Genomic DNA, 228,105 nt, shown 5'->3' on the forward strand with positions numbered 1-228,105 from the left:
CCTCCAGCAGCACTATCACCGTACCGCCATCCGCTGCCCACTGGCGGGATTCGTCGAGGGTCAACGGAACGTAATGGTCATTGCAGCACTTGCCGCAACCCACGCAGGAAAATCGTGTATTGATCAACTCGCCACCTCACCCGGCTCTTTTTTGAACCGACGCGCGAGCGCCGGTCCCCGTGATTGCACGGGGTTTTGCCTGTGGAGGGGCGGGATCATGTTTTGTTACAGGTGGGCCGAAATAAACTCAGTCGGCGCTGTTCAGTTGCTTCCAGTCCAGGCCGAATCGCGCCAGGCATTTGCGCAGGCGGTCGGCGTCGTTCGGATTGGCCTTGGCCTGGCGAGAGGCATTGAACAGCTGGCGCCCGGCATTCGACAGACTGCTGGCGCGGCGGCAGACCTCGATCACGGCATTGAGCTGCAGGCGATCGAACAGGTCGACTTCACCGGCGCTCTCGCCGAGCAGGCGATCCAGGGCATCCTGGGGTTCGGCCAGGCCCCAGGCGCGGCGCAGGCGTTCGATTTCTTCCGTGACCTGGGTTTCATCGATACGACCGCTGTCGGCCAGTGTCGCCATCCGGGTAATCGAGGCCGACAGCTCGCGGAAGTTGCCCAGCCAGCTGGCTTCGCCGGAGCAGGCGAATGTCAGGTAGCGACGTCGGGCTTCAACGTTGAAGCGGGCAAAATGACCCTGTTCCCGGGCGTGGCGTTCCAGTTCGAAATCCAGGTTCGGCTCGATGTCTTCACGCCGCTCGGCAAGGCCCGGCAGGTCGAAGGTCCAGAGGTTGATGCGGGCGTACAGGTCTTCGCGAAACAGGCCCTCGGCAACCCGGCTGCGCAGGTCGCGGTGGGTGCCGGCAATGATCAGGAAGTCGCTGTCGACTTCCTTGTCGGAACCGAGGGGAAAGAAGCGTTTCTCCTCGACGGCCTTGAGCAGCATCGCCTGTTCGTCCAGGCCCAGTTCGCCGATTTCGTCGAGAAACAACAGGCCGCCGTCGGCTGCACGCAAGAGGCCTTCACGACTGTTCTGTGCGCCGGTGAACGCGCCCTTGATATGGCCGAACAGCGCCGACATGGCGCCGTCGCCGCGCAAGGTGGCGCAGTTGACCTCGACAAATCGTCCTCGGACCTGGTGTCGGTTGCGCTTGAGCTCATAAATGCGTCGGGCAAGAAAGGACTTGCCGGCGCCGGTTGGGCCGATCAGCAGCATTGGCGCGCGGGAGCGCACGGCCACCCGCTCGATTTGCTCGATGGTGCGGTTGAAGGCGGCGTTGCGGGTGGCGATCCCGGATTTGAGGAAAGCCAGGCCTTCGAGGCGCTTGTGGCTGAAACGCGTGGCGATCCGATCATAGCGCGACAGGTCGAGGTCGATCAGCGTGTGGGTGCCGATGGCTTGCCCTTCGATGTCCAGGCGCCGTGCCGGGGCGGTCTGAACCAGTCGCGCGGGCAGGTAGCGGGCTTCGGTGAGCAGGAACCAGCAGATCTGCGCGACATGGGTGCCGGTAGTGATATGCACGAGGTAGTCCTCATGCTCGGTATCGAAGCGGTAGCCGGTGGTGAAATCATGCAACGCGGCGTACACCTCCTCGAAATCCCAGGGGTTGCGCAACGTCATGGGATGCAGGCGCACTTCGGTTTCTGGTGATACCTGGCGGATATCGGCGCTGACCCGTTCGGCCAGGCTCACGTCCCGGGCATCGCTACCGTGGATCAGTTCCAGGCGGTGCACCAGCAAGTCCGGCTGCTGACACAAGCCGACGCTCGGCCGCCAGTGGCTCCAGCGGTTGGCGCCCTTGCCGACCCGGTCGAGGTTGGAGCCGATAAAGCCGATGGTGACGCAGCACTTGCTGGGCATCTTATACTCAAGGATAAAAGACGATATTTGATGATAGAAAAAATTAGCATTGTCGTCACGGATAAGATGCCATTAAAAGGCGTATAAAATAAAAAACATATATAAAACAATTAGTTATTAGTGTTTTTTCGAGATTGATGAAAATTGGCATCCTGCCTGCAATAAGCCTGTCAGCGGGCAAGACGGCAAGGCGCAAGCAGCCAGGTACTTGTCGCCGCTCAATCAGGACAGGGCCGTGATCTCGGCCATCAGGAAATGAAGAATATGCAAGACCAGACCTACACCTTGCTCGAAGTCGCCAACGGCAAACCGATCAAACTCTGGACCCAGGGCGTGCCGGTCGAGCCCGAGGCTCGTGAGCAACTGATGAACACGGCGAAGATGCCGTTCATCTTCAAGCACATGGCGGTGATGCCGGACGTACACCTGGGCAAGGGCTCGACCATTGGCAGCGTGATTCCCACGGTGGGCGCCATCATCCCGGCGGCGGTCGGCGTGGATATCGGCTGCGGCATGATCGCCGCGTGCACCTCGCTGACCGCCAGCGACCTGCCTGACAACCTGCAGGGGCTGCGCACCGCTATCGAACGGGCAGTGCCCCATGGCCGCAGCAGTACTCGCGCTGGTCGGGACAAAGGCGCCTGGGACAATGTCCCGACTCCGGCCGATCTGGCGTGGTCGGCGCTGGAGTCACGATTCAAGGCGATCACCGACAAGTACCCGAAGCTGGAAAGGACCAACCACCGCAACCACCTGGGGACCCTGGGTTCGGGCAACCACTTCATCGAGGTTTGCCTGGATGAAGCAAACCGCGTCTGGTTCATGTTGCACAGCGGTTCGCGGGGTGTCGGCAACGCCATCGGCAACCTGTTCATCGAGCTGGCCCGGGCCGATATGCGCGAGCACATCGCCAACCTGCCGGATCGGGATCTGGCGTACTTCGAAGAGGGTAGCCAGCACTTCGACGATTACGTCCAGGCGGTCGGCTGGGCCCAGGATTTTGCCCGCCAGAACCGTGCGGTGATGATGCAGGCAGTGATCGCAGCGACACGCCAGGTGATCCGCAAGCCGTTCGACGTGGCGCTGGAGGCGGTGAACTGTCATCACAACTATGTGCAGAAGGAACGGCATTTCGGCGAGGAAGTCCTGGTGACCCGCAAGGGCGCGGTATCGGCGAAGAAGGGCGAACTGGGGATCATTCCCGGTTCCATGGGCGCCAAGAGTTTCATCGTCCGAGGGTTGGGCAACGAGGAGTCGTTCTGCTCCTGCAGCCATGGCGCTGGCCGGACCATGAGCCGTACCAGGGCCAAGCAATTGTTCACCGTCGAGGACCAGATTCGCGCGACAGCCCATGTGGAGTGCCGCAAGGACGCCGCGGTGATCGACGAAATCCCGATGGCCTACAAGGATATCGATCAAGTCATGCACGCCCAGCGCGAGCTGGTGCAAGTGCTGCACACCTTGCGGCAAGTGGTGTGTGTAAAGGGGTAGGACGATGACTGAGCATGCGTTCGGGCTGAGTGTCGCGCAGCCGCAAAGAAGTGCCGCGTTGCGCGAGCGAATGAATGAGGCTGGTTGTGTATTCGAGTTTGTGGTGTCGGAGGTAGCGCCGGGAGTGTCACCGGATGAATCGTTGCATCGACACGCATTGAGGTTGCTGCATGAGCAAATCATGACGATGGCCATGGCGTGGCATCAGCAACTGATTCGGCAGCCGCAGCATAGGGATCGTGCGATACCGATCGTGACCTGGGATCTCGATCAAGCAAAGGCGGTGCAACTGGAGAAGCGATGGGTACGAAGTCTGGTGCGGGGAGGGCCCGTGGAGGAGGAGGGGCGCGGTCTGTACCAGGCCTTTTGTGATCCTCCATACGGCACAAGATTTTCCGGCGGCGAGGAGCATGCTCAAGCACTCTTTCAAGAGTGGATGGACCTGCTTGGATTCTGCGAACAGGACGATATCGTGGTGTTGAACTGGGTCGATGGCTGTCTTGCGGATCTACAGGCAAGCGTCGACAGCCCTGCCGACCGCGTGCCCTGGAGTGACTACTTTGACGCGGGTCTGGAATGGTGGGGGATCTGGTGCCTGACCGTCTGGAGTCCTGAGCGTCGTACAGTGAGTGCATTGGTGGCCAGCGCCACGGATTGAAAGGAAAGAAAATGGAATGCTCGGATCGTCACCCGCTGGACAGCGTCATGCGCGCCCGGGTGTTGGAAGAACTCGCGCGGATAGAGCGCGAGCGCAATGTGAAGGTGCTGTATGCCTGTGAGTCGGGTAGTCGTGCCTGGGGCTTTGCGTCGGCGAATAGCGATTACGATGTGCGTTTTGTCTATGTGGAAAAGCCGGACTGGTTTGTCCAGGTCAGCGACGCGCGGGATGTGATCGAGCGCCCCCTGGACGACGAACTGGATATCAGCGGATGGGAACTGCGCAAGACCCTCGGATTATTGCGCAAGTCCAACCCGACCTTGCTCGAATGGCTCGACTCGCCGCTGGTGTACCGCTGCGAAGCATCCGCGACCGCTTCGCTACGGGAGTTGGCAGAGGCGTTCTACAGTCCTCCGGCGGCACGTAATCATTACCTGTCGATGGCCAGGAAGAACTTTCGCGGCTACCTGCAGGGCGACACGGTGCGTTTCAAGAAGTACTTCTACGTGCTGCGCCCGCTACTGGCCGTGCGCTGGATCGACATGGGGCTGGGACGGCCGCCGATGACATTCGAAACCCTGCTTCAGACGGTCGACGACCCCCTGTTGCTGGCGGAGGTCGACGACCTGTTGCGGCTCAAGCGCATTGCTGATGAAGCGGCTTATGGTCCGCGGCGCCCGGCGCTGCATGGCTTCATCGAGGCGCAACTGGAACGTCCGGTGCCGGTATTGCCGCGTACGAGCGAAGACGATAGACGTCTGGACCAGTACCTGAGGGCGATGGTCCACACTTATGCATGAAGGAAGGGTATGGAAAGGGAAGTGATCGAACTGGACGGCGCGATGGGCGGCGGCCAGGTGTTGCGCAGTGGGCTCAGCCTGTCGATGGTGACGGGGCGGGCGCTGCGGATCACCAATATTCGCGGGCGGCGCAGTCGGCCCGGCTTGCTGCGCCAGCACCTGACGGCGGTGCTGGCCTCGGCCGAGGTCTGCGGGGCGCAGATGGAAGGCGCGCAACTCGGTTCGCAAAACCTGTATTTCGAACCAGGACCGATTCGTGGCGGCGACTTCCGCTTCGCCATCGGTACCGCCGGGAGCTGCACGCTGGTACTGCAGACGCTGTTGCCAGCGTTGCTCCAGGCGCCGGAGCCGAGCCGTGTGCTGATCAGCGGCGGCACCCATAACCCGTTGGCGCCGCCGTTCGAGTTTTTCGAGCGTGCTTGGTTGCCGCTATTGCGGCGAATGGGGGCGAAGGTCGAGCTGCAGCTCCTGCGTCATGGTTTTGTACCGGCCGGTGGCGGAGAGCTGGAAGCTTTTATCCAGCCCTCGATATTGCAGGTGATGGAACTGAACGAGCGCGGCGCCGTGCTTGGAAGCGAAGCTCGGGTATTGATCGGGGGGATTGATGAATCGGTCGCCGAGCGCGAACTGTCGAGGATTGGCCGGCGCCTGGATATTCCTCGCGAGTCATGCCTTACGGAGCGGGTCGATTCGGCTGCAAGTCCCGGCAACGTGCTTTTGCTGGAGTACCGTTGTGAGCAGGTAACCGAGGTGTTCAGCGCATTCGGACAAGTCAACCTGCGTGCCGAGGCCGTCGCCGATGTGGCGGCCAACGCTACCAGGCACTGGTTGAGCAGCGGTGCCGCAGTAGGCGAGCACCTGGCCGATCAATTGCTGTTGCCCATGGCATTGGCGGGCGGCGGGAGTTTTACCACGCCGGGTATGACCGAGCATCTGCACAGCAATATCCGCGTGATCGAAGCCTTCATGCCTCTCAGGATTGCCTGCGCGACGACGGCGGATGGCGTGGTGCAGGTTGAATGTAGAGCCTGATTCAGGGTTCTTGCCGGCGGCGTCGGAACTGACCCGGCGGCAGGCCCTGGGTGGCCTTGAAGCGGCGTGAGAAGTAAGCCTCGTCGGCGAATCCACACAGTTGGGCTATCTGGCTCACCGGTCGGTCGCTGTTGAGCAGGTGGGTGCGTGCCAGGTGCATGCGGCGTTCCAGGACCAGTTCCGAAAAGGTGTTGCCGGTTTCCTTGCGCAGCAGGTGAGTCAGGTAGTTGGGTGACAGAAAGGCTGCTTCGGCGGTGTCCTTGAGGTTCAGCGCCGGGTCGGCGATATGCTCGCGCAGATAGCGGGAGACCCGCGCCAGGGCATCGCGCCGGCCGCGTCGGGCGGCCTTGTTCGCCGACAGGGCGAGCAGTTCCTCGGCGTACAGGCTGCAGACCTTGCCGGTCAATTGCAGCAGGCAGCCCTTGAGGGCCTGGCGGGTGCCGAGGTCGCGCCCCTTGTCCAGTTCGCGCATTTTTTCCAGCAGGTCGAGGACTTCGGCGAAGTCATGATCGGCGAGGATGAAGTCCAGGTGTTCCTGATGCTGGAACGGCGACAGCTCCGGCAGGTCGTGGATTGAAAGGTCTTCCAGGTCCAGCGGATCGCAGTCCAGGTGAGGCAGGAAAAACGCCTGGGAAAAATTGATCAGGACAAAGTTGCCGTCTTCCGGGTGCGGGATCAGGTGCAGGCGATGGGGCAGGATGAAAGCCAGCGCCTGGTGCGGATAAGGCCGGATGGCACCACCGATGTGCTGCACGGTATCGCCGCCAAGGTTGATCTGGATCTGGAAGTAGTCATGCCGGTGCGGGGTGACGATGGCCGGGCGGGCCTGCTTGTCGCGGATATAGAAGTCCGGGCGGTCGCTGCGTTGCTGCATGCCATAGGTGCGCACACGGGAAGGGCTCGGCATCGACACGGTCCTTGATGGCTGAAACGGGATATCGCCATTCTAGGGTAATGACGACATCCCGGTCACCGATCAACGCTGGCCGATGGTCAACTCGAAGCTGGCGATACCCTCGATCCCCGCGCTGACCCGGTCGCCCGCCACCAGTGCGCCGATGCCCGCCGGCGTGCCGGTGAAGATCAGGTCGCCGGCCTGCAGCTCGACCGAATGCGACACATGGCTGATCACGTCGCGGACCGACCAGATCTGGTCCCCCAGGTCGCCGCGCTGGCGCTCGACATCATTGACCTTCAGCCAGATGGCACCGCTGTCCGGATGGCCCAGTGTCGAGGCCCGGCGCAAGGCGGTGCAGGGGGCCGACCGGTCGAAGCCCTTGCCCCAGTCCCAGGGCCGGCCGAGTTTCTTGGCCTCGGTCTGGATGTCCCGGCGGGTCAGGTCGAGGCCGACGCCGTAGCCCCAGACATGGGCGAGTGCGTTGGCCGGGTCGATCGCCGTGCCGCCCTCGCCGATAGCCACCACCAGTTCGATTTCGTGGTGCAGTTCCCGGGTCAGGGGCGGGTAGGTGATCACGCCCGTGGCAGGCACCACCGCATCGGCGGGCTTCATAAAAAAGAACGGCGGTTCGCGGTCGGGATCATGGCCCATTTCCCGGGTATGTTCGGAGTAGTTGCGGCCGACACAGAACACCCGGCGGATCGGAAAACGTGCCGACTCGCCTTCGACGGCCAGGGATGGGATGGCGTGGGGGGCGAATACATAATCGCTCATGGTCTTTCTCCTCGTGGAAATCGGGCCGTCTTCATTGGCGAAGGCTTGCTGGCCATGGCTCAAGTCTGGAGGAGCAGGGGCGGCGGAACTTGGACAAATCCAGCAGGCTCCTGGATTTTCCAAGGCAGTGGTGCGCGGTCGAGGACCGGGACGGACTGGCAGAAACACAGAACCCGGCAATCGCCGGGTTCTGTGTGATTCATCCAGTGCGCTGCTCGCTGGCAGCGAGCTGTCAGGCGCTCTTCGCCAGGGCCAGGTGGGAAGCCCATTCGGCGTTCAGTGCTTGCAGGACACGGCCCATGAAGTCCTTGTCCGCTGCGGCTTTCTTGCCGACGTAGCCCTGGCCGCGACGGTACATCCTGAGGCAGGCGAACAGCTCGGGCCGGGCCTGGGTGAAGGCGCGCTCATCGGTGTAGGGCGAGCGGGCGTCGAGCCGGACATCCCCGGCCTGGTTGATCCAGAGGATATGGTCGTCGTGGCTGTCCTTGCGCGATGCGAACAGTCGAGCCAGTTCATCGATAGTCGGTTGATTGTTCAGATTCATGTTAAAGCCCCTTTGACCACTCGTTAATCTGTCTGGTTTACGTGTGCATCGTTGCCAAGACGGCGAATTGCTGCGGTGCCCTGCGCGGACAGTGGTGTCCGTGAAGCATGGCGCCAGCCCTGGTGTGATCGTGTAGCGCGGGTGAAACCCTGCTACACGGGGTTTCAACGGCAACGTTCCAACGAGAAGAAACAGCAGCGCAATCCTTGAACGGCGCCGACGACAGTAACGAAGTCAGCCACAAGCATTTTGAGGACGTTAGGCCGGTGTTTCTCGCCCGTTGAGGCGATCACGACAGGTCAGCTTCATCAATCTGCCTTGTGGGCAGTACAGATCCGGAACAGCTCGACGGCTTGTCGAGCCTGTTGTAACAACAGCTTTTGCAGCGCTCCCGATCGGGGAGGCAGGTCCATCATGCAAGTGTGCAAAGCGGGCGTCAATCATTTTGTAGTGAATATTTTCAAGCACTACATATTGCAAATCGGCAATTTCCTACAACATTGGAAAAGGGCCAAATGGACGAAATATGACCGGCTGGTCCTGGTTTTACCGGGTTTTAGGGGATAACCCTTGTGTTTGCTGGTCGGCGCACTGTTACAGCCTGCGCAACAGAGATTTTTCGATCTGCCCATGTAAAACGGTGGGGTACTGCCCTAAGCTCGGCGGCTTCTGAAACCGTCTGCCTCAGGAAACACGATGTCCCAGCTATTTCCGACCACGCGTCTGCGTCGACTGCGCCGAAACGAAAGCCTGCGCGGCCTGTTCCAGGAAACCGAGTTCAGCCTCAACGATCTGGTCCTGCCGATTTTCGTCGAGGAGGGCATCGACGATTTCGTGCCCATCACCAGCATGCCCGGGGTGATGCGCATTCCGGAGAAGAAGCTGGCGAGCGAGATCGAGCGCTACGCCCGGGCCGGGATCAAGTCGGTGATGACGTTCGGCGTGTCCCATCATCTGGACGCAACCGGCAGCGATACCTGGAACGAGCAGGGCCTGGTGGCGCGCATGGCGCGGATCTGCAAGGACACGGCTCCGGAAATGGTGGTGATGTCCGATACCTGTTTCTGCGAGTACACCTCACACGGCCATTGCGGCGTGATGCACGGCGATGCGGTCGACAACGATGCGACCCTGGAAAACCTCGGGCGCCAGGCGGTGGTGGCGGCGCAGGCGGGGGCGGATTTCATCTCGCCGTCCGCGGCCATGGACGGCCAGGTCCGGGCGATTCGTAGCGCCCTGGATGCCGCCGGCTTTATCGACACCTCGATCATGGCGTACTCGACCAAGTTCGCCTCGGCGCTCTACGGGCCGTTTCGCGAAGCCGGCGGCACAGCGCTCAAGGGCGATCGCAAGGCCTACCAGATGAACCCGATGAACCGTCGCGAAGCGGTGCGTGAGTCACTGCTGGACGAACAGGAAGGCGCCGATGCGCTGATGGTCAAGCCGGCCGGGGCCTACCTCGACATCATCCGCGATGTCCGCGAAGCCTCGCGCCTGCCGCTGGCGGCGTATCAGGTCAGTGGCGAGTACGCGATGATCAAGTTCGGCGCCCTGGCCGGGGCCATCGACGAACATCGCGTGGTTCGCGAAAGCCTCGGAGCGATCAAGCGCGCGGGCGCAGATATCATCCTGACTTACTTCGCGATGGACATCGCCCGCGACGGAATCTGAATCGCGTTGACGTTGCATCGCCGTTGCCCGGTTTGTGTGTTCACGGCAGGCGAACAATCGACAGGCCTGGTGGCGTTAGGCTGTGCCCCTCATTACTCAGAGGGTCAAGTCATGTATGTCATCACCGGAGCAACCAGCCGTACAGGTAGCCAGATCGCCCGCCGTCTGCTGGCGGCGGGCCAGCCCGTGCGGGTGATCGGTCGCAGTGCCGAGCGCCTGCAAGGGTTTGTCGACCTCGGTGCCGAAGCCAGCGTGGCCGAGCCCACGGATGCGTTGGCACTGGCCCGGGCCTTTCAGGGCGCGAAGGCGGCCTGGATCATGCTGCAGCCTAACTACGTTATCGACAGCCCGGACTTCCGGGCTTTCCAGGACAGCGTCACCCGTGCACTCTCGGCGGCGCTGCTGCAGTCCCCGGTGACCCATGCGGTGGTCCTGAGCAGTTGGGGCGCCGACCTGCCCTCAGGCAATGGTCCGGTGGCCGGGCTGCACGTCCTGGAGCGGCGCCTGGCAGCACATTCAGGCCTGAATGTGCTGAACCTGCGAGCGGGCTATTTCATGGAGAACACCTTGTCCTTCGCCGATTCGATCCTGGCCGAAAAGGTGGTGCTCAGTCCGTTCGATCCCGAGGTGCGGATGCCGCTGGTGGCCATTGACGATATCGTCGAGGCGGCCGTCGAGCAGTTGCTGCGGCTGGACTTCAGCGGACAGCGGGCCCTGGAACTGCAAGGCCATGAGGATCTTTGCCTGGGCGAAGCCACCCGGCGGATCGGTCAGGTGATAGGGCGTCCCGACCTGGAGTTCCGCCAGATCAGCGAGCAGGCTTTCGTTGACGGGCTGTTGGCTGCCGGCGCCTCGGACAGCATTATCGGTTTGATGTGTGAAGTGGTCGTAGCCATCAACGGCGGCCTGATTCGCGCACGCCAGCCGCGTAGCAGCAAAACCACGGGCACCGTGCGTTACGAGGATTTTGTCCGCCGCTCTTTGCTGCCACGCCTGGACGGTCTTCAGGTTTGAATGAACAAAGGGGTGCGTTCGACCTGTTCCTCCAGCCAGGCGATAAACACCCGGGTCGCCTGGGGCAGGTTCCGGCCCTGGGCAAAAAGCACGGAGACCGGTACCGGTGGGGTTCTGAACGCCGCGAGCACCTCGCGTAAGCGTCCGCTTTGCAGGTAGGGGCGGGCGAGGAATTCGCTCAGTTGGACCAGGCCGAGGCCTTCCAGTGCGCAATGCAGGTAGGCTTCGGTGTCGTTCACGCACAGCTGCCCGGCGAAGTCCACCGAGCGGGTCTGCTGCTCCTGTTGAAACTGCCAGGCTCTCGGTCGTCCGGTCAGTGCCGCCTGGTAGTTGATGATCCGGTGCTGCGACAGGTCCTCGGGCGCCTGTGGTATGCCATGGCCGTCGAGGTAGGTCGTGGCCGCGCAGGTGATCCATTGCAGGGCGCCGAGGGGCTTGGCGATCAGGCTCGAGTCGGGCAGTTGCCCGCTGCGTATCACGCAGTCGACGCCTTCACCGACCATGTCGATGGGTTTGTCGCTCAAACTGAGGATCAGCTCGATTTCCGGGAAACGCTGCTGAAAGCCCTTGAGTCGTGGCCATACCAGGGCCCTGGCCAGGGCAGCGGTCATATCGATACGCACGCGTCCGCGGGGGGCGGCACCGGTGTCGCGCAACTGTTCCTCGAATGCATCCAGCTCGGCGAGCCATTGCATGCAGTGCCGGTAGTACTGTTCGCCCCGGTCGGTCAGGCTCAAGCTGCGTGTCGTGCGTTGCAGCAGGGCAAACCCCAGGTGCGCCTCCAGTTGCTTGACCAGGCTGGTCACGGAGGAGCGTGGCAACGACAGGGCCTGTGCCGCGCGGGAAAAGCCCTGGCTATCGACCACTCGCACAAAGGTGCGCATGGCATGAAAACGATCCATTCAATCGGCCTGTGGTCAGTGAGGTGGCAAGCGTTGCATCCAGGCGGGTAATCGGCGCAAGGTGTTCTGGCGGCTGGAACAGCCGGTCACTTCGCGGTGTCGATAGTAGACAATTATTCGCACAGGCATTCGCACAGCAATGCGTCATCCATTTCCCGGGAATCCATGCCAATCATACGACTCTCCCTGATCGCCGTCCTGCTGTTGCTCGCCGGTTGTGGTTCCCGGTCTGCGCAGGAGCCCGTGCCAAGCAGCCCAGCGCAAGTGCGGGCGGATGTCCTCCGGCTGTTGCCGGCGAAGATCGCGGACCGTGCCGGCTGGGCCGCCGATATCCAGGTCGCCTTCACCAGCCGGGGCCTGGCGCCGACCACCGAGAACCTCTGTTCGGTGCTGGCGGTGACCGAGCAGGAGTCGAATTTCCAGGTCGATCCGCCGGTACCGGGCATGGGCAGGATCGCCCGGCAGGAGACCGACCGCCGGGCGGCCAAGATCCATGTGCCCGGCCTGCTGGTCAGCGCCGCCTTGCAGTTGAGTTCGTCCACGGGCAAGAGCTACAGCGAGCGGTTGAACAGTGCCCGGACGGAAAAGGACCTCAGCCTGATCTTCGATGACTTTATCGGCCGGGTGCTGCTGGGACGGACCTTGTTCGGTGGTTTCAATCCGGTGCACACGGCCGGTCCCATGCAGGTCAGTATCGCCTTTGCCGAAAAGCAGGCACGGGGTTATCCCTATACCGTCGAAGATTCTATCCGTCATGAAGTGTTCAGTCGGCGCGGTGGCATTTACTTCGGCATCGTGCATTTGCTCGATTACCCGGTCAGTTACCCCGAATCGATCTACCGCTTCGCCGATTTCAATGCCGGCCGGTATGCCAGCCGCAATGCCGCGTTCCAGAGTGCGCTCAGTCGTGCCTCGGGGATCAGGCTGGCGCTCGACGGCGACCTGATCAACCACGGCGCACTACTGCCCGGCGCCACGGAGCTGGCGGTACGCTCGCTCGGCAAACAGTTGGGCCTGCGCAATCCGAGCATTCGCAGCCAGCTGGAGCAGGGCGACAGCCTGGCGTTCGAAGGCACCGAGGTCTATGCGAAGGTCTTCGCCCTGGCGGAGAAAAATGCCGGCAAGCCACTGCCGCGGGCGGTCCTGCCGGGCATCACCCTGGAAAGCCCGAAGATCACCCGCAGCCTGACCACCGCCTGGTTCGCCAGGCGCGTCGACGAGCGCCGCCAGCGCTGCATGGCGCGGGCTTCGCAAGGCTGAAAATTCAGTATCTCGCCCAAAGAAAAAGCCCGGCTGACAAGGCCGGGCTTTTGGCTGGGTACCGCAGCGAAGCAACTCATGCACGATTCTGGATCAGACGATCGGAACCACCTTCGGCAACGCGGCGTTCGAGCAGACGATCGGAACCACCTTCGGCGACACGACGTTCGAGCAGACGATCGGAGCCACCTTCGGCGACACGGCGTTCGAGCAGACGATCGGAGCCACCTTCGGCGACACGGCGTTCGAGCAGGCGATCGGAACCACCTTCGGCAACGCGACGTTCGAGCAGACGGTCAGAGCCACCTTCGGCAACGCGGCGTTCAAGCAGACGGTCGGAACCACCTTCGGCGACACGGCGTTCGAGCAGACGGTCGGAACCACCTTCGGCAACGCGACGTTCGAGCAGACGGTCGGAACCGCCTTCAGCGACGGCCTGCTGAGCGTGGGCGGCCAGGGGTTGAGCCGAAGTTGCGGCGAAAGCGTTGACTGCCAGTACCGAGAAGGCGAGACCGAGAAAGAGTTGTCGTTTCATGGTGGTGTGCTCCGGGTGTTATGCGTTGGGTATGGAGCAAAGGTTACGCCGCTGGATTTTTAAGAGAACTTCATTGGGTCGATGGTGACCATCGACGGCAATGATGGGGGCACCGGCATGGCAGGCATGCCGGGCGGGAAGGGAATGGGCCGGGCGCGAGGGCCTACAGGGGGGAAGTCTCCCCGTGGGCGATCAGCATCATGGTCGCCGACAGGGTATGGCCATCGGTGATCCGGCCGGCGGCGATCATCGCCTTGAGTTCCGCCAGGGTGGCGAACAGCACTTTGTCGACCTCGCCATCGGTGCTTTCCACGGCTTCGCCGTCAATGTCCACCCGGCACACGGCGACCGCGCTGGCGATCAGCGAGGTGTTGCTGTGCAGCAGGCCCAGGTCCGTGACTTTCAGTGCGGGCCGGCCGGTCTCCTCCAGCAACTCGCGGGCAGCGGCATCGCTGGCGGTCTCGCCGTGGTCGATGGCACCCCGGGGGAACTCGATGGATTGCGCGCCGATGGCCCGGCGTTGCAGGACCGCCAGCATCAGGCGTCCGTCCGGCAGGACGGGTATCGCGACCACGCCGTTGACGGCCTGGGGTTCCTTGACGATGAAATAACCACGCTGCCTGACCACATCGAAGTAAGGGGTGTGCAGCAGGCATTCGGATTCGGTATCGGGCTTCATGCGGGGCGTTACTCCAGAAAACAGCGGTCGAACAGATAGAGCGCGTCGGGTTTCAGGTTTTCCAGGGTGGCTTGCGGACGACCGCCGTCTCCCTGTTTCTTGCGCCCGGTTTCGCGCAGATGACCGGCTTCGCTCATCTTCAGCAGGCGTTGCCGGGTACTGGTCTTGAGCACCGGCCGCGCAAGCACCCGGGAAAAGATCGCGGTAGCCTCCGGGGCACTGAACTCGGGACCGAGAAACATCAGCGGCAGGCTGCTGTACAGCGACTTGGACAGCAGTCGTTCCTGTGTCGCCGCCACCAGCGCATTGTGATCGAAGGGCAGGCGCACCGAGCCGTTGGCGACGCTGTCGAGGGCGAACCAGGCCTGATGTTCGTTGAGGCCCGGCGGTTGCGCGACGATGGCCAGGTAGAAGGTCGAGGATGACCAGCAGCGTGGATCGCGAAAGGCATCGCCGACGGTACCGACCTGTTCGATCCAGGCCAGCGGCAGGTTGACCTTGTCGCTGGCCCGCAGGCGTTCCACCGCGTCATCCAGGGTCAGGTCGGGCACCGCGCCGTTGACCACCAGGCCGGGCAGGGCCCAGTGACCCTGGAAGGGCTCGGCCTCGCGTTTGTGCAGGAGGATCTGCAGGCTCTGGGAATCGCGACAGTAGAAGAGCACACACAGGTCGACGGTGTGCAGGTAATCGCTTTTCTTCGGCGCGCTGGGTGTACGGTCCGGCATATCAAGTCCTGTGTGCGGCATAGAGCCCGTAGTCTACCGGATCCATCCCCGGTGCCATCCAGTGGGCGGGCACTGTTTCACCCAGGGCCAGGCGTTCACGCAGCAAGGTGCTGCGCACTCCGGCCTGTTCCTCCACGCAGAGCACCGAAAAACGGTCGAGCAATTGCGCGCCCAGATGGAAGTCCGGCAGTTGCGCGGCGACGTCGTGGCCGACCACCAGGACGATCCGGCGCGTCGGCAGCCCGGTCATTTGCGCCAGGGCGCAGAGCAGTTCGTAGCTGTAGACCGGCGCCTCGGTGTGTCGAGCCAGTTGTTCCTCGATCCGGCACACCGCAATCGCCGACGAGCAGTGCGGACGGACCTGGTCGACGATCCCCCGCAGCCAGCCCAGGCGCCGTTCGTAGTCGGCCATGCGCTTGCCGTGGGGATGCCTGAAGGAGGGCACCACCCATACCGAACGGGCATGGCGGGATGCTTCGATCATCACCTGGGCATGACCGGCGTGGGGAGGATTGAAGGCGCCGCCGTAGATTGCGAGTTCGTACATGATGGGTCTCCTTTGTTTTTAAAGTACTCGTCATATACTCTCGTTGCAAGGGGCGTGCTTTCGAATTGATTGCTTACTGGTAGAGATCGAAAAGAATTTTCGCTACGTCGCTTGATTTGAAAGTACATGACATGTACCTTTGTTTCATCGAAAAGGGAGAACCCGCCATGAACGCTCAAGTGATCAAGACCGCCGCCTTCGATGTCGATGCCCAGAAGGGCTTCACGCCGCTCTGCCCGGATGAACTGCCGGTGGTTGGCGGCCACCTGATCGGTGCGGAGCTGAACTTCATGGCCTCGCTGGCCGACGTCCGTGTCGGCAGCAAGGACGCCCACAGTCCCCAGGCGCCCTGGGTGGTCGACTCCCACGCACAGATGCTCAAGCCCACCGGCCTTGCGCACGCCGACCTGACCTGGGTCAGCCACTGCGTTCCCGGCACCCCGGGTTTCACGCTGCTCGATGAGCTGCCCGAGCCTCAGGACTACGACTATTTCGTCTGGAAGGGTGTGGAGCCTGCGCTGCACCCCTATGGCGCGTGCTTTCATGACCTGCAGCACAAGCTGTCCACGGGGGTGATCGAATACCTCGATGCCCGGCAGGTCCGCCAGGTGATCGTCGGCGGGCTGGCGCTGGACTTCTGCGTCAAGACCACCGCGCTGCAACTGGCGGGGGCGGGGTTCAAGGTCATCGTCTACCTGCCGGCCTGTCGTGCCCTCAGTGCCGACGGTGCACAGCAGGCGGTCCACGACCTGCAGCAGGCGCGTATCGAGGTCGTCAACAGTCGCGAACAACTGGCCCGTGCGGCCGGCCACAAGGAGTAAGTCATGGAAAGTGCATTCAACCGCGAAGGCGGCATCATCCAGGGACTGCTGGACACCGACTACTACACCTTCACCATGATGCAGGGAGTGCTACACCAGCACCCCAACGTCGAGGTGGAGTATCAGTTCATCGTGCGTTCCCGGGAAAAACTCGGCCACCTGATTCCCGAGCTGCGCAACGAACTGGAGAAACTCGCCGGCCTGCAGATGCGCGAAGGCGAGCTGCGTTTCCTGTTCAACCGGCGCTTTCGCGAGTACCTGACGGCAGACTTCGAGCAGTTCCTCGGCCTGTTCCGCTTCAACCTGCGCTATATCCACGTCAGTGAAGTCGATGGTCAGTTGAGCATCCGTGTCCGTGGCCCGATGTTGCACTGCATCATGTTCGAACAGCCGGTGCTGGCCCTGGTCAGCGAATTGCGCAATCGCGACAGATACCCGGACGTGGCGTTGGAAGATGTCAGCCGCAAGCTCTACCAGAAGTTCGAGTGGCTGGAGAAAAACCTCAGCCGCGAGGAACTGGCCGACCTGCGGGTCTCGGACTTCTCGACCCGTCGCCGGCTGTCCTTCCGTGCCCAGCGTGAGGTGGTGGATATCATGCGGCGCGATTTCCCCGGTGTGTTCGTCGGCACCAGCAATGCGCACCTGGCCTATGAATTCGACCTTCCGCTGATTGGCACCATGGCCCACCAATGGCTGATGGTGCACCAGCAACTGGGGCGCCTGCGGGAAAGCCAGAATGCGGCGCTGGAGAACTGGGTACGCGAATACCGCGGGCGTCTCGGCATCGCCTTGACCGACTGCATCAGCACCGATTTCTTCCTCAAGGATTTCGACCTGTATTTCGCCAAGCTCTATGACGGCCTGCGCCAGGACTCGGGCGATCCGATTGTCTGGGCCGACAAGGTATTAGCGCGTTATGCGCAGTTGGGGATCGATCCGATGACCAAGGACCTGATGTTTTCCGATGGCCTGAACTTCGAGAAATGCCTGCCGATCCTGCGCCATATCCGCGGCAAGGCCCGCTTCGGTTTTGGCATGGGCACCAGCCTGGCCTGCGATGTCGATGGGGTCGAACCCTTGAGCATCGTGATGAAACTGGTGCGGGTCCACGGCGAACCGGTGGTGAAGTTTTCCGATGACCCGGTGAAGAACGTCTGTGAAGACCCGTCGTTCCTGCGTTACGCGGCGCAGGTATTCAACGTGACTGAAATCAACCAGCAACTGGAGGTGTGAGATGGGGACCACGAATCAGGATCGTATTGCCATGGCGCTGGGGGTGAACCGGCAGTTGGCGCCAGGCGACGAAGCCGTCGAACTGAGCCGTCGTATCGATTTTATCAAGGCCACGTTGAAGCAGTCCGGTTGCCAGGCACTGGTGCTGGGGATCAGCGGTGGCGTCGACTCGCTGACGGCTGGGCGGCTGTGCCAGCTGGCGGTCGAGCAGTTGCGCGAGGAGGGCGGCAAGGCGCGTTTTATCGCGATGCGCCTGCCGTACCGGACCCAGGCGGATGAGGGCGATGCCCAGGCGTCCCTGGCGTTTATCCGGCCCGACCAGACCAGTACCGCGAATATCTCGGCCTGTGTGGAAGGCCTGATGGGCAGCCTTGACGTCGAGGGCCTGCAAGCAACGCCGGCGCAGGTGGATTTCGTCAAGGGCAACGTCAAGGCCAGGGCACGGATGATGACCCAGTATGCGCTCGCCAACTTCGTCAACGGGCTGGTGGTGGGCACCGATCACGCCGCCGAGGCTCTGATGGGCTTCTTCACCAAGTTCGGCGACGGTGCCTGCGACCTGGCACCCTTGTCCGGCCTGACCAAGGGCCAGGTACGGCGCCTGGCTTCGGCCCTGGGGGCACCGGAGCAACTGGTGTACAAGGCGCCGACCGCCGATCTGGAGGAACTGGTGCCCGGCAAGCCGGACGAAGTCGCCTATGGCTGTACCTATGCCGAGATCGACGCCTACCTGTTGGGACAACCGGTGTCGGCGCAGGCCAGCGCGATCATCGAGGCGGCCTACGCCCGCACGGCGCACAAGCGGGCCCTGCCGTATTCACCGGTTGCCTGATCGGTTCAAGGCCGCGATACCGGAGAGGGGCAATTGCCGGCGATCCATTCGCCGGCAAAGGCTTTGGCCACGAACCGGGTCGAGTCGGGCAGCGAGCCGTTGACGGTCGCCGAATGGTCGAGCTGCGGATACAGGTGCCATTCGATGCGGTCACCGGCGGCGCAGGCGTCCCTGACCAGCGCCTTCTGATCCGGTACGAAGACATCGCGGTCCTGGCCACCGGTGCCGATAAAGACCGGGATGTCCGACTTCAGCGTCGGATAGGCCGCTGCCCGGGTCACCGCCGCGAAAGCCGCCCTTGGCGAACGCTTGAAGCTGTTGTCGAAGGTGAGCTGGTTCGCCATGACTTGCTGCTCGATCTCGTGCAGGCATCCGCGCTGGCTCAGTTCGTAGGTCGGGATCGCCTGTTCGCTCAGGTAGTCGCTCGGCACAAACGACGGGTCGAGCAGTCTCGCCGTGTCGAGTCGCAACAGGTTATAGGCGAAGGTCGGTACCACCGAGCCGTGGGCGTTGCTCCGCTCACGGTCGGCGGCACGCTGGTGCACGGCGGCGTAGGGTGTGCCGGTTGCCACGACACCGACGATATCGAGGTCCGGGGCATAGGTACTGGCGTAGACCGCCGTGGCGAATGCCGCGCGACCGCCCTGGGACTGGCCGAACACAACGACCCGGGTCGACAGTTGGAAGTCGCCGTGGGCCACGGCACGGATACTGTCGAGGGTGTTGTAGGCCAGCGGGCGGGTCAGTCCGTAGGGATGCGGGCCGGGAGTTCCGAGGCCCTGGTAGTCGGTGGCGACGATCGCATAACCCTGCGCCAGCCAGTGATCGAGATAGCGTCTGTCGCGCTCGCTGCGCCGGGTCAGCGAGGGTGCGCAGACGTCAGCGCTGCCGACGGTGCCATGGGCCCAGGCCATCAGTGGCCAGCCACCCTTGGGTGGCGTGCCCCTGGGGATGAACAGCGCACCGGAGACAACGTTCGGCAGCGGCTTGCCGACGCCGTCGGTCGAGGTATAGAGAATGCGGATATTCTGGCCGGCTGCGGCCAGGCCCTGTTGCGGCGTCAGTGTCTCCGTGCGCAGTAACTGGCCGGGCTTGCCGGGCAGCTTGTCGGTCCACTGGTAAAACGCCGGAATGCCGGCGTCCACCGCGACCGGCAGCGGTTCGGCCTGCACGGCGCGCAGGCCCATGCCGGCCATCACGCACAGCATGCCGAGCCATGGGTATCGGGTCCTGCTCATGGGCGTTGTCCTTGCGGCGCGTGGCGTTCAGCGTGGCGATTCGAGGGTCTTGTTCAAGGCCACGTACTGCAACAGCATGATGGTCTTGGCGTCGACGATCTCGCCGCCGCGGACGGCTTGCAGCGCGTCGTCCAGGGACAGCTCCAGGACCTCCAGGTCCTCGCCCTCGGACTCCAGGCCGCCACCGTGGCCGACCTTGCTGTCGCCATCGTACTCGCCGAGGAAGAAATGCAGTTTCTCGGTGACCGAGCCGGGACTCATGAAGGCCTCGAAGATCTTCTGCACGTTCTGCACGCGGTAGCCGGTTTCCTCCTCGGCTTCGGCGCGGATGCGGTCTTCGGGCGAGGCGTTTTCCAGCAGGCCGGCGGCGGCTTCCACCAGCATGCCGTCGTGGCCGTTGACGAATACCGGGAAACGGAATTGCCGGGTCAGCACCACGGTCTGTTTTTCCCGGTTGAACAGCAGGATGGTCGCGCCATTGCCGCGGTCGTAGGTTTCGCGGCTCTGGCGCTGCCAGGTGCCGTCGCTGCGCAGGAAGTCGAAGGTGGTTTTCTTCAGCAGGTACCAGTCATCCGAGAGGACGGTGCTGTCGACGATGCGAACCCGGTCTTTCGTTGCAGTCATGATCCACGCCTTGTGGTGGGCAAAGCGCAGATCATACAAGGCGGATGGGGTTCTGTGGTGGCCTCTTCGCGGGCAAGCCCCAAGGGGCTTTTCATCCTGGTCAGTGTGGGAGGGGCATTCCGACGGAGGGGCCCTCGAGATCACCAGGGATGTTTCAGGCCACCGCCAGCTGCCGCTTGCGTCGTTGCGCAACCATCAGGAAGCTCAGCAGTGCCAGCAGCGGCAGGGCACTGCCCACCGCCATGATCGCCAGCCAGCCGCCTTGCTCGTACAGCGTGCTGGCCAGGGCCGAACCGATGGCGCCGCCGATAAAGATACTGGTCATGTACAGGGCGTTGAGCCGACCGCGACTGGCGGCGTCGAGGGCATAGACGGAGCGTTGGCCGAGTACCATGTTCATCTGTACCGCGAAGTCCAGCAGCACGCCGGTCAGCGCCAGGCCGATCACGCTGTAGGCCGGGTGGATCAACGCCGGGACAAAGCTCAGGGTCGCCAGCAGCATCGCCAGCCAGGAAGCCCGGTGGGTGTGTCCGGCATCCGCCAGGCGTCCGGCGATCGGTGCGGCGATCGCGCCCATCGCGCCCACCAGGGCAAACAGTGCGATTTCCGATTGCGACAGGCCATGGACCCGCGACAGCTCCAGCGGCACGGCGGTCCAGAACAGGCTGAACGTGGCAAACATCAGCCCCTGGTACAACGCCCGCTGGCGCAGCACCGGCTGCCGGCGGAACAGGTGCCCCAACGACGCCAGCAACTGGCCGTAGGTCGCGCTGTGGCTGGGCTGGCGCTTGGGCATGGTGACCAGGATCACCAGCATGATGAGCAGCATGAGCACGGCGGCGGCGATAAACACCGTGCGCCAGCCGAAGTGGTCGGCGATCACGCTGGACAGCGGTCGGGCCAGCAGGATACCCAGCAACAGGCCGCCCATGATAGCGCCGACCACCCGTCCGCGGGATTCCTCGGGGGCCAGGTGCGCGGCCAGGGGCACGAGGATCTGCACCGACACCGAACTGAAACCGATCAGCAGCGACACCACCAGGAACACGCCGGGCTGTCGGGACAGTCCGGCCGCCACCAGGCTGATCACCGAGATCAGCACGGTGCAGAGCATCAATTTGCGGTTCTCCAGCAGGTCACCCAGGGGCACCAGGAAAAACAGGCCCAGGGCATAGCCGATCTGGGTCAGGGAGACGATCAGGCTGGCGCTGTGGGCGGAGATGCCGAGGTCCGGGGCGATCAGGTCGATGATCGGCTGGGCGTAGTAGATGTTGGCGACGATGGCACCGCAGCAGAAGGCGAACAGCATCACCAGGGCACGGGTCATCACGGGCGCGGCGTGGGAGTGGGTCGGCATGGTTTCAAGGCTCTGGAACAGGTGAGGTGGGCGAGTCTAGAGATTGCCCGGCGGCGGTGTAAGGCCGTCACAGGCATAGTTGATATCAGCTCCGTTGATTATCCCGCATCCCTTTGGCGTTGGCCCGGCCGCCATCGCCGGCAAGCCGGCTCCCACAAGGATCAGGGCTCCACCGCAAGCGTATTGTCGAACCCGGCCCCTGTGGGAGACGGCCGGCTGGCTGGCGATAGCGATCTCAGCTTCACCGCGCGACTCCGGGAGTTGTTCGAAGATGTAACAACTTGCCCGCAGCGCAGCCTCCAATCTTTTAAATCTCTTTTCCAATCAACAGCTTGCCCTCTTAACCCGCACGCCTGTGGATTTTTCCGGGAGATTGCAGTCTTACTGAACACTTGTTTAGTATCACCCCAGCGCTTCACCTCACGCTCAAAAACAATAAGACGAGGGCCCTGCATGACCTCCCATCCGACACTGCTCGACACGGTCGAGGCCGGCATTGCCCGGATTACCCTCAACCGTCCCGAGCAACGCAACGCGCTGGACATTCCCACCCTCAAGGCACTGATCGACCTGCTGGATCGCTTCGAAGCCGACCCGGCGGTCCGGGTGCTGCTGCTGACCGGCAGCGGTCGCAGCTTCTGTGCGGGAGCGGACCTGGCCGAATGGGCCGATGCCGAACGCCGCGGCATCCTCGAGACCTACGGCTGGACCGAAACCGCCCATGTCCTGATGAATCGCCTGCACGGCTTCGCCAAACCGACCATTGCCGCCATCAACGGCACGGCGGTGGGTGCCGGGATGGACCTGACGCTGTGCTGCGATTTCCGCCTGGCCGCGCAATCGGCGCGCTTCAAGGCCGGCTACACCAGCATGGCCTATTCGCCGGACGCCGGTGCCAGCTGGCACCTGCCGCGCCTGATCGGTACGGAACAGGCCAAGCGCCTGTTGTTCCTCGATGAACTCTGGGGCGCCGAGCGTGCCCTGGCCACCGGCCTGGTGAGCGAGGTCTGTGCCGACGAGCAATTGGCCGCCAGCGCCACCGAACTGGCCAGCCGCCTGGCCGCGGGCCCGACCTTCGCCTTTGCCCAGACCAAGGTGCTGATCCGCGATGGCGCCCAGCGCAGCCTGGCCGAGCAGCTCCAGGCCGAACAGGCCGCCGGTCTGCTCTGCGGCCGCAGCCGCGATGGCATCGAAGCCCTGCAAGCCGCCGTGGAAAAACGCGTCCCCCATTTTATCGGCCAGTAACCGAACAGCAGGTACCCCATGAATTTCCAACTGACCCAAGAGCAGGACATGCTGGTGGACGCGGTGCGCAGCTTCGTCGAGAAAGAGCTGCTGCCCCATGAAGAGGCCGTCGATCGTGCCGACTCGGTGCCGCCGGAGCTGGCCGCGCAGATTCGCGCCAAGGCCATTGCCGCCGGTTTCTACGCCTTCAACATGCCGGAAGAAGTCGGCGGCGGCGGCCTGGACTACCTGTCCCAGGCCTTGATCGAACGCGAGCTGTCCAAGGTGTCCTGGGCCCTGCACGTGTTTGTCGCACGGCCGTCGAAGATCCTGATGGCCTGTACCGGAGCGCAGATCGAGGACTACCTGCTGCCGTGCGTACGCGGTGAAAAGGTCGATTGTTTCGCCCTCACCGAACCCGGCGCCGGTTCCGATGCCAATGCGATCAAGACCCGTGCGGTACGCGATGGCGATGACTTCGTGATCAACGGCAGCAAGCACTTCATCAGCCACGCCGGCCATGCCGATTTCGCCATTGTCTTCGCGGTGACCGATACCTACGAGCACAACGGTCGCAAGCGCAATGCCGTGACCTCGTTCCTGGTGGATCGCGACACCCCCGGCATGACCATCCGCCGTGGTCCGAAATGCGTGAGCAACCGGGGGTATCACACCAGTGAGATCTTCTTCGACGATTGCCGGGTCCCGGCTGCCAAGGTGCTCGGTGAAATCGGCAAGGGCTGGGAAGTCGCCAATGCCTGGCTGACCGCCGGGCGGGTGATGGTGGCCGCCAACTGTGTCGGCCAGGCCCAGCGCGCACTGGATGCGGCGCTGCAATGGGCCGCCGACCGCAAGCAGTTCGGCCAGCCCATCGGCACCTACCAGGGCATCTCCTTCAAGCTGGCGGACATGGCCACGGAAATCCGCGCCGCCGAACTGATGACCCTGCACACCGCCTGGAAAATGGACCAGGGCACCATGACCGACGGCGAGGCCGGCATGGCCAAGCTGTTTGCCAGCGAAGTGCTGGGACGCGCCGCCGACGAAGCGGTGCAGATTTTCGGTGGCATGGGCCTGATGGACGAAGGACCGGTGGAGCGGATCTGGCGCAATGCGCGGATCGAGCGGATCTGGGAAGGCACTTCGGAAATCCAGCGCCATATCATTTCCCGCGAGCTGCTGCGGCCGCTGCTGCGCTGATCGGACCAGGAGTGCGGATTATGTCGATCAGAGACAACCTCAAGCGCCTGCTTGCGCCGCGTCACCTGGCGTTTGTCGGCGGGCGCAGCATGGCGCGGGCGCTCAAGCGCTGCGCCGACGGCGGTTTCCAGGGCCAGATGTGGCTGGTCAACCCGCAACATGCCAGCCTCGACGGGATTCCCTGCGTGGCTTCGGTGGCGGACCTGCCGTGCGCACCCGATGCGGTGTTCATCGCCACCAACCGCGAGCTGACGCTGACCTGCGTCGCCGAACTGGCGGCCAGGGGCACCGGCGGGGCGATCTGCTATGCCTCCGGTTTCGCCGAAACCGGCGTCGAGGGCCAGGCCCTGCAGGCGCAACTGCTGCAGGCGGCCGGTGAGATGGCGCTGCTCGGACCCAACTGCTACGGCCTGCTCGACTACCTGCACAATGTCGCCCTGTGGCCGGTGGCCCATGGCGGCAAGACGGTGGAGAAGGGCGTGGCGGTGCTGACCCAGAGCGGCAACTTCGCCTACAACCTGTCCATGAGCGACCGATCCCTGCCGCTGGCCTATATGGCCTCGGTGGGCAATCAGGCACAACTGGGTGTCGCGGAACTGATGGACGTGCTGCTCGACGAGCCACGGGTCACGGCCATCGGCCTGCACCTGGAAGGCCTGAAGAATGTCCCCGGCTTTGCCCGCGCCGCCCACAAGGCCCTGGAAAAAGGTATTCCGGTGATCGCCCTGAAAACCGGCGTGTCGCAGATCGGTGCCGAGCTGGCATTGAGTCACACCAGTTCCCTGGCCGGCTCCGATGCGCTGTATGACAGCCTGTTCGAACGCCTCGGGGTGATTCGTGTCAGTGGTCCGGTGAGTTTCATGGAAACCTTGAAGGCGGCGGCCTGCGGCAACCTGCCGGCGGGACCGAGCCTGACCGGGCTGGCCTGTTCGGGGGGCGACGCCGGCCTGATCGCCGACTATGCCGAACGCAATGGCCTGAGCCTGCCCAGGCTCGACGACGGCCAGCGTGCCGAACTGGCGCAGGTACTGCCCAGCTACGCCAACCTGGTCAATCCACTGGATTTCACCACGGCGATCTGGGGCAATCGCGAAGCCCTCGAACAGATGCTCGAAACCGCCTTGCGCACGCCGGCCGATGCGGCGCTGCTGGTGCTCGACTATCCGGCGGAGTTTACCGGTGAGCGCAAGGAGTGCGACCTGCTGCTGGAGCTGTATTGCCAGTTGCTCGCGCGGCACGGCAAGACCGGATTTGTCGCCTCGGCGTTTCCCGAACTGCTGCCGGCAGTGGCCCGCGAACGCCTGCATGCCCACGGTGTGGCGGCCTTGCAAGGGGTCGAGGACGGCCTTGCGGCCTGGGGCCGGATCGCTCATTACCGCGCCCGCCGCGATGCCCTGCTGGCCGGTGGCGAGTCGGCCCTGGCGCCGATCTGCCCGCAGGAACAGGACGGCGAAGGCCGCCTGCTGGATGAGTGGCAGTCCAAGCAGGCCTTGCGGCCGTTCGGTCTGCCCTTGCCCGAAGGTCGCCTGTGCCGCCCGCAGGACGCCTTGGTCGAGGCTCGCGGCCTGGGCTATCCGCTGGTGCTCAAGGTGGTCAGTGCCGACCTGCCGCACAAGACCGAAGCCGGCGGCGTCGCCCTCAACCTGAAGGACGAGGCGGCGTTGCAGGTCGCCCTCGACACCCTGCGCGGCAACCTGGCCCGGCATGCACCGGGGCTGGTTTTCGATCAGGTGCTGCTGGAACGCATGGCCTCGCCACCACTGGCCGAACTGATCGTGGGCATCAAGCGCGAGACCGGTTTCGGCCTGGCGCTGGTGATCGGTGCCGGGGGCATTCTGGTGGAACTGCTCAAGGACAGTCGCAGCCTGTTGTTGCCGACCACTGACCAGGCGATCCGCGAGGCGTTGCTGGGCTTGCGTTGCGCGCCGTTGCTCAACGGTTTTCGCGGGGGGCCGGCGGTGGATATGCCGGCCCTGGTCAAGGCGATTCGCGCGGTGGCGGATTACGCCTGCGAGAACGCCGAACGGTTGCTGGAGCTGGATGTGAACCCACTGCTGGTCAATGCCGAGGGAGCGGTGGCGGTGGATGCGTTGATCCGTCTGGCTTGAGACTTTGGGCGATCTTGCGCGCCTCTTCGCGGGCGAGCCCTGCTCCTGCAGTACGGCGTCGAACACAGATTTTGTAGGTTACGCCAAACCCTGTAGGAGCTGGCTTGCCAGCGATGAGGCCGGTGAGTCTTGCGCTGATCTGGCAGACGTCATCGCCAGCGAGCCGGCTCCCACAAGGACCGTAGCCATCCTCTAATACCGCGTCAGCAAACGAACCCTTTTCCCGCAACGTAACAGGGGCAACTCGATGAGCGATAATAACAACAAGATTCATCAACTCTCCCAGGGCTTCCAACTGGAACGCCGCGACTTCCTCAAGCTCGGTGCCATGGCCGGGCTGGCCGGGGCGGCGGCGTCCATGGGCTTTCCATTGAGCGCCTGGGCCGCCGAGGCCACGCCCAGGGCGGGTGGTGTCCTGCGCCTGGGGCTGGCCGGAGGCAGTACTTCCGACTCCTACGATCCGGGCTCCTGGAGCGACACCTTCACCTTCGTCGGCTTCTCCGCGGTCTACAACACCCTGGTGGAAATCGCCGTCGACGGCTCGGCCATTCCCGAACTGGCGCAGAGCTGGGAGTCTTCGCCGGATGCGCGGATCTGGACCTTCAAGCTGCGCTCCGGGGTGACCTTCCACAATGGCAAGACCCTCGGCGTGGAGGATGTGGTGGCCTCCATCGAGCATCACCTGGGCGAGAAGTCCACCTCGGCGGCCAAGACCGTGCTCGGCGAAGTGGTTTCGGTCAAGGCGGCCGGCAACGACAGCGTCGCCTTCGAACTGCGTTCGGGCAACGCCGATTTCCCCTATGTGGTCGCCGACTATCACCTGGTGATCATGCCCGCCAAGGATGGCCTGGCCGACTGGCGGGCCGGAGTCGGCACCAGCGGCTATCGGATCAAATCCTTCGAGCCGGGCGTGCGCATGGCCCTGGAGCGCAACCGCGACTACTGGAAGGCCGGTCGTGCGCACTTCGACAGTGCCGAACTGATCGGCATTTCCGATGGCGCCGCGCGGGTCAACGCGCTGATCACCGGCCAGGTCGATGTGATCAATAAGGTCGACCTGAAGACCGTCGGCCTGCTCAAGCGCAATCCGAACATGGTCATCGAGGAAACCAAGGGCGCCCAGCAATACACCTTCCCGATGCTCTGCGACAGCGACCCGTTCAAGAACAACGATATCCGCCTGGCGATGAAGCACGGCATCGACCGCGAGGCGCTGCTGGCCTCGGTGCTCAAGGGCTACGGCGCGGTGGGCAACGACCATCCGATCCAGCCCGGCAGCCGCTTCCTCAATACCCAGTTGGCGCAACGCAAATACGATCCCGAGCAGGCGAAGTTCTACCTGCGCAAGGCTGGCCTGGACTCCCTCAAGGTGCGCCTGCAGGCCAGCGACGCGGCGTATTCCGGTGCGGTGGATGCCTCGGTGCTGTTCAAGGAACAGGCGAGGGCGGCCGGCATCGATATCGACGTGGTCCGCGAACCGGCGGACGGCTTCTTCTCCAATGTCTGGAACAAGCAGCCGTTCACCACGTCGTTCTGGTACAGCAGCCTGACCGCCGACCGCATGTTCAGCATCGGTTATGCCAAGGGCGCGGCGTGGAACGAGTCGCACTGGGACAACGGGCGCTTCAACGAACTGCTCAACCAGGCCCGCGGCGAACTCAACGAGCCCCTGCGGCGCGAGATGTATAACGAGATGCAGGCGATCTGTCGCGACGATTGCGGCGCGATCATTCCGCTGTTCGCCAGCTCCGTGGCCGCGCGCTCCAACCGCGTGGCCCATGGCGAGCTGACCGCGCCCTATGGCGAACTCGATGGCCTGCGGCTGATCGAGCGCTGGTGGCAGGCCTGAGTGGGGAGAGCAGGGCATGAAGAGCATTCTCAAGTTGCTGTCCCAGCGCCTGGCGCTGGGGCTGTTCTCGCTGTTCGCGGTGTCGGTGATCATTTTCCTGGCGGTGGGCCTGCTGCCGGGAGACATCGCCCAGGCCATGCTCGGGCAGTCGGCGACTCCGGAAACCCTGGCGGCCTTTCGTACCCAGCTGGGGCTTGACCAGCCACCGCTGTGGCGTTTCCTGCACTGGGCCGGGCATATCCTCCAGGGCGACCTGGGGGCATCGCTGGCCAACCAGCGGCCCATCGCCGAACTGGTCGGCACGCGCCTGGGCAACACCCTCTGCCTGGCCGGGCTGGCGGCGCTGTTCTCGGTGCCCCTGGCCTTGCTGCTGGGGATGCTCGCGGCGCTGTATCGCAACTCCTGGTTCGACCGGCTGCTCAATACGGTGGCCCTGAGTGCCGTGTCGTTCCCCGAGTTCTTTGTCGCCTACCTGCTGATCCTGCTGTTCTCGGTGAAGCTGGGCTGGTTGCCGAGCCTGTCGAGCCTGCCGCCGGACGCCTCCTTCGGCCTGCTGCTGGAGCGCTCGGTGCTGCCGGTGGTGACCCTGAGCCTGGTGGTGGTCGCGCAGATGATGCGCATGACCCGCGCCGCGCTGATCAACCTGCTGGCCAGTCCCTATATCGAAATGGCCCGGCTCAAGGGCATCAGCCAGGGCCGGATCATCTTCCGCCATGCCTTGCCCAATGCTCTGGCGCCGATCGTCAACGTGATCGCCCTGAACCTGGCGTACCTGGTGGTGGGCGTGGTGGTGGTCGAAGTGGTGTTTGTCTATCCCGGCCTGGGGCAGTTGCTGGTGGACTCGGTGGCCAAGCGCGATATCCCGGTGGTGCAGGCCTGTAGCCTGATCTTCGCCGCGACCTACATCGTGCTCAATACCCTGGCCGATGTGCTGTCCATCGCCAGCAACCCACGCCTGATGCATCCGAAGGGGTAATCCATGAAAGCCGTGTTCAAAGAGCTGGTTCGCGCGCCCTGGAGTGCGAAATTCGGATTCTGCGTGATTGTCCTGTATGTCCTGGTGGCGTTGCTTGCCCCGCACCTGGCGCCCCATGGCGAGACCGAGGTGGTGGGCGAGGGCTTCGCGGCCTGGGGCGCGCAGTTCCCGCTGGGTACCGACAATCTCGGCCGGGACATGCTCAGCCGCCTGCTGTATGGCGCGCGCAACACCGTCGGTATCGCGTTTGTCACCACCGTGCTGGCGTTCCTGCTGGGCGGCCTGGCCGGGCTGGTCGCGGCGCTCAAGGGCGGTTGGGTCGACATGGGCCTGTCGCGCTGCGTGGATATCCTGATGGCCATCCCTCAGCTGATCTTCGCCTTGCTGATCCTCAGTGTGGTCGGCACCACGGCGACGTCGCTGGTGCTGGTGATCGCCCTGCTCGATTCGACGCGGGTGTTTCGCCTGGCGCGGGCCGTGGCGATGAACGTGGTGGTGCAGGACTTTGTCGAAGCCGCGCGGTTGCGCGGCGAAGGCTGGTGGTGGCTGGTACGGCGGGAAATCCTGCCCAATGCCGCCGCGCCGCTGATTGCCGAATTCGGCCTGCGCTTCTGCTTTGTCTTCCTGTTCATCAGTGCGCTGTCGTTCCTCGGCCTGGGTATCCAGCCGCCGACCGCCGACTGGGGCAGCATGGTGCGTGACAACGCCGTGCTGATCACCTTCGGCGACCTCACGCCGCTGTTGCCCGCGCTGGCCGTGGCCCTGCTCACGGTGGGGGTCAATTTTGTCGTCGACTGGATGCTCTACCGATCCAGCGGGCTCAAGGAGTGCTGAACATGAGTGAACCCAAGCGACCGCTGTTGCAGATCCGCAACCTGCAGATCGAAGGTTACTACGACGAGGCCTGGCACCGCCTGGTGCAGGGTATCGACCTGAGCCTGGCGCGGGGCGAGGTGCTGGGCCTGATCGGTGAGTCCGGCGCGGGCAAGTCGACCCTGGGCCTGGCCGCCATGGGCTATACCCGCGACGGCTGCCGGATCACCGGTGGCAGCATCGAGTTCGACGGCCAGGACCTGCTCCATTGTTCGGCCGAAACCCTGCGCAAGTTGCGCGGCCAGCGTATCGCCTATGTGGCGCAGAGCGCGGCGGCCTCGTTCAACCCGGCACATCGGCTGATCGACCAGCATGTGGAAACAGCGGTGATCAATGCCGGCATGAGCCGCGCCGAGGCCGAGGCCCAGGCCATCGAGCTGTATCGGCTGCTGCGCCTGCCCGAGCCGGAAACCATCGGCCGGCGTTATCCGCACCAGGTTTCCGGTGGCCAGTTGCAGCGGGCGATGACCGCCATGGCCATGGCCTGCCAGCCGGACCTGATCGTCTTCGACGAACCGACCACGGCCCTGGACGTGACTACCCAGATCGAAGTGCTGGCGGCGATCCGCGATGCGGTCAAGCGCCTGGGCATGGCGGCGATCTACATCACCCACGACCTGGCGGTGGTGTCGCAGATGGCCGACCGGATCATGGTGCTGCGCCATGGCAAACGGGTGGAAGAAGCGCCGACGCGGCAGATGCTCAGTGCCCCGGAGCAGGCCTACACCCAGTCGCTGTGGGCGGTGCGCTGCTTCCGCACCGAGGCCAAGGCCCGGCCGGGGCAGGGCACACCCTTGCTCGAAGTGCGCAATGCCAGTGCCAGCTACAGTAGCCAGCCGGTGCTGCACGATGTCTCGCTGCAGTTGTACAAGGGCCAGACCCTGGCGGTGATCGGCGAGTCCGGCAGCGGCAAGAGCACCACCGCGCGACTGATCACCGGCTTGCTGCAACCCACCTGTGGGCAGGTGCTGCTCGACGGCGAGGTATTGCCGGCGGACTACCGGCGCCGCAGCAAGGCACAACTGCGCAGCATCCAGATGATCTACCAGATTCCCGATACGGCGCTCAACCCGCGCCAGCGCATCGTCGACATCATCGGCCGTCCGCTGGCGTTCTACCTCGGTCTCAAGGGCAAGGCCCTGCGTCAGCGGGTCGCCGAGTTGCTGGAAATGATCGAGCTGGACCCGGGCAAGTTCATGGAGCGCCTGCCGTCGGAGCTGTCCGGCGGGCAGAAGCAGCGCATCTGCATTGCCCGGGCCCTGGCCGCCGAGCCGCGGTTGATCATCTGCGACGAAGTGACTTCGGCCCTCGATCAACTGGTGGCCGAGGGCATTCTCAAATTGCTCGACCGGGTGCAGCGGCAACTGGGCGTGTCCTACCTGTTCATCACCCACGACGTGGCGACGGTACGGGCCATCGCCGATGAGGTGGTGGTGATGCAGCGCGGGAAGGTGGTCGATGCCGGCGCCCGGGACGTGATTTTCACGCCGCCACATCGCGACTACACCGGCCTGCTGTTTTCCTCGGAGCCGGAAATGGACCCGGATTGGCTGGACCGTATCCTGCGGCAGAGGGCCTCCATCGCCGCTCCGTTTGCAACACAACCCTTGTAGGAGCGGGCTTGCTGGCGATGGGGCCCGTGAGACTTGCAGCGGCTGATCGGCCGCCATCGTCAGCAAGCCGGCTCCTGCAAGGTGGTGGTGTTTTGAAGATAAGTGACTCTTTTTCGACCGTCAGGAATACCCATGAACGTATTGATCGTCCACGCTCACCCCGAACCGCAATCCTTCACCGCCGCCCTGCGCGACCAGGCAGTAACGACCCTGCAGGCCCAGGGCCATGACGTCCAGGTTTCCGACCTCTACGCCATGCACTGGAACCCGGTGGCCAGCGCCGAGGATTTCTCCGACCGGGACAACCCCGACTACCTGGTCTATGCCCTGGAACAGCGCCTGGGGGTCAAGACCCGGAGCCTGGCCGCCGACATCCAGGGGGAACTGGACAAGCTGTTGTGGGCCGACCTGCTGATCCTCAACTTCCCGATCTACTGGTTCTCGGTGCCGGCGATCCTCAAGGGCTGGATCGACCGCGTGCTGGTGTCCGGGGTCTGCTACGGCGGCAAGCGTTTCTACGACCAGGGCGGCCTGGCCGGCAAGCAGGCGCTGGTCACCGTGACCCTCGGCGGACGTGAGCACATGTTCGGCGAAGACGCGATCCACGGGCCCCTGGAAGACATGCTGCGGCCGCTGCTGCGCGGTACCCTGGCCTATGTCGGGCTCGATGTGCTGCCGCCCTACGTGGCCTGGCACGTGCCCTATATCAGTGCCGAGGCCCGCGAACAATTCCTCGTCGGTTACCATCGGCGCCTGGAAAACCTCGACCAGGACAGCCCCCTGGTCTTCCCGCGCCTGGCACAGTTCGACGAGGCGCTGTATCCCATCCGCTGACCGCACGCTGTACAGTCAGCCATTGACGTTGAAGAGGACAGGAGCACCATGGCCGAGGAAACGCGTTTTCTGCGTATGGACCCCGAGTTGCGCAAGGCCAACCTGGTGGCGGCAACCCTGCGCTGCCTGAAGAAGTACGGCTTTGTCGGCACCTCGATCCGCAAGATCTGCGCCGAGGCCGGGGTGTCGGTGGGGCTGATCAGCCACCACTACACCGGCAAGGATGAGCTGGTGGCCGACGCCTACCTGCATATCACCGGACAGGTCATGAGCCTGCTGCGCCAGTCGGTGGCCAGCGCCGGCAGTGGCGCCCGCCGGCACCTGTCGGCTTTTTTCGAAGCGTCGTTTTCCGAAGGCATGCTCGATCCCGAGCTGCTGGAAGCCTGGCTGGCCTTCTGGGGCGCGGTGAAAACCGCCGACGCGATCAACCGTGCCCACGATCACTCCTATGGCGAGTACCGCACCATCATGGGCAATGCCCTGACCCTGCTGGCGGAGGAGGAGGGCTGGAGCGGTTTCGACAGCGGTCTGGCAGCCATCGGCCTGAGTGCCCTGCTCGACGGGCTGTGGCTCGAATGCGGCCTCAACCCGACCACGTTCACCCCGGCCGAGGGGGTGCAGATCTGCGAGGCCTGGGTCGATGGCCTGCAAATGGGCGGCTATCGGCGTTTCCTGCGCTGATCGCGGCTTGTTGATCAACTGTTCAGCAAGCGCTACAGTACTTCGAAAATTCCTACCGCTTCGCATAATTCCAAGAATCGGCCGTTCGCGGCACGAAAAGGAGCCAGGTAATGAAGGTGATGCCGTGCGTGCTGATCGTCGAGAATGACCGGCTGGTCCGTGAACAATGGCAGGCGTGCCTGAGCCGGGACGGCTATGAGGTCCATTGTGTCGACGGTGTCGAGCAGGCCGAGGCCTGCCTGAGTCGCTTGCCGGTGGCGCTGGTGTTGCTCGACAGGCAATTGCCCGGGGTCGACAGCCTGGCCCTGACCCGCCAATGGCGGCAGCGTTCGGAGGTCGGCATCCTCCTGGTCGGCGAGCACGACGACGAGGCCGAGCGGATCGCCGGCCTGGAATGTGGCGCCGACGATTGGCTGATCAAGCCCCTCAATCCCCGCGAGCTGGTGTCCCGTGCGCGCAACCTGACGCGCCGGGTGTGTCGCCTGCAACCCGACCCGCCGGCAACGGCGCCGACCAATGAGCACCTCAAGCATTTCGCCGACTGGACCCTGGACACCGACCGTCGCCGCCTGAAGGCCTGCGACGGCAGTGAAACCCTGCTCAGCCACGGTGAGTTCCAGTTGCTCAACGTGTTTATCCGCAACGGCGGTCACACCTTGAGCCGCGACCAGTTGATGGAGCAGTTGCGCAACCGCGAATGGTTGCCCAGCGACCGCTCCATCGATGTCCTGGTAGGACGCCTGCGGCGCAAGCTGCATGACAGCCCGGCCGCGCCGGAGTTGATCATTACCGTGCATGGCGCCGGCTATCTGTTCACCGCCAGGACCTCAAGGGCGGCTTGAGTCAGGGGGGCGAGTCAGAGATCGGTGGCTTCGGCCACACGCTCCAGCCTGACCTTTCTGACCAGCGCCTCGCTCAGGTCGTCGATGCTGGCGAACAGTTGCGCTTCGCTGAATCCCCAGCGCTGATGAACGATGTAGAACTTGCCCGTGGCCTGGTCGGTGCGAATGATCGTCGTGGCGAGGGAGCGATCCCTGGAACGATTGATCAGGATGGGCCCTTGGGGAGCCTTTTCGACGGTGAACATGCCGGCACGACTGAGTTGCGGATGGGTGTCGAGTCGGGGTTGGCGCAGGTAGGTGACATCGCTGAGTTCAACCACCTGCCTCAACCTGGCTTGCTGGAGCCCCCATATCAGGTCCTCGATACTTCTGTACTTGACGCCACGGATGTCGCCGAATCTCGGGGCTTCGACATGAAAAACCTCACGGGAATCTCCTGAACTGTCGACAAGCCGGCTGCGGATCACCGGGTGCTCCGCCGGGACCAGCAGACGGGCGCTGTGGGGATCGACCGAGCGGCAGACGACACTGTAGCGATCACCTTTTTGTTCGATCAGGAAATCCTCCGGTCGGATCAGCAGCCCCCTGTGGGGAGCCGGTGTCCGTGGCAACGGCTGGGGCGCCACGTTCACTTCCAGCTTCGCATCGGCGCGTACCAACTGAATATCCTGGGCGTATCGGCCTTGAGTGAACTCTCCCAGGTCATCCAGGACGCGCAGCGGCAAGGGTTGCCCTCCGACATCGACGGCCCGCAGGTTCACCGTCCCCAGCAGGTCGGCCAGGCCCGGTTCGCCGAGCACAGTGCTGGCGTGGGAGTCCTGGACCAGGGCAATCCAGCGATGCGGGCCTTGCTGTAGCTGGTCCGTAATGATGACTTGGCGGGCATAGTATTTCAGGGTCCTGGCCCGATCTGGATTGTAGCTGCGCAGGCCCTGGCGGTAGCTTGCGGCGCAGTCGATCGCCTGGACGCGAATGCCGTTGGCCCGGGCGCTGTCAAGCACCTCATGCAAGGCGTAGGGGCCGCTCGGGTCGATGCTGTGTTCGAGATCTTGCAGTCTCAGTGTCTCTCTCAGGCGTGGGGACATGACGTCGCTGCGATGGAAGTTGTTGATGTGAACCTGATCGAAGTCCGTCAGGAGGTTTTCCAGGTACAGGGTCTTGACCTGATGCTCCGTGGCGAGCGAACGCATGTTGTCGATCAGGAACTTGCGGCCGGCCCTGGCCGAGTAGGGGGCACCGAGGACGATGCCGTTGCCGGTCTGATAGGCACGTTCGAGCAGGTGCGTCGCCAGCCCGGCTTCCAGCAGGTCGGTCGCCAGGGTCTTGGCCACGGGGGCCGGTTTTTCAGCGAAGAAACTTCGGGCGTCTTCAAGCAACCGTCTTGAGGCGAAGTGCACCTTCGGGGCGGCCTGGCGCTCCAGCGCGGAAGCCGTCGGAACGAACCAGCCGGGATCAAGCGTTCTGTTGTAGGTGCGAATCAGCCCTTCGAGGGTGTTCCGGTAGGTGGCCGGGACTTCATAACGGGCAGCGCCGACCGCCTCGGGGGCGCCGCCCAACAGGCGAGCCCTGGGCAAGGGTTGCCAATGACTGCCCTCACGGATGAGCTCGATATCTTCCGTCCAGGTGCGCTCCTTGAGCAGGTAGCGCTTGCCGCCTCGGGAACCGGTGCGGTACCACTTGCCCTCCAGCTTTACGTACTGGTCCATGCGTGCCGTGCGGTCGACGAAGAGCCCGTCGCGGTAGTAGTTCAGTTCCGGCACGCTGCTGAGTTCGTAGTCCCGGAGTTCCGAGGCCAGGGACCTGAGCGATGTCGCCGAGGAAGATTCGGCGCTCAGCAGCGGTTGCCGGGAACCGTCCAGGCCGCCCCGGCGGGTCTTGACCAGGCGGGAAACCCTGGCGAGGGGCCACGTCCGCGCCTTGAGCAACAGGGGTCTCATCGCTTGCAGCGGGAAGGGCGCCGCGGCGTCAAGAAGGGTCTGGACCAGCGCGTCCGTGGCTTCCTGGTGGTGCCCCAGGGCCAGGGCCTGGCCGACATTGGCGATGCCGTACAGGCCACGCAGCGCATAGATCCACAGGCTGAGCTGCAAGGGCGAGGCGCCGAGGATGACCTCGATCGCGAAGCGCCAGCTGACATTGATCCAGTACCAGAGCGTTTCATGGTCCACTCGTTGGTTGCTGGCCCCGAGGTATTCGACGCTGCTGATCAGGTGCCGGGCCCTGGCTTCGTACAGCGTGCTGAACAGGTCGCCTTCGATGGGGAAGTAGCGGACCAGCGGGAACTGGCGCGTGAACAGCCGGGCCGGATCCCACTGTTCGTTCCGGGCGGCCCGTGCGATGCAATAGGGTTTCCACTCCGGCTGCTTGAGCAGCGCTTCGATCGCCGACAGGCCTGCCAGCTCGCGCCAGGCCTTGCCGTCGGGAGATTGCGGTGTGTAGAACAGCAGGCGACCGGCGGGATCGTCGCTGCTGATCACCAGCACCTCGTCGATACTCATGCCGTTGCGAGCCCCGTCCGTGCCGCCGAGCATCAGGTAGTTGGCCTGGACCTTGTAGCCGTCCAGCAGCGGGCGGCGCTGGGCCGACGGATGCTTGAGCAGGTGTTCGATGCGCCGGTAGCCACGTTCCAGGGCACTGCCCCTGGCGTCGAGAAAGTCCCCGCTCAGGCGTGCGACATAGGCCTGCAGTTTCATCCGCGCGCGTTGCCCTTCGATCCAGGCGGTGCGCACCGACGCCTGGTCCCGGCCGAGCAGTTTCTGTTCGAGCAGCGTCTTGTAGCTGCCGGGGGCATCCACGGCCCGGACGATAGCCCGGACCTGGCTGTCCGTCAGGCTCGACGGGGTGCCGTTCGGGTTGATGAGGATCGCCTTGAAACTGACCGTTTCGCCCAGGCGCGTGCCCTTGATGTTCTCCAGTGCCAGGGCCGTCAGCGACAGGCTGCGCGGGTGCATCCGGGTGACCGGTGGCTGGCTTTGCCAGGCCGGGCTCAGGTGGTGGGTGGTATGGGAGACATGCACCACGATGTCGTCGGGGGCGGCCTGGATCTGCGGGTAGTGCTGTTGCAGATGGCTCTTGAGCAGGCCCGCCGCATGGGCTTTCAGAGCCGGCAGATCGCTGAGCGAAGAGGGCACCGGGTTGGGTTCCAGCGTGGGGCGCCACAAGGTCGCGAGCCGGGTCTGTTCGTCCTGGCTGATGCTGTTGATCCGCTGCAGCAGGTCGCTGAACATCAGGTCGCGATTACGCCGCCTGAGGACAGGGGTGATATCCAGTGGCCCGGCCAGGCTGACGGCACTGTCCAGCTGCCGGGCGAACTCGACGACATCGTTGTGCAGGCCCGGCGCGCCTCTGACAAAGCGCCAGGTGTCGCTGAAATCCTCTTTCTGCCTGGCGAGCAATCCGTCCACCAGGAGCTGGAAGGGATCACCCTGTTCGGCCCGGTAGCTGAACGGCGCGCTGCCGTCGGCAGTGCTCGGCGGACGCCAGGTTCGCTGTCGCTGCGGCAGCAGTTCGAGCAGCGATTCGCGTTCGACCTTGTCATCGAGGCGCCGGACCAGGTTCTTTTCCAGGGCCTGCAACGACGCGAACGGCTCCAGGCCACGGCCGATCTGATAGAACAGCGCCGGCAGCTTGTGGGTGTCCCCGACGGGGCTGCGGGTGATGACCAGGCAGCCTTGCAGAATCAGGTCGGCTGGTCGCAGGGCGATGCGGTAGACGTGGATCGGTCCCTGCGCGGGGAATTTTTTCAGGCGTTGCTCATGGGTGGGCTGCTCCAGAACCCGCTCCAGGTCCTCGCGATGGCCTTTGTCCAGGCTCTGGTCCAGTTCGCGCAACTGCGCTTCCAGGCGCATCTGGGTCCGCAGGTTTTCCCGCAGCAGCGACGCGACGCTGGCCCAGAAACTGTCCAGGGCTTCGGTGAAACGCGTGTCGAAACCCAGGCCCGCGTCATCCAGGGTTTTGCCCAGGCGCCCGAGGTCCAGGCCGGCCAGTTGCTGTTCGTCGTAGACGCCGGTCGCACTGGCGTAGAGGCCGCTGGTGGCCGGGTCGAATGTTTGCGGGTTGCCAGCCAGATGCTCGACAAACACTTGCGTCAGCGTCTGCGACTGTCTGACACCGCGATAGCGCACTTGCTCGCCGCGCTCACCGCTGTCCGACAGGGGCCAGTAGAGGCTTTCCTCATAGGTGTTGAGGAAGATCGCATCGGGATCCTTCGAGGCGGCCTGGGGGAAATCACGTGCCAGTTGCCGGCTCAGCAGCAGCCCGGCGAACCAGTGGAAATTGGGTTGCTGGCGCGCCAGCATCAGGGTGCGGTCATTGGTGGCGGCCAGGGCATCGAAGGTTTCCCGCTGGCGCTGGGCGAGCAGGTCGGGGCCGGCGAAGGCACCGGGCGCGTCCTGCTGGTAGTCGTTGCCATCGGAAAGGCGGTGTGAGGGTTCCAAGGGGGAAAGTCCCAGCAAGGCGCGCAGATCGGCGCGTGAAAGAGGAGGGTGCTGGCGCAGCAGGCGCTGGATGGCTGGCCGGTCGGTCAGGCCGAGGGGCTGGCGCAGGGTGTCCGGCAGGGTTGCCAGGACCGCGGGCAGGTCGGGCTGCGCTGCCTGCTCCGGGCCTTCGGCGGCATGCAGGCTGAAACGGCCATCACGGCGCAGGATGATGTGGGTCTGTTCTGCCTGTGGCTCGCCGATGCCGGCCAGCAACGGGCCGTCCGGCGCCTGCTCGCGCAGTTCCAGGCGCACGCCGCTCGCTGGCCAGTCCGGCCAGGTGGCGAGGCTGTGCAGCAGCAGCCGCTGGGTGTCGTCGTTGTGTTGCCGGCTTTCCAGGAACAAGCCTTCATAGGCCTGGTTCAGACGTTCCTCCTGCAGATACCAGTGGGCATCCCGTGCCTGGTCCTCGCTCAGTTCGCCCTCGGACAAGGCCAGCGAATGAAGGTCGTGCCCGCTCGAGTTGGCGAGCAGTTCGTGGGCTGCCGCCCGGGACAGCCAGGGGACCTGGTCGCGCAGCAGGTTTTCCAGCGGATCGTGGGATTGCTGGCGGAAGGCGTGGAGGTTGTCGAACAGCGCCTCGCGGCGAGAGGACAATTGTGCGGCGGCCTGGCGCCTGAGTACCGACAACTGGCTGTCGAGGGTGGTGTACTGCCCGCCCAGCAATGACTCCCGCTGTTCCGTGCTCAGTTGTGGCAGGACGTGGCTCCACAGGTTGCCATCGAGTACTTGCGCCCGGCTGACCCGTATCCTCGGCAGGTCGGGCGAACGGTCGGGGCCGTATTCGGCCGCCGCCGTCTCTGCGGGCGGGTCGTACACTTGCAGCACGCTCGTCGCCGGCCAGAGCAGTTCCAGTCCGAGCAGTTGCAACTGCCAGGTCAGGCTTGTCGGCCGAGACATGGCGGGCGAGTCCTGGCTCAGCGCGTCGATGAAGTCCTGTATCTCCTGTTCCAGCTCGAAGCGCTGGCGGGTGTCGAACAGCAGCGCCGGCACCTGGCGCGATTCGCTGTAGGCGGCGCGCAGGGCGGGACTGTCGATACCGCTGGCCAGGCGGATGCAGCGGGCGGTCTCGGCGGGCAGGTCGGCGAGAAAATGCGCGATGGCGTGTTCCAGTGACACCGATGCGGCGTCGCTCGCGGGCGAATCGCTCGAGGTGATCGGGGGGCTCATGCTGAAGGTCCTTGTCGTTGCGGGAGGACCGTCATTCAACGCGCAAGCCGCAGACCGGGGGCGGTAGTTAATGCTGTGAGCGAGGATGTTCAAAGATGTAACAGGTCGGCGGACAGAGAAACCTGAGGCAGGGTTATTGTTATAAAAAACAACAGGTTGTATCGGTTTGTCGGGTTTTGTCGAGGTGTCCGGGGAGGATTGTGTCGCGCTATTGAACGAGTGTTTAATAGTGCCGGCGATCTCCCATCACCCCACCCCAACAAGACGAGGGCTAGCATGAGTTCCCAATCGACCCTGCAGGCTTCTTCCACCACGCTCACCGGCGGCCAGGCCCTGGTGCGCCTGCTGGCCCATTACGGTGTCGACACGGTGTTCGGTATTCCCGGCGTGCACACCCTGGAGCTGTATCGCGGCCTGCCCGGCAGCGGCATCCGCCATGTGCTGACCCGCCACGAGCAGGGTGCCGGTTTCATGGCCGACGGTTATGCCCGGGTCAGCGGTAAGCCCGGTGTCTGTTTCATCATCACCGGCCCTGGCGTGACCAACGCCGCCACCGCCATCGGCCAGGCCTACGCCGATTCGATTCCGCTGCTGGTGATTTCCAGTGTCAACCACACCGCCAGCCTCGGCAAGGGCTGGGGGTGCCTGCACGAGACCCAGGACCAGCGGGCGATCACCGCGCCGATCACCGCGTTTTCCGCGGTGGCCCTGAGCACCGACGACCTGCCGGAACTGGTCGCCCGCGCCTTTGCCGTGTTCGACAGCGAGCGGCCACGGCCGGTGCATATCTCGGTGCCGCTGGATGTGCTGGCCGGTGCCGTCAGCCGGGACTGGAGCGCTGAAGTGGTACGTCGCCCGGGGCGCGGGCTGCCGGGGCGCGAGGTCCTGGAAGAGGCCGCGCGGCGACTGCAACAGGCCCGGCGGCCGATGATCATTGCCGGCGGCGGTGCGCTGGCCGCCGCAGACGAGTTGCAGGCCTTGAGCGAACGCCTGGGCGCGCCCGTGTTCACCAGCGTCGCCGGTAAAGGCCTGCTGGCCCCGGACGCGCCGTTGAACGCCGGTTCCAGCCTGTGCGTCGAGCCCGGCTGGGAATTGATCGCCCAGGCCGATGTGGTCTTCGCGGTCGGCACCGAAATGGCCGATACCGATTACTGGCGGGAACGCCTGCCGCTGACCGGCGAGGTGATCCGGGTCGATATCGACTCACGCAAGTTCAACGACTTCTATCCCTGTGCCGTGGCCTTGCACGGCGATGCCCGGCAGACCCTGGCGGCCTTGTTGACGCAATTGCCGGCCCAGGTTCGCGATGCCCGGGAAGCGGTTCAGGCGGTGGCGAAGCTGAGGACGGCTGTACGCGCCGGCCATGGGGCGTTGCAGGCGATCCACCAGCAGATCCTCGACCGCATCGCGGCGGCGATGCCGGCCAACACGTTTATCAGCAGCGACATGACCCAGCTGGCCTACACCGGCAACTACGCCTTTGCCAGCCGGGCACCGCGCAGCTGGCTGCATCCCACCGGCTACGGCACCCTCGGCTACGGCTTGCCGGCGGGGATCGGCGCCAAGTTCGGCGCGCCCCGGCGGCCAGGCCTGGTACTGGTGGGCGATGGCGGTTTTCTCTACACGGTGCAGGAACTGGCCACCGCCGTTGAGGAACTGGACAGCCCGCTGGTGGTGGTGCTGTGGAACAACGATGCCCTCGGCCAGATCCGCGACGACATGCTCAGCCTGGATATCGAGCCGGTGGGCGTGTTGCCGCGCAATCCGGATTTCGCCCTGCTGGCCCGGGCGTTCGGTTGCAGTGTCTGCGAGCCGCAGAGCCTGGACGAACTGGAGCGCGATCTGCGCACGGGCTTCGCCCATGCCGGCGTCACCCTGATCGAACTCAAGCATGCCTGTGCCCGCTGATGCCTTGATGATCGTTCCCACGCTCCGCGTGGGAATGCCTCGCTGGACGCTCCGCGTCCGCTCTTGTGAGGCAGAGCGTCACGGGTTGCCTGCCCACGCAGGGCGTGGGAACGATCGGCGAATCCCGATGATGGAGAACAATAACAATGAATACCTACACCCATCTTTATATCAACGGCGACTGGGTCGTGCCCCATGGCAGCGGCGCCGCCGAAGTGATCAACCCGGCCACCGAAGCCGTGACCGGGCAGGTCCCGCTGGGCGATGAGCGCGATGTCGAGCGTGCCGTCACCGCCGCGCGCCGGGCCTTTGCCAGTTGGTCGCGTACCCCGGCCAGCGTTCGCGCCGGCTATATCCTGGCACTCGGCAGGCAGCTCAAGGCCCGCGCCGGGGAAATGGCCGCGCTGATCACTGCCGAGCTGGGCATGCCGGTGCAGTGGTGCCAGGCGGTCCAGGTCGACGGCCCGCTGGAGGGCCTGCTCAGCTATGCGCAAATCGCCACGTTGATGGAAGAGCAGCGCGAAGTCGGCAACTCCGTGGTGATCCGCGAGGCCGTGGGTGTCTGTGCCTTTATCAATCCGTGGAACTACCCGTTGCATCAACTGATCGGCAAGCTCGCGCCGGCCCTGGCGGCGGGTTGCACGGTGGTGGTCAAGCCCAGCCAGGAAACCCCGTTGCATGCCTTCCTGCTGGCCGAGATGATCGACGCCATCGGCTTGCCGCCCGGCGTCTTCAACCTGGTCAGCGGCCCCGGCGCCAAGGTCGGCGAAGCCCTGGCCCGGCATCCGGACGTGGACATGGTGTCGTTCACCGGTTCTACCGCCGCCGGCGTGCGGGTGTCGATGGCCGCCGCGCCGACGGTCAAGCGGGTTTGCCTGGAACTGGGTGGCAAGTCACCGTTCCTGATCACCGCCGATGCCGATCTCGCTGCCGCCGTGCGCCATGGCGTGCAGGACGTGATGATCAACTCCGGGCAGACCTGTACCGCCTTGACCCGCATGCTGATTCCCCGCAGTCGCTACGCCGAGGCCCTGGGACTGGCGCGGGCCGAGAGCGAAAGCCTCAAGGTCGGCGACCCGCTGGACCCGCAGAGCTTTCTCGGCCCGATGTGCTCGGCGTCCCAGCGCCGTACCGTGCTCGACTACATCCGCGTCGGCCAGCAGGAGGGTGCCCGCCTGTTGAGCGGCGGCGCCGAAGTGCCGAAGGGACTGGAACGCGGTTTCTACGTGCGGCCGACGCTGTTCGCCGAGGTCGACAACGCCATGCGCATCGCCCAGGAAGAAATCTTCGGCCCGGTGCTGTGCCTGTTGCCCTACGACGACGAGGAACAGGCCCTGCGCCTGGCCAACGAGTCGCCCTTCGGCCTGTCCAGTGCGGTCTGGGCCGGCACCCCGGCGCGGGCGTTGGAACTGGCGCGCGGACTGCGTGCCGGACAGTGCTTCGTCAACGGCGCGGCCTTCAACTACCGGGCGCCGTTCGGTGGCTACAAGCAGTCTGGCAACGGCCGTGAATGGGGCGAGGAAGGGCTGGCGGAGTTCGTCGAAACCAAGGCGATCCAGTGCTGAAAACCGGCACGACTGTCGTGAAAACGACCTGTTTGCGCTGAACGCGAAGCTGACGGATTTTTCCTATTGAACGAGTGTTCAGCTTCGTCTATGTTGGCTCCACCACCCCCGGCTGGTTGCGGGCTTGCGTTTCTTCAAATTCGAACGAGGCACTGGCATGCGGTTTTCACCTTTTGTTGAGCGGATCTCTGGTGACGGTGTGGCCGCCTGGGACATTCATCACGCGGCGTTCGAAGCCCAGCGCCGCGGCGAGGATGTGATCATCCTCAGCGTCGGCGACCCGGATTTCCCCACCCCCGATTTCATTACCGAAGCGGCCATCGAGGCCCTGCGCGAAGGCGACACCCACTACACCGAGATCGCCGGGCGCCTGGCCTTGCGCGAAGCCATCGCCGCACGCTACAGCCCGTTGTTCGACCGTCAGTTGCAGGCGGCGAATGTCATCACCGTGGCCGGGGCGCAGAACGCGTTGTTCATCACCTCCCTGTGCCTGCTCAACGCCGGTGACGAAGTGATTGCCCTGGACCCGATGTACGTGACCTACGAGGCCACCCTCAAGGCTTCCGGCGCGACCCTGGTACGGGTGCCCTGCGCGGCGGACTCGGGATTCCGCCTCGATGCCGCCTTGCTGGCCAGGGCCATCACCCCGCGCACCCGGGCGATCTTCTTCTCCAACCCGAACAACCCCACCGGTGTCGTGCTCAGTCGCGAAGAACTGCAAGCCATCGCCGACCTGGCGATTGCCCACGATCTGTGGGTGGTGGTCGATGAGGTCTATGAAAGCCTGGCGTTCGAGCGTGAGCATGTCAGCCTGGCGGCGTTGCCGGGCATGGCCGAGCGCTGCGTGACCATCGGCAGCCTGTCGAAATCCCACGCCATGACCGGTTGGCGCATTGGCTGGATCGTGGCCAATGAAACCCTGGTGGCTCATGCCGAGACCCTGGTACTGAGCATGCTCTATGGCTTGCCCGGCTTTGTCATGGAGGCCGCGCTCAAGGCGGTCCAGGCCCATGACGAAGTGACCCGGGGCATGAGCGAGATCTATCGCCGGCGCCGCGACCTGGTGGTGCAGGGCCTGTCCGATTGTCCGGGCATCGCGGTGCTCAAGCCCGACGCCGGCATGTTCGTGCTGGTGGATGTACGCGAGACTGGCCTCACCTCCCTGGAGTTCGCCTGGCGGCTGTTCCGCGAGGCCGGCGTCTCGGTGCTCGATGCAGCGGCGTTCGGCGAGCCGGCGCAAGGTTTTGTGCGACTGTCCTTCACTCTTGGCGAGGAACGCCTGGAGCAGGCCTGCCAGCGGATCCGCGGGTTTGTCGGGGTCCTCAACGGCGAGCCGCCACGGCCGCTGATCAGTCGTGTGACGCCCCCTGGCGCGGTCGAACCTGCCGCTACCCGGACCATGATCGAGGTCGAGCGCCTGCACAAGCGCTTCGGCAATATCGAGGTGCTCAAGGGCGTGTCGCTGACCGCCCGCGAGGGCGAGGTGATCTCGCTGATCGGCGCCAGCGGTTCGGGCAAGAGCACCTTGCTGCGCTGCATCAACATGCTCGAAGTGCCGGACCAGGGCCGCATCCTGGTGGACGGCGAAAGCATTCACCTGAACTACGACCGCCCCGGCGCACCGCTGGTGGCCGATGCCAGGCAGTTGGTACGGATCCGTTCCAGCCTGGGCATGGTGTTCCAGAACTTCAATCTCTGGCCCCATCGCACGGTGCTGGAAAACCTGATCGAAGCGCCGACCCAGGTCCTGCGCGAGAGTCGTGCCGAAGCCATCGAACGGGCCGAAGCACTGCTTGAACGCGTGGGCCTCGCGGCCAAGCGCAACGAGTACCCGGCGTTTCTCTCCGGGGGACAGCAACAACGGGTAGCCATTGCCCGGGCCCTGGCCATGCGGCCCAAGGTCATGCTGTTCGATGAACCCACCTCGGCACTCGACCCGGAACTGGTCGGGGAAGTGCTGCGGGTGATCCGCTCCCTCGCCGAAGAAGGCCGGACCATGATCCTGGTGACCCACGAGATGGCCTTCGCACGCGATGTCTCTTCCAAGGTGGCCTTTCTGCATCAAGGGCTGATCGAGGAAACCGGTTCGCCGGATGAAGTGTTCGTACACCCACGCAGCGAACGTTGCCGACAATTCGTCAACGCTCATCAGACTCGCTAACGCATCATAAAAAGACGGGGCAACATCATGGGAAATCGACGTTTGGCAAACTGGTTGACGGGCGTGGCCTGTGTCCTGCTGGCCGGCATGGGCGCGGCACAGGCCGCACCCATCCGCTTCGCGGTTGCGGCCGAACCCTATCCGCCGTACACCGAGAAGCAGGCCAATGGTGAATGGAAGGGTTTCGAGGTCGACCTGATCCACAAGCTGTGCAGTGAAATGAAAGCCGAATGCGAGATCAAGGAGGTGGCCTGGGACGGAATCATCCCGTCGCTGCTGGCGAAGAAGATCGACGTGATCTTCTCCTCCATGTCGGTGACCGAGGAACGTGAGAAACAGATCGCTTTCAGCAAGGCCTATTACGATTCGGTGATCGCCATTGTCGGGCCCAAGGGCACCACGGTGAAGAAATATCCGGATGACCTCAAGGGCAAGATCATCGGCGTGCAGAACTCCACCGTGAGCGCCAGCTACCTGAAGGCCTATTACGAGAAGATCGCCGATGTGAAGTACTACGACACCCAGGACTCGGCCAACGCCGACCTGATTGCCGGGCGCATCGACCTGATGATGGCGGACGGCACGGCCATGACCGCGTTCGTCAAGACTCCGGATGCCAAGGACCTGGCCTATCTCGGCGCGGTGCCCTATGACCCGATCTTCGGCAAGGGCGTGGGTGCCGGCCTGCGCAAGGACGACACCGAGCTCAAGGCCCGCCTCGACAAGGCGATCCAGACCCTGCTGGCGAGCAAGGACTACGATGATCTCTCCCAGAGCTATTTCGGCACCAGTGTGAAACCGGCGTTCTAGCGTCCGATCGTTCCCACGTTCCAGCGTGGGAATGCCTCACAGGGCGCTCCGCGTCAGCTGTGTGACGCAGAGCGTCACGGGCTGCATGCCCACGCTGAGCGTGGGAACGATCAAACCGGCGTTCTAGCGTCCGATCGTTCCAACGCTCCAGCGTGGGAATGCCTCACAGGACGCTCCGCGTCCGCTGTGTGGCGCAGAGCATCACGGCTGCATGCCCACGCCGAGCGTGGGAACGATCAATCTGTAGGAGCTGGGAGCCAGCAATGTTCGAATTGATCAATTTCAGCGAACAGGGATGGGGCAGTGCGCTGTTGAAAGGGCTCTGGATGACCCTGCAGATTTCCGCCGGGGCCTTTGTGGTCGGGCTGTTCATCGGGCTGGTGGTGGCGTGCCTGAAGCTCGGCGCGCCCAAGCCGGTCGCGGCGCTGATGCGCGGCTACACCACGTTGTTCCGGGCGGTTCCGGAGTTGTTGCTGATCCTCCTGCTGTACTACGTCGGTTCCATGCTGCTCAACTCGCTGATGGCGCAGTTCGGCCAGGAGGCGGTGAATGTCAGCGGCCCGCTGGCGGCGATCCTGGTGCTGGGGCTGGTCCAGGGCGCCTATGCCTCGGAGATCTTCCGGGCAGCGATCCAGGCGATCCCCTACGGCCAGATCGAGGCGGCACGGGCATTCGGCCTGAGCGGTTTCGGCCTGTTCCGCCGGGTCACGCTGCCGATCATGGCGCCCTATGCCATGGCCGGTATGGCCAACCTGTGGATCAACCTGATCAAGGACAGTGCCCTGATCAGCGTGGTCGGGACCAACGAGTTGCTGTACACCGCCAAGCAGGGCGCGGGTTCGACGCGCCACTACCTGTTGTTCTACCTCACGGCTGCCGCGCTGTATTACGCGGTGACGCTGGTGTCCAACTACCTGTCGGGACGGCTTGAGCGACGCATCCGTCGCTGGATGCCTTTGGCTGAGTGAATGAAATGATTCCAGCGTGGATACTCGAATACGCGGCGTTGTTGGGCCGCGGATTGCAAACGACCATCAGCCTCCTGCTGATCTCCAGCGTGCTGGGGTTCGGGCTGGCGGTGCTGGTGGCCCTGGCCAGGTTGTCGAAAAACCGCCTGGTCGCCAAGGCCAGCCTGTTCTACACCAGCGTGCTGCGCGGGACGCCGCTGCTGATCCAGATCTACATCTTCTACTACGGGCTGGGCAGCCTGTTCGCCCAGTTCCCGTTGATTCGCGGCAGTTTCCTCTGGCCCTACCTGCGTGACGGCTACTGGTACATCGTCTTCGCCCTGGTGTTGTCGGTGGGCGCCTATGTCGGCGAGGTGATCCGCGGTGGCCTGCTAGCGGTGCCCAAGGGCGAGATGGAAGCGGCCTCGGCCTTTGGCATGACCCCGCGCCAGTCGCTGTTGCGGGTGCGCCTGCCACGGGCCATGCGCCTGCTCTTGCCAACCCTGGCCGGGGAGACGGTGATGCTGCTCAAGTCCACGGCGCTGGCCTCGACCATTGCCGTGATCGACCTGCTGGGCGCGGCCAACGTGGTGCGGGCCCAGACCCTGCAGGTGTACCAGCCGCTGCTGCTGGTGGCCGGGGTCTATGTCTGCCTGACTTTCCTGATCGAGGCACTGTTTGCCTTCGCCGAACGGCGCGGAACGCCGATGCGCAGGTCGGTGTGAGATGAGTACGCCTCGGGTTGACCGGTCGTTGCAGGGGATTGGCCTGTGCACCCTGGGCTATGCCTTCCTGGCTCTGCAGGACGCCGCGATCAAATGGCTGGTGGCCGATTATTCGGTGGTCACCATCCTGTTCTGGCGGGGTGTCGTGGTGGTGCTCGCCTGCCTGCTGGTGGGCCGCCTGCGCCTGGTCCGGCGGGCCTGGCGTTCGCCGAGCCGACGGCTGCTGGTGGTGCGTGGCCTGCTGTCGATCGTCGCCTGGCTGCTGTACTACACGGCGGCCCGCGACCTGACCCTGGCGGAAATGACCACCCTGTATTTCTCGGCGCCGATCATGGTCACGGTGCTGGCGGCGGTCATCCTCAAGGAGCATGCCAGCGGCTGGCAATGGTTCACCCTGATCGTCGGTTTTGTCGGGGTGGTGATCGCCTGTCGACCCAGCCATATGGCCGACCCCTGGCCGATCGCGCTGACCCTGCTGGCGGCCCTGTGCTGGGCCTTTACCTACATCCAGTTGCGCCAGGTGGACGAGCAGACCTCGGTGCTGGAGCAGATGCTGATCACCAACGTGGTGTTTGTCCTCTGCATGGCGCTGGCGCTGCCCTGGACCCATACCCCGGCGCCGACTCCGGCCTGGCTGGGCATGCTCGCGGCCGGGCTGGTGGGCGGGATCGGCCAGTTCCTGCTGTTCGCCAGTTTCCAGCGCGCCACGGCGACCCTGCTGGCGCCGTTCGAATACACCGGGCTGATCTGGGCGTTCCTGCTGTCGAACCTGATCTGGGGCACGCTGATGGATGTGTCGCTGATGATCGGTGCCGGGCTGATCGCGGTCAGCGGCACCCTGGCGATGATCTTCGGCCGTCACCCGTCACAGGACGTCGTCGGTGCCGAATGCTCCGTGTCGCAACCCCTTTATCCAGCAACGACAGATATGGAGGCCGTTGGCGGGGCTGAAGGTCTCGGGGTTCAGGCACCACTCGAGCCAGAGTCCGTCGAGCATCGCCGATAGGCCGATGGCGGCCAGGCGACTGTCGTGGATGGCGAAGCCCTCGGCGGCGGCCAGGTCGTCGAGTAGCTGACGGATCAGGTCGAGGTAGGCGCGATAGCTTTTTTCATGGGATTGGCTGACGTGTCCGGAGTGGCGGATCAGGCTCCAGAACACCACCCAGACCCCGAGCAACTGCGGGTCCATGATCCGTGGCGAGAAGGAACCGACCAGGAAGGCATCGAGCTTTTCCGTGGCGCTGCCGGCCTGCCGGACTTCTTCGAGCAGGGTGCTGGTCAGTTCGCTGGCGAGCTTGTGGTAGGTGTCGGCGATCAGCGCATCGATGGTGCCGAAGTGGTGGTTGAGCAGGCCGACGGAGACTCCGGCCTCGGTGGCGATGCGCCGCACGGAAATACCGGCATGGCCGTCCCGGGCCAGGCAGCGCAGGGCGGCGGCGATCAGCAGGTCACGGCGCTCGTCGGGTTCGGCGCGGCGAAATTTGCGGGTGTCGGTGCTCACGGGAGTCCTTGTCTGGAGTGCTCTGAAATGCCATGGCGGTATCACCGGCGCCGTCGCGGGCAAGCCCGCTCCCACGGGGGCACACAAGATCCGCGCCTGGCTCTGACCGTGTGGGAGCGGGCTTGTCCGCGAAGAGGCCCGCAAGCACGACATGAAGTGGGTGGATGTTAGTTGAACGTACGTTCAATTTCCATGGCTAGCAACAATGATTTTTAACGGTCACGACGGGAGGGCAAGGCTATGGCACGGGATATTTCGTTCAGTGTGCGCAACAACAATGGCGATGCGGTGCGGGTCGGGGCCTGGCGCTTCGAGGGCGATGGCAGCGGACCGAAGGTGCACCTGCAGGCCGGGGTCCATGCCGATGAAATCGCCGGGATGCTGGTGCTGCACCTGTTGATGCAACGGCTGGCCGTCGCCGAGGCCGCGGGCCGGCTCAAGGGCAGCGTGACCGTGGTGCCCCAGGCCAATCCCCTGGGGATCGGGCAATTTCGCCAGGGGCGGATCCTCGGACGTTTCCACGATGCCACCGGGCAGAACTTCAACCGCTCGTTCGATCAGTCGGCGGCGTTGGCCCGGCCTTCGACCAATGTCCAGGAATGGCAGCAGCAACTGGTGCAACTGGCGGCACCGGCGGATGTGATGCTCGACCTGCACACCGATGACGAAGCCCTGCCTTATCTCTACGTGCACCGCAGTTTCTGGCCCCGTGGCCGGGCGCTGGCGGCCGCGATGAAGATGGACGTGGCAATCATCTGGGACGAGGGCGGCGATGGCTCCTTCGAGGAAACCATCATTGCGCCCTGGCTGCGTGATGGCGACACGGCGCGGCACATGGCTGCGACCCTGGAGCTGCGCGGGCAGGGCGATGTCAGTGACCGCTTCGCCCAACAGGACGCCGAGGGCCTGTACGCCTGGCTCTGCGGCCAGGGGGTGATCAGCGGGGAAGCGGCGGCGGACGACTGGCCGGTGGAGGCCATGGAGATGGGCCATATGGAAACCATCCTGGCCCCCCAGCCCGGTGTGCTGATCTTTGAAAAGGAGCTGGGCGACCGGGTCGAGGAAGGCCAGCGTTTTGCACGGATCCTCGGGCGCCCGGGCGATCCGTCGTCGGAGGTGATCCTGTACGCGGAGCAGGCCGGGCGAATGGTGACGCGTTATCGCGATCGCCTGGTGTCCCAGGGCATGGTCGTGGCGAAGTTCACCGGTAGCCGCGTATCGCGCAACTGGAGCGGCGGCCTGCTCGATCCGAACTGAGACAACCGGCTCATCCCGCCAGGCTCATGTCGCGTGGCCTGGCCGCACGCACCAGCAGGCTGGCGTGCTGCCGTTCCATCGCCCGCACGTCTTCGGCCAGGTTATCCAGCAGGGTCCGGCCGCGGGGCGTGAAGTCGCGACTGCCGGCCAGTTCCGGCAGGGCCCGGCCGAGGCCGCGCAGGCTGAACACCAGGTGTTCTTCGGCCCGTTGCATTTCACTGGCCGGGCGCTGGCGCACACGTTCCAGGTACTTGGCCCGCATCAGTTGGGCGAAGAACGCCTGGAAGTATTCGTCCAGGGCACAGGGCCGGTTTGACCAGGGCAGGAAATACAACCCCTGCGCTGCCACCTGCGGGTCGATCACCGGGCTGACTTCCTCGATGTAATACAGCAGTTGATGGGCGGTTTCGCGCACCAGCGACTCTTCGACATCGAGGAGCGAATGGTCCTTGGCCGACAGCAGGATCGTGCCGCTGTAGCGAGCGGCCGAGCCACTGCGGAAGGTGCCGTCCGGCAGGTAGCAGATCAGCTTGACCAGATGGCGGAACTGCTCGTGGCAGCCGGGCCAGGTCATGGCGATACGGGACAGGGCGACATTCACCACATCGCTGAAGAAATGGATGGAGTAACCGCAGTCTTCGAGGTGTTGGCGCGTGGCGGCATCTTCGGGAAAGTCGTAGCAGGGCGCGAGCACCCCGGCGATCAGCGGGTCGATATCGAACCGCTGGATGGGCGGACGGTGGGTGTAGGCATGGTCGGTGGCGGCGCGGGCAATCCGTTGCAGGATATCCGGCAGTTCCTGGAGGCCGCTCTGCAGCGGCGCGAGATCATGGCGCGAGCCATCGAGCACTTCCCGGGTCATCTGGACGACGCGCCGGGCCCAGATCTGGAACACCGACTCATTGATGATTGTCCGCCGCTGGGCGACCGGCAGCAGGATCAGGTTCGCGGTACTGGCAAAGAATTCGTCGAGTTCGGTGGAACCGGGAAACAGTCGATAAGCCTCGGCATACAAAGCGGCGAGAGTGGTGTAGCGATCCTGGCTGATCTGGTCCAGCAGGCGATAGAAACGATCCGGTGTCGAGTCGGGCAGGAATGTATTGCGCTCGAACAGATCGTCAAGTTGGGCGTTCTGGGCTGGGTGCATGATACTTGACCTTTTTATACAAGTTTCCGTGCTGGGGGATAAAGTCCATTTACAGGTCTTTGTTCAGCGTTCAGGGTATCTCGTGGAGAATTTTTATTATTGATTGAAACGCTCACGCTATAACGACCGGGTTTTGTTTTTCAATATTCATGGTTGTTTTTATAACGTTGTTTTTTATTTTAAGGACTGGGAAGTTACTGGCATGTTTTAGTGTGCGGGATAGTTCTGTAGGCCAATTCCATTATTGTTGTTTGTATTTGTTCGGCGGCCTGAGCGGCGGGGGCTTTTCGCTTGGGGCGCTGGGGCGCGGGAGGCCGGATTCGAGCCTCGCGACAGATGACCGACTGGTGGTGCTTGTCAGGAAAATCCCACAAGAGTACAAATGTACTCCATGACGACTTTAAGCCCCCGCCGTTCCGCCATCCTGACCTTTATCCGCGACCGTATCGCGGAAAACGGCCAGCCCCCGAGCCTCGCCGAGATCGCCGAGGCCTTTGGTTTTTCCTCGCGCAGCGTGGCGCGCAAGCACGTGGTGGCGCTGACCGAAGCCGGTTTCATCGAGGTCAATGCCCATCAGGCACGGGGTATCCGTCTGCTGAATCAGCCCGCGCGTCCGACCCTGCTGGAAATCCCATTGCTCGGAAGGGTGGCGGCCGGCGTGCCGATCGATGTCGATGCCGAGGTCCACAGCCGCCTGTGGCTCGATCCGGGGCTGTTTTCCCGGACCCCGGATTTCCTCCTGCGGGTACAGGGCGACTCGATGGTCGGCGACGGCATCCTCGATGGCGACCTGGTGGCGGTGCGGCGCAATGTCGAAGTACGCAACGGCCAGATCGTCGTGGCCCGGCTCGACGGCGAGGTCACCATCAAGCGTTTCGAGCGCACGGCGAGCGGGGTCCGCCTGCTGGCCCGCAACCCGGCCTATGCCCCCATCGTTGTCGACCCGGAACACCAGGAACTGGCCATCGAAGGGGTGTTCTGCGGCCTGGTGAGGCAAGGTTGATGGGCGCCGTGGTTGCGCTGGACGCGCTGCTGGACGAGCGTCGGGTCTGGAAGGGCCGGCCGACGGCCCAGGCACCGAGCCTGCACGCGACCGGGCATGCCGCGCTGGACGCGGTGCTGCCCGGCGGCGGTTGGCCGGAATCGGCGCTGACGGAAATCCTCATCGCCGGTGAGGGCGTGGGCGAGTTGCAACTGGTCTGGCCGACCCTGGCGCGGCTGTCGGCGAAGGGCGAACGTATCGTCCTGGTGGCTCCGCCCCATGTGCCCTATCCCCAGGCGTGGTTGAGCGCGGGCGTGGACCTGCGACAGTTGTCGGTGATCCAGGCGGCACCTCGGGACGCCTTGTGGGCGGCGGAACAGTGCCTGCGCTCCGGTAGCTGCGGGGCGGTCCTGTGCTGGCCGCAACAGGTCGATGACCGCGCCCTGCGCCGTTTGCAGGTGGCGGCGGAAACCGGCCAGACCCTGGCGTTTGCCTACCGCTCGCTGGAGGCGGCGCTCAACCCGTCGCCGGCGGCCCTGCGGCTGGCCGTCGATGGCCGCCCCGCGCAACTGCGGGTGCTCAAGTGCCGTGGCGGCCTGGCCCATGCGGCGCCGATCGCCTTCAGCGCAGGGCATTGAGGTTGGCATGCGCTGGGTTTGCATCGTATTTCCGCAATTGGCCCTGGACGGTGTGCTACGGCGGACCGCCGAGCCCGATGCACCGCTGGCGCTGCTGAGCGGTTCGCCGCAACGACGGATCGTGCAGGCGGTGAACGCCTCGGCCCGGGCCCTGGGTCTGCGTCCGGGCCAGTCGCTGACCGCCGCCCATGCCCTGACCAAGGCCTTTGCCAGCGCTGAATACGACCCCGCGCAAATCGAGCAGTGGCAACAGTTGCTCGCTGCCTGGGCCTATCGCTTCAGCTCCCAGGTCAGCCTGCGTTATCCCCGTGCCCTGTTGTTCGAAATCGAGTCCAGCCTTGGCCTGTTCGGGCCCTGGCCGCGCCTGGAAGCGCGCTTGCGCGAGGAATTGACGGCGCTGGGGTTTCGTCACCGGATCGTGGTCGCGCCCCATCCGGCGGCGGCCCGGGTCCTGGCCAATGCCTACGATGGCCTGGCCCTGGCGGACGACAGCGCCTTGCGCCGGGCCCTGGGTCCGATGCCCATCGACCGGGTCGGGCTGGCGAAGGAGGCGGCCACGGCCCTGACGCGCATGGGCCTGCGCACCCTGGACCAGGTCCTGGCCTTGCCCCGGCACAGTCTGGCCCGGCGCTTCGACGCGGCATTGCTCAAGCACCTCGATACCTTGCTCGGCGAGCGACCGCTGGCCCTGGCGTTCTACCTGCCGCCGGATCGCTTCGCAGCGCGGATCGAGCTGAATTTCGACGTGACCTCGCACCAGGCGTTGCTGTTTCCCCTGCGCCGTCTGACCGGCGATCTGGCGGCGTTTCTCTGCGGGCGTGACAGCGGTGTGCAGCGTTTCGAACTGATCCTGGAGCATGCCGGGGTGGCGGACACGCGGATCAAGGTCGGCCTGCTGAGTGCCGAACGTGACCCGGCGATGCTGTTCGAACTGGCCCGCGGGCGGCTGGAGCAGGTCCAGGTGGAGTCGCCGGTGCGCGGCTTTCGTCTGGAGGCCGAAGACCTGCCGGCCTTTGTCCCGCAGCACCGCGAACTCTTCGATGAGCGCGCGCAGCAATCCTTGCCCTGGGAGCAATTGCGCGAACGCCTGCGCGCCCGGCTTGGCGACGAGGCGGTGCAGGGCCTGCGCTTCCATGCCGATCACCGCCCCGAGTGCGCCTGGCAGCCGCTGGCGGCGACCACACCGGGACCGTTGGCCGCGGCCGGGCCGCTGCGTCCCGGCTGGTTGCTCAAGGAGCCGATGCCACTGCCCGAGCAGGCGGCGAGGGTCCTGCTGGGGCCGGAACGGATCGAGTCGGGCTGGTGGGACGGTGCCGATGTGCGTCGTGATTACTACCTGGTCGAGACCCGGACCGGGCGACACGCCTGGGCCTATCGCCCGGTGGGGGACAGCGGCCCGTTGCTGCTGCAGGGCTGGTTCGCATGAGTGAGGCCTACGCCGAGCTGCATTGCCTGTCGAACTTCACTTTCCAGCGCGGCGCCTCCAGTGCCCGGGAGTTGTTCGAACGGGCCAGGGAGCAGGGTTATCAAGCCCTGGCGATCACCGACGAATGCACCCTGGCGGGGATCGTCCGGGCCTGGCAGGCCGCGCAGGCGTGCGAGCTGCCGTTGATCATCGGCAGCGAGTTGCAGATCGACAACGGGCCGCGGGTGGTATTGCTGGTGGAGAACCTGGCGGGCTACCAGGCCCTGTGTCGACTGATCACCCTGGCCCGGCGTCGCGCGGAAAAAGGCAGCTATCGCCTGCTGCGGACGGATTTCGAAGAGGAACTGCCGGGATTGCTGGCGTTGTGGCTACCCGGACGGGGCATCGCCGAAAACGATGGCCGCTGGTTGCGCGAGCGTTTTCCCGAGCGCCTGTGGCTGGCCGTGGAACTGCATTGCGGCCAGGACGATGAGCGCTACCTGGCGCGGCTGCTGGCGGTGGCCGCCGAGCTGGCGATTCCCGCCGTGGCCAGTGGCGATGTGCATATGCATGTGCGGGCCCGTCGTGCCCTGCAGGACACCATGACCGCCATTCGCCTGCATACCCGGGTCGCCGATGCCGGGCAGCAACTGCATCCCAATGGCGAGCGCCACCTGCGCAGCCTCGAAGTCCTGCGGGGGATTTATCCGCCGGCCCTGCTGGCCGAAACCGGAGTCATTGCCCGGCGTTGCGGCTTCGACCTGGGTCAGTTGCAGTACCAGTATCCCCGTGAGCTGGTGCCGCAGGGGCAGACCCCGACCACCTGGCTGCGCCAACTGACGGAGGAGGGCATCCAGCGCCGTTGGCCCGAAGGTATCAGCGACCAGGGCCGAGCGCTGATCGAGAAAGAACTGAAGCTGATCGCCGAACTGGAGTACGACAGTTATTTCCTCACGGTGGCGGATATCGTCCGCTTCGCCCGCGACCAGGGCATTCTCTGCCAGGGGCGCGGTTCGGCGGCGAACTCGGTGGTGTGTTATGCCCTGGGCGTCACCGAGCTGAACCCGGATCGCACCAACATGCTGTTCGAGCGCTTTCTGTCCCGTGAGCGCAACGAACCGCCGGATATCGATATCGACTTCGAACACGATCGCCGCGAAGAAGTGCTGCAATACGTGTTCCGCCGTTATGGCCGTGGCCGCGCGGCCCTGACCGCGGTGGTCAGCACCTACCATGGCGCCGGTGCGGTGCGCGATGTGGCCAAGGCCCTGGGGCTGCCGCCGGACCAGGTCAATGCCCTGGCCGATGCCTGTGGCCACTGGAGCGATGAGCCACCGACAGCCGAGCGCCTGCGCGAAAGCGGTTTCGATCCGGACAGTCCGGTGCTGCGCCGGGTGCTGGCGCTGACCCGGCAACTGATCGGCTTTCCCCGGCACCTGTCCCAGCATCCGGGCGGTTTCGTGATTTCCGAGCAGCCCCTGGACACCCTGGTGCCGGTGGAAAACGCCGCCATGGCCGAGCGGACGATTATCCAGTGGGACAAGGATGACCTGGACAAGGTCGGGCTGCTCAAGGTCGATGTCCTCGCCCTGGGCATGCTCAGCGCGCTGCGCCGCTGTTTCGACCTGGTGCAGCAGTACCGCGGCGGGCCGCGCTGGACCCTGGCGAGTATCCCGGCGGATGACCAGCCGACCTATGCGATGATCGGCCGGGCCGACACCATCGGCGTGTTCCAGATCGAGTCGCGGGCGCAGATGTCGATGCTGCCGCGCCTGCGGCCGAAGAATTTTTACGACTTGGTGATCGAAGTGGCGATTGTCCGCCCGGGGCCGATCCAGGGCGGTATGGTGCATCCGTACCTGCGCCGGCGGGACGAGAAGGAGCCCACGACCTATCCGTCGCCGGAGCTCAAGGAAGTGCTGGAGCGAACCCTGGGGGTGCCGCTGTTCCAGGAACAGGTGATGCAGATCGCGGTGGTGGCGGCGAACTACACGCCGGGCGAGGCCGATCAGTTGCGCCGTTCCATGGCGGCGTGGAAGCGCCATGGCGGGCTTGAACCGCATCGCCAGCGGCTGGCCGAGGGCATGGCAAGCAATGGTTATCCGCCGGAATTCGCCGCGCAGATCTTCGAACAGATCAAGGGCTTTGGCAGTTACGGTTTTCCCGAATCCCACGCCGCCAGCTTTGCCTTGCTGACCTACGCCAGTTGCTGGCTCAAGTGCCATGAGCCGGCGGCTTTCGCCTGTGCGTTGATCAACAGCTGGCCGATGGGGTTCTACAGCCCGGACCAGATCCTCCAGGATGCCCGCCGTCACCAGTTGCAGATCCGCCCGGTGGATGTCCGCGCCAGTACCTGGGACTGTAGCCTGGAACCGGCTGAAGGTACGCAGCCGGCGTTGCGCCTGGGCCTGCGGATGATTCGCGGGTTTCGCGCGGAGGATGCGCAGCGGATCGAAGCGGCTCGCTGCCTGGGGGCTTTCGCGGATATCGCCGACCTCGGCGAGCGGGCCCGGCTCGATACCCGCGCCCAGGAACTGCTGGCCGATGCCGGCGCCTTGCGTGGCCTGGCGGGCAACCGTTATCGGGCGCGCTGGGAAGTGGCCGGGGTCGAGGTGCAACTGGGGTTGTTCGCCGGGGTGTCGAGGACCGCCGAAAGCCCGGTGGCCTTGCCGTGTCCGAGTGTCGGCGAGGACCTGCAAGCAGATTACGCCAGCCTGGGCACCACCCTCGGGCCGCATCCACTGGCACTGTTGCGTGGGCAACTGCAGGCCCTGCGCTGTCGCAGTTCGCGGGAGTTGCAGGCGCTCGGGCACGGCCGGCCGGTGAGCATCGTCGGCCTGGTCACCGGCCGCCAGCGACCGGGCACCGCCAGTGGCGTGACCTTCGTGACTCTCGAAGACGAGTTCGGCAACGTCAATGTGGTGGTCTGGCGCGACCTGGCCGAACGCCAGCGACAGGTGCTGGTGGGCTCACAACTGCTGAGGGTCGACGGGCGCCTGGAAACCGAAGGCGAGGTGCGCCATGTGATTGCCGGACGCCTGAGCGACCTGAGCCCGATGCTGGCGGACATTACCGTGCGCAGCCGGGACTTTCGCTGAGGCCCGGGACTCGGGGTCAGTCTTGCGGCTTGACCGTCGCGACCTCGGATGCCTTGACCCGAATCACCTTGCCGGAAATATCCTCGAACTCGTAGAAGCCATCGGCGGAGTGGGTTTTCGGGGTGTCCTTGGTCACGTACTGGGTGCCGTTCTGCAAGGTCACCACGGTGGGCGTCGAACAGCCCGCCAGGGCCAGGAAGGTGGCTGCCAGTAGCGGCAGGCCGAACAATTTCAGGTTCATGTCAGTCTCCTTGAAACAATGGTTTATTGTCCGTATGGCAAAAGTGTCGTGTCAAACGAGGTGAGCACGCTCGTTGGCTATGCCTATAATCAGGGCCCGAACGGGTGGCTTGTCCTGACCCGTTGCCGCATTCCCTGCCGCTTGCTGGAAGCTTTCCATGACCGATCTTTCGTCGTTTGCCATCACGCAAAAATGGCCCGCTCAACATCCAGACCGTCTCCAGCTGTATTCGTTGCCTACGCCCAACGGCGTCAAGGTGTCGATCCTGCTCGAAGAGCTGGGCCTGCCCTACGAACCGCACCTGGTGAGTTTCTCCACCAATGACCAGTTGAGCCCGGAATTCATCGCGCTGAACCCCAACAACAAGATTCCGGCGATCATCGATCCGAACGGCCCCGGCGGCCAGCCGCTGCCGTTGTTCGAGTCCGGCGCGATCCTGATCTACCTGGCCGAAAAGACCGGGAAGTTCATGTCCCTGGATCCGGCCACCCGTTATGAAACCATCCAGTGGGTGATGTTCCAGATGGGCGGGATCGGGCCGATGTTCGGCCAGCTCGGTTTCTTCAACAAGTTTGCCGGCAAGGATTACGAGGACAAGCGCCCGCGCGACCGCTATGTGGCCGAGAGCAAGCGCCTGCTGGCGGTACTCGACCAGCGCCTGGAGAGCCGTCGCTGGATCATGGGCGACGACTACAGCATCGCCGATATCGCCACCTTCCCGTGGATCCGCAACCTGATCGGTTTCTACGAGGCCGGCGACCTGGTGGGCATCCAGGACTTCACCCATGTCACCCGCGCGCTGGAGCAATTCCTTGCCCGGCCGGCGGTGGTGAAAGGGTTGACCATTCCGGGCTGACCGAGGCGTACGGGGGCTCCGGCCTTGCTGGCGGGGCCTTGCGGCTGATTGCGCCGGGAGAAAGATGAAAATTTTTTTACTTGCGAACGGCGCGAGCGCTCTCGCATCCTGAGGAGGATACCCGCCTCATTGCGCCTGTCTCCCCGACTTTCGCGCTGGTGTCGCCCGCGATCCGGCGTCCGGGCATCAGGAAACTCATCAGGAACTACTCATGTCGCTCGATCTCGATCCCCGTACCTGCGCCCTTGTGATCATCGATCTGCAGCAGGGCATCATGGCCTTGCCCGTTGCGCCCCATGCTCCGCAGGCCGTTGCCGAACGCGCGGCGCGGCTCGGCGAGCACCTGACCCAGGCCGGTGGCCTGGTGGTCGCCGTGCGCGTGGCGTTCGCCAGCGACTACGCCGACAAGCCCAACCAGCCGGTGGACATGCCGATGGCCGTGCCGCCCGGTGGCCTGCCCGAGCAGTGGGCCGTCCTCGACCCGTCGATTGCCGCCTTGAACGCCCCGGTACAGATCACCAAGCACAGCTGGAGCGCTTTCTATGGCACCGAACTGGACCTGCAAATGCGCCGTCGCGGGATCAGCACGGTGATCGTCTGCGGGATCGCCAGCAACTCCGGCGTCGAGTCCACTGTCCGCGATGCCTGGCACCACAACTATGCGGTGCTGGTGGCCGAGGATGCCTGCGCCGGCCTGGGCGAGGACACCCACAGGTTCTCCATGGAGAAGGTCATGCCGCGCATTGCCCGGGTCCGTTCGACCCAGGCGCTGATCGAGGCGCTGCCGATCCGTTGCTGATCAGCCCAGGCGCTCGGCCAGCAGTGGCAGCAACTGTTCGCAGGAGGCTTCGAACTTGAAGTCGAGCAGGTCGTCGGCGCGGGTCTTGCCCAGGTTGATGGCGATCAGCGGCTTGCCGCGCTCGGCGATCAGCTTGCACAGGCGGAAGGCCGAATAGGCCATCAGCGACGAACCGATCACCAGCAGGCCAGCGGCCTGTTCGGCGCTCGCCAGGGCCCGGGCGGCGGTGAGCGGGGCGACGTTTTCACCAAAGAACACCACGTCGGGTTTCAGCCGGTCGCCGCCGCATTGCGGGCAGTGGGGCACCTGGAAACGCGATTCGAAGGCGGCGTCCAGCAGGGTGTCGCCATCGGGCGCCTGGACCGCCTCGACCTGCGCCAGGTAAGGGTTCTGGGCTTCCAGGGTGAGCTGGACGGCATCGCGCTCCAGACGGTTGCCGCAATCCAGGCAGAGCACCTTGTGCAGGCTGCCATGCAACTCGATCACCTCGTGACTGCCGGCCTGGTCATGCAGGGTGTCGACATTCTGCGTGATCAGGCCGCTGAGATGGCGTTGTCCCTGCAGGCTGGCGAGGGCCCGGTGGGCGGCATTCGGCCGGGCCATGCGCACCCGTGGCCAGCCGAGCATGGCCCGGGCCCAGTAACGGCGGCGGGCCTGGGGCGAACCGAGGAACTCCTGGATCATCATCGGCGCCTTGCCCCGGCGCACGCCGTCGCTGTCGCGGTAGTCCGGGATGCCGGAAGAGGTACTGATACCGGCACCGGTCAGCACCAGCAACGGTTGTTCGGCCATCAGCGGCAAAAGCGTTTCCAGGGCCGCGCTGACCTGTGGGTCGGGCATGGGAGATCTCCACTATCGAAAGGTTGGCACGCTGGGGGCATCCACGGGGATCCCGGGCCTCGGCATATGTGCAGCCCAAGGATAGCCACAGGATTTCTCCAGGAACAAGGTCGCTTTCGATCGGCCCCCTTGCAGCCGCACCGCAGACACGTAGGATAGGACCTTGACGAAAGGACTCGAGGCCAGCCCCATGCCATGCAGCATCCGCCTTGCCCGTGACGAGGATGCCGAAGCCATCAGCCAGGTGATTATCCAGGCGCTACGCCAGAGCAACGCCGCGGACTACCCGGCGCAGGTGATCGCCCGGGTCGAGCTGAACTTCGGCCCGCAGGATGTGCGCAGCCTGCTGGGCATGCGCACGGTACTGGTGGCGCAGGCGGGAGAGCGGATCGTCGGCACCGCCAGTCTCGATGGCGAGGTGGTGCGCACGGTGTTCGTGGCGCCCGATCTCCAGGGCCGCGGAGTGGGCCAGGCCTTGATGGACGAGGTGGTCCGCTATGCCGTGGAAGCAGGTGTCAGCCTGTTGAAGGTGCCTTCGACCGTGACCGCCGAAGGCTTTTATGCGCGGCTGGGATTCCAGGCCGTGGGCGATACCTGGCACGGCGAGGAGCACACCATCATCATGGAGCGGCGGTTGGCGGCGTCCTAGGTCAGACCGGCTCAGTCATCCCGGGTCAGCACTTCCAGCAACTCGATCTCAAAGGTCAGGTCGGCGCCGGGGGCGACGCGCGAGCCCATGCCGCGCTCACCGTAAGCCAGGTGCGCCGGCACGAACAGTTGGCGCTTGCCGCCGACTTTCATGCCCATCAGGCCGATATCCCAGCCCTTGATCACCCGTCCGGTGCCGATCACGCACTGGAACGGCTTGCCACGGGAATGGGACGAATCGAACTCGCTGCCATCGGCGAGCGTGCCGCGATAGTGGGTCGTGATCAACGCGCCCTTGACCACGGCCTTGCCGTCGCCTTCCAGCAGGTCGGTCACCTGCAGTTGAGTATCTGTCATGACTTCTCCAGGGCCGGTAGCCCATGAATGATTTCCAGGTCGGGGTTTTCCAGGCGTTTCTGCGCCAGGCGCCGTTCGAAATCGCTCGCCAGCTCGGCCAGGGTCACTTGCCCCAGGCGCTGGACCAGCAGCGCCTCGGCTTCCTGCAGCACATCGGTCAGCCGCGCATTGACCGCCTGTTCCACCAGGCACTGCGGCTCTTCCTTCGCCAGGCCCATGGCGAACACCTCGGGTGCGCCGAGGGCGCGATGGATGTCGAGCAGCGTGATTTCGCTCAGGGGCCGGGCCAGGGTCCAGCCGCCGCCGTGGCCCTTTTCCGAATGCACGTAACCGTGATCGCGCAGGCCGGCCATGGTCCGGCGTACCACCACCGGATTGGTGCGCAGCATCTGCGCGATGGTCTCGGAGGTGGTGCGCTGGTCGTGCTGGTCCATGTGGATCAGCACGTGGAGCATGCGGGAAAGGCGGCTGTCGTTGCGCATGGGAGCGTTTCGCTGGGGAAAAAACACCGCGCACGTATAGCAAAAACCACCGTCTGTAACAAGACGAGTTACAGGAGTTGACGAACGCTCGTTACGTAACTTATAAAGTTTCGTGAGTTCAATCGACGAGGAGTTCTGCCCATGTCTCATTTCATCGTGGTGGTGGGGGCCAGCTTTGCCGGGTTGTCGGCGGCCATGCAGCTGGCCCGGGCCCGTCAGCGGGTATTGCTGGTGGATTCGGGCCGGCCGCGTAACCGGTTCGCGACGACGGCCCACGGTTTTCTTGGTCAGGATGGCCGCTCACCCCGGACGATTCGCGATGAGGCGCTGCGGCAACTGCTGCGTTACCCGACTGTCGAGTTCGTCGAAGGCGAGGTGGTCTCGGCCCGGCAGGTCGATAGCGGATTTGCCGTGGTGCTGGCCGATGGCCGGGAGGAGAGGGCGGCGCGGCTGGTCCTGGCCACCGGTCTGCACGACGAGTTGCCGGCGATTCCCGGCTTGCCGGAGCGTTGGGGCAAGACCGTGCTGCATTGCCCGTACTGCCATGGCTATGAAGTGCGTGACCGTGCCTTGGGGGTACTGGCCACCATGCCGCTCTCCGCGCACCAGGCGAGCATGATCCCGGACTGGGGACCGACGGTGTATTTCACCCAGGGCCTCCACGAGCCGGATGCCGGGCAACTGGCCCTGCTGCAGGCGCGCGGCGTGGCGATCGAGCGGACCCCGGTGGTCGAGCTGCTCGGCCAGGCACCGGCCCTGGAGGCGGTACGCTTGAGCGACGGGCGGCTGATCGAGGTGCAGGCATTGTTCACCGGGCCGAAAACCCGGATGGCCAGCCCCTTGGCCGAGCAACTGGGTTGCCAGTTCGACGAAGGACCGAGCGGCCCTTATCTGCGGGTCGACGAACGTCAGCAGACCACGGTGCCGGGCGTGTTCGCCGCCGGCGACGCCGCCAGCCCGATGCACAATGCGACGTTCGCTTCGGCGGCCGGGGTCATGGCCGGTGTCTGTGCCCACCAGTCCTTGCTGGGCGAGGACCGCGCATAAACGCATGTAGGACATGCACGTCGTCCAGGCTGCGATTTCCTGCCCGAATAGAGTATTGTGGTTACCTGCGAAAAAAATGTCATAAGCCCGGGATATCCGGGCGGTTATCAGATGATTAGAGGGTGCCATGGGTCAGGAAAGCATTAACTGGGACAAGCTGGGTTTCGATTACATCAAGACCGACAAGCGCTATCTGTCGTATTTCCGTAACGGCGAGTGGGACAACGGTTCGCTGACCGAAGACAACGTCCTGCACATCAGCGAAGGCTCGACCGCGCTGCATTACGGCCAGCAATGTTTCGAAGGCTTGAAGGCCTACCGTTGCAAGGATGGCTCGATCAACCTGTTCCGGCCTGACCAGAACGCCGCGCGCATGCAGCGCAGCTGTACCCGCCTGCTGATGCCGGCGCCGTCGACCGAAGCCTTTATCGAAGCCTGCAAGCAGGTGGTCAAGGCCAACGAGCGCTTCATTCCTCCCTACGGCACCGGCGGTGCCCTGTACCTGCGTCCGTTCGTGATCGGCGTGGGCGACAATATCGGCGTGCGTACCGCGCCGGAGTTCATCTTCTCGGTGTTCTGCATCCCGGTGGGCCCTTACTTCAAGGGCGGCATGAAGCCGCACAACTTCGCGATTTCCAGCTATGACCGCGCGGCGCCCCAGGGTACCGGCGCGGCCAAGGTTGGCGGCAACTACGCGGCCAGCCTGATGCCGGGTGCCGAAGCCAAGAAGCGCGGCTTTGCCGACAGCATCTACCTGGACCCGTTGACTCACTCGAAGATCGAGGAAGTGGGTTCGGCCAACTTCTTCGGCATCACCGCCAACAATGAATTCGTCACGCCGAAGTCGCCTTCGGTGCTGCCAGGCATTACCCGCCTGTCGTTGATCGAGCTGGCGCAATCGCGCCTGGGCCTGAAGGTGGTCGAAGGCGACGTGCTGATCGACAAGATCGCCGATTTCACCGAAGCCGGTGCCTGCGGTACCGCCGCGGTGATCACGCCGATCGGCGGGATCGAGTACAACGGCAAGCTGCACGTGTTCCACAGCGAGACCGAAGTCGGGCCTGTGACCCAGCGCCTGTACAAGGAGCTGACGGGCGTGCAGACCGGTGACGTCGAGGCGCCGGCAGGCTGGATCGTCAAGGTCTGATCGGCTGACACCGGCTTCAGGCAAGGCCCGGGATGAGCGATCGTCCCGGGCCTTTTGTTTGAACGATGGTCGGGGGATTTCCTGATTCAGCGTTGTGCTGCCGGCCGCCTTCGTGGGCGAGCCCACTCCCACAGGGTTTGTGTGCGCTCCATCGGGCGTTTTACGCTAACATCGCCCACCACCCCGCAAATGCAGATAAGGACATCGCCATGGTCTCCACCCTGATCCTCCTGGCCATCATCGCCATCGTGGTCTTCTACGTCATCGGCATCTACAACAAGCTGGTGACCCTGCGTAACCGCTTCAAGAACGCCTTCGCCCAGATCGAAGTCCAGCTCAAGCGCCGCCACGACCTGATCCCCAACCTGGTGGAAACCGCCAAGGGCTACATGGCCCACGAGCGTGACACCCTGGAAGCGGTGATCAATGCGCGCAACCAGGCCGTGACCGGTCTCAAGGCCGCCGCGGCCCAGCCGGGTGACGCGGGCAGCATGGCCCGGCTGGGCAGCGCCGAAGGCCTGCTCAACAGCGCCCTGGGGCGCCTGAACGTGACCCTCGAAGCCTACCCGGACCTCAAGGCTTCCGAGAACATGCAACAACTCAGCGAAGAGCTGAGCACCACCGAAAACAAGGTGGCCTTCGCCCGCCAGGCCTTCAATGACTCGGTGATGGAATACAACACCTACAAGCAGACCTTCCCGCCGGTATTCTTCGCCGCGAAGTTTGGTCATGGGGCCGACGCCAGCCTGCTGGAGTTTGCCGACAGCGCCGAGATCCAGGCCGCCCCCAAGGTGTCGTTCTAATCAGTTTTACCCACGGACGACCCGATGAATTTCTTTGAACACCAGGACCGGGCCCGGCGTCAGACCGGACGCCTGGTTCTGCTGATGGCGCTGGCGGTCACCTGCCTGGTTGCCCTGACCAGCCTCGCCCTGACGCTGATCTGGCATTTCTATGGCGAGCCTTCGAGCCGGCGTGGCACGCCGCTGCTGGATACTTCGCTGGTCGGCGTCGTGGCGCTGGTGGTGATCGCCGTGGTGCTGGGCGGCAGCCTGTACAAGCGCGTGCAGTTGAACGCCGGCGGCAAGGTGGTCGCCGAGAGCCTGGGCGGTCGCCTGATCAACCTCTCGCCGCAGAACTTCGAGGAACGCCGCCTGCTCAATGTCGTCGAGGAAATGGCCCTGGCCTCGGGCACGCCGGTGCCCTCGGTGTATGTCCTCGACGATATCGGCATCAACGCCTTCGCCGCCGGCCTGAGCCCCAAGGACGCAGTGATCGGCGTGACCCGCGGCGCCATCGGCCTGCTCAGCCGTGAAGAGTTGCAGGGCGTGATCGCCCATGATTTCAGTCATATCTACAACGGCGACATGCGCCTCAACATGCGCCTGATCGCCTTGCTCCATGGCATCCTGCTGATCGGCCTGATCGGGCACTGGGTGTTGCGCAGCGATTCGAGCTCGCGCAGTTCTTCCTCGGACAGCAGCAAGGGCGTGATGCTCAAGTATGTCCTCGGCCTGACATTGCTGGTGCTCGGTTATGCCGGGACGTTTTTCGGCAACCTGATCAAGGCCGCGGTCAGTCGCCAGCGGGAGTTCCTGGCCGATGCCTCGGCGGTGCAGTTCACCCGCAACCCCGACAGTATCGGCGGGGCCCTGAAGAAGATCGGCGGCTACGCGGCCGGTTCGCAGTTGCAGGCCTCGAACGCCGCCGAATTCAGCCATCTGTATTTCGGTGCGGGGATCAAGGCGACCCTGGATGGCCTGTTCGCCACCCATCCGCCGCTGGCCGAGCGCATTCGTCGGGTCGAGCCGGGTTGGGACGGGCGCTACCCCGAGGTGGGAGCATTGCCGGTAGCCGACAGCACGGCAGCGGACCCGACCGCCCAGTGGATGCAGTCTTCCCGCTCGACTGCCGCCGCAGCCTTCAGCGGCGGCGCCGTGACCGAGTCGATCGCGGCGATCGGCGACCCGGGCCTGGCGCATCTGCAAGTGGCCCAGGACACCCTGCAGGCCTTGCCCGAGTCGCTGAAACAAGCGGCCCACAGCAGCGAAGGGGCCCAGGCCCTGGTCTACGGCCTGCTGCTGGACCCGGTGGAATTCCTGCAACAACAGCAACTCGATCTGTTGCGCAAACATCTGAGCCCGATGCTGGCGAGCCACCTCGAGTCCCTGCGCGCTCCCTTGCGTGAACTGCCCCAGGGCCAGCGGCTGGCGATGATCGACCTGGCGATCCCGGCGCTCAAGCAACTGGGCAAGAGCGAGTTTGCCGCGGTGAAGCAGAATATGGCGTTGCTGATCCGCGCCGATGACCGCGTCGAGTTGCTGGAGTGGACGCTGCTGCGCATCGTCGAGCGCAATGTCGAAGGGCTGCGTTCGGTGACCGGCAAATACCGCCTGGAGTCATTGGTCGATGAAGTGGCGGTGCTGCTGTCATTTCTCAGCCGGGCAGGGCAGGCCGATCCCCGGCAAGCGGGCCTGGCCTATGCCCATGGCTGCACCGGGTTGCCGTTCGCCGCACCGGCGTTCGACAGCACAAGCGACCTGAAGGCGCTGGAAGCGGCCCTGCGCCGCCTCACCCAGTTGCTGCCGCTGCAGAAACCGCAGTTGCTCAAGGCCATGGCCCGCTGCATCGGCCATGACGGCCAGGTCACGGCCGCCGAAGCCGAGTTGATGCGCGCGGTGGCTGATATCCTCGATTGCCCGATGCCGCCGTTGCTGGCGGCGCAAGCGAGCTATCCATGACGGCCTTGCGGATACGTTCCGCCACTGCCGCGGACTGCGACTCCCTCAGTCACATCGCCGGCCGGACCTTTGCCCTGGCCTGTCCGGCCAGCACGCCGGCGCAGGCAATCGCCCGGCATATCGAAGAACAATTGCAGCCGGTGCATTTTCACCAGTTGCTGCAACAGCCGGGAAAGATCCTCCTGGTGCTCGAGCTGGACGGCCAGTTGATCGGCTATAGCCTGCTGACTCCCGAACCGGGGCCCGTTGGGGTCGATGTGGCCGATGGGGCACAGGAGTTCACGCGCTGCTACGTGGTGCCGGAACAACACGGGTCGGGCGCTGCCGGGTTCCTCATGAGCGAATCCCTTAAGCTGCTGTCGGGGCCGGTGCGCCTGAGCGTCAGCGAAGAAAACCCGCGGGCGATCCGCTTCTACGAGCGCCACGGCTTCCGCATTGTCGGCCGGACCACCTTCCAGTGCGGGAACGATGTGCAACGGGATTGGCTGATGCTTCGGAGTTGATGACGGACGATCGTTCCCACGCTCTGCGTGGGAACGATCGCTGGTGTTTTCTGCATCTATAACGACTACTCATGCGTTAAACTGATCAATCAGCATCCGATGAGTAAGTCCCGTGGCCATCAACTTCGATTTGAACGACCTGCAGGCCTTTCGCGCCGTGGTCGAGCAGGGCAGTTTTCGCAAGGCGGCCCAGGCCATCAATATCTCCCAACCGGCCCTGAGCCGACGCGTGGACAAGCTCGAAGAGGCTCTCGGGGTGCGCCTGTTCGAGCGTACCACCCGCCGGGTCAGCCTGACCCAGGTCGGTCGGGCCTTCGCGCCGACAGTGGAGCGGCTGCTGGACGACCTCGATGTCGCGCTGCTGGGCATCACCGATGTAGCCTCGACCCGGCTCGGCCATGTCACCGTGGCTTGCGTACCCTCGGCTGCCTATTACTTCATGCCGAAGGTGGTGGCGCACTATCATCGGCAATACCCGAAGATCAAGGTCAAGGTCCTCGACTCCAGCGCCAACGACGTACATGCCGCCGTGCTCAGCGGCGAGGCGGATTTCGGCCTGAGCTTCACCGGCAACCTGCAACCGGAAATCGAATTCGAGTTATTGGTCGAGGAACGCTATGTCGTTGCCTGTCGCCGCGATCATCCGTTGGCCGGGCGGGCCAGTGTGACCTGGACCGAGTTGTACCAGCAGGACTACATCAGCCTCGACAAGACCTCGGGCAATCGTTTCCTGCTCGACCAGGCGCTGGTGGGTATCGAGGCGCAGAAGCCCGGAGTGTGCGAGACCCGGCATGTCACCACCATGATCGGCCTGGTGGAGGCCGGGTTGGGGATCGCGGCGGTGCCGACCATGGCGATGCCGGTGGCCGGCGAGCATCCGATTCTCACCAGCGTGCCGCTGGTCGAGCCGGAAGTGATGCGCAAGGTCGGCCTGCTCAAGCGCCGGGGCCGGGTGCTGACCCCGGCGGCGCTGGAGCTGGAGCGGCTGATCGTCGAGATGAAGGTCTCGCACGTGTAGGTGCCGGCAAGCCGGCGCCCACTTGTCAATGCGCAATGGAGTCCAGGCCGGTGGCCTTCACGGTGGCCTGGGCCGCGGGCGCGGCGAGGTAGTCCAGCAGGGCCTTGGCCTGGGCGGGATGCTCGGCGCCTACCGGAATACCGGCGGCAAACCGCGTCACCGACTGCACCGATTCCGGGATCTTGCCGACATAGGTCACCCCCGGCACCGGCAACAGTTCGCTGACCTGCTGGAAGCCCAGTTGATAGTCGCCGGTCGCGACCACCGAGGCCACCGGGATCTTCGGCACCATGGTCGCCTTGGGCTTGAGCTGCGCCTCGATGCCCAGGCGCTTGAACAACTGGTCCTGGATATATACGCCGCTGGCACTGTCGGAGTAGGCCACGGAGCTGGCCTTGAGCAGGCTGTCCTTGAGTTCCTGCTCAGTGCCGATGGCCGGCTTGGCGCTACCTTCGCGCACCACCAGGCCGATCCGCGAATCCGCCAGTTCGACCCGCGAACCGGGCACGACCTTGCCTTGCTTGATCAACTCGTCGAGGGCATAGCCGACCATGATCAGCACATCGGCCTTTTCACCGCGTTCCAGGCGATTGGGGATGGCTTCCGGCGCCTTGCCCATGGACGGGCCGAGGATGGTGTCGAGGGTGTTGCCGGTGTCGGCGGCGAATTTCGGGCCGAGCAGCTTGTAGGCGGCGGTAAAGCCGCCGGACGTCATCACGCGGATTTCCTCGGCCTGGGCCACGCTGCCGAGGGCCAGGCTGCCGATCAGGGCGAGTTTCAGAAACACTGCTTTCATCGGATTTCTCTTATTGGTATCGAAAGGGCGGGATTGGATTCAGGACTTACAGCGCCGGTTGGAGCTGCATCCTGGCCTTGCGATAGAGAAACAGCGTCGCGCACAGCGCACAGAGCGCGGCGAAGCTCATCCAGTAGCCCGGCGCGGCCTTGTCTCCGGTGTACTGGATCAGCGCGGTGGAGATCGCCGGGGTGAAGCCACCGAATACCGCCGTGGCCAGGCTGTAGGCCAGGGAGAAACCGGCCACGCGGACTTCCGCCGGCATGATCTCGGTCAGGGCCGCGACCATCGCGCCGTTGTACATGCCGTAGAGGAACGAGAACCACAACAGCACCAGCAGCATGCTGGTGAAGGTCGGTGCCTGGACCAGCAGCGACAAGGCCGGATAGGCCGTGGCCAGGGTCAGGCCGGACATGGTCAGCAGCACTGGACGGCGGCCGATACGGTCGGAGAGGGCACCGCCCAGGGGCAGCCAGCAGAAGTTCGAGACACCCACCAGCAAGGTCACCAGCAGGCTGTCGGCGGTGCTCAGGTGCAGCACGGTCTTGCCGAAGGTCGGCGCGTATACGGTGATCAGGTAGAAGGCGGTGGTGGTCAGCGCGACCATCAGCATCCCGGCGACCACGATCACCCAGTTCTGCGCCAGGGTGTTGAACACCTCGCGCATGCCCGGACGGTGCTTGCGCTTGGCGAACTCTTCGGTTTCCGCCAGATTGCGCCGCAGCAGGAAGATGAACGGCACGATCATGCAGCCGACCAGGAACGGGATGCGCCAGCCCCAGTCGGCGACCGTGCTGGCCGACATCCACTGGTTCAGGCCGTAACCCAGGGCGGCGGCGATGACCACGGCGACTTGCTGGCTGCAGGACTGCCAGGCGGTGAAGAAGCCCTTGCGACCTGGCGTGGCGATTTCCGACAGATAGACCGAGACGCCGCCCAGTTCGGCACCGGCGGAGAAACCCTGGAGCAGGCGGCCGATCAGGACCAGGGCCGGGGCCAGCAGGCCGATGCTTTCGTAGCCGGGCACCAGGACGATGAGGATGGTGCCGCTGGCCATGATCGACAGGGTGACGATCAGGCCCTTGCGCCGGCCGACGTCGTCGATATAGGCACCGAGGATCACCGCGCCCAGCGGGCGCATCAGGAAGCCGGCGCCGAACACGGCGAAGGTCATCATCAGCGAGGCGAACTCACTGCTGGCGGGGAAGAAGGCAGCGGCGATATAGGTGGCGTAGAAGCCGAACAGGAAGAAGTCGAATTGTTCGAGGAAGTTACCCGAGGTAACGCGAAATACCGCGCCCGCCTTGGCACGGGCAGAACTGGCGGTCGGTGTTGAGGCATGCATCTTGAAGGTCTCCAGCGCTTTTATGGCCTGCATCGCAGTGCAGATTTTTATTGGCGGGGATACTGGAGCAGCCTTATAGATTTGATAAGTGCATTTTTAGAATGGATTGATGCGCACGGCAAATTAATACCAAATGTTTCTGTGGCCGCCCGGCCGCGGAAAGACTACTCCCCGGGCACGAACAGTTCGCGAACCGTCTGTCGCAACCACATATGCCGCGGGTCCTTCTGGAACCGTGCATGCCAGTGCTGCTTGAGGTCGTAGCTGGGAAAGTCGACCGGCGGCTCGATGGTCCTGACCGCCGAATCCTCGGCATACAGCCGGGCCACCGTGCGCGGCAGCACCACCACCAGGTCCGAGCGCTCGATGATGGCCGAGGTGCTCATGTAGTGGGACATCTGCAGCACGATATTGCGTTCCACTCCGAGCGCCGCCAGGTGACTTTCGTACATTTCCTGGCTGCGGCTGCCGTCGCGTACCTGCAGGTGTTCGAGGGCGCAGAAGTCCTCCAGCGACAGGCGCTCGTCCTTGATCGGATGGTCGCGGCGGATCAGGCACACCAGGTCGTGGGAGAACAATCGCTGCTGGTAGATGTTCGGTGCGTCGAGGTCGGGGAAATAGCCCAGCACCATGTCCACCCGGCCTTCGCGCAGGTGTTCGGCAAGGTCCCTGGGCGACAGGCCGAAGGTGCGGATCCGCGCCTTCGGGGCGACCTTGCGCAGGTGCTCGAACAGGGTCGGCAGGAACACCACTTCGCCGATTTCGCTGAGGCAGAAGGTGAACTCGTCGCTGCTGCGGGACGGATCGAAGGTCGGGTTGCTGAGGATATCGCGGTCGATGATATCGATCACTTCGCGGGTCCGCTCGATGATGCTCTGGGCCCGTGGCGTGGCTTCCATGCGGCTGCCGGAGCGAACGAACAGCGCATCCCCGAGGGAATGGCGCAGGCGCGAGAGGGCGGCGCTGACTGCCGGCTGGCTCATGCCCAGGTGCTGGGCGGCGATGGTGACATTGCCGGCTTCGTGGATCGCCAGCAGGACGCGAAGCAGGTTGAGGTCGGTGCGCATACTCTATAACCAAATCAAATAGTCTGAATAAACAGAATTAGCTTCGATTATTTAAGCCGGGGCGCGAGGATTGTGTCCAGACAAAAATAATACCGAGGCATCCCTCATGATCAATCTGCATGACATCCGCTACGTGCGTCTGGGCACGGCGGATATCGACCAGGCTCGCCAGTACGCCACACAGGTGCTCGGCTTGCAGGTCGCCCGCAGCGCCAATGGGGCGGTGTACTTCCGCTCCGACAGCCGCGACCACACCCTGTGCTACTACGAGGGTGATCCCACCGAAACCACCACCGCCTTTGAAATCAACTCCAGCGCCGAACTCGACCACGCCGCGCAACTGTTGGAAGACAACGGCTTTGCCGTCCGCCATGGCAGCCGCGAAGAAGCCGAGTTGCGCGCGGTCGCCGAGCTGATTCACTTCCGCGATCCCAGCGGCAACCAGATCGAACTGGTGCTTGCGCCCCATGCTTATGGCGGACGCTATTTCCCCTCGCGGGACGCCGGGATCACCGGTTTCAGCCATATCGGCCTGCGTACCACCAACGCCAGGCGCGACGAAGCGTTCTGGACCCAGTTGGCGAATGCCCGGGTCAGCGACCGGATCGGCGATGCGCCGCTGCTGCGTATCGATGAAGTGCACCACAAGATCGCCCTGTTTCCCTCGGCGCATCCAGGGGTTCAGCACATCAATCATCAGGTCGAGACCATCGACGACGTGATGCGCGCCTATTACTTCCTGCGCGAGCGCGGCATCAAGATCCTCTTCGGACCGGGCCGGCATCCGACTTCCGGCGCGGTGTTCCTCTACTTCGAGGGGCCGGACGGCATGACCTACGAGTACTCCACCGGGGTCAGCCACATCGCGCCCGAGCAGGAGGCCACTCACCACCCACGGCAATTCCCGCTGGCCCTGAGCTCGTTCTGCGCCTGGGGCTCGAAGCCGGATATCCCGGAGTTCAAGTCATGAACCGGCCGCCTGTCGCCACCCGCGCCCAGCAGATCGAACTGCGCATGGCCGCCCGGGCCCTGTCCCGGGCCGGCCTGGCCCATGCCTACGGGCACTGCAGCCTGCGCCTGGATGCCGGGCACTTCCTGGTCTGCGCCGCCAAGCCCATGGGCCTGATCGAGCCGGGCGAGGACGGCGTGGTGGTCGCCATCGACGCCGAACTGCCCGCCGGGGTGTTGGGGGAAGTGCGCATTCACCAGCAGATCTATCGGCGTCGGGCCGAGGTCGGCGCAGTGATCCGCAGCATGCCGACCCAGGTGATGACCTTGTCCTGCGCCCGCCTGACCCCGCAATCGCGGCACGGCATGGGCGCGTATTTCCATTCCTCGATTCCATTGTGGGACGACCCGCAACTGCTGCGTGACGACTCCCAGGCCGCGGCCCTGGCCGAGCAACTGGCCGGCCATGCCGCGCTGGTGATGCGCGGCAACGGCGCGATCGTGGTCGGCGCTTCGCTGGTGGAGGCACTGACCCTCAACTGGTACCTGGAGGACGCCGCCCGTATCGAGCTGCAACTGCTGGCCGCAGGGCTCGCGGGGCCGCTGCTGAGTGCCGGGGAAACCGCGCGCCGGGCCACCAACTCGGGACGAATTTTCGAACGCATGTGGGACCACCTCACCGCCGGCGATGCCGAGGCGGCCGTGTACCTACAAGATGGCTTACAAGAAGGAAACTGATCATGTCCAAACTGCCTCTGCGCGAGTTTCACAATTTCATCGGCAACCAGTGGGTCGAGGGTGTGCGCACCTTCGACAACCGCAACCCGGCCGACAACAGCCTGATCGGCCCGGTGCATGAAGCCGGCCAGGCCCAGGTGGATGCGGCAGTCAAGGCTGCCCGGGCGGCATTGACCGGGCCCTGGGGCCAGTTGAGCGTGGCCCAGCGCGTGGCCTTGCTGCACAAGGTCGCCGAAGGCATCGAGCGGCGTGCCGAAGAGTTCATTGCCGCGGAAATCGCCGATACCGGCAAGCCCTACGGGCTGGCCAGCCACCTGGATATTCCCCGTGGCGCGGCGAACTTCAAGGTGTTCGCCGACTTGATCAAGAACGTGCCCACCGAAAGCTTCACCATGGATACCCCGGACGGCGGCAAGGCGGTCAACTACGCGGTGCGTGCGCCGAGGGGCGTGATCGCGGTGGTCTGTCCGTGGAACCTGCCGCTGCTGCTGATGACCTGGAAGGTCGGCCCGGCCCTGGCCTGTGGCAACACCGTGGTGGTCAAGCCATCGGAAGAAACCCCGGCCACCGCGACCCTGCTCGGTGAAGTGATGCGCGATGCCGGCGTGCCGGCCGGGGTCTACAACGTGGTCCATGGCTTTGGCGAGAACTCGGCCGGGGCCTTCCTGACGGCCCATCCGGAGGTCAATGGCATCACCTTTACCGGTGAAACCGGCACCGGCGAAATCATCATGAAGGCCGCGGCCAGGGGCCTGCGCCCGGTGTCGCTGGAGCTGGGCGGCAAGAACGCTGGTGTGGTCTTCGCCGATGCCGACCTGGACAAGGCGGTGGCCGGTATTGCCCGCTCGGCCTTTGAAAACAGCGGCCAGGTCTGCCTCGGCACCGAGCGGGTGTATGTCCAGCGGCCGTTGTTCGAACGCTTTGTCCAGGCGCTCAAGGCCAAGGTCGAGACCCTGCGCATCGGCGCCCCCCATGCCGAAGGCACCACCCTGGGCCCGCTGGTGTCCCTCGGGCATCGGGAAAAGGTCCTCGGCTACTACCGCCAGGCGGTGCGGGACGGCGCGACCGTGGTCAGCGGCGGCGGGATCCCGCCGATGCCGGCGGAACTGGCTGAAGGCGCCTGGATCCAGCCAACCATCTGGACCGGCCTGGCGGAAGACTCGGCGGTGATCCGCGAAGAAATCTTCGGCCCGTGCTGCCATATCGCGCCGTTCGACGATGAGGAAGAAGTGGTGCGGCTGGTCAACGCCACCCAATACGGCCTTGCCGCCAGCGTCTGGACCAGCAACCTGCAAGTCGCCCACCGCATGGGCGCTGCCCTGGATGTCGGCATCTGCTGGATCAACTCGTGGTTCCTGCGCGACCTGCGCACCGCCTTCGGCGGTGCCAAGCAGTCGGGCATCGGCCGTGAGGGGGGTGTGCACTCCCTGGAGTTCTACACCGAACTTCGCAATATCTGCGTTCGCTTGTGAGGCCGGCCATGAATTCCCTGTCTATCCAGCAACTCGGTACCGAGCTGCACCGTGCCTTGAGCGAGCGTGAGGCGATTGCCCCGCTGACCGAGCGCCATCCGCAACTGACCATCGAGGAGGCCTACCAGATCCAGCTGGCGATGATCCAGCCCCGGCTGGACGCGGGCGAGCGGGTCATCGGCAAGAAAATCGGCGTCACCAGCCAAGTGGTGATGGACATGCTCGGAGTGGACCAGCCGGACTTCGGCCATCTGCTCAGCGGCATGCTCCACGGCGATGGCGCATCCATCGCCTGCGCCGGCCTGATCGCGCCCAGGGCCGAGGGCGAAATCGCCTTCGTGCTCAAGGACGACCTGGTCGGTCCCGGAGTGACCCTGGCCGATGTGCTGCGGGCCACGGCCTATGTGATGCCCTGTTTCGAGATCGTCGACTCGCGGATTCGCGACTGGAAGATCCGTATCCAGGACACCGTCGCCGACAACGCTTCGGCCGGAGCCTTTGTCCTGGGCGATGCCGGTGTCGCGCCCCATGAGATCGACCTGGCCTGTGTCGGCATGACCCTGGAAAAGAACGGTGAAATCGTCGCCACCGGCGCCGGTGCCGCCGCGCTCGGGCACCCGGCCAATGCCGTGGTCTGGCTGGCCAACACCCTCGGACGCCTGGGCATCGGCCTCAAGCGCGGCGAGGTGATTCTCTCCGGTTCGCTGGCGGCCATGGTGCCGGTCAAGCCCGGCGACCAATTGCGCATGAGCCTCGGCGGTATCGGCTCGGCGTCCGTGCGTTTCGTATAAGGAAAAACAGATGAACCTGACAGCAGAGACCATTGCCGGCCTGGCCGAGCATCTGGAAAACGCCGAGCTGAACCGCGAAGCGGTGGCCAAGATCACTGACACCCACCCGGAGATGGACTGGGAAGACGCCTATGCGATCCAGGATGCGATCCGCCAGCGCAAGGAGGCCCGGGGTGTGCGCATCGTCGGCCTGAAAATGGGCCTGACCTCGTTTGCCAAGATGAAGCAGATGGGCGTCACCGATCCGATCCACGGCTTCCTCACCGACTACGGCTCGTGCATGGACGGGGCGGTGATCGATGTCGATTCGCTGATCCATCCCAAGGTCGAGGCGGAGATCGCCTTTGTCCTCAAGCACCCGCTCAAGGGGCCGGGTTGTCATGTCGGCGATGTGCTGGCGGCCACCGATTTCATCCTGCCGGCGGTGGAGGTGATCGACTCGCGCTACGAGAATTTCCGCTTCGACCTCAAGAGCGTGATCGCCGACAACACCTCGTCGGCACGCTTTGTCACCGGCGGCCAGTCGCGCAGTGTCAACGGCATCGACCTCAAGTGCCTGGGGGTGGTGCTGGAGAAGAACGGCGAAGTGGTCGCCACCGCGGCGGGCGCGGCGGTACTCGGACACCCGGCGCAGAGCGTGGCGATGCTCGCCAATATGCTCGCGGCCCAGGGCCGTGAGTTGCCGGCCGGCTGCTTCATCATGACCGGCGGTGTCACCGAAGCCATCGCGGTGGCCGCGGGCGACCAGATCACCGTGCGTTACCAGCACCTGGGCAGCGTCTCGATGCGCTTCCAGTCGCAATCATCCTGAGGAGTCGGACCATGCCCATCATGCAGGTTTTCCTGATCGAAGGCCGTGACGAAGAACAGAAGGCCCGCTTGATCGCGGCCTTGACCGAGGCAGCGGTGGAGTCGATCCAGGCCCCTCGCGAATCGGTGCGGGTGATCATCACCGAGATGCCCCGGACCGACTTCGGCATCGCCGGCAAGACCGCCAAGGCCCTGGGCCGCTGACCGCGAGGAACACGACATGAGCGAACACAAGAAAAAAGTCGCCATCATTGGCTCCGGCAATATCGGCACCGATCTGATGATCAAGATCCTGCGCAATGCCAGGCATCTGGAAATGGCCGTGATGGTCGGCATCGACGCCGCCTCCGACGGCCTGGCCCGGGCCCGGCGCCTGGGCGTGGCGACTACCCATGAGGGTGTCGAGGGCCTGGTGCGCATGGCTGAATTCGCCGATATCGATTTCGTCTTCGATGCCACCTCGGCCAGCGCCCACGTGGCCAACGATGCACTGCTGCGCCAGCACAAGCCGGGCATCCGCCTGATCGACCTGACCCCGGCCGCCATCGGTCCGTATTGCGTGCCGGTGGTGAACCTGGAAGCCAACCTGCAGGCGACCAACGTCAATATGGTCACTTGCGGCGGCCAGGCGACCATTCCCATGGTGGCGGCGGTGTCGCGGGTGGCGAAGGTGCACTATGCCGAGATCATCGCCTCCATCAGCAGCAAATCGGCCGGTCCCGGGACCCGGGCCAATATCGACGAGTTCACCGAAACCACGGCCCATGCCATCGAGGCGGTCGGCGGGGCGGGGAAGGGCAAGGCGATCATCGTGCTCAACCCGGCCGAGCCACCGCTGATGATGCGCGACACGGTCTATGTGCTGTCGCAGGCGGCCGATCAGGCTGAAGTCGAAGCGTCCATCGAGGCGATGGCCCAAGCGGTGAAGGCCTATGTGCCGGGCTATCGGCTCAAGCAGAAAGTGCAGTTCGAGGTGATCCCTGCCGAGACACCGCTGCACATTCCCGGCCTGGGGCAGTTCAGTGGCCTGAAGACCACGGTGTTTCTCGAAGTCGAAGGCGCCGCCCATTACCTGCCGGCCTATGCCGGCAACCTCGACATCATGACCAGCGCCGCGTTGGCGACCGCCGAACGCATGGCCCAGTCCATGGCCCACTGAGGAGACTCCCATGACCTTCAATCCCGGCAAGAAACTCTATATCTCCGACGTGACCCTGCGCGACGGCAGCCACGCGGTACGGCACCAGTATTCCATCGACAATGTGCAGGCCATCGCCCGTGCCCTGGACAAGGCCCGCGTCGACAGTATCGAGGTCGCCCACGGTGATGGCCTGCAAGGCTCCAGCTTCAACTACGGCTTTGGCGCCCACACCGACCTGGAATGGATCGAAGCGGTCAGCGATGTGATCAGCCATGCCAAGGTTGCCACTCTGCTGCTGCCCGGCATCGGTACCGTGCATGACCTAAAGGCCGCCTACAACGCCGGGGCGCGGGTGGTGCGCGTCGCGACCCACTGTACCGAGGCGGATGTCTCGCGCCAGCACATCGAATACGCCCGCGAGCTGGGCATGGACACCGTCGGTTTCCTGATGATGAGCCACCTGACCAGCCCGCAGAACCTGGCGCTGGAAGCGCAGAAGATGGAAAGCTACGGCGCCACCTGTATCTATGTGGTGGACTCCGGCGGCGCGATGAGCATGCAGGATATCCGTGAGCGCTTCCGTGCGGTGAAGGCCGTGCTCAAGGCCGAAACCGAAACCGGCATGCATGCCCACCACAACCTGTCGCTCGGTGTCGCCAACTCGATCGTCGCCGTGGAGGAGGGCTGCGACCGGATCGACGCCAGCCTCGCCGGCATGGGCGCCGGGGCCGGCAACGCGCCGCTGGAGGTGTTTATCGCCGCCGCCGAACGTCTCGGCTGGAACCACGGCACCGACCTCTACACCCTGATGGACGCCGCCGACGATATCGTCCGCCCCTTGCAGGACCGGCCGGTGCGGGTCGACCGTGAAACCCTGGCCCTGGGGTACGCCGGGGTCTATTCGAGCTTCCTGCGTCATGCCGAGATCGCCGCGCGACGCTACGGGCTCAAGGCCGTGGACATCCTCGTCGAGCTGGGCCAGCGGCGCATGGTCGGCGGCCAGGAAGACATGATCGTCGACGTTGCCCTGGACCTGCTGCAGAGGTCGAAAATCTACCCGACCTGAACGCGCTGAAACCTGTTTCACCCCACTGACAAATCCAATAACAGGGGAAACACCATGAACCACAAGACCGCCTCCATTGGCGAAATCATCGATGCCTGTGCGATATCCCGTTACCAGATCATTGTCCTGCTGCTGTGTTTCCTGGTGGTACTGGTGGACGGTTTCGATACGGCCGTGATCGGCTATATCGCACCGTCCCTGCGCCAGGAATGGGGACTGCAACCGAGCCAACTGTCGCCGGCCTTCGGTGCCGGCCTGTTCGGCCTGATGTGCGGGGCCTTTCTGTTCGGTCCCATCGCCGACAAGTACGGGCGCAAGAAGGTCCTGCTGGTGTCGGTGCTGATCTTCAGCCTCGGCACCCTGGCCTCGGCCTGGGCCCATTCCATCGACAGCCTCACGGCCTTGCGCTTCCTCACCGGGATCGGCCTGGGCGGGGCGATGCCGACCTGTATCACCCTGAGTTCCGAGTATTCGCCGCTGCGCCGGCGGATGATCATGGTGACCCTCAGCTACAGCGGTTTCACCACCGGCCTGGCTCTGGGCGGGGCGGTGGCGAGCCAGATCATCCCGGCCTTCGGCTGGCGCGGCGTGCTGCTGATCGGCGGGCTCGCACCGCTGCTGTTGCTGCCCGTGCTGGCCTGGTACCTGCCGGAATCGGTGCGCTACATGGCGGCGCACCCGCGTTATGCACCGGCCTTGCGCAAGGTGGTGGAGAAGATCAGCGGGCGTCGCGACTGGGATGAGGTGACCTTCGTCGAAGACCAGCGGCCGGCGGTCGAACGTTCGCCGATCTCGCAACTCTTCATCGAAGGCCGGGCACTGCGCACGGTGCTGCTGTGGGGCACCTTCTTCTGCTCGCTGTTTGTCTTCTATCTCCTGACCAGCTGGTTGCCGAGCATCCTCAAGGACGCCGGCTACGACATCGCCAGTTCCGCGCGGATCGGTGCCATGGTGCCGCTGGGCGGAACCCTCGGGGCGATATTCATGGCGCTGCTGATGGACAGGGTCAGTCAGTACAAGGTGCTGGGTCTGGCCTACCTCGGTGCGGCGCTGGTGATCGCCCTGGTGGGCTTTGCCCTCGGCCAGGCGACCTGGCTGACCGTCGCGGTGTTCTTCGTCGGCTTTGGCGTGGCCGGTGCGCAGAACGGCCTGAACCTGCTTTCGGCAAGCATCTACCCGACCACGGCGCGGGCCACCGGCGTGAGCTGGGCCATGGCCAACGGCCGGGTCGGTTCGATCATCGGCTCGATGCTCGGCGCCTGGCTGATCGCCCAACTGGGCCAGCCCACGCTGTTCTTTATCGCCCTGGCGGTACCGGCCTTGCTCGGTTCCATCGCGATCTTCTCGTTGCAACGTTTCGCGGTACGGGAAGACCTGAGCGGCCCGCAGGTCTCCACGAGCCACTGAGGCACTGACGCCTCCCCACTGACACGACATCACCAATCCTGCCGTGCGCGGCAGGAGGGGCCGCGCTTTGCCTGAAATACGGCCATGAACACCGCTTTTTTGCAGGAGCCGGTGTTCAGGCAGGAAAAGGCAGGCGGACCTCGAGCTCCCGACAATAAAAAAACCAAGGGTGTAACTACCATGCGTCAACACAACAAGATCTCGCGTGCTTTGCAACCAACCCTGTTTGGCCTTTCGTTGCTGAGCGTTTCGTTGCCGGGCCTGTCGTTGCTTGGGCTGGCCGTCGCGCAGCCGGTTCGTGCCGAAGGCTTTATCGACGATGCCAAGGCCAGGCTCGACCTGCGCAACGTCTACTTCAACCAGGACAACCGCAGCGGCCCGGCGGCGCCTTCGAAGCTGGAAGAGTGGGGGCAGGGCTTTATCCTCAACTTCAGTTCCGGCTACACCCAGGGGCCGGTGGGCTTTGGCGTGGATGCACTGGGCATGCTCGGCGTGCGCCTGGACTCGGGGCGCGGCACCCATGGCAACCCGAACAGCGTCACCCAGGGCGGTTTCGTGTTCCCCACCGACAGCAGCGGTCGGGCGGTGGATGACTTCGCCACCCTGGGCCTGACCGGCAAGGTGCGCATCGCCAAGACCGAGCTCAAGGCCGGTACTTTGCTGCCGAAGATGCCGATCCTGGTCTACAACGACGGACGCCTGTTGCCGGAAACCTTCCAGGGCGTGCAAGTGACCTCCCGGGACTTCGACCACTTCACCCTGACCGGCGGCCAGGTCAGCCAGGTCAAGAGCCGCAACTCGTCGAACAATGAGAACCTGGCGATTGCCGGAGCCGGCGGACCGGCCGGACAACGCAGCAACAAATTCAACTTTGCCGGGGTCGACTATCAGGTCGATCCGAGCCTGCTGCTGCAGTACTACTACGGCAACCTGGAGGACTTCTACCAGCAGCATTTCCTCGGGCTGGTGCATACCCGGCAACTGCCGGTGGGGAGCCTGAAGACCGACCTGCGTTTCTTCGACAGTTCGTCCGACGGCCTCAACGGCACCCGTGCCGGCCGCCAGGAGGGCTACCTGAGCAGCGGCTATCACAACAACGGCGAGGTCGATAACCGCGCCTTGGCCGGCCTGTTCACCTACAGCCTGGGCGGGCATGCGGTGAGTCTCGGCTATCAGCACCTCAACGGTTCCAGCGATTTTCCGTTTCTCAACCAGGGCGACGGCTCGGCCACCTACCTGATCACCGACCGCCAGACCGGCGCGCGCTTCCAGCGTGCGGGGGAGAACACCTGGGTCTCGCAGTATGGCTACAACTTCGCAAGCCTGGGCCTGCAGGGGTTGACCACCCAGGTGACCTACCAGCGCGGCGGGCAGATCAAGTCGGACCAGGGCGACCAGCACGAGTGGGAGCGTGACCTGATGGTCAGCTATGCGTTCCAGAGCCCGATGTTGCGTGGCTTCGGCATGCAATGGCGCAACGCGATGCTGCGCAGCACCGTCGCCAGCCAGCGTGACCTGGACGAGAACCGGGTGTACCTGACGTATACCGTGGATCTGTTCTGAGCTCTACCGCTCGTGCCCGCGCTCCGGCGTGGGCATGCAGCCCGTGACGCCCTCGTCACAAAGAGCGGACGCAGAGCCTCCAGAGAGGCATTCCCACGCCGGAGCGTGGGAACGATCGAACGCGCCTGCGTGGGAGTGCCGGACTAGACGCTCCGCATCGGTTTTCTGGAGAAAAAAACAAACCCGCCCACCGCTGTGTCTTGCGCCGGATCGATGCAGATCGACTCCCGGCAACGGCATTTTCCGCCATGTATCGAGACTGAAATATTTTCCGTGCGTTCATTGACGCCATTGTTTTGTCTCTTTAGCATCGCGATGTCATTTTGATGTTACCGCTTTTTTCAAGGGATTGAACCGGCGGGCTCCACCTGTCGCCGAGAGCGGGCCAGGGGGCCGCCTTACACGATCTCCTTGCAGTTGAGCGTCTTCTCATCCTGCGTTTCATCTGATTCGAGATTCCAGACATGGACGTCCGCCAGTTCGCGCTTCTTGCGCGCCAACCTTCTGCTGCCCTGAAAAACCGTGAGCACTTCCTGGGACTGCCCAAGCGTGGCCTGGCGTTCCTGTTGGCGAACGTGATGTTCTGGCAGCCGCTGTGGGCCCAGGCGGACGGTATCGTGGTCAGCGCGCCGGGAACCACGCTCGGTCAGGCGGGCAATGGCGTGCCCATCGTCAATATCGCCGCTCCAAACGCCAACGGGCTGTCCCACAACCAGTTCCACGACTACAACGTCGGGACCAACGGCGTCATCCTCAACAACGCCATCGACCGGACCCAGTCCACGCAACTGGGCGGCATCATCCTCGGCAACAGCAACCTCAACGGCCGGGCCGCCACCACCATCCTCAACGAAGTCAACGGCGGCAGCCCCAGCCAGTTGCGTGGCTACACCGAAGTGGCGGGGCAGTCGGCCCATGTGATCGTCGCCAACCCTTACGGCATCAGTTGCAGCGGTTGCGGCTTTATCAACACGCCGCAGGCAACGCTCACCACCGGTAAACCGGTGATCAGCAATGGCCAGGTGTCGGGTTACCAGGTCGACCAGGGCAGCGTGTCCATCGAAGGCGCCGGGCTCAACGCCAACAATATCGACCAGTTCGAAATCATCACCCGCTCGGCCCGGCTCAATGCCGAGATCCAGGCGAAGAACCTGGCGATCATTGCCGGCGCCAACGATGTCGATGCCAAGACCCTCAAGGCCACCGCCCGCACGGCCAATCCGGCCAATGCCCCACAACTGGCGATCGATTCCTCGGCACTGGGCGGCATGTACGCCGGGGCGATCAAGCTGGTGGGTACCGAAGCCGGTGTCGGGGTCAAGCTCGACGGCAAGATGGTCGCCAGCGGTGGCGATATCCAGCTCGATGCCAACGGCCATCTGAGCATGGTCGACACGGCGGCGAGCGGAGCGGTCAACGTCCAGGCCCAGAGCCTGGAGGCCAAGGGCCCGGTCTACGCCGGCACCACCCTGGACATGCAAACCCAAGGCGACCTGAGCAGCCAGAACAACCTGGTCGCCAAGGACCGCATCACGCTGAGCAGCGGCGGCCAGCTGAGCAACAACGGCATCATCGAAGCCGGGGTCAATCTCGACAACACCCGTAACAGTGAAGGCGACGTCAGCGTCACGGCGCAGAACCTCAGCAACGCCGGCAAGACCATCCTTGCCAGCCGTGACCTGTCCGTTACCACCACACAAACCCTGAACAACCAGGGCGGCACCCTGAGCGGCCAGCGGCAGATCACGGTCACCGCCGGCACCCTCGACAACCGGAACAAGGGCCGGGTACTCAGTACCGACCGCCTGAACCTGACCGCCGACAAGGCCATCAACGGCAAGGGCGGCCTGATCTCCAGCAACGGCGATCTGGTGGTCAACGTCGGCGCGCTAGGCAATCGCGGCGGGGAGATTTCCAGCCTGGCCGATGTCACCCTCAACGTCGCCACCCTGGACAACAGCGCCGGCCTGATCGCGTCCGACAAGAGCTTGAATCTCACGGCCAGTGGCGCTGCCAATAACCGTGGCGGCGCCTTGTCAGGTTCAACCCTGGTCACCCTGAAGGGCGCGAGTCTGGACAATACTCAGGGGCACATCACCGGCGACCTGGGGTTGAGCATCGACCTCAGCGGCGCTTTGGATAATCACGGGGGAACCCTGGGTTCCGGCAAGGCCTTGAGCCTGACCGCTGCCAGCCTCGACAACCGTGCGGCAGGCACCGTGCTGGCGGCGGACGGCAATCTGACCGCTACCGTCAGCGGCGCATTTGATAACCGTGAGCAGGGCAAGCTGCGCGCCACGGGCAATATCGAGCTGAACACCGGCAGCCTGGACAACCGTGGCGGCAGCCTGGCGGGCAAGGATCACCTGACCTTGCGCGGCGCTTCGGCGGACAACCGTGGCGGCCTGATCCAGGCCGACAAGGACCTCAAGCTGCTGGTCGATCAGTTGGACAACCGCGACAAGGGCAATCTTGTCGCCAAGGCGGCCATCGTCTTCGAAGGCACCCGCCTGGACAACAGCGGCGGCCTGCTCAGCGCGGTCGGCCCGATCAGTCTCAAGGCCAGGGAGGTTGCCAACACCCAGGGCCGTATTGCCAGCCAGGGCGACCTCGACGCCAACATCGACAGCCTGAGCCAGCAGGGTGGGGCGCTGGTGGCCCAGGGCTCCCTGCTGCTGACCGGCAAGAACCTCGACAACCGCAATGGCGGTACGCTCGCCAGCACCCAGGGCCTGACCGTCAATGTCGAGCAGATCGACAACCGCGCCGGCGAGCTGTCCAGCACCCGCGGCAGCGTCAGTGTCAGCGGACAGCGCCTGGATAACAGCGATGGCGGCAAGCTGCTGACCGAGACCGACCTCGGCCTTGTCGTGGCGCAAGTGATCAACCAGAACAAGGGCCGACTGTTCGCCAGGGGCAGCGTCAACCTGAGCGGCACGAGCCTGGATAACAGCGGCGGGAACATCTCCGCCCTCCAGGGCCTGGATATCCGCCTCGATGGCGCGCTGCTCAACAACACCGGCCTGCTCAGCAGCGAAGGTGCCCTGGACCTCAAGGTCGGTAGCCTGGACAACACGGCCGGCAAGCTCGACAGTGCCGCCGACCTGTCGATCGAGAGCCAGGGGGCGTTGCTCAACCAGGGCGGTTCGATCCTCTCGGACCAGGGCCTGGTACTCGTCAGCAGCAGCCTCGACAACAGCCGCAAGGGCCTGATCAGCGGCAAGGGCGCCACCCGCGTCACCACCGGCACTCTCGACAACAGTCAGGCAGGACGGCTGACCAGCGACGACCGCCTGGACCTGACGGCAACCCGCGTCAACAACGGCGCGTCCGGCCGTATCGCCAGTGCCGGGGACCTGACCGCCAGCATCACCGGCCTCGACCAGCAGGGCGGCGAACTGTTCAGCAAGACCCAGCTGAGCCTCGACCTGCACAACGGCCGGCTGGACAACAGCAACGGCCTGATCAACGGCCCGCTGCTGGTGCTCAAGAACCTCGACGAGGTGGTCAACCAGGGCGGTGAGATCTCCAGCGCCCAGGCCTTCGCCCTCGTCGCGAAAAGCCTCGACAACAGCAGCGGCAAATTGCTCGGCAGCCAGGGCCTGACCCTGCGCATCGATCAGGCGCTGAGCAACATCAAGGGCCTGATTGCCGCCGCGTCGCTCGACAGCCGTAGTACCCGCCTGGACAACAGCCAGGGCCTGATCAGCAGCCGGGGTGCCATCGACCTGGGCGTGACCGGAGCCTTGATCAACCAGGGCGGTACCCTGGTGGGCGATGGCGCGATCCTGTTGACGGCCAGCAGCCTGGATAACAGCAATGGCGCCATCTCTGGCAAGGCCGATGTCACGGCGAACATTGCCACTCTGGACAACCGCAACGGCAAGCTGATCGCCAGCGGTGCGCTGGCCCTGGGCGGGACCTCCTTGGATAACCGCCAGAACGGCCTGGTAGGGGCGACAAAAGCGCTGAAACTCGATGTCGGCGTCATCGACAACCGCGGCGGCGAGCTCTCCAGCAGTGCCGATATCCGCCTGACCGGCAACCGCCTGGACAACAGCGACAGCGGCAAGCTCCTCGCCGATACGACGCTGACACTCGAAATGGCTCAGGTACTCAACCGCAACCTGGGGCTGCTCAAGGGCAAGACCGGCGTCACGCTGGATGGCCAGACCCTCGACAATACCGGCGGCCAACTGCTCAGCGACCAGGATGCACTACTTACCCTCGGGGCTGACCTCGACAACAGCGCTGGCCTGATCAGCAGTGAAGGCCGGCTGGATGTCAGCAGCGTCGGGCTGACCAACACTGCCGGCACCCTGTCGAGTGCCGGGGCGCTCAAGGTCAAGGCCAGCGGGGCATTGGGCAACCAGGGCGGACGCCTGGTCAGTGACAGCAGCATCGACCTGACCAGCAGCCGTCTCGACAACGCCCAAGCGGGAGTGATCAGCGGTAAAGGTGCGGTCACTGTCAGTACCGGCGCCTATGACAATCGCACCGGCAGCCTGAGCAGCAGCGACAGCCTCACCCTGACGGCGGGGCAGGTCAGCAACCAGAACGGCCGCATCGGCAGCGACAAGGCCCTGGTCGCCAGCGTCACCGGCCTGGACCAGCAGGACGGCAAGCTCTTCAGCAACACGGCACTGACCCTGGACCTGAACAATGGCCAACTGAACAACCAGAACGGTCTGATCAACGCACCGTCACTGGTGCTCGACAACCTCAAGGGCGTGAACAACCAGGGGGGTGAAATCTCCAGTGCACAGGCCTTCGCACTGACCGCCGACAGCCTGGATAACAGCAACGGCAAGTTGCTGAGCAACCAGGCCGTGACCTTGCAGGTCAACCAGGCGCTGGCCAACCTCAAGGGCCAGATCGCCGCCGCCGCGCTCGATATCCGCGCCGCCAGCCTCGACAACAGTGGCGGTACCGTCACCAGCCGTGGCGACCTCGACCTGACCATCCGTGGTCAACTGAGCAATCGCAGCCAGGGTCTGATCAACGCTGCGCAAGCCTTGAAGCTCAGCAGCGCCGACCTCGACAACCAGGGCGGCACCTTGCTCGGTGCCGGCGCCGTGACCCTCAACGCCATGGCCCTGAACAACAGTGGCAAGGGCCTGATCAACAGCCAGGGCGGTCTGACGATCAATGCCAGCAGCCTGGACTCCGGCAATGGCGGTGAAGTCTCGGCCAAGGGCGATATCGACCTGGCCCTCGGCGCCCTGGCCCAGAACGGTGGTCGCCTGCTCGGCGACCAGGCCATCCGCCTCGACCTGGCGGGTGGCGATCTCGACAACCGCAACGGCCTGCTCAACGCCAAGGGCCCCCTGACCCTCGATCGTCTGCGCGACCTGAGCAACCAGGGCGGTGAGCTTTCCAGCAACCAGAGCTTCAACCTCGTCGGACGTACGCTGGACAACAGCGGCGGCAAGCTGATCAGCAACAACCAGTTGGGCGTGACCGGCAGCAGCCTGATCAACCAGGGCGGCCTGATGTCCGGATGGCAGGGACTGGCCGTCAACGGCGCGAGCCTGGACAACCGCAACAGCGGCACCCTGTCCAGCCGCAACGGCAACCTGGGTGTCAACGTCAGTGGCGCATTGCTCAACAGCAATGCCGGTGCGCTGGTCAGCCAGCAGGCCTTGACCGTCAATGCCGCCAGCCTCGACAACAGCGCCGGTATCCTGTCCAGTGGCGGCGCCCAGCAGTTGACCATCAGCGGCCTGTTGAACAACGCCCAGGGCGGCTCCATCGACAGTGGTGCGACCCTGACCCTGCAAGCCATGGCCCTGAACAACAGCGGCACCCTCAGCGCGCAGCAGAACATCGGCTTCACCGGCACCACCCTGGATAACAGCAACGGCACCCTGACCGGCAAGGGCGCGGTCAGCCTCGATCTGCTCGGTGCCCTGACCAACACCAACGGCAAGCTCGCCAGCGCCGGGCCGCTGGTGATCAGCCGCAGCAGCCAGATTAGCAACCAGGGCGGCCAACTGGTCAGCCAGGGCTTGCTGAGCCTGCTCACCGGCAGCCTGGACAACCGCAATCACGGTACGGTCGCGGCCAATGACAATCTCGTCATCAGCAGCAGCGGCGCCGTCCAGAACAACAGCGACGGCCTGATCTACAGCCAGAACGGCGACGTCCGCCTCGGTGCCGCGAGTCTCGCCAACGGCAAGGGCTCGCTGCAAGGGCAGGGCGCACTGAACCTGACGGTCAGCGGCGATATCGACAACCAGAGCGGCAGGCTGATTGCCCAGAATGGCGACCTGACCGTCAGCGCGGCCAACATCGACAACCGTGGCGGCACCCTGGCCAGCGTCAAGGGCGCCCTCGAAGCCCGTATCGTCGGCGTGCTGAAAAACGGCTATGACCTGGGCAACAACCGTCAGGGCGGCATCATCCAGGCCCAGCGCCTGACCCTCGGCGCCCTGGGCGGTATCGACAACTATGGCGGGCGGATCGCGGCGCAGAGTGGCGATACCCTGGTCACCACCGCCGACTTCGACAACCGCAATGGCGGTCTCTACGCCAAGGGCCTGGTGCAGGTCAGTGGCAACAACTTCGACAACAGCGGTGACAACGACGGACAGATCGCCGGCCAGCGCATCGACCTCAGCCTCAACGGCGCGCTGAACAATCGCCTGGGCGTGATTGAAAGCGACAGCACGCTACGCGTCCGCGCGGCCAGCCTCGACAACCAGACCGGCCAGATCCGTGCGCTGGGTACTAGCGGCAAGACCGATTTCCAGATCGGCGGCCTGTTCGACAACCGCAATGGCAAGCTGGAAACCGCCAACAGCGACCTGACCCTCAATGCCGGCGGCTTCCAGAACCTGGGCGGCAACCTGCTGCATGTGGGTAGCGGCATCTTTGATATCAGCACCGCCAATATCACCAATGCCGGCGGCAGCCTGCTGACCCGTGGCGGCCTGACCCTGACGGCGGACAGCTGGACCAACAGCAGCGTGATCCAGGCCGGGCGCCTGACGGTGAACGTCAACACCCTCAACCAGACCGCTAGCGGGCAATTGCTGGCCTCCGACAGCCTGACCGGCAACGGCGGCAACTGGAACAACGATGGGTTGATCGCCAGTGATGGCTCGGCCAACCTGACGCTCGCCGGCACCTACGGCGGCAATGGACGCTACAGCAGCGTGGGCACTCTGGGCCTGAGTGCGGCACAGGTGAACCTAGGGAGCGCGACGAGCATTGCCGGTGGCGCTGATACCACGATCAGTGCCGGTGGCCTGAGCAACTACGGCCGCCTCACCTCTGCGGCTGGGCTCAGTGTTACAGCGGGCACCTTGAACAATTATGGAACCCTGGGCAGCACCGGTACGTTGAGTGTCAACACTCCTGTCCTGCTGAACGAAAAGGGCCTGATCTTCAGCGGTGGCGATAGCACACTGCAAGTCAACAGTTTCACCAACCATTCGGCCCAGGTGTACTCGCTGGGCGCCGTCAATATCGGTGGTTATGGCGGTGCGGCCCAGGCTACTCAGGTACTCAATATCTCCGGAGCGTTGGAGAGTACCGGCAAATTCACCCTCAACGCGGCAAACTTCGAGAACCGCACGGAAAGCTTCAGTGTAGGGCGTACGCTGGTCTCGGGCGCCATTGCCGTTCAGTGCCTGGACTGCTCGGGCGACCACTACGACCTCAACTATATTGCTCGGGAGGTCTTCGAAGGGCAGGACACGGACACCAGCGCCGCCGCTTCGCTCATCGCCGGCGGGGATTTCGCCTTCAAGGGCGGTAATTTCCTCAACAGCAAAAGCACTGTCAGCGCAGGCGGCAATATCACCATCCAGGCCGATAACCTGAAAAATATCGGTGCGGTCGGGGGCACCATCGAGCGTACCCGTATCTATCGAACGGGGAGGATTACCGACGGTACCGCGAACCGCTCGATGCCTTGGGTGGTCGGCTACAATCAGCGCAATAACCCTGACTTTCCGAACGTCTACTACGTCAATGCGGCCGGGGGGCTGAGCCTGGGGAGGCCCGAGTTCATCACCAGCAACGATGGTGATAGCTCGTCAACCTACCTCGGCCTGGTGAACATGGTCACGGGTGATGAAATCACCAACACCCTGATCGGCTATGGCTACAGGAGCATTCCAACCTCCCAGTATGACCGCAATAACCTGGTCGCCTTGCCGGGGCAGTTGCAGCAGTACTCGCTGACCAGTGATGTCGAAGTCTCACGGGACGGAAGCGGCACCGGTCGTAGTGCCGTCATCCAGGCGGCTGGCAAGGTTGCGATCACGGCGACCCAGAACCTGGAAAATAGCGTCATTCACCAGGATCACGCTGTTACTTCCGGGGCGAACAAAGTTCAGGCGACCCAGGTCAGCGCTGCTGGTGCACCCGTCAACATCAGGCTCAATGCTCAATTGGCACCTGATGTCGCGCAACAGCAGGTCAACCCGCTGGCACTGCCGGGCTTTAGCTTGCCAACCGGGGAGAATGGCCTGTTCCGTCTCAGCGGTCAGGCCGGCTCTGGCCGATCGATGGCGAGCACCGATCAGGGTCCACAAGCGTGGAGCATGGGCAGTGCGACGGTCACTGGCAGTCAACGGCAATCGGCTGGGGACGATGTTGCGGCGCGTAACCTCTCGTTCAGCGATTCCGCTCGGGTAGCGGCCAGCGACCTCCAGCTTGACCCGATTGCACGCCAGAGCACGAACAGCAGCATCAGTGGCAGCGTGATCAGTGTTGCAACGCCAGGAGAGGCCAGCAGTCTCCAGCTTGCGGGGCAAGGTGGCTTGGTCACGCCGGTCGGCGGTCAAGTCATCAATCGTGTGCAGGGCCTGCCGGACACCTCGGGCCGTTCCAATCCGCAGAAGTACCTGATCGAAACCAACCCGGTGCTGACCGATCTCCGGCAGTTCATGAGTTCGGACTACTTGCTGTCCAACCTCGGCTACAACCCCGATGAAAGCGCCAAGCGCCTGGGCGACGGTTTCTATGAGCAGAAGCTGATCCAGCAGGCGGTCGTGGCGCGAACCGGTCAACGTTTTATCGACGGCCAGACTTCCGACGAAGCGCTGTACAAGTACCTGATGGACAACGCCGTCAAGAGCAAGCAGCAGCTCGATCTGTCGGTGGGGGTCAGCCTGACCTCCGAGCAGGTGGCGGCGCTGACCCACGATATCGTCTGGCTCGAAGAGCACGAAGTGAATGGCGAGAAGGTCCTGGTGCCGGTGCTGTACCTGGCCCAGGCCACCAACCGCCTGGCACCGAACGGGGCCTTGATCCAGGGTTCGGACGTTACGCTGATCGCCGGCAAGGACCTGAACAACGCGGGGACGTTGCGGGCCAGCAATAATCTGTCGGCGACGGCGGGTAACGACATCGTCAACAGCGGCCTGATCGAAGCCGGTAATCGCCTGGATCTGCTGGCGGTCAACAACCTGGCCAACAAGTCCGGTGGGATCATCAGTGGGCGTGACGTCAACCTGACCACCATCAGCGGTGACGTGGTCAACGAACGGACGGTGACGACCGAAAAGGCCGGCGGCAATATCTATGATCGCCAGCGCAGCTTCCTGGATAACGCCGCTCGTATCGAGGCCGCCAACAACCTGAGCATCGACGCCGGACAGGATGTCATCAATGCGGGCAGCGTGCTGCACAGCGGCGCTGATACCGCGGTCAAGGCCGGGCGCGATATCGATATCGTGAGTACCGCGCGTATCGACAAGGATGACTACGGTCCGAAGAACAACAGCAGTTCCATTACCCAGTCTGGATCGGTCGTGGGAGCCGGTCGCGACCTCAAACTGACGGCCGCTCGAGATATATCGGTCATTGGTAGCCAGATCGATGTCCAGCGCGATATCGGCATGGCTGCCGTGGAGAACTTGACCCTCGGTTCTGCGGCTGACGAAAGCCACTCGTACTCCAAGTCGAAGAAGCTCACGACTCAGGAAGACCACGTCAAGCAGATCGCCACGACCGTGACGGCCGGTGGGGATGTCGCCCTCACTGCCGGGCAGGACATGGCATTGGTGTCCAGTCGGATCAATGCGGGCAACGAGGCCTACCTTGTAGCAGGCGGCGATCTTGACCTGCTCGCCGCGCAGGACAGCGATTACTCGCTGTATGACAAGAAGAAAAAGGGCAGCTTCGGCAAGTTGAAAACCCGTCACGATGAAGTGACCCAGGTAACGAACGTCGGCAGCGAGATCAAGACCGGAGGGAACCTGACGCTCAAGAGTGGAGATGACCAGCGCTACCAAGTGGCAAAACTGGAGAGCGGCAAGGACCTCACGTTGGATAGTGCAGGCAGTATCACCTTCGAGGGAGTGAAGGACCTTCACGACGAGAGCCATACCAAAACCAACAACAACGCCTTCTGGAACTCTTCCAAGGGCAAGGGGAATACCGATGAAACGCTTCGCCAGAGCCAACTGACGGCGGCTGGGGCCATCACCATCAAGGCTGTCGAAGGCCTGTCGATCGATGTCAGGCAGGTCAATCAGCAGACGGTCAGCCAAAGCATCGATGCCATGGTGAAAGCTGATCCGAAGCTTGCCTGGCTCAAGGAGGCCGAGCAGAGGGGGGACGTGGACTGGCGACAAGTGAAGGAGATTCATGAGTCCTTCAAGTACAACACCTCGGGTCTGGGGCCAGCTTCGCAGTTGATCATCGCGATTGCTTTGGCTGCGGTCATGGGGCCGATGATGGCTGGCTGGAACACCATGGCTCAGGCGGGCGCCGTCAGTGTTGCAACCAAGGCGACCGTCAGCACCGTCAATAATCGGGGCAACCTGGGCGCGATACTCAAGGATGTGACCTCCAAGGACAGCCTCAAGGGCTATGCCGTTTCGATCGCGACGGCAGGTGTGGCCAAAGGGCTCAACTATAGCCCGGGTACTGTGGGATTCAACGCCCAGAGCCTGCAGACCGTTGCAATGAAAGTAGCGGCGGATGCCGTGATCAAGACAGCGGTGTATGGCGGCAGCTTCCAGGACAATCTCGCCAGCTCGGCAATGGGCACAGCGGCCAGCATCGGTGGAGCAATTGGGGCTGGCAAGATCGGTGATCAGGGGCTACCCGAAGGTGGTTTTGAAAAGATCCTGTTGCACGCCGGTCTCGGTGGCTTGCTGTCCAAGGCCATGGGGGGGGATTTCCGTACGGGGGCCATCGCTGGCGGCGCCAACGAAATACTGGTAGGGGCGTTGGGCGACAAACTTTTGCCGGAAAACCTCAAGCGCGGTTCACCCGAATACATCCAGGCTCAAGCAAACCTCATGGCGCTTTCGCAAATTGTCGGAGTGCTCGGTGCGGTGGCATCCAATGGCAACGCTGCCATTGCATCGGCGGTCGCGGGTAATGCCACCGAGTACAACTTCCTGGGGGACCATTCGAAAGCCATACGTGATCGTGCCCGTGAAGAGTATGACAAGACCGGCAGTCTTGCCGATGCGAGGAAGCTGGCTCTGCTCGAGGGTGCTGATCATCGTAGCGAGAACCTGCTGGCCATGCAGCATGACCACCCCGAGTCCATGTCGGCGGCGGACAAGAGGGAACTGGCCGCCTACCTGCAACTATATGGTGCCGAGCAGGAATCGCTGTATGGCCATGACGTTGCGGTGGCGCTGGTCAATAAACTGCTTGCGGAGGGGCCGGACCCCACTCGTGGTTACCTCTATGCGGGGATGGCCGGTGCAAAGATCTCTTATGCCGACCAAATGCGCGAGGCGGCCGGCGTCTCTGTATTCAACCCGCTCTGGACTCGCAAGCAGACAGATAACGAACTGATTTACAGGGACGCCCTGGCAGACCTGCGGATCAATAATGAAATGCAGGGATTGTCCAATATTGGCACACCGGCGTTGTACGCCATGTCCGGACCGCTAGGGGCGACTATAAGAGCCCTTGCGGCGATGAATGGTGCGGCCCAGGCCGGGTATGGTTTCGATCAGGGAATGAAGGGTGACTACTGGAATTCCGTTGGGAACCTGTTGGCGGGTTCATTGGGGGTGGCAGGACTTGCCGTACCTAATGTCATGCCTTCTGTCAGCGGGGGGAGTGCGGTCGCGGCGCAGGCAGAGAGAGAGCTGTTTGCGGCGATCAGCTCGATTCCTTCGAAGACCCAGGCTTCCAAGATCGCGACCATGATTGGTGCCTACGATCCAGAGACCGGAGCCATCGCAGTTGGAGCCAGCAATGGCAAGGTCACGGCAGAAATGCTGGATCCAAGGACGGTCAACTTTATAGAGGGCAAGCTGGGTGTTAAGGTTGGCGAAGTGACAGGTCTTTGTGCCAATAAAGCCGGTGCTTGTGCCGAAGTATTTGCCGCGGATCAGTTGATCAGGAAAGGTGTTGATCCTGAAAAAATCAGGTTTACACCCGCTTACCGGCCGAGGGAGGTTCTTAATGGAACACCTATCTCGAAGTCGGGCGTTGAAACCTGTAAGAACTGTGCAGCGACCTGGCTGGGGAATTGAAGGATGAGTGAGTTGGATGAGAACTGGGTTCCAGGGTTCGGAGATATCGTGACCTGGTTCGCCGTGGATAAATTTGGTCGGGTGGCCGTCATGGTCAACAACTGTTTCGGGCAGCTTCCGAAGGTTTTGCTGAAAACCGTTGATTTGGAGACAGAGCTCGACCGGATCAGTGAGTACATATGGGGTGAGTCGTCCGAGTTTCCCGATATCCCTGCGAACAAGGGCGGAGAGACAAGGCTCGATTGCTACTCCTTTGCTACCTATAGAGATACCTCCAGGTCTGAAGTTGAGGGCATAGTCCTTCAAGGGAGTTTCCTGAGTGCCAGTGAGTATTCTCTACCCTCTACCCGTGGGTATTTTGTCTTTCATGCCGTAGAGGGCGACAGGATCGGGGCTGACCATCCTGTCGGCTATGACGGGGCCAGCACGATGGGTGATTACTTCAGGTATCTGGTGCCAACGGTTCATGCGCAGATCAACGATATTCCCGAGCCTCTCAGGCGCTTTTTTGTGGTGTCCTCCGATGTTGATTTTGAGAAAGACAGATTCTTCGAAAGCGATCGCCTGAATGATTTTTTTGTGAGTATGTATCCTGGCTAGCCATCGTCGCTCCCATCGGGCGGTCGAATGAGCAGTGATCGGGAGGCGTTGGAGAAAATCCTTGGCGGCGCCGTTGAACAGCGTGGGCAGCGTGCGGTACCTGGCTCAAGCCCAGTTGAGGGAGTGGAATTTGTCTACTACGAGGATGATGGTAAGAGTAAGGCAAAGAAGCAGTTCAACGCCCTCCTGGATTCAGCGGGTGTGATCACGGCCACCAGCGGTGGAGTTGTTTCTGACAGTTGCAAAATTCATCTGCCGGATGGACTTCAGTTCCACGCTCTCTCTTACCATGGTGATATAGAGGGCTGGCGGGAGGCCGTTGAGGCTGGAGCCAAGGCCCGTGGATTGCTCCTTGCCCGAATTGACGGTGAGCAGTTTGTCGTGTCCGATGGGCGCTCGATTCCCCTGTCAGGCTGTAAAGTGGAATTCCCTTGAGTCTGTTTATCTTTTGATCGCTCCCACGCTCCAGCGTGGGTGTGTCTCACTGGACGCTCTGCGTCCGTCCTTTGTGACGCGGAGCGTCACGGGCTGCATGCCCACGCAGAGCGTGGGAACGATCGCAATATTTTAATGACCTCAAGTGATGGTGGATCTGATGGAAGTTTTGGACGCAAATGCTGAACGGGCAAGTGTGAATCTATCACTCACCGAACTTCTGATTGTAAATTCCGCTTTGAATGAAGTGGTTAACGGAATCGAAGTTTTTGAATTTGAAACTCGTATTGGTGCGAGCGAGGAGCGTGTTGCTGATTTACTGGGGGAAATTGGCCGGTTGATTGACAGGTTGGAGGCGGTGAAGCGAACGAGATGAGCACGTTCGTCTTGTTTGATCACACCTGCACTCAGTGTGGGAGTGATCGCATAACTTATGTAGCGACTACGCAAACCGCCCCACCATGAACTCGATAAAACTGCTCAACTTCGGCGTCATGTGCTTGTCCGGCAGATAGACCAGGTGCAGCGGCCGGTCCAGGGTCTCGTGGTCCGGCAGCAGGTGGACCAGGCGCCCATCCTTCAGGGCGTCTTCCACCAGTGTCTGCGGGAGCAGGACGATACCGATGCCTTCCAGCGCCGCATTCATCAGGGCCGTGCCGTTGTTGGCCGACAGTTGCCCGTGCACCCGCACGCTTTCGCTGCTCACCCCACGGAACAACCATTCGCGCTGCGGCGTGGCCCGCAGGAACACCAGGCAGTTGTGCTGCTGCAGATCCGCCGGCACGCGTGGCGTGCCGTGGGCCTTCAGGTATGCCGGCGAGGCGCAGGCGATGCGGCGGTTCTTGCTCAGCAGGCGTCCCACCAGTCCGCTGCTGGGCAGTTCGCCGTAGCGGAAGACCACGTCGAAGCCGTCTTCCACCAGGTCCACCACCCGGTCGTTGAACTGTAATTCAATATCCACTTCCGGGTAGGTCTTGAGGTAGGCGGCGATTGCCGGGATCAACCGGTCCGAGGCCAGGGTCGCCGAGGCACTGACCCGCAGGCGGCCGCGGGGATGGGCACGCTGTTCGCGGGCGATCAGTTCGGCGTGTTCGATCTGTCCAAGGATCGCCAGGCATTGGCTGTAGTAGCCCTGGCCGATCTCGGTCAGGCTCTGGCGGCGGGTGGTGCGGTGCAGCAGGCGGGTGCCCAGATGTTTCTCCAGGCCCTGGATATGATTGCCGACCATGGTCGAGGAAATCCCGATGGACTGCGCCGCCGCACTGAAACTGCCGTGATCGACGACCTTGACGAAGACCTTCATGCTTGCCAGAACGTCCATTGCCAACCTTTTATTGGGAGTGATCCAAGAAGTCGCTAGTTTATCAAGTGAGGCTAGGGGATCACCATGGGCAGCGACACCAGCCGGACCTGTGCTCGCTGTCGTACAGCCGCGGTTCAGCAAAACGTCGTCATCGGTATTTGGCAAAAAGTTATGATCCGCTCTGTGCAGCGGGTTTCGGGGGTGTGCGATCAGCGGGTTATCGGGAATTTTCAGGCCGCGTCTATCGCGTCAGGTCAGTGGCATGTTGGCGATCCTGATCTCCATCGCCCTGGCTTCACTGGACACCGCCATCGCCAACACGGCGTTGCCGGCCATCGCCACCAGCCTGCACACCACGCCGGCCGCCTCGGTGTGGATCATCAACGCCTACCAGCTGTCGGCGGTCGCGACCATCCTCGCCTTCGCCTCGTTCGGTGGCGTGGTCGGGCATCGCAAGATCTATCTGTTCGGCCTGGTGCTGTTCACGGTGTCTTCGGCGCTGTGCGCGATGTCGACCACCCTGACCCAGCTGACCATGGCCCGCGTCCTCCAGGGCGTCGGGGCGAGCGCGATCATGAGCGTCAACGCGGCGCTGATCTTCAGCCTGTTCCCGCCGGAAAAGCTCGGCAAGGGCATGGGCCTCAATGCGCTGGTGGTGGGCATGTCGTTCGCCGCCGGACCAACCGTGGCCTCGCTGATCCTGTCCGTGGCCAATTGGCCGTGGCTGTTCGGGGTGAACATCCCCATCGGCCTGATCGCCCTGGCGATGGCCATTCCTTCGCTGCCCCACACGCCGCCCAACGGCCAGCGCTTTGCCTGGATCACGGCCGGCCTGAGCATCGTCACCTTTGGCTCGCTGATCTATGCCTTGGGGGAGGGCGCGCAGTTTGCGGGCACCTTGCCTATCTGCCTGGCGTTGCTGGTGTGCGTGACGGCGGGTTTTGTGATGATCCGCCGTGAAGCCGGGCATCCGGCACCGATGTTCCCCATCGATCTGCTCAAGCGCCCGATGTTCGCATTGTCGGCGCTGACGGCGGTCTGTTCCTTTGCCACCCAGGGCCTGGCCTTTGTCTCGCTGCCATTCTTTTTCGAAACGGTGCTGGGCCGCGACCCGGTGCAGACCGGCTACCTGATGACGCCCTGGTCGGTGGTGGTGGCCTTGATCGCGCCCTTTGCCGGACGGCTATCGGACCGTTACCCACCAGGCCTGCTCGGCGGTATCGGCTTGGGGGTGCTGGCCCTGGGCATGTTGTCCCTGGCCTTGCTGCCCAGCGATCCGAGTGCGCTGGATATCGGCATCCGCATGGTGATCTGCGGCCTGGGCTTCGGTTTTTTCCAGTCGCCGAACCAGAAGGCCCTGATGACCAGCGCCCCGCGGGAACGCAGCAGCGGTGCCAGCGGCATGATTGCCACCGCGCGCCTGATCGGCCAGTCGACCGGTGCCGCGTTGGTGGCGTTGAGTTTCGGTTTGTCGGCCACACATGGACCGGTCATTGCGCTGTACATCGGCGCGGGGTTTGCAACAGCCGCGTGCCTGGCCAGCTTCTCGCGGCTGGTGGCGCGCAACGAGGTCTGATGCATTGATTGAGGTGGATGGCCGCCCGCGGCGGTTCGTTGGCAAGCCAACTCCCACAATAATCGAGCAGACTCATCATGTGTGGATAAGGCTCGATCCTGTGGGAGCAGGCTTGCCCGCGAAGCTTCTGGCATGCTCGCGGGCCTCGTCGTTGAAAAGTGAGGCACGGATTTCTATCGCACTTAGGTGTGCAACTGCTCCAGCAGATATTCAATCAGCAGGCGCTGGGACTGGGACTGTGTCCTGTCGGCGCTCACCAGCGCCAGCTCCGAGGCCGGCGGCAGACCGAAGCCTTCGGTGCTGGACAGCTCGCGATGGCCGGCCAGTACCGCCGTGCGCGGCAACAGGCTGATCCCCAGATTGGCCGATACCGCTGCCTGGATACCCGCCAGGCTCTGACTGGAGAATGCGATCCGCCACGCTCGCCCCTGGCTTTCCAGGGTGTGGATCAGCCGGTTGCGGTAGATGCAGCCCTGGGCGTAAACCACCAGGGGCAGCGGTGTCTGGTACACATCGACCTGTGTGCCACTGACCCACACCAGTTCCTCCGGCCAACTGGCGAGCGCCGTGCCTTCGCCGGCATTGCGCTTGATCAGTGCCAGGTCGAGGTCGTCGTTGGCCAGGCGGCTTTTCAGGTCCAGGCTCAGGCCATTGACGGTATCGAGACGAATCCGTGGATGGCGGCCGGCAAAGCCCGAGAGCAACTGCATCATGCGCTGCACATCGAAATCCTCCGGCACACCCAGGCGCACCAGGCCGGCACCATCCCCCGACTGCATCACTGCCTGGGCCTCGCTCGCCAGCAGCACCAGGCGCCGGGCATAGCTCATCAGGCGTTCGCCATCCTCGGTCAGTTGCACTTCCTTGCACGCCCGATGGCGGACCAGCAGGGCGCGCCCGACCTGGTCTTCCAGCTTGCGAATCTGCTGGCTGACCGTGGACTGGGTGCGATTGACCCGCTCGCCGCCCTTGGTGAAGCCGCCGGCATCGATCACGCAAACGAAGGTCTTGAGCAGGTCGAGGTCGTACATGGCTATACATTTGTAAATGGAATTAAGATTGGATAATAATTTAATTTTCCAATTCATGGCAGGGGTTATAGGCTCAAAGCGTCAATTCGATGGAATCACCGCTATGTCCCTGACCCACACGCCACGCCCGCTCTGGTTGACCTTCGACTGCTACGGCACCCTGATCCAGTGGGACGAGGGCTTGCTGGCCCATGTCCACGCATTGCTTGAAGCCAAGGGCCAGTCGGGTATCGACCCGGACGAGTTCATCCGTATCTACGATCACCACGAACACCGCCTGGAACAGGAACCGCCCCATCGCTCGTTCAAGGAGGTTTCCCGTCAGTCCCTGCGCCTGGCGCTGGAAGACCTGGACCTGGGCTACCAGGATAGCGATTCGGAGCAGCTCAACGCGCGGATCTCCGCCATGCCGCCGTTTCCCGAAGTGGTGCCGACCCTGGGCTGGCTGAAGGCCCAGGGGTTTCGCATCGCCATCGTCTCCAATACCGATGACGACATCATCGCCGGCAATGTGGCGCAACTGAACGGGCATATCGACCGGGTGATCACCGCCCAGCAGGCCGGGGCCTACAAGCCCGACCTGCAACTGTTCCGTCATGCCCACCAGCAACTCGGGGTGAGCAAGGAAGAGGTGCTGCATATCTGCGCCAGTCCGCACCTGGATCATGCCGCGGCCCGGGACATGGGCTTTCGCTGCGTATGGATCGACCGTGGCACCCGGCGCCGACTGCTGGCCGACTACACCCCCGACGCGATCCTGCCGGACCTGGCGGGGCTGAAAGAGCTGTTCACTTCCCTGGATTGGGTCTGACGCCATGGCTCATCAACTGCACGACATCGTTAACAACGCCGCCGATCACGGCGATCTCGACAGTCCGGCGATCCGCCAGGCCCGTATCGACCTGGCTGCCTGCCTGCGCATGGCGGCTCGGCTCGGGCTGGCCGAGGGCATCTGCAATCACTTTTCGGCGCTGGTACCGGGAGAGCCGGGACTGTTCCTGGTCAATCCCTATGGCCTGGCCTTTGCCGAGGTCACGGCGTCGAGCCTGCTGATCTGTGATTTTCAGGGCAATGTCCTGGCCGGTGACGGCCAGCCGGAAGCCACGGCGTTCTATATCCATGCCCGTTTGCACCGGGCCAACCCGAAGGCCGTCGCGGCCTTTCACACCCACATGCCCAATGCCACGGCCCTGGCCATGTGCGAGGGCGAGCCGTTGTTGTATGCCGGACAGACGGCCCTGAAGTTCTATGGTCGAGTGGCGGTGGACGAACACTTCAACGGCCTGGCCCTGGACAGCCGCGAAGGCGATCGTATCGCCGCGGCCATGGGCGAGGCGGCGGTGCTGTTCATGAAAAACCATGGGGTGATGGTGATCGGGGCCAGCATCGCCGAAGCCTGGGACGATCTCTATTACCTGGAGCGCGCCGCCGAAGTGCAGATCCGCGCGCTGAGCACGGGGCGCAAGTTGCAGGCCATTGTCCCCGGGATCATCGCGGCGACGGCACGACAGATGCGGGTCGGCGAGGCGGACAGCGCCCGCAGCCATCTGGAAAGTGTGAAACGCCGCCTGATCGTTGGGGAAGCGGATTTCCTCGACTGAAAGACAGCGCTGTCCGAAAGCGTGACGAATGGTCTATCCTCGCGCTTTCGGCCTCGTGCCGTTGGACAAAGAGGAAACGATGGGCAGGGACTACCTGGCGTTTTTCGCTTCGCTGTTTCTTTCACGACTGGCTGACCAGATCCTGTTGTTCATCGTCCCGCTGCTGGTGTTCCAGACCACCAACAGTGCCTCCTGGGCCGGCCTGGCGTTTTTCGTCGAGGCGTTGCCGCGCTTCCTGGCGTTCCCGGTCTGCGGGGCCCTCTGCGACCGTTTTTCGCCCGTGCGCATCCTGCACATCAGCCAGGTCTACCGGGCACTGGCCTGTGTGGTCGCCGTCGCCTGTCATGGGCTGTTCGACGGTATCTACTGGCTGGTGGCACTCTCGGCCCTGTGCGGGGTGCTGACCACCCAGGGCATCATGGCCCGCGAAGTGCTGCTGCCGCATATCTTCGCCCGTTACAGCTATACCAGGACCTTGTCCTATTCGCAGATCGCCGACCAGAGCGGCCTCGTGCTCGGGCCCTTGCTGGCGGCGCTGCTGCTGGAGGCCATGGCCTGGCCCTGGGTGGTGCTCGGCGTGGCGGGATTGTTCGTGCTGGCCGACCTGGCGATGCGGGCCTGGCAGCGCAGCAGCGTGATCAGCCTGGAAACCTTCGAGCAGCATCCGGGGCTCTGGCTGCAACCGCTGCGCATCGCCTTCGGCCATATCCGCGCATTGGCGCCGTTGCGCAAGATCATCTGCCTGGCGGTCGGGGTCAACCTGATCATCGGCGTGACCCTGGCCACCTCGGCGGCGCTGGTGATTGGCGTCCACGAACAGGGCAAGGACTATTACGCCGGGCTGCAGGCGGTCGGGGCCGGGGTGACCATCGCGATCCTGTTCCTGCTGGCACGGCTCAGCCTGCCGTTGCGGCTGCTCGGTGGACTGTCCTATGGGTTGATCCTGCTCGGTGCCTTTGTCACCGCGTGTAGTCCTTCGACGGCGGGCTATGTCGTCGGCTTCCTGCTGATCGTCGGCTTCGACAAGATGTTCAATGTCTATATGCGCAGTGTCCGCCAGCAGGTGATTCCGGTGCAGGACTTCGGCAAGACGGTGGGGGTGATCACCTTGCTCAACAACCTGTCGCAACCTTTGGCCGGTTTGCTGGTGGGGGTGTTGGCCGGCTCCCTGGGTACCCAGGGGGTGATCCTGGTACTGGCCGTCGCCAGTGCGCTGATCGGGGCCGGGGTGGTTTTGCGCAGACCAGCCGTCTGACGGCGATCACCCGGTGCCGGAGGGTGATCCTTCTATTGCGCGGCCTGTGGGAAAACATCAACACAAACGTCATCAAACCGTGACTTCACGGTCATGTTCTGTTCGCAGGACCGCAACACGCGCGCTCTAACGTCTGGTCATCCCAATGCGGCCATGGACGGCCTCTATAACCAGACAGAGAGCTCCCATGACCGTAGCCATCCATGTCGATCGTTTGAACAAGACCTTTTCGCGCAAGACCGCCCTGGTCGATCTCGAATTGTCCATCCAGACCGGCGAGATGGTCGCGCTGATCGGCGCTTCCGGGTCCGGCAAGTCGACCCTGTTACGCCACCTCGCCGGCCTTGCCGTGTGCGACCGCGACAACGGTGGGCGGGTCCGGGTGCTGGGGCGCGACGTGCAGTCCAGCGGCCGGCTCAACGGCAACGTGCGCCGTCTGCGGGCCGACATCGGTTATATCTTCCAGCAGTTCAACCTTGTCAACCGGCTGAGTGTTCTAGACAACGTACTTCTCGGTTGTCTAGGTCGCATGCCGCGCTTTCGCGGCAATTTCGGCTTGTTCAACGCCGAGGAGCGACATCGGGCCCATGAGTCCCTGGAGCGCGTGGGCCTGCTCGACCTGGCCGGCCAGCGTGCCTCGACCCTGTCCGGCGGCCAGCAGCAACGGGTCGCCATTGCCCGCACCCTGACCCAGCGCGCCGACGTGATCCTGGCCGACGAGCCGATCGCCTCCCTCGATCCGGAATCGGCGCGCAAGGTCATGGAAATCCTCGCCGACATCAACCGCCGCGACGGCAAGACCGTCGTGGTGACCCTGCATCAAGTGGATTACGCCGTTCGCTATTGCCCCCGCGCCGTGGCGCTCAAGGGCGGCCGGATCCACTACGACGGCGCCGCTTCGGAACTGACCGGGCCGCTGCTCAACGGCCTGTATGGCGCCGACCTGGACACCAGCCTGATGTTTTCCGATCAGGCCCGGCGCATGGACAACGCGCCCCGGCTGGTCCTGGCCTGAACCCAGACAACCTCTCGAACCCTTAACGCACCTGCAGGAATCCATTCCATGTTGAACCGTATCGGTCGCGTCTTCGCGTCTGCCGCTCTGCTGGCAAGCTGCGTCCTGGGCACCGCCCAGGCACAGGAACAAGTCATCAACTTCGGTCTCATGTCCACCGAGTCGTCGCAGAACCTCAAGAGTGTCTGGCAGCCGTTCCTCGACGACATGTCGAAGAAAACCGGCCTCACCGTCAAAGCCACCTTTGCTTCCGACTACGCCGGCCTGATCCAGGGGATGCGCTTCAACAAGGTGGACGTGGCGTGGCTCGGCAACAAGGGCGCGATGGAAGCCGTGGACCGCTCCAACGGTGAGATCTTCGCCCAGACCGCTGCCGCCAATGGCAATCCGGGTTACTGGAGCGTGCTGATCGTGCGCAAGGACAGCCCGATCAACTCCGTTGCCGACATGCTCAAGAACGCCAAGAGCCTGACCTTCGGCAACGGCGACCCGAACTCCACCTCCGGCTATCTGGTACCCGGCTATTACGTGTTCGCCAAGAACCATGTCGATGCCGCCACCGCGTTCAAGCGCACCCTCAACTCCAGCCATGAAGTGAACGCCTTGAGCGTTGCCAAGGGCCAGATCGACGTCGCGACCTTCAACACTGAAAGCTGGGATCGCCTGCAAGTGACCCAGCCGGAAAACGCCGCGCTGCTCAAGGAAATCTGGCGCTCGCCGCTGATCCCGGCCGACCCGATGGTCTGGAACAAGAACCTGTCGGACGCCAACAAGGCCAAGATCCGCGAGTTCTTCGCCACCTATGGCGATACCCCGGAAGAGAAGGCGGTGCTGACCAACATGCAGTTGGGCAAGTTTCTCAAGTCCAGCGACGACCAGCTGCTGACCATCCGCCAGCTCGAACTGTTCAAGCAGCGCACCGAAGTGAGCGCCAGCACCACCCTGAGCTCCGAGGAAAAAACCACTCGCCTGAAAGACATCGATGCCGGCCTTGCGAAGTTGCAGGACCGCATCAGCGAACTGGACAAGCAGACCGCCGCCAAGGCGGGTTGAGGCACCGGGCCGCGCTGCCCGGGTCGTACCCGCCAGGCAGCGCGTCATCCTCCGTCGACGAGAGCCGCTCATGAATACTCACGCTGCACACGCCGATATTGTCGGCAAACGTTCCTGGAGCCGTTACATCGGCTGGGCCCTGGTACTGGCGATGTTCGCCTGGGCCTGGCACGGCGCGGAAATGAACCCGCTGCAGCTGTACCGCGATTCGGGAAACATGGCGACCTTCGCCGCCGACTTCTTCCCGCCGGACTTCCACGAATGGCGCTCGTACCTCAAGGAAATGATCGTCACCGTGCATATCGCCCTTTGGGGCACGCTGCTGGCGATTGTCTGCTCGGTGCCGCTGGGCATTCTCTGCGCCGACAACATCACCCCCTGGTGGATTCACCAGCCACTGCGCCGGGTCATGGACTCGTTCCGCTCGATCAACGAAATGGTGTTCGCCATGTTGTTCGTGGTGGCGGTCGGCCTGGGGCCGTTCGCCGGTGTCCTGGCGCTGTGGATCAGCACCACCGGGGTCCTCGCCAAGCTGTTCGCCGAAGCGGTCGAGGCGATTGATCCGGGGCCCGTGGAAGGTGTGCGTGCCACCGGTGCCAGTGCCTTGCAGGAAGTGATCTACGGGGTGATCCCGCAGGTCATGCCGCTGTGGATTTCCTACGCGCTGTACCGCTTCGAGTCCAACGTGCGTTCCGCCACGGTGGTGGGGATGGTCGGTGCCGGCGGTATCGGCGTGATCCTCTGGGAAAACATCCGCGCCTTCCAGTTCGTCCAGACCTGCGCGGTGCTGCTGGTGATCATCTTCGTGGTGAGCGTGATCGACATCCTGTCGCAACGCCTGCGCAAACAATTCATCTGATCGGAGAGGGTGCCTGAGGGCGCTTTTTTTAGCCATGACATTGTCTAGACAAGTAGAGCCGATATACCGCGAGCTGGCCGATACCCTGCGCCGCGAGCTGTCCGGTTACCGCGCGGGGGACTACCTGCCGCCGGAAGTCCAGCTGGCCTCGCGCTTCTCGGTGAACCGCCACACCATCCGCCGCGCCATCGACGAACTGGTGGCCGAGGGCTGCCTGTTGCGCCTGCAGGGCAAGGGCACCCAGGTGCTGGAACGTCCGCTGATCTACCCGATGGCGGCGGACAGCGCCTACAGCCAGTCGCTGTCGGCCCAGGGCGTCGGCGTCCAGGCGCTGCTGCTGCGCCGCCGGCACTGCCCGGCGAGCCGCGAGGACGCCCGCCACCTGGAGTTGCAGGAGCAGGCACCGCTGATCGAGCTGCAGACCCTGCGCCTGCTCGACGAACAACCGGTGAGCCTGATCCGTCACCGCTACTGCGCCAGCCGCGCGCGCTGGCTGGACCCTTACAACGGCGGTTCGCTGCGGCAGTTCTTCGCCGATCGCAAGCTGCCCCTGACCCGCACCTTCAGCCTGATCGGCGCGCGCCTGCCCAGCCGCGACGAGGCCGGCCTGTTGCTGATGCCCCGGCATATGCCGGTGCTGACGGTGCTGACCGTTTCCCGTGACCCCGCCGGACGGCCGGTGGAGCTGGCGCTGTCCACCAGCCGCTCGGACCGCTTTCAGTACCAGGTCGTGACCTGATGGAGAACCTCAAGATGACTGCTCCCGAAACACACGCTGCACGGCAACGCTGGATCGGCGTCCTGGCCCGCGCCCAGGGCGTCGAGCTGCACGCCCATGAAGCGGCCCTGCGCGACACCGACTACCAGCTGATCCGCGCCCCGGAAGTCGGCATGACCCTGGTGCGCGGCCGCATGGGCGGCACCGGTGCGCCCTTCAACGTCGGCGAAATGACCGTCACCCGCTGCGTGGTGCGCCTGGCCGATGGCCGGGTCGGCTACAGCTACCTGGCCGGACGCGACAAGCGGCATGCCGAGCTGGCCGCATTGGCCGACGCCCATCTGCAAGGCAGCCAGCAGGCGCGCTGGCTCAGTGAACTGATCGAACCCCTGGCCCATGCCGAGGCCCTGCGTCGGGCCGCGAAAGCCGCCGATACCGCCGCGACCAAGGTCGAGTTCTTCACCCTGGTGCGAGGAGAAAACTGATGAGTGCAAGTCTTCTGCAAGGCGCTTTCGCCGACCCGGTGCTGGATGCCCAGCGCAGTTTCCGCGCGGCCCTCGACGCCTTGGCCAATCCCGGCGTGGTCCAGGCCATGCCCGCGCTGCCGAGCCTCGACGGCCTGGCGCCGGCGACCTACGCGCTGTGCCTGGCGCTGCTCGACGGCGATACCCCACTGTGGCTGGCGCCGTCCTTCGATACCCCGCTGATCCGCGCCAACCTGGCGTTCCATTGTGGCTGCCCGCTGACCCATCAACGCGAGGAAGCGCGCTTTGCCCTGCTCGCGGCCGAGGATCTGCATGACCTCGCCGGCTTCGACCTGGGCAACGAACGTTACCCGGACCAGTCCTGCACCTTGCTGGTCCAGTTGCCGCAGCTGGAGAGCGGGCGCTCCCTGGCCTGGCGCGGTCCGGGTATCCGCGACGAACAGCGGGTCGGCCTGCCGCTGGCCGCGGCGTTCTGGCACCAGCGCGAACGCCACAGTGCGTTTCCCCGTGGGCTGGATGTGTTTTTCCTGGCCGCCGGCAACGTGCTCGGCCTGCCGCGCAGTACCCGTGTCAGCCACCTGTCCGAGGAGCTTGCCTGATGTATGTAGCCGTCAAGGGTGGCGAGAGAGCCATCGACAATGCCCACCGCCTGCTGGCGAAAAAACGCCGTGGCGACACCGCCATCGCCGAGCTCGACGTCGAGCAGGTCCGCCAGCAACTGCCGCTGGCGGTGGCCCGGGTGATGACCGAGGGCTCGCTGTATGACGAACAACTGGCCGCGCTGGCGATCAAGCAGGCGGCGGGGGACCTGGTGGAAGCGATCTTCCTGCTGCGGGCCTACCGCACGACGCTGCCGCGCTTCAATGACAGCCTGCCCATCGATACCTCGGACATGCAGCTTGACCGGCGCCTGTCGGCGACCTTCAAGGACGTACCGGGTGGTCAGCTGCTCGGCCCGACCTTCGACTACACCCACCGCCTGCTGGATTTCGCGCTGCTGGCCGAGGGCGAGCATCCGGGGCCGCAGGTGGCAGAGGGCGCCGGCCTGGCGCCGTGTCCGCGAGTCCTGGAACTGCTGGCCAGGGAAGGGCTGATCAAGTCCGAAAGCGACCAGGGTGCCGCGGTCGACGATATCACCCGCAAACCCCTGGAGTACCCGGCCACGCGTGCCGAGCGCCTGCAGGCACTGGCCCGTGGCGATGAAGGTTTCCTGCTGGCCCTGGGGTATTCGACCCAGCGCGGCTACGGACGCAATCACCCCTTTGCCGGGGAGATCCGTATCGGCGCGGTGGAAGTCTGGATCGAACCGGCGGAGCTGGGTTTCCCGATCGCCATCGGCTCGATCGAAGTGACCGAGTGCGAGATGGTCAACCAGTTCGTCGGCTCGAAAACCGAGCCGGCGCAGTTTACCCGTGGCTATGGCCTGGCCTTCGGTCATGCCGAGCGCAAGGCCATGGGCATGGCCCTGATCGACCGCTCGCTGCGGGCCGAGGAATTCAATGAAGAGGTGGTGTCACCGGCCCAGCAGGAAGAATTCGTGCTGGCCCACTGTGACAACGTCGAGGCCGCCGGCTTCGTCTCGCACCTCAAGCTGCCGCACTACGTCGACTTCCAGTCCGAACTGGAACTGATCCGCAAACTGCGCAACCCCGAGGAGAACCGTTGATGAACGGCCAGACCCCGATTCGCGACGAGGCCTACAACTTCGCCTACCTCGACGAACAGACCAAACGCATGATCCGTCGCGGCCTGCTCAAGGCCGTGGCGATTCCCGGCTACCAGGTGCCGTTCGGTGGCCGCGAGATGCCGCTGCCCTACGGCTGGGGCACCGGCGGCATGCAGCTGACTGCGGCGATCCTCGGTGCCGACGACGTGCTCAAGGTCATCGACCAGGGTGCCGACGACACCACCAACGCGGTGTCGATCCGCCGTTTCTTCGCCCGTACCGCCGGTGTCGCCACCACCGAACGCACGCCCGAGGCGACGTTGATCCAGACCCGTCACCGGATTCCGGAAATCGCCCTGCGCGAAGGCCAGATCATGGTCTACCAGGTGCCCAATCCCGAGCCGCTGCGGTTTATCGAACCGTCGGAAACCGAGACCCGGACCATGCATGCCCTCAACGACTACGGGGTCATGCACGTCAAGCTGTACGAGGACATCGCCACCTACGGGCATATCGAGACCAGCTACGCCTACCCGGTGACGGTCGACGACCGCTATGTGATGGATCCGTCGCCGATTCCCAAGTTCGACAACCCGAAACTCGACATGAGCCCGGCGCTGATGCTGTTCGGCGCCGGGCGCGAGAAGCGCCTGTACGCGGTGCCGCCGTACACCCGTGTGACCAGCCTCGACTTCGAGGATCACCCCTTCGAGGTCCAGCGTTGGGAGCAGAGCTGCGCGATCTGCGGCAGCCACGATTCGTTCCTCGACGAGTTGATCGTCGACGACGCCGGCACCCAGCAGTTTGTCTGCTCGGACACCGATTACTGCGCCCAGCGCGTCAGCGAACAGGAGCAAGGCCAATGAACGCCGCCTTACTGAACCCGGCCGTGCAGGCACGCCGCGACGAACGCGCCAAGCCCTTGCTGCAAGTGCGTGGCCTGGGCAAGTTGTATGGCCCGGAGAAGGGCTGCCAGGACGTCAGCTTCGACCTCTATCCCGGCGAAGTGCTGGGTATCGTCGGCGAGTCCGGCTCGGGCAAGTCGACCCTGCTGTCGCTGCTCAGCGGCCGCTGCCCGCCGGACAGCGGGGCGATCGCCTACCGCGACAAGCAGGACCGCTGGCTGGACCTCTACAGCGCCAGCGAGGCCGAGCGCCGCACGCTGCTGCGCACCGAATGGGGTTTCGTCGAGCAGAACCCCCGCGACGGCCTGCGCATGGGGGTTTCCGCCGGGGCCAATATCGGCGAGCGGCTGATGGCCCAGGGCATCCGCAACTATGCGCAACTGCGCGCCGCCGGGCTGGACTGGCTGAGCCAGGTGGAGATCGATCCGCTGCGTATCGACGACCTGCCACGGACCTTTTCCGGCGGCATGCAGCAGCGCCTGCAGATCGCCCGCAACCTGGTCTCGGGGCCGCGCCTGGTGTTCATGGACGAGCCTACCGGCGGCCTCGACGTGTCGGTGCAGGCACGCCTGCTCGATTTGCTGCGCGGCCTGGTGCGCGAGCTGGACCTGGCGGTGGTGATCGTCACCCATGACCTGGCCGTGGCCCGCCTGCTGGCGGACCGGCTGATGGTCATGCGCCGCTCGCGAGTGGTCGAGTCGGGGCTCACCGACCAGATCCTCGACGATCCCCAGGATGCCTACTCGCAACTGCTGGTGTCTTCCGTCCTGCAACCCTGATTCGCGTTCCGCCTGAGGTGTCTCCGATGACAACGCTGCTCGAGGTCCGCGACCTCTCGAAAACCTTCACCCTGCACCAGCAACACGGTGTGGTGCTCAATGTGCTGGACGGCCTGGCCTTCAGCGTCGATGCCGGCGAGTGCCTGGTACTCCACGGCCAGTCCGGCGCTGGCAAAAGTACCTTGCTGCGCACCCTGTATGGCAACTACCTGCCGGCCGGCGGCAGCATCCGCGTGCGCCATGCCGGCGACTGGCTGGAACTGGTCGGCGCCGAACCGCGGGAACTGCTGGATGTACGCCAGCGCACCCTGGGTTATGTCAGCCAGTTCCTGCGGGTGATCCCACGGGTCGCCTGCCTGGACGTGGTCATGGAGCCGGCCCTGGCCCGTGGCTGGGAGCGCGGCGTCGCCCAGGCCCGCGCCGAAGCGTTGCTGAGCCGCCTGAATATCCCGCGGCGGCTCTGGCAACTGGCGCCGGGGACCTTCTCCGGCGGCGAGCAGCAGCGGGTCAACATCGCCCGGGGCTTCATGGTGGATTGGCCGCTGATGCTGCTCGACGAACCGACGGCGTCCCTCGACGACGCCAATCGCCAGGTGGTGCTGGAACTGATCGGCGAGGCGAAAGCCGCCGGTACCGCGCTGATCGGCATTTTCCACGACCGCGCCGCCCGCGAGGCGGTTGCCGATCGCCATCTCGACATGACCCCGACTGCCTCGATGCCCAAGGAAGCCACGCCATGCTGAACGAACAGATTCTCAGCAACGCCCGACTGGTCCTCGCCGACCAGGAAATCACCGGCACCCTGGTCCTGCGCGACGGCCTGATCGCCGAGATCGGCGAGGGCCGCAGCCAGTTGCCCCAGGCCCAGGACCTGCAGGGCGACTACCTGCTGCCGGGGTTGATCGAGCTGCACACCGACAACCTGGAAAAGCACATGACCCCGCGTCCCGGCGTGGATTGGCCGTCGGTATCGGCGGTACTCAGCCATGACGCGCAGATCATCGCGGCGGGGATCACCACGGTGTTCGACGCCTTGTCCATCGGTGACGTCAACCCCAAGGGCAAGCGCATGCAGCAACTGCCGGGCATGCTCGATGCCATCGCCACCGCCAGCGCCGCCGGCCTGACCCGCGCCGAGCACCGCCTGCACCTGCGCTGCGAGGTCTGCCACCCCGAGACCCTGGCGGTGTTCCGCGACCTGGTGGAAAACCCGCTGGTGCAACTGGTCTCGGTCATGGACCATTCGCCGGGCCAGCGCCAGTTCGCCCTGGAGTCCAAGTACCGCGAGTACTATATGGGCAAGTACCACCTGAGCGACCAGCAGATGGACGAGTTCATCGTCCTGCAGATCGCCAACTCGGCGCAGTACAGCAACCGTTATCGTGGAGCGATTGTCGAGGATTGCCTGGCCCGCGGCCTGTCGGTGGCCAGCCATGACGACGCGACCCTGGCCCATGTCGAGGAGTCGGCGGCGTTCGGCATGAGCATCGCCGAGTTTCCCACCACGATGGAGGCGGCCAATGCCTGCAACCGCTTGGGCATGGCCGTGCTGATGGGCGCGCCGAACGTGGTGCGCGGCGGCTCGCATTCGGGCAACGTGGCGGCGGCGGCACTGGCAAAAGACGGGTTATTGGATATCCTGTCCAGCGATTACTATCCGGCCAGCCTGTTGCAGGCGGCCTTTCTGCTGGCCGCCCAGGACAACGACTGCGACCTGCCACGGACCGTGGCCATGGTCAGCCGGGCCCCGGCCCACGCGGCGGGACTCGACGACCGCGGGGAAATCCGCGTCGGCCTGCGTGCCGACCTGATCCATGCCCGCAACCAGGGCGGCCTGCCGGTGATCCAGCAAGTGTGGCGACAAGCGAAGAGGGTGTTCTGATGGCGGGCAGGTTGATCTATCTCATCGGGCCTTCGGGCTCCGGCAAGGACAGCCTGCTCGATGCCGCCCGCGAACCTCTGGCGCAACGGGGCTGCCGCATCGTGCGGCGGGTCATCACCCGTTCCGCCGAGGCGGTCGGCGAGGCTGCCCATGGCGTCAGCGCCGAGCAGTTCGCGGCGATGCAGGTGCAGGGGGCCTTTGCCTTGAGCTGGAAGGCCAACGGGCTGTTCTACGGGATTCCCCGGGAGATCGACCAGTGGCTGGAGGAAGGCCAGGATGTGCTGGTCAACGGCTCGCGCGGCTACCTGCCCGAGGCCCGCGAGCGTTATCCCGACCTGCTGGTGGTGCTGCTGACGGTGGAGCAGTCGGTATTGCGCGAGCGGCTGCTGGCCCGGGGGCGCGAGTCGTTGCCGGAGATCGAGGCGCGGCTGGCGCGCAACGCCGACTTCACCCTCGGGGCCGGCGTGCTGGCGGCGGATGATCCGTCGCTGGTGCTGCTCGACAACTCCGGGCCGATCCGCCAGACCGTGACCCGGTTGTTTGCCCTGATCGGCAAGGAGTGATCATGCGCCTGACCTTGCTCGGCACCGGCGATGCACGCCAGGTGCCGGTGTATGGCTGCGACTGCCGGGCCTGCGTCGCGGCCCGCCAACAGCCGGCGCTGCGGCGCCTGCCCTGCAGCGCCCTGGTGGAATGCGGCGACCAGCGCTGGCTGATCGACAGCGGCCTGCCGGACCTCACCGAGCGTTTTGCGCCGCGCAGTTTCAGCGGCATCCTGCAGACCCATTACCACGCCGATCACGCCCAGGGCCTGCTGCATCTGCGCTGGGGCCAGGGCCTGGTGATCCCGGTACACGGCCCGGCCGATCCGGAAGGGCTGTCGGACCTCTACAAGCATCCGGGGATTCTCGATTTCAGCCAGCCGTTCGCCGCCTTCGAAACCCGCCAGCTGGGGGCGCTGGGCGTCACGGCGCTACCGTTGGTGCATTCCAGGCCGACCCTGGGTTATCTGCTGGAAGGCGAGGGCCGCCGCATTGCCTATCTCACCGACACCGTTGGCCTGCCCGCCGAGACCGAGGTCTTCCTGCAGGCGCGACCGCTGGATCTGCTGGTGCTGGACTGCTCGATGCCGCCGCAGCCCCAGGCCCCGCGCAATCACAACGACCTGAACCTGGCGCTGGCGACGATTGCGACGCTGAACCCGGCGCAGGCGGTGCTGACCCATGTCGGCCACACGCTGGATGCCTGGCTGCTGGATCACGCCGGGACGTTGCCGGCCTCGGTGCTGGTCGCCAGGGATGGCATGACGCTGTAGGCGTCGTTGACCAGGACTTCGCGGAAGGTCGCCACCAGTGGTCGCAGGTTGATCCGATGCCAGGCGGCCCACAGCGGGGTGGTATAGAACAGCCACGGCAGTTCCCGCAGCACCACGCCTTGCGGGGCGTTGTGGCGCAGGCTCCGCTGGATCATCGTCAGGCCCAGGCCCGCCGCCACCAGGCCGAGGGCGGTCAGCGGCTCGCTGGCTTCCAGGCGGATATCCGGGTTGAAACCGGCCTTGATGCAGGCCGAGACGAAGTCATCCTGCTTACCCGCATTTTGCCGATGTTGCACGGCAATCCATTCCTGGCCGGGGAAGTCCTCCGGACGCAGTTCGTCGAGCAGGGCCAGCGGATGCTGTTCAGGCAGGGCCAGCAGCATCGGGTCGTCCAGCACCCGGGCGCTGTTCAGGTCGGGATCGTCCGCCACCGGCGGTTCGCTGACCAGGGCAATATCCAGGCTGCGCTGGCGCAGGCCTTCCAATTGCTCCGCCGAATTCAGGCTGTACAGCGCGATATGCACCCCGGGCCGGGCCGTGCGCAGGGTCCGCAAGGCATCCGGCAGCACCCCCGAGTGCATGGCGTTCTCGATATAGCCGATGCACAGGCCGCCTTCTTCCCCCCGACCCAGGCGCCGCCCCAGGGACTCCAGGCGGTTGGCGTGGGTCAGGAAGGCGCGGGTCTCGGCGAGGAAGGTCTGGCCGTCGACGGTCAGGCGAATGCGCTGCTGGCTGCGCTCGAACAGCGTCAGCCCGAGGCGTTCCTCCAGCTGGGCGATCTGCCGGCTGAGGGGCGATTGCGAGATGTGCAGGCGCTCTGCGGCGCGGCCGACGTGCTCTTCTTCGGCGACCACGACGAAGTAGCGGAGTTGGCGTAGATCGATCATGTCAGACCTCGAAGGACTCAAGTAGCGCAAATTATGTCTTGGACGGTCAAAGGTTCGCAACCTAGTATTTGTCCCGACACCGCGATCGATGCCGCCCCTCGCGAACAAGCTGGCACCTGCTGAGGGGCAAGGCGTGATCCCTTTTATCGAGCTTTAAGGAGTCCATTCATGAGTATCAGAGACAAACTGCAAGGTCCCCTGGGTTTTGGCACCGCCCCGCTGGGCAACATGTTCCGTGCCATTCCCGAGGACGAAGCGCTCGCCACCGTCGACGCCGCCTGGGAGCAGGGTGTGCGTTACTTCGACACCGCGCCGTTCTACGGTTCCGGGTTGTCGGAGATCCGCCTCGGCGAGGCCCTGGCCAGGCATCCGCGGGACCAGTATGTGCTGAGCAGCAAGGTCGGCCGGGTGATCCTCGACGAAGTCGAAGACGTCGCCGCCCGTGACCTGGGCGAGAAGGCCGGGGTGTTCGCGCATGGTCGGCCGAACAAGATCGTCAACGACTACTCCGCCGATGCCACGCTGCGTTCCATCGAGGACAGCCTCAAGCGCCTGCGCACCGACCGCCTGGATATCGTCTGGGTTCACGATATCGCCCAGGACTTCTATGGCGACGAATGGCTGGAATACTTCAACGTGGCCCGCAAGGGCGCATTCCGGGTGCTGAGCCGGCTGCGCGAAGAAGGCGTGATCAAGGCCTGGGGCCTGGGGGTGAACAAGGTCGAGCCGTGCGAGCTGACCCTGCAACTGGCCGAGGCGCAGCCGGACGGTTTCCTGCTCGCCGGCCGCTACACCCTGCTGGACCATGAGCGTGCCTTGCAGCGGCTGATGCCGGAGGCGGCGGCGCAGAACGTCGATATCGTCGTCGGCGGTCCCTACAGCTCCGGTGTGCTGGCCGGAGGCACGAATTTCGAATACCAGCCAGCGTCGCCGCAGATTCTGGCTAAAGTTGAACGGATCAAGGCGATTGCCCGGGACTTCGGCGTGGACATCAAGGCCGCGGCGTTGCAGTTCTCCCTGGCCAACCCAGCAGTGGCGGCGGTGATTCCCGGGTCGAGCCGGCCAGGGCGGATTGTCGAGGATGTGGCGGCGTTGCAGGTGAAGATCCCGGCCGAATTCTGGCCGGCCCTGCGCAGCGCCGGGCTGGTGGCGGGTAACGCGCCGTTGCCGCTGAGCTGACAGCACGGGAAAGCCCTGATGATCGTTCCCACGCTCCGCGTGGGAATGCAGCCCGTGACGCTCTGCGTCACAAGAGCGGACGCGGAGCGTCCCTAGAGGCATGCCCACGCGGAGCGTGGGAACGATCGGTAACCTGTGAAGCTTGCAGCGGTTTCACGGGCCTCTTCGCCGGCAAGCCGGGCTCCTACAGGGGCCGTGTCCGGCTTGATACCGCTTTATTCATTCAATCGAGGTTCTCATGCAGATCAATCTTTCCAACAAGGTCGCCATTGTCAGCGGCTCCACCGCCGGTATCGGCCTGGGCATCGGCAAGGGCCTGGCGGGCGCCGGCGCGACAGTGGTGATCGTCGGCCGCCAGCAGGCCAAGGTCGACGAGGCCATCGCGGTCATTCTCGCCGCGCATCCCGAGGCCAAGGTCCGCGGCCTGGCCGCCGACCTCGGCACGGCCGCCGGCGCCGAGGCGCTGTTCCGGGCCGAGCCGGACGCCGACATCCTGGTCAACAACCTGGGGATCTTCAACGACGTCGATTTCTTCGACACCCCGGATGAAGAATGGACGCGTTTCTATGAGGTCAATGTGATCTCCGGCGTACGCCTGTCGCGGCACTACACGCCGGCAATGGTCAAGCGCGGCTGGGGACGGGTGCTGTTCGTCTCCTCCGAATCGGGTATCGCCACTCCCGCCGATATGATCAACTACGGTGTCACCAAAAGCGCCAACCTGGCCGTCTCCCATGGCCTGGCCAAGCGCCTGGCGGGCAGTGGCGTGACGGTCAACGCGATCCTCCCCGGGCCGACCTTTACCGACGGCCTGGAAGAGATGCTCAAGGACGCCACCGCCGCGTCGGGGCGCAGTGCCCGGGAAGAGGCCGACGTTTTCGTCAAGGCCGCCCGGCCGACTTCTATCATCCAGCGGGCAGCGGATGTCGAGGAAGTGGCCAACCTGGCCGTGTACCTCGCGTCACCGCTGTCTTCCGCCACCACCGGCGCCGCGCTGCGGGTCGACGGTGGTGTTGTCGATAGCCTGGCTATCTGAGGTTTTTCCGGAGAATTTTCATGGCTGCAACATCCGTTACGATTGAAATCCCCGCGACACCCGAGCAGGTCTGGCAATTGATGGGCGGCTTCGATTCGCTGCCCGACTGGCTGCCGTTCATTCCCCGCAGCAGCTTGAGCGAAGGCGGGCGGGTGCGGACCCTGCAGACCGCCGATGGCGGCACTGTGGTCGAGCGCCTGGAAGCCTTCGACAACCGGGCCCGGCGCTACAGTTATTCCATCGAGCAGGCGCCGTTCCCCGCTACCGACTACCTGGCGACCCTGCAGGTCCGCGAGGGCAGTACCCCACAGACGGCCATTGTCGAATGGGCCGGTATCTTCACCCCGGTCGGGGTCAGCGAAGAGGAAGTGGTGGCGCTGTTCCACGGCATCTACAGCGGGGGCCTGGCGGCACTGAAAGCCAACTTCCCCGATTGATCGACGGTGCAAAAACGTCCGCACTGGCCTATAACGGCAGTCATCGTGAAGCCCGATCCGGCGATTCGCCGGTCGGGCTTTGTCTTGAGTGAGGTTATCGATGTTGCGTATTCGCGGGCTGAGTAAAGCCTACGCCACCGCCCAGGGGCCGTTGGCCGTGCTGCAGGGCGTCGACCTGGAGCTGGAGCAGGGGGCGAGCCTGGCCCTGATGGGCGAGTCCGGCAGTGGCAAGAGCACCTTGCTGCACCTGGTGGCCGGGCTGGATCGGGCCGATGCCGGTGCGATCGAGATCGCCGGGCGCGATCTGTGCCAGTTGAACGAAGTCCAGCTGGCGAGCTGGCGGCGCCACGACATCGGCCTGATCTTCCAGCAGTTCAACCTGATTCCCAGCCTGACCGTGGCCGACAACCTGGCCTTCCAGGCGCGTCTGGCCGGACGGCACGATCCGCGCTGGCAGGACGAACTGGTGGAACGTCTCGGCCTGGCGCAGACCCTGTCCCGTTACCCCGAGCAACTGTCCGGCGGCCAGCAACAGCGGGTGGCCCTGGGACGGGCGTTGGCGGCGAAGCCACCGCTGATACTCGCCGACGAACCCACCGGCAGCCTCGACGAGAGCACCAGCGACGAAGTGCTGGGGCTGTTGCTGGATCTGTTGGCCGACAACGGCACCAGCCTGCTGATGGTCACCCACAGCGAGCGCATGGCCAGCCGGCTGCAACGTCGGGTGCGCCTGCACAACGGCCGCCTGAGCGAGCTGTCGGGGGCATGAGGAGCTTCTATTGGGCCTTGCGCGCGTTGCTCAGCCACTGGTGGCGCCATCGGGTGCAGTTGTGCAGCGTGCTGGCCGGACTGTGGCTGGCGACGGCGTTACTGACCGGCGTGCAGGCCCTCAACAGCCAGGCCCGGGAGAGTTATGCGCGGGCCAGCCAGTTGATCGGCGGGGCGGCGCCTTATCGTCTGGTCAGCCGTGATGGCGGGCGCTTCGAGCAGCAGTTGTTTGTCCGGTTGCGTTTGGCGGGCTGGCCGGTTTCGCCGCTGTTGCAAGGCCGGCTGGAGCTGGACGATCCCCGCCATCCCGGGCATGTCCAGCGCCTGCAGGTGCTGGGCATCGATCCGGTCAGCCTGCCCCAGGGCAGCACCCTGGCCGGTCAGGCGGTGGACAGCGGGCAGCTGCTGGCGTTTATCGGCGTGCCCGGACAAACCTGGGTCGCGCCCGATACCTTGCAGCGCCTGGGCTTGAAGGTCGGCGAGCGTCCCCGTGATCCCGAGGGGCAGTTACTGCCGCCGTTGGCCTTGCGGCCGCAACTGCCGCCGGGCCTGTTGCTGATGGATATCGGTGCCGCGCAACGGGTACTGAAGGCGCCGGAGCAACTCTCGCAGTTGTTGCTGGCGACGGATTTCGCTCGCGGTGAACCGGCCTTGCCGGCGGATCTGGTGAGCCGCCTGCGGTTGCAGGCGCCGGGTGATGAAAGTGACCTGGCGCGCCTGACCGAGAGCTTTCATCTCAATCTCAGCGCACTGGGATTCCTGGCGTTTATCGTCGGGCTGTTTATCGTCCACGGCGCTATCGGCCTGGCCCTGGAGCAGCGTCGCGGCCTGCTGCGCACCCTGCGTTCGTGTGGCGTCAGCGCCCGCTGCCTGCTCGGTGCCTTGACCGTGGAACTGCTGGGATTCGCCCTGGTCGGCGGTGTGCTTGGCGTGGTCAGTGGCTATGGCCTGGCGAGCCTGTTGTTGCCGGATGTGGCGGCCAGTCTGCGCGGCCTTTATGGCGCCGAAGTGGCGGGCAGCCTGAACCTGCCGCCGAGCGACTGGTTGGCGGGCCTGGGCCTGTCCCTGGGCGGTGCCTTGCTCGCGGGGGCCGGCAGTGTCTGGCGCGCCGCGCGCCTGCCGTTGCTGGCGCTGGCCCAGGCCGAAGCCTGGCGGTCGGCACAGGCCCGGCGCCTGCGCCAGCAGGCCTGGCTGGCCGGGTTGCTGGCAATGGTGGTGCTGGCCTGTATTGCCTGGGGTGACAGCCTGGCCAGCGGCTTTGTCCTGATGGCCGCGTTGTTGATGGCGGCGGCCTTGCTGCTGCCGGTGTGCCTGAATGCCATTCTCGGCAGCGTGCTGCCGGCCTGTCGCCGGCCCTTGAGCCAGTGGTTTGTCGCCGACAGCCGCCAGCAATTGCCGGCCCTGAGCCTGGCGCTGATGGCGTTGCTGCTGGCCTTGGCCGCGAACATCGGCGTGGGCAGCATGACCTCGGGGTTTCGCCAGACCTTCACCAACTGGCTCGACCAGCGTTTGGCCGCGCAGTTGTATATCACCCCGCAAGGTCCCGAGCAGGACGCGCAACTGGAGCGCTGGCTGGCCGAGCGTCGCGACGTCCAGGCGCTGCTGCCCGGCTGGGACGTCGAGATCAGCCTGCAGGGCTGGCCGACCCAGGTGCGCGGGATACCCGATGTGCCCATTTATCGCCAGCACTGGCCTTTGCTGGAGGCGCGTGACGATGCCTGGCAGCGTTGGGCGGCGGGCGAGGGTGTGATGATCAGCGAGCAACTGGCGCGGCACCTCAAGCTGGCGCTCGGCCAGCCCCTGGTGTTGCCGACCCCGAGGGGCGACTGGTCGCTGCCGGTGCTGGCCGTGTATGCCGATTATGGCAACCCCAAGGGCCATCTGCTGCTCGAAGGCCGGGCGTTGCAGGCCCATTGGCCGGGGCTGCGGCCGAGTCGCTACAGCTTGCTGGCAGAGCCCGAGGCCGTGGCGCCGCTCAAGCGCGAGTTGCAGCAGGCCTTCCACTTCGACGAGGCCCATCTGATCGACCAGAGCGAACTCAAGGACGCCGCCGGCAAGGTCTTCGAACGCACCTTCGCGGCGACCGCGGCCCTCAACAGCCTGACCCTGGGCGTGGCCGGTGTGGCGTTGTTCATCAGCCTGCTGAGCCTGAGCGAAAGTCGCCTGGGGCAACTGGCGCCGCTGTGGGCGTTGGGTGTCGCCCGCCGGCAACTGTTATTGCTGAGCCTGGGGCAGACCCTGCTGCTGGCCTCGATCACCTTGCTGCTGGCGATTCCCCTGGGGCTGGCGCTGGCCTGGTGCCTGGTGGCGGTGGTGAATGTCCAGGCGTTCGGTTGGCGCCTGCCGATGCAGGTCTTTCCCTGGCAGTTGCTGCAACTGTCGGTGCTGGCGCTGCTGGTGACCCTGGTCGCTGCCGCCTGGCCCCTGTGGAAACTGCTGCGGGTGCGGCCGGTGGAATTGTTGAGGACCTTTGCCAATGAACGCTAGGGGTCTGTTGCCGCTGTTGTTCGGCCTGTTGCTGGGGGCCTGCGATCAGGCACCGCCGGCCGGGTCCGAAGGCTTTGCCGGGCTCGGTGCGACCGCCGCCGGGTATGCCCAGGTGGTGCCCGGTCAACCGCTGGTGTTTCCCCGTGATCATGGGGCGCACGGCGATTACCGCATCGAGTGGTGGTATGTCACCGCCAATCTCGAGGATGCCGAGGGCCATTCCTACGGCGTGCAATGGACCCTGTTCCGCAATGCCTTGCAGGTGCCCGGCAAGCTGACCGGCTGGAGCGAACCGACCTTGTGGATGGGGCATGCGGCCCTGACCAGCGAGCACGGCCATCACTACGCCCAGGCTCTGGCCCGGGGCGGGGTAGGTACCGCCGGGGTGGAGGCCGAACCCTTGAAGGCCTGGATCGACGACTGGCAGTTTCACGCTCTGTCCCCGGCCAACCAGGGCCTGGGCGATATGCAGATGACGGCCCGTGGCAGTGACTTCGCCTACCGGCTGAACCTGCGCAGCGAGCGTCCATTGGTCTTGCAGGGCGATCACGGCTACAGCCTCAAGTCCGGCAAGGGACAGGCGTCGTGGTACTACAGCCAGCCCTATTTCCAGGTGAGCGGCAGCCTGCAGGTCGACGGCCGTGAAGTCCGAGTGAAGGGGCAGGCCTGGCTCGACCGCGAATGGAGCAGCCAGCCGCTGGCCGCCGACCAGTCGGGCTGGGACTGGTTCTCCCTGCACCTGGCCGATGGTGCCAAAGTCATGCTGTTCCAGGTCCGGCAGACGGACGGTCAGCGCTACCGCGCCGGCACCTGGATCAGTGCCGATGGCCAGGCCCAGGCATTGCGGGGCGACGAGATCATCCTGACGCCGGGACGGATCGCCGAGGTGGCCGGACGCCGTTTACCGGTGGAGTGGCGACTGGAGATCCCGGGCAAACAGTTGCGCATCGACACCCGTCCATTGCGGGACGATGCCTGGATGGGCACCGCGTTTCCCTACTGGGAAGGTCCGATCAGTTTCACCGGCAGCCAGACGGGCGTGGGGTATCTGGAAATGACCGGGTATTGAGGGGGCAAACAGCCGGAAAGGCCGGCAAACGAGCGAGAGATGCCGTGACAGCGTGCTCTTCTGGTGGAAAAACCGGATAATGCCGGCCAAATTATTTAGCTCGTTATAGTGGTAATTCCCGCATGGAAATCAAGGTTAATTTTCTCGACAACCTTCGACTTGAAGCCAAGTTCGATGACTTCACGGTGGTGGCCGATCAACCTATCCGCTATAAGGGCGACGGCTCGGCTCCGGGTCCGTTCGATTATTTCCTGGCTTCTTCGGCGTTGTGCGCCGCCTATTTCGTCAAGCTGTACTGCCAGACGCGCAATATTCCCACCGAGAACATCCGCCTCTCGCAGAACAACATCGTCGATCCGGAAAACCGCTACAACCAGATCTTCAAGATCCAGGTCGAGTTGCCGGCGGATATCTCGGCCAAGGATCGCCAGGGCATCCTGCGTTCCATCGACCGCTGCACGGTAAAAAAGGTGGTGCAGACCGGCCCCGAGTTCGTGATCGAGGAAGTGGACAACCTCGACGCCGATGCCCAGGCGTTGCTGATGCTCAACTCCGATTCCGAAGCGCTGACCTACATCGCTGGCAAGGACTTGCCGCTGGAACAGACCATCGCCAACATGTCCGGCCTCCTGGCGGACCTGGGCATGAAGATCGAGATCGCTTCGTGGCGCAATATCGTGCCCAACGTCTGGTCGCTGCATATCCGCGATGCCCATTCGCCGATGTGCTTCACCAATGGCAAGGGCTCGACCAAGGAAGGCGCGTTGGCGTCGGCGCTGGGCGAGTTTATCGAGCGGCTCAACTGCAACTTCTTCTACAACGATCAGTTCTGGGGCGAAGACATCGCCAACGCGGCGTTTGTGCACTACCCGAACGAGCGCTGGTTCAAGCCCGGTCGTAAAGACGCGCTGCCGACCGAGATCCTCGACGAGTACTGCCTGAAGATCTACAACCCCGATGGCGAACTGCGCGGCTCGCACCTGTACGACACCAACTCCGGCAATACCGAACGCGGCATCTGCTCGCTGCCCTATGTGCGCCAGTCCGACGGCGAAGTGGTGTACTTCCCGTCCAACCTGATCGAGAACCTGTTCCTCAGCAATGGCATGAGTGCCGGCAATACCCTGGCCGAAGCGCAGGTGCAGTGCCTGTCGGAAATCTTCGAGCGGGCGGTGAAACGCGAAATCCTCGAAGGTGAAATGGCCCTGCCGGATGTGCCGCAGGAGGTGCTGGCGAAGTACCCCGGCATCCTGGCCGGCATCCAGGGCCTGGAAGAGCAGGGCTTCCCGGTGCTGGTCAAGGATGCGTCGCTGGGTGGCGAGTTCCCGGTGATGTGCGTGACCTTGATGAACCCACGGACCGGCGGTGTATTTGCCTCGTTCGGCGCGCATCCGAGCTTCGAGGTGGCGCTGGAACGCAGTCTGACCGAGTTGCTCCAGGGCCGCAGTTTCGAAGGCCTGAACGATCTGCCGCAGCCGACCTTCGAAGGCCACGCGGTGACCGAGCCGAACAACTTCGTCGAGCACTTTATCGACTCCAGCGGCGTGGTGTCGTGGCGCTTCTTCAGCGCCAGGTCCGATTACGAGTTTGTCGAATGGGACTTCTCCGGCCAGGGTGAAGACTCCAATGCCGAAGAGGCCGCAACGCTGTTCGGTATCCTCGAAGCGATGGGCAAGGAAGTGTACATGGCGGTGTACGACGACCTCGGGGCCACCGCCTGCCGCATCCTGGTACCGGACTATTCGGAGATCTATCCGGTCGACGACCTGATCTGGGACAACACCAACAAGGCCCTGTTCTTCCGCGAGGATATCCTCAACCTGCACAGCCTGGACGATGACGGCCTGCAAGCGCTGGTCGGGCTGCTGGAAGAGAGCGAGCTGGACGACTACACCGACATCACCACCCTGATCGGCATCGAGTTCGACGACAACACCGCCTGGGGCCAGTTGACCATCCTGGAGTTGAAGCTGCTGATCCATCTCGCCTTGCAGCATTACGACCAGGCGAAGGAGCTGGTGGAAACCTTCCTGCAGTACAACGACAACACCGTCGAGCGCGGGCTGTTTTACCAGGCCGTGAACGCGGTGCTGGAAATGCACCTGGACGAGGATCTGCAGCTGGAAGACTACGAAGCCAACTTCCGTCGCATGTTCGGCAACGAGCGGATGGACGCGGTGATCGGCTCGGTGAACGGCAGTGTGCGCTTCCATGGCCTGACGCCGACCAGTATGAAACTGGAAGGGCTCGACCGGCACCTGCGGCTGATCGACAGCTACAAGAAACTGCACACGGCGCGGGCCCGGGCGGCGGGTCTGGCGAGCTGATAGCGCTGACAAGAAAAGCACCTGCGGGTGCTTTTTTTGTGTCTGGTGACGAGCCAGGGGCAGCGGATGAGAAACGTTGTGAATTGTTGTGAAGGCGCCGAGGAGTGGCCATTGGCCCATGCTACCGTCTGTGACTCGTGATCGTCATTGCGACGATATCAGTCATTCCATCGAGGGAGCAGCGCCGATGTCTACTACCGTATCACCCGCTGGTAGCGGGCCGAGCAGTCCGAAAGCGTCAAGTTCCGTGTTTGACAGCACGCTGGACACGGCCAAGTCCAGCCAGGTCATTGCCGACTACATGCGCAAGAATGGCAAGTCGGCGATCACCAAGCAGGAGCTTTCTCAACTGGCCAACGACACCTCGGGCAAGGTTCCCGCCAACGTCTCCGAAGCGGCCAAGTACATGGAGCGCCACCCCGACGTTTTTACCGCCATCGAAACCCATGACGTGGCCGGGGCCGACAACCTGTCCGGCGTCTGGAACTTCGACTGGGCCGCCAACGGTGGGCTCAAGGGTACGGCGACCGACGCCATCGCCAAGATGCAGGACACCTTCGATATGGCGATCGCCAAGTCGGCGAAAATCACTGAACTCAGCACGGCCAAAAAGGCCGAGCTGGATGCGACCAAGCAACGGCCCAGCAACTGAGTCCTGGCTTGCTGCGCTGATCGTTCCCACGCTCCGCGTGGGAATGCAGCCCGTGACGCTCTGCGTCACATCACAGATGTCGGCAAAAGAAACGGGAAGCCTTTACCGATCGTTCCCACGCTCTGCGTGGGAATGCAGCCCGTGACGCTCTGCGTCACCTCACACATACCGGCAAAAAGAACGGGAAGCCTTTGCCGATCGTTCCCACGCTCTGCGTGGGAATGCAGCCGGTGACGCTCTGCGTCACATCACAGATGCCGGCAAAAGAAACGGGAAGCCTTTGCCGATTGTTCCCACGCTCCGCGTGGGAATGCAGCCCGTGACGCTCTGCGTCACATCACACATGTCGGCAAAAGAAACGGGAAGCCTTGCTTCCCGTTCATCCCTGAGCGCTGTCAGTCACCGATGCTGGCAGGCCGTTTATCCAGTACGGCGTCGATCCACACCTGCGCCATCTCGATCAGATGCACCACACCCATCGCCACCTTACGGTTTGCCCCGGTCTGGTTGTCGGCGTTTTCATAGGCGGTGGCTGCGGCGGATTGCAGGAGTGAATAGGCATTTACCAGGGTATCTTCCGGGGGGGGCGGACCGGCGAGGTGATCGGCGGGTGGTGTGATAGATGCTGGCTTTAACGCGGCGATTCGCGCCTACTTGGTCAGGTTCTCACACCCGATCACTGATTCGTCAGTGACAAGGGCAAGCCGAGCCGCGAGGTTTGGCGCAAACAAGCGGCCGGATTTTCTAGAAAATTTCAGGCGAGGGAACGGGAGTTGCTTGCGGTTTCGCGAATTGGGGAGCAGGAATGGGCATTCTCAAACGCTCGCTTTCGGCCAAAGGCGGTCGCTTAAAAGGCCTACTATACTGGCGTTGATTCAGCTCGGGTTTGGAATTTTACGCTTTACAAGGAGGTAGTCATGACGTTGGTAATGAGTCCTGAGTTCATTCGCCACAAACGATCACATGACGCGTATGCGCGCCAGAGTCCCGGTTATGTTTACTTGATATCAAGGTTTGATGATGATGACAGTACAATATGTACGTTCGGAAGTATGGGTTATTTGGACGCTCCATTAAAAACTGGGGTTGGAGGAGTTGCGCCTGTTACATTAGCAACCTTAAAATTGCAGCGAAGAGTTCAGCCTGCCGACCTTGTACGAGGTCCTTTCATACAGGGTAGCCATAGTGTTCCCGGCGATCAAAGTGTTATCGAGAAGTCGCAGCAAGGTGGCGGCCATGCGGAGGAGCTGTTTCTGAGGAAGCTCCCTCAAATGTTTGATGAATATGGGCCTGCCAGTAAGATTGATATTTTTGTTTCCAGAATCCCGTGCGCTTCACAATCCTCAAATTGGATATTGCCCACTCCAGACGGTGAAATGCTTCTTCCTGCCGGTTGCGCCAATAAGCTGGCTGCTGTCATTCGATCTAGTAGCGGCATTACTTGGCGAATATGGTGGGAGCAAGGTTATACGAATCCAGTCACTCAAACTGCTAGTATTGGCGCATTGACGCAGCTAAGGGGTATGGCAATTGTTCAGCAATACTTTGGATAAGGTAGGGCATTGTCACCTGCTGGCCTTATCTCTACCGGTTATCTGATATCACTCTAGATACAGGTTTGAAGCAGCAGGAAAGACGTATCACTTAACCAATGACCGCTTTTGGCCGGTTGCTGCCGGTCACGACCGATAGAAAACAGTCAGAAGAACATTCTTCAAGAGCTCCCGAATGTAGGTATCGCCTATCGGTCGAGCCGGGCGGCCAGGGCTCTTAGAGGTTGCCGCCTTCAGGGATCGGGTGACCGTCCAAACCGGCTAAGAGCTGCGTTTCAGGGAGCTGCGAACCATGAGTAGTGGTGATGACGTTGAAGGCATTGTGCAGCTTCGGCGTAAGGTCGGAGAGGTAATGACAAAAGCTCATATTTATGATGCTTGCACCGCTATTGCTACTGAAGAAGATAGACGCTCCTTTGGGATCATTGGCTTTCCTGTCATAGCCAGGATTACCAGAGCCCCCGTTACAAGAAGTCCGCCGGCAATACCAAATGCCCAGTTGTAGCTACCGGTGACGCTGATCACATAACCGGTAACAACTGGCGCCAGCATGCCAAAAATGTTCCCTCCCACCACAACAAATGCCATCGCTCTACCAACGTCTCCAGAGCTCGGAAGCATGTCATTAAGCAGCGTAAAATTGAGGGATGTTGTCGACGCGATTCCAGCCAGTGTGAGTGAGAAGATTACGACAAGCTGAGTGATTCCCTCTGCAAAAGGTATCAGCAGAATGTAGCTGGCAATCATCATGGTCAGGGCGATAACGTTTCGGCGTTTACCGGAAGCTGCACCGCTACCCTGCTTCAAGTACTGATCACTCAATTTACCGATGCCGATGCAAAGGACGACAGCAACTGCATAGGGTATGGCAGTGAACAGACCACTTTTGGCTATCGTCAAATGCCGGACATCCTGAAGATAGCTAGGCAGCCAGGTCAAAAACAGATATTGGGTGTAGACGTTGCACCCTTGAGCCAATGCCAAGCCCCACAGTGTCGGGGTCTTCAGCAATTGCTTGAGACCGAAAGTTCTGGAATCTGCGTCTTTGTTGCCTTTTTCCGTGCGGGTCTCAACGATTAAATTGCGCTCTTTCTCGCTCAGCCAAGAAACCTGTTCAGGCTTTCCGTAAAAGAAGTACCACGCAAGCAGCCACACAAAACCGACGCTCCCGGCAATGACGAAGGACATCCGCCAACCGAAGGCCGCGACGAGTGCCGCCAGTACCAATGAGCAAATGGCCGGGCCGGCATATGACCCACTGTTGAAAATAGCGGTGATCGTTCCGCGCTCAGTGCTGGGTATCCATTCGCGAATGACTTTGGCCCCGACAGGATTACTCACCGATTCGCCTGCGCCCATAACCAATCGTGCTGTCAGCAGGCTAGCGAAACTTGAAGCTGCACCGGTTAGCGTTGTGGCCAGCGACCAAATGAAGATACCGAGCCCACCCACGCGCTTGACCCCAAATTTGTCGATCAGTAACCCGACAGGAATTAGGAACAGGGCATAGCTCCAGATGAAGGATGAGAACAGGTAGCCCATTCCTACGGACGTCAGGTGAAATTCCTCAGCGATAGGTTTGGCCGCAATGGATAGGGCGATCCGATCCATGTAGTTGATCATGGCCAATGAAAACAGGAAGACGGCTATCCAGCCTCTACGGTACGACATGTGGTCACCATTATTGTGTTTGTGGTGGTTGCTTGGTCGGCGCATTGGCTAGTGGGTTGTGTTCAGGCGGACACGTTAGCCATTGCTCGCTTTGCTTAAATTCAAAATGAACTTTATAGCGATATAAGTCAATCGTGAATTTTTTCTGTGGAGATGAAACCGACGATTAGCGTAATGCTAGCGCCAGGTAAAACGCGGGCAGGAGGGTGCGAGCGCGACCCGTAAGGTCGCGCTTGGCAGAAAAATCAGGAGTGCGGAGGGGTTATTCGAACAGCACGGGGTCTACTTTTTTACGTCGGGCTTGTTCCAGGTGTTTGCGCATCTGGTCTGCTGCAGCCAACCGATCCCCTCGCTCCAGGCAGTCGAGAATAGCGAGATGTTCTTCTGCTTGGCCTTTACGCGGGGCTCGTGTACTGGCTTGCCGGTACTCTACCAATCGACGCAGTTGGTCGAGGCGGCGGACTGTTTGCTGCAGAAAACGATTGCCGGAGCATGCCGCTAGGGTCTCGTGGAACAGCGAGTTTGCCTCAAACAGCTCTTGGGGAGTCATGGTCAAGTAACCGCCGTTGGCGATGAACTCCTGCTGTTTTCGACAGGTAGCAAGCGTCTCACGATCAATTTGGAATGTCGGTGATAGCAGGCCTGAGGGTTCGATTGTGGCGCGGAATGAATAGCTTTCTTCATACGCCTCCACGGAATCGATCATGGGCAGAAGCCGCCATCCTTGGCCGGCACGTTGTTCAATCCACCCCTCTTGCTGGATGCGTGAAAGAACGGCCCTCAGTGCGGCTCGCGACACATCAAACTGGCGCATGAATTCAATCTCGGTAAACAGCTCGGGAAGCTGTCGGCTAAGACGTAATTCGGCAAATTTCAGGTAGAGCGGATCGTCACTGCTCTCCATGACTTCCGAGACGAGGTCTACAAGGTCGTCGCTGGAACGGGCAAGAAAAAAGCCTCGGTTTCGGTCGTATGTGAGCATGCCCTTTTCGACCAGATGGCCCATGGCAAACTTGACCGGCGTACGTGAAACGTTAAGCGTTGCGGCCAGCTGTGACTCGACCAGATGGTGTCCTATATCGAAGCGCTCACGACGTACGTGAGAAACAATGTCACGCGCAATGCGTGCTTGCAGAGGACTTAGAGGCATTGGATCGAGAACCGAATAGAGCTGACCATAGAATCTCCATTCTAGCGTGTCGGTAAGCCAAACGGCAGAGACCATTTTTTTGCCTCTGCCGAGATTTTGCTGCGCCGAAAGTTTCCGTTAACGGACTTGATAGAAGGGGAATGCCCCAAACAACAGCCCGCCTACCAGTAAACCAAAGCTAGCGAGGATGGCCCATTTCAGTGCAAAGCGCTGGTGATCCCCAAGATCCACTTCGGCTAGCGCAACAAGCAAATAGAGAGAGGGAACCAGCGGGCTGAGCAAGTGTACTGGCTGACCAACAACCGAGGCGCGAGCGATTTCCAGTGGGGTGATGCCGTATTGGACTGCGGTCTGAGCGATGACTGGCAGGATTCCGAAATAGAAAGCATCGTTGGACATGAAGAACGTGAAGGGCATGCTAACTAGAGCTGTAAAGACTGCCAGGAACGGGCCGAAGCTAGGAGGGATTACATGCAGCAGGCTCTTTGCCATGGAGTCCACCATGCCGGTTCCCGACAATATCCCAGTGAAAATACCTGCTGCGAAAATGACAGCTGTAACCGCCAGCACGTTGGCGGCGTGTGCTGCGATACGCGCTTTTTGCTCTTCAATTTTTGGGTAGTTGAGCATGATCGCAATAGCGAAGCCGACCATGAAAAGTATTTGGATCGGCATGGCGCCTGCGATCAAACATGCGATCAGAGCCAAAGTCAGGATCAGGTTTGGCCAGAACATCTTAGGGCGACGGTTTCCTTCGCATTCCTCTGCCGATCCATGACCCAATGCCATGGAGCCGTTGTGAAAGTCATCCAGGTGGATGATGCCAAGTCGGGCTCTCTCTTTACGGCCCAGGATAACGGCGGTGAACACGAGGCAGGCGGCTCCGATCAACATTCCAGGAATCATTGGCAGGAATATTTCCATGGCGTCGACATGCAACGCCGCTGCGGCGCGGGCAGTAGGGCCACCCCACGGTGAGATGTTCATGATTCCGCTTGCGATGTTGACCAAGCACGTCATGCCAAGCACGTTCATTCCGAGTCGCTGGTAAAGCGGCAAGAAAGCAGCGCAGGCAATCATGTAGGTGGTCGAACTATCCCCATCCAGCGATACCAGCATCGTAAGTACTGCTGTTCCCACTAAGACCTTAAGAGGGTCTCCCTTCACCAGTTTCAGGATGAAACGCACGAGCCCATCAAAGAGCCCAGCGTCAATCATGATGCCGAAGTAAAGAATCGAGAATGTCAGCATCACCCCCGTTGGCGCGAGGGTTTTGACGCCGTCGAGCATCATGCCGCCGAGACCAGTGTAGAAACCGCCAATCAAAGCGAAAACGATAGGTATCAGGATCAATGCGATAAGCGCAGACAGGCGCTTTGTCATGATCAAGAACATGAAACAGATGACCATTGAGAAGCCAAGGATTGTTAACACGGTCGAACTCCCATTTTCTTAAGACGTATGTCGCTCTCATCAGCGCGAAGCTGTTCTGGAGCAAAGATTCTCAAGTCGAGACTGGCTCGATACGAATGGGCGTGAGGGCGGAGCTGGGGCATGGGAGCTTGATCATGGTGAGCCTCGACTTTCTTATGTTTATTTTTTCTACCGTACCTAACTGGGCGCTACGTCGGAGGAGGGACTGTGCACAGTAGAAATTGTTGGTTGGGGTACGTCCGATCTCGGGGTTGAGATGCATCGGATGAATCAACATTGACCTATATCACGACAAAGTGCAATATTGCCCTCACGAAAACATTGCTCGTACAGTCTGTGAGGATTAGCCAATGCCTATGTCAAAGGGTCGAACCGTTAATGCAAACGGAATCGAGTACCGTGTCAGCGATATCCGTGGGGTTGTGACTGACCTGGGCGGTGATTACGCAAAGCTGCCCTACAGCTTGCGAATCCTTGCCGAGAACGTCTTGCGTGGTGAGGCTGATCCTGAAGCCGCATTGAAGGTGATTTGCGCCCGTTCCAAAGAATTCGACATCCCGTTCCGTCCTGCTCGGGTTGTGCTGCAAGATCTGCTGGGTACTCCAGCACTGGTTGACCTCGCTGGATTGAGAGATGCCGTCGCCGAGAAGGGCGGTAATCCGCGCCTGGTGAACCCTGTCACCCCAACTCACCTTGTTGTGGATCACTCGCTTAACGTCGAGCGTTGGGGTGATGCCAGTGCTCTTGCTGATAACGAGGCCATCGAGCGCGAACGTAATGCCGAGCGATTCCAGTTTCTGGACTGGTGTAACAAAGCTTTCAGCAATCTCTCGATCATTCCCTCGGGTAAAGGCATCCTTCATCAGATCAACCTTGAGCGCCTGACCACCGTTGTGGGTACTCAGCGTCGTGGCAACGAGCTGTGGGCTTTCCCGGATACGCTGGTAGGTACTGACAGCCACACAACAATGATCAATGCCATTGGCGTGTTGGGCTGGGGTGTTGGTGGTATCGAGGCCGAAGCTGCAATGCTGGGCAAATCGCTGATGCTGCGGTTGCCGGAAATTGTGGGAGTGCGCCTGGAAGGCACCTTGCCTCAAGGTTATCTTGCTACCGATATTGCGCTGGCATTGACTGAGCAACTTCGTAAGGCAGGTGTTATCGGTTCCTTCCTGGAGTTCTTCGGCTCAGGTGTTCCGCAGCTATCGCTGGCAGACCGTGGAACCTTGTCGAACATGGCGCCAGAGTTCGGTGCGACAGCGGCAATGTTCGCAATTGATGATCGGACGCTGTCCTACCTGCGTATGACGGGGCGTGGCGGTCAGATTTCGGGCCTGACGGAAGCGTACGCACGCGCACAAGGTCTGTGGCATGACAGTCTTGCCGATGCCGAATACAACCGCGTTGTGACACTGGATCTCAGTTCTGTTGCGCGTTCGATTGCTGGGCCAAAGCAACCCCATCAACGCATCGTGTTGGGACAAAAGGCTCCCGCCACGAATCTTCCATCAGGTCTGGACAATGGCTCCGTGGTTCTCGCAGCCATCACCAGTTGCACCAATACCTCCAACCCTCGTGGCGTTATCGCAGCCGGGCTGGTCGCACGAAATGCCCGTAAGCGTGGACTGAAAAGAGCACCATGGGTGAAAACCTCGTTTGCTCCTGGTTCGATGGTGGTGTCTGACTACCTTGAAAAATCTGGCCTGAATGAAGATCTGGACGCTCTAGGTTTCAACTTGGTGGGTTATGGCTGCACCACCTGCAACGGTATGTCTGGCCCGCTGCTGAGCCCTGAAATCGAAGAAGAAATCCGTACTCGCAAGTTGGAAACCGTAGCTGCTACTTCCGGTAACCGTAACTTTGAAGGCCGTGTTCACCCGTTGGCACGCGAAGTCTTCATCATGTCACCGCCGCTGATCGTTGCTTACGCAATTGCAGGTACCTATCTGATCGATCCGGAAAAGGATGCTCTGGGTCTCGACGACAACGGGGTGCCGGTGTATTTGCACGAGTTGTGGCCGAGCGATGAGGAGCTGACTCAAATCGAAGCAGATAATTTGACTGCCGATTTGTTCGACAAAGCCTACGAAGATGTTCCGCGTGAAGCGGGCTTGATTGCCAGTGATCTGCGCGCGGGCGTCAGCGATCAATATGCTTGGCAAGCGAACAGCACCTACATCCGCAAACCTCCATATTGGAGCGATGCAGTGAGTGCGACAGACATTACCAAAGATCTCAGCAACATGCGTGTGCTGGCCATGCTCTCGGACAACATCACGACCGACCACATCTCTCCGTCTGGCGCAATTCTTCCAGAAAGCGATGCCGGTCAGTACTTGCAGTCGCACGGCATCTCAGTACCGGAGTTCAATTCCTATGGTACGCGTCGTGGCAACCATGAAGCGGCGCAGCGTGCGACCTTTGCAAGTCCACGTCTGAAAAATGAGCTGCTTGAAGATGGTCGTGAAGGCCCATGGACTTTGCTTCTGCCAGAGAAGGAAGTCACCACCATTTTCCAGGCCGCTGAGATCTATGCACAGCGTAAGCAGTCTCTGATCGTTGTTGCTGGCAAAGAGTACGGCAGTGGTTCCTCCCGTGACTGGGCTGCAAAGGGCCCGCGCTTGCTGGGTGTTCGTGTGGTCGTGGCTGAAAGCTTCGAGCGCATTCACCGCACCAACCTTGCTGGCCTCGGCATTCTCCCTCTGCAGTTTGAGCACGGTGTTTCTCGACAGAGTCTGGGCCTGAACGGACGCGAAACATTCAGCGTTGAAGGCATCGCAGAAGACTTCCAACCGGGCGCAAAAATCACGCTGGTGATCGAGCGTGAGAAGGGTGAGAAAGAGCGCGTCACAGTCGTGAGTCGTCTGGATACCTTCGAAGACGTCCGCTACTTCCGAAGTGGTGGTTTGCTGCCACAGCTTCTGATCGAAAGCATGAAGAACGCATCCGTTAACTGATGCAACGCTGATCCGTTGGAGTAAATTTGAAATGACCCAAAGACGTATTCCTGCCGTTTACATGCGTGGTGGTTCGAGCAAAGGCGTTTTCTTCCTTGACGAGTGCCTGCCACCGGCGGGCGCCGAGCGTGATGCAATCCTGCTTCGTGTGATTGGTAGTCCGGATGTGTACGGCAAGCAGATCGACGGTATGGGCGGCGCTACTTCCAGTACCAGCAAGGTCGTCGTCATCGGTAAATCCAGCCGGGACGATTGTGATGTGGATTATCTGTTTGGTGCGCCAGCAATCGAGACGCCGGTAATCGACTGGTCTGGTAACTGCGGGAATCTGAGCTCGGCAGTTGGCCCTTACGCGATCTCCGAAGGGCTGGTAGATGCGCCACGTGATGGCATGGCGGTCGTCCGGATCTGGCAGGCCAATATCCAGAAGCGAATCATCGCCCACGTTCCTATGCGCAATGGTGAGGTTCAGGAGGAAGGTGGCTTTGTCCTCGACGGAGTAGCTTTTCCTGCCGCCGAAGTCGTCCTTGAGTTTCTTAACCCTGGTGGTTCAGATGGCAGCATCCTGCCGACGGGCAATGCCGTCGACGAGTTAGACATTCCGGGTCTCGGCAATTTCCCCGTTACACTATTGAATGCTGGTAATCCGACCATCTTCATCGATGCTGAAAAGGTAGGGTTGAAAGGTACAGAAACTCAAGACCAAGTGAACAGCGACGCACAGTTGCTTGCGCGACTTGAGACCATTCGTGCTCATTGCACGATAGCAATGGGATTGGCCGAAAGCGCCGAAGAGGCAACGCGTTTGCGTCCTCATACTCCAAAACTATGCATGGTTGCCAAGCCACAAGCCTATCAAGCAGCGGGCGGCAAGCAGGTAGAACCAAGCGATATCGACGTGATCGCTCGGATTCTCTCAATGGGCAAGCTTCACCACGCGATTACTGGAACCGGCGCTGTCGCTGTTGCCGTTGCAGCCGCGCTAGATGGCACATTGGTCAATCGCATTGTCGGCGATATCGGTGATCGCCAGGTACGCATGGGACACACAGCAGGCAGCGTCGCTGTAGGAGCGAAAACCGTCCTGGACGAAGGAGCCTGGGTGGTTGAAAAAGCAGTCATGAGCCGCAGTGCTCGTCGGTTGATGGAAGGCTGGGTACGTATCCCCGAAGTTGTCTGATTTACGGGTGTGCATGTCGGGCCGAGCTCAGCATGCACATATTTGAATTCGATAATAAAAACAAAAGAGATACCTGCCATGAGCTCTTCCCAATTCCCTGGTCACCTCATGCATCGCCGCCGATTCGTTCAACTATCTGCCATTGCGGCAGGAGGAGCCGTGGCTGGCTGCTTCAACATTTCTGCAAGCGCAGCTTCAACGGGTGATGAAAACAAAATGGCGAATAATAAAGCCGCTCAGACTCCTCGGTTTGCATACGTCGGCTCCAGAACAACCAAAGAGCGAAACGCGCGAGGCGTAGGCATCACAGTTTATCGGTACGCCCCCGAAACCGGAGCATGCGCGCTAGTACAAACGCTGAATGATTTGGTTAACCCCTCATTTCTGACCTTCGATAAGACGCAGTTTCATCTTTATTGTGTCCACGGTGATCAGAGTGAAGTTAGCGCCTTCGCTATCGACTCAGAGTCTGGCGAGTTGACCAAGCTCAACACCGTCGGTACTCAAGGAAAAAATCCTGTTCACCTTAGCGTTGATCCCACCAATAAATTTTTGGCCGTCGCCAATTACGCGACCGGCAGCGTTGCCTTATTTCCTGTTCTGGAGGACGGCAGCTTAGGTGTTTTGGCCCACGTTGAATCCTTACCAGGTGAAGCTGGCCCTCATAAAGTTGAGCAATGCAGCAGTCACCCCCACATGATTCCATTTGATCCATCAGGGCGCTTTTTGGTTATTCCCGATAAAGGCCTCGATGGGATCTTTGTCTATCGCGTTCGAAACGGCCACGCGAAGCTGGAAGCGACTCAGGTCAGCATGATCAAGGCACGAGAGGGGGCGGGCCCACGTCATATCGTCTTCACTCCTGACGCCCGGCATGCCTATGTCGTTAATGAGCTCGACAGTAGTGTCACTGGTTACGCCTACAAGGCCGATCAGGGGACACTCACAGCAAAGGAAATCCTGCCCACATTGCCATCGACGTTCACAGGTAATAGTCGGGCTGCAGCGATTGTCATCGCACCTTCCGGCAAGCATCTGTACGTGTCGAACCGTGGTCACGACAGCATTGCTATTTTTGCAATCAATGAAGGTGGCGAGTTTGTTGCCCAGGGGCATATTCCTTCTCAAGGTCGTAAACCACGCTTCATGAATTTGACGCCGGATGGTGCTCGCCTGTTCGTCGCCAACGAAGAGACTGACGGCATCGTTGCATTCGACGTTGACAGGAATTCGGGTGGCCTTACCGCAAATGGCCAGACGATTAAGACCGGCAGTCCGGTTTGCATGATTTTCAAAACGACCTGACTGGCCGATTAGCCCGGGCTGGAGTACCTACCTTGATCGAACTCTTGAATTCGCCAACGTTCTGGTTGGCAGTCGCGCAAATTATCGCCATCGATATTTTGCTGGGCGGTGACAACGCGGTCGTCATCGCCTTGGCTTGTCGCAAGCTCCCAGAGGCTCAGCGAAATCGCGCCATTATTGGAGGAGCGCTTGGCGCCATTGTCCTTCGGATTGTGATGATTTTCTTCGCATTACAATTGTTGGAGTTGCCTTACCTCAAACTCATCGGCGCAGCGCTGCTTCTCTGGATTGGTATCAAGATGCTGACTCCTGAGAGGGGGGATGCACACGACAACCTTGCAGCCAGTCCTCGGCTGTGGGGGGCAATTAAAACAATCATTGTCGCTGACGCGGTCATGAGCCTGGATAATGTTGTTGCGGTTGCTGGAGCATCCAGTGGCAGTCTGGAGCTCGTGATCTTCGGCATCGTAATCAGCATCCCAATCATCATTTGGGGTAGCAAGCTGGTGCTTCACTTTATGGATCGATTTCCACTGGTTATCACGCTCGGGGCAGCGTTGCTTGGATGGATCGCGGGCAGCATGGCTGTCGGTGACGTAAGTCTTCCAAGTCTGCCGTCTTGGTCTCATTACGCAGCGGGGTTTATCGGTGCGATGTTGGTCTTGATTGTCGGGAAGTTTGTGAGTGGTCGACAGCGAGGCAAATGCGATACATCTCCAGAATCTGAAGGAAGTGAGCAGTTATGAGTTTCGATATTGCTGAAGTGCGTGGTGATTTGGCTCCAACTGGGGAGCTCCACGTAGCCATCAATCTGGGCAATCCAGTTTTGGCCCAGCGCGATGAAGTCACTGGAGAAATGGGCGGTGTCTCAGTTGCGCTCGCAAATGAATTGGCAGAGGAATTGGGGATCGCCATCAAGCTGACGCCATACGATGCTGCCGGGAAAGTGTTTGCGGCCTTGGAAAACGGGCTTTGGGATTTGGCGTTTCTTGCTATCGAGCCTGTACGCGCGGAAAAGATCGCCTTCTCCAGTCCTTATGTGAGCATTGATGGCACTTACCTCGTCCATGAAGAAAGCCCTTTCGAAAGTGCATCTGATTTGGATACGCAAGGCCACAGAATTTCTGTAGGCCGAGGTGCCGCCTACGACCTCTATCTGTCACGCACCCTGCAGTATGCCGAGCTCGTAAGAGGGGAGACTTCAGCGAGTGCTGTGGATCTATTTCTGGAGCTTGGGTTGGAAGCAGCAGCAGGGGTTCGACAGCCATTGGAGCAGTTTGCGCACTCAGCCTCAGGAGTAAGAGTGCTGGCAGACAACTTCACGGAAATTCGCCAGGCGATGGCCGTCCCAAAGGCACGGAAAATCGCTGCCGAATACATCGAAGACTTTATCAGCCGCCTGGTGGGAAATGGCTTTGTAGCCAAAGCGCTAGCTGACAGTGGCCAAAGCGACGCAAGAGTTGCATCGCCTATTGCCTGGATAGCACCCAAATAGCGAGCGCTCATCTGCGGGCCCCCCCTCCGCATATTTTGACTACCTAGTGGTATGGAAAAAGCCAGCCCATTGTCGATGCAGTGGGCCGGCTTTTATGGCAGGAGTGTCAGCGCTGAAGACGTCGACTGCGACTTACAAAACTGATGGCAATGATGGCGACAGTAAGTGCCGCAGTGGAGAGCATTTCAGCCCGATGTGCTGGGAGGTAAGTCATGTAGATCAGACATCCCGCGATGAATACGATTACTAACCAGGTAAGCCAGAGTGAAATCGCACCCGAGGTTGCAAGCAGAAAGCTGAAGATTTTCTCCGGGGCGAAGTAATTGAGGAGGATGGTTAGAAAACCTACCACGGTGCTACCCAATACTGCCATGTAAGGGACACCGCCACTGGATACCATTGGGGGCGAAGCCGCCATTTGCGTTCATTACGCGAGTAATCCCCAACTCCTGGCTCGGACTGAATCCACCTAGTAGAGACCAGCCGCTGACCACGATGAACGCTATGATGGCCAGTACTTTGAGCATGGCAAACCAGAACTCGAATTCACCGAATTTGGCCACGCTAAAAAAGTTCGTCACAGTAAGTAATAGCGTCACCACCAACGCGAATTGCCACGTCGCAATGCCTGGTAACCAGGAATTTAAGATGGCACCAGCCGCTATTGCCTCTAGAGGAATGACACCATTACTGCGGGGCCTGCGGTGGCGATTGCGTGTCCAGATCCCACAAAGAGACCAGTACCGATCACCCCGGCAATGGAAATCATGGTGATGTGACGTTGTTTCAATCCAGCGGCCAAGGCATTGCTGCCATTCACCGCCTCATAGCTTGCGACGTTCTCGTTCACCTTAGGTGACCTCTCGATTGTTTTTATTGTGTGGGTCTCGGGCAAACCCTCGACCACTGTGCGCGTCCTCCATGACGCCGGAATCAGTAAGCGAGAGTGGAGTAACGCGGGTCTTTGTGCGCGTCCCAATAGAGCTGGGTCATCTGTTGGGTCACCACCCCGACCCGGCCGTCGCCCACCGCGACGCCATCAATCCAGCACACCGGCATCACCCCCCCGGCAGTGCTGGTGATGAACACTTCATGGGCGCCGCGTAACTCTTCGATAGACAGCGCCCGTAGCAACACTTCGACGTCCATTTGGCGGGCCAGGGTGATCGCCGTTTGCCGGGTGATTCCTTCAAGTACGCCTGCACACGGTGTCACCAAGCCCTTATCGGTTAGGGCGAACAGATTGAAACCCGGCCCCTCAACCACGTTGCCTTGGCCATCAACTAGGACGGCGGTGTCCTGGTGATGGGCGTAGGCATCGAACAGGCCCCGGGTCAGATCCAGCCAGTGATAGTTCTTGATGGTCGGGTCGACTGATTCCGGAGCGATTCGCTGTACCTGGCTGATGTGCAGGCGCAAGCCTTTCTCACGTTGTTGTTGATTGGCGATCCATGAGAATGGAATGGCAAAGGCGAAGAAACGGTTGACACAATCGCGCGGGTCTCTTGATCCGACCGGCGGTACACCGCGTGTGCAAACAATTTCTACATAAGCTTCCTTCAGGCCCGTCAGCCGCACGCATTGGGTGACGATGTCGACAATGTCGGTGGCGCTATGTGGGATTTTCATGTGCAGGCGTGCCATACCGCTTTCAAAACGCTGGATATGATCGGTCAGGCGGAAGAATGCGCCGTCCCAGACGTGCACGACGTCATAGGTTGCATCGGAGTGCAGGAGTCCCCAGTCCAGCACCGATATTTTTGCACTGGCGATCGGGACGAATACGCCGTCGATGAACGCGGCGCCTGACTTGAAAGTTTTATTGTTCATGTCGCGACTCTCTTGTTGTTTTGCCACTCAAAGGTCAACGTTCAGGCGTGCGAATGCCGTCCCGTGGGGGAATACCGATAATCAAAGGAACTTACAACGAGATAGGAACGCTAGCGCCTTTCTTGACCTCACCCATCGAGACGTAAGAGTGGGTGATGCGAACGCCTGGAAGTTTTAGTATTTTCTCTTCCAGTAATTGACGGAAAGCTGCGATGTCCGCAATGCGGATTTTCATTATGAAATCGACGTCGCCAGTTATCATGTGGCACTCGACGATTTCATCGATCATGGCGATCCCCTTACGAAACTTGCCGTAGGCGTCGTCTACTGAGCGATCGAAATGCACGAAGGCGTAAATCAGCATCGGATAACCGACTTGGTCGGCCTGAACGATAGCCTGGTAGCCTTGGATAAAACCTTCCCGTTCCAAACGGCGAACGCGTTCCAGGCAAGGGGTAGGGCTCAGGTGAACCTGTTTGGCAAGCGCTTGATTGGTCACCCGCCCGTCCTTCTGCAGCAGCTTTAAAATCTGCACGTCGATGGCGTCGAGTTTGCGGGGGCGGGCGTCAGCGGAGACTTTAAAATCATCGATTTCGTTCATGGTACTGATCTCCGCAAACGCGAAATTGGTGTCGCTGGACGACATGTATTTATCGTCGATTCAAGTGCTCACAGTATTGTGTTGTAGCTGTTTGCCGTCAAAGTCGTTAATGCTAAATGTCGAGTCTATGGCAGGATGTTATGCTATTTTTTTCGATTGTTATGGATTCATTAACTGAAAAAGTAGCCTGTTACTAGTTTTTTAATGGTGAAAGGTCGCTAGGCAGGGGCCTTGAAGGAGCAGCAGGATCATCTGTTCGAGCATTCAGTTTTCGGCGTCTAGCAGCGCCCACAATAATAAGGTGGGCAGCATAGGTTTCTCACGCGTGGTCTCTATTGCTTTGAGTTTGCAATGGTAAGGTGCTTTTGCGTACAGGCTCAGAGCCGTCACGCTGCGGGGGGCAGTCCAGCAATGCTCGGCTACCGAACGACCTTTCTATTCAAGGGTATCGAGGTAGTGTTTCGTCATCCATAAGTGCCCACCCTTTCATCGTTGCAAATGAACGAGCGGGTAGGGGGCTTTCTTTCGAATAGTCACCGACTCCTCCATGGCTGAAGTTCCCGTGAGTAGTGCCTGCCGGCAGAGAGGTCGAGGATGAGGTCTGTCTTTCGGGCGATTGCGGGGAGGGGCTAGAGTAGGGCAAAGACCAGCAGGTGCCGCGTTCAGCGTTGAGGCTCGGGACCCAGAGGGCAGAGTATGGACCTGCGTTTACTCTGGCAATGATCTGGAGTCCTGATCGAGTCCCCAGTGTCCAAGCAGCGGTATTGAAGGGACGCTTTCAGTTGTCTTGTCCCTTGAGTTCCTTGGTGCACTCTTTTTTGGAGTATGGATCGTTGGAGGGGGGATAGTTGGGAGACTGATAGGACGTGCAACTCCCGAGACCAGCGCCTTTCGACATGACTATGACAGCTATCGTAGCTGTTATCAAAACTGCGAACGCTGCCAGGCTCCAGACGGAGATATGAGTTTCCTCGACCTTGCGTGGAAAGAATTGATCGAGTGCTGAGGTTTCGGTTCGCAGCGTGACCCAGAGTGTATAGCGGTAGGCGTCAGCCCCCGCACCTGGGTCACCGATGCGCTGGCAGGCGTCCGCCGCCTGGGCGGCATACACATCCCCCACTTGCCGTGGTGTGCCTTGAGGGTTTCCTCGCTGGGCATTGAACTCATCGATCACCGCTTTGACTTGCGCTCCGTCCGCCTCCAGGGCGGCCTGACAATCGCTCTCGGTAGAGAACTCTCGGCTGGTGCTGGTCACGGTGTCCAACCATAGCTTGGAGTCCGCATAGATCCCCAGCACACTGCCGTCTTCGTGGCGTTGCTGGTATAGCTTGAAGGAGCCAACAATGCTCTTTCCGGAGTCGGTCAGCTTCTGGAGTTGTTCTGCGGTCAGTTGCTGATTGAGGGTGTAGCCATAGACCTGAGGCCCCGTCATCGCCGGCCTGGCCGGTACCGTCGTGCAGCCCGATAGCAAAGAGGTGAGAATTGTCAGGCTTAAAACACTGCACAGCGTCCTTCGCATGAAACGTTCCTAGGCGATCGGGCGGCTGAACAGCCAGACGCAAGATTACGCCATCTCCCAGACGTTGTTTCGGCGGCGTTGCCCAAATCCTTAACACTGTGATTTCACCCAAACGGGTTGCTTCGGGCGGTGCCGGACGGGCGTTAACAAGGTCGCTTACAGGCGATGAACTGTTCTATTTGGGCACCAAGGAGGTCGCCTTGTGCTGCCTTCACCATCGAGATCCTGAGAGCGAAAACCATAAAGGTAAGTCGGCGGTAGATGGGCCTCGGTCAGACTGAGTCCATGATCCAACGGTCCTGGGACAGAAGCAGGAGCGTGTAGCTTCTGTCCCCTGCGGTGTATATGTAAAGCGTGGTGCCGTTCTCGGCCTCGATATCATTGAAGACTGAGATGATCCGACCGCCACTTTGCAGTGCGTGGGTATGAGTTTGTTGGTCTTGCTCACTCAATTTGCTCACATCACTGACCAGATTGAGCATCAAGTAGAGAAGGGTGCTGATCCCTTGTTTTTCAAGCTTTTTGACGCCTTGAGTGGCCAGCACGCGGCCGGGTTCGAAGGGCAGAACCCTATGCTTTTCAATGCTCAACTCGCCCAGGATCGCAGTAGCGATTTCTTCTGAGACGCCGGTTTCGAGCAACACCTTGTACATCGTCATTTCCGTTTTCATCAGACCTCCAGATTTTCGGGGAGGGCCTGCCCCCTACGGGCGAGGCCCGTAGGGGGGAACGGTGAAGCGACAGCAGTGCTTCCATCGACTGCAATAGCAGTCGATCAGTCGCACTACCGGAAGCGCTGCGACTTGGGAAGATCATGCGCAATGGCGCATCGTAGCTTCCAGAACCGGGCTACGTCGGCAGGGTGCTGACAATGTCAGCGGTATGCCCCGACACAATGAATAACTCCGAGTGGTGCTGTCAAAAGCTCAACTGCTACAGATTTTTTCCGGTACGCAGTGCCTGTGTCGATGAAAGGTACGAACAGTGCGAATGGTGATATGTGGAGGCGTCTGGTCCTTATCGATTGGCCTTCCTGATCATTTGGACGAGCGCCTGAATCCGCTCCTCCAGGTCGAGAGGGTATTCACAGATGGAGATTTCGCTGACGAGCTTCGCCACTTTGACTTTATCGACGTCCTTGAATGTTTTCTGTGCTTTCGTCTCGAAGGGCAAGACATGGTCGAACGGCCCCGTCTCCAGCCGTTTTGCGAAGTGTTTGTAGGCCTTGCTCAAGGCATCGGTCAGGGTGTCTTCGGGAATGTAGTTTTCGATCTCTCTACCGGCGGTGATCCAGACGATGCCGCCGTCCTGCTCAACTTCTTCTTTAATTCGACGCTTTGTTTGGTTCACGGTGTCCTGGGCGGATGCCATGTCGCTGTCGATCACGATCGCCAGATTGCGATTGAGTCGTCTCACGGCAATGAGGGCGTCCAGGTCTTCCTGGCTAGGTTCGGAGTCGTTCGCGCTCAGGTGGCTGAGCAGCCTGCCGCCGTAGAACATGATGGAGTAGTCGATGCCTTCGACGAGATCAGAGGCGGCCTGGTGCAACCAGTGGTTGATGTAGACCCTGTCAGAGGGGCCCTCCACCCAGATGATCGAGTTGGCTTGGAGCAGATCAGAGGCCTTGTAACCCAGGTCCTGGAGAACGTTGGATTTGTTATTTGAAGTCAGACACAGCTCGATTTTGCTGCATCCCTCCACGTTGGATACATGGAAAATCGAAGCGTCGACCATGTCGATGATGCTGGCCGAGTGGGTGGCGATGAAGTACTGGTTGGTGGTGTTGTCTTCCAGGTATTTCACGAGCCGCCGCTGCAGGATCGGGTGCAGGTGCAGTTCAGGTTCTTCAATGCAGACGATCTGGTTTTCGGCCAGCGTGCAGAACGCCGCCAGCATGACCACTTCATGAATACCGGTGCCCAGCGACTCGATGGGTAGCGTCTTGTCATTCAGGTGCACCAGGATGTGTTCCCTATCGTAGGGAATCTCGATCTCCGCCGTTTCAGCCTCCGTGACGGTTTTCAAAAAGTCGTTGATTCGAGTGAATTTCTGACGTTGCTCGCGTTCGTGAAAGCTAGGGTTTTGAAGCTTGGCTAACTCTTCAATCAGACCCTTGCCGCTCCAGTCAGAGAAGGATTCGCCCTTGGTAGAGATACTTCGAATGGCTGGGATAAGATTGACTTTGGGTTGTGATGGACTCAATAGATTTACTATCCAGTGAGTGATTTTTTGAATAAGGACTGACTGTGCAAAATCTCTTTTATCGGTTGTGACGCGTTCCCAGAGATTCATGAGTGCATTTTTAGTTGTATGTAGTAATAGATGTCTCTCTAAGGATTTTTCATCAAAATGCTTTAAAGGAGAAAGGCTGGAGAAATTATTTGTGATCCAGATGGTTTCATGTTTTTTTATGAAATTTATTATTTCGGAAAGATCTTGTTTTTCATCTTTTCTAAGGTTGTCGACTGCTTCAATCGCTTGGCTGTAGTGTATGGCAGGAATGCCGATGGCTAAATTTACTTCGCTTGCGTTAGCACCTAAATGAATGTCCAGTCTTTTTAGGCTTTGTTGATGTCTGGATTCCTCATTCTCGAATATCGAATCTAACTCATGTGTTATGAAATTCAATACGCACGACTTTCCTGCGTTGTTCTGGCCTATGAAAAAGTTGAACCGCCGAAATGGCGCGATGAACGCAGTTTCCGCTCCAATGCCTTTATAGTTTTTAAGAGCGATACCGTGCAAAAAAATCTGTTCTTCCATGAGCTAAAAAAAGCCTGACTGCTGAGTGATGGCAAAATCATATCGTTTAGAGGCGCTTTTTAAAACCGCCCACTACGGCGCTCATCGCCAGGCGCAGGTTGTCGCCCCGGGCAGCAACACCCTCGATGGATTCACCGTCATGGGCTGCACGCAATGGAGGGGCCACGGCGCGCGCCACGATGGCATGGTCGGCATTTGTGACCTGGTAGGTGCGAATCCGGGCTCTCTGCTCGAACCAACGCTCCACAGATGCCTACGTATACGGTCATCCGCCGATTGGGCGAAGACCGCAATCAATACCCCTGGAATCGCCAAGCAGGTGCATGGATTTGGTTACATTATTATGCTTTAGCTATAGCTTTTTGTTCTAAGTCGCCACAGGCAAGTCGATTTTCCGTTGACTATGCTCGCAGCACAAATCCCATGTTGGTGATGGTACGGAGCTGCAGTCGCATGGATGCTACGGTCAATCAGTGTGCTCCGTTCACGTGGTCGTTCCTGCCGAATGTATTCACCCCGACTTTTGCCCGCTGGCGAGCCTTCGTGTGCGCTGGCGGCGCCTGCGTTCGTTCGCGATCTAATCCTCTCAAACACTGGTTTCCCCCTGGAGCTGGAGGCTTCTCGCCAGGCTTTGCTGTTGTCTCACCCCTTAACAATGCAAGGCAATCAGGATGAATTATGTACATACCCTCTGACCCAAAAGTTATACAAGCTGTCGCCGAAGATGGGTTTGTGCGGCGTTGGGCCTTTTGGCTACCACTGGTTATAGCGGCTCTTCTGGTTTATTTAAGTCCTGATGAGTATGTGTCTTTAAGTGGTGCATTGAAGTTGTTCACGTGGCTGCCCGTGCTTGTTTTTCCATCAATAGACGTTTGGGCCAGCAGGTCCTCGTTTCCTGAAAATACAAGGGTGCTGTTTTCTTTTTTCGCCTATGCGTCGATCTACTATGCCGTGCTTGTTGCTGGCTGGGACAAATACAAGCTGGCCTTTATAGGGTCGCGCAACTCCCCTAAACGGCATCTCAAGCCCCTGATCGTTGCGCTGTATCTCTTGCCGCCATTATTGCTATTCAGTGTGGCCCTTCCCGCTGAAGAGAAGTGCTTGAACTTGTGCATTCACGCATCAAGGCTTTTGCAACTTATCTACGCATTCTTATTGTCTTTTTGGCTGGGCTTTGGCTTGGCCTCGCTGTACTGGTGGATCAGGAATTTCTCAAAGATTCATTTCTAAAAAATAAGAGAGGTGTGCCATGGCCGATTCGCAAATCAATTATTCCACGTTTGAACCTGACTGGTGGGACGGCGTTGGCGTTTCTGCCGAAGCAGTGAAAGGTGGGATTGAAAAAGCGATTCAAGAAGCCTATGGCGGAACGCTCTCTGAGGCGAACAAAAAAGCGCTCGCAGACGCCGCTTATCAGCACCATCTGGCACAGAACGCCATGAAGGCTTCGGCTGCGGCTGCCAAGGAAGCGTTGCAGTATGCCGACCTGCCTGACTCCCCGTTGTATAAAAATGCGACGGCGACGGCCAAGGCCTATGAGTCGATTGCAAAAAGTGCCATGGGGGAGGCCAATCAGATCATGAGCAATGCCAATGCCGGTAGTGCGTTGGCAACCAACCTCAGTCGCCTGGCGTCCGTGCTGGGGCCCGCCATCAACATTGCCCAACTGGGCACGGCGATGAGCACCGGGGACGCGTATGAGGTAGGCAAGACGGCAGTCACCGTATTGGCCGGCATGGCCATTGGTTCGCTTGCCGCCAGCGCCATGGCCGCCGTAGGGGCTCCCGTATTGCTTGCGACTGCGGCCTCAATCGTGGCCGGGTTCGCAGCCAGCAAGTTCTGGGGCTGGCTGTGGGACAACGGTGGAGCTGAGTCCCTGGGCGTTAAACGGGGTGATGATTTTAGCGGCGCGAGTATTGGGGCGGGCCTGGCCTCGCTGTTATCGGCACTGTTTGGCCAGGCCGAAGGCACCGTGTCGCCCCTGATACTGGACCTGGATGGCGATGGCGTTGAAACCATCAGTGTGAACGCCGGCATCCATTTTGATCATGATGGTAACGGCACTTCAGAAACCACAGGCTGGGTTGGGAAGGATGATGGCCTGCTGGTCTGGGACCGAAATGGTAACGGGCAGATAGACAATGGCAGTGAACTCTTTGGCAATAATTCCATCCTGTCGAACGGGCAGCGGGCCACTAACGGTTTTGCAGCGCTGGCTGAGCTGGACAGCAATCATGATGGGAAAATCGACGCTAACGACAGCGCCTTTTCCACCCTGCAGATCTGGCGAGACCTCAACAGTGATGCGAAGGTCGACGCCGGTGAACTGCTTAGCCTGAGCGCGGCGAATATCGCGAGTTTGAACACAGCCTACAGCAATGGCTCAGCCATCGACCCGCAGGGGAACAAGGCGCTCCAGGTCGGGCAGTACACGGATGCGAACGGGGTCATTCGCAGCATGAATGACATCTGGTTCAACGCCGATCGGCTCAATACCGTCGATGCTGCGCCGGTGGCGGTGTCCGAAGAGATTGCAAACCTGCCGGACTTCGCAGGCCTGGGTAACGTGAAAAGCCTGCACCAGGCCATGGCCAAAGACAGCTCCGGTGTTCTGCTTAGCCTGGTCCAGGCCTTGAAACAGGACGTCTATTCAGCGCAAAGCGGGGACCTGATCGATCAGTTGATTTTCAAATGGACGGGGGCCGATGCCTACGCCGCCAACAGTCGGGGGGAGTACCTCGCCGATGGCCGAAAACTCTATGCGCTCGAAGCCTTTCTCGCGAAGTCTTTTATCCAGGGCAGTGGAACCAATGAGGGGTTGCCTAACCCGGGGCCCAACTCGGCTGAAGTGTTGATGCAGGCTTATGAGACGCTCAGAAGCCACATCGCGGAGTCATTTGTGTTTGAGATTCGCCTGAAGCCCTATTTCCAGGCAATGAATCTGACGCTGACACCGTCTGGGTTATCACTCGATTTCGCGGCGGTCACGACAGCCTTCAGTCTCGCGTTTGAGCAGGCACAGGGCACCTCTCGGGAACTGGTTGTGATCGACTTGTTTCACTTCAGGGATATTCAGGATGTGAAGGACAGGTTCGCCTCCTCTGATTTGCTGGCTGACCTGGTCAGCCGCCTGTCGAGCGCTGAGCGTTCGGATCTGTTCACCCGCGTACCGAATCTGATCGTCGGATCATCCGGTGATGAGCGATTGACAGCCCTGAACGACAAGAGCTACGTGCTGATTGCCGGCGCCGGCAATGATGAACTCCTGGGCGGCAACCTGCATGATCGGCTCGAAGGTGGCTCCGGCAACGACACCCTGAGCGGCGGGGCCGGGAACGACCTACTCGATGGCGGGACTGGCAACGATATCCTCAACGGTGGCACAGGCGCCGACACCTACCTGTTCAAGCTGGGCGATGGTCGCGACACGATCAACGAAGACAATAGCTACGGCTCTGAAACCGACGTCGTGAAGTTTGGTGAGGGCATTCTGGCGTCCGATATCACGGCCACTCGCGTCGGTGTCAATCTGGTGCTGAGCCACCGCAATGGCCAGGATCAGATCACCCTTAGCAACTGGTTTTATGCCAACAGCGGTCGTTATCAGGTGGAGCGGTTCGAGTTTGCGGACGGTACAGTCTGGACCAGTGCTGCCGTCACCGCGCCCTTTCTGGTTCAGGTCGGCGGCGAGGGGGATGATGTTCTGACGGGGCTGACCGCGGCCTTCAACCAGTCGCTGTCTGGCGGTGCAGGGAACGACACGCTGATGGGCGGTGCTGGTGCCGATACCCTGGAAGGCGGAACCGGCAACGATGTGCTCAACGGTGGTGCCGGCGGGGACATCTACTTGTTCAAGCTGGGCGATGGCCGCGACACGATCAACGAAGACAACGGCTACGGTTCGGAAACCGATATCGTCAAGTTCGGCGCGGGCATCCTGGCCTCCGACATCACGGCCACCCGGGTGGGCACCAGCCTGGTGCTGAGCCACCGCAATGGCCAGGATCAGATCACCCTCAGCAACTGGTTCTACGCCACCGGCGGCCGCTATCAGGTTGAGCGCTTTGAGTTCGCAGACGGCACCGTATGGACCAGCGCCGCCTTGAGTACCCTGATACTGACGCAAGTGGGCGGTGACGGGGACGATGTGCTGAGCGGCGTCAGTGCCGCGTTCAACCAGTCGCTGTCGGGAGGTGCCGGCAATGACACCCTCAACGGTGGCTCGGGGACTGATGTGCTGGAGGGCGGTACGGGCAACGATGTGCTCAACGGTGGCGCCGGCGGGGACATTTACCTGTTCAAGTTGGGCGATGGCCGCGACGCCCTCAACGAAGACAACGGCTACGGTTCGGAAACCGATGTCCTGAAGTTCGGTGAAGGCATTCTGGCTTCGGACATCACCGCTACCCGCGTCGGTGTCCACCTGGTGTTGAGCCACCGCAATGGCCAGGATCAGGTGACCCTCAACAACTGGTTCTATGCCAACGGCGGTCGCTATCAGGTCGAGCGGTTCGAGTTTGCGGACGGTACAGTCTGGACCAGTGCTGCCGTCACCGCGCCCTTTCTGGTTCAGGTCGGCGGCGAGGGGGATGATGTTCTGACGGGGCTGACCGCGGCCTTCAACCAGTCGCTGTCTGGCGGTGCAGGGAACGACACGCTGATGGGCGGCGCTGGCGCCGATACCCTGGAAGGCGGAACCGGCAACGATGTGCTCAACGGTGGTGCCGGTGGGGACATCTACTTGTTCAAGCTGGGCGATGGCCGCGACACCCTCAACGAAGATAACGGCTACGGTTCCGAAACCGATGTGGTGAAGTTCGGCGAAGGCATTCAGGCCTCCGACATCACGGCCACCCGGGTGGGCACCAGCCTGGTGCTGAGTCATCGCAATGGCCAGGATCAGATCACGATCAGCAACTGGTTTTATGCCAACGGCGGTCGTTATCAGGTCGAGCGGTTCGAGTTTGCGGACGGCACCGTATGGACCAGCGCCGCCTTGAGTACCCTGATACTGACGCAAGTGGGTGGTGACGGGGACGATGTGCTGACCGGCGTCAGTGCCGCGTTCAACCAGTCGCTGTCGGGAGGTGCCGGTAACGACACCCTCAACGGCGGCTCGGGAGCTGATGTCCTGGAGGGTGGTACCGGCAACGATATCCTGAACGGTGGCGCTGGCGGGGACATTTACCTGTTCAAGCTGGGCGACGGCCGCGACACCATCAACGAAGACAACGGCTACGGTTCGGAAACCGATATCGTCAAGTTCGGCGCGGGCATCCTGGCCTCCGACATCACGGCCACCCGGGTGGGCACCAGCCTGGTGCTGAGCCACCGCAATGGTCAGGACCAGATCACCCTGAGCAACTGGTTCGCTACCAACAGCGGGCGCTATCAGGTGGAGCGGTTTGAGTTCGCCGACGGCACGGTCTGGACCAGCTCAGCACTCTCCACGCGCTTGCTCGACCTGCAGGGGGGAGACGGTGACGACGTGCTGACCGGTGTCAGCAGTGCACAGTCGCAAGTCATTCGAGGAGGGGCAGGCAACGATGTCATTACCGCAGGGGCAGGGGCCGATTTGCTGGAGGGCGGCACCGGCAACGATGTCTTGAATGGCGGTGCGGGCGCTGACCTCTACTTGTTTGATCTGGGCGACGGGCAAGACGTTATCAACGAAGACAATGGTTATGGCTCCGAAATCGATGTCCTGAGGTTTGGCGAAGGTATTCAGGCATCGGATCTCATCGCCAGCCGCGTGGGCATCAACCTGGTACTGAGCCATCGCAACGGTCAGGACCAGATCACCCTCAACAACTGGTTCGCGGCCAACAGCGGCCGCTATCAGGTCGATCGGTTCGAGTTCGCCGACGGCACAGTCTGGACCAGCGCGGCACTGGCTGCCTCGCTACTGACACAGGTGGGCACAGAGGGCGACGATGTCCTGACGGGGGTCAGTGCTGCGTTCAACCAGTCCCTGTCTGGAGGCGCCGGGAACGATACCCTCAATGGTGGTTCCGGTAGCGATGTGCTGGACGGCGGCACGGGCAACGATGTGCTCAACGGCGGCGCTGGCGGGGACATCTATTTCTTCAAGCTGGGCGATGGCCGGGACATCATCAACGAGGACAACGGCTACGGCTCCGAAACCGATGTTGTGAAGTTCGGGGAAGGTATTCTGGCCTCCGATATCACGGCCACGCGAGTGGGCATCAACCTGGTATTGAGTCACCGCAATGGCCAGGACCAGGTGACCCTCAACAATTGGTTTGCCACCACCGGCGGTCGCTACCAGGTGGAGCGCTTTGAGTTCATCGACGGGACCGTGTGGACCAGTGCTGCCTTGACGACCCTCACGCTGACGCAAGTCGGTGGGGCCGGTGATGATGTGCTGACCGGCGTCAGTGCTGCATTCAACCAGTCGTTGTCGGGAGGCGCCGGTAACGACACCCTCAACGGCGGTTCGGGAGCCGATGTCCTGGAGGGCGGTACCGGCAACGATATCCTGAACGGCGGCGCCGGCGGGGACACCTACCTCTTCAAATTGGGCGATGGCCGCGACACCATCAACGAAGACAATGTCTACGGTTCTGAAACCGACATCCTGAGGTTCGGCGCGGGCATTCTGGCCTCCGACATCACGGCCACTCGGGTGGGCACCAGCCTGGTGCTGAGCCACCGCAATGGCCAGGACCAGATCACCCTCAGCAACTGGTTTGCAACCAACAGCGGGCGCTACCAGATCGAGCGGTTTGAGTTCAGTAACGGCACTGTTTGGACCAGCGCCGAGGTGTCCAAGCAACTGCTGGAGCTGGTGGGCGGAGACGGCGATGACGTGCTGACGGGCGTCAGCAGTGCGCAGTCGCAAGTCATTCGTGGCGGTGCGGGCAATGACATCATCACCGCGGGCGCGGGTGCCGATCTACTGGAGGGTGGCACCGGCAATGACGTACTCAACGGCGGCGCGGGCGGCGACACCTACCTGTTCAATCTGGGCGATGGCCGCGACACCATCAACGAAGACAACGTCTACGGCTCGGAAACCGATGTGCTGAAGTTCGGGGAAGGCATTCTGGCGTCCGACATCATCGCCACGCGCGTGGGCGTCAACCTGGTGCTCAGCCATCGCAACGGCCTGGATCAAGTCACCCTCAACAGTTGGTTTTCTGTGAACAGCGGTCGCTATCAGGTTGACCGGTTCGAATTCGCCGACGGCACAGTCTGGACCAGTGCGGCCTTGGCCACCACGTTACTCAAGCAGGTGGGCGGTGACGGTGACGACGTTTTGACAGGTGTCAGCGCCGCGTTCAACCAGTCCCTGTCCGGCGGCGCCGGGAACGATACCCTCAATGGCGGTTCCGGTACCGATGTGTTGGACGGCGGTACGGACAACGATGTGCTTAATGGCGGTGCTGGCGGCGATATCTACCTCTTCAAGTTGGGCGATGGTCGCGACACCATCAACGAAGACAACGTCTACGGCTCGGAAACCGATGTGCTGAAGTTCGGGGAAGGTATCCTGGCCTCTGATATCACGGCCACGCGCGTCGGCGTCAACCTGGTGCTGAGCCATCGCAATGGCCAGGACCAGGTGACCCTCAACAGCTGGTTCTCCGTCAACAGCGGCCGCTACCAGGTCGACCGGTTCGAATTCGCGGACGGTACTGTCTGGACCAGTGCCGCGTTGGCCGCCTCGCTGCTCAAGCAGGTGGGTGGTGACGGCGATGACGTCCTGACGGGCGTCAGTGCAGCGTTCAACCAGTCACTGTCCGGCGGCGCCGGGAACGACACCCTCAATGGTGGTTCCGGTACCGATGTGTTGGAAGGCGGTACCGGTAACGATGTGCTCAACGGCGGTGCTGGCGGCGATATCTACCTCTTCAAGCTGGGCGACGGTCGCGACACCATCAACGAAGACAACGTCTACGGTTCTGAAACCGATATCCTCAGGTTCGGGGAAGGCATTCTAGCCTCCGATATCACGGCCACGCGCGTCGGCGTCAACCTGGTACTGAGCCATCGCAACGGCCAGGATCAGGTGACCCTCAACAGCTGGTTTTCGGTCAACAGCGGCCGCTACCAGGTCGACCGGTTCGAATTCGCGGACGGTACTGTCTGGACCAGTGCCGCGTTGGCCACCTCGCTGCTCACGCAAGTGGGAGGCGAGGGCGATGACGTCCTGACGGGCGTCAGTGCCGCGTTTAACCAGTCCTTGTCCGGAGGTGCCGGAAACGACACCCTGAACGGCGGCACTGGATTCGACGTGCTGGAGGGGGGCGCCGGCAACGATGTCCTCAACGGCGGTGCCGGTGGTGACACCTACCTCTTCAAGCTGGGCGACGGCCGGGACACCATCAACGAAGACAACGTCTACGGCTCTGAAACCGATATCCTGAAATTTGGTGAAGGCATTCTGGCCTCTGATATCACGGTCACGCGTGTTGGCGTCAACCTGGTGCTGAGCCATCGCAACGGCCAGGATCAGGTGACCCTCAACAATTGGTTCTATGCCAACAGCGGTCGTTACCAGGTCGACCGGTTCGAGTTTGCGGACGGTACTGTCTGGACCAGCGCCACGGTCGCCGCTCCGCTCTTGAAACTGGTCGGAGGCGACGGAGACGATGTGCTGACCGGTGTCAGCGCGGCGTTCAACCAGTCACTGGTGGGCGGCGCGGGGAACGACACCTTGACCGGTGGCGCCGGCGCGGACGTCCTGGAAGGAGGGACGGGTAACGACGTGCTGAACGGCGGTGCCGGCGGCGACACCTACCTCTTCAAGCTCGGCGATGGCCGAGACACCATCAACGACGACAACGTCTATGGCTCGGAAACCGACATCCTGAAATTCGGCGAGGGGATTCTGACCTCCGACTTCTCCGTCTCCCGGGTCGGCAACAGCCTGGTCTTGAACCATCGCAACGGCCAGGATCAGGTGACCCTCAATAACTGGTTCTACACCACCGGCGGCCGCTACCGGATCGAGCGATTCGAGTTCGCCGACGGCTCGCTGCTGACCAGCGACCAGATGACGGCCAGGGCCAGTACAGCGGGCAATGACACCCTCACGGGTTCCAGTGCCAGTGACCGACTGCAGGGGGGCAAAGGCAATGACCTGCTCCAGGGAGGAGACGGTGCTGATATTTACGTTTTCGCCGCGGGCGACGGGCAAGACATCATCAACAACTTCTCCGCGACACCGGATGACACCGATGTCCTGAGCATTGAAGGTATCTCGACCACCCACCTCTGGCTCTCTCGCGACGGCAATAACCTGGTCATCGATGTGACGGGCTCAGATGATCGGGTAACGGTCAAGGACTGGTACTTGGGTTCAGCTCAGAAAATCGACGTCATCCAGGCGGGTGGGGCGTCGTTGTACGCGAACGCCGTGGACAACCTGGTCAACGCGATGGCCACGTTCGGCGCGCCGGCAGGAGGAGAAATCAACCTCACGCAAAGCCAGCGTGAGCAACTGAATACGGTGATTGCTGCGAATTGGCATTGATCTATTTGCCGGGAAGGGTGGGCCTGCCCAGGTCCACCCCCTTGGCTCAGGCGTCTTCAGTCGCTGAAATTTTGGTATTCAATCCGTATCGTGATGTTTCAAGCTCAAGGCGCAAGAGGTACAGCTAAGCTACCGGTCGGTTGCTTCTCTTTGTGAGTGGCAGTGATCGGCCAATAGCGGACGTCTACCTGGGCTCGACTTTGGTTTTTTAAGGCGCCTACATAACCTAGGGTAGATCAACTTGGAGTTGGGGAAATCCTCAGTGGCTTTAAACAACGGGCCGGACCACATGAAAGGCAAACGCTGCCCATACGGTACCCCTAACACTGCACGGTGAAATCCAGCATTATTGATAGCGGCAATGGCAGGTTTACATGGCTATACACATCCACCCAAGGTTGGATAAGTTTGAACATGAACGAAGACGAGTACGAAGAAGCGATCCAAACAGGCCTTCGCAACAATGAAGTTCTTAAGCTTGTGCACAACTACTGCTCTCACGCTCGAGTCGTCAACCGCGGCGGGGTAGGTTTGATTGCCCAGGCGACCGGGCTCCCGCTCGGAATGCTTGGCGTGCACTGTGACCACGCACCAGCGTCTGGAATGGCAGGTTGGTATCTCGAACCTATTGCTGTTGATTTCCATGACCGGAATTGCGCTCATTGCGATAAGCGCTTGGCTGTTCGAATGCCCAATTTGCTTTCGCTAGTTGAGGATCGAGGTAGAGCTCTAGAAAGGCAAAGGGAGGTCCAAAAGAAAGCTCAAGCCCAAGCTGAAGCAGCCCATCAAGGGCGGGTCGCGCAGAGGACAGCTCTCCGAGTAGGGCAGAGCGCTGCGTGCTGTTCTCTACTCGACGATCTCGACACACTTGATGCCTGCTCATCGGATGAGGTGAAGATCCGCATCGTCGAGACAGCTAAGCTCGCTCCTGAAGTCTTCACCGCTCCGATTGTTGAGTACTTCTTCGAGCTTGCCACCTCCGACAAAATGAATCTTAAGGAGCAAGCACTTTCGGTTCTACGTCTAGTCAGTGCAGACAAGCCTCGCCTTTCCGAAACGGCCTTCGACTGCCTTGCAAAGCACGATGCTATCGGGATTGCCGCGGATATCATCCTTGCATACCCAGGAATGGTGGCACCAGCCAAGGTGGAGAGCGCTGTACCGGCGCTGATAGCTCTTGCCCGACGTCCTCGAGCACATCTTTCTATAGATGAGCCGATCTCTAAGCCAGAACCGCTCAAAAAAATCTACAAACTTTGGCCGGAGGTAGTCCGACACGCTATCCAGCGTCTGCTCGACTCGAAGCAGTCTTACCCAGTTCGTTTGGGTGTCGCCGCTCTGCACGTCCTGTTCAGAGATGATGCTGGACTACTTCCAAGCTTTGCTAGGACAACGATTTCAAAGCTCGCCCGTGCTCACTTGTTATTTGAGAAGGATCCGTCTGATCGAGAACTTGGAATGGTGTGCGGCGACCTAAGACGTATCGTCGTAGCAGCCCTCCTTGCTGCGCCTGAAGATACCGACGCATTAATCTCTGAGTTTTTCGATAGCGCATCCTCTGAAGGTGAGGAGCGCTTAACCCGGGTCTATGAAGAACTTTCGCGGCATTCAATACGGCTCGGTGGGGACCGTAGAAACGAAATGACACCCGCTGACGTTGCCGCATATGTGGTGGTCCTGAGGCGTCTACTCAACCTCGCAGGAACGTCTACAAACCAGAAGGTTCTGCGACTCGTTATTCAGGCGTTCAGAAACGAGCCAGACGAAATCGTCGCAGCTGGAAAACAGAATATTGATGCTTTGCTCGGCACAGCAGCTGTTTTAGATGCGCGCATTGAAGCTTTTGAAGCGGAACGAAACGCCACGCCAGCGGCCAACTTCAATGAGTACCTTGAGGCCCAGAATTCGGCAACCACCCTCTACCAACTCCGTGACTCATGCGCTCTGATTGCTGCCAAAGCTGCGAAGGGAAGTGAACGGCTCGTTCTGTCTTACGTTGAGTTTCTCAATAGCATTGATGAACAGCGCGATGGACTGAGCTCCACAATTACCAAAGCCACTCCGTATCTAATTGATAGCCCCTCCACACTAAATGTTGTTCTACCTGCCCTCTATTCATCGCTGGTAGGAGCCTCAGTTCGTAAACGTGCGGCTGCAAGTGAAGCACTAGGAAACCTAGGCAGAGCTCGTATCTCCGATCTCCCTGAGCTTGTACTAGAAGCGTTTGTACTGCTGTTGCTGGATCAATATGTGATGGTGCACAAGGCGGCCGTATGCGCACTTCCCAGCATCGTTCTGCCAGAGAATCTAGAGCGACGTGCTGGTGAGGCTCTGTTGCAGCTCATCCCCTACTACAATGGCAAAAGGGATGAGCACCACTTTCTGATACGGTGCATTCGCTTACACGTGTCTCGGTTCGCTTCTTCTGAACAGCTTCAGTACGGTCTTGGCAGTCTCTTCATCAAATTCTTGATGACAGCACCTGCCAATCTTCATACCCATGACCTCTCACGAATGGGGAAAGCACTCGCTACTGCCTCAAACTTTACTGATTTGGTGATTCACACGCTCGATGATCCAGAACTGAGTGAGCACGGTGAAGAGGATGCCAGTAGCCTCGTGCATCTCATTCCAGAGGCGGTAGCCCTCCAACGGGCCGACGACTTAGTCAAATTGGTTAAGCGACAATGTGATCGCTTTATGCTCGTGGGGGCAGTAGTGGAGCTGCTGTCTCGCGTCGGTGCTTGGTCCCAAGCTGTTGCGGCGATGCAAGCCTCTTGGGAGGCTGTTCCAGATACGGCGCCAGAAAGACGCTTAAAGTGGTATCGGAGACTTCATGTGATTGCCGTGCAGTTTGAGGCTGCAGTCGCTGCAAAAGATCCTCCTCGCCAGGAAGCTCTGCAAATGGAATGGCTTCAACTCGAAGAAACCCTCAAGGAGGATGAAAAACAATATGCAAGCAGACGTAGTTCTCTCCCAAGCTTTCTACAGCCGGATTCGGACAGTTGAAGTACTGAGGTCGTTGGGGGCTGGAAACTCAGTCGAGCCAGAGGTTCTCAGAGCTATCAGTGCAGAGCTAGACGAAGCTTCACTTCGGTATGGACGAGCCATAAACGGAACTACCTACAGCGCTTTGGCAGGCCTACTTAGGCTTGTCGCCAGTCTTTCTGAATGGAGGGAAGGTGTGCTCGCTGCAAGTGACGGAGTGGAGCGTTTTTTACGAAGCGCATCCGAGCGATATCGCATGTGGCAGAATGAATATGGCGAGCAGGCCGCCGCTCAATCGCTCGTCAAAGCTGCTGAGTCTCTCCCCCGCGTAGAATCACTTGCCGATTTCGAAGACCTTTGCATGGCAATCGCTGCGGTACCTTTGCCTGTGGGCGTTTTTTCCCAAGGGGCTCTGAGCATACCCAGATCCGTTGACGAGCAAACACCTCCTCCTCTTCCTGCCGAGCTTTCGGTGGCTTTCCTAAAATTCCAAATTGATGGGCAGGCCGCCGGAAGCATTCACCACCTGACACCATTAGTGCTTCATGACCTTGAAATTGAAGTACGTGTATCACGCTGGCCCGAATCTGCAGTAACGCTGAGACTGTCCCCTATTTCAACGGAGCTGCGTACCAGCTACGACCTCTCGGAGTTCGTTTTCGACAAGCCTGCGGGCGAACCACCGTACACCCTTTTCCAGCGGGGGCGCGCTGCCCTGCAGCTAGTGCAAGGGATGAATGCACGGCCCTACGAGTTCAAGTATTCAGCCTCATTTGAGCCGATCAGTTCAGAACAGCCAGTAGCTATAGTAGGACACCGAACGCTTCTAATCGAAGGCCTTGATGTCAGGTCAAATCCCATCACTGGATATCCGAAAGTTGACGAGAAAATTCTGAGCATTCGGGACTTTTTGCGTCGAAATGGTCTCGTAAACAGCATCGAACTTAGTGATGTGCTTGAAGTGCTTAAGGTTTTAGGAGGGGTGGCGGGGCGTGCCATCCAAGACGCTGAATTCGATGGTGTCTGGTCAGAGGCGCAGTTCCAGGATGCGATTCGCAAGGAGCTTCGGCGCAACCCTCAAATTGGCTCTGATCTTGACGAACATCCCAAGGCTTCAGGCGGTATCACAGACCTCAGCTATCGCGGTATCGTTATCGAGTTAAAGTCCTTACCAACTGGAGTCAAGGTGATAGAGGACTGCCAAGTCTATGTTGAGCAAACTGCAAGTTATGCAGTATCCAAGGAAAAGCGTGTTGCTGTGCTCTGCGTGCTGGACTGCCGAATAAAAACTGCAGCGCCTTGGCCGGCCGGAGAAGGCATCGCGATTCTAAAGTCCCAGCCACCTGCCAACGTGTCGGTGATCACCGTGGTTGTGCAGGGAAATATCACTCGGCCAAGCAAATTGTCGAAGTAGATGGTGTTTAACTGTATGTATCAGGGGATGCCCAAGCTCGTTGCGCCAGTGCTGATAGTGCGCTGATTGCGCGCCGTTGAATGTCCGCAATTGGCCGATTGCTGCCTGTCGTCATCAGAGGCTGCGTTTTTCATGCTCAATGCGCGTAGTGGTCGACATGAGTGCAAATGGGAGAGGAAGTGGAGCGCGGTTTTGCGTCTATTCACGGCTGGCAGTACGGATCAGATCCTGCTCTAGGATCGACCTAGGAATCGTGCTGGCGGGCGGCACGGGGTTTGTCGAGTTCAGGTCTTCCAGTTCTACAGACCTGACACTACCGACAAAAGCTTGAGGCTCGTCAAATCCCTTTTTGACCCAATCGGTCAGTGATCGGCAGCCGCAATATCGCTGCTGCCGATCAAGTGTCTCAGGTGTGCAAGGGCTGGGTGGTTCCGTCAAGCAACGCATCCACACCGTCCTGGACAACGTAACGGAGTGGATCAGCCCCATCAGCAGGTCCCGTTCAAAACCCTCGAGGCGCGGGCAGATTTCATCGGCGTTCAACTCAGCTGATTTGAGCAACTGCGACACCTGAGTCAGCGCTGCCTTGGCATTGACACCGGGTTGAACAGAGAACAGTGGCGGGGCAGATGAGTTGTCGGGCTCCACTGGTTTAACGGCTGCGAAGGAGAGGGCATAGAGGAGCTTGGACAGGAAGTTGCTCGGGGGCTTTGAATCGATCAGGGTCAAAGCTTCATGCATGAGCTTGCTCAGGTAGGTCGCTCTTTCCTCAACACTGGCAGTGTCGCTGGGTGGTGGATCAGGGGTGATTTTCTTGACCATGGAGAGTCTCCTATTCGGTTAAGGAACTCGCCACTTCCCGCGTTCAAACAAAAGGTGGCGAGCTGTACGCAGGTTGAACGACCGGTGAATAGGAAACCGGCAGGCAGAAGCCTCCTGCGCACAGCCCGCCATAACGCGAGCACAAAAATGCCGCTTTCGCGGCGCTGTGCGCCTATTCGATTCCGAGCGTTCAAACCCGTATCGCTGAATTTGCAGCGATCTCCGGACTCTAGACACACTGGCAGGCGCACACAATATTCTCCCACGCCCATAGCGTGTAGGAAACCGGCGTATTTTCGGAGGGCTATTTCGCGTCGTTACCAGGTGTTGCGGCAGATGGGCGGAAAAGGGCGAATACCTATCCAGACATTCGATAGCGCCACTCTCACTGCTTGTGATCACATCTATCTTCGCCAAGCCAAAGCGCATCGGTGGACCGCCTTCGCTTCATACGATTGTTGACCTGCAACACGCTCTAGCATAATTTCCTCGCCCGCGAGGCCACTATGCCCTTATCTCTCCTCCGGGCCTCACAAAAGGACTTGTTCATGACCCGCAGGTATTGCGTCTTCTTGATGGCGTGCATGGCACCTGCCAGTGTGTTCGCGGCGCAATCAGCGTCATCGCCCTCGGACCGTGCGCAGCTTATGTCCGTCTACCAGGAAGCGGTCACCAACAACTCCGAAATCAAGGCAGCCCGTGCAGGATTCGAGGCGCAGAAGGAAGCCATTCCCCAGGCCCGGGCGAATCTGCTGCCGGCGATCACGACCAGCGCAACCATCGAATCGACACGACTGGAACGCGATGCACCCGCACTGACGCGCGTGCGCAGCGGAACCACCTACCAAGCCAATCTGCGACAGCCGCTGTTTCGGTCCGACGCCTGGTATGGCCTGAAGGTCGCTCAGGCCAGCACCTCGCAGGCAGCCTTTGAACTGTCGGCCGCCGAGCAGGAACTGATCCTGAAGACCGCCGAGACCTACTTCGAGACCCTGCGCGCGTCGGATACGCACGCCGCCGCCGAGGCCGAGGAGATCGCATTCAAGCAACAGATGGATCAGGCCCGCGGGCGCCTCAAGGGTGGCCTGGCGAGTATTACCGATGTGCTTGATGCCGAGGCGGCCTACGATAACGCCCAGGCCAACCGCGAGCTGGCGGCGCGCAAAGTCGATGACGCCTTCGAGCAACTGGTCCGCCTGACCAACCACGATTACGCGAGCATTGAGGGGATCGAGCATCAATTGCCCGTGCTGGTGCCGGTGCCTGCCGATGCGAAACAGTGGGTGGATGCCGCGATGAAGCAAAACCTCAAACTGCAGGCCAGTGATTTGGCCGTTGAGGCGGCGGAACAAAGCCTTTCCCAGAGAAAAGCCGGACACGCGCCCACCCTGGATGCCGTGGCGTCCTACCGCAAAGGCGATAACGACAGCTTCGGCTACAGCAATCCCAGCGACTTCGGTCGGGACGGCTATCAGAACAACGTCGCTCAAAGCTCCATCGGCTTCGAGGTCAACCTGCCGATCTACAGCGGTGGTCGAGTCAGTTCCCAAGCGCGCGAGGCTTACAAGAAGCTGAGCCAGAGCGAAGAGCAACGAGAAGGGCAGCGCCGGGAAGTAGTGCTCAACACCCGCAGTTTCTACCGGGCGGTGAATTCCGATATCGAGCAGATCAGGGCGCGTAAGAAGACCATCCTCTCCGCACAAAGCTCTCTGAAGGCCACCAAGGTAGGCGCCGATATCGGCAGCCGCAACACCGTGGACGTCCTCAACGCCCAGCGCCAGTTGTTCACCTCCGTGCGGGACTACAACAACGCCCGTTACGACTACATCCTGAATAACCTGCGCTTGAAGCAGGCGGCAGGCACGCTCAGCCCGTCGGACCTGCAAAGCCTCGCCCAGTATCTGAAAGCGGACTACGATCCGCGCCGCGACTTTCTGCCGCCTGAAATGGCCGGTGCGAGCCTCGAGCAAGCGCGCCCATCATCGATCCGTAGGGGCGCTGAGGGGCTGTAAAACAGGCGATTTTCGGTCTTTCTGCATGTCAAATGAAATATTGCATCGAAAATGATACCGGTGATGTCGTTTTGCTCTTCCGCTGGTGAATCCAATCCGCATATGATCAGCTTTCTCCCGGTTTCACGGGGGATTTCAGGCTTGAAGCCATCGGCAAGGATGCGGTTGTATGCACGGACAGGGCGAGGGGGCTGCGCAGCCTTCGGATACTCTTGATACAGGCCTGGCGTGCTTGGTCATGTTGGCAAGGTTTCACAGCGTGGCTGCATCGGCCGAGCAATTGGCCCACGAATACGTCGCCGAAGGTCAGCGTTTCTCAAGGCCGGAAATACTGCTCGCTGCCAAGCAGTTAAAACTCAAAACCAAAGCCCTTCGCACCAAACCCGAACGCCTTCCCCAGACCCCCTTGCCGGCCATTGCCTGCGCGGACGACAGCAGCTTCTTCATCATTGCGCGCGTGGACCAGGAGAAAACACTGATCCACGATCCGCGCCTGCAGCGTCCGATCGTGCTCAGTGCCGAGGAACTGAAGGCCCGCTGGAGCGGCGAGTTGATCCTCATCCAGTCCGAGTCTTCGCAGGCCGGTGAGGTGTCGCGATTCGATTTCACCTGGTTCATTCCCGCTATCGTGAAGTACCGCAAACTGCTGGGCGAAGTCCTGTTGGTCTCGTTCGTCCTGCAGATCTTCTCCCTGCTGACACCGCTGTTCTTCCAGGTCGTGATGGACAAGGTCCTGGTTCACCACGGGCTCACGACGCTCGATGTCATCGCAGTCGGGCTGCTGGGCATCATGCTGTTCGAGTCGGCGTTGAGCGGCCTGCGCAGTTACGTGTTCGCCCACACGGCCAGCCGGATTGACGTGGAGCTGGGATCTCGACTGTTTCGTCATCTGGTGACCTTGCCCCTGGCGTACTTCCAGGCGAGGCGGGTGGGGGACTCCGTGGCTCGGGTTCGCGAACTGGAAAACATTCGCAGCTTTCTGACCGGCAACGCGATCACGCTGCTGCTGGACGTGCTGTTCTCGGTGGTCTTCATTGCGGTGATGTGGTTCTACAGTGGCTGGCTGACCCTGATCGTCCTGGTCTCGCTGCCGCTGTATTTCATCGTCTCGCTATTTATCACGCCGCTGCTTCGGGCCCGGTTGAACGAGAGCTTCGCCCGCGGCGCCGAGAACCAATCCTTCCTGGTCGAAACCATCAACGGTATCGACACCCTGAAATCGATGGCCGTCGAGCCCCAGATCACCCGCAAATGGGACAACCAGCTCGCAGCCTACGTGTCGGCCGGGTTCAAGACCCAAACGCTTTCTACCATCGCCAACGAAGCCGTTTCGCTGATCGGCAAGCTGGTCACGGTAGCGACCCTCTGGTTGGGCGCACGGTTGGTGATAGATGGGCAGTTGTCGGTCGGCCAACTGGTGGCCTTCAACATGCTTGCCGGGCGCGTGGCTCAACCGATCATGCGCCTGGCCCAGCTCTGGACCAACTTCCAGCAGACGGGCGTTTCGGTTCAGCGACTGGGCGACATCCTCAATAGCCGGACCGAACTGTCCCAGGCCACCCGCAGTGCGCTGCCGACGCTCAAAGGACGTGTGGAGTTTGACCAGGTGCATTTTCGTTACCGTCCGGAGGGTTCCGAGGTTCTGCGCAGCGTCAGCCTGGTGATTGAGGCCGGGGAGGTCATTGGGGTGGTTGGGCGCTCGGGTTCGGGCAAAAGTACCCTGACTCGTTTGCTTCAACGGCTGTATGTCCCTGAGCGTGGGCGCGTGCTGGTCGATGGCATGGACCTGGCGCTGGCCGATGTGTCCTCGTTGCGCCGTCAGATCGGGGTCGTGCTGCAGGACAACATGCTGTTCAACCGCAGCATCCGCGAGAACATTGCGTTGACCGATCCAGGCGCGCCGCTGGAAGCCGTCATGCAGGCGGCCAAGATGGCAGGAGCCCACGAGTTCATTCTTGAGCTGCCCGAGGGCTACGACACCGTGGTGGGCGAGCATGGGGCTTCACTGTCCGGCGGCCAGCGCCAGCGCGTGGCAATCGCCCGGGCGCTGATCGGCAACCCCCGTATTTTGATCTTCGACGAAGCCACCAGCGCCCTGGACTATGAGTCGGAGCGGATCATTCAGCAAAACATGCAGGCAATCTGCAAGGGACGCACGGTGATCATCATTGCGCACCGGCTCTCAGCGGTGCGCGATGCCAACCGCATCGTCGTGATGGACCGAGGGCAGATCGTCGAGCAGGGCAGCCATGCTGAACTGCTGACTCATCAGGCTGGACACTACTCACGCCTCTACCGCTTGCAACAAGGATAAGTTGTCATGAGCCAACCATCGGCAGGTCGAGAGCTGTTTCGACGGTACCGTCGTATCTGGAAGCAGGCATGGGGACAACGCAAGCTGCTGGATGCCCCCCAGCGTCTTCCCCATGAGGTGCAGTTTCTGCCGGCAGCGTTGGCGTTGCAGGATCAACCCGTCCACCCCGCACCGCGCTACATCCAATGGACGATCATGTTGTTTGCGCTGTTGGCCTTGCTCTGGTCCATTTTTGGTCAGATCGATGTCGTGGCAACGGCCACCGGAAAGATTGTGGCCAGCGGCAAGAGCAAGACCATCCAGCCGAGCGAGGTTGCGGTCGTCAAGTCCATTCAGGTGCACGATGGGCAGGTGGTGAAAGCTGGTGACGTGCTGGTTGAGCTGGACACCAGCGCGACGGGGGCGGACATCAAGCGCCTGAAAAGTGATCTGCTCGCCGCCGAGGTGGATAGCGCACGCGCGACAGCCCTGATCGAGTCCATCCAGACGGGTAAGGAGCCTGGCTCCCTGGCCGGCCATATTCCCCAGGCTGCCCCTGAACAGGAGAGGGCTGCCCAGCGTTGGGTACAGGGGCAGTACCTGGAGCTACGCAGCTCCCTGGAACAGATCGACGCTGAAATTGAACAGCGATCGGCAGAGATTCAGTCCACCCGGGCGACGTTGGCGTCGTTGCAAAAAACGCTGCCCATCGCACGCCGACTGGCCGAGGATTACCAGCAGATGCTGGAGCAGCAGTATGTCCCGCGCCATGCCTACCTTGAGAAGCAGCAGGCTTTGCTGGACCAGGAGCGGGACATGGCCGTGCAGCAATCCCGACTGGCCGAGGTCGGCGCCTCGAAGAAGGAAGCTGAACGCCGAAGGGCCGCTCTGCTGGCTCAAAGTCGGCGAACGATGCTGGACCTGCAGCAGCAGTCCGAGCAAAAGGCCGCGTCACTGACCCAGGAACTCAACAAGGCCGAGCAACGCGATCATTTGATGAGCCTGACCGCGCCCGTGGATGGCACCGTTCAGCAACTGGCGGTGCACACCATTGGTGGCGTGGTCACCGCCGCACAGCCATTGATGATCATCGCCCCGAGCGATCAGCCGGTGGAAGTCGAGGCGATGTTCGAGAACAAGGACATCGGCTTCGTCCGCCCTGGGCAACCCGTCACCGTGAAGGTGGAGACTTTCACCTTTACCAAGTACGGGGCCGTCGACGGCGAAGTGATCAGCGTGTCCAAGGACGCCATCGAGGACGAAAAGCGTGGCCCGATCTACAGCAGCAGGATCCGCCTGCTCAAAGACAAGGTCACCGTACAAGGCCAGGAGGTGTCGCTGTCTCCGGGTATGTCGGTGACGGCAGAAGCGAAAACGGATAAACGGCGCGTGATCGAGTACTTCCTGAGTCCGTTGGAAGCTTATGCGAGTTCGAGTTTGAAGGAGCGATAAATGCTATCTATGGTAGTGGTCATGCACTTTTATAACTACAGTGGCAAGTAAAATTGCCTTTCTTTGTTAGGTAGTGTTTTTTTATTGTTTTTTTCTGAGGTCTTTCGATGAGCATTAATTTTAAAAATGTTTTGTTGATTTCGGGGGTAGGCATAGTAGGTTTCCTATTCCTGTTAAGACTTTATATCATGCAAAATTCGAGCGAGTCGGACCATTGGTCTACTGGACGGTGTGTGTATGGCCCATTCGAGCTAAAAATAAATGAGCATGATTGCTCTAGAGTCAGGTTAGGTGGGGGGGAGGTTCTGACCCTTGGCTATGATCTTGATGGTTCTAAGTTGATTCGTGACGGCGCGGTTGAAGGTAATAAAGTTACAATAAGGATAAGGCCTCGGGGCAATTCTCTCGGGCGCTCGTTTTTAAATATTGAAGGAATGCAGCCGATCAAGTCGGAGCATGGCCGAAGCGTATATATGGTTAAAGGTGAGAAGGTAGTCGTTTTTCAAGGAGAGGATGGCGGGCAGGTCTATGTTGATACAGTGATTGCTACTTATGAACTAGATCGCATATACAGAAAAAAATACGAGGTCCTTTATCAATTTGATAAATCTATTGATGATTTTGAAAATGTTGATAAAGCGGTTTTGGAATTGTTGGATAAAATAATCGTTCGGTGAGAGGGAAATCATGAATCTTATAAATATGACGTCGGACCAAGTTTCTACCCTGAGTGGTCTTCGGGAGCAGGGAGACTATCCAGGCGCCTATAGATATCTTAGGAGTCTGGTAAATAATCAGTTGTTTTCTGCTGAGGGTGGTGGGGCTGATGCTTCGAGCCTTGTAAAGATTTCGAACTGGCTAACGGCTGCGGAATCAATCAATAAAAATGATGGTAGTTTTTTTAGCGATACGGTTCGTGGTTCGGTTAGGTTCGCAGGAGCGGCAAGTGGGAAAATTATTGGTGACTCTGAATTTCAGGTTGCCTCTGATGTGCTGGCTAATCAAGTAATTTCTGATGTTTTGGATCGTGGTGGCATACCTGAAGCCGGTTATATTATTGATGCAGATGTGCAATCCGCCGTTATCGGCTTGAAGCTTGAAAAGTGGAACTGGGCAGGGACAATTGGGGATTTTTTACCTTCTCCTTTTGGGTTGGGAGAAGATTACGTTCAGGTTGAAGGCGATTCTTTCTCCGAATATATGAAGAATCTGACCGAGGCGATGCTTCAGAATGCGGCAGGCTTGTCAAAATGGCTGGGTATTGATGCACCTATCGGATCTGTCTTTGAATGGATGTGGGGGGATCTTGGTTTAGATAAGTTTGGTCAGGCATTAGGGAGTTCAATCTATGACCAGATATCCTTTGGTCAGGGTCTAATTGAAAGTCTTAAAAAGCAGTTTGGGACGGCAGAAATTACCCGTAGTCCATTGATCTTAGATCTTGATGGCGATGGCGTACAGACTATTTCAGTGGGACAGGGCGTTAATTTCGATCTTGATGGGAATGGTTTCGCAGAGAAAACAGGCTGGGCAGGAAGGAATGATGGGCTGCTGGTCTGGGATAAGAATGGAAACGGAAAGATAGATAGCGGTTCCGAGCTTTTTGGTAATAATACAAAGTTAAAAAGTGGAGAGAATGCAGCAAATGGTTTTTTGGCACTTGCTGACCTTGATGAGAATCATGACGGAGTATTTGATGCACAAGACTCCGCGTTCTCAAAGTTGAAAGTTTGGCGGGATTTGAATTCTGATGGTGTGGTGCAAAGTGGTGAGTTGGCTGGGTTGAGTGAGTCAGGTGTGTCTTCATTTGATCTAAAATATACGGAGCCAGGAAAGGCCGATGCAAATGGCGATATCTCAAGCTCAGTAAAAGATATTAATGGAAATGAACATCGCCAGACAGGATTTTATACCCGTGCCGATGGAACTGTCGCTGCTATCAGTGATGTGTGGTTCGCTGTGGACGGAGCGAATACAGTAGATACTCAACTCGTAGAGGTCTCAAATGACATCCGTGCACTACCCGATATTTTAGGTTTTGGTAACGTTCATAGCTTGCATCAAGCGATGGCGCGGGATACGACTGGGAAATTGAAGTCGTTGGTGGAAAGCTTCTCGAAGGAAACAAACCCCGACCTGCTTCATCAGATTGTGCAGGAAATAGTCTATCGTTGGGCAGGCGTATATGATATTGATCCTAAAAGTCGCGCAGCTACGCAGATTTATGGGAACGTAATTGGCGATGCAAGAAAGCTGGCGACGCTTGAAACTTTTTTAGGTGAAAGTTATCTGGGAACATGGTGCTGGGGAGCGAGGGACCCGAATCCGCATGGTCCGGCAGCAGCTATTTTATTACAGGGTTTTGATAATCTCACATCGGCAGTTTACGATAAATTAATGTTTCAAACGCATTTTGGCTCATTTCTAGATGGGCTGAAAATCATTAAGACCAATGATGGTGTTTCTTGGGATGTGTCGTCGATAGTTGGAAAGCTAAAAGATAGATATGATTCGAATGAAGCGGCAGGTCAAGAATTTTTCAAGACCTTTGGAGAGAGCTTAAGTGGTCTCGGAAGCTTTGGGCTTGAACTGTTGTCTAAACTTAGGGGTGTCAATCCTACAGGTGTAGTGGGTTTTGATAACTTGATGATGGGTATCGGTATTCGTAGTCTTGTTGGAGGCAGCGGTAACGATGTTATTAATGGAACAGATGCCGACGATGTGATCTTGGGTAATGCGGGTGGGGATCGCATATATGGCGGTGCAGGTGATGATCATCTGGTCGGTGGTGTCGGTGATGATTATCTTGTCGGAGGAGATGGTAGCGATACCTACCATTTCTCACGAGGAGATGGGCATGACACCATTCTCAACGCAGATCAGGATGCTGAAGGCACAAAGCTTGATAGGTTGGTTTTCGGTGTAGGTATTAAAAGTTCTGATGTCAGCGTTAAGCGCAATTATTATGATCTTGTTGTTCAGGTAGATGGTGGTGCGGAAAGTGTCACTATTCAAAGCTATTTTGATGAAGATACGGTCGCAAACCACGGTTATGCTGTCGACGAAATTGTTTTTTTGGATGGTACTGTTTGGAGCGTGCATGACGTAAAAGCAATGCTTGTACGGCCCACTGATGGTGATGATCAAATATTGGGGTATCGTTCTGATGATGTGCTATTTGGCGGGCTGGGCAACGACACGATTTTGGGCAATGACGGAGACGATCTGATCACTGGCGGTAAGGGTAATGACTTTTTGGTCGGAGGTTCAGGGGCTGATGTTTATCACTTTGAAATTGGTGACGGGAAAGATGTAATTCTCGAAACTTTTGAACCGCAGCAGGAATTAGAAGGAAAGAAAAAAGATAGAATTAGTTTTGGTCAAGGCATAAACGCGTCCGATTTAAATTTTGAAGTTGGCTATGGTGCCGACGGCACTTCGGTACTGCAAATAAGCTACCCGGGTGGTGTTATTTCTGTTGTTGAGGGTATGTTGGGTGCGATAGGTGCTGTGACATTTTCGGATGGATCGTCAGTGGAATTGTCCTCACTGATCGCGCAGTCCCCGATCAAAGCGAACCTAGGAGATTTAGGTCATGAGTTCTTTGGGTCCTCGCGGAATGACGAAGTTAAGGGAGGAACTGGAAATGACAAAATCTATGGTGGTGACGGGGCAGACACCTTATTGGGAGGGCAAGGTAACGATTTGCTATTTGGAGGTGCTGGCGATGATTGGCTCGATGGCGGTAGCGGAAGTGACCGGCTAGATGGAGGGGAAGGGAACAACACATTTGTATTTTCAAAATACATGGGACAGGACACGTGGATAGCAGCCGAAGGCAGTCTGAACACTGTTTTGGTTTCAAAGGATATCTCTCCCTCTGAACTGCTCTTTGAACGAAGTGGTGATGATTTAGTCGTTAGCTATTTATACGAGTCTGCTAGCAATACTAGGTTAACTAATTATTTTTCCAATCCTGGCCTATGGAATATTTCATATGGCGGGGCTTCTCCTTTGTCATTGTCTCAGGCGATTGACTCTAGTCAGGCTAATCCGTTATCTCAAACTGATTATTATGCTGGCATATTCAAAGAGCGGATTTTAAACGGTCATGTCAGGCAGTTGCTGATTGATGGGTATGAGGGGAGGGATGGACTATATTCTTACAATAAAGTTCTAGTTCAGGGGAGGATTACATATTATCAGGACTCTAAATATGACGTTCGATTTGTAGAGGGGGCGCTGCAAAGAAGTGTAGGCGGTATGCAGGGTGGTAATGGTGAAAATGCTGTTTTAAGTTCGTATTTTACTGAGTCAACAGAGTCTAGTACGTTTGAGCAGGGGAGTACATATAGTACATCTTATAGAAATAGTAGCGGAGGGTTGTCTTATTGGACGTTTAAGTCAACTCAAATTCTTGTTGAGGCTGGTGAAAATGATCCTGATGTCAAGTTTATAAATCACTACTCTAATAATTCAAGTGTTATCACCTACTCTGTGATAAAGGGCGGAGATGTTGGTGGGCGCTATAATGTTCAGGGCGGTAACGGATATATAGGCGGAAAAGGTGATGACAAAATCGTTGCGTATGCATTCAATCCAGACGATCCGATAGGTGAAGGAACTTTCCTGGCAGGTGGCGAGGGGAATGACACACTGGTTGGTAATTGGGGAGATGACTTTCTTTTAGGTGGCGCAGGGACCAACTATTTGTCGGGGGGGGATGGGCGCGACACCTACATTATTGATGGCAATCAGACGAAAGATATCATTGTTGATATCAACCTCCCCGTACGTGATTGGATGACTGGCAGGTGGAGTTACCCGAATAACTCCTTGGGGTCGAGTGATGTTGTGGTTTTGCCGGGCGGCGTGAAATTTACTGATCTGTCTTTTTCCTGGGGCGCCGAGGTGGTAGAGGACATTGACGGATATAGAATATCGGCTGGCTATTCGGGGACGAGCAGTGACGGAATTCGTGTTGCGACTCAAAAAACAACACTGGATATTCGTTGGGGAACTGATCACTTGGTGCGAATAGCAATGCCAAACAGTACTGATTTTTTCAGTACGGGTATTGAATATATTCAGCTTGCAAGCGGGGAACGTATCAGCACTGCTGAACTGATACGTCAGGCCGGTATTGGAACGGCTCCAGACCTCCATGAAAATGGCATGAATGTCACTTACAATGGTCTGGTACAACTTTCCAGTGCCAGTAACGATTTATCATTTTCCGGTGGAAAGGGAAATGATTTTATTCGTGCTACACATGGCGAGACCATTTTCGGACGAGAAGGCGATGATGTATTAGAAGGTACTAACCTGGTAGGCGGTGAAGGTAATGATACCTTTTCGGTTTATAAGTTCTCTGGCGAGCCTTCTCGTGGGTATTTCGATGGCGGCGCGGGAGATGATATTTACTTCTTTGGTTCTTCTGATGCGGGCGGGGAAGTTATTGTTGGCGGAGGCTATGATGGCATCGTCTTCAATGAAGGGGTCGACTTAAGTCGATTGAGCTTTCATCGGCAAGATAATAGTTTGTTGATTCTAGTTGATGGTGATTTGGATCACTCTATCTCTGTTGCGAATCATTTTGCTGATACTGACTCACGATTGTCTTATATTAAAACCTCAGCGAACGAGTTTTTGGATTTTAATCAAATTGATTCGCTGCTTAGTCCTTTGCCGGAGCCTCCTGGTCCTATTTTTGGTACTGATGGCGATGATACGTTGATAGGTACTAATAAAAACGATGTGATTATAGGTGGGAAGGGGAATGATTTTCTGTCCGGATTGGGTGGGCATGATTTTTACGAGTTTTCGCTCGGTGATGGTCAGGACATCATATACAACGACTCGCTAAATCCTGATCAAGAAGAAGATATTCTTGCAATTGTCGGAGGGTCGAAATTTGATGTCTGGTTGTCTCGGCAAGATCAATCATTGGTTCTGGATTTTTTAGGGGGCGATGATAAGATAACTATTAAAGACTGGTATGCTAGTGATAGCCACAAACTTGATTCGGTGATGATGGGGTCTGAGGTCCTCTACTCACAACAGGTCGATATGCTCGTAGAAGCAATGTCTGGTTTCGGGGTTCCTGCATCAGGCAGTATCGAGCTTACCCCAGATCAGCGCGACCGAATGGATATGGTTATTGCCAATAGTTGGCAGCGCCTAGGAGGTGGTGGCGGAACTGACGTACCTAAATAAGTTGACCTGACCTGGCCGATCCGCAGTGCGGTATAGAGCTGCGGATTTTGGATTAACCTCAGTCGGACTTACTCTTTCAGAATTTTTAACCGGCAGCCGTAATAGTGGGCTGCCGGTTACTTCCCTAGATGCGCGTACCCCAGTATTAAATACCTTGTAACGCCCTGGCAGTTAGAGCTGCACCATTGGCAGGGTTACAGTCGATCAACAGCGCCCGCTGAATGATGGATTGAGGCAAGGAGAGCCCTGGCATGGTGTATGAGCGATTCCCGATCGTGATTGACGGCAAACCCTTCTCGACGGCTTTCCAGACCCAGGACGCGTTCGCCTGCGGCTGGAAGGCCGTGCTCGAAAAAGCCTATGGCCGCACCCACGCCGTGTGCCGTTGCCCAGGCAAGGGCGACCGCAAGCTGGCGATCAAACGCTGCGATGAAACCGATGGCTTCCACCTGGCCCGATTCGCCGGTACAGGCCCCGAGCACGCCAACGAATGCCGCTATTACGCCCCAGCACCTGAGCGCTCAGGCATGCAGGGCTATGAAGCCGGTGTGGTCGAGGAGGGCGACGACGGGACACTGCGGGTCCGACTGGCCCGTGGCTTGGTTGAACTGCCAGCCAGGACCGGGAGTGCCGGCAGGGACGGTGTCACCCATAGACCCGGCGCCGGCGACCGCAAACGCTCCATGACACTCCTGGGCCTGCTCTGCCTACTGTGGCAGGAAGCCCGACTGAACATCTGGTACCCAGCCATGGAGGGCAAGCGCAACAGCGGTCAGGTCCATGGCGTGCTGCGCAAGACAGCACGACGCATCAAGGCCGGTCGAGTGATGCTCAGCGAAGTGCTCCTGCTGTGCGCCACACCGCGCTCCGGTGCTGAAACGGCCAATAGGGCCGTTGTGGAGGCAGTGATCAAGAAAGGCCGACGTGCCGTGGTCATCTCGCCCCTGGCACGCTTTGACGCCAGCAAGCACGTCGCTGCAATGCCCAAGCTGCCGCTGGCAGGCCCCTACGGCATTCCGTACCTGAAGATGGTCCCTGAGGTATGGGAAGACGCCCAGAAGCGCTTCAGGACCGAGATAGGCGCCTGGAAGCGCGGCGAACGTGTCATGGTCATCGCTCAACTCTCTGTCGAGGCCGGAAAGGGCCAGGCCAGCGCCCAGGTGACGGACCTGGCGCTGATGCACATCAGCGAGCGCTGGATACCACTGGACTCCGACTACGAATCCACCCTGGAGAAAAGACTGACCGCCGCCGGGCGCAGCTTCGAAAAACCACTGCGCTACGACGCTGCCGAGTGCGAGTTCTTCCCCGACTTCTGGCTCCTGGACATGAAGGATGATTTTCCTCTGGAAGTCTTTGGCATGAACACCCCCGACTACCTTGCGCAAAAGGCTCGCAAGACCCAATGGTACAACCGGGTTTACGGTCCTCTGGGGTGGTGGAGCTGGGATGTCATGGCTGGTGAACGTGACATCCAACTACCTGAGCTACCTAAATAATCACCCCCCTGCTCAGCCTGTTGATCTGCCAGGGAACCGAAAAAGGCACATTCAAAATCAGTGTTTGACAGGGTCGTGTTACAAACCGTGTTTGGCAGCTGTAGAAGCAAAACTTCTAGGTGCCTTTAGTGTGTGTAGGTATGCTGTGGGGGCTGCTAATGGATAGAGGGAGGCGCTATTGAATGGGAGATGTATTGGCAGGTTTGATTGTCACTGCTGTTTGCTTTCCTATTGGGTGGCCGATAGTCAAGTTGGTGACGTTGGGCAAGTACCCCTCCAGAGGTTCTTGGTTTGCTAATACTGCGCAAACTCAATGGACTACCATGACAGGATTTACTTTTCTCATAATTGCTATGATGTTCGCCTTAAAACAGTTTGATGTTTTTTAAGCGGGGCATGGCGATTTTTTAGCGTTCTGAGTAACAGGTTTTCTAAAGTTTAAAGTATGACTTAAGCGAAAAATTTGACCTGCAACAGGCTCTAGCATAATTTCCTCGCTCGCGAGGCCACTATGCCCTTATATCTCCTTCGGCCTCACAAAAGGACTTGTTCATGACCGGCAGGTATTGCGTCTTCTTGATGACGTGCATGGCACCTGCCAGTGTGTTCGCGGCGCAATCAGCCTCATCGCCCTCGGACCGTACGCAGCTTATGTCTGTGTACCAGGAAGCGGCCACCAATAACTCCGAAATCAACGTAGCCCGTGTAGGATTCGAGGCGCAGCGGGAAGCCATTCCCCGGGCCCGGGCGAATCGGCTTCTGGCGATCACGACCAGCGCAACCATCGAATCGACACGGCTGGAGCGTGATGCACCCGCGCTAATGCGCGTGTGCAGCGGAACTACCTACCAAGCCAATCCCGCGGAGACCTACTTGGAGACGGGGAGGCCACTGAAGACGAAAAGCGCGGCCCGATTACCGCAGCAGGATCCGATTGCTCAAAGACAAGGTCACCGTATAAGGCCAGGAGGTTTCGCGGTCTCCGGGGCGGTGATGGCAGAGGTGAAAACGGATAAGCGGCGCGTGATCGAGTCCTTCCTGAGTCCCTTGGAAGCTTATGCGAGTTCAAGCTTGAAAGAACGGTGAGGACTTACTTTTAGTCTTTTAGGGGGGGTGATTATGTTGTTGAGTATTATTTTTTTCTTTCCCGGTCTTTCGTGGACTTTGTATATGTACGGGGGGTATCGAAAGTCCATTGGGGCGCCTTTTGGTAAGATTTATTATCGATTTTATAAGGTGATATATTTTATCGCCTGGCTTGATCTTATAATCGTGGTTTATGCTGTAATTACTAGGGGGGTGTGATCATGGAGCGAACTATCTACAACGCCTGTGGCCAGCTGCAAGCGAGCACTCCCAGTGCTGAAACGGCCAATAGGGCCGTTGTGGAGGCAGTGATCCAGAAAGGCCGCCGTGCCGTGGTCATCTCGCACCTGGCACGCTTTGACGCCAGCAAGCACGTCGCTGCATTGCCCAAGCTGCCGCTGGCAGGCCCCTATGGCATTCCGTACCTGATGAGGTATGGGAAGACGCCCAGAAGCGCTTCAGGACCGAGATAGGCGCCTGGAAGCGCGGTGAACGCGTCATGGTCATCGCTCAACTCTCTGTCGAGGTCGGAAAGGGCCAGGCCAGCGCCCAGGTGACGGACCTGGCGCTGATGCACATCAGCGAGCGCTGGATACCACTGGACTCCGACTATGAATCCACCCTGGAGAAAAGGCTGACCGCCGCCGGCCGCAGCTTCGAAAAACCACTGCGCTACGACGCCGCCGAGGGCGAGTTCTTCCCCGACTTCTGGCTCCTGGACATGAAGGATGATTTTCCGCTGGAAGTCTTCGGCATGAGCACCCCCGGCTACCTTGCGCAAAAGGCTCGCAAGACCCAATGGTACAACCGGGTTTACGGCCCTCTGGGGTGGTGGAACTGGGATGCGACGCACGATTCGAAGGGAAGCCAGATACCAGTACTACCGGAAATAAGGCGTCGTTAGTAATATTGGTTGGTGAGGTGAGGTGAGGTATGGCTCTATAATTTTCTCATTTTGAAAAGGGGGGGTAACAAATCAATAAGTCTAGGTAGGTATATTTTATGGTTGGGGTCTAAACTTATAAAGTCCCCTAGATTTGGTAAATGTCCAAGCTCAAATCAATATTTAGTTCGCCTAGGCGTGACATGAGATCGCTCTTGAAGGTCTCGCCAATATTTCCACTTCCATACCAGCCAATAAAGAACTCGACGGAGTTTCCAAGCGATGTGTGCTTTATTATTTTTTCTGAGTGATGTTTAATTTTATTTAATTCGGTTAGTAGAAATTCATATAGGTTTCCGTCGCGCTTTTTGCATAGAGGAAAAGAGCAATAGCTTTCTTCGTATGTTCCACCTAGTATTTTTCCACTAGGAGATACCCTGGGTAATCCTTTTTCATGGACCCATTTAGGCTCAAGCTCAAGATAATCAGCCACGGTCCTCGGGTCGAAGTCAGGACCAGAGAACCTCAAGGAAACACTAAATGTATATGAATTCATGTTTACACCATCCTTCACGCCATGCAGGTCATCTTTATCCAGACTTGGCATCTGATCAATTGAAATCGTCCCCAAAGGGCATCCTTTTGATTTTGAGCCGGGCTGTGGCTTAGCGAAAGGCCTGCAGTCATCAGGGGGGGCATTATGGGCTGGCTATTGAGCGGACCGTCTGGGGCCTGGCTTTCACTGCCGGCCCCGTGATGGTTTGAAATGCAAGGCGTGACAAGATTCAGAACGAGAATCGTAATTCTACAGTCCCATCGTGAGCAACTGCTACCATCCAAGAGAGGTCTTCGTCAAAAATTTCTATGTCATCTGATTCGGAGTACCAGACACTTGAGAATGCTCTGATGAGATCTGATGTAGGCATACGGTCAATGTCATCAAACTTTCCCCAGTTGACATACACTTGATCTTTTGGGTGTGTGCCGAAATACTCAAAAGCTTCACTGAGAGAGAAATTTTCCTCAGAGGCGTTTTTCGGAAATCTAGAACTCACTATTTCCTGGGTTTTTACCATGTCGAGAGGAAGATCTATATTGAATTTTTTGGAGAAAATTTTATAAATCTTGTTTTTGAGTGTGGTCAATTCCTCTCCCTGAATTGGTTCGAAGGCAGGGAACTGACCGTCAATCTCACTCTTATGGTTGCTTATCTTGTGTAGGTCCATGATTACATCCTTTAGCAAGAGGGCCTGACGAAGCCATTGGTATAGATCGGCTGTTGCGCTCGCCCCGCAGCATCGATTTGGGTGGTGAGCCGTCCATCCCTGTCGAAAATGAACCGCTCGTTGGTGTTTGAGATGAAGGTCCAGGTGTCGGCCGACTTACTGAGGATGCCGGTTCCTGTTGGATCAAGTGTGACAGTGCTTCTGTCCACGGGGAAGAAGGTCTCTCGCCCATCTAACCCTCGGGGGGCAGCTCCTCTTAATGGGTTCGCGCCTATGTACCCGAAGGTCATCATCCCTCCACCCAGTCCTCTCGTTTATGTGAGGTGCAAAGACCTTCTCTGTCACCTCATTTACCAGCAGCCTTTACTCTATTGGATGTTATGAGCACCTGGAGGTAGTTTAAGCCCTGGCGGCTCATTCGATTGACTCCCGCTGTGATCTCTGTACTTTGGAATATTCGAAAATAGAAAAATTTCATCTTACTTAGGGCTGGAGCATAGCGTTTTTACCGTAAGTCCATCCTTGTAGGAGTAGTATTCGAAGCATTTCTTTCCGTCAACGACGATTTCTCGTTTTCCAATGTCGCCAGCTGAAAAAAAGTCAGAAAGAGAGGTTTTTCCTCTATTGGACCAATCCATCTCTTTCCATGTATATCCCTGTTGCCAGCTTCCTATTGCTAGGAAAGCAATATAAATAATGAGTAGTAAGGCTAAAGTAATGAAAATCCCTACCGTGGTCTTAATTATCTTGCCCAAGACGCGCTCCATCCGGTTGATGGGGTTGTTTAGGATGAATGATGACACCATTTGTAATGCCTGAGTCAATTAGTTTGTTGCCCAGTGAAACAGGAAGTAGCTGGCTGTCTGTATTTATGTTCTGAGCTCTCAGGCATCGCTGAATGGGTGCCCCGCAGTTGGCTACCCCGACAACGTTGCCGTGAATTACACCCGCAACAATACAGGGCAAATCAGCGCAGGACGCGGGTTATGATGACGCCCATGATGCAAAAAAAGGGCGCGGGGAAGGTGGTGTTGATATCTACCGGGATAAGACAACAGGAAAAAACTGGCTCTGGAATGGTGTTCCAGGGGGAGACAAGGAGGCTTTATGAGCGGGCGGCCTAAACCGGTTAAGTCAGTAGCATTGAGCCTGCGAGGGTTCGAGCTGTCGACCGCGCAGGTTGAGTCGATCATGGGACGGGCTCCTTCAGAGTCTGGCAGTCGTGGCGAACCGCCCAAGCCAGGAGTGAAGAGCCTGTTGAAGTGATCATTTGTCAGGTACTCAGTTGAGTGCGCGCACGATTGCAGAATTGATGAAATGATTCCGGCGCTCTGGTCCCATCTGGGGGGCTTTGACAAGATCCGGGACGCCTGCGGTAAGGTTAAACCAGAGTTTCTTGAGGTCGATCTGGTGCTGCCAGTTAAACATTCTGATGAGCAAGAGGGTGGCTTTTTACCTTGCGCGATATTGGCCGAGCTCTCCCTACTGGGGGCGACGCTGTCATTTCAATTCCTTTGAATGTGATCGGCCACTGACATCACATTCGACTACATCGAATTGCATCACGGCTGATGCAACCTAATAGCTGAACAGCACTTCGAGTCCTAGGCACATGAGCACCCGCACCGCCGGGTGGCTGCTGATGCGCTTTTCCAGTAGTGGCAAGTGAGGCTTCCCCATTCACGTTTTCATCCCTGTAGTGTGTGGGTTTGAGAGGGTTTTCAGGGAGGGGGCAATCTGTAATGAAAGCGCTGCTGCCCTTAAAAGAGAGAAAACCGCCTACTCACCCCAAGAGGTGAGCAGACGGTTCATGAGCCTCAGCCAGGCTGGGGCAGGGTGGTGAATCAGTCCTCCGAGGACAGGAGCAGCGTGGTAAAACTTCTGTCCGCTTCGGTGATGATCTTGAGCCTGTTTTCCTCTCCGGCCTTCACCTCGTACGCTGAGAACAAGCGCGTGCCATGTAACAGCGCCTGCTCGTTGGCCTGCTTGTCTTCATCGCCCAGGTCTCCCCAATCACCAATAAGGTGACGGCGCAGGTAGGTCGATGCATCCAGCAGACCTTGCTCCTTCAGCGCATCCACGCCTCGGGTTGTCAGGATATGGCCGGGAGAGAAGAACAATCCTGGCACACGTTGTTCAGGCACATAGACCTCATGCCTGAGCATGATTTGCAGCCCCTGTAGTTGCCCCTGCATACGCACGACGGCAAGGCGCAGCTCCAGTCGATCTCCGTCAAGAACATCACACTCAATTTCGAAGTCATAGAACGCCGGGATTTCGTCCGAGGTGCACTGACAAATCGCCTCGCAGGCTGCTCGGATTGCGTCACGCTGAAGAAAGGACATCAGCAGTGGAGCCAAAGGCCCCTGGATATAAATGGTTTCAAACCAGGCGCTTTCACTGAAAACGATAGGCAGTTTGAGTAGCTGTGCTTGTTGCTCAGTAGGCGTTTCGATCTTCATGTGTCTCTCCAGAAAAACCCAAAACGGGGAGACACGTCGCCCGCACGGGGAGTGTTCCCCGCATGGGCAAAATAGGTGGTACATCAGCGCGTGGGCAATGCCCGTGCGTTATTGCTGGTAGGCCACAGGCAGGAACCTGGCAGCCGAGAGTTGACGCGTATCGTCAGAACTTGAAGGTGTTGGCAAGGAAGTTGAGGACCTCTCTACCGACCGGAATGGCCAAGCAGAGAATGATGATGCCAAACTGCCAATTGGCGAGCTTGTATCTCGACTCCAGGCTTAAATGTGACTCCCTCAGGTCGTTACCTTGTCTTTCCATTGCAAGGCGAAGGTCATTTCCCTGTTTTTCCAGCGCCAGGTGAAAATCACTGCCTTGCTTTTCAATCAAGGCGCTTTGTTTCTCGATCGCCAAGCGGAATTCGTAACCCTGCTCCTTGATCGAGGAGTGAAGCTCTTCCCTGAGCTCTGAAATTGACCTGTTCAGTCGTGCCTCCGTTTCCGAGAGGTCGGACTTTGATGCCAGTGTTTGCACTTCAGCCTCCCAAGCTTCAACAACAGCTTTTGCGTCGTCTCGACTTACATTGGCGGATTGTAGAACATCGAAAAATATAGCCGATGGATTCATAGTTTCTCCTGCAGTCAGCGTGCGACAACGGGCGCCCACCTGACGGTGAGTGACCGTCGTCGGTGGGGCCAAGCACTGTGTCGACGACTCATCTCGACGACCGTTCGCACGTGCGATTGCTTGGCAAACTTGGGGTGATCAGTGCGCCCGAAGCGCACCGTAGCCTTGAAGATCCTGGCTACCGGGGTGACGCTCCTAACGACATCAATCCATGCCTGATAGTCGACTCAAAACCACAGAGTCGAACAGTCAGACGTTGCCTAGGCTGCTGTAGGCCTAAGCTTGGTTTATGACCTGCCACTGATCGTGCCTTTCGACCTCTTCAGTGGCGCGTGTCACTTGAAAAGCGCCCGGTGGACGCTTTTATCGGACTTACAGCATGCCTCGTTCAGCCATGGAGAGCGGAGAACCGGCGGCTACGATGATGTGGTCCAGCAACCTCATCTCCATCAGCTCGAGGGCGTTCTTCAGGTGCCGAGTCAGCCTGCGATCATCTTCGCTTGGCAGCGCACATCCCGAGGGATGGTTATGCGCCACGATCAGGGCCGAGGCATTGTGTGCCAGGGCTCGCTTGATGATCTGCCGGGGGTGAACCCGTACATCGTTGATACAGCCATGAAACAACACCTCAAACTTCAGGACTTGGTGCTTGTTGTCCAGAAAGACCACGGCGAAAACCTCATGGTCCACCGCAGCCAGCTTCATCTTGAGATAGCTGCCGACCTGCAACGGGTTAAGCAACGGACCCTCCCGTGTGAACAACCGGCGATCCAGGATCTGCATCGCCCGCTCAATCACCCGATCTTCCTCGGCACACGACATCGCCTCAGGCACAGCGCCATCGACCACAGTGATAGAAATACCCATGTACTGACCTCCATTCAACATCAAGGAGGACTACCTTTCCCGAGGGAAACGTATTCCCCCGCGGGTAAAAGAAGGCGCCGGTGAGGGCGCCTTGAAAGCGTGAAGGTCAGGCCACGTGCTGTGTGCCTGTCAGGTGTTCCGATTGCTTCGACGATGCCAATACCTCTGGCGCCTCAATAGCCCCCGGATGATCACTGCCCCCAACCTCATCAGCGTCTGCCGGTGGGATCGAGTCAGCCCCTGCAACGGTGGCCTCCGGAACACACGGTGTACCAGAAGCCTGCGCCGCATCAGGAGAGTCAATGGCTTCAGCCTCAGCAGCAGGTGCCAATGGGGCTGAATCAGCGTCTTCTTCCTTGGGTGGCGCGCTGTAGATCACGTCGCCGTTGATCATCACCATCAGCACAGACAGCAGGTTGGCCCGAAGACTCGCTCCTGGCTGACCTTGCTTCTCGCCCTGCTGATGGATGAAGGGCACGACCCAGATGCCACTCAGAATGAACCGTACCAGGACAGTTTCGCCTGAGTTGGTGGCCTGGGCGCACTTTTTGACGATTTCTTTTGCAGCGGTACCGATCACTCGGCAGTCAAAGTAGGTGTAGCTGCGATCATCCTCGGGACCATACAGCGCCCCCACTTTGACCAGCAGATACGGATCGCCTTTGGGAGGCGTAATCGTCCGTACATTGCTCAGATACCCCAAACCGTAAGTGTGCTGGTTGAAGTACTTCTTTTCTTCGCTATTGATGTCACTCATGTGCTTCTCCTTTTCAACATGGAAAGGGGGAAGCACTGACCCCGAGGGGAAAGTAACTTCCCCCAACGGGTGGTGCAGCATGCGTCCGCTCATCAGCAAGGCTGAGAAGTGACCGCATTACTGAACGCGACAGCGGCCTGGGTCGATCAACGCGAAGAACGCGCTGTAGCCTCCTAGATCATGACTACCCGGAAATGTCGCTGACAATGCCAGCAGAACACGCCTCCAGCATGGGAAAGCAATCCATGAAGGTCCAGTCCGCTTCTTCGATGGTGCGCGTAGGACAACTCACTTCATCACCAGGCTCTGGCAAAACCCTCACGCCCCAACCCCGTTTTCCCATGGAGGCATTGGGCCCGAAAAGGTCATAACGCAAAGGAGAAAAGGAAGGGGGGAGTAAGGGAAGCAAAGCGAAGGGTAAAAGGCCTACCCGAAAAGGCCTCCCTGGAACCGAAAAGGAAAAGGACTGCATTTCCATGAACACGGATGACACCTGAATGATTTGGCGCTGGCTGCTGAAAAAACCTGCCGTATCTCCCACGCCGAACAAGGGCGAACTCCCCGCCGAATACTTCCAGCCCCAGTCGGCGAGCGAACTGCTTTCGACCCCGCGCCGGGAAAAGCTGCTGGGGCAGATCTGGCAGCGCACCTCACTGTCACGCCAGCAGTTCGAGGAACTCTATCGGGTGCCCATCGAGCGCTACGCCGAACTGGTCCAGCAATTGCCCGCCTCGGAAAACCATCATCATGCGTATCCCGGCGGCATGCTCGACCACGGCCTGGAGATCATGGTCTACGCCCTGAAGCTGCGACAGTCCCACCTGCTGCCGATAGGGGCCGGGGCAGAGGCCCAGGCTGCCCAAACGGAGGCCTGGACCGTGGCCATTGCCTATGCGGCCCTGTTGCACGACATCGGCAAGATCATCGTCGATGTCGAGGTGGAGCTGTCCAATGGCAGCCTATGGCACCCCTGGATGGGGCCACTCAACCGACCGTACCGATTCAGGTACGTCAAAGACCGCACCTACAAGCTCCATGGCGCTTCGGCAGGCCTGCTCTTCACCCAGATACTGCCTCACACCACCCTCAACTGGCTGATCACCTACCGTGAGCCCTGGAGTGCCCTGACCTATGTCATGGCTGGGCAGTACGAACACGCCGGTCTTCTGGGGGAGTTGGTCATTCAGGCGGACCAGGCATCGGTCGCCAAGGAGTTGGGCGGCAACCCGACCAAAGCCCTGACCGCGCCCAAATCATCTCTGCAACGGCGGCTGATCGAGGGGCTGCGTTATCTGGTCTGCGAGCAACTGAAACTCAACCAATCCCGCGCCTCGGACGGCTGGTTGACCGAAGACGCGCTATGGCTCGTCAGCAAGCCGGTGGCCGACAAACTCCGGGCTCATCTGCTGTCCCAGGGCGCGGAGGGCATTCCGTCTTCGAACCCCATCCTGTTCAACATCCTTCAAGACAACTCGATCATTCAGGTCAACCCCGAAGGCCAGGCGATCTGGACCGCCACGATTCAAAACGGAAAATGGAAAAAGACCCTGACCTTCCTCAAGGTGGCACCTGCACTGATCTGGGAAAAGACCGAGCGACCACCGGCCTTTGCGGGCTCAGTCACCGTCGAGGTGACCACCGAGAAGAACGAGGAGGGCGAGCCTACCGGTCACGCTGAAACGCGCCAGGAAACCACCGCTGAGCTTTGTCCACCCGAGCTGCCTCCCAGTTGGGACACATCACCCCAGTGGCCTCAACCCCATGCACAGGAGGAGATGGCATTCGATACGCCGCCTCACTACATCACCGATGTCCCGGATCACGACGATCATGCTCCGCAATGGGCACAGAACGATCCCCAGCAGGATACCGACCACGATACCAACAGCCACGCTGATCAGGTTCCTGCCTACGTGCCGGCCCCTTCAATGAGGCCCTCGGAGGACGTCCTTGAGCCGGCTGCCAAGCTCGCTCCCGAGTCCGCAGCCACCCCTGCGTTGCCGAAGAGGAAAACCACTCCAACCACTGCCCGATCCTCACCGTCCGATACGCCCGCTGAAGCCCTGGGCAAGGCCTTCATCCAGTGGCTGCGCAAAGGCATCCTCACCAACAGGATCACGGTCAACAATGCGACCGCCAAGGTTCACAGCGTGGCCGGTACAGCCTTTCTGATCTCCCCAGGCATCTTTCAGTGCTACACCGACGAGCACCCCGAGGTCGCCCGGGCTGCAAAGCTGCAAGGCACCACTGATTGGCGCTGGCTACAACGCTGCTTCGAGAAACTGGGTGTACACCACAGGAGTGAAGCCGACGAGAACATATGGATCTGCGAGGTCCAGGGCCCACGCAAAACCCGGAACATCAAAGGCTACCTGCTCAAGGATCCTCTGCTGATCTTCAGTGAGGTGCCCTATGACAATCCGTACCTGCGAATGAAGGAGTGAGTGCATGACACCTGCGCCAGATGCCCTCATCCCGTTGTAGAGGCTAAGTGTTCAGTTGCAGGAACGCTTCGGGCAACGCTTGTTATCGGCCAAAAGCGGCCCGTAGCGACCCAACGGTTAGCTGCGTAGAAATTATCAGCACGATTAGGACCGCATCATCTTCTGAAGGGCTGCTGCCGGACGCGCGACGGCTTGGTAAATCTCCAGATCACCTCAAGCAGTCCTGCGACAGCAAACAGCGAAAATATCTGTATTACAACGCCAACATCATAAAAAGCCCCGCTAATGCGTGGCTCCTCAGTCCAATTCCAATACTGCTAACTTATCTCGGGGGCTTTGGCGGCATGCCTCTAAAATCTATCGGTTTCAGGGGCGTCAAACTTCACCGTCAAGGTCAGAAGGTACTCTTCGCTGGACTGAGCGCTGGCCAAATAGCTTGCCGTCAGTCCAAGTCCCTTGGCTGGTAGGTTGAGCTTGGCCACTACGCCTAAGGTACGTTTCGACTCGCTCGAAAGGCTGATCGTCACCTTCTGCTCAAGGATCTGGTTGTCTTCATCAGCGCATTGCTCGACCAGGCTGCGCATCACCACATCGCCCCAGAGCTGTTTGCCGCGTAAGTACTTTTCGGCGGCATCGGTGTTGGGCCTGCCTCCGCGAAATGCGGTATTGATAGAAAACTTTCTGGCCAGTGAACTGCTCGCCTTGTTTTCGACCTTGAAATCGAGGTTGGCGGCAGGAGCTTTACCGTTCAACTCGTACACTTCGGACGAGGAGTCCTTGCTGACCTCGACTTGCTCAACGGTAACGTCCCGAGCCCCCAGGTATTGGCAGAGCCGCGAAAAATGCCGGAGCTTCTCTATTGCGAACTGATCGGTTGCCTGGCTCAGGTCCACGTAGGCGTTGCGGTCATACGGGCTCTGCAAGAGTACCGCGCCTGGCCGCAGCAAGTCGGCATCGATAATGTTCTGCAGCGCCTGGCTATCCGGCTCATCGGCCGCCAGGGGGTACTGTACGATGTGCGACTGGGGATCGAATAGAAAACCTCTGGCCTCTGGCTCAAGGTCGTACAAGCACTCATTGATTGTGTTTTCATCCAACACCAGCATGACCCTGCGCGCGCTATGGTCCAGCGGAATCCTACCTGTTGTCACATTGCTCCCCTTGCGCGCGATGCGCGTGTTCTGTTCGTTCACTTGCCGAAATTCTTCAATGCCGCTAGCACGCGTTTGAGCCACGCAGCCCATTCGCGCTGCAGAAGTGCTATCGCCAGGGCTATCAAGCTCTGGCTCGGCTGCTTTTTTGCGAGTAGCTCAAGCGCCTCCCGCGCGGCCAACCGTTTGGGTTCGGAAAAGCTGCGCCCGATGGCGGTAGCGAACTGCTCAAGCGACGCCCACACCGCATCGACACCACTAGCTTCTGAACCCTGTTCGGTATCCTGCTCGACCCAGCACACGACTGGCGCCAAGCGGCCCGCATGGTCGCGTTCCTCTGCGACGACTTGCAATACAGCTGCGTTGCCTTTGACGAGCAGCTTCACGCCATCCTGTGCGAACAGGACGGTGCCTTGGGCACTGATGCTGGCCATTCCGGAATACGTTTGCTCCCGGATCGGGCTGCGAAGCTCGACGCCATGCTCCGCCAAGCGCAAATGGTCCGAAGAGCTGTTGTCCAGCGCTTGAGCCTGGAAAACCTTCGCGTGCATCATGCCGTCACCGTCTTGATCAACGTCCCGACGAGTTTGGCCGCCTGGTCTCGATTCACCAGACTGCCGAGAATGATTGGCGGCCTATGGCTGAGTTTCGACAGGCCCGCGTCAAGGTTGAGTTTGACAAAGCGATCACGGAAATGCCCAAGACCGGACGCGGGTGTGGCGACGTACGTCGGGTCGAGATCCATATGCGTGACGATCACGACCAGTTTGGGTTGGGGCGCCCGTGCCTTGCGCCAGCTTTCAAGCTTTTCGAGGTCGCGCCTGATGCGTTGCTGATTCACCTGTTGAGCATTGACCAGATAAAGGACGATGTCAGCTTCATCGTGCAGTGCTTTCCATTCCTCGATTGCATCATGCCCACCGGAAACGTCTCGGGTCTCTTTCAGATCCAGCTTCAGGTCACCCATTGCAAACCGTTTTCGTTCGACTTTCTCGGTCAACATGGTTTGTATGTATTCGTCGGGAACCTCGCCACTGGCAAGAAACCTCAATAGAACTGTCTTGCCGACATTCCGCTCTCCCAACACCGCCACGCGCTTGCCTTGGAGGTTGATGATCAGGCTCTCCCAGACATCTTTGATTTCGTCACGTTTCCAGTAAGCAACGCTAGCCGCGACCGCGGCTGCGGCTCCAGCAACGATCAGTTTCTCCCAACCCATACGAGCAATCCCTGTGTGTCGTGTTCTCGAGTGGCCAGCGTTGCGGCCCACTTACTCATTGCGTGTGCGTAATTACGGAGAGGCTATCGGCCACCAAGCGCCGTACTTAAGTGAGCTTTCGAGGGTTACGTTTTGCGAAGGTCATACGGGAGACCACTGTTGCGTTACCAATTGGCCGATTTCTACCCGTCGCGTGAGGCAAAAAACGGCCAGGAGCAGACACTCGAAAGATCACCTAAAATAGTGGCGACTTATACGGAAACCTCATAATTTCGAGAAAATACAATGACCGACAAAAGCCAGATCCCTCTTGATTCATTACTCGAGAACACCCGATGGCCGTCTGATTTTGCCGGACTGCAACTGTTTATCAAAGGAGAAGACTGGCAGCACAATGCAATGCTGAACTGGTCCAACTTTCGTGCAGATCTCTACGCCTTTGCCTACAAAGACGCTGCCGATGGCTTGGTGGAGGCGATGGCAGATCGTAAAGTACCGCTAGATTCCGGAATCTATCCTTTGCTATTCCTGTACCGCCATGCCTTAGAGCTGCAGTTGAAGCTCATGTTGTCGACAGTTCGTAACTTAACAGGCTTAAAGCCCAGGAACTATGACAAGCATTCATTGATGCCGATGTGGTCGGAATTCCGTAAGCTGATGAAGGACCTTGATCCAAGCCAACCAGAAACTGAGATTATCGCGGCTCACGATTTTATTCGCCAATTGGACAATGTAGATCCTGATTCCATGGCATTTCGTTACGCGACGACCAAGCATGGAAAAGAACATCTCCCTGGCGTCACGCACATCAACATCAGGCATTTAAGAGACGTGCTCGATAGCATATTCCTGTGGCTCAAGGGAACGTATGGCTGGCTCGGAGAGATGGAATCCAATCAACCGCACTATTAGCCGACTCCTGAATTATGGTGGGTCAATTATTCAAGGACAGCTAGGCAAGTGGAAGAGAGCAGCCTGAATAGCGTCCACTCACGGCTTTTGCCGGAAGCGGCTGGTCAAGAATGGCAGCTTCCGATCAGCAGCGGACTTAGCCAAGCCTTTTCTATGTGGTCGAGTAAATGCTTGATCCTTTGCACTTTACGAGTCATGCTAGTGAAATTTTGGGGGGGGCAATACGATGGCCGGCAAGCGCACAGCAGAGCAGTTAGCAGATGTACTCTTTCCTGAGGCTTTGGAACAGGACGATTTTGCAGATGGTGTACTCTCAATACCACCTGAGCAGAGAAAGTTGCATACTGAGACTTACGATTTTACTGTTGAAACCATTGTTGAAAAGCTCAATGATGGGTCAATTTTCATACCGAAATTTCAGCGGCGCTATGTGTGGTCTGATGCACAAGCGTCTCGACTAATAGAGTCCCTGATAATTCAATGCCCAATACCAGTTATTTACTTAAATCAAGAGTCCGACGAAAAGCTCTCGGTGATAGACGGGAATCAGCGTCTAACTACGATGCGAAAATATTTTAGCAACGAGTTTCCGCTAAAAGGACTGACCGCATACCCCGAGCTTGATGGAAGCCGATTTTTTGAACTTGATCCGCGTTTTCAGCGTCACATCCAGAATCGCACCCTAAGATGTATTGTTATTTTAAAAGATACTCACCCCCCAAGTTAAATTTGACGTTTTTGAACGATTAAACTCGGGTGCCACGAAGCTTACTCCGCAAGAGCTTAGACATGGGCTCTATTTTGGCGATTTAATGTCTCTCGCCACTAAAGCAGTTAAGGATTCAAACTTTCTCACTGCTCTTGAAATAAAAAATGACAAGCGTATGAAAGCTGAAGAGCTTGTTTTGAGATTTTGGGCTCTTAGTGAAAATCATACAAATTACAAGAAGCCGCTGGCGACTTTCATCAATGACTTCTCGGACTCGAATAGGAAGATAACGGAGAAGCGAAAGGCTGCGCTACTTCAAAGCTTTGTTGATACTTTGAGCTTGGTAAGGACGTATCTTGGAGATCTTACATTCAAATTGTTTGATGGGGATCTCAATATAATTAGTAACTTCAATTCTGCGCTATATGATGCTTTGATGGTCGGCTTTTATGAGCTCGGATCAACCAACACTCTTGCTGAATTAACTCAAAAAGAATCTCAATCCATCCTGGGGAAACTGGTCGAAAACGATCAAAGATTTCGTCGCTCGATCGGCGTAGCAACTAGCGACGAAACCCAAGTTAAATATCGATCCCAAGCAATACAAAACGCTTATAAGAAAAAAGCCTGAAATGCCATACTCAATCAGCGCTGCAAGAAAGACCACAAGGTCAGAATTTAAGGAAATTAAATCCAGAATAAGGAAGTCGCAAAACAAAAAAGTAGAACCAACAATCAGAGAATACGTGATAGCAGCGTCAATTTTTCTGGCTCACGCAACTCTGGAAAACTATATATCTGATATTTTTTCAGCGTTTGCCAATGGCCTTCAGTCTGCGCCAATCAAAGGGTCAGAAATCCCAGAGAATCTCCAGGCCCACTTATTCCTCAACAGGATTGACAAAACAAAAATTTATGGCAATGCAATCGGGACGCATTCTGAATTTGAATCGCTCACATCCGTTGCAAGATCGCTGAAGACTCACGCTGGCACGGTCGTCGACAACTCAAAAACGATATTCAGATTCACAGGAAAAGATATTTTTACAAATTACAAGTATCCTTCCGTTGAGAACATCAAAAAAATATTCCACAGGATTGGTGAGCCAAAAATTTTCACGAAACTTGATATCGTTTTGAAAAGCAACTCTCAGAGCCTGCTAGAATCGTTAGGAAGCTTGAGAAGTCAGCTAGCACACACAGGACAAATTCCAGGTGTCTCGCCATTAGACGTAATAAAGCGAATTGAAGATGTAGAGCAGTTTATTTCTGCAATTGATCGAGTGATGTACAAGCTGGTGACGACATTCTCTGACCAGAAAACATGGAAATCAAATATATGCTGACACCACTTCCCATGGATGTAAATGTTTAGATTATATGATCATGAAGATCGCAATCGGCCAGAAGTAAAGGAACTGCACCATATTAGATTGAGCCTTCAAGCATATAAAACAATTCAGAAGCAGCGATGAAGGTTGTTTCAGGATGGGAAAAGCCCTTGAATGAACCTCCACCATTGGCCATTTTCTGCCCGTTACCACCGTCCGCTGTTGGCCGATTGCAGCCTGTCGCCAGGATCTGAAGCCGACCAAAATCGAGATTACACGACTGCTTTAACTTCTAGCCACCCTTTCTCACTACCTCTTAACTACCCGCCTAGACTCCCGCCTGAAGGATGGGTTAAAGGGTATTGCTGTTCTCAGCGAATGTGCCGCCCACCTGCAACTGTTCAAGAATTTTGAGGGCCAATAAGCCATAGACAACTTCAGGCTTGGTGTCGTTTTGAACGTACCGAATGTGCGTTACGACATGTGAAGTACCAAAGCACCGATTCGCCTCCAAGACCCCCTCCAGTACGCTGGCAACTATATCAGCCTCAACCAATGGCTCGTGGGTACATGTCCCCTGTGGTGGTAGGCACTCACAGATTGGCTCGTACTGCTCACCAACCCCCAGGCGCAGTTGCAGGAGGTTGTGCCGAGGCCCGGTGATGCGCGAAGCAGCAAAGTACGCGCCGATGCGGACGAAATGCATGTGATACGTTCTACCGTTTGGTTAAGGGGATGGGCTTTAGCCCGTCTAAGTTGCCGAGGCGGCCGGTCGACTGGAGCAGTTTGTTGACATTATAGGTAACCACTCTGCATGAATGTCCGTAGTTTTCTCACAGTGGCGTCCGTCCAAGAAACCCTACCTTTCTACCAGTTCTCAGAACCAGACACTATCTGCACTGACCGGCAGCTTCTGGCCGATTGCTGCCGGTTACGAGCGATGGAAAACAGCCAGAGATCCCCTGGCATGGCTATCGCGTGTCGGTCGCGCTGGGAGTCCAGTCCTCGTAGAGGTTGCATCTTGAGCCAGCCGCGTGCGGCATACATCGAGGTGAAGTCGAGCGCCTGTGCATCCGCCGAGGTGGCGATGGCGCTCGTCGGGATAGAGACCGACACCGGAGACGCCGTACGTGCCGGCCACGCCAGGCGCTTCCTCATGGAGGGGCATGACGTCATGACTATCCAGGGCCGCACTCTTGATGGCTCGACCGCTTGAGCCCGCAGTTCGAAGAAGCCTTATACTGGCGGTCCGCAGCAAGACTTCATCGCGAATACGGCGAATGGAAAAGGACCTGCATTCACTGAGCAAGAGAGCGATCCCATGTTATCTGCACAACAGGCCTGCACTATCGTGCTCGCCCTATACGACGGCGTTCTCAGGGATGGGGAACCTGAGCGTTTTGTCATTCAGTCTTGTGAGCTGTCCGCGAATGGCGACTATTGGGTGGTTCGTAGCAATAGCGAAGATTGTGTCGTGCGCGGTATGACGGAATATTGCTACGTCGGCGTCGACGCCCACTTGGTCGACGTCATTAGCGGAGCGATTGAGACGGTCGCCAGTGGTGGCAGTGTTGAGGAATACCTGCAAGACCTGTATGACCTGCGTGCGGCGGCAGGTCATTTGTATATGCTGACCCCAGCATTTTTCGTCGACGATAAACCCGCGATGATCAACTTGCGGCAAAAACTGGCGCGCACCTATCCGCAAACGCTGACTCTGCTTTCAGGAGAGCGCCGGCAATGGCTCACCGGTAGGCGCAGGCACCTTCAAGATGCACAGCGATTGCTGGCGGACCACGGGATAGCGACAAATGTCGAACTGTTACCCGACGCGACTGGAGCGATATGCATAGGGGTCGAACATTGGCACATCGATGCCGTGCTCAAGGCAATTCGCAACAGACTGCTCTAAACGCCCGGTGTTCTCAATCGGCCTCGTCACTGCCTGACGAAGACAGCTTGGCATGCTATATCAGCTGCTACGCTTTTCGGCGTGCCAACACTCTGCAGCGACCCATTAAAAAGGTGCATCATCATGACGACCCAACCCCATTCGGCCGGCTGGCGTTTCAAGCTGGGTATCGTGATTCTTTGTCTCATGCTGGGATCGTGGCTGATGGTTCCACTGGTGGCTGCCTTGGGTATGCCGGGGTCAAGAATTGCCGCGCTGACGGGTATCCTGTTTATCAGTAACAAGGTCCTGCTGATCCTGGTTATCGCTGTCATGGGCAAGGCCGGGTTCCAGCAGTTGAAGCGCAGCGTGTTCGGCTACGTGACGTCACTGGCACCGAGCCTGGACACTGAAGTTGGCCCGGTGCGGCATCGCGTCGGTCTCGTCATGTTTTGCCTGCCGCTGATCGCGGCCCTTCTTGAACCCTACGTCGATATTATCTGGCCGGGGCTGCGGCCAAACCTCTGGCAGTTTCAGCTGTTGGGCGATCTCATGCTGATCGGCAGTTTTTTTGTGCTGGGGGGCAATTTCTGGGACAAGGTGCGAGCCTTGTTCATTCGCACCGCGCGAGTGGCCACTACCGAGGCGGCGTGACCTGTCTCCTGGCAAGCGTGGTCCATGGCGAAGCCGTGACCCAGAGAGTCTGGTTCAATATTTGAGTCTGGTATCATTCCAGCCTCTGCAAACCGAGTAGAAATACATGAATCGCCGTAAAAAAATAAAGCAGCTTCTGGATGCTCACGCCAAAAAGGCCAGTGCCAAGCTGGCACCGAAGAACAAGCCTAAATACATCAGCAAGGCTGATCGCTTGAAACTGGATGCTGAGTCCAGTCAGGACTCGATCATTTCCTCTGAAAGCTGATCCATGTATTTCAAGCGCCATCGCTCACTGAGCACTGATATCGCTGACCACGCAGAACTCAATCCACCGCAATCAAACTGTCCTTGCACTCCAGAATCAACCGCGCTCCGGCCCGGTCACTGGTACCGATCTCCAGGCTGAAGCCGTGCAGGTTGATGATCGCCGCGACAATCGATAACCCGAGGCCAAAGCCGCTGTGCTGGCTACCGTCGTCGCAGCGATAGAAGCGCTGGAACACCGCGTCGCGCTCGGATGGCGGTATGCCGGGACCCGAGTCCATCACTTCGATCCGCGTACTGCCGCCGTCATTGGCCGCCAGCAACACCACTTCACCGCCCGGTGGCGTGAACTTGATCGAGTTGCTGAGCAGGTTCGCCAGTGCCTCGAACAGCAGGGCGCGGTCGCCGGTGATAAACGGCAGCGCCTCCGGCAGGTCCAGGCGCATGCTGATTTCCGCCTCTTCGGCCAGTGGCAGGTAGAAGTCGTACAACTCGCGTAGCAAAGGCAACGGGTCGAGCACGACAAAACCCGAGCGGCGTTGATGGTCTTCCAGCTCGGAAATCCGCAACAGTCCCTTGAAGCGGGCCATCAGGGTGTCGGTTTCGGCGATCACGCCGTCCAGTTGCAGGGCCTCGGGCGAGTCTTCCGGGGCCTGTTGCTGGATGCGGTAGAGCTGGGCACGCAGGCGGGTGAGGGGCGTGCGCAGGTCGTGGGCGATGTTGTCGCAGACGCCCTTGACCTCGTTCATCAGCCGTTCGATACGATCGAGCATGGCGTTGACGATGGCCGCCAGCATGTCCAGCTCGTCCCGTCGGTTGGACAGCGGCAGGCGATGACCGAGGTCGCCGGCGACGATGGCCTCGGCGCTGGCCTGGATCGCCCGGATCCGGCGGATCGGTTGCCGCCTGAGCAGGTGCCAGCCGGCCACGCCGGGCAGGATGGTCAGCGACACCGCCCAGAACAGCGCGTGCAGGATGATCCGGGTCACGCCGAACAACGAGCCGTTGTCGCGCACCAGCAGCAACCAGCTGCCGTCATGGGTCTGGGTGGCGACGGCGTCGCAGCTGTCCTGGGGCAGGTTGGGGTCGTCGGAGTCGATGCAGTTGGCCAGTTCGTGGATGCGGCCGTCCATGATCAGGTCCGGTGGCATTTCCAGGATTGGCCCGCTGAGGTGCATTTTCTGCGCATTGAACAGGCCGTAGGCGTCCACGCCACGCATGTCGAAGGTCATGCTGGTGGTCAGGGCGTCGACCAACTGCTGGCCCTGGAAGCGTGAGAACAGATGCTGGCGCTGCATCAGCGAATGCCGCGCCAGGGTGTTGAGGTAGCCGGAAACCTCGTAGTAGAGCACGCCCATCAGGCTGCAGCTCCAGGCCACGAAGAGAAAACTGTACAGCGCCAGCATACGGCTGGTGGAGGAGCGCCAGCCCTTAGAGGGGTTCGGCAATGACATAACCCGAGCCTCGCACGGTGCGGATCAGTGGCGCCAGGCCCGGACCGTCGATTTTCTTGCGCAGGCGACCGATATGCACGTCGATGAGGTTGGTGCCCGGGTCGAAATGATAACCCCAGACTTCCTCGAAGATCATCATCCGCGACAGGATCTGCCCGGTGTTGCGCATCAGGAATTCCAGCAGCTTGTACTCGGTGGGCAGCAGGCTCAGCAGTTGCTCGGCCCGGGAGGCTTCGCGGCTGATCAGGTTGAGTTCCAGGTCGGCGACCCGCAGCGAGGTTTCGAATTCCCGCGCCGGGCTCTTGCGCCGCAGCAGTACTTCCACCCGCGCGGCCATTTCGTCCGAGGCGAACGGCTTGGTCAGGTAGTCGTCGCCGCCGGCCCGCAGTCCGCGGACGCGCTCGTCGACATCGGACAGGGCGCTGATCATCAGGATCGGCGTGGCGACGCCGATGGTCCGCAGGGTCGTGACGATGGCCAGGCCGTCGAGCTCCGGCAGCATGCGATCGAGGGTGATCAGGTCATAGTCGCCGCTCACGGCGCGCACCAGGCCCTCACGGCCATTGTCCACCCAATCCACTTCAAGCCCGTGGCTGCTCAGCTCGGCCACGATTTCCTTGGCGGTTACAGCATCATCTTCGATGGTCAGGATGCGGGTCATTGCAGTTGCCTCGTACGAACCTTCACAGCAGGTGTGGGATTTTGCCAAGAAAGAGGTGAAGACTTTCTGAATAAATCTTCATGTCGGTCCTGGCGGTCGCTAAGGGGGCGCCCCGAAATCGGATCAGGGCTAGAAACATCTAGCCACACCTTTGCTGAATGGAGGCTGTCGTCAAGTTTTGCAAAGCCATTGCGAACGTTCATCAGGATTTGGTATCTGTTTGTCGGTAGCCGCGTTTGCTCGCCGTCATGAGCGAATGCTTCTTTAGTCCGGTGCCGTGCAGCCGCCAGGCATCCGGAATGTCCCCAGTACAGGTCTCTTTATGCATCGCCGCAATCTCCTGAAAGCTTCCATGGCCCTGGCGGCCTATACCGGCCTGTCGGCCAGCGGTTTGTTCGCGGCCCGGGCGCTTGCCGCCACCGCGGACGGTGACATCGAACACTTTGATTTCGAGGCGTTGCAGACCCACGCGAAGAAACTCGCGAGCAATCCTTATGTCAGCACCCGGCAGGTGCTGCCGCCGACCCTGGCGAACATGACCCCGCAGCAGTTCAATGCCATCCAGTACGACGCGAAGCATTCGTTGTGGAACGAACTCAAGGGCCAGTTGGACGTGCAGTTCTTCCACGTCGGCATGGGTTTCAAGCAACCGGTGCGCATGTACAGCGTCGATGCCCAGACCCGCCAGGCGCGGGAGGTGCACTTCCGTCCGCCGCTGTTCAACTACGCCAACAGTGGTGTCGATCAGTCCCAGCTCAAGGGCGACCTGGGTTTCTCCGGCTTCAAGCTGTTCAAGGCCCCGGAGATCGACAAGCACGATATCCTCTCGTTTCTCGGCGCCAGCTATTTCCGCGCGGTGGACAAGACCGGCCAGTACGGCCTCTCGGCCCGCGGACTGGCCATTGATACCTATGCGCAGAAGCGCGAGGAGTTCCCGGACTTCACCAAGTTCTGGTTCGAGACGCCGGGCAAGGAAAGCACCCGCTTCGTGGTCTATGCCCTGCTCGATTCGCCGAGCGCCACCGGTGCCTATCGGTTTGATATCGATTGCCAGGCCGAACAGGTGGTGATGGCGGTCGATGCCCATGTCAACGCCCGGGTCGCCATCGAGCAACTGGGTATCGCGCCGATGACCAGCATGTTCAGTTGCGGCACCCACGAGCGGCGCATGTGCGACACCATCCACCCGCAGATCCACGATTCCGACCGCCTGGCGATGTGGCGAGGCAATGGCGAGTGGATCTGCCGACCGCTGAACAACCCGGCGAAACTGCAGTTCAATGCCTTCGCCGACAAGGACCCGAAGGGATTCGGCCTGGTGCAGACCGACCATGAGTTCGCCAGCTACCAGGACACGGTCGACTGGTACAGTCGTCGGCCGAGCCTGTGGGTCGAGCCGACCACCCCCTGGGGCGAGGGCTCGGTGGACCTCCTGGAGATCCCGACCACGGGCGAGACCCTGGACAATATCGTCGCCTTCTGGACGCCGAAGCAGCCGGTCAAGGCCGGCGATTCGCTGAACTACGGCTACAAATTGTACTGGAGTGCCTTGCCGCCGGTGGGCACGCCCCTGGCGCGGGTGCATGCGACCCGTTCGGGCATGGGCGGCTTTATCGAGGGCTGGGCGCCGGGTGAGCATTATCCGGAGGTCTGGGCGCGGCGCTTTGCCGTGGATTTCAACGGTGGCGGGCTGGAGCGGTTGCCGGAGGGCACCGGGATCGAGCCAGTGGTCACTACGTCGAATGGGCAGGTGAAGGATTTCAATGTCCTCAAGCTGGACGAGATCGGCGGCTATCGCGTGACGTTCGACTGGTACCCGACCAATGACAGTGTCGATCCGGTGGAGCTGCGGCTGTTTATCCGCACCCAGGACCGGACGCTGAGCGAGACCTGGCTGTATCAGTATTTCCCGCCGGCACCGGATAAGCGCCGTTATCCCTGAAGGACGCCAGGCATCCCTTGAGCAAGGGGGTGCCTGTTAGGGCCCTTTCGCGGGCAAGCCCGCTCCCACAGGGGCCTGCGCAACTCGGTCCATGTGGGAGCGGGCTTGCCCGCGAAGAGGCCATCGAACTCACTGCACGTCCGGCACCAGTACCGGATCGGCCCGGTACAGGTCCGGATCCATGCGCTTGAGGTTCTCCACCTTCGGCATGTCGTTGATGGCGATATACGGCGCATACGGGTGCAGCGTCAGATAGTTCTGGTGATAGCCCTCGGCCGGGTAGAAGACCTTGTTGTCCTCGATCCGGGTGACAATCGCCGACGGAAACACCTTGGCCGCGTTCAACTGCTCGATATACGCCTGGGCGACCTTTTCCTGGTCGGCATTCACCGGGAAGATCGCCGAACGGTATTGCGTGCCGCTGTCCGGGCCCTGGCGATTGAGTTCGGTCGGGTCATGGGCCACCGAGAAGAACACCTGCAACAGCTTGCCGTAGCTGATCTGGCCCGGATCGTAGGTGATCTGTACCGACTCGGCATGGCCGGTGGTGCCTTCGCCGACATCCTCGTAATGCGCGGTGCCCGCCGCGCCGCCGGTATAGCCGGAGACCACGTTCTGCACTCCGCGCACATGCTGGAACACCCCCTGGACGCCCCAGAAACAGCCGCCGGCAAACACCGCCGTGGCCTGGCCGGCTTTTGCCGGTTCATCCAACGCGGGCGGGGCGATCTGCACTGCGGTCTCGGCGGCCCCGGCAAAACGCTGGATCATCAGCACCGACAGCGCCACGCCGGCAATCCCGGCGATCATCAGCAGCGGCGACCTGGGTTTCTTCTGACTCACGGACTTGTTCATGCTGTTTATCCTCTTGGCTATCAACCGAAGGTGAAGGCGTAGGCCTGGACACCCGGGTCAAGAAACTCGATGGAGAAGGTGTGGTCGCCGATATCGCCGGCCTGGCGCACCAGTTGGTAGAGGCGCTGCTCGGTCACGCTGCCCGCGCCGTTGGCGTCGGTGTCGGTGCCGTGGTTGGCGCCGGGGGCCTTGCCGTCGATCAGCACCTTGAAGCGCACCGGCTTGCCGTCGCTCGCCGGGCCGAGCACAAGGTGCAGATCACGGGCGTGGAAGCGGTAGATGACCTTGCCCGAGGCCTGGTTGAGGGCGGCCTGTTCCGAGTGAACGGTCCAGTTGCCTTCCAGGCCCCACTGGTTCAGGGCCGGTTGCTGCGGCGCGGCATAGTTCTTCGGCTTGTCGGCGACCTGCTCGCCAGGGGAGGCGAAGTTCTCGGCGCGGTCATAACCGACGTAGGTTTCCGGCGACTTCACTTCCGACTCGTCGGCGGCCTGCATCACGCCCTGGGCCTGGGTGCTGACCATGCCGCCGGAGACGTTCTTGTTACCGGCTTCGGCCAGCAGTTGCTGGATGACCTGCTCGGAGCCGGCATAGTCGCCTTCGCCGAAGTGGTGGTAGCGCACGCGACCCTGGGCGTCGACAAAGTAATGCGCTGGCCAGTACTGGTTGTTGAACCCGCGCCAGATCGCGTAGTTGTTGTCGATGGCTACCGGGTACTGGATGCCCAGCTTGGCGACGGCCTGGCGCACGTTGTCGATATCTCGCTCGAAGGCGAACTCCGGGGCGTGCACGCCGATCACCACCAGACCCTGGTCGTGGTACTTCTGTGCCCAGGCGTTGACGTAGGGCAGGCTGCGCAGGCAGTTGATGCAGGAGTAGGTCCAGAAGTCGATCAGCACCACCTTGCCCTTGAGGTCGGCGGCGCTCAGCGGGGCCGAGTTGAGCCACTGCACGGCGCCCGAAAGGTCGGGCAGGGTGCCTTCCACCGGCAGGGCGCGTTCGTTGCCGCCGGTCTTGGCGGCCATCGCCATCATGCTGCCGCCGGGTTGGTCGCTGTTGACCGCGGCCATCATCGCGCCGCCTTGCGCCGGGGCGTCCTTCTGCACGACCGGGGTCAAGGTGTCGAGCAACTTCTGTTCGATACCGGAGGTGGCGACCGTGGAAACCTTGGTCAGCAGGCCGGTGTCCAGGCCCAGGGCAATCGCCACCACGCCGGCCAGCATCGCCGCGCCCAGGCCCCGGCGCAGCCATTCGCCGGTGCCGAGGTTGCGTTTCATCGCCGTGAACAGCCGGCCACCCACCAGCAGCGCGCCGGCCAGCGACGTGGCGGCACCGGCGGCATAGGCCAGCAGCAACAGCGTGGTGCCGATATTGGCGCCTTGCAGCGCGGCACCGGTGAGGATCAGGCCGAGGATCGGTCCGGCGCAGGGTGCCCACAGCAGGCCGGTGGCGATCCCCAGCAGGAAGGACGACTTGACGCTTGGCTGGCCGCTGCCGTCCTGGGCCGAACGCGACAGGCGATCACCGGCCGATACCAGTGGCTGGGCCAGGCGATCGGCGAGATGCGGGAACAGCAGGGTAATGGCGAAGAACGCCATCAGCGCCATGGCCAGCCAACGACCGTACTGGTTGGCCTGGACCACCCAGCCACCGCCGACGGCCGCCAGGGTGGCGACCAGGGCGAAGGTCAGGGCCATGCCGCAAAGCAGGGGCAGGCCGCTGCGGCGGAACGGTTCGCCGGAGCGGGCGAAGACAAACGGCAGCACCGGCAGGATGCACGGGCTGAGGATGGTCAGCAGACCGCCCAGGTACGCCAGGACAAGTAGAAACATGGTTGCAGATCCTTGTGATAAATCGTGATGGAGCGGTCAGGCGGCACTCGGGGCGAAGGTCATGGCCACGCCGTTCATGCAGTAGCGCAATCCGGTCGGCCGCGGGCCATCGGGGAACACATGGCCCAGGTGTCCGCCGCAGCGGTGGCAGTGCACTTCGGTGCGGGAAACCCCCAGCGACGTGTCGCGGCGGGTCGCCACGGCGCTTTCCAGCGGCGCGGTGAAGCTCGGCCAGCCGGTGTGGCTGTCGAACTTGGCGGCGGAGGAGAACAGCGTCAGCTGGCAGCCGGCACAGGCAAACACGCCGTCGCGGTGCTCGTCGTTGAGGGGGCTGCTGTAAGGTCGCTCGGTGCCTTCATGGCGCAGTACCTGGTACTGGTTGGCGTCCAGCAGCGTGCGCCATTCGGCATCGCTGTGGGTGACTTCGAAGGTCTCGTCCGGGGTGGCGGGGGCAGCATTTGCACCCAGGGTGGCGGCCACGGCGCGCCAGTCGACGAAGCCGGCGGCAAGCAGGGCGGCGGCACTGGAGAAAAGAAAGCGTCTTCTGGAGGACATGGCGTCACTTCCACGGCAATTGATCAGGCTTGCAGTGTCGGCGGGTAACGGTCGCCAAATCCTCCCGTAAAGTTAAATTAATTGTGAATATTTCCGCGTACCGATCCGGCACAATGAATCAGGCTTTGCTGGCCGTGCCGGCCCCGGATTTTCTTGCAGGAACGCTGCCCATGGATTCACCCAAACGCATACTGATCGTCGAGGATGACCTGCACCTGGCCGGGCTGTTGAGCCTGCACCTGCGTGACGAAGGTTATGAGGTCACCCATTGCGCCGACGGCAACCTGGGGCTGGCACAACTGGAAAAGGGCTCGTGGGATGCCCTGATCCTCGACCTGATGCTGCCGGGCGTCGACGGCCTGGAGATCTGTCGCCAGGCGCGGGCCATGGCGCGCTATACACCGATCATCATCACCAGCGCCCGTTCCAGTGAAATGCACCGGGTGCTCGGTCTCGAACTGGGCGCCGACGATTACCTCGCCAAGCCGTTTTCCATGCTCGAGCTGGCGGCGCGGGTCAAGGCGCTGCTGCGTCGGGTCGATGCCCTGGCCAAGAGCCTCAAGGTCGATGCCGGCAGTCTCGAACTCAACGGCCTGAGCCTCGATCCGCTGACCCGCCAGGCCGAGGTCAACGGCCAGTACCTGGAACTGACGCCGAGGGAATTCGACCTGCTGCACTTCTTCATGAAGAACCCCGGCACGGTCTACTCGCGCATGGACCTGCTGAACCAGGTCTGGGGCTACCAGCACGATGGCTACGAACACACGGTCAACACCCATATCAATCGCCTGCGGGCGAAGATCGAGGTCGACCCGGCGCAACCCGAGCGGATTCTCACGGTCTGGGGCCGGGGTTATCGCTTCGCCCCTTCGGGACGTGCCGAATGAACCTGACCCTGTCCCAGCGCTTGTCCGTGGTCTTTTCGATCCTGTTGCTGGCCTGCTGCGGCGCGTCGGTATGGTTGCAGGTACGGGCCAGCGACATGCACGAGAAGGAAGTGGTGCAGGGGTTGTCCCGCGACCTGGCCCGCAGCATCGCCCTGGAAAACCGCCTGGTGGGCACCGAAGGCCTGACCATGGAGGGGGTGCGGGCGCTGTTCGGCCAGTTGATGAACGTCAATCCGAGCGTCGAGGTCTATCTGCTCGACCCGAGCGGACGGATCACCGGCGATGCGGCGCCGCAGGGGCATCTCAAGCGCGACCATGTCGACCTGCGGCCGATCCGGCGCCTGCTCGAGGACCAGCCCTTGCCGATCCTCGGTGACGATCCGCGCAGCAATGACGGGCGCAAGGTGTTCAGTGCCGCCGCGTTGCAGGGCGGCGGCAAGGACCTGGGCTATCTCTACGTGGTGCTGCAGGGCGAGGAGCATGACCGCCTGGCCGCGCGGGTCTCGGCCAGTTCGGTGCTGCGGACCACCTTGTGGGCCATGACCCTGGTGGCGTTGCTCGGGCTGATCGCCGGCCTGATCGCTTTCCGCCTGATCACCCGGCCATTGCGCCGCCTGACCGACACCATGCGCGATTTCGACACCGACGTGCCGCCGGCCCGTTTGCCGGCGCTGTCGACCGCGGGGTTTGGCAGCCGTGACGAAATCGAAGTGCTGGAAGCCAGCTTTGCGCAAATGGCCACGCGTATCGGCGAGCAATGGCGGACCCTGACCCAGCTCGACCAGGACCGCCGCGAGTTGGTGGCGAATATCTCCCATGACCTGCGCACGCCGCTGGCCTCGCTGCACGGCTACCTGGAAACCCTCTCGCTCAAGGACGGGGTGCTGGCGGCCGACGAGCGCCGGCGTTACCTGGGGATCGCCTTGGCCCAGAGCAACAAGGTTGGCAAACTGGCCCAGGCGTTGTTCGAGCTGGCGCGCCTGGAGCACGGCGCGGTGCGCCTGGAACGCGAGGACTTTTCCCTCAGCGACCTGATCCAGGACGTGTTCCAGAAGTTCGAGCTGATGGCCGAGACCCGCCAGTCGAAACTGCTGGCGGTACTGCCGCGGGGCGCATCGATGGTGACCGCCGACCTGGGCATGATCGAGCGGGTGCTGACCAACCTGATCGACAATGCGCTGCGCCATACCCCCGAAGGCGGAACCATCGAGGTGGCGCTGGTGCATGAGGCGGGGAAAGTGCAGGTGACGGTCAGCGATACCGGGCCGGGGATTCCGGCCAAGCTGCTGGAAAACCTCTTTCGCCGTCCCTTCAACCATGACGGCGACCGCCGCTCCGGCGGCCTCGGGTTATTGATCGTGCGCCGCATCCTGCAACTGCATGACAGCCAGATCCGTCTGCTGTCGATCCCGGAGAAGGGCGCGGTGTTCTATTTCGAGCTGACGGCGGCAGGCGACTGATTCAGCCGTTGGCCGGCAGCAGGGCGGCGCGAGTGGCTTCGAGGATTTCATCGGAGATCGCCTGGCCACGGGTCGAACGCGCCAGGGCCAGGGCACCGACCAGCAAGGAGTATTGCACCAGGGCGGCTTTGCGCGCCTCGGGCTCGGCGCTGTCGAGCAAGGCGGCGTAGGCACTCAGGAGTTTTTCCAGGCCCTCGACGTAACTTTGGCGCACGGCGCTGTCGGCGTCTTCGTGGGCCAGGTCGCCGCAGAAGGCCACCACCGGGCAGCCTTCGCCGGGGTTGTCGCGGTGGGCCGTGCTCAGGTAATGCTCGACAATGGCCTGGCGTGCCGCCTCCGGGCTGAGGGCTTCGGCCGTACGCTGCTGCCAGCGTTCGGTCGATTGCGCGAAGCTGCGCGCACAGGCTTCGGCCGCCAGGGCCTCCTTGGAATCGAAGTGACCATAGAAGCCGCCATGGGTCAGCCCGGCCGCGCCCATGACCTCGATCACGCTCAGGCCCTTGAGGCCACGCTCACGGAACAGCCGCGCGGCGGCATCCGTGATGATTTCGCGGTTGAGTTCGGCCTGTTTGCGCGAGACGCGAGGCATGAGGGCTCCTGTTAATAGATTCACGTAAACATCTATTCTATCACAGGCAGCCAAGCTGCTGGTCTTCATAGACTTTCGGGAAGGGCGTCTGCCGTTTTCGGGTCGAGGGGCAGGGTGGCGGCGATATTCAGTTCTTCTTCCAGGAAGCGCTGCAAGGCCCGGACCGCGGCCGCCTGGGCCGCGGGAACACGACGCACGTAAAGACCGAAATCGACGGTTGGCGCCGGCGGCAGGCCATCGAGGGGACCCAGTACACGCATGCTCTGCGGGTGGACATTGCTTTCCAGCAGCACGGCGATGCCCAGGCCGGCCTCGACCGCCGACTGCACCGCCGGCAGGCTGGTGCTGCTGCACACCACGCGCCAGGCGATACCGGCCTGTTTCAGCGTCTGCGCGACCCGCGGTTGCCACAGGCAGGTGCCACCGAAGGTCACCAGCGGCACGATCCGGCTGGACAGGTCGGGGTCCAGCACCAGGCCACGGGCGCCGACCCAGAACAACGGCTGGTTCCAGCTCACCTGGGGTTGGGCGTCGATGCCATGGGAGTCGCCGATGACGATATCCAGCGCACCGTCCAGCAGCCTGGCGGACATTGCCGCGCTGCTGTCGATGGTGATCTCCAGGGTGATATGCGGGTACGCCGCGGAAAACCGATGCAAGGCCCGCGGCAGGCTGCCCACTGCAATGTCCTCCAGCAGGCCGAGGCGCACCGTTCCCGCCACCTGGCTGATGGACAGCGCCCGCCGCGCATCGGCACCGGCGCCGAGAATGCCGTGGGCGTAGGGCAGCAGCAGATGACCGGCCTCGGTCAGGCGCAGGCCGCGCGGGGAGCGGTCGAACAGGCGTCGCTCCAGGTCCTCTTCCAGACGGCGCAGTTGCATGCTCACGGCGGCCTGGGTCCGGGCCAGGCGCTGGGCGGCGGTGCCGACCGCCCCGGTTTCGGCGACAGTGACAAAGGTTCGCAACAGGTTGCTGTCGAGGTCGCGCATTATCAATATCCGTTAAGTGGGGATAAGAAATATCAGCTTATTTGAAGTCCGGGTGACTGGCTAGGATGGCCTGACGTTCACCGGAGGTTTTGTCATGCAGGAAAATACCGTCGTGCTCCCCGTGGCCGCCGCACCGCGGACACCCCGTCGGGCGTTGTTGCTGGCGGCGTCGTTGTGCGTGCTGTCGATGTGTCTGGTCCAGTTCGGTGCCGCCTTGTCGTCACCGACCATGGACACCTACGGCTCCCTCAGCACCACCTGGCTGCGCCTGTGCTGGGCCGCGACCCTTCTGATGCTGGTGGTGCGGCCTCCACTGCGCACCTATTCCCTGTCGCGCTGGGGGGCCGCGGCCAGCCTGGGCCTGGCGATGGCGGTGATGACCAGCTGCTTTTTCGCATCAATCCAGCGCATTCCCCTGGGATTGGCAATCGCCATCGAGTTTCTGGGCCCGCTGCTGCTGGCGAGCCTGGCCATACGCCGCTGGAGGGCGCTGATCTGGCCGCTGCTGGCGATGGCCGGTGTGCTGCTGCTGGCGCGCAACGACCAGGGCTGGATCGGCGAACCGCTGGGACTGGCCCTGGCGTTCGGCTCGGCAGCCGGCTGGGGCGCCTATATCCTGCTGATGAAGCGGGTCGGCACGCTGTTTCCGGGGTTTGAAGGCTTGTCGGTGTCGTTGCTCGCGGCGGCAGTGATAACCGCGCCCCTGGGATTGTGGCAAAGCGGCGGGCACCTGCCGTGGTTGCAGGTCGCCAGTTGCGCCGGGCTCGCGCTGTTCGTGCCGTTGCTGCCCTACGGCCTGGAGATGATCGCCCTGCGGCGGATGCCGGCGTCTTCGTTCGGCATCCTGATGAGCGTCGAGCCGGCGGTCGGCGCCCTGGCCGGTTACATGGTACTGAGCCAGCCCATGGTGCCGCTGCAGTTTGCCGGCACCGCGCTGGTGGTCAGCGCCAGTCTCGGGGTACTGATGGTGCCTTGAGTCGTATCAGGCCGGCGCGGTGGGCCTGGCGGTGACGGCGGGCGGCAGCAGGACAGCGTAGTGCCGGTCGGTCGTCTGGGCGACGGCATGGCCATGCCGGGCGATACGATCGAACACCTCGGGTTCGAGGCGATCCAGGCTGGTGGCGAAGCTCGCGGCAAATGCCGCGTCGCTGCCGGCCGGAGCCTCGATCAGCGCGCTGGCGATGCCCAGGTAGCCGCCGCGTCCCGGCGCCTGGTTGAGGTATTCGACAAAGGTTCGCGTGCGCAGGGCCCGCGACTGGTCGGACATGATGTCCGACAGGCGCTTGAGTCGCCAGGGGCTGAGCATGCCGGCCTGGAACCCGGGCTTGAGCGGGGCACCGGCATCGGACACGACAATGGGGTATTCGTAGCGCTTGCTGCGTCCGGTGGCAGCGTCGAAGAACGGCTCCAGGCCGAGGTTGTCATAGACCCCGCCGTCATACAGGTGCAGCGTGGGGAAAGGCAATGTCGCCTCGACCGCGCTGTCGAGCGGCGCATTCCAGCCCCGTTGCATCCATTTGAAACGACGACTGTCGAGGGCCAGCGGACCGATGCCACCGGGGAACGCCGCCGACACTGACAGGGCCTTGGCGAGGGGAACGCCGAGGGTGCTGGCATAGCCGATGGAGTAGTCACCCATATTGCTCCGCTTGAAGCGAAAGCGCTTGCCGTTCTCGGCGGTGGTGCCATTGATCGACCAGTCCGGCCTCGCACCGATGTCCGCCAGCAGGCCATTCACGCCCCATTCGTTGCGCAAGCCCAGCTCCAGCAGATTGGCCCGGGACATGATGAAGCGCCAGTTCAGCGGGTTGAGCAGCTGGCGCAGGGCGCTCCAGAGCAGGCTGCGCGAGCAGAGCTGGTGGCGCAGGCGCGGATAGATCTTCTCCAGGAAGTCCACCGAAGCGGGCCATTGCCCGCCGTTCTCATGCAGCATCAGGCCCACCAGCAGGCTACCGCCGGAGACGGTCGAGAGCTGGCTGACCCGTTCCAGGGCTTCTTGCTCGGCCAGGTACTTGAGCACGCCCAGATGAAACACCATGGCCCGGACACCGCCGCCGGACAGGGCTAGGGCGAAATCCGGAGATTGACCGATCGAGACTGCAGGAGAATCCATTTTTCCTCTCTATATGGGGGCGATACGGGATATGGCTTTTCGATATTAACTATTTTATCGGGGAATCGTTGCGCGCAGTGTGTCGGCACCCGGTCTTTCGGCCGGGTGCTGCTGGAGCGGTGTCAGCGGGTTTTGTAGGAACCCTCTGAATTGCCGGTCGGGGCACCAGAGGGCATGAACTTGTCGCGGTCCGGGGATCTTATGACGAACCCCGGGCGATCTCACTTTTTATCGGCGTGGGAGCCGCAGCAGGCAGATTGCCCGGCATGTTCATAGCGGTCATGGTGCCTGACCCAGTTCATGGTCCCGGTTTCGTTACGGCCCTTGGGCATCAGGTCGAGGAAGTTGTAGGTGCCCACCAGGATGTCCAGGCCCCGTGCATAGGTCGAATAAGTATGGAAAATCTCACCCTCGGGGTTGCGGTAGAACACGCTGAGGCCGGGCAACTCCTCCTCGCTGCTGTCGATCAGTTCGTAGTTGTACCGGGTCTTGCCGGCCGCTTTTTCCGCCGGCGAAGGACTGACACCGAAGTCATGGTTGAAATCGCTGCCGGCCGACGACAACCAGTCGAAGTGCCAGCCCATGCGCTGCTTGAAGGCCTGGAACTGCGCCCACGGGGCGTGGGATACGGCGACAAACGAGACGTCATGATGGGCCAGGTGCAGGTTCGCGCCGTCGAAGTGATCGGCGAGGAACGAGCAGCCCGTGCAACCTTCCGTCCAGCCGTCGGCGAACATGAAGTGGTAGACGATCAACTGGCTGTTGTCGCCGAACAGATCGGCCAGTCGTTGCCGACCGTGGGGGCCCTCGAAGTGGTAGTCCTTGTCGATCCGTACCCAGGGCAGGGCGCGGCGTTCGGCGCTGAGCTGGTCGCGCTGGTGGCTGAAGGCCTTTTCACGGGCCAGATGCTGCTGGCGTGCAGCCAGCCATTCCTGGCGCGATACCACGGGATGCTGTTCAACAGTGCGCTCGTTCATCACGAGATCTCCTTGACGGCGTCGCCGCCCGGCGGGTTTGTCGAGTGGCGGATGGGGTACTTCTATGCTTAGTCGATTGACCGCGAGCGTTCTCGACACTCTCCCCCGGCAAACGGAAAAAACGGACCGGCGGCCCGGCGGAAAAATAATTTCAGCGCGGTGTCGATTACGCCGATGGCCGTTCGATTAACCCGTAGAACCGCCAGCGGGGCGGTTCACCCACTATCAGGAGAAAAGACCATGCGATTTATGGTGATCGTCAAGGCCACCCCGGAATCGGAAGCCGGGCAAATGCCCAGTGAAGAACTGCTGGCCGCCATGGGCGCCTACAATGAAGAGCTGGTCAAGGCCGGCGTGATGCTCGCCGGCGAGGGCCTGCACCCCAGCGCCAAGGGGGCCCGCGTGCAGTTCTCCGGCACGCACCGCAGCGTTGTCGACGGGCCCTTTATCGAAACCAAGGAGCTGATCGCCGGCTTCTGGATTTTCCAGGTGCAGTCGTTGCAGGAAGCCATCGACTGGGTCAAGCGCTGTCCCAACCCGATGGCCGGCGACAGCGAAATCGAAATCCGCCAGATCTTCGAGGCCGAGGATTTTGGCGAGGCCTTTACCCCCGAGTTGCGCGAGCAGGAAGAACGCCTGCGGACGCAGATGTCCGGTCAATCGTGAAACCTGACAACAGGAGATCCACCATGAGAATCATTCCCTACCTGACCTTCAACGGCCACTGCAAGGAAGCCTTTGCGTTGTACAAGAAGGTGCTCGGTGGCGAGGTGTTTTCCATGTCCTTTGCCGAGGCGCCTGCCGAGGTGGGCATGCCCAAGGATGCGAACCTGATCCTGCACGCCTGCCTGACCGTGGGCGGCTTCAGCCTGATGGCCTCCGATTGCCCGCCGGGCCAGCCATACCACAAGCCACAGGGCGTGTCGGTGTCGCTGAATGTCGACAGCGCAGCCGAGGCCCGGCGCTTGTTCGATGGCTTGAGCACGGGCGGCAAGGTCTTCATGCCACTGGAGAAAACCTTCTGGGCGGAAAGCTTCGCCATGTTCGAAGACCGTTTCGGCATTGCCTGGATGGTCAATTACGAGGGGAAGAAGTAGTCCGCTAACGCAGGCCGGACTGTCCGGCCTTGCGTCGTTCCTCCCCGGTCGGGCTGCCGATATCGATCAGGCGGCGCTCGACCAGCACATTCAGCAAGGCTTCGCGCGAGGGCGTGTCCAGTTGGTGGGCGCGCTCCTTGAGTTCCAGCAGGATCGGGCTGGACCAGGTGCGGTAGGTGCGTTCGGCGATACGTACGGGGGTCATCAATGTCTCCCTGAGCAATAGGCCCGATGACCAAGCCGGACCGGTTCCATGAGCGCAAAAGCCTAGTAGATAAAAGCGGCTGCCGCTAACCGTCTTGTTAGAACATGTTGCTATGTGCAAAGACGGTTGCGGGGGGAGGGCCGGCGGATAAAAACAGATCGGTCGCCAACCTGTTTCCCGACTGACGAACGACGCCTTGCCGATGACACTGCTGCCCTGACCTTCACTCATCAGGAGTATGCGATGTCCAGCTTTTCCCCTCTCGAAATCGGCCCGCTACGCAGCGCCATGAGCTTTACGCTGCACACCTGGCATGCGACTCAGGTCTGGCAAGGCCGGCCCGCGAGCGAAGAGAAAAAACGCATCATGGGCCTTGTCGGATTTCTCGGCCTGATCAGCAGGGTCGCGCGCGGCGCGGCCCTGGATGATCCTTATTCCGACTTCTGGATCATCCGTCTTCAGGAAAAACTGCAAGGCTCGAAAGCCGAACTGGCGCAGATCCGGGAACAACTGGAGCCACTCATGAGCCGCTTGCCCGCGGAGATCAGCCTCGGCGAAAACCTCAGCATCCAGCCTGTCACCTTGCCGCTGGTCGTCAGGTCCCGGTTGGGTTTCCTGGCAGTGTATCTGTTGATCGATTACGACAGCATCGTTCGCCAACTGCTGCTGGCCCATAGAACGGCATTGATCGACCGGCGCACCATGGAGCGCTGGATCAGCGCCAGTGGGCAGGTGTTTCGCAGCCTTTTCGGATTGGCTCGCCAGTACCGGTTTTCCGGGGCGACGCGCGCGGATTTCATTGTTGGCAACGCCGTGGCGCGTGAGGCCGAGGAACGTTTCGGCGAGCTGCCGGCGGACGTTCTCGAAGGAACGCGGCGCTCGGAGTTCGCGCCCAGGATCATCCTGCCGCGCAGCGACGGCGAGGTCCGGCAGGGGGGGGCCGAAGAGGCTGGCGGCTGGGGTTAGTCCGTGGCGAGTAACGCGTTCAATGCCTGGGCCGGTGGCGCGCCGCCGGTCTTGATGGTCTTGGTGACGATATAGGTGAAGTAGCGCTCGATGCCCAGGTCTTCCAGCAACAACTGATCGATGAAGCGCTGGTACTGATCGATGTCCGCGGCCTGGATCATGGCGATGTAGTCGACGCCGCCACCGGTGGCATAACAGAACTGCACTTCCCCGGCATCGCTCATCCGTTGCTCGAAGCGGCGCATGTCCTGGGCCGTGTGCCGGGCCAAGGTGATTTCCACCAGCAGTTGCTGGCTCTTGAACACCTGGTTCCAGTCGATCAGGGCGCGGTAGCCCTTTACCAGGCCGGCGCTCTCCAACTTGCGCACACGCTCCCAGGCCGGTGTCACCGAAAGGTTGATCGCCTCGGCGAGGTTCGACTTGGTGATGCGCCCGTCCTCCGAGAGGATGCGCAGGATATTCAGGTCATAACGGTCAAGCTTGTGCATCAGTAACGAACTCCGCAGGCGACATGTGCAGGCGCGAGCAGGCTCGCGAAGGACGGGTAGACGATGCATTCATCCGGGATGGACACGTTATCGTCGCCGACCTTCGCGAGCAAGCGCACCTGCGGGGACCAGGTCTCAACCGAGGATTTCACCGGCGACCTGATCGATCGCCTGCCGGGTGATGTCGACGATCAGGTCCGCCTCCTGCTCGGTCAGGATCAGCGGCGGAGCGAAGCCGAGGATATCGCCGTGAGGCATGGCCCGGGCGATCATGCCGCGTTCGAGGCAGGCGGCCGAGACTTTCGGACCGACTTTCAAGGCGGCATCAAACGGCGTGCGTTGCTCACGGTCGGCCATGAACTCGACAGCGGCAAGCATGCCATCGCCACGCACTTCGCCCACCAGCGGATGACCTTCCAGGGTTTCGCGCAAACGGCGGTTGAGGTAGCCGCCGACCTGCTCGGCATTGGCCGTGAGGTTCTCGCGTTCGAGGATATCGAGGTTGGCCAGGGCCGCCGCCGCGCAGATCGGGTGGCCGGAGTAGGTCCAGCCGTGGCCCATGGCGCCTTCCCGGGTCGAGGCCGTTTCAATCACGCTCCACACCTTCTCGCCGATGATTACCGCCGACAGCGGCGCATAGGCGCTGGTCAGCCCCTTGGCGGTGGTGATCAGGTCCGGACGCATGCCATAGCGCTGGCTGCCCATCTTCGAACCCAGGCGACCAAAGGCACAGACCACTTCGTCGGCGATCAGCAGCACGTCGTACTTGTTCAGCACGGCCTGGATCGCGGCCCAGTAACCGGCCGGGGGCACGACGATGCCGCCGGTGCCCATCACCGGTTCGCCAATGAACGCGGCGACGGTATCGGGGCCTTCGGCGAGGATCATTTTCTCCAGCTCGTCGGCGCAGTAGCGGACAAAGGCCGCTTCATCCATGCCGGCCGGTGCCTTGCGGTACCAGTGCGGGCAGACGGTGTGGCCGATGCCTTGTTCCGGCAGGTCGAAATGCTGGTGGAACGCGGCCAGCCCGGTGAGGCTGCCGGTCATGATGCCCGAGCCGTGATAGCCGCGATCCCGGGAAATGATTTTCTTCTTCCGCGGGCGGCCCAGCACATTGTTGTAGTAGCGCACCAGCTTGATCTGGGTTTCGTTGGCATCGGAGCCGGACAGGCCGTAGTAGACCTTTTTCATGCCTTCGGGCGCCCAGTCCATGATGCGACTCGACAGCTCGATGATGGCCTCGGTCGAGTGGCCGACATAGGTGTGGTAGTAGGCCAGTTCCTTGGCCTGTTTGTAGATGGCGTCGGCGACTTCGGTGCGGCCATAGCCGATGTTCACGCAATACAGCCCGGCAAAGGCATCGATGAATTCCCGCCCTTCGTGGTCACGGATACGGATACCCGCGGCACTCTTGATGATGCGTCCCTTGAGCGCGCCGCTGGCGTGGTCATGGGCGTGGGTCGAGGGGTGCATGAAGTAGGCACGGTCTTGTTCGAACAGCGCTTCGGGTGTCGGGTTCATGGTGGCTCTCCTTGGAATCAGCCTTGGTGGTGCAGGCAAAAATATTTGGTTTCGACAAAGGCTTCGAAGCCCTCGGTGCCGCCTTCACGGCCCAGCCCCGAGGCCTTCATGCCGCCGAAGGGGATGGGGTGGCCGGTGAACTTCACGCCGTTGACCGCGACCATGGCGTGGTCGAGGCGGCGGATCAGCGGGTAGATCAGGTCCAGGCGGTTGGAGCAGACATAGGCGGCCAGGCCGTATTCGGTGTCGTTGGCCATTTCGATGGCCTGTTCGAGGGTGTCGAAGGGCATCACCCCGGCGATGGGGGCGAAGTTTTCTTCGCGGTAGATGCGCATCTGCGGTGTGACGTCGGCCAACACTGTCGGCTGGTAGAACAGGCCGCCCAGGGCGTGCGCCTCACCGCCGGCCAGGCGTTGCGCGCCGAGGTGCAAGGCGTCGGCCACGCGTTCGGCGGTTGCGTCGAACGCGGCCTGGTGCATCAACGGACCGACGTCGACGGCCTGCTCCTGGTCGCCCAGCAGGGCCGGTCCGACACGCAGTGCACGCACGGCCGCGGCGAAGCGGTCGAGGAAGGCCGGGTAGAGGGAGCGCTCGACCATGATGCGGTTGGCCGCGCAACAGTCCTGTCCGGAGGTCTGGAACTTGGCCTCTACCGCGACCCTCACCGCCAGTTCCAGGTCGGCATCGGCGCAGACAATGAAGGGCGCGTTGCCGCCCAGTTCCAGTGAAACCTTCTTCACATCCCGTGCCGCCGCCTGCAGGACCAGTTTGCCGACCCGGGTCGAACCGGTGAAGCTGACCGCGCGCACGCGGCTGTCCTGCACCAGGGTCTGCATGGTCATTTGCGGCTCGCCCAGCACCACGTTGAACACCCCGGCGGGGAAACCGGCTTCTTCCGCCAGTTGGGCGAGGGCAAAGGCCGAATACGGCGTTTCATGGGCCGGCTTGATCACCACCGTGCAACCGGCGGCAAGTGCGGCGGCGGCCTTGCGGGTGATCATCGCCGAGGGGAAATTCCAGGGGGTCAGCAGCGCGCAGACACCCACCGGTTCCTTGACCGTGCCCAGGTGGGCGCCGGGGATATGGCTGGGGATGTTCTGCCCATAGAGGCGCCGGGCTTCCTCGGCGAACCAGGGAATGAAACTGGCGGCATAGGCGATCTCGCCGCGGGACTCGGCCAGGGACTTGCCTTGTTCCAGGCTGAGAATGCGCGCGAGGTCCTCCTGATGCTCCAGGATCAACGCCGCCCAGCGCCGCAGGACAGTGGCGCGGGCATCGAGGCTCAGTTCACGCCAACTGGCGAACGCCCGATGCGCGGCCTCCACCGCCGCGACAATCTGAGGTTTTTCCAGCATCGGCACATGGCCGATCAACTGCTGGTTCGCCGGATCATGCACGGCGATGGTGCTGGCACTGTCGCTGTGGATCCAGTGCCCGTCGACGTAGCACAGGGCCTTGAACAGCAGCGGATGTTTATAGGTCATGGTGTTCACTCCGGATCGTCTGAGTGGAACCAATGCTAGGGCAGGGTGCTGCACGGGATTGGCGGTTTGGAGGGGGTGGGACAGTGGGTTTTTTCTGATTGCGGACCGTCAAACAGGGGTTTCTCTGGTGAAGATAAATACGTCCCTTGCGGAGGCCGGCTTTTGATCGTTCCCACGCTCTGCGTGGGAATGCCGCCCCGGACGCTCCGCGTCCAGTAGTCGGCGCAAGGCTCGATGCCTGTGCAACGCGACGCGGAGCGTCATCGGATGCGTTCCCACGCGGAGCGTGGGAACGATCGGTCAGGTCACTTGACCGCTTTCGCCGTGGCGATCCAGCCATCGAACGTGGCCTTGTTTTCACTCATCCAGTCATCCGCCAGCTTGCGAATATTGCGTTCGCTCGAACCGTCCTGGCTGATGGTCTTTTCCCAGTAGCTCCAGGTCGCCTGGGAGAAGGCCATCTGCTCCACCAGCGTCTTGATCGCCGGGTTGGCGGCGATGAATTTCTTGTTGCCGATCGCGTACCAGTTCCAGGCCGCCATCGCCATGCGGCACGGATCGGCACCACCGGCACAGCCGGCCACGCCCGGGGTCAGCGCCGAGACCGCGCTCGGGACATTGCCCGGCAAGGCGTCGAACGGCGTCGGCAACCACACCACGTCCTTGCCCGGCACCATGGTGTTGGTCATCCAGGACGGTGCCCAGGCATAAAAGAACACCGGCTCACCGCGCTTGAGGCGGGCGACGTTTTCGAACATCAGCGCTTCATATTTGCCGCGTACCGGGTTGACCGTGTCCTTGAGGCCGAACTTGTCGAGCTGGTAGTCGACCACATCCCCACAGCCCCAGCCCGGATCGCAACTGATCAGGCTGGCCTTGCCGTTCTTGCCGAAGAGTCCGGCGATCTTCGGGTCCTTCATTTGTTCCAGGCTGGTGATCCCGTAGGCGTCGGCGGTTTTCTTGTCGATCATGTAGCCGTTGTAGCCCGCGCCGGTAATGAAGCCTGCGCCGACCGCTTCGGTGCGGTCCTTGACCTTGTCAAAGCTGGGTTGCAGTTGCGGCAGGGTTACGTCCATCGACAGGTCCAGGTCGCCCTGGGCCGCCGCCGGGAAAAACAGCGTGGTGTTGACGGTGCTCAACTTGGTGTCGTAGCCCAGGCGCTTGCTGGCCTCGATGGCGATTTTCGTCAGGACATAGTTGCCGCCGGTGCTTTCCGATTGCACGAAGCGGATGGTCTTGCCGTTGCCCGGCCGGTCGTCGGCCAGCACCGAAGTGCAGGCCAGCCCGGCCAGGGACAACGCGGTTGCAAATCCAAGCAAGGCTTTGAATGGACGCATCATGATTTCCTCTTTTTTTCTCGTTATGGTTAAGGGTTGGCAGTGAAGAAAGGGCTCGACAACTGGCATTCATGATTGTTGTTGGGGATGCTTCCTAGGCGTTCAGCGGGCGCGGGTTGAACAGGCGCTTGAACAGCGACTTGCGCTTGCGTACCGACGGCTGCGCCAGTTTCTGGGTGATCCGGTCGAGCATCATCGCCAGCAGCACGATGGCGATACCGCCTACCGCGGCACGGCCCACGTCCATCCGCCCGAGACCTTGCAAGACCACCAGGCCCAGGCCCTCGGCGCCGATCATCGCCACCACCACCGACATCACCATGGCGGTCAGCACGGTCTGGTTGAGGCCGCCGAGAATGGTCGGTATCGCCAGCGGCAACTGGATTTCCCAGAGCAACTGGCGGCTGTCGGCACCGAAGGCGTGGCCGGCTTCGACGAGTTCGGTTTCCACCATGCGGATGCCCAGGTAGGTGAAGCGGATCAGTGGCGGACAGGCGGAGATCACCACCGCGACTTCACCCGACACGGTGCCCACGCCGAACAGCATCACCACCGGCACCAGGTACACGAAGGTCGGCGTGGTCTGCATGATATCGAGGATCGGCCGCATGATCTGCCAGACCCGTTCGCTGCGGGCGCACCACACCCCCACGGGAATCCCGACGAGCATGCAGATGACAATCGCCGTGGTGATCAGCGACAAGGTGGTCATGGCCTCGTCCCACACCCCCAGCGCGGCGATGGTCACCAGGGCGACGGCGCTGAACAGAGCCACGCCCAGGCTCGCGGCGCGGTAGGCGATGAGGAACATCAGCAGCACCATCACCGGGAACGGGATGGCATGGATCAGTGAGTCGCTCAGCGCCAGCAGGTGTTCCACCGGCCAGCGGATGGCGAGGAATATCGGCCGCAGGTGAATGCCCAGCCACTCGACGCCCTGGCTGATCCACTGGTCCACGGGAAAAACGGCAAGGTCTTCTGAACTAAGCATGCTGGGCAACCTCCGCAGCGTTGGCGCGAGGGGGCGGGACGCTGGCAATGCAATCAAGGATATGGGCGCTGTTCAGGGTGCCGACAAATAGCCCCTCGCCATCGACCACGGCTATCGGCAGGCCCGGCTTGAGCAGGCGCGCCACTTCCACCAGCTTGGCGCTGGCCGGCACGCTGACAAACTGGGTCGACAGGCGTTGCAGGGCATCGCTGCCGCCGCCAACGGCCAGCAGCGCCGCGGCATCGAGCACGCCCACCGGCTTGCCGCCGATGTTGAGGACAAAGGCGCCAGCGTTGTCATTGCCGACCACGCGGGTATCGCCCTGGACCAGCAAGGTGTCGGCGACCTGCATGACCGAGCGCGCGTCGAACAGGCGCGAGCGGTCCACCTCGCGGGTGAACGAGGCGACATAGTCGCTGCCGGGGTCCATGACGATTTCCTGGGGCGTGCCCTCGCGCACCACCTGGCCGTCGGCCATGATCGCGATACGGGTGCCCAGCTTCAGGGCCTCCTGGAAATCGTGGGTGATGAACAGGATGGTTTTTTTCAGGGTGCGTTGCAGGCGCAGCAATTCGTCCTGCATTTCCGTGCGGATCAACGGATCGAGGGCGCTGAAGGCCTCGTCCATGATCAGCACGTCGGCATCGGTGGCCAGGGCCCGGGCCAGGCCGACCCGCTGGCGCATGCCGCCGGACAGTTCATGGGGGTGGTGCTCGGCCCACTTGGCCAGGCCGACGATGGCCAGGACTTCCTCGGCTCGCTTGCGGCGTTCGGCGGCACCGACGCCACGCAACTTGAGGCCGAACTCGGTGTTTTCGATCACGGTCTTGTTCGGCAGCAGGGCGAAATGCTGGAAGACCATGGAGATGCGCGTGCGGCGCACCTCGCGCAAGTCGCTTTCGTTCAAGGCCACCAGGTCCGTGCCGTCCAGCAGGATCCTGCCCGCGGTCGGTTCATTCAAACGGTTGATGCAACGGGCCAGGGTGGATTTTCCCGAGCCGGACAAACCCATGATCATGTAGATCGCGCCACTGGGAATGGACAGCGATACGTTGTTCAGGCCGACCACGGTGGCGGTCTCGGCCAGGATCCGGTCTTTGCTGGCCCCGGCAGTCAAGAGCTGCATGGCTCTGTCGGGGGTCGAGGAGAAGACCTTGTAGAGGTTCTCAATCTTCAGTCGTTCGCTCACCAATTGCCTCCAATTGTTGTTTTGCAATCTGCGGAAAACTTCATCAATAGAAATTTTTGGGCTACTGGCAGTCAAAGGTCCTTCGGTGTCGCGGGCGCAAGGGTGCAGTCTCAAAAATTTCTTGTTGTTGTGCGAGGGCACTTACAGCATGAGCGGTGTGGCGAGTGCAAGGGTGAGACGTCAGCCGGTAGTGGATTGCGTCGGGTCCATGCTTTCCCGCGCCTTGCGGGCGACGCGGAAGGCTTCGACACCCGCCGGCACGCCGCAGTACACCGCGATCTGGACCAGGGCGGCGCGCAGTTCCTCGTCCGTGAGACCGTTGCGGATCGCGCCGCAGAAATGCGTGCCGAACTCGTCCATCCGGCCCAGCGCCGCGAGCATGCCGAGGTTCAGCAGGCTGCGTTGCTTGAGGTCGAGGGACTCGTCGGTCCAGACCATGCCCCAGCAGTATTCGTTGAGCACGGCCTGGAACGGCCGCGAGAAATCGTCGGCCTTGCCCAGCGCCTGGTCGACGTAGGCATTGCCCAGGACCTGGCGGCGAACTGTTTCGCCTTGAGCCTGCAGTGACTTATCCATGGTGTACCTCCGAATCGGAAAGAAATTCGCGCATGAGCGTTGCCACCTGTTCCGGGGCCTCGATCAGAATGCAGTGGCGCAACCCCGGCAGGATCTTCAACTGCGAGCCCCGGATGCGTTCGTGCATGAAGGCCGCCATCCTCGGGTTCGAGCCGGCATCCTCGGCGCCGGTGGCGATCAGTGTCGGGCAGCGAATCTGCTGGAGCTGATCGCCGAAGTCCGACTCCGCCAGCACCCGATACGCCGCGGCGTAACAGCCGGGATCGTTAGCGGCGTTCTGTTGCCGCAACCGGCTGACGGCCTGCGGGTGGCGAGCCTGGAAATCCTCGGTCAGCCAGCGTGACAGCGACGCTTCGTAATGGGCCACCGGCTCGCCGGCCTGCAGGGCCGCCAGGCGCGCCTGCACCCGTTCGCGTTCCTCGGCGTTGCGTCCGGCGACCGTCGACAGCAATACCAGGCGCCGGACCCGCGCCGGGTGGGTCAAGGCCATGCGCTGGGCGATCAGTCCGCCCAGCGAGAAGCCGGCGAGGTCGAAGTCCTTGAAGCCGACATGATCGGCCAGGGCCAGGGCTTCGCCCACCAGGTGATCGATTTCATAGCGGCCGGGCGTGCGGGATGACTGGCCGTGGCCGCGCAGGTCGAAGGTCAGGAGGGTGAACTGCTCTTGCAGGCGGCCCACCACCTCGCCCCAGGCCTCCAGGCTGGAGCCGACGCCATGGATGCACAGCAGCGGGCGTGGCCCCTGGCCGTCGAGGCGATAGTTGAGCGTGACATTGGCCACGCTGAAGCGTTGTGCTTCGCTCATGGCGGTCACTCCGTGACCTTGTCGCGGCGTTTGGCGCGCTCACGCTCGGCGAACACCGGCATCACCTCGTCGATAAACAGGCGCAGGGTCTGCTTCTGCAGCTCGAACGGCAGGTTGAAGGTCAGGCCCAGGCAATACTGGTCGACGCCGGCGGCTTCGTAGTCGAGCAGCTTCTCGATGATTTCCTCCGGGGTGCCGAACATCAGGTTGCGCCGCAGGTTCTCCGGGTTGTAGTTGTCCTTGCCCCGGACACTTTCAAAGGATACCGGCTCGGGGAAGCCGTTGTGCACGGTGCCGATGTTCTGCATCAGGTTCTCGAAGGCCCGGCCGAAGTCCATGCTGTGCCTGACCGGTAGTTCCCAGTCTTGCGCCCTGGCGTACACGCAGGTACGGCGCTGCATCATGAAACGCGGACGCGGCACATGGGGATTGTCGGCGACGGCCTTGTTGAATTTCTCACCCAGCACGGCGATTTCAGCCGCCGGCAGCGAGAGCGGGGTGGAGAGGATGTTGGCGCCGATGCCCACCGCCCAGTCGAAGGTGCCCGGGTCCCGCGCGGCCACCCAGATACGCGGGTGATCCTTCTGCAACGGCTTGGGCACGGCCGCCGTCCGCGGGAATTTCCAGTAGTGGCCATCATGGGCGTAATCCCCGGCCCAGAGCTTCTGTACCGCCGGCACCAGTTCCTTCATGTAGCCGACGCCTTCCTGCTGCTGCAGGCCGGGGGTCATGCGATCGAACTCGTACTGGTAGGAGCCGCGGGCGATGCCGAACTCCAGGCGGCCCTTGGTCAGGTGGTCGCACAACGCGGCTTCGCCGGCCAGGCGGATCGGATGCCAGTAGGCGGCCGCCAGGGTCGCGGTACCCAGGCGAATGCGCTGGGTGTGCTGGGCCAGCCATACCAGGGTCTGGAACGGGTTGGGCGCGATGGTGCATTCGAGGGTGTGGTGCTCCGAGGTCCACAGGGTTTCGAAGCCGCCTTCATCGGCGATCTGCGCCAGTTCCAGCAGGTTGGCCATGACGGTCTGCATGGGCACGTCGGGGGAGAAGCGTTCCATGCTCAGGGATACGGCAAATTTCATGAGGTGCTCCTTGGATAATCAGCGCAGGCGGATGACAAACGGGTCCTGCATCTCGCCGGAGTAATCGATGACCACGTTCTTGGCCCGGGAAAACTCACGCATCACGTCAAAGCCGCCGCGACGGCCATAGCCGCTCTGCTTGAAGCCGCCATTGGCGGACATATAGGCGGAACTGCGGTAGGTGTTGATCCACACCGTGCCGGCGTCGATACGGTTGGCGAAGCGCATGGCGCGGTCGATGTTCTGGGTCCAGATGCCCGAGGCGAGGCCGTAGTGGGTGTCGTTGGCCAGGCCGATCATCTGTTCTTCCGAAGTGAAGGGCATGACGCCGATCACCGGCCCGAACAACTCGTCACGCATGAACGGCATGTCGTTGCTGGCGTTGGTCATCACCGTCGGTTCGAAATACCAGCCTTCGGCCAGGTGCGAGCTGCTCGGGCGCTTGCCGCCAATGGCCGCCCGGGCACCCTGTTGCACGCCGCTGGCGATGTAGCCTTCGATTTTCTGCAACTGGGCCTGCAAGGCCAGCGGGCCGATATCGGTGTGTTCTTCCATGGGATGGCCGACGGTGATGTTCCGGGTGCGGGCCACCAGGGCCTCGACGAAGCGGTCGTAGATCGCTGCCTCGACGAAGCAGCGCGAACCGGCGACGCAGCTTTGCCCGGCGGCGGCGAAGATGCCGGAGACCACGCCGTTGACGGCCTTGTCGATGTCGACATCGGCGAACACCACGTGGGGTGATTTGCCGCCCAGTTCCATCTGGCACGGCACCAGGTTGTTCGCCGCGTTGCCGGCGATGCGCCGGCCGGTGTCGGTGCTGCCGGTGAACACGTATTTGGCGATGTCCGGGTGACGGGTCAGGGCATCGCCGGTCACCGGACCGTTGCCGGTGATGACGTTGACCACGCCGGCGGGGAAGCCGGCCTCGATGATCAGTTCGGCCAGGGCCAGGGTGGAGGCACTGGCATGCTCGGACGGCTTGATCACCACGGTGTTGCCGATGGCCAGGCAGGGCGCCAGGGTGCCGGTGAGCAGCATCAGCGGCGAGTTCCACGGGGTGATCATGCCGATCACGCCCAGGGGCTCGCGGGTGCTGTAGTTGAGCTGGTTGAGCTTGTTGACCGGAATGGTTTCGCCCTGCAGCTTGTCGGCCATGCCGGCGAAGTAGGTGTAGGCGTCGGGCAGGGCACTCATCTGCGCCTGCATTTCCCGCAGCAGTTTGCCGTTGTCGCGGGTTTCCAGCAGAGCCAGTTCCTCGGCGTGTTCGGCCACCAGTTGTGCCAGGCGATAGAGCAGTTTGCCCCGGGCGGTGGGTGTCTGGTTGCGCCATTGCGGATCATGGAAGGCGCGCTGGGCCGAAGCGACCGCGCGCTCGACGTCACTGGCGTCGGCCTGGGCGAACTGGTACCAGGAGCGGCCGGTGGTGGGGTCGAAGCTGTCGATGTAGGTGTCGCTGGCGGGCGCGACGAAGCGGCCGTCGATAAACAGGTTGAGGCGATTGCCCTCGAGGGCGCTGACCGTGGTTTTCATGCGAGTGTCCTGTAGGTGCGTGTCAAAGGGATTCGGGCGCCAGCGCGGCGTTCTCGAGCATCGCTATCCGCCCGCTGGCGGCGGAACCGGTGTAGATGCCGAACTGCTGGTTCTGGCGCTCGCGGGCATAGCGGCGGACCACCGAACGCAGCTCGTTGACCGGCATCAGTTCGATGGGCAGTTCGTCCAGCGGGAAGAAGCGCAGGGTGTCGGGCAGCTCGGTATCCAGCGCTCCGAGCTGGGCGCGGTAGATCAGGTAGCCGGGGTCGGTATCGTCGACATCGAAGGCCGAGTACAGGAAGGTCGACTCCAGTTTCACCGGCAGGGAGCAGTGCCCGGCATCGATAAAACCCTTGCGCTTGCCGGCCACGGGCAAGGTCCAGCCGCCCTGGCCGTCGGCGCGGAACAGGATCGCGTCACCGGCTTCGATCAGGTAGCCGATGATCATCTTGTGGGAGTCCAGCCAGCTGGCCGGCAGCGGGTCCTGGATGTTCGCGTAGCGGCCCCGGCAGAAACACAGCGGCAGCTTGGGGCTGGTGCCGAACGCACGGACCTGGCCGATCAGCACCAGGTGGTCGCCGGCTTCGATGCGCTGGTCCACGGTGCAGTCGAACCAGGTCAGGCTGTCGGTGAGGATCGGCGCGCCGGTATGGACCGTGTCGTGATTGACGGTCTGGAACTTGTCCGGCGACTTCGAGGCGAAGGTCCCGGAAACGTCCACTTGCCCTTCATGCAGCAAGTTGACGGCGAAATGTTCGGTGCTGGCGAACGCGGTGTAGCTGGCCGCCGATTTGCCGACGCACACCAGCAGCAACGGCGGGTCGAGGGAGACCGAGGTGAACGAATTGGCCGTCATGCCCCGGGGATTGCCATCGGCGTCATGGGTGGTGATGACGGTGACTCCGGTCACGAAGGTGCCGAAGGCCTGGCGCAGGGCGCCGGGATCGACGGCTGCGGCGTTGGCGTTGACCATGGTGCTCGGCATCGCAGTGCTCCTGTGTGCAAGGGCATGTTCTTGTGGTGTGAAGCAAGCCTACGGGGAAGGAAAACCGCGGGCTTGCGTCGATCAAGAGGAAGCTGGGTGGTTTTTTTGCTGCGATTGCGAGGGACGATCAGTCCCTGGGCTGTTCCGCTTCCATCTCCGCCATGTCCTGATAGCGGTCGGCGATCCGTGGGTGCGCCCGCGAGCCATCGGAGGCGCCGATGGCGATGAGCACTTCATCCGGGCCCGGCGCATCGGCGATCTGGAAGTTGGCGGTGAGGAAGTGCGAGCGCTTGCCGGTTTCGCTTTTGTGCACCATCGGCAGGGTAAGCAGGGCGCCCGGCGCATTGCGGGTGTTGGTGAAGCTGAGGTAGGCCGTGCCTTGCACCGCTTCGCGGAACAGGTTGCCGAAGCGCAGGGTGTGGATCAGCCCCGAGGCGTGCTCGATCTCGCCGTTGACCCCGACGGCAGCGGCCTTGCCAAAGGCCTCGACCTTGTCGCCCGGCATCAGGGCGGTCAGGCGACGGGTCATCTCGTACCCCAGGCCCGGGGCCAGGCGCAGGATTTCCGGCCGCAGGTTCTCGACGAAGCCCTGGCCGGCCCAGGGGTTTTTCAGCACCGCGGCGACAACGATCAGGGTGATCGGTTGGCCGGCGTCCTTGCCGCCCTCGATATAGGTTTCCTCGATAAAGGTGCAGTACTTCCTGACGCCCAGATTTTCCAGATTCATGATGACTCATCGCCCTTGTGGCTGTTGGTTTTGCCCAAGGCTATGGGCAAAGGCAAAACCCGTCTTCCTTGGTTGCGCAGTACAAATACGCTGGACATTGCTCTTGACCGGAGCAAGTATCAGGCGGGCCGGGCAGGCAACTTGACTGCCATGTCCTCCATGTCCAGGTGAATGCCTTGAATCGAGAAATGCAGATACTCTCGTTGCGCGATGTCGCCAGCCAGATCAACTCCGGTGGTGATCTGCAGTCGATGCTGCACCAGCTGGTCTACGCCAGTTGCCGGCACACCCACTGGACCATGAGTTCGATCATGGCCATTGATATGGAGGCCGGTTTCGGCCATGTGATTGCCCGTCATGACCCGACGCTGGTGCAGCGGCCACTGGTGGATTGCTGGGAGTTGTCGTCGAGCCCGGTGATGACTGCCTTGCAGCGCAACGAGCCGGTATTCATCCGTGATGTGCGCGAATGCGAGTACCCCGGCTATCGCCGTGAATCCGTAGAGCGCGACTACCGCACGGTGATGGTGATGCCCATGAACTGCACCGATTTCGACGGTCGCCCCATGGTGCTCAGCGTCATTTCCCGCACGATCATGGACGTCTCGGAAGAGGATCGGGTATTCCTCGGCATGATCATTCACCTCGGTGCCATTGCCGTGGAGCGCCAGCGCCAGCTGGAAGCCGAGCGCCGTGCCGCCGAGCGCATGCAGCAGGCCTTGCATGTGCACACGACCTTGCTGGAACACGTACTGGACGGTGGTTCGGTGACGTCGCTGTCGTTGATGGTCGGCGATCAGTTGCCCAATCCGGTGATCGCCGTCGACTTCACCGCCAACCAGGTGGTGGCCGGGCGCTCCCCGGACACCGCGCTGTTCGACGACAGCGCCTGGCAGGCGGCCGCTGCCGGGGTATTGAGCGTGCAGATTTCCAGGGCGGCCCAGGAAAGCCTGCGCAGCGCGCTGAGGAACACGGTGAATCTGTTTCTCGACGACGGCCGGCGCCAGTTCACCCTGCGGGCGCAGATCGAACCGTTGATGGTCGATCACGAGCTGGTGGGCGCACTGGTGCTGTTCCCGGTGGCGCTGCCGATGAACGAACTGGACCTGCTGATGCTGGAAAGTGCCAAGTTCGCCTTGAGCGTGCAGATGATGCGCAGCTTTATCCGGTTTCGCTTCGAAACCCGGACCCAGACCGAACTGCTGTTCGAAGTCCTCGAAGGCCGCTGGCGCGACGCCGACGACATCCTGCAACGTGCCCGACGCCTGGGCATCCATTTCCACAGCGCGCAGCAGATGATCATCGTCGATTACGGCGGCAAGGCCCGCGAGTCGAAGAACCTGCATCACAACGTCGCGCGTATCCTGGCGCGGGCATCGATCCAGGCCACGGTGATCATCGTCGACAACGGCCTGGTGTGCCTGGTGCCCTCGGAAGGCGAGAAGGGCCGCGAGCGCCTGGTCAAGGTCAAGCGCCAGATTGCCGATGACCTGGCGCACTACCTGGGCGGCGAGCCGATCCTGCTGGCCAGTGGTGTGTGCCGGGCGCTCGGCGATTACCCCGCCGCCTGGGAGCGCTGCCGGCGGTTGATCGACATCGCCCGTTCGTTCGGTCGCAGCGGCCCGATTTCCGATCAGGACTTCGGGCCGATTCCCATTTTCGTGGCGGCGGTGGGCGGGGAAGATATCCGCACCTTCGTCAACGAAAGCGTCGGCGCCATGCTGGCCCACGACCGCAAGCACCACACGCCTTACCTGGAAACACTGACGGCCTATCTGCGCGAGAGCTGCCGCAGCCAGGCGTGCGCCGATGCGATGGGGGTCCATGTGACGACGCTGAGGTATCGGTTGTCGCGGATCCAGGAGCTGTTCGGCATCGACGTGGAGACGCCGGAGCGACGGTTTGCCACGGAGTTGGCGATTCATTTGCAGCGGGTGATCGATAGCTAGGATGCCTGCCCGGACTGTTGTCCCGGTGCGGATTGATACTGATTAGAGCAACCGGCGACCAAGACTGGTAAAATCCGTTAGCTTCCTAAATATCAAACTGCCTATCTGTAAATGAGACATCGATAATGAGTAATGAACTGAGCGAGGAGGAGATGCGCCTGGCGCTGTTTGGTACCTCCAGCCCAAACGCCGAACCGGTACCGATCCCCGCGCCACCGCCTGAGCCGACGTTTGTCCCGGCTCCGTCAGCAGCCCCCAGGCGTCGTCCTGTCGCCAAGGCGCTCTCGCCGAAACTGAGGGTCACGCTGCACGCTACGCGGGAGTTTGAAGGCGAGATCGAGGTGCTCACTTATGACGCCAATACCCTGAGCACCTTCGTTGCGGAACAGGAAGCCAAGAACGAAGCGAAAAAGAAGAAGTTCCGCTACTTCGATGTGGTGTCGGTCAAACCCATCTAGTAGCGGAAGGCTTCAGCGCGTGCGCCGATGACCAGTGAGTGCCGTACCTGTCACTGGCCATCCAGGAGGCGAGGCAGCCCCAGCGGATTGCTATCGCGCAGGGCCTCGGGCAGGAGGGCATCGGGAAATCCCTGGTAGCACACCGGCCGCAGGAAGCGCTCGATGGAGGTCATGCCGACGGACGTGAAGCGGCTGTCCGAGGTGGCCGGATAGGGACCGCCATGGATCGCCGCGAATGACACTTCCTGGGGATGGGCAAAGGCATTGACGACGATACGCCCAGTGCGTCTCTCCAGGATCGGCAGCAGGCGCCGGGCCGTCGGCAGGTCATCGGCCTCCAGGTGAATGGCGGCGCTGAGTTGGCCGCGCAGCGAGCGGGCGACCGCAAGCAGTTGCTCTTCATCCCGGACCCTGACCAGCAATGCCGCCGGGCCGAACACTTCTTGCGACAGTGCTGTTTCACGCAGGAACTGCTCGCCATCCACTTCCAGCAGCATCGATTGCCCATCGACCGCAGCTTCAGATGCCCGTCCATGGGCGATGGCGGCCGCACCGGCGTTTTGCACGCTTGCCAGGGATTTCATATAGGCCCCATGGATGCCGGGGGTGAGCATGGTCCGCGCCGCCGCCTGTGCCACGCGCTCGATCATCGCCGTGCGCAGCGGCTCGAAGCCGGGGCCGTCAATGGCAATGAGGAGGGCGGGTTTCAGGCAGGCCTGGCCGACATTGACCAGCATGCGCTCGACGAAACCATCACCGATGCCTGCGCCTTTGCTGGCGAGGGTGTGTGCAAGGACGAAGGTGGGATTGACGCTGGTCATTTCGGTGAATACCGGGATCGGGTCGGGGCGTTGCTGGGCCCGGCGATAGAGCGCCATGCCGCCCTGTTCCGAACCGGTGAAGGTGACGGCCTTGACCAGTGGGTGATCGACCAGGGCCTCACCAAGGGTGTTGCCTTCGCCGCGTACCATTGAAAATACGCCCAGGTGCAGGCCGTGTTCTTGCACCGCCTTGCGAATCGCCCTGGCCTGAATCTCCGAGGCTCCGGGATGGGCGTTATGGGCCTTCAGGATGACCGGCGCGCCCGCCGCCAGGGCGGACGCGGTGTCACCGCCGGCAATCGAGTAGGCAATCGGAAAGTTGCTGGCGCCGAAGATGGCGACCGGGCCGATCGCCATTTTCTGTAGCCGGTGGTCCATGCGGGGGCGCGGCTGACGATTAGGTTGCTCAGGGTCGATGGACAACTGGAGGAAACGCCCTTTGCGCACGACGTCGGCGAACTGACGGAACTGGGTCGCCGCCTTGGCCGCTTCACCTTCGAGCTGGGCCTGGGGGATGCCGGTTTCGAGCGCTGCCCTGGCAGCCAGTTCCGGACGGACAGCGTCGAGGTTGTCGGCGATGCTTTCCAGGAACGCGGCCCGCCGGGAGAGCGGGGTATGGCTGTAGCTGTCGAACGCCTCATCGGCGAGAACGGCAGCGGCATCGACGGCAGCTGCGTCGCCCAACGCAAAAGCGGGTTCTATGGTCTGGTTGGTCGCCGGGTTGAGGGCCTTCATGGTCGCCTCGGGGATGGAGAGATCACCTGCGCCGATAAAGAGCTTGCCAGTCAATTGCATTTACTTGCCCTCCAGCGTGGCGATGAGCTCGCCAGTGGCGACGATCGAATGGGCAAATGTCGGGCCGTTGAGTTCGTGCGCGGCGTGCATCATTTCCGGTTTGAGCGCTGCGGTGGCGTCCCGTACCAGGGTGACGTGGTAGCCCAGTTCCACTGCGTAGCGGGCGGTCGCCTCGATGCAGGTGTTGGCCAGCAGACCGACGATGATCACGTGGGTGATGCCCTGCTGCTTGAGGCGAAAATCCAGGTCGGTATTGGCGAATCCGCTGGAGCCCCAGTGTTCCTGAACGACGATGTCACCGTCCTTCGGCGCGAAATCGGGGTGCCATTCCCCACCCCATTCCCCGCGTGCGAAGTGATGCAGATGCATGACCTTGCATTGGGTCGGACTCGGATGGTCCCAGCTCTCGTAGTCGCCTTTTTCCCAGCGGCGGTGCGGTACAATCACCACCTGGATGCCCTGGGCCCGTACGGTCCGGTCAAGGGCGCGCAGGTTGTCGAGCAGGTGAACCTCGTTGGCGACGGGTTCGATGAAGGGGTAGACCTTGCCGCCTTCGGAGAGAAAGTCATTGTAGGGATCGACCAGCAGATAGGCGGTCCGATCGATAGGGTAGGTGATAGTCGACATAGGGGATCTCCAGCGTTTTTTGGATAGCCAGGGCAGCGGGGGTTGCCTTGGTATTACGTTACTATGATAATCATAGCCTCTACTGAGAGGCAAGGTGGTATGTCGGTGAAAGAAAGCGCGCCTGAGACGTTGTGCCCGATCGCGCGGGCTGAGGAAATTATAGGTGGCCGCTGGACGCTGCTGGTTTTGCGCGAGCTGTTCATGGGCAATCGTCGCTTCGACGAGATCCAGATCCAGACGGGCGGAACGCCGCAGATGATTGCCGGTCGCCTGAAAAGCCTGGAGGCTGACGGACTGGTTGAGCGGCGCCCCTACAGCGAGCGTCCGCTGCGCCACGAATACCACCTGACGCCAAAAGGCGAGGCGTTCTATTCCGTGGTCCTGGCGCTACGGGCGTGGGGCGAGACCTGGTGCAAATCGGAAGAGGAAGAATTGGCGGTGCGCTATACGCACAAACTCTGCGGCCAGCCAGCGGGCCTGGGGCCGCTTTGCGAGCATTGCGCGCAACCGCTGCGTCGGGAAGAGTTGATCAGCGAGCCCGGCGCGGCCTATGCCATGGAGCGCAAGGTGCGGCGTGAGGTGTCGAAAGGGAATTGAAACGAATAGTCAGCCCAGGTGCTTTATCAGTGAGACGATGAAATACAGGGCCAGCGCCGTACCGGCTCCCAACCCGAACGACAGCCATACCTTGTAAGGGCTGGAGGGGGGTCTATGTCTCATTTCCTTGTGGAACGCGGCTACATCGGCGCGTAGCTGTATCAGGTCTTCAGACAGGCTTTGGGATACATCGGTTGGTCGTAGAGGCATGGTGACCGTCCTTTTTCAAGGTGATGGGCCGGGGATGGTTGTCCAGTCGCATAGCGCTTCGACCAACTCGACAGTGGTATCCGGGGCGACTTTAGATGGTGTTCGGTTACTGCTACGTGCGTTTAGATTGCACTCCAGTTTTTTCGGCGTCCACGTGTTGAAACCTGCTGAAACAAAGGTTGCGGCTGCAAAAGGCAAGCCCTACGGCATGTGAAGGATTCCGGCATGAAGCGAACGGAAAGTGTTCGACGCAAGAGGCCGTTGGCACTATAGTTTGCTCATTGTAGCTACAATGAGCCTGGGGTGAGATATGGCGCATACTGAAGTGGTACGTACCCGGATTGACAGTGAACTGAAGGCCAATGCCACGGAAATTCTCGATGGGATGGGCATGACGGTTTCCCAGGCAATTCGTATGCTTTTGGTTCAGATCGTCCAGGACAAGGAGCTTCCCTTCAAGGTGAAGGCCCCTAACGCCAAGACCCGGGCGGTGATGGAGGCCACTGATCGCGGTGAAAACCTTCGTGAGTATGAAAGCACAGAGGCGTTGTACAAGGACCTGGGAATCTGAATCTGGAAGGACGCCTCAAGGTGCCGTTCTGGCTTTTTCAGGTTTACTCGAAGAGGTCTTTCACGCTTCCTGTCCGTTCCAGCGTAATCGTTCCTGCCATGGCATCGCATTTGTAGAGCAGCCACCAGTCGAAGCCAATCTTGCAATTCCAGCGTCCCCAGGTTCCCGGGATAGGGTTGTCACAGCAGTAGAGTGGCAGCTCTCGTTGATGGGCAAGATCTTCGATGATTGGCTTGATTCGGTCGAGGTCTTGGCCTAGGGCCTTTTGAGTTTCAACGTCCAAGGCGAATTGTTCTGTGATTCTGATCTTCAGCATTCTTTCCCTATCAGCTTTGGGAGAGTGAAAAAGTCTTCTGGAGGCAGGTAAAAAAGAAGGCTCGCCGAACGGTGGGCCTTTCCGTTTCCGGCTTCGATGATCTCTGAAATCGCTCTTTGGGGCAGGCTGGGGAGTGATTCATTTCATTTCTGGAAGGTCCTGATCCTATCGAGTAGAACAGGGCAGCTATGGCGTATGACATGGTGCGATGTTCCGTCGAGGCCCATGTGTTCGGTAGTGGTCCTACTCTGTTATCGGAAAACTCGACAGATATCTGATGACTTTGCTGGATTGCTTCGAGGGAGGGAGGCTCTCAAGCTTGGAACTGTTCCCCTTGGCTAATCTTGGGAACCGGGTTTCGCAGCCCTGAACAATATATGGAATCAAGCATCCTGAAGCGTTTGCTGGCATCCTATATGCCCCGCATTTCGGTTTATGGTGGCTGTGTGTGGGAGATCCTCGGATCTGCCGTGTTTCCATATGCTCGGTCTGCGAACCCGCACACAGCTGCCACCCATTCGTTTCGCAGCGAGCAGGCGGCTCAGTTTTCATGCATATGGAGGTTGATAATGAATACCGAGCATACCCCTAGGCGCTTTATCCCGATGGACAGCGTTTCCACCCAGTTCCCCGTTCTCTACATTGATCGCAACGCACCCTTGGTCGATCTGCATGCGTGTGTCAGTGAGCGTATGCGGGCAGTCAACAAACTGATGACCTTGTTCACCTGTAGTCGGCTGAGCGATAGCGATCCGAAAGACTTGGGCAACATCGCTGCTATTTCGCGCCTGTTGTTACAGGACGCCAGTGATGTGTTTGATGTGATCGAAGTCCTGACATTGGAAACTGCGCGAGGGGAGTTTTGATTTTTTTGGTAGAGTGCCTCCAATTCTGCATTGGAGGCACTAATTTAGGAGGGGGTAGCGGTATAGGACGGAATCAGGAGAACATTTCTACCGATCTAGATATGTTTTTAGGGAAAGTGTGATTGTAATAGTTTATTAGCCAGATCTGTTTTCCACGAACTGATGGTGAGTATGCTAGATTTTTAGGTATGATGTTTTGTATGAGGTTCCAAGATTCTTGAGGGTCTCTGTTGTTTAGGTAGTTTATGAAATGGGAACCGTCGCTTTCTTTTTTTAGGATGTCTTCGGGTGCTTTTTCTGGTGAGGGATATAGTAGATCTACCAGGTCTTTTGATACTACTATGCGTGGATTTATTGAAATATCTTTTTCAATATTGTAGGCGTGAATTAGGCCGTTGCTGAATAGGAAGTCGTCTTCGTAATAGTGCATGCCATACGAGATTCCACCTCTGCATAGTATTCCGTTTTTCAATAATTCAAACTGGTAGTTTGAAACTAAAGTTGAGAATTCGCGAAATGACCTTTTGTCGTAAGGTAGGGCAAGGACTATTGAGTCGGAGAATTGGGTTAATTGAAGTCCATCAATCTCGCCTTTTAATTCTTTGGTTTTTCTATGTGTTTCTTTAAGTTTGTCTATGTATTTTTGAGAGTTTTCCGGGCTTTCACAATCATGGCTTACCATGCTGCCAAAGCCGAGCAAATCTATAAAGGCTACGAAATGGTTTGTGAGGAGATTTGCCATTAAACTAGAAGCTCAAGACGTTGTACGATTTCCTGAATGCGCTCTTCATAGTTTTTCATACGCTCTTGTGCGCTTTCCCATACTGGGCCACTCCAGGGTCTACCTGCCTGATCCATAACTCGCGTGTCGTCTTGAGTAATGCTGAATATTGGCTTTCCATGCTCTTGCATGAGGGGTGCTAAGCTCTGAAAGTCTCGAATTCTTGTCGCCACAATATTGTCTCCAGCTAACCCAGACGTAAGATCTGATGTGGCGGTGTTGAAGTTTCTTAGCATGGGAAATAAAGTGGTTTCCGCTTTTGTCGGAATTCGGTCCATCCACATGCGGTAACTAGGTTTTGGCTGACCTCCGAAAATTTTGAAATTTTGTAAGATTATTCCAAGAAACTGTGGTCGACCGGCTTTTACCGGGAGGTCGAGACCTTTGAAATTTTCATATATTTGTTGGTGTTCATCAATCCAGCGCTCAATAATGGCTGTCAAAGTTCCAATTGCTTGAACATTGAATCTGTCTGGTGAGGTGGGAACATAAAATCCATCACATGTAAGAAAGCATGATCTGGTTAACGCTCCAGAACTCGGGCCTACATCGATTAGAATGTAGTCAATTTTCTTTTCTGCTCCATATCTGTCAAGTAAGTCGCCTAGTGCGACGTAAGTTCTTTTTTCATGTGTTTTGTTTGAAAAACGTTGAACGTGTGCTTCTGCTAGAGCGTCCTCAATGCTACTCAGTGCGACATCGCCACGGAGTAGCTCAAGATTTTCTTTTATTCTTATGGTTTGGATGCTTCCTAAGTCAATTTGAGCGATTTCGCCCTCAAGGCGAGGGATGAGGATTTCCAGTAAGCTGGTCCCTCCAAGTTTTTGCTCTGTGCCTGTTTGTCGTTCTTTTTCATCAAGTTCTGCAAGAAGGGGGGCTAGCATTAATTCAGTTAAGTTGCATTGTGGGTCTGCATCTATCGCGAGAACTTTTTTTCCCATAGACGCTAAGTAGTGAGCGAGGTTAAAAGTTGTTGTTGTTTTTGAAACGCCGCCTTTGTGATTGTAAAGCGTAATTACTTTTGTCATTTTATGCCTCCATAAAAAAGCCCCGCATGGCGGGGCTTTTTAATAAAGCGTCCTGACATCCATGTAAGGGACACTTTTATATCATGGCTTTTGGCTATTATCAATCCTATCTCAACATCCCATCAGTCTAATACTCGATAACGCCGAACGGTTAAGAAAATGGGATCTTGAATACGCCACGGTCCCCGTAGGAGCAGGGCTTGCCCGCGAAGCTTTTAGCAGCCTGGGCCTCATCGCTGACAAGCTCTGCTCCTACAGGGGCCGTGTTCGGTTTAACAGGCTGGCATTGGCCTCATGGTGAGTTTTTTCTGGTTTAATCGAACAACTCTTAGATGTGTTCTGCCCGTTCCAGAGCCGCTTCGACCTTGTCGAGCAGAACAGCGCAGCCCATAAACAAAAAGCCCTGAACAAGTTCAGGGCTTTTTGCTTTCCGGACTATTCGTGCAGGACGAAGATCAATCCCAGCTCAACGCACCGCCAGTCTGGTACTCGATCACACGGGTCTCGAAGAAGTTCTTCTCTTTCTTCAGGTCCATGATCTCGCTCATCCAGGGGAACGGGTTGGTGGTCCCCGG

Annotated in this window: 195 protein-coding genes and 3 pseudogenes (1 of these 198 cut by a window edge); 120 read left to right on the forward strand and 78 right to left on the reverse strand. The window is 60.9% G+C overall.

Features of this window, described 5'->3' with window-relative positions; all coding sequences use genetic code 11:
- On the reverse strand, positions 1–124 hold the 5' end (the start) of the coding sequence (locus tag ACL9RJ_RS07025; RefSeq protein ID WP_042935035.1) for a YkgJ family cysteine cluster protein. 632 nt of this gene lie to the left of the window's left edge; 124 of the gene's 756 nt are visible here — the first part of the coding sequence; it begins with the start codon at positions 122–124; its stop codon lies beyond the left edge, outside the window.
- A gap of 123 nt (positions 125–247) precedes the next feature.
- A complete protein-coding gene (rtcR, locus tag ACL9RJ_RS07030) occupies positions 248–1,855 on the reverse strand; it encodes an RNA repair transcriptional activator RtcR (protein WP_422765064.1) in 1,608 nt (535 codons plus the stop codon).
- A gap of 264 nt (positions 1,856–2,119) precedes the next feature.
- On the opposite strand from rtcR, the gene ACL9RJ_RS07035 reads away from it, so the two are divergent.
- From ACL9RJ_RS07035 to rtcA, 4 genes are read left to right on the forward strand one after another with little or no spacing between them, the layout of a single operon-like run.
- The gene (locus tag ACL9RJ_RS07035) at positions 2,120–3,346 is read left to right on the forward strand and encodes an RtcB family protein (protein WP_042935036.1); all 1,227 of its coding nucleotides are present in this window, start codon (positions 2,120–2,122) and stop codon (positions 3,344–3,346) included.
- 4 nt (positions 3,347–3,350) lie between these two features.
- Complete coding sequence (locus tag ACL9RJ_RS07040; protein WP_017125258.1) at positions 3,351–4,004, forward strand: hypothetical protein; 654 nt, start codon at positions 3,351–3,353, stop codon at positions 4,002–4,004.
- 11 nt (positions 4,005–4,015) lie between these two features.
- Positions 4,016–4,804: a nucleotidyltransferase domain-containing protein gene (locus ACL9RJ_RS07045; protein ID WP_017125259.1), complete on the forward strand. Its 789-nt coding sequence runs from the start codon at positions 4,016–4,018 to the stop codon at positions 4,802–4,804.
- Positions 4,805–4,813: 9 nt separating this feature from the next.
- Positions 4,814–5,836: an RNA 3'-terminal phosphate cyclase gene (gene rtcA / locus ACL9RJ_RS07050; protein WP_017125260.1), complete on the forward strand. Its 1,023-nt coding sequence runs from the start codon at positions 4,814–4,816 to the stop codon at positions 5,834–5,836.
- A 1-nt stretch (position 5,837) separates the two neighbouring features.
- On the opposite strand, the gene ACL9RJ_RS07055 is transcribed toward rtcA, so the two are convergent.
- The 3 genes from ACL9RJ_RS07055 to ACL9RJ_RS07065 all read right to left on the reverse strand — a co-directional run bounded on the left by ACL9RJ_RS07055 (position 5,838) and on the right by ACL9RJ_RS07065 (position 8,052).
- Positions 5,838–6,743 (reverse strand): helix-turn-helix transcriptional regulator, encoded by a 906-nt coding sequence (locus tag ACL9RJ_RS07055; RefSeq protein ID WP_017125261.1) that lies wholly within the window; start codon positions 6,741–6,743, stop codon positions 5,838–5,840.
- 69 nt (positions 6,744–6,812) lie between these two features.
- A complete protein-coding gene (locus ACL9RJ_RS07060; protein WP_017125262.1) occupies positions 6,813–7,508 on the reverse strand; it encodes a fumarylacetoacetate hydrolase family protein in 696 nt (231 codons plus the stop codon).
- Positions 7,509–7,740: 232 nt separating this feature from the next.
- A complete protein-coding gene (locus ACL9RJ_RS07065; protein ID WP_017125263.1) occupies positions 7,741–8,052 on the reverse strand; it encodes a hypothetical protein in 312 nt (103 codons plus the stop codon).
- 696 nt (positions 8,053–8,748) lie between these two features.
- Between ACL9RJ_RS07065 and hemB the strand changes: the two genes are divergently transcribed.
- Positions 8,749–9,723, forward strand: a complete 975-nt coding sequence (gene hemB / locus ACL9RJ_RS07070; RefSeq protein WP_017125264.1) for a porphobilinogen synthase — start codon at positions 8,749–8,751, stop codon at positions 9,721–9,723.
- Between the two features lie 111 nt (positions 9,724–9,834).
- The gene (locus ACL9RJ_RS07075) at positions 9,835–10,737 is read left to right on the forward strand and encodes an NAD(P)H-binding protein (protein ID WP_017125265.1); all 903 of its coding nucleotides are present in this window, start codon (positions 9,835–9,837) and stop codon (positions 10,735–10,737) included.
- On the opposite strand, the gene ACL9RJ_RS07080 is transcribed toward ACL9RJ_RS07075, so the two are convergent.
- Positions 10,728–11,639 carry a LysR family transcriptional regulator gene (locus ACL9RJ_RS07080; protein ID WP_017125266.1) on the reverse strand — a complete coding sequence of 304 codons (912 nt, stop codon included), beginning with the start codon at positions 11,637–11,639 and terminating at the stop codon, positions 10,728–10,730. The genes ACL9RJ_RS07075 and ACL9RJ_RS07080 overlap by 10 nt on opposite strands.
- Before the next feature lie 165 nt (positions 11,640–11,804).
- On the opposite strand from ACL9RJ_RS07080, the gene ACL9RJ_RS07085 reads away from it, so the two are divergent.
- Positions 11,805–12,899 carry a DUF1615 domain-containing protein gene (locus ACL9RJ_RS07085; protein WP_422765065.1) on the forward strand — a complete coding sequence of 365 codons (1,095 nt, stop codon included), beginning with the start codon at positions 11,805–11,807 and terminating at the stop codon, positions 12,897–12,899.
- Between the two features lie 76 nt (positions 12,900–12,975).
- Here the strand turns inward: ACL9RJ_RS07085 and ACL9RJ_RS07090 are convergent, their stop codons facing one another.
- The 4 genes from ACL9RJ_RS07090 to ACL9RJ_RS07105 all read right to left on the reverse strand — a co-directional run bounded on the left by ACL9RJ_RS07090 (position 12,976) and on the right by ACL9RJ_RS07105 (position 15,385).
- A complete protein-coding gene (locus ACL9RJ_RS07090; protein ID WP_103032504.1) occupies positions 12,976–13,434 on the reverse strand; it encodes a phage infection protein in 459 nt (152 codons plus the stop codon).
- A gap of 163 nt (positions 13,435–13,597) precedes the next feature.
- Entirely contained in the window at positions 13,598–14,113 is a 516-nt protein-coding gene (locus tag ACL9RJ_RS07095) for an NUDIX hydrolase (protein WP_422765066.1), read from the reverse strand.
- Positions 14,114–14,121: 8 nt separating this feature from the next.
- On the reverse strand, positions 14,122–14,838 hold the full coding sequence (locus ACL9RJ_RS07100; RefSeq protein WP_017125271.1) for an NUDIX hydrolase: 717 nt from the start codon (positions 14,836–14,838) through the stop codon (positions 14,122–14,124).
- A gap of 1 nt (position 14,839) precedes the next feature.
- Positions 14,840–15,385 carry an adenylyltransferase/cytidyltransferase family protein gene (locus ACL9RJ_RS07105; RefSeq protein ID WP_017125272.1) on the reverse strand — a complete coding sequence of 182 codons (546 nt, stop codon included), beginning with the start codon at positions 15,383–15,385 and terminating at the stop codon, positions 14,840–14,842.
- A gap of 167 nt (positions 15,386–15,552) precedes the next feature.
- Between ACL9RJ_RS07105 and ACL9RJ_RS07110 the strand changes: the two genes are divergently transcribed.
- Genes ACL9RJ_RS07110 through nadE form a run of 3 tightly spaced genes read left to right on the forward strand, consistent with a single transcriptional unit; the run spans position 15,553 to position 18,271 of the window.
- Positions 15,553–16,206, forward strand: a complete 654-nt coding sequence (locus ACL9RJ_RS07110; protein ID WP_017125273.1) for an isochorismatase family protein — start codon at positions 15,553–15,555, stop codon at positions 16,204–16,206.
- A 3-nt stretch (positions 16,207–16,209) separates the two neighbouring features.
- On the forward strand, positions 16,210–17,439 hold the full coding sequence (pncB, locus tag ACL9RJ_RS07115; protein WP_103032503.1) for a nicotinate phosphoribosyltransferase: 1,230 nt from the start codon (positions 16,210–16,212) through the stop codon (positions 17,437–17,439).
- A gap of 1 nt (position 17,440) precedes the next feature.
- Positions 17,441–18,271 (forward strand): ammonia-dependent NAD(+) synthetase, encoded by an 831-nt coding sequence (gene nadE / locus ACL9RJ_RS07120; protein ID WP_103032502.1) that lies wholly within the window; start codon positions 17,441–17,443, stop codon positions 18,269–18,271.
- A gap of 5 nt (positions 18,272–18,276) precedes the next feature.
- Here nadE and ACL9RJ_RS07125 read toward each other — a convergent pair whose 3' ends face one another.
- From ACL9RJ_RS07125 to ACL9RJ_RS07135, 3 genes are all read right to left on the reverse strand, one after another.
- Positions 18,277–19,467, reverse strand: coding sequence for an alpha/beta fold hydrolase (locus ACL9RJ_RS07125; RefSeq protein WP_245222919.1), 1,191 nt, complete (start codon positions 19,465–19,467; stop codon positions 18,277–18,279).
- A gap of 69 nt (positions 19,468–19,536) precedes the next feature.
- Positions 19,537–20,133, reverse strand: a complete 597-nt coding sequence (locus ACL9RJ_RS07130; RefSeq protein ID WP_042935037.1) for an NUDIX domain-containing protein — start codon at positions 20,131–20,133, stop codon at positions 19,537–19,539.
- 154 nt (positions 20,134–20,287) lie between these two features.
- On the reverse strand, positions 20,288–21,490 hold the full coding sequence (locus ACL9RJ_RS07135) for an MFS transporter (RefSeq protein WP_103032501.1): 1,203 nt from the start codon (positions 21,488–21,490) through the stop codon (positions 20,288–20,290).
- Positions 21,491–21,943: 453 nt separating this feature from the next.
- Between ACL9RJ_RS07135 and ACL9RJ_RS07140 the strand changes: the two genes are divergently transcribed.
- From ACL9RJ_RS07140 to ACL9RJ_RS07185, 10 genes are all read left to right on the forward strand, one after another.
- A complete protein-coding gene (locus tag ACL9RJ_RS07140) occupies positions 21,944–22,735 on the forward strand; it encodes an enoyl-CoA hydratase/isomerase family protein (protein ID WP_177118726.1) in 792 nt (263 codons plus the stop codon).
- 18 nt (positions 22,736–22,753) lie between these two features.
- Positions 22,754–23,914 (forward strand): acyl-CoA dehydrogenase family protein, encoded by a 1,161-nt coding sequence (locus ACL9RJ_RS07145; protein ID WP_017125280.1) that lies wholly within the window; start codon positions 22,754–22,756, stop codon positions 23,912–23,914.
- A gap of 20 nt (positions 23,915–23,934) precedes the next feature.
- Positions 23,935–26,022, forward strand: a complete 2,088-nt coding sequence (locus ACL9RJ_RS07150) for an acetate--CoA ligase family protein (RefSeq protein ID WP_422765067.1) — start codon at positions 23,935–23,937, stop codon at positions 26,020–26,022.
- A 247-nt stretch (positions 26,023–26,269) separates the two neighbouring features.
- The gene (locus tag ACL9RJ_RS07155) at positions 26,270–27,871 is read left to right on the forward strand and encodes an ABC transporter substrate-binding protein (RefSeq protein WP_422765068.1); all 1,602 of its coding nucleotides are present in this window, start codon (positions 26,270–26,272) and stop codon (positions 27,869–27,871) included.
- Positions 27,872–27,887: 16 nt separating this feature from the next.
- Positions 27,888–28,847: an ABC transporter permease gene (locus ACL9RJ_RS07160; RefSeq protein ID WP_017125282.1), complete on the forward strand. Its 960-nt coding sequence runs from the start codon at positions 27,888–27,890 to the stop codon at positions 28,845–28,847.
- 3 nt (positions 28,848–28,850) lie between these two features.
- Positions 28,851–29,681 (forward strand): ABC transporter permease, encoded by an 831-nt coding sequence (locus ACL9RJ_RS07165; RefSeq protein WP_017125283.1) that lies wholly within the window; start codon positions 28,851–28,853, stop codon positions 29,679–29,681.
- A gap of 2 nt (positions 29,682–29,683) precedes the next feature.
- Positions 29,684–31,333: an ABC transporter ATP-binding protein gene (locus tag ACL9RJ_RS07170; RefSeq protein ID WP_017125284.1), complete on the forward strand. Its 1,650-nt coding sequence runs from the start codon at positions 29,684–29,686 to the stop codon at positions 31,331–31,333.
- A gap of 132 nt (positions 31,334–31,465) precedes the next feature.
- Complete coding sequence (locus ACL9RJ_RS07175) at positions 31,466–32,167, forward strand: NAD(P)H-dependent oxidoreductase (protein WP_017125285.1); 702 nt, start codon at positions 31,466–31,468, stop codon at positions 32,165–32,167.
- Positions 32,168–32,215: 48 nt separating this feature from the next.
- Positions 32,216–32,848 carry a TetR family transcriptional regulator C-terminal domain-containing protein gene (locus tag ACL9RJ_RS07180; RefSeq protein WP_017125286.1) on the forward strand — a complete coding sequence of 211 codons (633 nt, stop codon included), beginning with the start codon at positions 32,216–32,218 and terminating at the stop codon, positions 32,846–32,848.
- 116 nt (positions 32,849–32,964) lie between these two features.
- A complete protein-coding gene (locus tag ACL9RJ_RS07185) occupies positions 32,965–33,690 on the forward strand; it encodes a response regulator transcription factor (RefSeq protein ID WP_042935040.1) in 726 nt (241 codons plus the stop codon).
- A gap of 14 nt (positions 33,691–33,704) precedes the next feature.
- Here the strand turns inward: ACL9RJ_RS07185 and ACL9RJ_RS07190 are convergent, their stop codons facing one another.
- Positions 33,705–39,332: a dermonecrotic toxin domain-containing protein gene (locus ACL9RJ_RS07190; RefSeq protein WP_422765069.1), complete on the reverse strand. Its 5,628-nt coding sequence runs from the start codon at positions 39,330–39,332 to the stop codon at positions 33,705–33,707.
- A 276-nt stretch (positions 39,333–39,608) separates the two neighbouring features.
- Between ACL9RJ_RS07190 and ACL9RJ_RS07195 the strand changes: the two genes are divergently transcribed.
- The 7 genes from ACL9RJ_RS07195 to ACL9RJ_RS07225 all read left to right on the forward strand — a co-directional run bounded on the left by ACL9RJ_RS07195 (position 39,609) and on the right by ACL9RJ_RS07225 (position 48,454).
- Complete coding sequence (locus tag ACL9RJ_RS07195) at positions 39,609–41,240, forward strand: 5-guanidino-2-oxopentanoate decarboxylase (RefSeq protein WP_212809733.1); 1,632 nt, start codon at positions 39,609–39,611, stop codon at positions 41,238–41,240.
- 146 nt (positions 41,241–41,386) lie between these two features.
- Positions 41,387–42,805, forward strand: a complete 1,419-nt coding sequence (locus ACL9RJ_RS07200) for an aldehyde dehydrogenase family protein (protein ID WP_212809730.1) — start codon at positions 41,387–41,389, stop codon at positions 42,803–42,805.
- 157 nt (positions 42,806–42,962) lie between these two features.
- Positions 42,963–44,966, forward strand: coding sequence for an aminotransferase class I/II-fold pyridoxal phosphate-dependent enzyme (locus ACL9RJ_RS07205; protein WP_017125290.1), 2,004 nt, complete (start codon positions 42,963–42,965; stop codon positions 44,964–44,966).
- A gap of 27 nt (positions 44,967–44,993) precedes the next feature.
- A complete protein-coding gene (locus ACL9RJ_RS07210; RefSeq protein ID WP_042935008.1) occupies positions 44,994–45,776 on the forward strand; it encodes a transporter substrate-binding domain-containing protein in 783 nt (260 codons plus the stop codon).
- A gap of 263 nt (positions 45,777–46,039) precedes the next feature.
- Entirely contained in the window at positions 46,040–46,744 is a 705-nt protein-coding gene (locus ACL9RJ_RS07215) for an ABC transporter permease (RefSeq protein WP_177087961.1), read from the forward strand.
- A 5-nt stretch (positions 46,745–46,749) separates the two neighbouring features.
- A complete protein-coding gene (locus ACL9RJ_RS07220; protein WP_177087963.1) occupies positions 46,750–47,448 on the forward strand; it encodes an ABC transporter permease in 699 nt (232 codons plus the stop codon).
- A gap of 1 nt (position 47,449) precedes the next feature.
- Positions 47,450–48,454, forward strand: a complete 1,005-nt coding sequence (locus ACL9RJ_RS07225) for a DMT family transporter (RefSeq protein ID WP_422765070.1) — start codon at positions 47,450–47,452, stop codon at positions 48,452–48,454.
- On the opposite strand, the pseudogene ACL9RJ_RS07230 reads toward ACL9RJ_RS07225, so the two are convergent.
- Positions 48,410–49,102: pseudogene (locus ACL9RJ_RS07230) on the reverse strand (TetR/AcrR family transcriptional regulator); the annotation flags it as partial. The gene ACL9RJ_RS07225 and the pseudogene ACL9RJ_RS07230 overlap by 45 nt on opposite strands.
- Positions 49,103–49,189: 87 nt before the next feature.
- Here ACL9RJ_RS07230 and ACL9RJ_RS07235 point away from each other — a divergent pair.
- On the forward strand, positions 49,190–50,206 hold the full coding sequence (locus tag ACL9RJ_RS07235) for a succinylglutamate desuccinylase/aspartoacylase domain-containing protein (RefSeq protein ID WP_017125296.1): 1,017 nt from the start codon (positions 49,190–49,192) through the stop codon (positions 50,204–50,206).
- Positions 50,207–50,216: 10 nt separating this feature from the next.
- Here the strand turns inward: ACL9RJ_RS07235 and ACL9RJ_RS07240 are convergent, their stop codons facing one another.
- A complete protein-coding gene (locus ACL9RJ_RS07240) occupies positions 50,217–51,353 on the reverse strand; it encodes an aKG-HExxH-type peptide beta-hydroxylase (protein WP_017125297.1) in 1,137 nt (378 codons plus the stop codon).
- 382 nt (positions 51,354–51,735) lie between these two features.
- Between ACL9RJ_RS07240 and lexA the strand changes: the two genes are divergently transcribed.
- From lexA to ACL9RJ_RS07260, 4 genes are read left to right on the forward strand one after another with little or no spacing between them, the layout of a single operon-like run.
- A complete protein-coding gene (gene lexA / locus ACL9RJ_RS07245; protein WP_017125298.1) occupies positions 51,736–52,356 on the forward strand; it encodes a transcriptional repressor LexA in 621 nt (206 codons plus the stop codon).
- On the forward strand, positions 52,356–52,973 hold the full coding sequence (gene imuA, locus ACL9RJ_RS07250; protein ID WP_017125299.1) for a translesion DNA synthesis-associated protein ImuA: 618 nt from the start codon (positions 52,356–52,358) through the stop codon (positions 52,971–52,973). Before lexA ends, imuA begins: the two co-directional genes overlap by 1 nt.
- Positions 52,974–52,980: 7 nt before the next feature.
- Entirely contained in the window at positions 52,981–54,399 is a 1,419-nt protein-coding gene (locus tag ACL9RJ_RS07255) for a Y-family DNA polymerase (protein WP_422765071.1), read from the forward strand.
- Positions 54,396–57,476 carry an error-prone DNA polymerase gene (locus ACL9RJ_RS07260; RefSeq protein WP_177116373.1) on the forward strand — a complete coding sequence of 1,027 codons (3,081 nt, stop codon included), beginning with the start codon at positions 54,396–54,398 and terminating at the stop codon, positions 57,474–57,476. Before ACL9RJ_RS07255 ends, ACL9RJ_RS07260 begins: the two co-directional genes overlap by 4 nt.
- Before the next feature lie 16 nt (positions 57,477–57,492).
- Here ACL9RJ_RS07260 and ACL9RJ_RS07265 read toward each other — a convergent pair whose 3' ends face one another.
- On the reverse strand, positions 57,493–57,717 hold the full coding sequence (locus ACL9RJ_RS07265; protein WP_017125301.1) for a YgdI/YgdR family lipoprotein: 225 nt from the start codon (positions 57,715–57,717) through the stop codon (positions 57,493–57,495).
- Positions 57,718–57,874: 157 nt separating this feature from the next.
- Here ACL9RJ_RS07265 and ACL9RJ_RS07270 point away from each other — a divergent pair, with 157 nt between their 5' ends.
- Together ACL9RJ_RS07270 and ACL9RJ_RS07275 are read left to right on the forward strand one after the other, a co-directional pair.
- On the forward strand, positions 57,875–58,573 hold the full coding sequence (locus ACL9RJ_RS07270; RefSeq protein WP_017125303.1) for a glutathione S-transferase N-terminal domain-containing protein: 699 nt from the start codon (positions 57,875–57,877) through the stop codon (positions 58,571–58,573).
- Positions 58,574–58,784: 211 nt separating this feature from the next.
- A complete protein-coding gene (locus tag ACL9RJ_RS07275) occupies positions 58,785–59,372 on the forward strand; it encodes a hydrolase (RefSeq protein WP_017125304.1) in 588 nt (195 codons plus the stop codon).
- On the opposite strand, the gene ACL9RJ_RS07280 is transcribed toward ACL9RJ_RS07275, so the two are convergent.
- Positions 59,373–60,212, reverse strand: coding sequence for an NAD-dependent protein deacetylase (locus ACL9RJ_RS07280; RefSeq protein WP_017125305.1), 840 nt, complete (start codon positions 60,210–60,212; stop codon positions 59,373–59,375).
- A 190-nt stretch (positions 60,213–60,402) separates the two neighbouring features.
- Between ACL9RJ_RS07280 and ACL9RJ_RS07285 the strand changes: the two genes are divergently transcribed.
- Positions 60,403–60,861 carry a GNAT family N-acetyltransferase gene (locus ACL9RJ_RS07285; protein WP_422765073.1) on the forward strand — a complete coding sequence of 153 codons (459 nt, stop codon included), beginning with the start codon at positions 60,403–60,405 and terminating at the stop codon, positions 60,859–60,861.
- 11 nt (positions 60,862–60,872) lie between these two features.
- Here the strand turns inward: ACL9RJ_RS07285 and ACL9RJ_RS07290 are convergent, their stop codons facing one another.
- Entirely contained in the window at positions 60,873–61,217 is a 345-nt protein-coding gene (locus tag ACL9RJ_RS07290; RefSeq protein ID WP_017125307.1) for an FKBP-type peptidyl-prolyl cis-trans isomerase, read from the reverse strand.
- Entirely contained in the window at positions 61,214–61,699 is a 486-nt protein-coding gene (locus ACL9RJ_RS07295) for an RrF2 family transcriptional regulator (protein WP_017125308.1), read from the reverse strand. The genes ACL9RJ_RS07290 and ACL9RJ_RS07295 overlap by 4 nt, the downstream gene beginning before the upstream one ends.
- 141 nt (positions 61,700–61,840) lie before the next feature.
- On the opposite strand from ACL9RJ_RS07295, the gene ACL9RJ_RS07300 reads away from it, so the two are divergent.
- The 6 genes from ACL9RJ_RS07300 (at position 61,841) to ACL9RJ_RS07325 (ending at position 68,155) form a co-directional block, all read left to right on the forward strand.
- Positions 61,841–62,746, forward strand: a complete 906-nt coding sequence (locus ACL9RJ_RS07300; protein WP_017125309.1) for an NAD(P)/FAD-dependent oxidoreductase — start codon at positions 61,841–61,843, stop codon at positions 62,744–62,746.
- Between the two features lie 127 nt (positions 62,747–62,873).
- Positions 62,874–63,893, forward strand: a complete 1,020-nt coding sequence (locus tag ACL9RJ_RS07305; RefSeq protein WP_177118405.1) for a branched-chain amino acid aminotransferase — start codon at positions 62,874–62,876, stop codon at positions 63,891–63,893.
- 209 nt (positions 63,894–64,102) lie between these two features.
- A complete protein-coding gene (locus ACL9RJ_RS07310) occupies positions 64,103–64,696 on the forward strand; it encodes a LemA family protein (protein ID WP_177118406.1) in 594 nt (197 codons plus the stop codon).
- A gap of 24 nt (positions 64,697–64,720) precedes the next feature.
- Positions 64,721–66,634, forward strand: a complete 1,914-nt coding sequence (locus ACL9RJ_RS07315; RefSeq protein ID WP_422765074.1) for a M48 family metallopeptidase — start codon at positions 64,721–64,723, stop codon at positions 66,632–66,634.
- Complete coding sequence (locus ACL9RJ_RS07320) at positions 66,631–67,137, forward strand: GNAT family N-acetyltransferase (protein ID WP_422765075.1); 507 nt, start codon at positions 66,631–66,633, stop codon at positions 67,135–67,137. Before ACL9RJ_RS07315 ends, ACL9RJ_RS07320 begins: the two co-directional genes overlap by 4 nt.
- A 112-nt stretch (positions 67,138–67,249) precedes the next feature.
- Positions 67,250–68,155: a LysR family transcriptional regulator gene (locus ACL9RJ_RS07325; RefSeq protein WP_017125313.1), complete on the forward strand. Its 906-nt coding sequence runs from the start codon at positions 67,250–67,252 to the stop codon at positions 68,153–68,155.
- A gap of 25 nt (positions 68,156–68,180) precedes the next feature.
- Here ACL9RJ_RS07325 and ACL9RJ_RS07330 read toward each other — a convergent pair whose 3' ends face one another.
- From ACL9RJ_RS07330 to ACL9RJ_RS07340, 3 genes are all read right to left on the reverse strand, one after another.
- Positions 68,181–68,951 carry a substrate-binding domain-containing protein gene (locus tag ACL9RJ_RS07330; protein ID WP_017125314.1) on the reverse strand — a complete coding sequence of 257 codons (771 nt, stop codon included), beginning with the start codon at positions 68,949–68,951 and terminating at the stop codon, positions 68,181–68,183.
- A 46-nt stretch (positions 68,952–68,997) separates the two neighbouring features.
- Entirely contained in the window at positions 68,998–70,296 is a 1,299-nt protein-coding gene (locus tag ACL9RJ_RS07335) for an MFS transporter (RefSeq protein WP_017125315.1), read from the reverse strand.
- 164 nt (positions 70,297–70,460) lie between these two features.
- The gene (locus tag ACL9RJ_RS07340; RefSeq protein ID WP_017125316.1) at positions 70,461–71,363 is read right to left on the reverse strand and encodes a LysR family transcriptional regulator; all 903 of its coding nucleotides are present in this window, start codon (positions 71,361–71,363) and stop codon (positions 70,461–70,463) included.
- A 106-nt stretch (positions 71,364–71,469) separates the two neighbouring features.
- On the opposite strand from ACL9RJ_RS07340, the gene ACL9RJ_RS07345 reads away from it, so the two are divergent.
- The 14 genes from ACL9RJ_RS07345 to ACL9RJ_RS07410 all read left to right on the forward strand — a co-directional run bounded on the left by ACL9RJ_RS07345 (position 71,470) and on the right by ACL9RJ_RS07410 (position 95,171).
- Positions 71,470–72,333 carry a VOC family protein gene (locus ACL9RJ_RS07345; RefSeq protein WP_017125317.1) on the forward strand — a complete coding sequence of 288 codons (864 nt, stop codon included), beginning with the start codon at positions 71,470–71,472 and terminating at the stop codon, positions 72,331–72,333.
- The gene (locus ACL9RJ_RS07350) at positions 72,330–73,049 is read left to right on the forward strand and encodes a class II aldolase/adducin family protein (RefSeq protein ID WP_422765077.1); all 720 of its coding nucleotides are present in this window, start codon (positions 72,330–72,332) and stop codon (positions 73,047–73,049) included. Before ACL9RJ_RS07345 ends, ACL9RJ_RS07350 begins: the two co-directional genes overlap by 4 nt.
- An 11-nt stretch (positions 73,050–73,060) precedes the next feature.
- Complete coding sequence (locus tag ACL9RJ_RS07355) at positions 73,061–74,521, forward strand: 2-hydroxymuconic semialdehyde dehydrogenase (RefSeq protein WP_422765123.1); 1,461 nt, start codon at positions 73,061–73,063, stop codon at positions 74,519–74,521.
- An 8-nt stretch (positions 74,522–74,529) separates the two neighbouring features.
- On the forward strand, positions 74,530–75,312 hold the full coding sequence (dmpE, locus tag ACL9RJ_RS07360; protein WP_017125320.1) for a 2-oxopent-4-enoate hydratase: 783 nt from the start codon (positions 74,530–74,532) through the stop codon (positions 75,310–75,312).
- Positions 75,313–75,322: 10 nt separating this feature from the next.
- Positions 75,323–76,123 (forward strand): 2-oxo-3-hexenedioate decarboxylase, encoded by an 801-nt coding sequence (dmpH, locus tag ACL9RJ_RS07365; protein WP_017125321.1) that lies wholly within the window; start codon positions 75,323–75,325, stop codon positions 76,121–76,123.
- Positions 76,124–76,134: 11 nt separating this feature from the next.
- The gene (locus tag ACL9RJ_RS07370; RefSeq protein ID WP_103032879.1) at positions 76,135–76,326 is read left to right on the forward strand and encodes a 2-hydroxymuconate tautomerase; all 192 of its coding nucleotides are present in this window, start codon (positions 76,135–76,137) and stop codon (positions 76,324–76,326) included.
- A 16-nt stretch (positions 76,327–76,342) separates the two neighbouring features.
- Positions 76,343–77,281, forward strand: a complete 939-nt coding sequence (locus tag ACL9RJ_RS07375) for an acetaldehyde dehydrogenase (acetylating) (protein WP_178963389.1) — start codon at positions 76,343–76,345, stop codon at positions 77,279–77,281.
- A 10-nt stretch (positions 77,282–77,291) separates the two neighbouring features.
- Positions 77,292–78,329: a 4-hydroxy-2-oxovalerate aldolase gene (gene dmpG / locus ACL9RJ_RS07380; protein WP_177055363.1), complete on the forward strand. Its 1,038-nt coding sequence runs from the start codon at positions 77,292–77,294 to the stop codon at positions 78,327–78,329.
- Positions 78,330–78,383: 54 nt separating this feature from the next.
- A complete protein-coding gene (locus ACL9RJ_RS07385; RefSeq protein ID WP_422765078.1) occupies positions 78,384–79,736 on the forward strand; it encodes an MFS transporter in 1,353 nt (450 codons plus the stop codon).
- Positions 79,737–79,916: 180 nt separating this feature from the next.
- Positions 79,917–81,299: an OprD family porin gene (locus tag ACL9RJ_RS07390; protein WP_422765079.1), complete on the forward strand. Its 1,383-nt coding sequence runs from the start codon at positions 79,917–79,919 to the stop codon at positions 81,297–81,299.
- Between the two features lie 464 nt (positions 81,300–81,763).
- Positions 81,764–93,760 carry a filamentous hemagglutinin N-terminal domain-containing protein gene (locus ACL9RJ_RS07395; RefSeq protein WP_422765080.1) on the forward strand — a complete coding sequence of 3,999 codons (11,997 nt, stop codon included), beginning with the start codon at positions 81,764–81,766 and terminating at the stop codon, positions 93,758–93,760.
- A 3-nt stretch (positions 93,761–93,763) separates the two neighbouring features.
- The gene (locus ACL9RJ_RS07400; protein WP_177064108.1) at positions 93,764–94,360 is read left to right on the forward strand and encodes a hypothetical protein; all 597 of its coding nucleotides are present in this window, start codon (positions 93,764–93,766) and stop codon (positions 94,358–94,360) included.
- A gap of 27 nt (positions 94,361–94,387) precedes the next feature.
- On the forward strand, positions 94,388–94,795 hold the full coding sequence (locus ACL9RJ_RS07405; protein WP_177064107.1) for a hypothetical protein: 408 nt from the start codon (positions 94,388–94,390) through the stop codon (positions 94,793–94,795).
- 160 nt (positions 94,796–94,955) lie between these two features.
- On the forward strand, positions 94,956–95,171 hold the full coding sequence (locus ACL9RJ_RS07410; protein ID WP_177064106.1) for a hypothetical protein: 216 nt from the start codon (positions 94,956–94,958) through the stop codon (positions 95,169–95,171).
- Between the two features lie 66 nt (positions 95,172–95,237).
- On the opposite strand, the gene ACL9RJ_RS07415 is transcribed toward ACL9RJ_RS07410, so the two are convergent.
- The gene (locus tag ACL9RJ_RS07415) at positions 95,238–96,116 is read right to left on the reverse strand and encodes a LysR family transcriptional regulator (protein ID WP_042935750.1); all 879 of its coding nucleotides are present in this window, start codon (positions 96,114–96,116) and stop codon (positions 95,238–95,240) included.
- Positions 96,117–96,360: 244 nt separating this feature from the next.
- Between ACL9RJ_RS07415 and ACL9RJ_RS07420 the strand changes: the two genes are divergently transcribed.
- Complete coding sequence (locus ACL9RJ_RS07420) at positions 96,361–97,674, forward strand: MFS transporter (RefSeq protein WP_422765081.1); 1,314 nt, start codon at positions 96,361–96,363, stop codon at positions 97,672–97,674.
- 182 nt (positions 97,675–97,856) lie between these two features.
- Here the strand turns inward: ACL9RJ_RS07420 and ACL9RJ_RS07425 are convergent, their stop codons facing one another.
- A complete protein-coding gene (locus ACL9RJ_RS07425) occupies positions 97,857–98,705 on the reverse strand; it encodes a LysR family transcriptional regulator (RefSeq protein ID WP_017127171.1) in 849 nt (282 codons plus the stop codon).
- A 103-nt stretch (positions 98,706–98,808) separates the two neighbouring features.
- On the opposite strand from ACL9RJ_RS07425, the gene ACL9RJ_RS07430 reads away from it, so the two are divergent.
- From ACL9RJ_RS07430 to phnP, 16 genes are all read left to right on the forward strand, one after another.
- Positions 98,809–99,516, forward strand: a complete 708-nt coding sequence (locus ACL9RJ_RS07430; protein ID WP_017127172.1) for an HAD family hydrolase — start codon at positions 98,809–98,811, stop codon at positions 99,514–99,516.
- A gap of 4 nt (positions 99,517–99,520) precedes the next feature.
- On the forward strand, positions 99,521–100,306 hold the full coding sequence (locus ACL9RJ_RS07435) for an aldolase (RefSeq protein ID WP_017127173.1): 786 nt from the start codon (positions 99,521–99,523) through the stop codon (positions 100,304–100,306).
- Positions 100,307–100,385: 79 nt separating this feature from the next.
- Positions 100,386–101,561: an MFS transporter gene (locus ACL9RJ_RS07440; protein ID WP_042935777.1), complete on the forward strand. Its 1,176-nt coding sequence runs from the start codon at positions 100,386–100,388 to the stop codon at positions 101,559–101,561.
- Between the two features lie 187 nt (positions 101,562–101,748).
- Positions 101,749–102,576 carry a phosphonate ABC transporter ATP-binding protein gene (gene phnC, locus ACL9RJ_RS07445; protein WP_017127175.1) on the forward strand — a complete coding sequence of 276 codons (828 nt, stop codon included), beginning with the start codon at positions 101,749–101,751 and terminating at the stop codon, positions 102,574–102,576.
- 48 nt (positions 102,577–102,624) lie between these two features.
- The gene (gene phnD, locus ACL9RJ_RS07450) at positions 102,625–103,629 is read left to right on the forward strand and encodes a phosphonate ABC transporter substrate-binding protein (RefSeq protein ID WP_017127176.1); all 1,005 of its coding nucleotides are present in this window, start codon (positions 102,625–102,627) and stop codon (positions 103,627–103,629) included.
- Between the two features lie 70 nt (positions 103,630–103,699).
- Positions 103,700–104,488 carry a phosphonate ABC transporter, permease protein PhnE gene (gene phnE / locus ACL9RJ_RS07455; protein ID WP_017127177.1) on the forward strand — a complete coding sequence of 263 codons (789 nt, stop codon included), beginning with the start codon at positions 103,700–103,702 and terminating at the stop codon, positions 104,486–104,488.
- 34 nt (positions 104,489–104,522) lie between these two features.
- Positions 104,523–105,227 (forward strand): phosphonate metabolism transcriptional regulator PhnF, encoded by a 705-nt coding sequence (gene phnF, locus ACL9RJ_RS07460; protein ID WP_017127178.1) that lies wholly within the window; start codon positions 104,523–104,525, stop codon positions 105,225–105,227.
- A 14-nt stretch (positions 105,228–105,241) separates the two neighbouring features.
- Positions 105,242–105,691, forward strand: coding sequence for a phosphonate C-P lyase system protein PhnG (phnG, locus tag ACL9RJ_RS07465; protein WP_042935779.1), 450 nt, complete (start codon positions 105,242–105,244; stop codon positions 105,689–105,691).
- A complete protein-coding gene (gene phnH / locus ACL9RJ_RS07470; protein ID WP_422765082.1) occupies positions 105,691–106,290 on the forward strand; it encodes a phosphonate C-P lyase system protein PhnH in 600 nt (199 codons plus the stop codon). The genes phnG and phnH overlap by 1 nt, the downstream gene beginning before the upstream one ends.
- Complete coding sequence (locus ACL9RJ_RS07475) at positions 106,290–107,357, forward strand: carbon-phosphorus lyase complex subunit PhnI (protein WP_103032877.1); 1,068 nt, start codon at positions 106,290–106,292, stop codon at positions 107,355–107,357. The genes phnH and ACL9RJ_RS07475 overlap by 1 nt, the downstream gene beginning before the upstream one ends.
- Positions 107,357–108,223, forward strand: coding sequence for an alpha-D-ribose 1-methylphosphonate 5-phosphate C-P-lyase PhnJ (locus ACL9RJ_RS07480; protein ID WP_017127181.1), 867 nt, complete (start codon positions 107,357–107,359; stop codon positions 108,221–108,223). Before ACL9RJ_RS07475 ends, ACL9RJ_RS07480 begins: the two co-directional genes overlap by 1 nt.
- The gene (phnK, locus tag ACL9RJ_RS07485) at positions 108,220–109,041 is read left to right on the forward strand and encodes a phosphonate C-P lyase system protein PhnK (RefSeq protein WP_177109633.1); all 822 of its coding nucleotides are present in this window, start codon (positions 108,220–108,222) and stop codon (positions 109,039–109,041) included. The genes ACL9RJ_RS07480 and phnK overlap by 4 nt, the downstream gene beginning before the upstream one ends.
- Before the next feature lie 26 nt (positions 109,042–109,067).
- Positions 109,068–109,784: a phosphonate C-P lyase system protein PhnL gene (gene phnL / locus ACL9RJ_RS07490; RefSeq protein ID WP_103032876.1), complete on the forward strand. Its 717-nt coding sequence runs from the start codon at positions 109,068–109,070 to the stop codon at positions 109,782–109,784.
- Positions 109,778–110,923, forward strand: coding sequence for an alpha-D-ribose 1-methylphosphonate 5-triphosphate diphosphatase (locus tag ACL9RJ_RS07495; RefSeq protein WP_177146791.1), 1,146 nt, complete (start codon positions 109,778–109,780; stop codon positions 110,921–110,923). Before phnL ends, ACL9RJ_RS07495 begins: the two co-directional genes overlap by 7 nt.
- Positions 110,923–111,486 (forward strand): phosphonate metabolism protein/1,5-bisphosphokinase (PRPP-forming) PhnN, encoded by a 564-nt coding sequence (gene phnN, locus ACL9RJ_RS07500; protein ID WP_422765083.1) that lies wholly within the window; start codon positions 110,923–110,925, stop codon positions 111,484–111,486. Before ACL9RJ_RS07495 ends, phnN begins: the two co-directional genes overlap by 1 nt.
- Positions 111,487–111,488: 2 nt before the next feature.
- Entirely contained in the window at positions 111,489–112,238 is a 750-nt protein-coding gene (phnP, locus tag ACL9RJ_RS07505) for a phosphonate metabolism protein PhnP (protein ID WP_103032875.1), read from the forward strand.
- Here phnP and ACL9RJ_RS07510 read toward each other — a convergent pair.
- Positions 112,181–113,125, reverse strand: coding sequence for a LysR substrate-binding domain-containing protein (locus ACL9RJ_RS07510; RefSeq protein WP_177088025.1), 945 nt, complete (start codon positions 113,123–113,125; stop codon positions 112,181–112,183). The genes phnP and ACL9RJ_RS07510 overlap by 58 nt on opposite strands.
- 168 nt (positions 113,126–113,293) lie before the next feature.
- Between ACL9RJ_RS07510 and ACL9RJ_RS07515 the strand changes: the two genes are divergently transcribed.
- The 8 genes from ACL9RJ_RS07515 (at position 113,294) to ACL9RJ_RS07550 (ending at position 123,080) form a co-directional block, all read left to right on the forward strand.
- Positions 113,294–114,304 carry an aldo/keto reductase gene (locus ACL9RJ_RS07515; protein ID WP_177118415.1) on the forward strand — a complete coding sequence of 337 codons (1,011 nt, stop codon included), beginning with the start codon at positions 113,294–113,296 and terminating at the stop codon, positions 114,302–114,304.
- 238 nt (positions 114,305–114,542) lie between these two features.
- Positions 114,543–115,340, forward strand: coding sequence for an SDR family NAD(P)-dependent oxidoreductase (locus ACL9RJ_RS07520; protein ID WP_017127189.1), 798 nt, complete (start codon positions 114,543–114,545; stop codon positions 115,338–115,340).
- 20 nt (positions 115,341–115,360) lie between these two features.
- A complete protein-coding gene (locus ACL9RJ_RS07525; protein ID WP_177088027.1) occupies positions 115,361–115,777 on the forward strand; it encodes an SRPBCC family protein in 417 nt (138 codons plus the stop codon).
- A 100-nt stretch (positions 115,778–115,877) separates the two neighbouring features.
- Positions 115,878–116,546, forward strand: a complete 669-nt coding sequence (locus tag ACL9RJ_RS07530) for an ABC transporter ATP-binding protein (RefSeq protein WP_177088029.1) — start codon at positions 115,878–115,880, stop codon at positions 116,544–116,546.
- Positions 116,543–119,032, forward strand: a complete 2,490-nt coding sequence (locus ACL9RJ_RS07535) for an FtsX-like permease family protein (protein ID WP_422765084.1) — start codon at positions 116,543–116,545, stop codon at positions 119,030–119,032. The genes ACL9RJ_RS07530 and ACL9RJ_RS07535 overlap by 4 nt, the downstream gene beginning before the upstream one ends.
- Positions 119,022–120,101, forward strand: coding sequence for a lipocalin-like domain-containing protein (locus ACL9RJ_RS07540; protein WP_177088032.1), 1,080 nt, complete (start codon positions 119,022–119,024; stop codon positions 120,099–120,101). The genes ACL9RJ_RS07535 and ACL9RJ_RS07540 overlap by 11 nt, the downstream gene beginning before the upstream one ends.
- Before the next feature lie 122 nt (positions 120,102–120,223).
- Positions 120,224–122,428 (forward strand): OsmC domain/YcaO domain-containing protein, encoded by a 2,205-nt coding sequence (locus tag ACL9RJ_RS07545; protein ID WP_422765085.1) that lies wholly within the window; start codon positions 120,224–120,226, stop codon positions 122,426–122,428.
- A 247-nt stretch (positions 122,429–122,675) separates the two neighbouring features.
- On the forward strand, positions 122,676–123,080 hold the full coding sequence (locus ACL9RJ_RS07550) for a hypothetical protein (protein ID WP_017127195.1): 405 nt from the start codon (positions 122,676–122,678) through the stop codon (positions 123,078–123,080).
- Between the two features lie 395 nt (positions 123,081–123,475).
- Here the strand turns inward: ACL9RJ_RS07550 and ACL9RJ_RS07555 are convergent, their stop codons facing one another.
- Complete coding sequence (locus ACL9RJ_RS07555; protein WP_420902252.1) at positions 123,476–123,724, reverse strand: DUF6124 family protein; 249 nt, start codon at positions 123,722–123,724, stop codon at positions 123,476–123,478.
- Positions 123,725–123,997: 273 nt separating this feature from the next.
- Between ACL9RJ_RS07555 and ACL9RJ_RS07560 the strand changes: the two genes are divergently transcribed.
- A complete protein-coding gene (locus ACL9RJ_RS07560; protein WP_083875383.1) occupies positions 123,998–124,633 on the forward strand; it encodes a hypothetical protein in 636 nt (211 codons plus the stop codon).
- A 369-nt stretch (positions 124,634–125,002) separates the two neighbouring features.
- Here ACL9RJ_RS07560 and ACL9RJ_RS07565 read toward each other — a convergent pair whose 3' ends face one another.
- The 3 genes from ACL9RJ_RS07565 to ACL9RJ_RS07575 all read right to left on the reverse strand — a co-directional run bounded on the left by ACL9RJ_RS07565 (position 125,003) and on the right by ACL9RJ_RS07575 (position 128,888).
- Positions 125,003–126,304, reverse strand: a complete 1,302-nt coding sequence (locus ACL9RJ_RS07565; protein WP_017127197.1) for an MFS transporter — start codon at positions 126,302–126,304, stop codon at positions 125,003–125,005.
- A gap of 262 nt (positions 126,305–126,566) precedes the next feature.
- Positions 126,567–127,529 carry a GntR family transcriptional regulator gene (locus tag ACL9RJ_RS07570; protein WP_017127198.1) on the reverse strand — a complete coding sequence of 321 codons (963 nt, stop codon included), beginning with the start codon at positions 127,527–127,529 and terminating at the stop codon, positions 126,567–126,569.
- A gap of 42 nt (positions 127,530–127,571) precedes the next feature.
- The gene (locus ACL9RJ_RS07575; RefSeq protein ID WP_042935765.1) at positions 127,572–128,888 is read right to left on the reverse strand and encodes a CitMHS family transporter; all 1,317 of its coding nucleotides are present in this window, start codon (positions 128,886–128,888) and stop codon (positions 127,572–127,574) included.
- A gap of 350 nt (positions 128,889–129,238) precedes the next feature.
- On the opposite strand from ACL9RJ_RS07575, the gene ACL9RJ_RS07580 reads away from it, so the two are divergent.
- From ACL9RJ_RS07580 to ACL9RJ_RS07600, 5 genes are all read left to right on the forward strand, one after another.
- The gene (locus ACL9RJ_RS07580) at positions 129,239–131,845 is read left to right on the forward strand and encodes an aconitate hydratase (RefSeq protein ID WP_042935766.1); all 2,607 of its coding nucleotides are present in this window, start codon (positions 129,239–129,241) and stop codon (positions 131,843–131,845) included.
- A gap of 31 nt (positions 131,846–131,876) precedes the next feature.
- On the forward strand, positions 131,877–133,025 hold the full coding sequence (prpF, locus tag ACL9RJ_RS07585; protein ID WP_177128761.1) for a 2-methylaconitate cis-trans isomerase PrpF: 1,149 nt from the start codon (positions 131,877–131,879) through the stop codon (positions 133,023–133,025).
- Positions 133,026–133,103: 78 nt separating this feature from the next.
- Positions 133,104–134,330 (forward strand): lactonase family protein, encoded by a 1,227-nt coding sequence (locus ACL9RJ_RS07590; protein WP_422765086.1) that lies wholly within the window; start codon positions 133,104–133,106, stop codon positions 134,328–134,330.
- Between the two features lie 32 nt (positions 134,331–134,362).
- Positions 134,363–135,076 (forward strand): TerC family protein, encoded by a 714-nt coding sequence (locus ACL9RJ_RS07595; RefSeq protein ID WP_017127205.1) that lies wholly within the window; start codon positions 134,363–134,365, stop codon positions 135,074–135,076.
- Positions 135,073–135,825 (forward strand): transporter substrate-binding domain-containing protein, encoded by a 753-nt coding sequence (locus tag ACL9RJ_RS07600; RefSeq protein ID WP_017127206.1) that lies wholly within the window; start codon positions 135,073–135,075, stop codon positions 135,823–135,825. The genes ACL9RJ_RS07595 and ACL9RJ_RS07600 overlap by 4 nt, the downstream gene beginning before the upstream one ends.
- Before the next feature lie 106 nt (positions 135,826–135,931).
- Here ACL9RJ_RS07600 and ACL9RJ_RS07605 read toward each other — a convergent pair whose 3' ends face one another.
- From ACL9RJ_RS07605 to ACL9RJ_RS07640, 8 genes and pseudogenes are all read right to left on the reverse strand, one after another.
- A complete protein-coding gene (locus ACL9RJ_RS07605) occupies positions 135,932–136,243 on the reverse strand; it encodes a hypothetical protein (RefSeq protein WP_017127207.1) in 312 nt (103 codons plus the stop codon).
- Positions 136,221–136,594: pseudogene (locus ACL9RJ_RS07610) on the reverse strand (GABA permease); the annotation flags it as partial. The pseudogene ACL9RJ_RS07610 and the gene ACL9RJ_RS07605, both read right to left, overlap by 23 nt.
- 164 nt (positions 136,595–136,758) lie before the next feature.
- A complete protein-coding gene (locus tag ACL9RJ_RS07615) occupies positions 136,759–137,655 on the reverse strand; it encodes an aminotransferase class IV (protein WP_103033097.1) in 897 nt (298 codons plus the stop codon).
- A gap of 91 nt (positions 137,656–137,746) precedes the next feature.
- Positions 137,747–138,256, reverse strand: a complete 510-nt coding sequence (locus tag ACL9RJ_RS07620) for an Lrp/AsnC ligand binding domain-containing protein (protein WP_042935793.1) — start codon at positions 138,254–138,256, stop codon at positions 137,747–137,749.
- 778 nt (positions 138,257–139,034) lie between these two features.
- Entirely contained in the window at positions 139,035–139,775 is a 741-nt protein-coding gene (locus ACL9RJ_RS07625; protein ID WP_017127211.1) for a hypothetical protein, read from the reverse strand.
- 272 nt (positions 139,776–140,047) lie between these two features.
- Positions 140,048–140,446 carry a hypothetical protein gene (locus ACL9RJ_RS07630; protein ID WP_017127212.1) on the reverse strand — a complete coding sequence of 133 codons (399 nt, stop codon included), beginning with the start codon at positions 140,444–140,446 and terminating at the stop codon, positions 140,048–140,050.
- A gap of 346 nt (positions 140,447–140,792) precedes the next feature.
- Positions 140,793–142,538 (reverse strand): AAA family ATPase, encoded by a 1,746-nt coding sequence (locus ACL9RJ_RS07635; protein ID WP_422765087.1) that lies wholly within the window; start codon positions 142,536–142,538, stop codon positions 140,793–140,795.
- Positions 142,539–142,584: 46 nt separating this feature from the next.
- Positions 142,585–142,785 carry a hypothetical protein gene (locus tag ACL9RJ_RS07640; protein ID WP_146049251.1) on the reverse strand — a complete coding sequence of 67 codons (201 nt, stop codon included), beginning with the start codon at positions 142,783–142,785 and terminating at the stop codon, positions 142,585–142,587.
- 431 nt (positions 142,786–143,216) lie between these two features.
- Here ACL9RJ_RS07640 and ACL9RJ_RS07645 point away from each other — a divergent pair, with 431 nt between their 5' ends.
- The 4 genes from ACL9RJ_RS07645 to ACL9RJ_RS07660 all read left to right on the forward strand — a co-directional run bounded on the left by ACL9RJ_RS07645 (position 143,217) and on the right by ACL9RJ_RS07660 (position 156,439).
- Entirely contained in the window at positions 143,217–143,768 is a 552-nt protein-coding gene (locus ACL9RJ_RS07645) for a hypothetical protein (protein WP_177066365.1), read from the forward strand.
- Between the two features lie 19 nt (positions 143,769–143,787).
- Positions 143,788–152,037, forward strand: coding sequence for a calcium-binding protein (locus tag ACL9RJ_RS07650; protein ID WP_422765088.1), 8,250 nt, complete (start codon positions 143,788–143,790; stop codon positions 152,035–152,037).
- Positions 152,038–152,451: 414 nt separating this feature from the next.
- A complete protein-coding gene (locus ACL9RJ_RS07655; protein WP_422765089.1) occupies positions 152,452–155,046 on the forward strand; it encodes a hypothetical protein in 2,595 nt (864 codons plus the stop codon).
- A gap of 175 nt (positions 155,047–155,221) precedes the next feature.
- Positions 155,222–156,439, forward strand: a complete 1,218-nt coding sequence (locus tag ACL9RJ_RS07660; protein WP_422765090.1) for a hypothetical protein — start codon at positions 155,222–155,224, stop codon at positions 156,437–156,439.
- Positions 156,440–156,637: 198 nt separating this feature from the next.
- Here the strand turns inward: ACL9RJ_RS07660 and ACL9RJ_RS07665 are convergent, their stop codons facing one another.
- Complete coding sequence (locus ACL9RJ_RS07665; RefSeq protein ID WP_422765091.1) at positions 156,638–157,261, reverse strand: DUF6124 family protein; 624 nt, start codon at positions 157,259–157,261, stop codon at positions 156,638–156,640.
- A 548-nt stretch (positions 157,262–157,809) separates the two neighbouring features.
- Between ACL9RJ_RS07665 and ACL9RJ_RS07670 the strand changes: the two genes are divergently transcribed.
- The 8 genes from ACL9RJ_RS07670 to ACL9RJ_RS07705 all read left to right on the forward strand — a co-directional run bounded on the left by ACL9RJ_RS07670 (position 157,810) and on the right by ACL9RJ_RS07705 (position 172,723).
- Positions 157,810–159,273, forward strand: coding sequence for a TolC family outer membrane protein (locus ACL9RJ_RS07670; protein WP_422765092.1), 1,464 nt, complete (start codon positions 157,810–157,812; stop codon positions 159,271–159,273).
- A gap of 169 nt (positions 159,274–159,442) precedes the next feature.
- Positions 159,443–161,587, forward strand: coding sequence for a type I secretion system permease/ATPase (locus ACL9RJ_RS07675; protein WP_422765093.1), 2,145 nt, complete (start codon positions 159,443–159,445; stop codon positions 161,585–161,587).
- 6 nt (positions 161,588–161,593) lie between these two features.
- Positions 161,594–163,018: an HlyD family type I secretion periplasmic adaptor subunit gene (locus ACL9RJ_RS07680; protein ID WP_017125835.1), complete on the forward strand. Its 1,425-nt coding sequence runs from the start codon at positions 161,594–161,596 to the stop codon at positions 163,016–163,018.
- Between the two features lie 107 nt (positions 163,019–163,125).
- Complete coding sequence (locus tag ACL9RJ_RS07685) at positions 163,126–163,695, forward strand: hypothetical protein (protein ID WP_422765094.1); 570 nt, start codon at positions 163,126–163,128, stop codon at positions 163,693–163,695.
- Positions 163,696–163,705: 10 nt separating this feature from the next.
- The gene (locus ACL9RJ_RS07690; protein WP_422765095.1) at positions 163,706–169,234 is read left to right on the forward strand and encodes a calcium-binding protein; all 5,529 of its coding nucleotides are present in this window, start codon (positions 163,706–163,708) and stop codon (positions 169,232–169,234) included.
- A gap of 251 nt (positions 169,235–169,485) precedes the next feature.
- On the forward strand, positions 169,486–170,733 hold the full coding sequence (locus ACL9RJ_RS07695; RefSeq protein ID WP_422765096.1) for a DUF1173 family protein: 1,248 nt from the start codon (positions 169,486–169,488) through the stop codon (positions 170,731–170,733).
- Positions 170,734–171,285: 552 nt separating this feature from the next.
- A complete protein-coding gene (locus tag ACL9RJ_RS07700; protein ID WP_103033085.1) occupies positions 171,286–171,819 on the forward strand; it encodes a hypothetical protein in 534 nt (177 codons plus the stop codon).
- Positions 171,820–172,201: 382 nt separating this feature from the next.
- Positions 172,202–172,723: a DUF1173 family protein gene (locus ACL9RJ_RS07705; protein WP_103033084.1), complete on the forward strand. Its 522-nt coding sequence runs from the start codon at positions 172,202–172,204 to the stop codon at positions 172,721–172,723.
- Between the two features lie 127 nt (positions 172,724–172,850).
- On the opposite strand, the gene ACL9RJ_RS07710 is transcribed toward ACL9RJ_RS07705, so the two are convergent.
- The 3 genes from ACL9RJ_RS07710 to ACL9RJ_RS07720 all read right to left on the reverse strand — a co-directional run bounded on the left by ACL9RJ_RS07710 (position 172,851) and on the right by ACL9RJ_RS07720 (position 174,683).
- Positions 172,851–173,258: a DUF4279 domain-containing protein gene (locus ACL9RJ_RS07710; RefSeq protein ID WP_177116375.1), complete on the reverse strand. Its 408-nt coding sequence runs from the start codon at positions 173,256–173,258 to the stop codon at positions 172,851–172,853.
- Positions 173,259–173,487: 229 nt separating this feature from the next.
- Positions 173,488–173,928, reverse strand: a complete 441-nt coding sequence (locus ACL9RJ_RS07715; RefSeq protein ID WP_017126673.1) for a hypothetical protein — start codon at positions 173,926–173,928, stop codon at positions 173,488–173,490.
- Between the two features lie 479 nt (positions 173,929–174,407).
- Positions 174,408–174,683 (reverse strand): hypothetical protein, encoded by a 276-nt coding sequence (locus ACL9RJ_RS07720; RefSeq protein ID WP_052328575.1) that lies wholly within the window; start codon positions 174,681–174,683, stop codon positions 174,408–174,410.
- A gap of 562 nt (positions 174,684–175,245) precedes the next feature.
- Here ACL9RJ_RS07720 and ACL9RJ_RS07725 point away from each other — a divergent pair.
- Positions 175,246–175,446: a hypothetical protein gene (locus ACL9RJ_RS07725; RefSeq protein ID WP_422765097.1), complete on the forward strand. Its 201-nt coding sequence runs from the start codon at positions 175,246–175,248 to the stop codon at positions 175,444–175,446.
- Between the two features lie 326 nt (positions 175,447–175,772).
- On the opposite strand, the gene ACL9RJ_RS07730 is transcribed toward ACL9RJ_RS07725, so the two are convergent.
- From ACL9RJ_RS07730 to ACL9RJ_RS07745, 4 genes are all read right to left on the reverse strand, one after another.
- Positions 175,773–176,390: a hypothetical protein gene (locus ACL9RJ_RS07730; protein WP_422765098.1), complete on the reverse strand. Its 618-nt coding sequence runs from the start codon at positions 176,388–176,390 to the stop codon at positions 175,773–175,775.
- A 163-nt stretch (positions 176,391–176,553) separates the two neighbouring features.
- Entirely contained in the window at positions 176,554–177,015 is a 462-nt protein-coding gene (locus tag ACL9RJ_RS07735) for a DUF1640 domain-containing protein (RefSeq protein ID WP_422765099.1), read from the reverse strand.
- Positions 177,016–177,387: 372 nt separating this feature from the next.
- A complete protein-coding gene (gene radC / locus ACL9RJ_RS07740) occupies positions 177,388–177,882 on the reverse strand; it encodes a RadC family protein (protein ID WP_422765100.1) in 495 nt (164 codons plus the stop codon).
- A gap of 106 nt (positions 177,883–177,988) precedes the next feature.
- Positions 177,989–178,639 carry a DUF3577 domain-containing protein gene (locus ACL9RJ_RS07745; RefSeq protein WP_422765101.1) on the reverse strand — a complete coding sequence of 217 codons (651 nt, stop codon included), beginning with the start codon at positions 178,637–178,639 and terminating at the stop codon, positions 177,989–177,991.
- Positions 178,640–179,136: 497 nt separating this feature from the next.
- On the opposite strand from ACL9RJ_RS07745, the gene mobH reads away from it, so the two are divergent.
- Complete coding sequence (gene mobH / locus ACL9RJ_RS07750; RefSeq protein ID WP_422765102.1) at positions 179,137–181,083, forward strand: MobH family relaxase; 1,947 nt, start codon at positions 179,137–179,139, stop codon at positions 181,081–181,083.
- 350 nt (positions 181,084–181,433) lie between these two features.
- On the opposite strand, the gene ACL9RJ_RS07755 is transcribed toward mobH, so the two are convergent.
- The 3 genes from ACL9RJ_RS07755 to ACL9RJ_RS07765 are packed head-to-tail and all read right to left on the reverse strand — an operon-like array spanning position 181,434 to position 183,453.
- Positions 181,434–182,276 (reverse strand): hypothetical protein, encoded by an 843-nt coding sequence (locus ACL9RJ_RS07755; RefSeq protein WP_422765103.1) that lies wholly within the window; start codon positions 182,274–182,276, stop codon positions 181,434–181,436.
- A complete protein-coding gene (locus tag ACL9RJ_RS07760) occupies positions 182,273–182,788 on the reverse strand; it encodes a hypothetical protein (protein ID WP_422765104.1) in 516 nt (171 codons plus the stop codon). Before ACL9RJ_RS07760 ends, ACL9RJ_RS07755 begins: the two co-directional genes overlap by 4 nt.
- The gene (locus tag ACL9RJ_RS07765) at positions 182,785–183,453 is read right to left on the reverse strand and encodes a GTPase domain-containing protein (protein WP_422765105.1); all 669 of its coding nucleotides are present in this window, start codon (positions 183,451–183,453) and stop codon (positions 182,785–182,787) included. The genes ACL9RJ_RS07760 and ACL9RJ_RS07765 overlap by 4 nt, the downstream gene beginning before the upstream one ends.
- A gap of 285 nt (positions 183,454–183,738) precedes the next feature.
- On the opposite strand from ACL9RJ_RS07765, the gene ACL9RJ_RS07770 reads away from it, so the two are divergent.
- From ACL9RJ_RS07770 to ACL9RJ_RS07785, 4 genes are all read left to right on the forward strand, one after another.
- On the forward strand, positions 183,739–184,365 hold the full coding sequence (locus tag ACL9RJ_RS07770; RefSeq protein ID WP_422765106.1) for a hypothetical protein: 627 nt from the start codon (positions 183,739–183,741) through the stop codon (positions 184,363–184,365).
- 226 nt (positions 184,366–184,591) lie between these two features.
- Positions 184,592–185,092 (forward strand): DUF262 domain-containing protein, encoded by a 501-nt coding sequence (locus ACL9RJ_RS07775; protein ID WP_422765107.1) that lies wholly within the window; start codon positions 184,592–184,594, stop codon positions 185,090–185,092.
- 85 nt (positions 185,093–185,177) lie between these two features.
- A complete protein-coding gene (locus tag ACL9RJ_RS07780; protein WP_422765108.1) occupies positions 185,178–185,705 on the forward strand; it encodes a hypothetical protein in 528 nt (175 codons plus the stop codon).
- Between the two features lies 1 nt (position 185,706).
- Entirely contained in the window at positions 185,707–186,420 is a 714-nt protein-coding gene (locus ACL9RJ_RS07785) for a HEPN domain-containing protein (RefSeq protein ID WP_422765109.1), read from the forward strand.
- 337 nt (positions 186,421–186,757) lie between these two features.
- On the opposite strand, the gene ACL9RJ_RS07790 is transcribed toward ACL9RJ_RS07785, so the two are convergent.
- Positions 186,758–187,111: a hypothetical protein gene (locus ACL9RJ_RS07790; RefSeq protein ID WP_422765110.1), complete on the reverse strand. Its 354-nt coding sequence runs from the start codon at positions 187,109–187,111 to the stop codon at positions 186,758–186,760.
- A gap of 315 nt (positions 187,112–187,426) precedes the next feature.
- Between ACL9RJ_RS07790 and ACL9RJ_RS07795 the strand changes: the two genes are divergently transcribed.
- From ACL9RJ_RS07795 to ACL9RJ_RS07810, 4 genes are all read left to right on the forward strand, one after another.
- On the forward strand, positions 187,427–187,621 hold the full coding sequence (locus ACL9RJ_RS07795; protein WP_422765111.1) for a hypothetical protein: 195 nt from the start codon (positions 187,427–187,429) through the stop codon (positions 187,619–187,621).
- Positions 187,622–187,726: 105 nt separating this feature from the next.
- Positions 187,727–188,317: a hypothetical protein gene (locus ACL9RJ_RS07800; protein ID WP_422765112.1), complete on the forward strand. Its 591-nt coding sequence runs from the start codon at positions 187,727–187,729 to the stop codon at positions 188,315–188,317.
- 123 nt (positions 188,318–188,440) lie between these two features.
- The gene (locus ACL9RJ_RS07805; protein ID WP_017126657.1) at positions 188,441–188,950 is read left to right on the forward strand and encodes a transporter suffix domain-containing protein; all 510 of its coding nucleotides are present in this window, start codon (positions 188,441–188,443) and stop codon (positions 188,948–188,950) included.
- Between the two features lie 106 nt (positions 188,951–189,056).
- On the forward strand, positions 189,057–189,218 hold the full coding sequence (locus ACL9RJ_RS07810; protein ID WP_017126656.1) for a DUF2986 domain-containing protein: 162 nt from the start codon (positions 189,057–189,059) through the stop codon (positions 189,216–189,218).
- A 58-nt stretch (positions 189,219–189,276) separates the two neighbouring features.
- On the opposite strand, the gene ACL9RJ_RS07815 is transcribed toward ACL9RJ_RS07810, so the two are convergent.
- Together ACL9RJ_RS07815 and ACL9RJ_RS07820 are read right to left on the reverse strand one after the other, a co-directional pair.
- A complete protein-coding gene (locus ACL9RJ_RS07815) occupies positions 189,277–190,671 on the reverse strand; it encodes a sensor histidine kinase (RefSeq protein WP_177066085.1) in 1,395 nt (464 codons plus the stop codon).
- Positions 190,649–191,332 carry a response regulator transcription factor gene (locus ACL9RJ_RS07820; RefSeq protein WP_017126654.1) on the reverse strand — a complete coding sequence of 228 codons (684 nt, stop codon included), beginning with the start codon at positions 191,330–191,332 and terminating at the stop codon, positions 190,649–190,651. Before ACL9RJ_RS07820 ends, ACL9RJ_RS07815 begins: the two co-directional genes overlap by 23 nt.
- 322 nt (positions 191,333–191,654) lie before the next feature.
- On the opposite strand from ACL9RJ_RS07820, the gene ACL9RJ_RS07825 reads away from it, so the two are divergent.
- Positions 191,655–193,274 (forward strand): glucan biosynthesis protein D, encoded by a 1,620-nt coding sequence (locus ACL9RJ_RS07825; RefSeq protein WP_042935493.1) that lies wholly within the window; start codon positions 191,655–191,657, stop codon positions 193,272–193,274.
- 129 nt (positions 193,275–193,403) lie between these two features.
- Here the strand turns inward: ACL9RJ_RS07825 and msrA are convergent, their stop codons facing one another.
- The 3 genes from msrA to msrB are packed head-to-tail and all read right to left on the reverse strand — an operon-like array spanning position 193,404 to position 196,513.
- Complete coding sequence (gene msrA / locus ACL9RJ_RS07830; RefSeq protein WP_177088046.1) at positions 193,404–194,129, reverse strand: peptide-methionine (S)-S-oxide reductase MsrA; 726 nt, start codon at positions 194,127–194,129, stop codon at positions 193,404–193,406.
- 20 nt (positions 194,130–194,149) lie between these two features.
- Positions 194,150–195,958 carry a cytochrome c biogenesis protein DipZ gene (locus tag ACL9RJ_RS07835; RefSeq protein WP_017126651.1) on the reverse strand — a complete coding sequence of 603 codons (1,809 nt, stop codon included), beginning with the start codon at positions 195,956–195,958 and terminating at the stop codon, positions 194,150–194,152.
- A gap of 36 nt (positions 195,959–195,994) precedes the next feature.
- A complete protein-coding gene (gene msrB, locus ACL9RJ_RS07840; RefSeq protein ID WP_177088048.1) occupies positions 195,995–196,513 on the reverse strand; it encodes a peptide-methionine (R)-S-oxide reductase MsrB in 519 nt (172 codons plus the stop codon).
- A gap of 170 nt (positions 196,514–196,683) precedes the next feature.
- On the opposite strand from msrB, the gene ACL9RJ_RS07845 reads away from it, so the two are divergent.
- Together ACL9RJ_RS07845 and ACL9RJ_RS07850 are read left to right on the forward strand one after the other, a co-directional pair.
- Positions 196,684–197,400 carry a response regulator transcription factor gene (locus tag ACL9RJ_RS07845; protein ID WP_017126649.1) on the forward strand — a complete coding sequence of 239 codons (717 nt, stop codon included), beginning with the start codon at positions 196,684–196,686 and terminating at the stop codon, positions 197,398–197,400.
- Entirely contained in the window at positions 197,397–198,860 is a 1,464-nt protein-coding gene (locus ACL9RJ_RS07850; RefSeq protein WP_017126648.1) for a sensor histidine kinase, read from the forward strand. Before ACL9RJ_RS07845 ends, ACL9RJ_RS07850 begins: the two co-directional genes overlap by 4 nt.
- A 1-nt stretch (position 198,861) precedes the next feature.
- Here ACL9RJ_RS07850 and ACL9RJ_RS07855 read toward each other — a convergent pair whose 3' ends face one another.
- Together ACL9RJ_RS07855 and ACL9RJ_RS07860 are read right to left on the reverse strand one after the other, a co-directional pair.
- Positions 198,862–199,449, reverse strand: coding sequence for a TetR/AcrR family transcriptional regulator (locus tag ACL9RJ_RS07855; protein WP_017126647.1), 588 nt, complete (start codon positions 199,447–199,449; stop codon positions 198,862–198,864).
- Between the two features lie 65 nt (positions 199,450–199,514).
- The gene (locus ACL9RJ_RS07860; protein WP_422765113.1) at positions 199,515–200,438 is read right to left on the reverse strand and encodes a LysR substrate-binding domain-containing protein; all 924 of its coding nucleotides are present in this window, start codon (positions 200,436–200,438) and stop codon (positions 199,515–199,517) included.
- A 94-nt stretch (positions 200,439–200,532) separates the two neighbouring features.
- On the opposite strand from ACL9RJ_RS07860, the gene ACL9RJ_RS07865 reads away from it, so the two are divergent.
- On the forward strand, positions 200,533–201,414 hold the full coding sequence (locus tag ACL9RJ_RS07865) for an EamA family transporter (protein WP_017126645.1): 882 nt from the start codon (positions 200,533–200,535) through the stop codon (positions 201,412–201,414).
- Between the two features lie 6 nt (positions 201,415–201,420).
- On the opposite strand, the gene ACL9RJ_RS07870 is transcribed toward ACL9RJ_RS07865, so the two are convergent.
- On the reverse strand, positions 201,421–202,551 hold the full coding sequence (locus ACL9RJ_RS07870; protein ID WP_212809665.1) for a patatin-like phospholipase family protein: 1,131 nt from the start codon (positions 202,549–202,551) through the stop codon (positions 201,421–201,423).
- A 221-nt stretch (positions 202,552–202,772) separates the two neighbouring features.
- Positions 202,773–203,528: a DUF899 domain-containing protein gene (locus tag ACL9RJ_RS07875; protein WP_017126643.1), complete on the reverse strand. Its 756-nt coding sequence runs from the start codon at positions 203,526–203,528 to the stop codon at positions 202,773–202,775.
- 240 nt (positions 203,529–203,768) lie between these two features.
- Between ACL9RJ_RS07875 and ACL9RJ_RS07880 the strand changes: the two genes are divergently transcribed.
- Both ACL9RJ_RS07880 and ACL9RJ_RS07885 read left to right on the forward strand, forming a co-directional pair.
- The gene (locus ACL9RJ_RS07880) at positions 203,769–204,194 is read left to right on the forward strand and encodes a YciI family protein (RefSeq protein ID WP_177119323.1); all 426 of its coding nucleotides are present in this window, start codon (positions 203,769–203,771) and stop codon (positions 204,192–204,194) included.
- 23 nt (positions 204,195–204,217) lie between these two features.
- Positions 204,218–204,625 (forward strand): VOC family protein, encoded by a 408-nt coding sequence (locus tag ACL9RJ_RS07885; RefSeq protein ID WP_177119322.1) that lies wholly within the window; start codon positions 204,218–204,220, stop codon positions 204,623–204,625.
- 4 nt (positions 204,626–204,629) lie between these two features.
- On the opposite strand, the gene ACL9RJ_RS07890 is transcribed toward ACL9RJ_RS07885, so the two are convergent.
- Positions 204,630–204,830, reverse strand: coding sequence for a hypothetical protein (locus ACL9RJ_RS07890; RefSeq protein WP_017126640.1), 201 nt, complete (start codon positions 204,828–204,830; stop codon positions 204,630–204,632).
- 243 nt (positions 204,831–205,073) lie between these two features.
- Here ACL9RJ_RS07890 and ACL9RJ_RS07895 point away from each other — a divergent pair, with 243 nt between their 5' ends.
- Positions 205,074–205,796, forward strand: a complete 723-nt coding sequence (locus ACL9RJ_RS07895; RefSeq protein ID WP_177088060.1) for a PFL_4669 family integrating conjugative element protein — start codon at positions 205,074–205,076, stop codon at positions 205,794–205,796.
- Here the strand turns inward: ACL9RJ_RS07895 and ACL9RJ_RS07900 are convergent.
- The 12 genes from ACL9RJ_RS07900 to ACL9RJ_RS07955 all read right to left on the reverse strand — a co-directional run bounded on the left by ACL9RJ_RS07900 (position 205,793) and on the right by ACL9RJ_RS07955 (position 218,511).
- Complete coding sequence (locus ACL9RJ_RS07900) at positions 205,793–206,284, reverse strand: Lrp/AsnC family transcriptional regulator (protein ID WP_177088062.1); 492 nt, start codon at positions 206,282–206,284, stop codon at positions 205,793–205,795. The genes ACL9RJ_RS07895 and ACL9RJ_RS07900 overlap by 4 nt on opposite strands.
- A gap of 135 nt (positions 206,285–206,419) precedes the next feature.
- Positions 206,420–207,805 carry an aspartate aminotransferase family protein gene (locus tag ACL9RJ_RS07905; protein WP_422765114.1) on the reverse strand — a complete coding sequence of 462 codons (1,386 nt, stop codon included), beginning with the start codon at positions 207,803–207,805 and terminating at the stop codon, positions 206,420–206,422.
- Positions 207,806–207,822: 17 nt separating this feature from the next.
- Entirely contained in the window at positions 207,823–209,289 is a 1,467-nt protein-coding gene (locus ACL9RJ_RS07910) for an NAD-dependent succinate-semialdehyde dehydrogenase (RefSeq protein WP_017126636.1), read from the reverse strand.
- A gap of 305 nt (positions 209,290–209,594) precedes the next feature.
- Positions 209,595–210,629 carry a glycine betaine/L-proline ABC transporter substrate-binding protein ProX gene (gene proX, locus ACL9RJ_RS07915; RefSeq protein WP_422765115.1) on the reverse strand — a complete coding sequence of 345 codons (1,035 nt, stop codon included), beginning with the start codon at positions 210,627–210,629 and terminating at the stop codon, positions 209,595–209,597.
- A 91-nt stretch (positions 210,630–210,720) separates the two neighbouring features.
- Entirely contained in the window at positions 210,721–211,617 is an 897-nt protein-coding gene (locus tag ACL9RJ_RS07920; RefSeq protein WP_177119518.1) for an ABC transporter permease, read from the reverse strand.
- A complete protein-coding gene (locus ACL9RJ_RS07925) occupies positions 211,610–212,806 on the reverse strand; it encodes a quaternary amine ABC transporter ATP-binding protein (protein WP_017126633.1) in 1,197 nt (398 codons plus the stop codon). Before ACL9RJ_RS07925 ends, ACL9RJ_RS07920 begins: the two co-directional genes overlap by 8 nt.
- A gap of 180 nt (positions 212,807–212,986) precedes the next feature.
- Complete coding sequence (locus tag ACL9RJ_RS07930; protein ID WP_017126632.1) at positions 212,987–213,382, reverse strand: carboxymuconolactone decarboxylase family protein; 396 nt, start codon at positions 213,380–213,382, stop codon at positions 212,987–212,989.
- The gene (locus ACL9RJ_RS07935; protein ID WP_017126631.1) at positions 213,375–214,187 is read right to left on the reverse strand and encodes an alpha/beta fold hydrolase; all 813 of its coding nucleotides are present in this window, start codon (positions 214,185–214,187) and stop codon (positions 213,375–213,377) included. Before ACL9RJ_RS07935 ends, ACL9RJ_RS07930 begins: the two co-directional genes overlap by 8 nt.
- 5 nt (positions 214,188–214,192) lie before the next feature.
- Positions 214,193–215,269 (reverse strand): LLM class flavin-dependent oxidoreductase, encoded by a 1,077-nt coding sequence (locus ACL9RJ_RS07940; protein WP_017126630.1) that lies wholly within the window; start codon positions 215,267–215,269, stop codon positions 214,193–214,195.
- Between the two features lie 18 nt (positions 215,270–215,287).
- The gene (locus ACL9RJ_RS07945; protein WP_178992353.1) at positions 215,288–216,799 is read right to left on the reverse strand and encodes an aldehyde dehydrogenase; all 1,512 of its coding nucleotides are present in this window, start codon (positions 216,797–216,799) and stop codon (positions 215,288–215,290) included.
- A 22-nt stretch (positions 216,800–216,821) separates the two neighbouring features.
- On the reverse strand, positions 216,822–217,784 hold the full coding sequence (locus ACL9RJ_RS07950) for a flavin reductase family protein (RefSeq protein ID WP_422765116.1): 963 nt from the start codon (positions 217,782–217,784) through the stop codon (positions 216,822–216,824).
- Between the two features lie 127 nt (positions 217,785–217,911).
- Complete coding sequence (locus ACL9RJ_RS07955; protein WP_422765117.1) at positions 217,912–218,511, reverse strand: amino acid synthesis family protein; 600 nt, start codon at positions 218,509–218,511, stop codon at positions 217,912–217,914.
- A gap of 167 nt (positions 218,512–218,678) precedes the next feature.
- Here ACL9RJ_RS07955 and ACL9RJ_RS07960 point away from each other — a divergent pair, with 167 nt between their 5' ends.
- Together ACL9RJ_RS07960 and ACL9RJ_RS07965 are read left to right on the forward strand one after the other, a co-directional pair.
- Complete coding sequence (locus ACL9RJ_RS07960) at positions 218,679–220,460, forward strand: helix-turn-helix domain-containing protein (protein ID WP_343054859.1); 1,782 nt, start codon at positions 218,679–218,681, stop codon at positions 220,458–220,460.
- Positions 220,461–220,585: 125 nt separating this feature from the next.
- Entirely contained in the window at positions 220,586–220,918 is a 333-nt protein-coding gene (locus ACL9RJ_RS07965; protein ID WP_017126625.1) for a hypothetical protein, read from the forward strand.
- Between the two features lie 50 nt (positions 220,919–220,968).
- Here ACL9RJ_RS07965 and ACL9RJ_RS07970 read toward each other — a convergent pair whose 3' ends face one another.
- Together ACL9RJ_RS07970 and ACL9RJ_RS07975 are read right to left on the reverse strand one after the other, a co-directional pair.
- On the reverse strand, positions 220,969–222,534 hold the full coding sequence (locus tag ACL9RJ_RS07970; protein ID WP_422765118.1) for an aldehyde dehydrogenase (NADP(+)): 1,566 nt from the start codon (positions 222,532–222,534) through the stop codon (positions 220,969–220,971).
- Positions 222,535–223,161, reverse strand: coding sequence for an isochorismatase family cysteine hydrolase (locus tag ACL9RJ_RS07975; protein WP_178991988.1), 627 nt, complete (start codon positions 223,159–223,161; stop codon positions 222,535–222,537).
- A 99-nt stretch (positions 223,162–223,260) separates the two neighbouring features.
- On the opposite strand from ACL9RJ_RS07975, the gene ACL9RJ_RS07980 reads away from it, so the two are divergent.
- Together ACL9RJ_RS07980 and ACL9RJ_RS07985 are read left to right on the forward strand one after the other, a co-directional pair.
- Positions 223,261–223,758 carry a winged helix-turn-helix transcriptional regulator gene (locus ACL9RJ_RS07980; RefSeq protein ID WP_177119525.1) on the forward strand — a complete coding sequence of 166 codons (498 nt, stop codon included), beginning with the start codon at positions 223,261–223,263 and terminating at the stop codon, positions 223,756–223,758.
- Positions 223,759–224,278: 520 nt separating this feature from the next.
- Complete coding sequence (locus ACL9RJ_RS07985; RefSeq protein WP_017126621.1) at positions 224,279–224,539, forward strand: type II toxin-antitoxin system RelB/DinJ family antitoxin; 261 nt, start codon at positions 224,279–224,281, stop codon at positions 224,537–224,539.
- Positions 224,540–224,582: 43 nt separating this feature from the next.
- On the opposite strand, the gene ACL9RJ_RS07990 is transcribed toward ACL9RJ_RS07985, so the two are convergent.
- Positions 224,583–224,855 carry a type II toxin-antitoxin system YafQ family toxin gene (locus ACL9RJ_RS07990; protein ID WP_017126620.1) on the reverse strand — a complete coding sequence of 91 codons (273 nt, stop codon included), beginning with the start codon at positions 224,853–224,855 and terminating at the stop codon, positions 224,583–224,585.
- A gap of 569 nt (positions 224,856–225,424) precedes the next feature.
- On the opposite strand from ACL9RJ_RS07990, the gene ACL9RJ_RS07995 reads away from it, so the two are divergent.
- Positions 225,425–225,721, forward strand: coding sequence for a hypothetical protein (locus ACL9RJ_RS07995; protein ID WP_017126619.1), 297 nt, complete (start codon positions 225,425–225,427; stop codon positions 225,719–225,721).
- Between the two features lie 73 nt (positions 225,722–225,794).
- On the opposite strand, the gene ACL9RJ_RS08000 is transcribed toward ACL9RJ_RS07995, so the two are convergent.
- The 3 genes and pseudogenes from ACL9RJ_RS08000 to ACL9RJ_RS08010 form a co-directional block, all read right to left on the reverse strand.
- Positions 225,795–226,463, reverse strand: coding sequence for a hypothetical protein (locus ACL9RJ_RS08000; RefSeq protein ID WP_146049239.1), 669 nt, complete (start codon positions 226,461–226,463; stop codon positions 225,795–225,797).
- Positions 226,463–227,530 (reverse strand): ParA family protein, encoded by a 1,068-nt coding sequence (locus ACL9RJ_RS08005; protein ID WP_083875345.1) that lies wholly within the window; start codon positions 227,528–227,530, stop codon positions 226,463–226,465. The genes ACL9RJ_RS08000 and ACL9RJ_RS08005 overlap by 1 nt, the downstream gene beginning before the upstream one ends.
- Positions 227,531–227,985: 455 nt before the next feature.
- A pseudogene (locus ACL9RJ_RS08010) lies at positions 227,986–228,105 on the reverse strand (ribonucleotide-diphosphate reductase subunit beta); the annotation flags it as partial.

This window comes from Pseudomonas sp. Mn2068 (assembly GCF_049319725.1).
Classification (GTDB): Bacteria; Pseudomonadota; Gammaproteobacteria; order Pseudomonadales; family Pseudomonadaceae; genus Aquipseudomonas; species Aquipseudomonas gingeri.

Excerpts from the sequence above, each read along its gene's own strand:
- rtcR (WP_422765064.1), bottom strand. The coding sequence starts at position 1,855 with ATGCCCAGCAAGTGCTGCGTCACCATCGGCTTTATCGGCTCCAACCTC.
- ACL9RJ_RS07035 (WP_042935036.1), top strand. The coding sequence starts at position 2,120 with ATGCAAGACCAGACCTACACCTTGCTCGAAGTCGCCAACGGCAAACCG.
- ACL9RJ_RS07040 (WP_017125258.1), top strand. The coding sequence starts at position 3,351 with ATGACTGAGCATGCGTTCGGGCTGAGTGTCGCGCAGCCGCAAAGAAGT.
- ACL9RJ_RS07045 (WP_017125259.1), top strand. The coding sequence starts at position 4,016 with ATGGAATGCTCGGATCGTCACCCGCTGGACAGCGTCATGCGCGCCCGG.
- rtcA (WP_017125260.1), top strand. The coding sequence starts at position 4,814 with ATGGAAAGGGAAGTGATCGAACTGGACGGCGCGATGGGCGGCGGCCAG.
- ACL9RJ_RS07055 (WP_017125261.1), bottom strand. The coding sequence starts at position 6,743 with ATGCCGAGCCCTTCCCGTGTGCGCACCTATGGCATGCAGCAACGCAGC.
- ACL9RJ_RS07060 (WP_017125262.1), bottom strand. The coding sequence starts at position 7,508 with ATGAGCGATTATGTATTCGCCCCCCACGCCATCCCATCCCTGGCCGTC.
- ACL9RJ_RS07065 (WP_017125263.1), bottom strand. The coding sequence starts at position 8,052 with ATGAATCTGAACAATCAACCGACTATCGATGAACTGGCTCGACTGTTC.
- hemB (WP_017125264.1), top strand. The coding sequence starts at position 8,749 with ATGTCCCAGCTATTTCCGACCACGCGTCTGCGTCGACTGCGCCGAAAC.
- ACL9RJ_RS07075 (WP_017125265.1), top strand. The coding sequence starts at position 9,835 with ATGTATGTCATCACCGGAGCAACCAGCCGTACAGGTAGCCAGATCGCC.
- ACL9RJ_RS07080 (WP_017125266.1), bottom strand. The coding sequence starts at position 11,639 with ATGGATCGTTTTCATGCCATGCGCACCTTTGTGCGAGTGGTCGATAGC.
- ACL9RJ_RS07085 (WP_422765065.1), top strand. The coding sequence starts at position 11,805 with ATGCCAATCATACGACTCTCCCTGATCGCCGTCCTGCTGTTGCTCGCC.
- ACL9RJ_RS07090 (WP_103032504.1), bottom strand. The coding sequence starts at position 13,434 with ATGAAACGACAACTCTTTCTCGGTCTCGCCTTCTCGGTACTGGCAGTC.
- ACL9RJ_RS07095 (WP_422765066.1), bottom strand. The coding sequence starts at position 14,113 with ATGAAGCCCGATACCGAATCCGAATGCCTGCTGCACACCCCTTACTTC.
- ACL9RJ_RS07100 (WP_017125271.1), bottom strand. The coding sequence starts at position 14,838 with ATGCCGGACCGTACACCCAGCGCGCCGAAGAAAAGCGATTACCTGCAC.
- ACL9RJ_RS07105 (WP_017125272.1), bottom strand. The coding sequence starts at position 15,385 with ATGTACGAACTCGCAATCTACGGCGGCGCCTTCAATCCTCCCCACGCC.
- ACL9RJ_RS07110 (WP_017125273.1), top strand. The coding sequence starts at position 15,553 with ATGAACGCTCAAGTGATCAAGACCGCCGCCTTCGATGTCGATGCCCAG.
- pncB (WP_103032503.1), top strand. The coding sequence starts at position 16,210 with ATGGAAAGTGCATTCAACCGCGAAGGCGGCATCATCCAGGGACTGCTG.
- nadE (WP_103032502.1), top strand. The coding sequence starts at position 17,441 with ATGGGGACCACGAATCAGGATCGTATTGCCATGGCGCTGGGGGTGAAC.
- ACL9RJ_RS07125 (WP_245222919.1), bottom strand. The coding sequence starts at position 19,467 with ATGGCCGGCATGGGCCTGCGCGCCGTGCAGGCCGAACCGCTGCCGGTC.
- ACL9RJ_RS07130 (WP_042935037.1), bottom strand. The coding sequence starts at position 20,133 with ATGACTGCAACGAAAGACCGGGTTCGCATCGTCGACAGCACCGTCCTC.
- ACL9RJ_RS07135 (WP_103032501.1), bottom strand. The coding sequence starts at position 21,490 with ATGCCGACCCACTCCCACGCCGCGCCCGTGATGACCCGTGCCCTGGTG.
- ACL9RJ_RS07140 (WP_177118726.1), top strand. The coding sequence starts at position 21,944 with ATGACCTCCCATCCGACACTGCTCGACACGGTCGAGGCCGGCATTGCC.
- ACL9RJ_RS07145 (WP_017125280.1), top strand. The coding sequence starts at position 22,754 with ATGAATTTCCAACTGACCCAAGAGCAGGACATGCTGGTGGACGCGGTG.
- ACL9RJ_RS07150 (WP_422765067.1), top strand. The coding sequence starts at position 23,935 with ATGTCGATCAGAGACAACCTCAAGCGCCTGCTTGCGCCGCGTCACCTG.
- ACL9RJ_RS07155 (WP_422765068.1), top strand. The coding sequence starts at position 26,270 with ATGAGCGATAATAACAACAAGATTCATCAACTCTCCCAGGGCTTCCAA.
- ACL9RJ_RS07160 (WP_017125282.1), top strand. The coding sequence starts at position 27,888 with ATGAAGAGCATTCTCAAGTTGCTGTCCCAGCGCCTGGCGCTGGGGCTG.
- ACL9RJ_RS07165 (WP_017125283.1), top strand. The coding sequence starts at position 28,851 with ATGAAAGCCGTGTTCAAAGAGCTGGTTCGCGCGCCCTGGAGTGCGAAA.
- ACL9RJ_RS07170 (WP_017125284.1), top strand. The coding sequence starts at position 29,684 with ATGAGTGAACCCAAGCGACCGCTGTTGCAGATCCGCAACCTGCAGATC.
- ACL9RJ_RS07175 (WP_017125285.1), top strand. The coding sequence starts at position 31,466 with ATGAACGTATTGATCGTCCACGCTCACCCCGAACCGCAATCCTTCACC.
- ACL9RJ_RS07180 (WP_017125286.1), top strand. The coding sequence starts at position 32,216 with ATGGCCGAGGAAACGCGTTTTCTGCGTATGGACCCCGAGTTGCGCAAG.
- ACL9RJ_RS07190 (WP_422765069.1), bottom strand. The coding sequence starts at position 39,332 with ATGAGCCCCCCGATCACCTCGAGCGATTCGCCCGCGAGCGACGCCGCA.
- ACL9RJ_RS07195 (WP_212809733.1), top strand. The coding sequence starts at position 39,609 with ATGAGTTCCCAATCGACCCTGCAGGCTTCTTCCACCACGCTCACCGGC.
- ACL9RJ_RS07200 (WP_212809730.1), top strand. The coding sequence starts at position 41,387 with ATGAATACCTACACCCATCTTTATATCAACGGCGACTGGGTCGTGCCC.
- ACL9RJ_RS07205 (WP_017125290.1), top strand. The coding sequence starts at position 42,963 with ATGCGGTTTTCACCTTTTGTTGAGCGGATCTCTGGTGACGGTGTGGCC.
- ACL9RJ_RS07210 (WP_042935008.1), top strand. The coding sequence starts at position 44,994 with ATGGGAAATCGACGTTTGGCAAACTGGTTGACGGGCGTGGCCTGTGTC.
- ACL9RJ_RS07215 (WP_177087961.1), top strand. The coding sequence starts at position 46,040 with ATGTTCGAATTGATCAATTTCAGCGAACAGGGATGGGGCAGTGCGCTG.
- ACL9RJ_RS07220 (WP_177087963.1), top strand. The coding sequence starts at position 46,750 with ATGATTCCAGCGTGGATACTCGAATACGCGGCGTTGTTGGGCCGCGGA.
- ACL9RJ_RS07225 (WP_422765070.1), top strand. The coding sequence starts at position 47,450 with ATGAGTACGCCTCGGGTTGACCGGTCGTTGCAGGGGATTGGCCTGTGC.
- ACL9RJ_RS07235 (WP_017125296.1), top strand. The coding sequence starts at position 49,190 with ATGGCACGGGATATTTCGTTCAGTGTGCGCAACAACAATGGCGATGCG.
- ACL9RJ_RS07240 (WP_017125297.1), bottom strand. The coding sequence starts at position 51,353 with ATGCACCCAGCCCAGAACGCCCAACTTGACGATCTGTTCGAGCGCAAT.
- lexA (WP_017125298.1), top strand. The coding sequence starts at position 51,736 with ATGTACTCCATGACGACTTTAAGCCCCCGCCGTTCCGCCATCCTGACC.
- imuA (WP_017125299.1), top strand. The coding sequence starts at position 52,356 with ATGGGCGCCGTGGTTGCGCTGGACGCGCTGCTGGACGAGCGTCGGGTC.
- ACL9RJ_RS07255 (WP_422765071.1), top strand. The coding sequence starts at position 52,981 with ATGCGCTGGGTTTGCATCGTATTTCCGCAATTGGCCCTGGACGGTGTG.
- ACL9RJ_RS07260 (WP_177116373.1), top strand. The coding sequence starts at position 54,396 with ATGAGTGAGGCCTACGCCGAGCTGCATTGCCTGTCGAACTTCACTTTC.
- ACL9RJ_RS07265 (WP_017125301.1), bottom strand. The coding sequence starts at position 57,717 with ATGAACCTGAAATTGTTCGGCCTGCCGCTACTGGCAGCCACCTTCCTG.
- ACL9RJ_RS07270 (WP_017125303.1), top strand. The coding sequence starts at position 57,875 with ATGACCGATCTTTCGTCGTTTGCCATCACGCAAAAATGGCCCGCTCAA.
- ACL9RJ_RS07275 (WP_017125304.1), top strand. The coding sequence starts at position 58,785 with ATGTCGCTCGATCTCGATCCCCGTACCTGCGCCCTTGTGATCATCGAT.
- ACL9RJ_RS07280 (WP_017125305.1), bottom strand. The coding sequence starts at position 60,212 with ATGCCCGACCCACAGGTCAGCGCGGCCCTGGAAACGCTTTTGCCGCTG.
- ACL9RJ_RS07285 (WP_422765073.1), top strand. The coding sequence starts at position 60,403 with ATGCCATGCAGCATCCGCCTTGCCCGTGACGAGGATGCCGAAGCCATC.
- ACL9RJ_RS07290 (WP_017125307.1), bottom strand. The coding sequence starts at position 61,217 with ATGACAGATACTCAACTGCAGGTGACCGACCTGCTGGAAGGCGACGGC.
- ACL9RJ_RS07295 (WP_017125308.1), bottom strand. The coding sequence starts at position 61,699 with ATGCGCAACGACAGCCGCCTTTCCCGCATGCTCCACGTGCTGATCCAC.
- ACL9RJ_RS07300 (WP_017125309.1), top strand. The coding sequence starts at position 61,841 with ATGTCTCATTTCATCGTGGTGGTGGGGGCCAGCTTTGCCGGGTTGTCG.
- ACL9RJ_RS07305 (WP_177118405.1), top strand. The coding sequence starts at position 62,874 with ATGGGTCAGGAAAGCATTAACTGGGACAAGCTGGGTTTCGATTACATC.
- ACL9RJ_RS07310 (WP_177118406.1), top strand. The coding sequence starts at position 64,103 with ATGGTCTCCACCCTGATCCTCCTGGCCATCATCGCCATCGTGGTCTTC.
- ACL9RJ_RS07315 (WP_422765074.1), top strand. The coding sequence starts at position 64,721 with ATGAATTTCTTTGAACACCAGGACCGGGCCCGGCGTCAGACCGGACGC.
- ACL9RJ_RS07320 (WP_422765075.1), top strand. The coding sequence starts at position 66,631 with ATGACGGCCTTGCGGATACGTTCCGCCACTGCCGCGGACTGCGACTCC.
- ACL9RJ_RS07330 (WP_017125314.1), bottom strand. The coding sequence starts at position 68,951 with ATGAAAGCAGTGTTTCTGAAACTCGCCCTGATCGGCAGCCTGGCCCTC.
- ACL9RJ_RS07335 (WP_017125315.1), bottom strand. The coding sequence starts at position 70,296 with ATGCATGCCTCAACACCGACCGCCAGTTCTGCCCGTGCCAAGGCGGGC.
- ACL9RJ_RS07340 (WP_017125316.1), bottom strand. The coding sequence starts at position 71,363 with ATGCGCACCGACCTCAACCTGCTTCGCGTCCTGCTGGCGATCCACGAA.
- ACL9RJ_RS07345 (WP_017125317.1), top strand. The coding sequence starts at position 71,470 with ATGATCAATCTGCATGACATCCGCTACGTGCGTCTGGGCACGGCGGAT.
- ACL9RJ_RS07350 (WP_422765077.1), top strand. The coding sequence starts at position 72,330 with ATGAACCGGCCGCCTGTCGCCACCCGCGCCCAGCAGATCGAACTGCGC.
- dmpE (WP_017125320.1), top strand. The coding sequence starts at position 74,530 with ATGAATTCCCTGTCTATCCAGCAACTCGGTACCGAGCTGCACCGTGCC.
- dmpH (WP_017125321.1), top strand. The coding sequence starts at position 75,323 with ATGAACCTGACAGCAGAGACCATTGCCGGCCTGGCCGAGCATCTGGAA.
- ACL9RJ_RS07370 (WP_103032879.1), top strand. The coding sequence starts at position 76,135 with ATGCCCATCATGCAGGTTTTCCTGATCGAAGGCCGTGACGAAGAACAG.
- ACL9RJ_RS07375 (WP_178963389.1), top strand. The coding sequence starts at position 76,343 with ATGAGCGAACACAAGAAAAAAGTCGCCATCATTGGCTCCGGCAATATC.
- dmpG (WP_177055363.1), top strand. The coding sequence starts at position 77,292 with ATGACCTTCAATCCCGGCAAGAAACTCTATATCTCCGACGTGACCCTG.
- ACL9RJ_RS07385 (WP_422765078.1), top strand. The coding sequence starts at position 78,384 with ATGAACCACAAGACCGCCTCCATTGGCGAAATCATCGATGCCTGTGCG.
- ACL9RJ_RS07390 (WP_422765079.1), top strand. The coding sequence starts at position 79,917 with ATGCGTCAACACAACAAGATCTCGCGTGCTTTGCAACCAACCCTGTTT.
- ACL9RJ_RS07395 (WP_422765080.1), top strand. The coding sequence starts at position 81,764 with ATGGACGTCCGCCAGTTCGCGCTTCTTGCGCGCCAACCTTCTGCTGCC.
- ACL9RJ_RS07400 (WP_177064108.1), top strand. The coding sequence starts at position 93,764 with ATGAGTGAGTTGGATGAGAACTGGGTTCCAGGGTTCGGAGATATCGTG.
- ACL9RJ_RS07405 (WP_177064107.1), top strand. The coding sequence starts at position 94,388 with ATGAGCAGTGATCGGGAGGCGTTGGAGAAAATCCTTGGCGGCGCCGTT.
- ACL9RJ_RS07410 (WP_177064106.1), top strand. The coding sequence starts at position 94,956 with ATGGAAGTTTTGGACGCAAATGCTGAACGGGCAAGTGTGAATCTATCA.
- ACL9RJ_RS07415 (WP_042935750.1), bottom strand. The coding sequence starts at position 96,116 with ATGGACGTTCTGGCAAGCATGAAGGTCTTCGTCAAGGTCGTCGATCAC.
- ACL9RJ_RS07420 (WP_422765081.1), top strand. The coding sequence starts at position 96,361 with ATGTTGGCGATCCTGATCTCCATCGCCCTGGCTTCACTGGACACCGCC.
- ACL9RJ_RS07425 (WP_017127171.1), bottom strand. The coding sequence starts at position 98,705 with ATGTACGACCTCGACCTGCTCAAGACCTTCGTTTGCGTGATCGATGCC.
- ACL9RJ_RS07430 (WP_017127172.1), top strand. The coding sequence starts at position 98,809 with ATGTCCCTGACCCACACGCCACGCCCGCTCTGGTTGACCTTCGACTGC.
- ACL9RJ_RS07435 (WP_017127173.1), top strand. The coding sequence starts at position 99,521 with ATGGCTCATCAACTGCACGACATCGTTAACAACGCCGCCGATCACGGC.
- ACL9RJ_RS07440 (WP_042935777.1), top strand. The coding sequence starts at position 100,386 with ATGGGCAGGGACTACCTGGCGTTTTTCGCTTCGCTGTTTCTTTCACGA.
- phnC (WP_017127175.1), top strand. The coding sequence starts at position 101,749 with ATGACCGTAGCCATCCATGTCGATCGTTTGAACAAGACCTTTTCGCGC.
- phnD (WP_017127176.1), top strand. The coding sequence starts at position 102,625 with ATGTTGAACCGTATCGGTCGCGTCTTCGCGTCTGCCGCTCTGCTGGCA.
- phnE (WP_017127177.1), top strand. The coding sequence starts at position 103,700 with ATGAATACTCACGCTGCACACGCCGATATTGTCGGCAAACGTTCCTGG.
- phnF (WP_017127178.1), top strand. The coding sequence starts at position 104,523 with ATGACATTGTCTAGACAAGTAGAGCCGATATACCGCGAGCTGGCCGAT.
- phnG (WP_042935779.1), top strand. The coding sequence starts at position 105,242 with ATGACTGCTCCCGAAACACACGCTGCACGGCAACGCTGGATCGGCGTC.
- phnH (WP_422765082.1), top strand. The coding sequence starts at position 105,691 with ATGAGTGCAAGTCTTCTGCAAGGCGCTTTCGCCGACCCGGTGCTGGAT.
- ACL9RJ_RS07475 (WP_103032877.1), top strand. The coding sequence starts at position 106,290 with ATGTATGTAGCCGTCAAGGGTGGCGAGAGAGCCATCGACAATGCCCAC.
- ACL9RJ_RS07480 (WP_017127181.1), top strand. The coding sequence starts at position 107,357 with ATGAACGGCCAGACCCCGATTCGCGACGAGGCCTACAACTTCGCCTAC.
- phnK (WP_177109633.1), top strand. The coding sequence starts at position 108,220 with ATGAACGCCGCCTTACTGAACCCGGCCGTGCAGGCACGCCGCGACGAA.
- phnL (WP_103032876.1), top strand. The coding sequence starts at position 109,068 with ATGACAACGCTGCTCGAGGTCCGCGACCTCTCGAAAACCTTCACCCTG.
- ACL9RJ_RS07495 (WP_177146791.1), top strand. The coding sequence starts at position 109,778 with ATGCTGAACGAACAGATTCTCAGCAACGCCCGACTGGTCCTCGCCGAC.
- phnN (WP_422765083.1), top strand. The coding sequence starts at position 110,923 with ATGGCGGGCAGGTTGATCTATCTCATCGGGCCTTCGGGCTCCGGCAAG.
- phnP (WP_103032875.1), top strand. The coding sequence starts at position 111,489 with ATGCGCCTGACCTTGCTCGGCACCGGCGATGCACGCCAGGTGCCGGTG.
- ACL9RJ_RS07510 (WP_177088025.1), bottom strand. The coding sequence starts at position 113,125 with ATGATCGATCTACGCCAACTCCGCTACTTCGTCGTGGTCGCCGAAGAA.
- ACL9RJ_RS07515 (WP_177118415.1), top strand. The coding sequence starts at position 113,294 with ATGAGTATCAGAGACAAACTGCAAGGTCCCCTGGGTTTTGGCACCGCC.
- ACL9RJ_RS07520 (WP_017127189.1), top strand. The coding sequence starts at position 114,543 with ATGCAGATCAATCTTTCCAACAAGGTCGCCATTGTCAGCGGCTCCACC.
- ACL9RJ_RS07525 (WP_177088027.1), top strand. The coding sequence starts at position 115,361 with ATGGCTGCAACATCCGTTACGATTGAAATCCCCGCGACACCCGAGCAG.
- ACL9RJ_RS07530 (WP_177088029.1), top strand. The coding sequence starts at position 115,878 with ATGTTGCGTATTCGCGGGCTGAGTAAAGCCTACGCCACCGCCCAGGGG.
- ACL9RJ_RS07535 (WP_422765084.1), top strand. The coding sequence starts at position 116,543 with ATGAGGAGCTTCTATTGGGCCTTGCGCGCGTTGCTCAGCCACTGGTGG.
- ACL9RJ_RS07540 (WP_177088032.1), top strand. The coding sequence starts at position 119,022 with ATGAACGCTAGGGGTCTGTTGCCGCTGTTGTTCGGCCTGTTGCTGGGG.
- ACL9RJ_RS07545 (WP_422765085.1), top strand. The coding sequence starts at position 120,224 with ATGGAAATCAAGGTTAATTTTCTCGACAACCTTCGACTTGAAGCCAAG.
- ACL9RJ_RS07560 (WP_083875383.1), top strand. The coding sequence starts at position 123,998 with ATGACGTTGGTAATGAGTCCTGAGTTCATTCGCCACAAACGATCACAT.
- ACL9RJ_RS07565 (WP_017127197.1), bottom strand. The coding sequence starts at position 126,304 with ATGTCGTACCGTAGAGGCTGGATAGCCGTCTTCCTGTTTTCATTGGCC.
- ACL9RJ_RS07570 (WP_017127198.1), bottom strand. The coding sequence starts at position 127,529 with ATGGTCTCTGCCGTTTGGCTTACCGACACGCTAGAATGGAGATTCTAT.
- ACL9RJ_RS07580 (WP_042935766.1), top strand. The coding sequence starts at position 129,239 with ATGCCTATGTCAAAGGGTCGAACCGTTAATGCAAACGGAATCGAGTAC.
- prpF (WP_177128761.1), top strand. The coding sequence starts at position 131,877 with ATGACCCAAAGACGTATTCCTGCCGTTTACATGCGTGGTGGTTCGAGC.
- ACL9RJ_RS07590 (WP_422765086.1), top strand. The coding sequence starts at position 133,104 with ATGAGCTCTTCCCAATTCCCTGGTCACCTCATGCATCGCCGCCGATTC.
- ACL9RJ_RS07600 (WP_017127206.1), top strand. The coding sequence starts at position 135,073 with ATGAGTTTCGATATTGCTGAAGTGCGTGGTGATTTGGCTCCAACTGGG.
- ACL9RJ_RS07605 (WP_017127207.1), bottom strand. The coding sequence starts at position 136,243 with ATGGCGGCTTCGCCCCCAATGGTATCCAGTGGCGGTGTCCCTTACATG.
- ACL9RJ_RS07615 (WP_103033097.1), bottom strand. The coding sequence starts at position 137,655 with ATGAACAATAAAACTTTCAAGTCAGGCGCCGCGTTCATCGACGGCGTA.
- ACL9RJ_RS07620 (WP_042935793.1), bottom strand. The coding sequence starts at position 138,256 with ATGAACGAAATCGATGATTTTAAAGTCTCCGCTGACGCCCGCCCCCGC.
- ACL9RJ_RS07625 (WP_017127211.1), bottom strand. The coding sequence starts at position 139,775 with ATGCGAAGGACGCTGTGCAGTGTTTTAAGCCTGACAATTCTCACCTCT.
- ACL9RJ_RS07630 (WP_017127212.1), bottom strand. The coding sequence starts at position 140,446 with ATGAAAACGGAAATGACGATGTACAAGGTGTTGCTCGAAACCGGCGTC.
- ACL9RJ_RS07635 (WP_422765087.1), bottom strand. The coding sequence starts at position 142,538 with ATGGAAGAACAGATTTTTTTGCACGGTATCGCTCTTAAAAACTATAAA.
- ACL9RJ_RS07645 (WP_177066365.1), top strand. The coding sequence starts at position 143,217 with ATGTACATACCCTCTGACCCAAAAGTTATACAAGCTGTCGCCGAAGAT.
- ACL9RJ_RS07650 (WP_422765088.1), top strand. The coding sequence starts at position 143,788 with ATGGCCGATTCGCAAATCAATTATTCCACGTTTGAACCTGACTGGTGG.
- ACL9RJ_RS07655 (WP_422765089.1), top strand. The coding sequence starts at position 152,452 with ATGAACGAAGACGAGTACGAAGAAGCGATCCAAACAGGCCTTCGCAAC.
- ACL9RJ_RS07665 (WP_422765091.1), bottom strand. The coding sequence starts at position 157,261 with ATGGTCAAGAAAATCACCCCTGATCCACCACCCAGCGACACTGCCAGT.
- ACL9RJ_RS07670 (WP_422765092.1), top strand. The coding sequence starts at position 157,810 with ATGACCCGCAGGTATTGCGTCTTCTTGATGGCGTGCATGGCACCTGCC.
- ACL9RJ_RS07675 (WP_422765093.1), top strand. The coding sequence starts at position 159,443 with ATGCACGGACAGGGCGAGGGGGCTGCGCAGCCTTCGGATACTCTTGAT.
- ACL9RJ_RS07680 (WP_017125835.1), top strand. The coding sequence starts at position 161,594 with ATGAGCCAACCATCGGCAGGTCGAGAGCTGTTTCGACGGTACCGTCGT.
- ACL9RJ_RS07685 (WP_422765094.1), top strand. The coding sequence starts at position 163,126 with ATGAGCATTAATTTTAAAAATGTTTTGTTGATTTCGGGGGTAGGCATA.
- ACL9RJ_RS07690 (WP_422765095.1), top strand. The coding sequence starts at position 163,706 with ATGAATCTTATAAATATGACGTCGGACCAAGTTTCTACCCTGAGTGGT.
- ACL9RJ_RS07695 (WP_422765096.1), top strand. The coding sequence starts at position 169,486 with ATGGTGTATGAGCGATTCCCGATCGTGATTGACGGCAAACCCTTCTCG.
- ACL9RJ_RS07700 (WP_103033085.1), top strand. The coding sequence starts at position 171,286 with ATGACCGGCAGGTATTGCGTCTTCTTGATGACGTGCATGGCACCTGCC.
- ACL9RJ_RS07710 (WP_177116375.1), bottom strand. The coding sequence starts at position 173,258 with ATGAATTCATATACATTTAGTGTTTCCTTGAGGTTCTCTGGTCCTGAC.
- ACL9RJ_RS07715 (WP_017126673.1), bottom strand. The coding sequence starts at position 173,928 with ATGGACCTACACAAGATAAGCAACCATAAGAGTGAGATTGACGGTCAG.
- ACL9RJ_RS07725 (WP_422765097.1), top strand. The coding sequence starts at position 175,246 with ATGATTCCGGCGCTCTGGTCCCATCTGGGGGGCTTTGACAAGATCCGG.
- ACL9RJ_RS07730 (WP_422765098.1), bottom strand. The coding sequence starts at position 176,390 with ATGAAGATCGAAACGCCTACTGAGCAACAAGCACAGCTACTCAAACTG.
- ACL9RJ_RS07735 (WP_422765099.1), bottom strand. The coding sequence starts at position 177,015 with ATGAATCCATCGGCTATATTTTTCGATGTTCTACAATCCGCCAATGTA.
- radC (WP_422765100.1), bottom strand. The coding sequence starts at position 177,882 with ATGGGTATTTCTATCACTGTGGTCGATGGCGCTGTGCCTGAGGCGATG.
- ACL9RJ_RS07745 (WP_422765101.1), bottom strand. The coding sequence starts at position 178,639 with ATGAGTGACATCAATAGCGAAGAAAAGAAGTACTTCAACCAGCACACT.
- mobH (WP_422765102.1), top strand. The coding sequence starts at position 179,137 with ATGATTTGGCGCTGGCTGCTGAAAAAACCTGCCGTATCTCCCACGCCG.
- ACL9RJ_RS07760 (WP_422765104.1), bottom strand. The coding sequence starts at position 182,788 with ATGATGCACGCGAAGGTTTTCCAGGCTCAAGCGCTGGACAACAGCTCT.
- ACL9RJ_RS07765 (WP_422765105.1), bottom strand. The coding sequence starts at position 183,453 with ATGGGTTGGGAGAAACTGATCGTTGCTGGAGCCGCAGCCGCGGTCGCG.
- ACL9RJ_RS07770 (WP_422765106.1), top strand. The coding sequence starts at position 183,739 with ATGACCGACAAAAGCCAGATCCCTCTTGATTCATTACTCGAGAACACC.
- ACL9RJ_RS07775 (WP_422765107.1), top strand. The coding sequence starts at position 184,592 with ATGGCCGGCAAGCGCACAGCAGAGCAGTTAGCAGATGTACTCTTTCCT.
- ACL9RJ_RS07780 (WP_422765108.1), top strand. The coding sequence starts at position 185,178 with ATGTCTCTCGCCACTAAAGCAGTTAAGGATTCAAACTTTCTCACTGCT.
- ACL9RJ_RS07785 (WP_422765109.1), top strand. The coding sequence starts at position 185,707 with ATGCCATACTCAATCAGCGCTGCAAGAAAGACCACAAGGTCAGAATTT.
- ACL9RJ_RS07790 (WP_422765110.1), bottom strand. The coding sequence starts at position 187,111 with ATGCATTTCGTCCGCATCGGCGCGTACTTTGCTGCTTCGCGCATCACC.
- ACL9RJ_RS07800 (WP_422765112.1), top strand. The coding sequence starts at position 187,727 with ATGTTATCTGCACAACAGGCCTGCACTATCGTGCTCGCCCTATACGAC.
- ACL9RJ_RS07805 (WP_017126657.1), top strand. The coding sequence starts at position 188,441 with ATGACGACCCAACCCCATTCGGCCGGCTGGCGTTTCAAGCTGGGTATC.
- ACL9RJ_RS07810 (WP_017126656.1), top strand. The coding sequence starts at position 189,057 with ATGAATCGCCGTAAAAAAATAAAGCAGCTTCTGGATGCTCACGCCAAA.
- ACL9RJ_RS07815 (WP_177066085.1), bottom strand. The coding sequence starts at position 190,671 with ATGTCATTGCCGAACCCCTCTAAGGGCTGGCGCTCCTCCACCAGCCGT.
- ACL9RJ_RS07820 (WP_017126654.1), bottom strand. The coding sequence starts at position 191,332 with ATGACCCGCATCCTGACCATCGAAGATGATGCTGTAACCGCCAAGGAA.
- ACL9RJ_RS07825 (WP_042935493.1), top strand. The coding sequence starts at position 191,655 with ATGCATCGCCGCAATCTCCTGAAAGCTTCCATGGCCCTGGCGGCCTAT.
- msrA (WP_177088046.1), bottom strand. The coding sequence starts at position 194,129 with ATGAACAAGTCCGTGAGTCAGAAGAAACCCAGGTCGCCGCTGCTGATG.
- ACL9RJ_RS07835 (WP_017126651.1), bottom strand. The coding sequence starts at position 195,958 with ATGTTTCTACTTGTCCTGGCGTACCTGGGCGGTCTGCTGACCATCCTC.
- msrB (WP_177088048.1), bottom strand. The coding sequence starts at position 196,513 with ATGTCCTCCAGAAGACGCTTTCTTTTCTCCAGTGCCGCCGCCCTGCTT.
- ACL9RJ_RS07845 (WP_017126649.1), top strand. The coding sequence starts at position 196,684 with ATGGATTCACCCAAACGCATACTGATCGTCGAGGATGACCTGCACCTG.
- ACL9RJ_RS07850 (WP_017126648.1), top strand. The coding sequence starts at position 197,397 with ATGAACCTGACCCTGTCCCAGCGCTTGTCCGTGGTCTTTTCGATCCTG.
- ACL9RJ_RS07855 (WP_017126647.1), bottom strand. The coding sequence starts at position 199,449 with ATGCCTCGCGTCTCGCGCAAACAGGCCGAACTCAACCGCGAAATCATC.
- ACL9RJ_RS07860 (WP_422765113.1), bottom strand. The coding sequence starts at position 200,438 with ATGCGCGACCTCGACAGCAACCTGTTGCGAACCTTTGTCACTGTCGCC.
- ACL9RJ_RS07865 (WP_017126645.1), top strand. The coding sequence starts at position 200,533 with ATGCAGGAAAATACCGTCGTGCTCCCCGTGGCCGCCGCACCGCGGACA.
- ACL9RJ_RS07870 (WP_212809665.1), bottom strand. The coding sequence starts at position 202,551 with ATGGATTCTCCTGCAGTCTCGATCGGTCAATCTCCGGATTTCGCCCTA.
- ACL9RJ_RS07875 (WP_017126643.1), bottom strand. The coding sequence starts at position 203,528 with ATGAACGAGCGCACTGTTGAACAGCATCCCGTGGTATCGCGCCAGGAA.
- ACL9RJ_RS07880 (WP_177119323.1), top strand. The coding sequence starts at position 203,769 with ATGCGATTTATGGTGATCGTCAAGGCCACCCCGGAATCGGAAGCCGGG.
- ACL9RJ_RS07885 (WP_177119322.1), top strand. The coding sequence starts at position 204,218 with ATGAGAATCATTCCCTACCTGACCTTCAACGGCCACTGCAAGGAAGCC.
- ACL9RJ_RS07890 (WP_017126640.1), bottom strand. The coding sequence starts at position 204,830 with ATGACCCCCGTACGTATCGCCGAACGCACCTACCGCACCTGGTCCAGC.
- ACL9RJ_RS07895 (WP_177088060.1), top strand. The coding sequence starts at position 205,074 with ATGTCCAGCTTTTCCCCTCTCGAAATCGGCCCGCTACGCAGCGCCATG.
- ACL9RJ_RS07900 (WP_177088062.1), bottom strand. The coding sequence starts at position 206,284 with ATGCACAAGCTTGACCGTTATGACCTGAATATCCTGCGCATCCTCTCG.
- ACL9RJ_RS07905 (WP_422765114.1), bottom strand. The coding sequence starts at position 207,805 with ATGAACCCGACACCCGAAGCGCTGTTCGAACAAGACCGTGCCTACTTC.
- ACL9RJ_RS07910 (WP_017126636.1), bottom strand. The coding sequence starts at position 209,289 with ATGACCTATAAACATCCGCTGCTGTTCAAGGCCCTGTGCTACGTCGAC.
- proX (WP_422765115.1), bottom strand. The coding sequence starts at position 210,629 with ATGATGCGTCCATTCAAAGCCTTGCTTGGATTTGCAACCGCGTTGTCC.
- ACL9RJ_RS07920 (WP_177119518.1), bottom strand. The coding sequence starts at position 211,617 with ATGCTTAGTTCAGAAGACCTTGCCGTTTTTCCCGTGGACCAGTGGATC.
- ACL9RJ_RS07930 (WP_017126632.1), bottom strand. The coding sequence starts at position 213,382 with ATGGATAAGTCACTGCAGGCTCAAGGCGAAACAGTTCGCCGCCAGGTC.
- ACL9RJ_RS07935 (WP_017126631.1), bottom strand. The coding sequence starts at position 214,187 with ATGAGCGAAGCACAACGCTTCAGCGTGGCCAATGTCACGCTCAACTAT.
- ACL9RJ_RS07940 (WP_017126630.1), bottom strand. The coding sequence starts at position 215,269 with ATGAAATTTGCCGTATCCCTGAGCATGGAACGCTTCTCCCCCGACGTG.
- ACL9RJ_RS07945 (WP_178992353.1), bottom strand. The coding sequence starts at position 216,799 with ATGAAAACCACGGTCAGCGCCCTCGAGGGCAATCGCCTCAACCTGTTT.
- ACL9RJ_RS07950 (WP_422765116.1), bottom strand. The coding sequence starts at position 217,784 with ATGCCGAGCACCATGGTCAACGCCAACGCCGCAGCCGTCGATCCCGGC.
- ACL9RJ_RS07955 (WP_422765117.1), bottom strand. The coding sequence starts at position 218,511 with ATGAATCTGGAAAATCTGGGCGTCAGGAAGTACTGCACCTTTATCGAG.
- ACL9RJ_RS07965 (WP_017126625.1), top strand. The coding sequence starts at position 220,586 with ATGAGTAATGAACTGAGCGAGGAGGAGATGCGCCTGGCGCTGTTTGGT.
- ACL9RJ_RS07970 (WP_422765118.1), bottom strand. The coding sequence starts at position 222,534 with ATGCAATTGACTGGCAAGCTCTTTATCGGCGCAGGTGATCTCTCCATC.
- ACL9RJ_RS07975 (WP_178991988.1), bottom strand. The coding sequence starts at position 223,161 with ATGTCGACTATCACCTACCCTATCGATCGGACCGCCTATCTGCTGGTC.
- ACL9RJ_RS07980 (WP_177119525.1), top strand. The coding sequence starts at position 223,261 with ATGTCGGTGAAAGAAAGCGCGCCTGAGACGTTGTGCCCGATCGCGCGG.
- ACL9RJ_RS07985 (WP_017126621.1), top strand. The coding sequence starts at position 224,279 with ATGGCGCATACTGAAGTGGTACGTACCCGGATTGACAGTGAACTGAAG.
- ACL9RJ_RS07990 (WP_017126620.1), bottom strand. The coding sequence starts at position 224,855 with ATGCTGAAGATCAGAATCACAGAACAATTCGCCTTGGACGTTGAAACT.
- ACL9RJ_RS07995 (WP_017126619.1), top strand. The coding sequence starts at position 225,425 with ATGAATACCGAGCATACCCCTAGGCGCTTTATCCCGATGGACAGCGTT.
- ACL9RJ_RS08000 (WP_146049239.1), bottom strand. The coding sequence starts at position 226,463 with ATGGCAAATCTCCTCACAAACCATTTCGTAGCCTTTATAGATTTGCTC.
- ACL9RJ_RS08005 (WP_083875345.1), bottom strand. The coding sequence starts at position 227,530 with ATGACAAAAGTAATTACGCTTTACAATCACAAAGGCGGCGTTTCAAAA.